The organism is Pseudomonas sp. HMSC067G02, assembly GCF_001813485.1.
Classification (GTDB): domain Bacteria; phylum Pseudomonadota; class Gammaproteobacteria; order Pseudomonadales; family Pseudomonadaceae; genus Pseudomonas; species Pseudomonas aeruginosa.
Genome location: NZ_KV812642.1, coordinates 54,521 through 229,645 on the forward strand (window position 1 = coordinate 54,521; position 175,125 = coordinate 229,645).

At 66.5% G+C, this 175,125-nt stretch carries 156 protein-coding genes (1 of these 156 running past the window's edge); 110 read left to right on the forward strand and 46 right to left on the reverse strand.

The window, feature by feature from the left end; all coding sequences use genetic code 11:
* The 4 genes from guaB to tadA form a co-directional block, all read left to right on the forward strand.
* Positions 1-463: the end of an IMP dehydrogenase gene (gene guaB / locus HMPREF2914_RS08200; protein ID WP_023092547.1), read on the forward strand. 1,007 nt of this gene lie to the left of the window's left edge; the window shows 463 of its 1,470 coding nt (coding positions 1,008-1,470); the start codon falls outside the window, past its left edge; it ends in the stop codon at positions 461-463.
* A gap of 79 nt (positions 464-542) precedes the next feature.
* Positions 543-2,120, forward strand: coding sequence for a glutamine-hydrolyzing GMP synthase (guaA, locus tag HMPREF2914_RS08205; RefSeq protein WP_003105901.1), 1,578 nt, complete (start codon positions 543-545; stop codon positions 2,118-2,120).
* 162 nt (positions 2,121-2,282) lie between these two features.
* Complete coding sequence (locus HMPREF2914_RS08210) at positions 2,283-3,674, forward strand: multicopper oxidase family protein (protein WP_003137910.1); 1,392 nt, start codon at positions 2,283-2,285, stop codon at positions 3,672-3,674.
* Positions 3,665-4,213 (forward strand): tRNA adenosine(34) deaminase TadA, encoded by a 549-nt coding sequence (gene tadA, locus HMPREF2914_RS08215; protein ID WP_003092697.1) that lies wholly within the window; start codon positions 3,665-3,667, stop codon positions 4,211-4,213. The genes HMPREF2914_RS08210 and tadA overlap by 10 nt, the downstream gene beginning before the upstream one ends.
* 86 nt (positions 4,214-4,299) lie before the next feature.
* Here the strand turns inward: tadA and HMPREF2914_RS31350 are convergent, their stop codons facing one another.
* Complete coding sequence (locus HMPREF2914_RS31350; protein WP_152959661.1) at positions 4,300-4,539, reverse strand: hypothetical protein; 240 nt, start codon at positions 4,537-4,539, stop codon at positions 4,300-4,302.
* A 62-nt stretch (positions 4,540-4,601) separates the two neighbouring features.
* On the opposite strand from HMPREF2914_RS31350, the gene HMPREF2914_RS08220 reads away from it, so the two are divergent.
* Positions 4,602-5,858 carry an aromatic amino acid transport family protein gene (locus HMPREF2914_RS08220; protein WP_003092694.1) on the forward strand — a complete coding sequence of 419 codons (1,257 nt, stop codon included), beginning with the start codon at positions 4,602-4,604 and terminating at the stop codon, positions 5,856-5,858.
* 125 nt (positions 5,859-5,983) lie between these two features.
* Positions 5,984-6,568 (forward strand): DUF2239 family protein, encoded by a 585-nt coding sequence (locus HMPREF2914_RS08225; protein ID WP_023092548.1) that lies wholly within the window; start codon positions 5,984-5,986, stop codon positions 6,566-6,568.
* 13 nt (positions 6,569-6,581) lie between these two features.
* Here the strand turns inward: HMPREF2914_RS08225 and mltF are convergent, their stop codons facing one another.
* On the reverse strand, positions 6,582-8,054 hold the full coding sequence (mltF, locus tag HMPREF2914_RS08230; RefSeq protein ID WP_003104806.1) for a membrane-bound lytic murein transglycosylase MltF: 1,473 nt from the start codon (positions 8,052-8,054) through the stop codon (positions 6,582-6,584).
* Between the two features lie 286 nt (positions 8,055-8,340).
* On the opposite strand from mltF, the gene purL reads away from it, so the two are divergent.
* The 3 genes from purL to HMPREF2914_RS08245 all read left to right on the forward strand — a co-directional run bounded on the left by purL (position 8,341) and on the right by HMPREF2914_RS08245 (position 13,019).
* Entirely contained in the window at positions 8,341-12,237 is a 3,897-nt protein-coding gene (gene purL / locus HMPREF2914_RS08235) for a phosphoribosylformylglycinamidine synthase (protein ID WP_003137917.1), read from the forward strand.
* A gap of 6 nt (positions 12,238-12,243) precedes the next feature.
* Complete coding sequence (locus HMPREF2914_RS08240) at positions 12,244-12,522, forward strand: CDGSH iron-sulfur domain-containing protein (protein WP_003092681.1); 279 nt, start codon at positions 12,244-12,246, stop codon at positions 12,520-12,522.
* Positions 12,523-12,701: 179 nt separating this feature from the next.
* On the forward strand, positions 12,702-13,019 hold the full coding sequence (locus HMPREF2914_RS08245; protein ID WP_003092679.1) for a YqfO family protein: 318 nt from the start codon (positions 12,702-12,704) through the stop codon (positions 13,017-13,019).
* Between the two features lie 201 nt (positions 13,020-13,220).
* On the opposite strand, the gene nagE is transcribed toward HMPREF2914_RS08245, so the two are convergent.
* The 7 genes from nagE to HMPREF2914_RS08280 form a co-directional block, all read right to left on the reverse strand.
* On the reverse strand, positions 13,221-14,933 hold the full coding sequence (gene nagE / locus HMPREF2914_RS08250; RefSeq protein ID WP_003112082.1) for an N-acetylglucosamine-specific PTS transporter subunit IIBC: 1,713 nt from the start codon (positions 14,931-14,933) through the stop codon (positions 13,221-13,223).
* A 24-nt stretch (positions 14,934-14,957) separates the two neighbouring features.
* Positions 14,958-17,486 (reverse strand): phosphoenolpyruvate--protein phosphotransferase, encoded by a 2,529-nt coding sequence (gene ptsP / locus HMPREF2914_RS08255; RefSeq protein ID WP_023092549.1) that lies wholly within the window; start codon positions 17,484-17,486, stop codon positions 14,958-14,960.
* A gap of 16 nt (positions 17,487-17,502) precedes the next feature.
* A complete protein-coding gene (locus HMPREF2914_RS08260) occupies positions 17,503-18,525 on the reverse strand; it encodes an SIS domain-containing protein (RefSeq protein ID WP_023092550.1) in 1,023 nt (340 codons plus the stop codon).
* Positions 18,522-19,613 carry an N-acetylglucosamine-6-phosphate deacetylase gene (gene nagA / locus HMPREF2914_RS08265; protein WP_070702814.1) on the reverse strand — a complete coding sequence of 364 codons (1,092 nt, stop codon included), beginning with the start codon at positions 19,611-19,613 and terminating at the stop codon, positions 18,522-18,524. Before nagA ends, HMPREF2914_RS08260 begins: the two co-directional genes overlap by 4 nt.
* A gap of 16 nt (positions 19,614-19,629) precedes the next feature.
* Positions 19,630-20,373 (reverse strand): GntR family transcriptional regulator, encoded by a 744-nt coding sequence (locus HMPREF2914_RS08270; protein ID WP_003092669.1) that lies wholly within the window; start codon positions 20,371-20,373, stop codon positions 19,630-19,632.
* Between the two features lie 242 nt (positions 20,374-20,615).
* Positions 20,616-21,116 (reverse strand): L,D-transpeptidase family protein, encoded by a 501-nt coding sequence (locus tag HMPREF2914_RS08275; RefSeq protein WP_003092667.1) that lies wholly within the window; start codon positions 21,114-21,116, stop codon positions 20,616-20,618.
* Between the two features lie 62 nt (positions 21,117-21,178).
* Entirely contained in the window at positions 21,179-21,733 is a 555-nt protein-coding gene (locus HMPREF2914_RS08280) for an NUDIX hydrolase (RefSeq protein ID WP_003104820.1), read from the reverse strand.
* A 140-nt stretch (positions 21,734-21,873) separates the two neighbouring features.
* Here HMPREF2914_RS08280 and HMPREF2914_RS08285 point away from each other — a divergent pair, with 140 nt between their 5' ends.
* The 5 genes from HMPREF2914_RS08285 to HMPREF2914_RS08305 are packed head-to-tail and all read left to right on the forward strand — an operon-like array spanning position 21,874 to position 25,208.
* Positions 21,874-22,485, forward strand: a complete 612-nt coding sequence (locus HMPREF2914_RS08285) for a CoA pyrophosphatase (protein ID WP_003092664.1) — start codon at positions 21,874-21,876, stop codon at positions 22,483-22,485.
* Positions 22,486-22,522: 37 nt separating this feature from the next.
* Complete coding sequence (locus HMPREF2914_RS08290; protein ID WP_003092662.1) at positions 22,523-23,047, forward strand: gamma carbonic anhydrase family protein; 525 nt, start codon at positions 22,523-22,525, stop codon at positions 23,045-23,047.
* A complete protein-coding gene (locus tag HMPREF2914_RS08295) occupies positions 23,044-23,238 on the forward strand; it encodes a DUF1289 domain-containing protein (protein ID WP_023092552.1) in 195 nt (64 codons plus the stop codon). The genes HMPREF2914_RS08290 and HMPREF2914_RS08295 overlap by 4 nt, the downstream gene beginning before the upstream one ends.
* A gap of 37 nt (positions 23,239-23,275) precedes the next feature.
* Positions 23,276-24,457 carry a formate-dependent phosphoribosylglycinamide formyltransferase gene (gene purT, locus HMPREF2914_RS08300; protein WP_003092658.1) on the forward strand — a complete coding sequence of 394 codons (1,182 nt, stop codon included), beginning with the start codon at positions 23,276-23,278 and terminating at the stop codon, positions 24,455-24,457.
* Between the two features lies 1 nt (position 24,458).
* Entirely contained in the window at positions 24,459-25,208 is a 750-nt protein-coding gene (locus HMPREF2914_RS08305; RefSeq protein ID WP_023092553.1) for an SGNH/GDSL hydrolase family protein, read from the forward strand.
* Between the two features lie 7 nt (positions 25,209-25,215).
* Here the strand turns inward: HMPREF2914_RS08305 and HMPREF2914_RS08310 are convergent, their stop codons facing one another.
* From HMPREF2914_RS08310 to HMPREF2914_RS08320, 3 genes are all read right to left on the reverse strand, one after another.
* The gene (locus tag HMPREF2914_RS08310) at positions 25,216-26,529 is read right to left on the reverse strand and encodes an MFS transporter (RefSeq protein ID WP_003092654.1); all 1,314 of its coding nucleotides are present in this window, start codon (positions 26,527-26,529) and stop codon (positions 25,216-25,218) included.
* A 303-nt stretch (positions 26,530-26,832) separates the two neighbouring features.
* Positions 26,833-28,125 (reverse strand): HlyC/CorC family transporter, encoded by a 1,293-nt coding sequence (locus HMPREF2914_RS08315; RefSeq protein WP_003453700.1) that lies wholly within the window; start codon positions 28,123-28,125, stop codon positions 26,833-26,835.
* Between the two features lie 12 nt (positions 28,126-28,137).
* Complete coding sequence (locus HMPREF2914_RS08320) at positions 28,138-28,938, reverse strand: cytochrome C assembly family protein (RefSeq protein ID WP_003092649.1); 801 nt, start codon at positions 28,936-28,938, stop codon at positions 28,138-28,140.
* Between the two features lie 300 nt (positions 28,939-29,238).
* Here HMPREF2914_RS08320 and ffh point away from each other — a divergent pair, with 300 nt between their 5' ends.
* The 6 genes from ffh to HMPREF2914_RS08350 all read left to right on the forward strand — a co-directional run bounded on the left by ffh (position 29,239) and on the right by HMPREF2914_RS08350 (position 33,350).
* Positions 29,239-30,612, forward strand: coding sequence for a signal recognition particle protein (gene ffh, locus HMPREF2914_RS08325; RefSeq protein WP_003092645.1), 1,374 nt, complete (start codon positions 29,239-29,241; stop codon positions 30,610-30,612).
* 209 nt (positions 30,613-30,821) lie between these two features.
* A complete protein-coding gene (gene rpsP / locus HMPREF2914_RS08330; RefSeq protein WP_003092643.1) occupies positions 30,822-31,073 on the forward strand; it encodes a 30S ribosomal protein S16 in 252 nt (83 codons plus the stop codon).
* A gap of 15 nt (positions 31,074-31,088) precedes the next feature.
* A complete protein-coding gene (gene rimM, locus HMPREF2914_RS08335) occupies positions 31,089-31,616 on the forward strand; it encodes a ribosome maturation factor RimM (RefSeq protein WP_003092640.1) in 528 nt (175 codons plus the stop codon).
* A 6-nt stretch (positions 31,617-31,622) separates the two neighbouring features.
* Positions 31,623-32,381, forward strand: a complete 759-nt coding sequence (gene trmD, locus HMPREF2914_RS08340; RefSeq protein WP_003119312.1) for a tRNA (guanosine(37)-N1)-methyltransferase TrmD — start codon at positions 31,623-31,625, stop codon at positions 32,379-32,381.
* A gap of 41 nt (positions 32,382-32,422) precedes the next feature.
* Positions 32,423-32,773: a 50S ribosomal protein L19 gene (gene rplS, locus HMPREF2914_RS08345; protein WP_003092637.1), complete on the forward strand. Its 351-nt coding sequence runs from the start codon at positions 32,423-32,425 to the stop codon at positions 32,771-32,773.
* 151 nt (positions 32,774-32,924) lie between these two features.
* Entirely contained in the window at positions 32,925-33,350 is a 426-nt protein-coding gene (locus HMPREF2914_RS08350; protein WP_003092635.1) for an acyl-CoA thioesterase, read from the forward strand.
* Between the two features lie 69 nt (positions 33,351-33,419).
* Here the strand turns inward: HMPREF2914_RS08350 and HMPREF2914_RS08355 are convergent, their stop codons facing one another.
* Together HMPREF2914_RS08355 and HMPREF2914_RS08360 are read right to left on the reverse strand one after the other, a co-directional pair.
* A complete protein-coding gene (locus tag HMPREF2914_RS08355; protein ID WP_003092633.1) occupies positions 33,420-34,106 on the reverse strand; it encodes a cyclic di-GMP-binding domain-containing protein, MshE-related in 687 nt (228 codons plus the stop codon).
* A gap of 112 nt (positions 34,107-34,218) precedes the next feature.
* Positions 34,219-36,054 carry a cation:proton antiporter gene (locus HMPREF2914_RS08360; RefSeq protein ID WP_003109643.1) on the reverse strand — a complete coding sequence of 612 codons (1,836 nt, stop codon included), beginning with the start codon at positions 36,052-36,054 and terminating at the stop codon, positions 34,219-34,221.
* 214 nt (positions 36,055-36,268) lie between these two features.
* Here HMPREF2914_RS08360 and xerD point away from each other — a divergent pair, with 214 nt between their 5' ends.
* From xerD to thrC, 4 genes are all read left to right on the forward strand, one after another.
* Complete coding sequence (gene xerD / locus HMPREF2914_RS08365) at positions 36,269-37,165, forward strand: site-specific tyrosine recombinase XerD (RefSeq protein ID WP_023092554.1); 897 nt, start codon at positions 36,269-36,271, stop codon at positions 37,163-37,165.
* Between the two features lie 126 nt (positions 37,166-37,291).
* Complete coding sequence (gene dsbC, locus HMPREF2914_RS08370; protein WP_003092626.1) at positions 37,292-38,020, forward strand: bifunctional protein-disulfide isomerase/oxidoreductase DsbC; 729 nt, start codon at positions 37,292-37,294, stop codon at positions 38,018-38,020.
* A 213-nt stretch (positions 38,021-38,233) separates the two neighbouring features.
* The gene (locus HMPREF2914_RS08375) at positions 38,234-39,538 is read left to right on the forward strand and encodes a homoserine dehydrogenase (RefSeq protein ID WP_003109642.1); all 1,305 of its coding nucleotides are present in this window, start codon (positions 38,234-38,236) and stop codon (positions 39,536-39,538) included.
* A gap of 52 nt (positions 39,539-39,590) precedes the next feature.
* Entirely contained in the window at positions 39,591-41,000 is a 1,410-nt protein-coding gene (gene thrC / locus HMPREF2914_RS08380) for a threonine synthase (RefSeq protein WP_003092622.1), read from the forward strand.
* Between the two features lie 53 nt (positions 41,001-41,053).
* On the opposite strand, the gene HMPREF2914_RS08385 is transcribed toward thrC, so the two are convergent.
* Positions 41,054-42,064, reverse strand: a complete 1,011-nt coding sequence (locus tag HMPREF2914_RS08385; protein WP_023092555.1) for a poly(ethylene terephthalate) hydrolase family protein — start codon at positions 42,062-42,064, stop codon at positions 41,054-41,056.
* Between the two features lie 306 nt (positions 42,065-42,370).
* On the opposite strand from HMPREF2914_RS08385, the gene HMPREF2914_RS08390 reads away from it, so the two are divergent.
* Complete coding sequence (locus HMPREF2914_RS08390) at positions 42,371-42,655, forward strand: DUF3509 domain-containing protein (protein WP_003092618.1); 285 nt, start codon at positions 42,371-42,373, stop codon at positions 42,653-42,655.
* Positions 42,656-42,840: 185 nt separating this feature from the next.
* On the opposite strand, the gene HMPREF2914_RS08395 is transcribed toward HMPREF2914_RS08390, so the two are convergent.
* Positions 42,841-44,070 (reverse strand): CaiB/BaiF CoA transferase family protein, encoded by a 1,230-nt coding sequence (locus HMPREF2914_RS08395; protein ID WP_023443493.1) that lies wholly within the window; start codon positions 44,068-44,070, stop codon positions 42,841-42,843.
* A 304-nt stretch (positions 44,071-44,374) separates the two neighbouring features.
* Between HMPREF2914_RS08395 and HMPREF2914_RS08400 the strand changes: the two genes are divergently transcribed.
* The 11 genes from HMPREF2914_RS08400 (at position 44,375) to HMPREF2914_RS08450 (ending at position 60,608) form a co-directional block, all read left to right on the forward strand.
* Positions 44,375-44,995 carry a biofilm formation regulator BacA gene (locus HMPREF2914_RS08400; RefSeq protein ID WP_003092612.1) on the forward strand — a complete coding sequence of 207 codons (621 nt, stop codon included), beginning with the start codon at positions 44,375-44,377 and terminating at the stop codon, positions 44,993-44,995.
* Positions 44,996-45,009: 14 nt separating this feature from the next.
* Positions 45,010-45,705, forward strand: a complete 696-nt coding sequence (locus tag HMPREF2914_RS08405; RefSeq protein ID WP_003092609.1) for a PspA/IM30 family protein — start codon at positions 45,010-45,012, stop codon at positions 45,703-45,705.
* A 55-nt stretch (positions 45,706-45,760) separates the two neighbouring features.
* Positions 45,761-46,402 (forward strand): OB-fold-containig protein, encoded by a 642-nt coding sequence (locus HMPREF2914_RS08410; RefSeq protein ID WP_003092607.1) that lies wholly within the window; start codon positions 45,761-45,763, stop codon positions 46,400-46,402.
* Between the two features lie 35 nt (positions 46,403-46,437).
* Entirely contained in the window at positions 46,438-48,504 is a 2,067-nt protein-coding gene (locus HMPREF2914_RS08415) for a flotillin family protein (protein ID WP_003092604.1), read from the forward strand.
* Between the two features lie 149 nt (positions 48,505-48,653).
* The gene (locus HMPREF2914_RS08420) at positions 48,654-53,894 is read left to right on the forward strand and encodes a DNA repair ATPase (RefSeq protein ID WP_023092557.1); all 5,241 of its coding nucleotides are present in this window, start codon (positions 48,654-48,656) and stop codon (positions 53,892-53,894) included.
* Positions 53,895-53,912: 18 nt separating this feature from the next.
* A complete protein-coding gene (locus HMPREF2914_RS08425) occupies positions 53,913-54,605 on the forward strand; it encodes a phospholipase D-like domain-containing protein (RefSeq protein ID WP_003092598.1) in 693 nt (230 codons plus the stop codon).
* Between the two features lie 106 nt (positions 54,606-54,711).
* Positions 54,712-55,251 (forward strand): YaeQ family protein, encoded by a 540-nt coding sequence (locus HMPREF2914_RS08430; protein ID WP_003092594.1) that lies wholly within the window; start codon positions 54,712-54,714, stop codon positions 55,249-55,251.
* A 43-nt stretch (positions 55,252-55,294) separates the two neighbouring features.
* Positions 55,295-57,010, forward strand: coding sequence for a single-stranded-DNA-specific exonuclease RecJ (gene recJ / locus HMPREF2914_RS08435; RefSeq protein ID WP_003092592.1), 1,716 nt, complete (start codon positions 55,295-55,297; stop codon positions 57,008-57,010).
* 286 nt (positions 57,011-57,296) lie between these two features.
* The gene (gene lasB, locus HMPREF2914_RS08440; protein ID WP_003092588.1) at positions 57,297-58,793 is read left to right on the forward strand and encodes a M4 family elastase LasB; all 1,497 of its coding nucleotides are present in this window, start codon (positions 57,297-57,299) and stop codon (positions 58,791-58,793) included.
* A 169-nt stretch (positions 58,794-58,962) separates the two neighbouring features.
* A complete protein-coding gene (locus tag HMPREF2914_RS08445; RefSeq protein WP_003092581.1) occupies positions 58,963-60,069 on the forward strand; it encodes an NADH:flavin oxidoreductase/NADH oxidase in 1,107 nt (368 codons plus the stop codon).
* Positions 60,070-60,257: 188 nt separating this feature from the next.
* Complete coding sequence (locus HMPREF2914_RS08450; protein ID WP_003137947.1) at positions 60,258-60,608, forward strand: hypothetical protein; 351 nt, start codon at positions 60,258-60,260, stop codon at positions 60,606-60,608.
* Between the two features lie 12 nt (positions 60,609-60,620).
* Here HMPREF2914_RS08450 and nalC read toward each other — a convergent pair whose 3' ends face one another.
* On the reverse strand, positions 60,621-61,262 hold the full coding sequence (nalC, locus tag HMPREF2914_RS08455) for an efflux system transcriptional repressor NalC (RefSeq protein WP_003137949.1): 642 nt from the start codon (positions 61,260-61,262) through the stop codon (positions 60,621-60,623).
* 204 nt (positions 61,263-61,466) lie between these two features.
* Here nalC and HMPREF2914_RS08460 point away from each other — a divergent pair, with 204 nt between their 5' ends.
* From HMPREF2914_RS08460 to HMPREF2914_RS08470, 3 genes are all read left to right on the forward strand, one after another.
* Complete coding sequence (locus tag HMPREF2914_RS08460) at positions 61,467-61,892, forward strand: hypothetical protein (RefSeq protein WP_003129878.1); 426 nt, start codon at positions 61,467-61,469, stop codon at positions 61,890-61,892.
* 7 nt (positions 61,893-61,899) lie between these two features.
* Positions 61,900-62,061 carry a MexR antirepressor ArmR gene (gene armR, locus HMPREF2914_RS08465; RefSeq protein ID WP_019485705.1) on the forward strand — a complete coding sequence of 54 codons (162 nt, stop codon included), beginning with the start codon at positions 61,900-61,902 and terminating at the stop codon, positions 62,059-62,061.
* 147 nt (positions 62,062-62,208) lie between these two features.
* Positions 62,209-63,450 carry an MFS transporter gene (locus tag HMPREF2914_RS08470; protein WP_023092558.1) on the forward strand — a complete coding sequence of 414 codons (1,242 nt, stop codon included), beginning with the start codon at positions 62,209-62,211 and terminating at the stop codon, positions 63,448-63,450.
* A gap of 86 nt (positions 63,451-63,536) precedes the next feature.
* On the opposite strand, the gene HMPREF2914_RS08475 is transcribed toward HMPREF2914_RS08470, so the two are convergent.
* Entirely contained in the window at positions 63,537-63,878 is a 342-nt protein-coding gene (locus tag HMPREF2914_RS08475) for an FKBP-type peptidyl-prolyl cis-trans isomerase (protein ID WP_003092567.1), read from the reverse strand.
* A gap of 210 nt (positions 63,879-64,088) precedes the next feature.
* Here HMPREF2914_RS08475 and HMPREF2914_RS08480 point away from each other — a divergent pair, with 210 nt between their 5' ends.
* Positions 64,089-65,795: a WG repeat-containing protein gene (locus tag HMPREF2914_RS08480; RefSeq protein WP_023092559.1), complete on the forward strand. Its 1,707-nt coding sequence runs from the start codon at positions 64,089-64,091 to the stop codon at positions 65,793-65,795.
* Positions 65,796-65,873: 78 nt separating this feature from the next.
* On the opposite strand, the gene HMPREF2914_RS08485 is transcribed toward HMPREF2914_RS08480, so the two are convergent.
* The 3 genes from HMPREF2914_RS08485 to HMPREF2914_RS08495 form a co-directional block, all read right to left on the reverse strand.
* Positions 65,874-66,677, reverse strand: coding sequence for a PA3715 family protein (locus HMPREF2914_RS08485; RefSeq protein ID WP_003137956.1), 804 nt, complete (start codon positions 66,675-66,677; stop codon positions 65,874-65,876).
* A 120-nt stretch (positions 66,678-66,797) separates the two neighbouring features.
* Positions 66,798-67,439 carry a two-component system response regulator TtsR gene (locus HMPREF2914_RS08490; RefSeq protein ID WP_003092560.1) on the reverse strand — a complete coding sequence of 214 codons (642 nt, stop codon included), beginning with the start codon at positions 67,437-67,439 and terminating at the stop codon, positions 66,798-66,800.
* A 323-nt stretch (positions 67,440-67,762) separates the two neighbouring features.
* Positions 67,763-69,625, reverse strand: coding sequence for a flavin monoamine oxidase family protein (locus tag HMPREF2914_RS08495; protein ID WP_023092560.1), 1,863 nt, complete (start codon positions 69,623-69,625; stop codon positions 67,763-67,765).
* Between the two features lie 321 nt (positions 69,626-69,946).
* On the opposite strand from HMPREF2914_RS08495, the gene HMPREF2914_RS08500 reads away from it, so the two are divergent.
* Positions 69,947-70,642 (forward strand): tellurite resistance TerB family protein, encoded by a 696-nt coding sequence (locus tag HMPREF2914_RS08500; protein WP_003092554.1) that lies wholly within the window; start codon positions 69,947-69,949, stop codon positions 70,640-70,642.
* A gap of 36 nt (positions 70,643-70,678) precedes the next feature.
* Here HMPREF2914_RS08500 and HMPREF2914_RS08505 read toward each other — a convergent pair whose 3' ends face one another.
* Positions 70,679-71,584: a LysR family transcriptional regulator gene (locus tag HMPREF2914_RS08505; RefSeq protein WP_003092552.1), complete on the reverse strand. Its 906-nt coding sequence runs from the start codon at positions 71,582-71,584 to the stop codon at positions 70,679-70,681.
* A 172-nt stretch (positions 71,585-71,756) separates the two neighbouring features.
* On the opposite strand from HMPREF2914_RS08505, the gene HMPREF2914_RS08510 reads away from it, so the two are divergent.
* The 18 genes from HMPREF2914_RS08510 to HMPREF2914_RS08595 all read left to right on the forward strand — a co-directional run bounded on the left by HMPREF2914_RS08510 (position 71,757) and on the right by HMPREF2914_RS08595 (position 92,315).
* Positions 71,757-73,430, forward strand: coding sequence for a GMC family oxidoreductase (locus HMPREF2914_RS08510; RefSeq protein ID WP_003137963.1), 1,674 nt, complete (start codon positions 71,757-71,759; stop codon positions 73,428-73,430).
* A 108-nt stretch (positions 73,431-73,538) separates the two neighbouring features.
* Complete coding sequence (locus tag HMPREF2914_RS08515; protein WP_019485699.1) at positions 73,539-75,158, forward strand: MFS transporter; 1,620 nt, start codon at positions 73,539-73,541, stop codon at positions 75,156-75,158.
* Between the two features lie 266 nt (positions 75,159-75,424).
* Positions 75,425-77,053 (forward strand): Wsp signal transduction system chemoreceptor WspA, encoded by a 1,629-nt coding sequence (gene wspA / locus HMPREF2914_RS08520; protein ID WP_003092544.1) that lies wholly within the window; start codon positions 75,425-75,427, stop codon positions 77,051-77,053.
* Positions 77,054-77,057: 4 nt separating this feature from the next.
* Positions 77,058-77,573 (forward strand): chemotaxis protein CheW, encoded by a 516-nt coding sequence (locus HMPREF2914_RS08525; protein WP_019485698.1) that lies wholly within the window; start codon positions 77,058-77,060, stop codon positions 77,571-77,573.
* Positions 77,570-78,838 (forward strand): CheR family methyltransferase, encoded by a 1,269-nt coding sequence (locus HMPREF2914_RS08530; RefSeq protein ID WP_023092562.1) that lies wholly within the window; start codon positions 77,570-77,572, stop codon positions 78,836-78,838. The genes HMPREF2914_RS08525 and HMPREF2914_RS08530 overlap by 4 nt, the downstream gene beginning before the upstream one ends.
* Positions 78,831-79,520 carry a chemotaxis protein CheW gene (locus HMPREF2914_RS08535; protein WP_070702815.1) on the forward strand — a complete coding sequence of 230 codons (690 nt, stop codon included), beginning with the start codon at positions 78,831-78,833 and terminating at the stop codon, positions 79,518-79,520. The genes HMPREF2914_RS08530 and HMPREF2914_RS08535 overlap by 8 nt, the downstream gene beginning before the upstream one ends.
* On the forward strand, positions 79,517-81,826 hold the full coding sequence (gene wspE, locus HMPREF2914_RS08540) for a Wsp signal transduction system sensor histidine kinase WspE (RefSeq protein ID WP_003129896.1): 2,310 nt from the start codon (positions 79,517-79,519) through the stop codon (positions 81,824-81,826). The genes HMPREF2914_RS08535 and wspE overlap by 4 nt, the downstream gene beginning before the upstream one ends.
* Positions 81,823-82,830 (forward strand): Wsp signal transduction system protein-glutamate methylesterase WspF, encoded by a 1,008-nt coding sequence (gene wspF / locus HMPREF2914_RS08545; RefSeq protein ID WP_003092534.1) that lies wholly within the window; start codon positions 81,823-81,825, stop codon positions 82,828-82,830. Before wspE ends, wspF begins: the two co-directional genes overlap by 4 nt.
* A 107-nt stretch (positions 82,831-82,937) precedes the next feature.
* Positions 82,938-83,981, forward strand: a complete 1,044-nt coding sequence (wspR, locus tag HMPREF2914_RS08550) for a Wsp signal transduction system regulator diguanylate cyclase WspR (RefSeq protein WP_003092531.1) — start codon at positions 82,938-82,940, stop codon at positions 83,979-83,981.
* A gap of 122 nt (positions 83,982-84,103) precedes the next feature.
* Positions 84,104-85,199 (forward strand): peptide chain release factor 2 gene (gene prfB / locus HMPREF2914_RS08555; protein WP_010895661.1). Its coding sequence is split into 2 segments (ribosomal slippage): positions 84,104-84,175 and positions 84,177-85,199, totalling 1,095 coding nucleotides; the frame shifts between segments, so codons are not numbered across the junction.
* A gap of 178 nt (positions 85,200-85,377) precedes the next feature.
* Positions 85,378-86,883, forward strand: a complete 1,506-nt coding sequence (gene lysS, locus HMPREF2914_RS08560; protein WP_003092523.1) for a lysine--tRNA ligase — start codon at positions 85,378-85,380, stop codon at positions 86,881-86,883.
* A gap of 211 nt (positions 86,884-87,094) precedes the next feature.
* Entirely contained in the window at positions 87,095-87,808 is a 714-nt protein-coding gene (locus HMPREF2914_RS08565) for a TetR/AcrR family transcriptional regulator (RefSeq protein ID WP_003092520.1), read from the forward strand.
* Between the two features lie 96 nt (positions 87,809-87,904).
* Positions 87,905-88,456 carry a hypothetical protein gene (locus tag HMPREF2914_RS08570; protein WP_023092563.1) on the forward strand — a complete coding sequence of 184 codons (552 nt, stop codon included), beginning with the start codon at positions 87,905-87,907 and terminating at the stop codon, positions 88,454-88,456.
* A gap of 8 nt (positions 88,457-88,464) precedes the next feature.
* A complete protein-coding gene (locus HMPREF2914_RS08575) occupies positions 88,465-89,760 on the forward strand; it encodes a flavohemoglobin expression-modulating QEGLA motif protein (RefSeq protein ID WP_003092515.1) in 1,296 nt (431 codons plus the stop codon).
* Positions 89,761-89,828: 68 nt separating this feature from the next.
* Positions 89,829-90,575 (forward strand): TIGR00266 family protein, encoded by a 747-nt coding sequence (locus HMPREF2914_RS08580; RefSeq protein ID WP_022579727.1) that lies wholly within the window; start codon positions 89,829-89,831, stop codon positions 90,573-90,575.
* Positions 90,572-91,477: an alpha/beta hydrolase gene (locus HMPREF2914_RS08585; protein WP_003110625.1), complete on the forward strand. Its 906-nt coding sequence runs from the start codon at positions 90,572-90,574 to the stop codon at positions 91,475-91,477. Before HMPREF2914_RS08580 ends, HMPREF2914_RS08585 begins: the two co-directional genes overlap by 4 nt.
* The gene (locus HMPREF2914_RS08590; protein ID WP_003092509.1) at positions 91,474-91,797 is read left to right on the forward strand and encodes a PA3694 family proteiin; all 324 of its coding nucleotides are present in this window, start codon (positions 91,474-91,476) and stop codon (positions 91,795-91,797) included. Before HMPREF2914_RS08585 ends, HMPREF2914_RS08590 begins: the two co-directional genes overlap by 4 nt.
* Positions 91,794-92,315, forward strand: coding sequence for an O-acetyl-ADP-ribose deacetylase (locus HMPREF2914_RS08595; RefSeq protein ID WP_023092564.1), 522 nt, complete (start codon positions 91,794-91,796; stop codon positions 92,313-92,315). Before HMPREF2914_RS08590 ends, HMPREF2914_RS08595 begins: the two co-directional genes overlap by 4 nt.
* A gap of 75 nt (positions 92,316-92,390) precedes the next feature.
* Here HMPREF2914_RS08595 and HMPREF2914_RS08600 read toward each other — a convergent pair whose 3' ends face one another.
* From HMPREF2914_RS08600 to HMPREF2914_RS08610, 3 genes are all read right to left on the reverse strand, one after another.
* Positions 92,391-93,176 (reverse strand): lipotoxin F family OmpA-related lipoprotein LptF, encoded by a 786-nt coding sequence (locus HMPREF2914_RS08600; protein ID WP_070702816.1) that lies wholly within the window; start codon positions 93,174-93,176, stop codon positions 92,391-92,393.
* A gap of 48 nt (positions 93,177-93,224) precedes the next feature.
* Entirely contained in the window at positions 93,225-93,629 is a 405-nt protein-coding gene (locus HMPREF2914_RS08605) for a DUF4398 domain-containing protein (RefSeq protein WP_003092495.1), read from the reverse strand.
* Positions 93,630-94,030: 401 nt separating this feature from the next.
* Positions 94,031-96,247, reverse strand: coding sequence for a heavy metal translocating P-type ATPase (locus HMPREF2914_RS08610; RefSeq protein ID WP_023092565.1), 2,217 nt, complete (start codon positions 96,245-96,247; stop codon positions 94,031-94,033).
* Between the two features lie 113 nt (positions 96,248-96,360).
* Here HMPREF2914_RS08610 and cadR point away from each other — a divergent pair, with 113 nt between their 5' ends.
* Positions 96,361-96,831, forward strand: coding sequence for a Cd(II)/Pb(II)-responsive transcriptional regulator (gene cadR / locus HMPREF2914_RS08615; RefSeq protein WP_003092490.1), 471 nt, complete (start codon positions 96,361-96,363; stop codon positions 96,829-96,831).
* A gap of 8 nt (positions 96,832-96,839) precedes the next feature.
* Here the strand turns inward: cadR and HMPREF2914_RS08620 are convergent, their stop codons facing one another.
* Positions 96,840-97,184: a hypothetical protein gene (locus HMPREF2914_RS08620; RefSeq protein WP_003092488.1), complete on the reverse strand. Its 345-nt coding sequence runs from the start codon at positions 97,182-97,184 to the stop codon at positions 96,840-96,842.
* A 206-nt stretch (positions 97,185-97,390) separates the two neighbouring features.
* Between HMPREF2914_RS08620 and ppc the strand changes: the two genes are divergently transcribed.
* The 9 genes from ppc to HMPREF2914_RS08665 all read left to right on the forward strand — a co-directional run bounded on the left by ppc (position 97,391) and on the right by HMPREF2914_RS08665 (position 106,669).
* A complete protein-coding gene (ppc, locus tag HMPREF2914_RS08625; RefSeq protein WP_023092566.1) occupies positions 97,391-100,027 on the forward strand; it encodes a phosphoenolpyruvate carboxylase in 2,637 nt (878 codons plus the stop codon).
* 160 nt (positions 100,028-100,187) lie between these two features.
* Positions 100,188-100,835, forward strand: a complete 648-nt coding sequence (gene adk / locus HMPREF2914_RS08630; protein ID WP_003092485.1) for an adenylate kinase — start codon at positions 100,188-100,190, stop codon at positions 100,833-100,835.
* A gap of 103 nt (positions 100,836-100,938) precedes the next feature.
* Positions 100,939-101,619: a tRNA (adenosine(37)-N6)-threonylcarbamoyltransferase complex dimerization subunit type 1 TsaB gene (tsaB, locus tag HMPREF2914_RS08635; protein ID WP_023092567.1), complete on the forward strand. Its 681-nt coding sequence runs from the start codon at positions 100,939-100,941 to the stop codon at positions 101,617-101,619.
* 73 nt (positions 101,620-101,692) lie between these two features.
* Positions 101,693-102,040, forward strand: coding sequence for a hypothetical protein (locus tag HMPREF2914_RS08640; protein WP_003098661.1), 348 nt, complete (start codon positions 101,693-101,695; stop codon positions 102,038-102,040).
* Between the two features lie 18 nt (positions 102,041-102,058).
* Positions 102,059-102,925, forward strand: coding sequence for a DUF72 domain-containing protein (locus tag HMPREF2914_RS08645; RefSeq protein ID WP_003129902.1), 867 nt, complete (start codon positions 102,059-102,061; stop codon positions 102,923-102,925).
* A 72-nt stretch (positions 102,926-102,997) separates the two neighbouring features.
* Positions 102,998-103,822 (forward strand): isocitrate lyase/PEP mutase family protein, encoded by an 825-nt coding sequence (locus HMPREF2914_RS08650; protein WP_021265168.1) that lies wholly within the window; start codon positions 102,998-103,000, stop codon positions 103,820-103,822.
* A gap of 4 nt (positions 103,823-103,826) precedes the next feature.
* Positions 103,827-104,522: an extensin-like domain-containing protein gene (locus HMPREF2914_RS08655; protein WP_019484555.1), complete on the forward strand. Its 696-nt coding sequence runs from the start codon at positions 103,827-103,829 to the stop codon at positions 104,520-104,522.
* A gap of 55 nt (positions 104,523-104,577) precedes the next feature.
* Positions 104,578-105,363 carry a class I SAM-dependent methyltransferase gene (locus HMPREF2914_RS08660; protein ID WP_009876931.1) on the forward strand — a complete coding sequence of 262 codons (786 nt, stop codon included), beginning with the start codon at positions 104,578-104,580 and terminating at the stop codon, positions 105,361-105,363.
* Positions 105,364-105,391: 28 nt separating this feature from the next.
* A complete protein-coding gene (locus HMPREF2914_RS08665; protein ID WP_003137978.1) occupies positions 105,392-106,669 on the forward strand; it encodes a cytochrome P450 in 1,278 nt (425 codons plus the stop codon).
* Between the two features lie 6 nt (positions 106,670-106,675).
* On the opposite strand, the gene mexL is transcribed toward HMPREF2914_RS08665, so the two are convergent.
* On the reverse strand, positions 106,676-107,314 hold the full coding sequence (mexL, locus tag HMPREF2914_RS08670; protein WP_003098648.1) for an efflux system transcriptional repressor MexL: 639 nt from the start codon (positions 107,312-107,314) through the stop codon (positions 106,676-106,678).
* A 95-nt stretch (positions 107,315-107,409) separates the two neighbouring features.
* Between mexL and mexJ the strand changes: the two genes are divergently transcribed.
* Both mexJ and mexK read left to right on the forward strand, forming a co-directional pair.
* The gene (mexJ, locus tag HMPREF2914_RS08675; RefSeq protein WP_003129909.1) at positions 107,410-108,513 is read left to right on the forward strand and encodes a multidrug efflux RND transporter periplasmic adaptor subunit MexJ; all 1,104 of its coding nucleotides are present in this window, start codon (positions 107,410-107,412) and stop codon (positions 108,511-108,513) included.
* A 4-nt stretch (positions 108,514-108,517) separates the two neighbouring features.
* Entirely contained in the window at positions 108,518-111,595 is a 3,078-nt protein-coding gene (gene mexK, locus HMPREF2914_RS08680) for a multidrug efflux RND transporter permease subunit MexK (protein ID WP_023092568.1), read from the forward strand.
* A gap of 40 nt (positions 111,596-111,635) precedes the next feature.
* Here mexK and HMPREF2914_RS08685 read toward each other — a convergent pair whose 3' ends face one another.
* The 3 genes from HMPREF2914_RS08685 to plsB form a co-directional block, all read right to left on the reverse strand.
* On the reverse strand, positions 111,636-112,316 hold the full coding sequence (locus HMPREF2914_RS08685; RefSeq protein ID WP_003111961.1) for a DUF4197 domain-containing protein: 681 nt from the start codon (positions 112,314-112,316) through the stop codon (positions 111,636-111,638).
* 136 nt (positions 112,317-112,452) lie between these two features.
* Entirely contained in the window at positions 112,453-112,851 is a 399-nt protein-coding gene (locus HMPREF2914_RS08690) for a YbaY family lipoprotein (RefSeq protein WP_003092458.1), read from the reverse strand.
* 142 nt (positions 112,852-112,993) lie between these two features.
* On the reverse strand, positions 112,994-115,498 hold the full coding sequence (gene plsB, locus HMPREF2914_RS08695) for a glycerol-3-phosphate 1-O-acyltransferase PlsB (protein WP_023092569.1): 2,505 nt from the start codon (positions 115,496-115,498) through the stop codon (positions 112,994-112,996).
* 283 nt (positions 115,499-115,781) lie between these two features.
* On the opposite strand from plsB, the gene HMPREF2914_RS08700 reads away from it, so the two are divergent.
* Genes HMPREF2914_RS08700 through HMPREF2914_RS08715 form a run of 4 tightly spaced genes read left to right on the forward strand, consistent with a single transcriptional unit; the run spans position 115,782 to position 120,278 of the window.
* Positions 115,782-116,705, forward strand: coding sequence for an ABC transporter ATP-binding protein (locus tag HMPREF2914_RS08700; RefSeq protein ID WP_003109350.1), 924 nt, complete (start codon positions 115,782-115,784; stop codon positions 116,703-116,705).
* The gene (locus HMPREF2914_RS08705) at positions 116,702-117,436 is read left to right on the forward strand and encodes an ABC transporter permease (RefSeq protein WP_003117479.1); all 735 of its coding nucleotides are present in this window, start codon (positions 116,702-116,704) and stop codon (positions 117,434-117,436) included. Before HMPREF2914_RS08700 ends, HMPREF2914_RS08705 begins: the two co-directional genes overlap by 4 nt.
* A 10-nt stretch (positions 117,437-117,446) precedes the next feature.
* Positions 117,447-119,294, forward strand: coding sequence for a GldG family protein (locus tag HMPREF2914_RS08710; RefSeq protein ID WP_003119340.1), 1,848 nt, complete (start codon positions 117,447-117,449; stop codon positions 119,292-119,294).
* Between the two features lie 3 nt (positions 119,295-119,297).
* Positions 119,298-120,278, forward strand: coding sequence for a DUF4340 domain-containing protein (locus tag HMPREF2914_RS08715; RefSeq protein WP_023092570.1), 981 nt, complete (start codon positions 119,298-119,300; stop codon positions 120,276-120,278).
* Positions 120,279-120,284: 6 nt separating this feature from the next.
* On the opposite strand, the gene HMPREF2914_RS08720 is transcribed toward HMPREF2914_RS08715, so the two are convergent.
* The 5 genes from HMPREF2914_RS08720 to HMPREF2914_RS08740 all read right to left on the reverse strand — a co-directional run bounded on the left by HMPREF2914_RS08720 (position 120,285) and on the right by HMPREF2914_RS08740 (position 124,051).
* Positions 120,285-120,707, reverse strand: a complete 423-nt coding sequence (locus HMPREF2914_RS08720; RefSeq protein ID WP_003092439.1) for a SufE family protein — start codon at positions 120,705-120,707, stop codon at positions 120,285-120,287.
* Positions 120,704-121,909: a cysteine desulfurase gene (locus tag HMPREF2914_RS08725; protein WP_003109345.1), complete on the reverse strand. Its 1,206-nt coding sequence runs from the start codon at positions 121,907-121,909 to the stop codon at positions 120,704-120,706. Before HMPREF2914_RS08725 ends, HMPREF2914_RS08720 begins: the two co-directional genes overlap by 4 nt.
* 94 nt (positions 121,910-122,003) lie before the next feature.
* A complete protein-coding gene (gene dapD / locus HMPREF2914_RS08730) occupies positions 122,004-123,038 on the reverse strand; it encodes a 2,3,4,5-tetrahydropyridine-2,6-dicarboxylate N-succinyltransferase (RefSeq protein ID WP_003092431.1) in 1,035 nt (344 codons plus the stop codon).
* Between the two features lie 29 nt (positions 123,039-123,067).
* A complete protein-coding gene (locus tag HMPREF2914_RS08735; RefSeq protein WP_003092427.1) occupies positions 123,068-123,691 on the reverse strand; it encodes a LysE family translocator in 624 nt (207 codons plus the stop codon).
* A 12-nt stretch (positions 123,692-123,703) separates the two neighbouring features.
* Positions 123,704-124,051, reverse strand: a complete 348-nt coding sequence (locus HMPREF2914_RS08740) for an ArsC family reductase (protein WP_003109343.1) — start codon at positions 124,049-124,051, stop codon at positions 123,704-123,706.
* A gap of 302 nt (positions 124,052-124,353) precedes the next feature.
* Between HMPREF2914_RS08740 and HMPREF2914_RS08745 the strand changes: the two genes are divergently transcribed.
* Positions 124,354-124,707 carry a YkgJ family cysteine cluster protein gene (locus HMPREF2914_RS08745; protein ID WP_003092421.1) on the forward strand — a complete coding sequence of 118 codons (354 nt, stop codon included), beginning with the start codon at positions 124,354-124,356 and terminating at the stop codon, positions 124,705-124,707.
* 14 nt (positions 124,708-124,721) lie between these two features.
* Here the strand turns inward: HMPREF2914_RS08745 and HMPREF2914_RS08750 are convergent, their stop codons facing one another.
* Positions 124,722-125,015, reverse strand: a complete 294-nt coding sequence (locus tag HMPREF2914_RS08750) for a hypothetical protein (protein WP_003109342.1) — start codon at positions 125,013-125,015, stop codon at positions 124,722-124,724.
* A gap of 321 nt (positions 125,016-125,336) precedes the next feature.
* Positions 125,337-125,696 (reverse strand): hypothetical protein, encoded by a 360-nt coding sequence (locus tag HMPREF2914_RS08755; protein ID WP_003092416.1) that lies wholly within the window; start codon positions 125,694-125,696, stop codon positions 125,337-125,339.
* Positions 125,697-125,933: 237 nt separating this feature from the next.
* On the opposite strand from HMPREF2914_RS08755, the gene HMPREF2914_RS08760 reads away from it, so the two are divergent.
* The gene (locus tag HMPREF2914_RS08760; protein WP_023980103.1) at positions 125,934-127,679 is read left to right on the forward strand and encodes a Na+/H+ antiporter; all 1,746 of its coding nucleotides are present in this window, start codon (positions 125,934-125,936) and stop codon (positions 127,677-127,679) included.
* Positions 127,680-127,728: 49 nt separating this feature from the next.
* Here the strand turns inward: HMPREF2914_RS08760 and dapC are convergent, their stop codons facing one another.
* From dapC to map, 3 genes are all read right to left on the reverse strand, one after another.
* Positions 127,729-128,937 (reverse strand): succinyldiaminopimelate transaminase, encoded by a 1,209-nt coding sequence (dapC, locus tag HMPREF2914_RS08765; protein WP_003092403.1) that lies wholly within the window; start codon positions 128,935-128,937, stop codon positions 127,729-127,731.
* A gap of 17 nt (positions 128,938-128,954) precedes the next feature.
* Complete coding sequence (locus HMPREF2914_RS08770; RefSeq protein WP_003113862.1) at positions 128,955-131,657, reverse strand: [protein-PII] uridylyltransferase; 2,703 nt, start codon at positions 131,655-131,657, stop codon at positions 128,955-128,957.
* Positions 131,658-131,823: 166 nt separating this feature from the next.
* The gene (gene map / locus HMPREF2914_RS08775; protein WP_003092395.1) at positions 131,824-132,609 is read right to left on the reverse strand and encodes a type I methionyl aminopeptidase; all 786 of its coding nucleotides are present in this window, start codon (positions 132,607-132,609) and stop codon (positions 131,824-131,826) included.
* Positions 132,610-132,873: 264 nt separating this feature from the next.
* On the opposite strand from map, the gene rpsB reads away from it, so the two are divergent.
* The 24 genes from rpsB to ispD all read left to right on the forward strand — a co-directional run bounded on the left by rpsB (position 132,874) and on the right by ispD (position 160,168).
* Positions 132,874-133,614, forward strand: coding sequence for a 30S ribosomal protein S2 (rpsB, locus tag HMPREF2914_RS08780; RefSeq protein WP_003092394.1), 741 nt, complete (start codon positions 132,874-132,876; stop codon positions 133,612-133,614).
* A 130-nt stretch (positions 133,615-133,744) separates the two neighbouring features.
* Positions 133,745-134,614 (forward strand): translation elongation factor Ts, encoded by an 870-nt coding sequence (gene tsf / locus HMPREF2914_RS08785; protein WP_003092393.1) that lies wholly within the window; start codon positions 133,745-133,747, stop codon positions 134,612-134,614.
* Between the two features lie 198 nt (positions 134,615-134,812).
* Complete coding sequence (gene pyrH / locus HMPREF2914_RS08790; RefSeq protein WP_003092391.1) at positions 134,813-135,550, forward strand: UMP kinase; 738 nt, start codon at positions 134,813-134,815, stop codon at positions 135,548-135,550.
* Between the two features lie 2 nt (positions 135,551-135,552).
* Entirely contained in the window at positions 135,553-136,110 is a 558-nt protein-coding gene (gene frr, locus HMPREF2914_RS08795) for a ribosome recycling factor (protein ID WP_003092390.1), read from the forward strand.
* Between the two features lie 15 nt (positions 136,111-136,125).
* Complete coding sequence (gene uppS, locus HMPREF2914_RS08800; protein WP_003113863.1) at positions 136,126-136,881, forward strand: polyprenyl diphosphate synthase; 756 nt, start codon at positions 136,126-136,128, stop codon at positions 136,879-136,881.
* A complete protein-coding gene (cdsA, locus tag HMPREF2914_RS08805; RefSeq protein WP_003092388.1) occupies positions 136,875-137,690 on the forward strand; it encodes a phosphatidate cytidylyltransferase in 816 nt (271 codons plus the stop codon). The genes uppS and cdsA overlap by 7 nt, the downstream gene beginning before the upstream one ends.
* Positions 137,687-138,877 carry a 1-deoxy-D-xylulose-5-phosphate reductoisomerase gene (ispC, locus tag HMPREF2914_RS08810; protein WP_003109337.1) on the forward strand — a complete coding sequence of 397 codons (1,191 nt, stop codon included), beginning with the start codon at positions 137,687-137,689 and terminating at the stop codon, positions 138,875-138,877. The genes cdsA and ispC overlap by 4 nt, the downstream gene beginning before the upstream one ends.
* Positions 138,878-138,902: 25 nt before the next feature.
* Positions 138,903-140,255, forward strand: a complete 1,353-nt coding sequence (rseP, locus tag HMPREF2914_RS08815) for a sigma E protease regulator RseP (RefSeq protein ID WP_009313536.1) — start codon at positions 138,903-138,905, stop codon at positions 140,253-140,255.
* 70 nt (positions 140,256-140,325) lie between these two features.
* Complete coding sequence (gene bamA / locus HMPREF2914_RS08820) at positions 140,326-142,710, forward strand: outer membrane protein assembly factor BamA (RefSeq protein ID WP_003098590.1); 2,385 nt, start codon at positions 140,326-140,328, stop codon at positions 142,708-142,710.
* Positions 142,711-142,760: 50 nt separating this feature from the next.
* Positions 142,761-143,267: an OmpH/Skp family outer membrane protein gene (locus tag HMPREF2914_RS08825; RefSeq protein WP_003098586.1), complete on the forward strand. Its 507-nt coding sequence runs from the start codon at positions 142,761-142,763 to the stop codon at positions 143,265-143,267.
* Positions 143,267-144,328 carry a UDP-3-O-(3-hydroxymyristoyl)glucosamine N-acyltransferase gene (gene lpxD, locus HMPREF2914_RS08830; protein WP_003098585.1) on the forward strand — a complete coding sequence of 354 codons (1,062 nt, stop codon included), beginning with the start codon at positions 143,267-143,269 and terminating at the stop codon, positions 144,326-144,328. The genes HMPREF2914_RS08825 and lpxD overlap by 1 nt, the downstream gene beginning before the upstream one ends.
* Positions 144,329-144,373: 45 nt before the next feature.
* Complete coding sequence (gene fabZ, locus HMPREF2914_RS08835) at positions 144,374-144,814, forward strand: 3-hydroxyacyl-ACP dehydratase FabZ (protein ID WP_003092375.1); 441 nt, start codon at positions 144,374-144,376, stop codon at positions 144,812-144,814.
* A complete protein-coding gene (gene lpxA / locus HMPREF2914_RS08840; protein ID WP_003092373.1) occupies positions 144,811-145,587 on the forward strand; it encodes an acyl-ACP--UDP-N-acetylglucosamine O-acyltransferase in 777 nt (258 codons plus the stop codon). Before fabZ ends, lpxA begins: the two co-directional genes overlap by 4 nt.
* A 3-nt stretch (positions 145,588-145,590) precedes the next feature.
* The gene (lpxB, locus tag HMPREF2914_RS08845; RefSeq protein ID WP_003092372.1) at positions 145,591-146,727 is read left to right on the forward strand and encodes a lipid-A-disaccharide synthase; all 1,137 of its coding nucleotides are present in this window, start codon (positions 145,591-145,593) and stop codon (positions 146,725-146,727) included.
* Complete coding sequence (gene rnhB / locus HMPREF2914_RS08850) at positions 146,727-147,332, forward strand: ribonuclease HII (protein WP_003092371.1); 606 nt, start codon at positions 146,727-146,729, stop codon at positions 147,330-147,332. Before lpxB ends, rnhB begins: the two co-directional genes overlap by 1 nt.
* 216 nt (positions 147,333-147,548) lie before the next feature.
* Complete coding sequence (locus HMPREF2914_RS08855; protein WP_003092370.1) at positions 147,549-148,964, forward strand: alanine/glycine:cation symporter family protein; 1,416 nt, start codon at positions 147,549-147,551, stop codon at positions 148,962-148,964.
* Between the two features lie 129 nt (positions 148,965-149,093).
* Complete coding sequence (gene dnaE, locus HMPREF2914_RS08860) at positions 149,094-152,615, forward strand: DNA polymerase III subunit alpha (RefSeq protein ID WP_003098578.1); 3,522 nt, start codon at positions 149,094-149,096, stop codon at positions 152,613-152,615.
* Between the two features lie 149 nt (positions 152,616-152,764).
* Complete coding sequence (gene accA, locus HMPREF2914_RS08865; RefSeq protein WP_003109333.1) at positions 152,765-153,715, forward strand: acetyl-CoA carboxylase carboxyl transferase subunit alpha; 951 nt, start codon at positions 152,765-152,767, stop codon at positions 153,713-153,715.
* Positions 153,716-153,784: 69 nt separating this feature from the next.
* Positions 153,785-155,113: a tRNA lysidine(34) synthetase TilS gene (gene tilS, locus HMPREF2914_RS08870; RefSeq protein WP_023092573.1), complete on the forward strand. Its 1,329-nt coding sequence runs from the start codon at positions 153,785-153,787 to the stop codon at positions 155,111-155,113.
* A gap of 170 nt (positions 155,114-155,283) precedes the next feature.
* A complete protein-coding gene (locus HMPREF2914_RS08875) occupies positions 155,284-156,912 on the forward strand; it encodes a CTP synthase (protein ID WP_003092366.1) in 1,629 nt (542 codons plus the stop codon).
* 2 nt (positions 156,913-156,914) lie between these two features.
* A complete protein-coding gene (gene kdsA, locus HMPREF2914_RS08880) occupies positions 156,915-157,760 on the forward strand; it encodes a 3-deoxy-8-phosphooctulonate synthase (RefSeq protein ID WP_003092365.1) in 846 nt (281 codons plus the stop codon).
* A 45-nt stretch (positions 157,761-157,805) separates the two neighbouring features.
* The gene (eno, locus tag HMPREF2914_RS08885) at positions 157,806-159,095 is read left to right on the forward strand and encodes a phosphopyruvate hydratase (protein WP_003092364.1); all 1,290 of its coding nucleotides are present in this window, start codon (positions 157,806-157,808) and stop codon (positions 159,093-159,095) included.
* A gap of 64 nt (positions 159,096-159,159) precedes the next feature.
* Positions 159,160-159,444 carry a cell division protein FtsB gene (gene ftsB / locus HMPREF2914_RS08890; protein WP_003098569.1) on the forward strand — a complete coding sequence of 95 codons (285 nt, stop codon included), beginning with the start codon at positions 159,160-159,162 and terminating at the stop codon, positions 159,442-159,444.
* Between the two features lie 19 nt (positions 159,445-159,463).
* Positions 159,464-160,168 (forward strand): 2-C-methyl-D-erythritol 4-phosphate cytidylyltransferase, encoded by a 705-nt coding sequence (ispD, locus tag HMPREF2914_RS08895; protein WP_003092359.1) that lies wholly within the window; start codon positions 159,464-159,466, stop codon positions 160,166-160,168.
* A gap of 60 nt (positions 160,169-160,228) precedes the next feature.
* Here ispD and yedF read toward each other — a convergent pair whose 3' ends face one another.
* From yedF to gfnR, 3 genes are all read right to left on the reverse strand, one after another.
* Positions 160,229-160,477, reverse strand: a complete 249-nt coding sequence (gene yedF, locus HMPREF2914_RS08900) for a sulfurtransferase-like selenium metabolism protein YedF (protein WP_003092358.1) — start codon at positions 160,475-160,477, stop codon at positions 160,229-160,231.
* On the reverse strand, positions 160,443-161,669 hold the full coding sequence (gene yedE, locus HMPREF2914_RS08905; protein ID WP_003092355.1) for a selenium metabolism membrane protein YedE/FdhT: 1,227 nt from the start codon (positions 161,667-161,669) through the stop codon (positions 160,443-160,445). The genes yedF and yedE overlap by 35 nt, the downstream gene beginning before the upstream one ends.
* 75 nt (positions 161,670-161,744) lie before the next feature.
* Positions 161,745-162,653, reverse strand: a complete 909-nt coding sequence (gene gfnR, locus HMPREF2914_RS08910; protein ID WP_003098564.1) for a glutathione-dependent formaldehyde neutralization regulator — start codon at positions 162,651-162,653, stop codon at positions 161,745-161,747.
* Positions 162,654-162,784: 131 nt separating this feature from the next.
* On the opposite strand from gfnR, the gene HMPREF2914_RS08915 reads away from it, so the two are divergent.
* From HMPREF2914_RS08915 to rpoS, 8 genes are all read left to right on the forward strand, one after another.
* Positions 162,785-163,897, forward strand: a complete 1,113-nt coding sequence (locus HMPREF2914_RS08915) for an S-(hydroxymethyl)glutathione dehydrogenase/class III alcohol dehydrogenase (RefSeq protein WP_003092351.1) — start codon at positions 162,785-162,787, stop codon at positions 163,895-163,897.
* A gap of 53 nt (positions 163,898-163,950) precedes the next feature.
* Positions 163,951-164,802, forward strand: coding sequence for an S-formylglutathione hydrolase (fghA, locus tag HMPREF2914_RS08920; protein ID WP_003117489.1), 852 nt, complete (start codon positions 163,951-163,953; stop codon positions 164,800-164,802).
* Positions 164,803-164,872: 70 nt separating this feature from the next.
* A complete protein-coding gene (gene ispF / locus HMPREF2914_RS08925; RefSeq protein WP_003092346.1) occupies positions 164,873-165,346 on the forward strand; it encodes a 2-C-methyl-D-erythritol 2,4-cyclodiphosphate synthase in 474 nt (157 codons plus the stop codon).
* Entirely contained in the window at positions 165,343-166,410 is a 1,068-nt protein-coding gene (truD, locus tag HMPREF2914_RS08930; RefSeq protein ID WP_003092343.1) for a tRNA pseudouridine(13) synthase TruD, read from the forward strand. The genes ispF and truD overlap by 4 nt, the downstream gene beginning before the upstream one ends.
* A complete protein-coding gene (gene surE / locus HMPREF2914_RS08935; RefSeq protein WP_003092341.1) occupies positions 166,398-167,147 on the forward strand; it encodes a 5'/3'-nucleotidase SurE in 750 nt (249 codons plus the stop codon). The genes truD and surE overlap by 13 nt, the downstream gene beginning before the upstream one ends.
* A 32-nt stretch (positions 167,148-167,179) precedes the next feature.
* The gene (locus HMPREF2914_RS08940; protein ID WP_003098558.1) at positions 167,180-167,815 is read left to right on the forward strand and encodes a protein-L-isoaspartate(D-aspartate) O-methyltransferase; all 636 of its coding nucleotides are present in this window, start codon (positions 167,180-167,182) and stop codon (positions 167,813-167,815) included.
* 45 nt (positions 167,816-167,860) lie between these two features.
* Positions 167,861-168,754 (forward strand): peptidoglycan DD-metalloendopeptidase family protein, encoded by an 894-nt coding sequence (locus HMPREF2914_RS08945; protein ID WP_023092574.1) that lies wholly within the window; start codon positions 167,861-167,863, stop codon positions 168,752-168,754.
* 104 nt (positions 168,755-168,858) lie between these two features.
* Positions 168,859-169,863: an RNA polymerase sigma factor RpoS gene (gene rpoS, locus HMPREF2914_RS08950; RefSeq protein WP_003113871.1), complete on the forward strand. Its 1,005-nt coding sequence runs from the start codon at positions 168,859-168,861 to the stop codon at positions 169,861-169,863.
* A gap of 426 nt (positions 169,864-170,289) precedes the next feature.
* On the opposite strand, the gene fdxA is transcribed toward rpoS, so the two are convergent.
* The 3 genes from fdxA to HMPREF2914_RS08965 form a co-directional block, all read right to left on the reverse strand.
* The gene (gene fdxA, locus HMPREF2914_RS08955) at positions 170,290-170,613 is read right to left on the reverse strand and encodes a ferredoxin FdxA (protein WP_003092272.1); all 324 of its coding nucleotides are present in this window, start codon (positions 170,611-170,613) and stop codon (positions 170,290-170,292) included.
* 66 nt (positions 170,614-170,679) lie between these two features.
* Positions 170,680-173,247: a DNA mismatch repair protein MutS gene (gene mutS / locus HMPREF2914_RS08960; protein ID WP_003122151.1), complete on the reverse strand. Its 2,568-nt coding sequence runs from the start codon at positions 173,245-173,247 to the stop codon at positions 170,680-170,682.
* 125 nt (positions 173,248-173,372) lie between these two features.
* Entirely contained in the window at positions 173,373-174,380 is a 1,008-nt protein-coding gene (locus tag HMPREF2914_RS08965; RefSeq protein ID WP_023092575.1) for a TolB family protein, read from the reverse strand.
* A gap of 147 nt (positions 174,381-174,527) precedes the next feature.
* Here HMPREF2914_RS08965 and HMPREF2914_RS08970 point away from each other — a divergent pair, with 147 nt between their 5' ends.
* A complete protein-coding gene (locus HMPREF2914_RS08970; RefSeq protein WP_003092262.1) occupies positions 174,528-175,034 on the forward strand; it encodes a CinA family protein in 507 nt (168 codons plus the stop codon).
* Positions 175,035-175,125: the final 91 nt, after the last annotated feature.

Genomic DNA, 175,125 nt, shown 5'->3' on the forward strand with positions numbered 1-175,125 from the left:
CGACGGCGGCATCCGCTTCTCCGGCGACCTGGCCAAGGCCATGGTCGCCGGCGCCTACTGCGTGATGATGGGCTCGATGTTCGCCGGTACCGAGGAAGCGCCGGGCGAGATCGAGCTGTTCCAGGGCCGTTCCTACAAGTCCTACCGCGGCATGGGTTCGCTGGGCGCCATGTCCGGCTCCCAGGGCTCGTCCGACCGCTACTTCCAGGACGCCTCCGCCGGCGCCGAGAAGCTGGTGCCGGAAGGCATCGAGGGTCGCGTGCCGTACAAGGGTGCCCTGTCCGCCATCGTCCACCAGCTGATGGGCGGCCTGCGCGCCGCCATGGGCTACACCGGCAGCGCCGACATCCAGCAGATGCGCACGCAGCCGCAGTTCGTCCGGATCACCGGCGCGGGCATGGCCGAGTCCCATGTCCACGACGTCCAGATCACCAAGGAAGCCCCCAACTACCGGGTTGGTTGAGGCCGATTGAAATGAGTGCTGCACGGGGCTGTTCGATTCAGCCCCGTGTCGTTTTCGAATTCCGTAGCGAGAGATGGCCATGTCCCAAGACATTCACGCCCACCGTATCCTGATCCTCGATTTCGGCTCCCAGTACACCCAGCTGATCGCCCGCCGCGTGCGCGAGATCGGCGTGTATTGCGAAATCCATCCCTTCGACATGAGCAATGAGGCGATCATCGCCTTCGCGCCGCGCGGCATCATCCTCGCCGGCGGTCCCGAGTCGGTGCACGAAGCCGACAGCCCGCGCGCGCCGCAGGCGGTGTTCGACCTGAAGGTGCCGCTGTTCGGCATCTGCTACGGCATGCAGACCATGGCCGAGCAGATGGGCGGCAAGGTGCAGGGCTCCGACCTGCGCGAGTTCGGCTACGCCCGCGTCGACGTGGTCGGCAAGGCGCGCCTGCTGGACGGCATCGAGGACCACGTGGACGACGACGGCGTGCTCGGCCTCGACGTGTGGATGAGCCACGGCGACAAGGTCACCGAGATGCCGGCCGGCTTCCACATCCTGGCCAGCACCCCGAGCTGCCCGATCGCCGCCATGGCCGACGATGCCCGCGCCTACTACGGCGTGCAATTCCACCCGGAAGTCACCCACACCAAGCAGGGCCTGCGCATTCTCTCGCGCTTCGTCCTCGACATCTGCGGTTGCGCCGCGCTGTGGACCCCCTCGAACATCGTCGACGACGCCATCGCCACCGTGCGCGCCCAGGTCGGTTCCTCCAAGGTCCTGCTCGGCCTCTCCGGCGGCGTGGACTCCTCGGTGGTCGCCGCGCTGCTGCACAAGGCCATCGGCGACCAACTGACCTGCGTGTTCGTCGACAACGGCCTGCTGCGCCTGCACGAAGGCGACCAGGTGATGGCCATGTTCGCCGAGAACATGGGCGTGAAGGTGATCCGCGCCAACGCCGAGGACAAGTTCCTCGGCCGCCTGGCCGGCGTCGCCGACCCGGAAGAGAAGCGCAAGATCATCGGCCGCACCTTCATCGAAGTTTTCGACGAAGAAGCCACCAAGCTGCAGGACGTGAAGTTCCTCGCCCAGGGCACCATCTACCCCGACGTGATCGAGTCGGCCGGCGCCAAGACCGGCAAGGCCCACGTGATCAAGTCGCACCACAACGTCGGCGGCCTGCCGGAGGACATGCAGTTCGAACTGGTCGAGCCGCTGCGCGAACTGTTCAAGGACGAAGTGCGCAAGATCGGCCTGGAGCTGGGCCTGCCCTACGACATGGTCTACCGCCACCCGTTCCCCGGCCCGGGCCTGGGCGTGCGCATCCTCGGCGAGGTGAAGAAGGAGTACGCCGACCTGCTGCGCCAGGCCGACCACATCTTCATCGAGGAACTGCGCGCCTTCGACTGGTACCACAAGACCAGCCAGGCGTTCGTGGTGTTCCAGCCAGTGAAATCGGTCGGCGTGGTCGGCGACGGCCGTCGCTACGCCTGGGTCGTCGCCCTGCGCGCGGTGGAGACCATCGACTTCATGACCGCGCGCTGGGCGCACCTGCCCTATGAACTGCTGGAGAAGGTCTCGAACCGCATCATCAACGAGATCGCCGGTATCTCCCGGGTCACCTACGACGTGTCGAGCAAGCCACCGGCGACTATCGAGTGGGAATGATCGGCTCGCGCCGATGAGAGGAAAGGGCAGCTTCGGCTGCCCTTTTCGTTTGCTCCGGATCAGCAAAGAGGCAGTTGCACGGAGCGATGGCTCGCCTTCGCGGCTGGGAAATGAGAAAATCTATCATTTCCCAGCCGCAGTACCCGCGAAGGTGAAGGCTCCATGACATTTACCCGTAGACAAGTGCTCGGCGGCCTCGCCGGGCTGGCGGTGGTCGGCCTCGGCGCCGGCGGCGCGCGCCTCTGGCTGGCGCGTCCGCAGGTGGCGCAGGAGTACGACTACGAACTGATCGCCGCGCCGCTGGATCTGGAGATCGTCCCGGGCTTCAGCAGTCCGGCGCTGGCCTATGGCGGCCAGTGCCCCGGCGTGGAGTTGCGGGCGAAGCAGGGCGAGTGGCTGCGGGTGCGCTTCACCAACAGGCTGGACGAACCGACCACCATCCACTGGCACGGCATCCGCCTACCGATCGAGATGGACGGCGTACCGTACATTTCCCAGCCGCCGGTGCAGCCGGGCGAGAGCTTCATCTACCAGTTCAAGACCCAGGACGCCGGCAGCTACTGGTACCACCCGCACCTGATGAGCAGCGAGCAGCTCGGCCGCGGACTGGTCGGCCCGCTGATCATCGAGGAGCGCGAACCCACCGGGTTCCGCCACGAGAAGGTTCTCTGCCTGAAGACCTGGCACGTGGACGAGCAGGGCGCCTTCACCCCCTTCAGCGTGCCGCGCCAGGCCGCGCGAGAAGGCACCCGCGGGCGCTATTCGACGATCAACGGCAAGCATGTGCCGACCATCGACCTGCCGGCCGGGCAGATCGTCCGGGTGCGCCTGCTGAACGTCGACAACACCGTCACCTACCGTCTCAACCTGCCCAACGGCGAGGCGAGGATCTATGCCATCGATGGCCATCCGGTGGAACCGCGCGGATTCGAGGGGCAGTACTGGATCGGCCCCGGGATGCGCCTGGAGCTGGCGCTGAAGGTGCCGGAAGCGGGCACCGAGCTGTCCCTGCGCGACGGGCCGGTACGCCTGGCGACGATCCGCAGCGTGGCCAGCGCCGAGGCACCTGCCGGCGACTGGCCGAAGCCGTTGCCGGCGAATCCGGTGAGCGAACCGGACCTGGCCAATGCCGAGAAGATCGGTTTCCGTTTCGAGTGGGTCGGGGCGATGTCCGATACCAGCGGCAAGAATCCCTATCCGTCGTTCTGGCAGATCAACGGCAAGGCCTGGGAAGGCGGCGAGGAGCACAAGCACAACGCGCCGCCGCTGGCCAAGCTCAAGGAAGGCCAGAGCTACATCTTCGAGCTGCGCAACATGGCGCAGTACCAGCACCCGATCCACCTGCATGGGATGGCCTTCAAGGTGCTGGATTCGGATCGCCGGGAGATCATCCCGTACTTCACCGACACCTACCTGCTGGGCAAGAACGAGACCGCCCGCGTCGCGCTGGTGGCGGACAATCCGGGCCTGTGGATGTTCCACTGCCACGTCATCGACCATATGGAGACCGGCCTGATGGGGACCATCGCGGTCGGCGAGGCCTGGTGCGGGTGACTAAGCTGATCAGCAACGGCAAGGGCTACCCGACGGTAAAAGGCGTGCGTCCGATCATCGATCGCAGCCGGGACCCGCATTTCATGCGCGAGGCCCTGGCAGAGGCGGAAAAGGCCGCGGCCCTCGGCGAAGTGCCGGTGGGCGCGGTCCTGGTGCGCGAGGGCGAGATCATCGGGCGGGGCTTCAACCGGCCGATCAGCAGCCACGACCCCAGTGCCCACGCCGAAATGCTGGCGATCCGCATGGCAGCGGCGGAGGCGGGCAACTACCGGCTGCCAGGCAGCACCCTGTATGTGACCCTGGAACCCTGTAGCATGTGTTCCGGACTGCTGGTGCACGCACGCATCCAGCGCCTGGTGTACGGCACGGTCGAGCCCAAGTCGGGCGCAGTGGAAAGCCGTGGGCGATTCTTCGAGCAGGAGCATCTCAACCATAGGGTCATGGTCGAGGGCGGCGTGCTGGCGGAAGAATGCAGCCAGGCGCTCTCGGCGTTCTTCCGCGCGCGGCGCGAAGCGGCGAAGAAGCCTCGCGAAGACTGACGGATGTTTCTCTTTTCGAACGCTCCGGCTGAAACGTTAAAGCACGCCCTGGCGCCTTCCTCTCCTTCAAAAGCCATCTGCATCAATTATTTATCCGGATATTTCGGACGATCGGCATAGGCGTAAAGTCGTAGTCGCCGCGCGCTTCCTTCGTCGAATTGTGTGATATTTTGCACGGCCGCTTGAGCAAGCGGCCCGCAGGCAATGGCTTCAGGTGAGAGCGAGCCCGCCTGCGGATACCCCCGCCGGACCGCGCAGCCGAAAAGCGCGGCCGGTCCGGAGGCGTCCGCGATTCCCGGCCCTGCATTGTCCTCGAAGAAGGCCATCGGTACGGCGGTCCTGGCCGCCTCCCGCACAATGCCAATTCGAAATGCAGGGAGTTGTTGTCATGAGTGATACCCGGGTCCAGCAGTATCAGGATCACGCCGGGGCGGAAGCCGTCGATTCCTCGGGACTGGAGGTCAAGCGCCTGACGTTCCTCGAGGCGGTGGCGATGATCGTCGGAACCAACATCGGCGCAGGCGTGCTGTCCATGGCCTACGCCAGCCGCAAGGCCGGCTTCATGCCATTGCTGCTCTGGCTGGCGGTGGCCGGCCTGTTCACCACCATTTCCATGCTCTACGTCTCGGAAACCGCCCTGCGCACGCGCACCCACAACCAGTTGAGCGGCCTTGCCCAGCGCTATGTCGGCTCCTTCGGCGCCTGGGCGATCTTCCTGTCCGTGGCGGTCAACAGCATCGGCGCGCTGATCGCCTATATGAGCGGCAGCGGCAAGATCCTCAGCGCCTTCTTCGGCATCAGCCCGGCCCTGGGCAGCGTGCTGTTCTTCATTCCGGCCGCCGGCGTGCTGTACCTGGGACTGAGCGCCATCGGCAAGGGCGAGAAGTTCATCAGCATCGGCATGGTCAGCATGATCCTGATCCTGGTGGCGGCCACCCTGCTCAACGACAACACCGAGTTCGCTCGCCTGCTCGAAGGCGACTGGATCTACATGGTCCCGGTATTCAACATCGCGGTGTTCTGCTTCTCCGCCCAGTACATCGTCCCGGAGATGGCCCGTGGTTTCAGCCACGCTCCGGAGCGCCTGCCGAAGGCGGTGATCACCGGGATGCTGACCACCTTCGTCCTGCTCAGCATCGTGCCGCTCTCGGTGATCGCCCTGACCGGCCTGGAGAACCAGTCCGAAGTCGCCACCCTGGCCTGGGGCAAGGCGCTCGGCGAATGGGCCTTCTTCACCGCCAACACCTTCGCCCTGTGCGCCATGCTGACGTCCTACTGGGGCCTGGGCGGTAGCTTCCTGACCAACATCTTCGACAAGTTCCACAAGCTCGGTCCGGAGAACCGGCCGAAGACCCGCCTGCTGGTGCTGGCGATCGTCGCGCTGCCGCCGTTCGTCCTGGCCTACAGCGGGCTGGTCGGCTTCGTCAACGCGCTGTACTTCGCCGGGGCCTTCAGCGGGGTGATTCTCTCGATCATGCCGATCCTTATGCTGCGCTCGGCGCGCAGGAACGGCGACTTCGAGCCGGCCTGGAAATGCGGCTGGATCGCCCATCCGGCGATCCAGGCGGTGATCGTGACGATCTACCTGGCCAGCGCCGCCTACGCCATTTGCAGCGCCATGAACCTGCTGCCGGCCGGCTGGTAGGTCATCGCTGCCGGAAGAGGCCGCCATTGGGCGGCCTTTTTCATGGGATTTATTTTATCCGGATAATATTGTCGCTCTATTTATATCCGGGTATTATTCGGGCATTCCATCCATGGGAGCCTGTCATGGCCAATGATCCATACATCCGATCCTTCACCTGCTTCGATGGCACGCGCCGGCTGCTGACGGCGGCGCTGCCGGAGGTTGCGCTGGCCTTGAAGCAAGCGGTCGCCGGCGGTGCTGCCGGGCCGCTGCTGGTGTTCGACAATGCCACTGGGCGCTCCGTCGATCTCGATATCCGCGGTTCCAGCGAGGACCTGCTGGCGCGCCTGGTCGGCGCAGGCGAGCGGCAACCGGCGGAGGAGGCCGCGCCGCGCGGGCGCGGGCGGCCGAAGCTGGGCGTGGTGGCGCGCGAGGTGACCTTGTTGCCGCGCCACTGGGAATGGCTCGCCGCGCAGCCCGGGGGCGCCTCGGTGGCGCTGCGCAAGCTGGTCGAGGAGGCGCGCCGCAGCCAGTCCGGGCGTGCGCGGCAGGCGCAGGAGCGCGCCTACCATTTCATGAGTGCGATGGCCGGCGACCTGCCGGGCTTCGAGGAGGCGACGCGGGCGCTGTTCGCCGGGGATCGCGAGGGCTTCGCCGAGCGGATCGCCGGCTGGCCGACCGATGTGCGCGAGCACGCCGCCTGGCTGGCAAGCGACGGAGAATCCTGAGGGGAGGGGGCGGCTAGAGTTTCTCGTCGCCGCTGTCTTCTTCCGGGCGCGTCTTGTTCACGCCGGGCAGGTGCAACCCGCTCTCGGCGATCTGGCTGCCTTCCATCTGCGGCTGGGTCACCCAGGTGAGGATGTCGTAGTAGCGCCGCACGTTCTGTACGAAGTGCACGGTCTCGCCGCCGCGCGCATAGCCGTAGCGGGTCTTGGCGTACCACTGCTTCTGCGCCAGGCGCGGCAGCATCTTCTTCACGTCCAGCCACTTGTTCGGGTTGAGGCCTTCCTTCTCGGCCATCTTGCGCGCGTCTTCCAGGTGCGCGCCGCCGATGTTGTAGGCGGCCAGGGCGAACCAGCTGCGGTCCGGTTCCTTGATGCTCTCGGGCAGTTCGCTGCGGATCTGCACGAAATACTTGCTGCCGCCCTGGATGCTCTGCTTCGGGTCGAGCCGGTTGGACACCCCCATCGCCTGGGCGGTCCGGTTGGTCAGCATCATCAGGCCGCGCACGCCGGTCTTGGAGGTGGCGCCGGGCTGCCACAGCGATTCCTGGTAGCCGATGGCGGCGAGCAGGCGCCAGTCGGTATCCAGCTGCTTGCCGCTCTGCTTGAAGTGGCTTTCGTAGCGCGGCAGGCGTTGCTGCAGGTGCTGGGCGAAGGTGTAGGCGCCGACGTAGCCGAGTACGTCGACATGCCCGTAGTAACGGTCCTTCAGGCGTTGCAGCAGGCCTTCCTTCTTGGCCTGGTCGAGGAATGCGTTGACCTCGTTCATCAGGCTGTCGTCGTCGCCGCCCGGCAAGGCCCAGGCCAGCCCGCGGGCTTCGCCGAAGTCGAAGGCGACGCGAACGTTGGGGAAGTACACCTGGTTCATCGCCAGTTCGTTGGAGTCGACCAGGGTCAGGTCGATGTCGCCGACGTCGACCATGCGCAACAGGTCGACCACTTCGACAGCATCGGATTCTTCGTACTTCAGTTCGGGATACTGCTTCTTCAGCTCGGCGAGCTGCTCCGCGTGGCTGCTGCCCTTGAGCACCATGATGCGCTTGCCGACCAGGTCTTCCGGGCGGGTCGGGCGCTGCTGGCCGTTGCGGTAGATTATCTGCGGGGTGACGTCGAGGTAGGTGTGCGAGTAGCGCACGCTGGCGTCGTCTTCGCGTCCCGGGGTCAGGCCGGCCGCGGCGAGCGCCGGGCCGCCCTCGCGGGAAAGCTGGGCATAGAGGTCGTCGAGGTTGTCGGCGGTCTCGATCTTCAGCTCGACGCCGAGACGCTCGGCGAAGCGCTTGGCCAGTTCGTATTCGAAGCCGGTTTCGCCGTTGCGGTCCTGGAAGTAGGTGGCCGGGCTGTTGCGGGTGATCACGCGCAGTACGCCCTCCTTCTGCACGCGCTCCAGGGCGGTAGGGGCTTTCGCCTCGCTACAGCCCGCAAGCAGCAGAAAGATGCCGGTCGCCAACAGCCAGGCGGCGCAACGTAAGCGGTACGCGGTCAGGGCAAACATCGGCGCAGTATACGCAAAGGCGAGACGGCGCCATATCTCGACAGCCGGGACCTTCTCTGCTATCGCCGGGATACCGTTCGTCCGCCGTTTCGCTTGCCCCGTCGCAGAGCGCTGCGGCGCCGTTCTCGAAGTGCTTCGAAGCGGGCCGCCGCGGATCCGATGGAGGGCTATGCGATAGCCATCGGCGCGGGTGCCGCCGGACGGTGCTTTACGGTAGAATGCACGGCCTCTGCGGGCCGGCCCGGCCGGCCCCCACACCTTCCCGTCTCCAGAGGCTGTTCCGACAATGCTGATCCTGCGCGGCGCTCCCGCCCTTTCCGCTTTCCGCCACGGCAAACTGCTCGAGCAACTGACCCAGCACGTACCTGCCGTTACCGGGCTGTACGCTGAGTTCGCGCATTTCGCCGACGTCACCGGCGCGCTCACCGCCGACGAGGAGCAGGTGCTGGCGCGGCTGCTGAAATACGGCCCGAGCGTGCCGGTGCAGGAGCCCAGCGGCCGGCTGTTCCTGGTGGTGCCGCGCTTCGGCACCATCTCGCCGTGGTCGAGCAAGGCCTCCGACATCGCCCGCAACTGCGGCCTGGCGAAGATCGACCGGCTGGAGCGCGGCATTGCCTACTATGTGCAGGGCGAACTGTCCGAGAGCGATGCCCAGCAGGTCGCCGCCCGCCTGCATGACCGCATGACCCAACTGGTGCTGGACCGCCTGGAAGGCGCCGCCGAGCTGTTCAGCCATGCGCAGCCCCGCCCGCTCACCGCCGTCGACGTGCTTGGCGGCGGTCGCGCCGCGCTGGAGAAGGCCAACGTCGAGCTGGGCCTGGCCCTGGCCGAGGACGAGATCGACTACCTGCTGAAGAGCTTCGGCGAACTGGGGCGCAACCCGCACGACGTCGAGCTGATGATGTTCGCCCAGGCCAACTCCGAGCATTGCCGGCACAAGATCTTCAATGCCAGTTGGGACATCGACGGGCAGGCCCAGGACAAGAGCCTGTTCGGCATGATCAAGAACACCTACGAGATGAACCGTGAAGGCGTGCTGTCCGCATACAAGGACAACGCCGCGGTCATCGTCGGCCATGTCGCCGGGCGTTTCTTCCCCGATCCGCAGACCCGCGAATACGCCGCCAGCCGCGAGCCGGTGCAGATCCTGATGAAGGTGGAGACCCATAACCACCCGACCGCCATCGCGCCGTTCCCCGGTGCCTCCACCGGTTCCGGCGGCGAGATCCGCGACGAGGGCGCCACCGGCCGCGGCGCCAAGCCGAAGGCCGGCCTGACCGGCTTCACCGTGTCCAACCTGCAGATCCCCGGTTTCGAGCAGCCCTGGGAAGTGCCCTACGGCAAGCCCGAGCGCATCGTCACCGCGCTGGACATCATGGTCGAGGGCCCGCTGGGCGGCGCCGCGTTCAACAACGAGTTCGGCCGTCCGGCGCTGACCGGCTACTTCCGTACCTTCGAGCAGAAGATCGCTACCCCTCACGGCGAGGAAGTGCGCGGCTACCACAAGCCGATCATGCTCGCCGGCGGCATGGGCAACATTCGCGACGAACACGTGCAGAAGGGCGAGATCAGCGTCGGCGCCAAGCTCATCGTCCTTGGCGGCCCGGCCATGCTGATCGGCCTGGGCGGCGGCGCTGCCTCTTCGATGGCCACCGGCGCCAGCTCCGCCGACCTCGACTTCGCCTCGGTGCAGCGCGACAACCCGGAAATGGAGCGACGTTGCCAGGAAGTGATCGACCGCTGCTGGCAGCTCGGCGAGCGCAACCCGATCAGCTTCATCCATGACGTCGGTGCCGGCGGCCTGTCCAACGCCCTGCCGGAACTGATCAACGACGGCGGCCGCGGCGGTCGCTTCGAGCTGCGCGCAGTGCCCAACGACGAGCCGGGCATGAGCCCGCTGGAAATCTGGTGCAACGAGTCGCAGGAGCGCTACGTGCTGTCGGTGGACGCCGCCGACTTCGAGACCTTCAAGGCCATCTGCGAGCGCGAGCGCTGCCCGTTCGCGGTGGTCGGCGAGGCCATCGAGCAGCGCCAGCTGACCGTCGCCGACAGCCATTTCGACAACAAGCCGGTGGACATGCCGCTGGAAGTCCTGCTCGGCAAGGCGCCGCGCATGCACCGCGCGGTCACCCGCGAGGCCGAGCTGGGCGACGATTTCGACGCCGCCGGGCTGGAGCTGCAGGAAAGCGTCGAGCGCGTCCTGCGCCATCCCGCCGTGGCCAGCAAGAGCTTCCTGATCACCATCGGCGACCGCACCATCACCGGGCTGGTGGCCCGCGACCAGATGGTCGGGCCCTGGCAGGTGCCGGTGGCCGACTGCGCCGTCACCGCCACCAGCTTCGACGTCTACACCGGCGAGGCCATGGCGATGGGCGAACGTACCCCGCTGGCGCTGCTGGACGCCCCGGCTTCCGGACGCATGGCCATCGGCGAGACGGTCACCAACCTGGCTGCCGCGCGTATCGGCAAGCTGTCCGACATCAAGCTTTCCGCCAACTGGATGGCCGCCGCCGGCCACCCCGGCGAGGACGCGCGCCTGTATGACACGGTCAAGGCCGTGGGCATGGAACTGTGCCCGGAACTGGGCATCACCATCCCGGTGGGCAAGGACTCGATGTCCATGAAGACCCGCTGGCAGGACAATGGCGAGGACAAGAGCGTCACTTCTCCGGTCTCGCTGATCGTCACCGGCTTCGCTCCGGTCGCCGACGTGCGCCAGAGCCTGACCCCGCAACTGCGCCTGGACAAGGGCGAGACCGACCTGATCCTGATCGATCTCGGCCGCGGCAAGAACCGTCTCGGCGGCTCGATCCTGGCCCAGGTCCACGGCAAGCTCGGCCGCGCCGTGCCGGACGTCGACGACGCCGAGGACCTGAAAGCCTTCTTCGCGGTGATCCAGGGGCTCAATGCCGACGGCCATATCCTCGCCTACCACGACCGTTCCGACGGCGGCCTGATCACCAGCGTGCTGGAGATGGCCTTCGCCGGTCACTGCGGCGTCGAGCTGAACCTCGATGCCCTGGCCGATAGCCGCGAAGAGCTGGCGGCCGTGTTGTTCAGCGAGGAACTGGGCGCGGTGATCCAGGTTCGCGAGGGCGCCACTCCGGAAGTCCTCGCGCAGTTCAGCGCCGCCGGTCTCGACGACTGCGTGGCGGTGATCGGCCAGCCGGTCAACGGCTACGAGATCAACCTGAACTACAACGGCGAGACCGTCTACAGCGCCCAGCGCCGCATCCTGCAACGCATCTGGAGCGAGACCAGCTACCAGATCCAGCGTCTGCGCGACAACGCCGACTGCGCCGAACAGGAGTTCGACGCGCTGCTGGACGAAGACAACCCCGGGCTGTCGATCAAGCTCAGCTACGACGTCAACGACGACATCGCCGCGCCCTACATCAAGAAGGGCGTGCGGCCGAAAGTGGCGATCCTCCGCGAGCAGGGCGTCAACGGCCAGGTGGAGATGGCCGCGGCGTTCGACCGCGCCGGCTTCGCCGCGATCGACGTGCACATGAGCGACATCCTCGCCGGGCGGGTCGACCTGGACGCCTTCAAGGGCCTGGTGGCCTGCGGTGGCTTCTCCTACGGCGACGTGCTCGGCGCCGGCGAGGGCTGGGCCAAGTCGATCCTCTTCAACGCCCGCGCCCGCGACGGCTTCCAGGCCTTCTTCGCGCGCAAGGACAGCTTCGCCCTCGGCGTCTGCAACGGCTGCCAGATGATGTCCAACCTGCACGAGCTGATTCCCGGCACCGAGTTCTGGCCGCACTTCGTGCGCAACCGTTCCGAGCAGTTCGAGGCGCGGGTGGCGATGGTCCAGGTGCAGGAGTCGTCGTCGATCTTCCTGCAGGGCATGGCCGGTTCGCGCCTGCCGATCGCCATCGCCCATGGCGAAGGCCATGCGGAGTTCGAGTCGGAGGAAGCGTTGCTCGAGGCCGACCTTTCCGGCTGCGTGTCGCTGCGTTTCGTCGACAACCACGGCAAGGTCACCGAAGCCTACCCGGCCAACCCCAACGGGTCGCCGCGCGGCATCACCGGGCTGAGCAGCCGCGACGGTCGGGTCACCATCATGATGCCGCACCCCGAGCGGGTGTTCCGCGCCGTGCAGAATTCCTGGCGCCCGGACGACTGGCAGGAAGACGGCGGCTGGCTGCGCATGTTCCGCAACGCCCGGGTCTGGGTGGACTGATCAGGCATGGCGGGCGATGCGGACTCCAGCTCGTCGCCCGACCTTCTTCCCGAGGTTCGCCGGGTCTCTCCCGGCGACACCTTGCGGCTCTGTACCTGCGGGGCTTCGGCTTCGCTTCCCGATTGTCCCGCCGACTGCCGCAACGGCCTGACGCTCCACGCGACCCGCGAGCGCCTGTTGCTGTTGTGCCGCTGCGGGCGCTCCGCCGACCTGCCGTATTGCGACGGCAGCCATGCGCCTTCCGCCTTCGGGCTGAAGGCCAGGTGGCGGCGTTTCCGCGGCTGAACGTAAATCTGTGAACGCCCGCACGAAGGTGTTGTGACGAGCGAACAAATGTTGCGCTTATCTGTCGTAAAGGCAGCGTCAAATATTCATCATGTCAAGGCAAAGTGCCATTATTTGGCGTCGGCAGTCGCACAACCACCGACCGCCTCGTGCAGCATTCGATTCGTGCGGAGAAAACGATGTACAAGCTGTGTTTCTATGTGCCTGAGAGCCATCTGGATGTCGTCAAGCAAGCGGTGTTCGCCGCGGGTGGCGGGCGCATCGGGGCGTACGACAGTTGCTGCTGGCAGTCCCTTGGACAGGGCCAGTTCCGGCCCCTGGACGGTAGCCAACCCTACCTGGGCCAGGTCGGCCAGGTCGAGCACGTGGCGGAGTGGAAAGTGGAGCTGGTGGTGGCCGACGAGCTCATCCACGCCAGCGTCAAGGCGCTGAAGGCGGCGCATCCCTATGAGACCCCGGCCTACGAAGTCTGGCGCCTGACCGACATGGTCTTCTGAGTTTTCCTCGGACAAGCAGGAAGGGCGGCCAGTGGCCGCCTTTTTCGTTATCCGCCTCACGGGGAGAGCCCGACCCGGGGCTGTGGCGTGGCGCGAACAACCGTCTCGCGATTAACGAACCCGAGCGTGGGAGCTGTGGCGTAGGGCGGATAACCGCTTGGCGGTTATCCGCCGATTGGCCGAGGTTCAGCCCTCCTGCCGTCAGCGCCGCAGCAGCGGTTGCAGGGCCTGGCTCAAGGCCGCGGCGCGGGGGCCCACCAGGATATGGCAGATGCCGCCGGCGAGGGAGCTGACGCCCTGTCCGCCGAGACGACGCAGTTGCTCGGTGGCCAGCTTGCGTTCGTCCGCCACGCTGACCCGCAGGCGGGTCAGTGCGACGTCCCGTACCTCGCGCAGGTTGCCGGCGCCGCCGAGGGCGCCGAGCCAGGCCTGGGCTTCGGCGGCGTCGACGGTGGCCTGCATCGACACCACCTCTTCGGCTGTGTTCGGACTGCCCAGCGGCGGTACGGCTTCGCCCGGTTGCGTATCGAAGGGCAGGGCGCGGCGGATCTCGTCGGCGATGCTGTCGGCCTGTGGGCCGACCACCACCTGCAGGCTGCCGGCCTTGCCCGGACGTACCACGGCCATCGCACCGAGGGCCTTGAGCTGGGCGTCCGAGGCCTTGTCGCGGTCGACCAGGCGCAGACGCAGGCGCGTGGTGCAGGCGTCCACCACTTCGAGGTTGGCTGCGCCACCCAGGGCGCGGATGAATGCCGGGGCGCGCTCGGCTTCGGTGTTGTCGCCCGATTCACTGCTCGCGTCGTCTTCGCGGCCCGGGGTCTTCAGGTTGAAGCGGCGGATGCAGAAGTCGAACACCAGGTAATAGATGCCGGCATAGAGCAGGCCCAGCGGCCAGAGCATCCAGCCGTGGGTGGAACGGCCCCAGCCCAGGGCGAGGTCGATGGCGCCACCGGAGAAGGTGAAGCCGAGGCGGATGTCGAGCAGGTCGGTGAGGGCCATGGACAGGCCGGTGAGCAGCGCATGCAGCAGGTAGAGCAGCGGCGCGAGGAACATGAAGGCGAACTCCACCGGCTCGGTGACACCGGTGAGGAAGGCGGTCAAGGCCATCGACAGGAGCAGTCCGCCGATCAGCTTGCGCCGCTCCGGACGGGCGTTGCGGTACATCGCCAGGCAGGCGGCGGGCAGGCCGAACATCATCACCGGGAACATCCCGGCCATGAACTGGCCGCCCTTCGGGTCGCCGGCGAAATAGCGCGCCAGGTCGCCGGTGACGACGCGCCCGGTTTCCGGGTCGGTGAAGCTGCCGAAGACGAACCACACCAGGTTGTTGAGGATGTGGTGCAACCCGGTGACGATCAGCAGGCGGTTCAGCACGCCGAAGGCGAAGGCGCCGAAGCTGCCGCTTTCCAGCATGAGTTGGCCGAGGCCGTTGATACCCTGTTGCAGCGGTGGCCAGATCACCCCGAACAGCAGGCCCAGGCAGACCGCGCTGATCCCGGTGGCGATCGGCACGAAGCGGCGGCCGCCGAAAAACGCCAGGTATTCCGGCAGCTTCACGTCCTTGAAGCGGTTATACAGGGCGCCAGCCACCAGGCCGCTGATGATGCCGGAGAGCACGCCCATGTCGATGCCCGGATCGATCACCTTGAGTACCGAGATCATCACCAGGTAGCCGATGGCGCCGGCCAGGCCGGCGGTGCCGTTGTTGTCGCGAGCGAAACCGACGGCGATGCCGATGGCGAATATCAGCGCCAGGTTGGCGAAGATCGCCTTGCCGGCGTCGTGGACCAGCGGAATGTCGAGCAGGTCGACGTCGCCCAGGCGCAGCAGCAGGCCGGCGATCGGCAGGATCGCGATCGGCAGCATCAGGGCGCGGCCCAGGCGTTGCAGGCTTTCGATCAGGAACGGGGGCATGGCGGTGGTCTCCGATTGTTCTTGTCAGGCCAGCGGCCAGTGTTGCAGGCAGGCGTCGCGCACCGCCCGGGCGCTGCCCAGGTCCAGCAGCGCCTGGGCGTGGCGGCGGCATTCGGCGGCGTCGAGCTGGCGCACCCGGGTCTTGATCTCGCCGACCAGGTTCGGGCCGACGGACAATTCCTCGACCCCGAGGCCGACCAGTACCGGTGTCGCCAGCGGGTCCGAGGCCAGCGCACCGCAGACGCCGACCCAGCGGCCGTGGCGGGCTGCTCCGGCGCAGGTCTGGGCGATCAGCCGCAGCAAGGCCGGGTGCAGGGCGTCGATGCGGTCGGCCAGGCCGGCGTGGCAACGGTCCATGGCCAGGGCGTACTGCGACAGGTCGTTGGTGCCGATGGAGAGGAAGTCGGCGTGTTCGGCCAGTTGATCGGCGAGCAGGGCGGCGGAAGGCACCTCGATCATCACCCCGAGTTCGGGCAGGCGCTCGATCCCCAACTGCGTGGCCAGCTCGCCGAGGCGGCCACGGATGGCGCGCAGTTCATCGACCTCGCTGACCATCGGCAGCAGTATCCGGCAGCGTTCCAGTGGTTCGACCCTGAGCAGCGCGCGCAACTGCTGGTCGAGCAGCTCCGGGCGCGCCTGGCCGAGGCGGATGCCGCGCAGGCCCAGTGCTGGGTTTTCTTCCACCGGCAGCGGCAGGTAGTCGAGGTGCTTGTCGCCGCCGACATCGATGGTGCGGATGATCACCTTGCGCTGGCCCATGGCGTCCAGGACCTCCTGGTAGGCGTTGCGCTGCTCCTCTTCGTCGGGCGCGGCGCGGCGCTCGAGAAAGAGAAACTCGGTGCGTAGCAGGCCGACCCCGTCGGCACCGTTGGCGAAGGCTTCGGCGGCCTCGCGCGGCGAGGCGACGTTGGCGCCGATCTCGATGCGCCGGCCGTCGCGGGTGAGCGCCTCGCGCTGCGCATCGGCCTGCTGGCGGCGGCGTTGTTCCTCGCGCTGCGCCACTTGCAAGGCGACCTGCTCCAGGCGTCGAGCGTCGGGGCTGAGTTCCAGCCGGCCCTGGCCGGCGTCCAGCACCACCTGCCGGCCTTCCTCCAGCTCCAGCAGCCCGGCGCCGAGCGCCACCAGGCACGGCAGGCCCTTGCTGCGGGCGAGGATGGCCACGTGGGAGGTGGCGCCGCCTTCGGCCATGCACAGGCCAGCCGCGCCGGCATCCACCAGCGGCGCGAGGTCGGAGGGGGTGATCTCCCGGGCGGCGACGATGGCGCCAGCAGGCACCCGCAACGGCGCGGTGTCGCCGAGCAGCACCCGCAATACGCGTTTTTCCAGGTCGCGTAGGTCGTTGGCGCGCTCGGCCAGCAGCAGGTTGCCCAGCGCCTGGAGAATCTCGCACTGGGCCTGGATCGCCCGGTGCCAGGCGTGGGCGGCGCCGACGCCCTGGTCGATCAGCATGTCGGCGGCGTCCAGCAGACCCGGGTCTTCCAGCAGCGCGAGATGCGCGGAAAAGATCGCCGCTTCGTTCTCGTCGCCGCCGAGCCTGGCCTGCTGCAGGCTCCCCTGTACGTCGTCGCGCACCCGTTGCAGGGCCTGGTCCAGGGCGAGGTGCTGTTCCTCGGGACGATGCCGGCCGTCATCCGCCGGCAGGCTGATGGCGCCGAGCCGCGCCAGGGGACCGCTGGCCAGGCCGGGCGAAGCGCAGACGCCGGCCAGGGTACCGGCGACAGCCGCAGGTCGCGCCGCCTCGCCCGGGGCGATGGCGCGCGGGGCATCCTTCGGAGCCCCCGCGGTGGCGCTGGCGAGGGCCGCGAGCAGGGCGCCGAGGGCCGCCTCGCTGTCTTCGCCGCGACAGATCACCTCTACCTCGTCCTGTTCGGCGACCCCCAGGCCCATGATGCCGACCAGGCTGTCGACGCTGGCCACCTGCCCGGCGAAGTGCAGTTCGGCCTGGCTGGAAAAGCCCTGCGCGGTCTTGCGTAGCAGCGCTGCCGGGCGTGCGTGCAGACCGCCATGATGGGCGACCCGCGCCCGCCCGCGAACCTGGCGCTGCGCGGAGCCTTCGCCAGGCGCGGGATTGGCTGGACGTTGCTCGGCCTTCTCCGGACTCAGTTGCAGGAGCGGCGCGCCGACCTCCACCGGGTTGGTGGTCAGCGGGCGTACCTGGAAGCCGTCGCCGTTGGTCAGGATCATCACCGTGATCAGACTGCGGCTGCCGCGGGCGACGCGGTCCAGGTCGAAGCGCAGCAGCGGCTGGCCCTCGATCACCCGCGCACCTTCCTCGACCAGCGCCTCGAAGCCTTCGCCTTGCAGCTGTACGGTGTCGAGGCCGACGTGCAGCAGCAGCTCGGCACCGTTGTCGGCACGCAGGCTGAGCGCGTGGCGGGTTCGCGCCAGGTGGCTGACCAGCCCGGCGCAGGGCGCGTGCAGGCAGTCGTTGAGCGGGTCGATGGCGATGCCTTCGCCCAGGGTGCCGCTGGAAAACACCGGGTCGGGTACTCGGTTGAGCGGCATCACGGGACCGCTCAGGGGCGCTTTGAGGGCGAGATTCTTGTTGTTCATGGGCGCGCGCTCAGGCTCAGTGGGTTCGGGTGACTTTGCTCAGGTGCCGTGGCTGGTCCGGGTCCATGCCGCGGGCTTCGGCTAGGCCGGCGGCCATGACGTAGAAACTCTGGATCGCCAGGATCGGATCGAGGGCCGGATGCGCGGCGCGCTGCAGCGGCAGGTCGCGTTCGGCGATGTCGTCCGGGGCGGCGAGCAATACCTGCGCACCGCGCTGGCGCATATCCTCGGCGAGCGCCAGCAGGCCTTCCTGCTCCGGGCCGCGGGGAGCGAACACCAGCAGCGGATAGCGCTCCTCGACCAGCGCCATCGGTCCATGGCGGACCTCGGCGCTGCTGAAGGCCTCGGCCTGGATCGCCGAGGTTTCCTTGAATTTCAGCGCGGCCTCCTGGGCGATGGCGTAGCCGGCGCCGCGACCGATCACCATCAGCCGCTGGCAGTCGCGCAGGGCCTCGATGGCCGGCGACCAGTCGAGCCTGGCGGCCTGCTCCAGCCCGGCCGCCAGGCCCTGGCCTGCGGCCAGCAGGGCATTGTCGCGCTGCCAGTGGGCGAGCAGGCGGGCGCTGGCGCTGAGCGTGGCGATGAAGCTCTTGGTCGCTGCGACGCTGCGCTCGCTGCCGGCGCAGAGCGGCACGACGAATTCGCTGGCGGCTTCCAGCGGCGAATCCTCGGCATTCACCAGGGCGATGCTCAGGGCGCCGCGTTCGCGCAGGATGCGCAGGCTGTCCACGAGATCGGGGCTCTGCCCGGACTGCGAGAAAGCGAAGACGGCCTGCCCGGCGACACGCAGCGGCGAGCGGTTCAGGGTCACCACCGACATGGGCAGCGAGGCCACCGGCAAGCCGGCGTGCTGCATGGCCAGGTAGGCGAAGTAGCTGGCGGCATGGTCGGAGCTGCCGCGCGCGACGGTCAGCGCCAGGTTCGGATCGACCTCCCGCAGGCGCTGGCCAAGCGCCGGCAGGCAGGCGTCGAGCACGGCCAGTTGACGGCTCGCCACCGCGGCGGCGGAGAGCGCTTCCTCGAGCATCAGCGAAGTCATTCGAGTTCTCCTTCCACCATCACGGCATCGAGTTCCAGGGCGCGATCCAGGCGCACCACATCGGCCCAGGCTGCGGGCGCCAGGCGGCCGCGCTCGGCGAGGCCGAGGTAATCGGCGGGGAATTGCGAAAGGCGTTGCGAGGCTTCGGCCAGGGGCAGGCCGATCTTCACCAGGTTGCGCAGCGCCTGGTCCATGGTCAGGGTGCTGCCGGCCAGGGTGCCGTCGGGCAGGCGCACGCCGCCCAGGCACTTGGTCACCGTGTGGCTGCCGAGCTTGTACTGGCCGTCGGGCATGCCGGCGGCGGCGGTGGAGTCGGTCACGCAGTACAGGCACGGGATCGAACGCAGGGCCACCCTGATGGCGCCGGGATGGACATGCAGCAGGTCGGGGATCAGCTCGGCGTAGCGTGCGTGGGCCAGGGCCGCGCCGACGATACCCGGTTCGCGGTGGTGCAGGCCGGTCATCGCGTTGTAGAGGTGGGTGAAGCTGCTGGCGCCGGCTTCCAGTGCGGCCACGCCATCCTCGTAGCTGCCCAGGGTATGGCCGATCTGCAGGCGTACGCCGCGCTCGGCGAGGGCGCGGATCAGCGGCCGGTGTCCGGCGATCTCGGGGGCGATGGTGATCACCCGGATCGGCGCGCGGCGCAGGTAGTCCTCGACTTCCTCGAGCGCCGCGGCATGGGCGAAGTTGGGCTGCGCGCCGAGCTTGCCGAAGTTGATGTAGGGGCCTTCCAGGTGCACGCCGAGTATCCGTGAACCGCCCTCCAGCGAGCGGCGGCAGTAATCGCCGAGCTGGCTGAGGATGTCGGCGATCTCCTCGCGCGGTGCGGTCATGGTGGTGGCCAGCAGCGAGGTCGTGCCGAAGCGCCGGTGGGTGCGGGCGATGGTGGCGAAGGCGTCGCCGCCTTCCATGATGTCGCGGCCGCCGCCGCCGTGCACATGCAGGTCGATGAAGCCTGGCAGCAGGTACGGATCGGCGTTGCCGGCCGGATCGCAGGGCTCGCCTTCGATCCGCTGGATACGCCCGTCCTGGATGTGCAGGCGGCCGAGGATCCAGCCTTGCGGGGTGAGGATGTTGCCTTCGAGCATGGCGGCTCCGTGTCGGTCAGCGTCGCAGTTCGGCGACGAAGTCGTAGTAGTCGTTGCGGCAGTAGGTGTCGGTCAGCTCGATCGGGGTGTTGTCCTCGAGGTAGCCGATCCGGGTCATCAGCAGCATCGCGGTGCCCGGCGCGATGCCGACCAACGCGGCATCGGACGCGGACGCGTTGATCGCGCGCACGTGCTGGAGGGCGCGGACCACCGGGCGACCGATGCCGTCCAGGTATTCGTAGAGGGAATCGCCGACCGCTGTCGGATCCGGCAGCAGGCGTGCCGGCAGGGTGCTGTTCTCGATCGCCATCACCGTGCCGTCGGCCTTGCGCAGGCGCTTCATGCGCGCGACCTTCTCGGTCGGCGAGAGGCCGAGGCGGATCAGTTCGTCGTGGGTGGGCAGGGCGATGCCGCGCTCCAGCCATGTGGAGCCGGGGGTGAAGCCTTTCAGGCGGAGCATCTCGCTGAAGCTGGAGAGACGCGACAGCGGTTGTTCGAGACGCGGCGTAATGAAGGTGCCGGAGCCCTGGTTGCGGCGGATCAGCCCCTGCTCGAAGAGTACTTCGAGGGCCTTGCGCGCGGTGACGCGGGAAATGTTCAGGGTTTCGCTGAGGTTGCGTTCGGAGGGCAGCGCTTCCTCCGCTTTCCACTGGCCGGCATGGATCGCGCTCTCGAGATTGCGCGCCAGCTGCAGATAGAGGGGGGTGGGTTGCGCCTCGTCGGGACGCAGGGCCAGGAGCAGGTCGTGGGCTGTCTTCATGAGAGGTTCCGATGCGGATTGTGTTGTTGTCGCCCGGTAATGCTGGGAAAATTAATACCACTTGAATACCACGTCAATGCCAGTTGTGCGTCGCGCACGCGTCAGCCAGCCGTCCCGTCGATTGACTCGGCCTGAGTAAGGGGTGCAAGGGTTTGACGGATAAAAGAAAACGCCGCCGGAAAATCTCGCGGCGGCGTTCCTGGTGTGGCTGACGGCTGACGAGTGGTATCAGCCTGGTTCTGTCAGGGGCGGATCTCGATCAGCGTGCCGTCTTTCACCACGCTCCAGACTTCGCGCATGTCGGTGTTGTTCATGGCGATACAGCCATTGGTCCAGTCCAGGGTGGAGAAGTACCACTCCGGGTATTCGTCATCCAGCGGGGTGCCGTGGATCATGATCATGCCACCGGCCGGCAGGCCCTTTTCCCGGGCCTTGGCCACGTCGCGGGCGTTGGGGTAGGAAATGTGCATGGAGAGGTTGTAGTTGTTGCTGGTCTTGCGCCAGTCGATCCAGTAGAAGCCTTCCGGGGTGCGGTTGTCGCCTTCGGCCAGCTTCGGGCCGGTCGGGCGCTTGCCCAGCGAGACACGGTAGCTTTTCAGGACGTTGCCTTTGTTGAGGAGCAGCAGTTTTCGCTCGGACTTGAGCACCAGGACCTTGTCCACCTTGCCTTCCAGGCTCGGCGCGGCATTGGCCTGGGTCAGACTGGCGAAGGTCAAGCACAGCAAAGCAAGCAACCAGCGCATGGAAGTGAAATCCCCGATATTCCCTTGAGCCGCAACGGCGGCGGTGTTCGAGTGTTTGGCGTTCAGTCTTTCTTATAGGAAGCCAGCATAGGTGCAATGGCTTCGTTGCGCACCGGGAAGCAGCCTTCGCGGCGGTCGCTGAAGTAGCATTCTAAGGTACGGCCGATGGTCGGAAAAGCCAGCTCCGACCAGGGAATCTTCGCTTCGTCGAAAAGCCGCACCTCCAGGCTTTCATCGCCGGCGGAGAAATCCAGGTCGAGCAGCTCGGCGCGGAAGAACAGGTAGACCTGGCTGATGTGCGGCAGGTCGAAAAGGGTATAGAGCTGCAGGTCGCCGATCCGCGCGTTGGCTTCTTCCTCTGTCTCGCGGGCCGCCGCCTGGGCGAGGGTCTCGCCGTTCTCCATGAAGCCGGCCGGCAGCGTCCAGTAGCCCAGGCGCGGCGCAATGGCGCGACGGCAGAGCAGGACCTGGCCGTCCCACACCGGCAGGCTGCCGGCGACGATACGCGGGTTCTGGTAGTGCACGGTGTGGCAGGCGTCGCAGACGTAGCGCAGGCGGTTGTCGCCGTCCGGGATGCGCTGGACCACCGTGGCGCCGCACAGGCTGCAGAATTTCATGCCAGGTTCTTCTTCGGGGAAAGGCCTATCTTGCTCGGCTGGCCGGGAGGCGACAAGGCCCCGTGCGGGAGGGGTGGGCTGGCCGGGGCTTTCGTGCCATGATCTCGGGGAAACGACAAGACCTCGGAAACCCCGGCAGTATGAACTGCACGCTCGACGAGCTGCGCCAACGCATCGAGGCGCACCGCCCCCGCCAACTGGATACCGACCAGCGCTTCCCCCAAGCGGCCGTGCTGGTGCCTATCACCCGCAGCGACGATCCGGAGCTGGTGCTGACCTTGCGCGCCGCCGGTTTGTCCACCCATGGCGGCGAGGTCGCCTTCCCCGGCGGGCGGCGCGACCCGGAAGATGCCGACCTGGTGCGCACCGCCCTGCGCGAGGCGGAGGAGGAGATCGCCTTGCCGCCGGGCCTGGTGGAAGTGGTCGGGCCGCTGAGCACCCTGGTCTCGCGGCATGGTATCGAGGTCACTCCCTATGTCGCCTTCATTCCCGACTTCGTCGAGTACCAGCCCAACGACGGCGAGATCGCCGCGGTGTTCAACGTGCCGCTGAGTTTCTTTCGCGACGACCCGCGCGAGGTCACCCACCGTATCGACTACTTCGGCCGCAGTTGGTACGTGCCCAGCTATCGCTTCGGCGAGTTCAAGATCTGGGGCCTGACGGCCATCATGGTGGTGGAGCTGGTCAACCTGCTGTACGACGACCCCATCGACCTGCACACGCCGCCGGCTTCGTTCATCAAACTGAGTTGACCGACGGGGCGCAGACCCCGGCCATGAGGAGATCGCGATGAAATACCGCCTGGGCGATGCCCGCGTCGAAACCCATCCCGACAGCTGGATCGCGCCCAGCGCAGCGGTGATCGGCAAGGTTCGCCTGGATGCCGGCGCCAGCGTCTGGTTTGGCGCGGTGCTGCGCGGCGACAACGAGCTGATCCATATCGGCGAGCACAGCAACGTCCAGGACGGCTCGGTGATGCACACCGACATGGGCTATCCGCTGACCCTCGGCAAGGGCGTCACCGTCGGCCACAACGCCATGCTGCATGGTTGCAGCGTGGGCGACTACAGCCTGGTGGGGATCAACGCGGTGATCCTCAATGGGGCGAAGATCGGCAAGTACTGCATCATCGGCGCCAACGCGCTGATTCCCGAGGGCAAGGAGATTCCCGACGGCTCGCTGGTGATGGGCTCGCCGGGCAAGGTAGTGCGCGAGCTGAGCGAGCCGCAGAAGAAGATGCTCGAGGCCAGCGCCGCCCACTATGTGCACAATGCCCGCCGTTACGCCCGCGACCTCGTCGAGGACCCGGCGTGAACGAGCGACCGGTGGCTTCGCCCTGCGTGCATGTCTGCGCGCTGGACGAGCAGGACATCTGCATCGGCTGCCAGCGCACGGCGGCCGAGATCACCCGCTGGGGCCTGATGAGCAACGACGAGCGCCGCGAGGTGCTCGGTCGCTGTTTCGAGCGCGCCAAGGCGCAAGGGCTGGTCAGCGGTTCCGTCTGAAGCGGATTCCGTTTTCTTTCATTTCCGAGGTTCTTCCATGACCCGTATCGGTACCCCCCTGTCGCCGAGCGCGACCCGCGTCCTTCTCTGTGGCTCCGGCGAGCTGGGCAAGGAAGTCGCCATCGAGCTGCAACGCCTGGGTTGCGAAGTGATCGCCGTCGATCGCTATGGCAACGCGCCGGCCATGCAGGTGGCACATCGCAGCCACGTGATCAGCATGCTCGACGGCGCCGCCCTGCGCGCGGTGATCGAGCAGGAGAAGCCGCACTACATCGTGCCCGAGATCGAGGCCATCGCCACCGCGACCCTGGTCGAGCTGGAGGCCGAAGGCTACACCGTGGTGCCCACCGCCCGCGCCGCGCAACTGACCATGAACCGCGAGGGTATCCGCCGGCTGGCTGCCGAGGAACTCGGCCTGCCGACCTCGCCCTATCACTTCGCCGATACCTTCGAGGACTACCGCCGTGGCGTCGAGCGCGTCGGCTACCCCTGCGTGGTGAAGCCGATCATGAGTTCGTCGGGCAAGGGCCAGAGCGTCCTGAAAGGCCCCGACGACCTGCAGGCGGCCTGGGACTATGCCCAGGAAGGCGGGCGCGCCGGCAAGGGCCGGGTGATCGTCGAGGGCTTCATCGATTTCGACTACGAAATCACTCTGCTCACCGTGCGCCACGTCGACGGCACCACTTTCTGCGCGCCGATCGGTCACCGCCAGGTCAAGGGCGACTACCACGAGTCCTGGCAGCCGCAGGCGATGAGCGCGCAGGCCCTGGCCGAGTCCGAGCGGGTCGCCCGGGCAGTGACCGAGGCCCTCGGCGGACGCGGGCTGTTCGGCGTCGAACTGTTCGTCAAGGGCGACCAGGTGTGGTTCAGCGAGGTGTCGCCGCGACCGCACGATACCGGCCTGGTGACCCTGATTTCCCAGGATCTTTCCGAGTTCGCGCTGCACGCGCGGGCGATCCTCGGCCTGCCGATCCCGGTGATCCGCCAGCTTGGCCCGTCGGCCTCGGCGGTGATCCTGGTGGAAGGCAAGTCCCGGCAGGTCGCTTTCGCCAACCTAGGCGCCGCGCTGAGCGAGGCGGATACGGCGCTACGCCTGTTCGGCAAGCCGGAAGTGGATGGCCAGCGGCGGATGGGCGTGGCCCTGGCGCGCGACGAGTCGATCGACGCCGCTCGCGCCAAGGCGACCCGGGCCGCCCAGGCGGTTCGCGTCGAACTCTGAGATGCGCCGGCTGGCATCGCTGGCCTGGTGGGCGGCGGCTCTGCCGTTGCTGCCGCTGGCGGTGCCGCTGGCTATCCGCACCCGCCGCCGAGCCTTGCGCCTGGCGCCCGCGGCGGGACCTCGCGAAGGGCTGGTCGGTGGGTCCGGTGCCGAAGAGCCGCTGCGCTTGCTGTTGTTCGGTGAGTCGACAGTGGCCGGGGTCGGCGCCAGTTGCCTGGACTACGCCCTGGCCGGCCGCCTGGCCGCGGCGCTGGGCGAGCGTCTGCGCCGCCCGGTGGCCTGGCAGGCGCTGGGCGAGAACGGCATCACCAGCGGCGAGGCGCGCGAACGCCTGCTACCGCAGGTGGCGGGACGTTTCTTCGACCAGGTGATCCTGGTCTTCGGCGTCAATGACACCACCAGCCTGCGCTCCCTCGAACGCTGGCGTGCCGACTGCGCGGCCCTGATCGAAGGCTTCCAGGCGGCCGGCGCGCAGGTGACCTGCACCGCGGTGCCGCCGCTGCGGCATTTTTCCGCCTTGCCCGGGTTGCTGCGGGCCCTGCTGGGGTGGCGCGGGCGGCTGCTCGACGAGGCGCTGCGCGATCTCGCTGGCGCGACCGGCGCCGGCTACTGCCCGATCTCGCTGGACCTGCTTCCGGGCTACCTGGCCATCGACGGCTTTCATCCGTCGCAGCTGGGCTACCAGGTCTGGGCCGGGGCCCTCGCCGACTGGTTGGCGGCGAGGGAGAAGGGCGGCGCCGCGGTAGCCTGAGCGAGACTCAGGACACTGCGCCGAGGTCGTTGTCGCGGGTTTCCTTCAGGCACAGCACCGCCAGCAGGCTGAGCAGCGCCGCTGCGGAGACGTAGCCGCCGACCCAGCCCAGGCCGCCGATGCCGACCAGCTTCTGGGCGATATAGGGCGCCACCGAGGCGCCGAGAATGCCGCCCAGGTTGTAGGCCGCCGACGCGCCGGTGTAGCGCACGTGGGTGGGGAATATTTCCGGCAGCAGCGCGCCCATCGGGGCGAAGGTGACCCCCATCAGGAACAGCTCGATGCAGAGGAACAGGGCGACGCTGAACGTCGAGCCCTGGCTGAGCAGCGGCTCCATGGCGAAGCCGGAGGCGATCGCCGCCAGGCTGCCGAGCAGCAGTACCGGCTTGCGTCCGAAGCGGTCGCTGAGCCAGGCCGACAGCGGCGTGGCGGCGGCCATGAAGAGCACCGCGAGGCACAGCAGACCAAGGAACTCCTCGCGGCTGAAGCCGAGGCTGGCCACCCCGTAGCTCAGCGAGAACACCGTGGAGATATAGAACAGCGCATAACACACCACCATCGCCAGGGCGCCGAGCAGGGTCGGCCGCCAGTGCTGGGCGAACAGCTCGGCGATCGGCAGGCGGACCCTCTCGTGCTTGGCCATGGCCTTGGCGAACACCGGGGTTTCCGCCAGCTTCAGGCGTACGTAGAGGCCGACCACGACCAGCGCCGCGCTGAGCAGGAACGGGATCCGCCAGCCCCAGTCACGGAACTGCTCCTCGCTGAGCAGCATCGCCAGGGCCAGGAACAGGCCGTTGGCGGCGAGGAAGCCGATCGACGGGCCGAGCTGGGGAAACATGCCGAACCAGGCGCGCTTGCCGGCCGGCGCGTTCTCCGTGGCCAGCAGCGCGGCGCCGCCCCACTCGCCGCCGAGGCCGAGGCCCTGGCCGAAGCGCAGCACGCAGAGCAGCAACGGCGCCCAGTAGCCGATGCTGTCGTAGCCGGGGAGGACGCCGATCAGGGTAGTGGATACCCCCATCAGCAGCAGCGAGGCGACCAGGGTCGACTTGCGCCCGATGCGGTCGCCGAAGTGGCCGAACAGCGCCGAGCCCAGCGGACGGGCGAGGAAGGCGATGCCGAAGGTGAGGAAGGCGCTGAGCATCTGCGCGGTGCCGGATGTCTGCGGGAAGAATACCGGACCGATCACCAGGGCGGCGGCAGTGGCATAGACGTAGAAATCGTAGAACTCGATGGCGGTGCCGATGAAGCTGGCGACTGCGACCCGGGTGGTCGAGTTGGCCGGTTCCGGAGCGGCGTCGGCGGCGAGGGTGGCGGCGGTCATGGTGGGAAGGTCCCTGGCAGTCGGGGCACGACGGAGTGCTTCCGTGCGGCCGGATGGTTATGGCCAGTGCGCCGATGCGGCGGCGCGGCGCCCGGGTGGGGCGGACGAGATCGGTCGCGCAGGGAGGATGGGGCTGCGCGCCGTGCGCCGGCTGGTACCGTCGGCATCGGGGCCGGGCGGGCAGGCGGGACTGGCGGGTGACTGGCCGGGGCTCGGGCTGCGGGTAGCGGCGGAACCGGCGGCAGGGCTGGATAAGCTGGGGTCGATTATAGAGCGCCGCAGGGCGGGTTCGGCAATCCCGGATCAGACGCTGGCGTCGCTTTCGACCAGCGGGGTCAGCGCGCGGGGATGCCAGGCGCGCACGCTTTTCACACGGTTTTCCGCCGACTGCTGGATTTCCAGGCAGTAGGGGCCGATGCGCAGGCACACCGCGCAATCGGGGATCTGCTCCAGGGCTTCGGTGACCAGGCCGTTGAGAGTCTTCGGGCCGTCGCAGGGCAATTGCCAGCCAAGCGACTTGTTCAGCTCGCGCAGGTTGGCGCTGCCGTCGATGACGAAGCTGCCGTCTTCCTGGGCCTGGATATCCGGGTTGTCGAGGCTGTCGAGGTCGTTGAAGTCGCCGACGATCTCTTCGAGGATGTCCTCCAGCGTGACGATGCCGATCACCTCGCCATATTCGTCGACCACCACGCCGATACGGCGCTTCTCCTTCTGGAAGTTCACCAGCTGGGTCGACAGCGGCGTGCTTTCCGGCACGAAATACGGCTCCATGCAGGCCTGGCGGAGATTCTCCTTGGTCAGGCGGCCCTGGGTCAGCAGGCGCGCGATCTGGCGCATGTGCACGACCCCTTCGATCTGGTTGACGTCGTCGCGGTAGACCGGCAGGCGGGTGTGGCTGGTGGTGCGCAACTGCTCGACGATGACCTCGAGTTCGTCGTCGAGGTCGATGCCTTCGATTTCGTTGCGCGGGATCATCAGGTCGTTGACCGTGACCTTCTCCAGGTCCAGCAGGCCGAGCAGCATGTCATGCCGGTTGACCTCGCTGGCCTGGGGATTGTCGGCCGGATGCAGGGCCTCTTCGTCGCGGCTGCGTCCGCTGTCGTCCTGTTCCGCCGCGGCGACGCCGAGCAGGCGCAGCAGCGCGTTGCTCAGCAGGGTCAGCAGCCACAGCAGGGGCCAGCACAGGCGCTGCAGGATCAGGAGCGGCAGGCTGAGCGGCAGGGCGACGCGTTCCGAGCGAAGGGCGCCGTAGCGGCGCGGCAGCAGGGCGCCGAACAGCAGCAGGAGCAGGGTCATGCCGGGGATGGCGACGGCCAGGCCGATGACGCCCCAGTGGTGCAGCGCGGCCCAACTGGCCAGGGCGGCGGCGCTGACGTTGACCAGGGTGCGGCCGAACAACAGGGTGCCGCGCAGGCGGTCGTCGTGCAGCAGCAGCCAACTGCTGCGCCTGGCCCCGCGCAGGCCTTGCTTGGCCTGTAGGCGCAGGCGGTAACGGTCGAGGTTGAGCAGGGCGGTCTCGACGCAGGAGAAGAACGCCGAGCAGGCGACCAGGAGAACCAGCAGGCCGACCAGGTACCCGGGGTGCAGCTCATCCATGAAGGAGGCCCATCAGATGTGCAGGATGAATTCCCGCACCAGCTTGCTGCCGAAGTACGCCAACATCAACAGGCAGAAACCGGCCAGGGTCCAGCGGATCGCCTTGTGGCCCCGCCAGCCGAGCTGGTGGCGACCCCAGAGGAGCACGGCGAAGACCACCCAGGCGAAGCAGGACAGGATGGTCTTGTGCGCCAGGTGCTGGGCGAACAGGTTGTCGACGAACAGCCATCCAGACAACAGCGACAGCGAAAGCAGCGACCAGCCACCCCAGAGGAAGCCGAACAGCAGGCTTTCCATGGTTTGCAGGGGCGGGAAGTTGCGGATCAGCCCGGACGGATGCTTGTGCTTGAGGCGGTAATCCTGGAGCAGCAGCAAGAGCGCCTGGAACACCGCGATGGTGAGCAGGCCGTAGGCCAGGATCGAGAGCAGGATGTGGGCCAGGATGCCTGGTTGTTCGTTGATCGGCTCGACGGTGCCGTGGGGGATGAGTACCGCCAGCAGGGTGGTGAGGGCGCCCAGCGGGAATAGAAGGAGGAGCAGGTTCTCCACCGGTATCCGCAAGGTCGCCAGCAGGGTCAGGAGGATTACCGCGGCGGCGATCAGGCTGGCGGCGTTGAAGAAGTCCAGCACCAGGCCGGCCGGGGTCAGCAATTGCTGGTAGAGGCTGAAGGCGTGGGCGACCAGTGCCAGGAGTCCGAACAGGAGCAGCAGGGGTTTGCCCGGCGCGGTGCGCTTGGACACACAGGCACCCTGGTAGGCGGCGGTGCCGAGATAGAGAACAGCAGCGATGAGGCTGGGCAGCAGGGGATGCATAAGTCCTTGTAATCGCGGGCCCGAAAGGAAGGGAGTTTGGCATAGATCGAGCGTCGCGAGAAAGCCGTTGCGAACAGTTCTCTCGTACCTGTGGCCGGGTTGGCGGGCCGCCTGCCGCGGGCGCCGCGACCTCCTGGCCCGGCAGTCGCTTCGGCAAAGACGGAACGCATCGGCAAATCAAGGACTTGAGGCTGGCCTCCGGTCGTCGCCGGACACACACTCCGTCTTTCATCGCGTGTCCCGCGACGCGCTCTTGGTTATAATCCGCCGCTTGCCGCAACCCCCGTGGAAGGATCGCGCATGTTCGAAAACCTTACAGACCGCCTCTCGCAGACGCTTCGCCATGTCACCGGCAAGGCCAAGCTGACCGAGGACAACATCAAGGACACTCTGCGCGAAGTGCGCATGGCCCTGCTCGAGGCCGACGTGGCCCTGCCGGTGGTCAAGGACTTCGTCAACAAGGTCAAGGAGCGCGCCGTCGGCACCGAGGTCTCGAAGAGCCTGACCCCGGGACAGGCGTTCGTGAAGATCGTCCGCGCCGAACTCGAGGAGTTGATGGGGGCGGCCAACGAGGACCTGGCGCTGAGCGTCGCGCCGCCGGCGGTGATCCTGATGGCCGGCCTGCAGGGCGCGGGCAAGACCACCACCGCGGGCAAGCTGGCGCGCTTCCTTAAGGAACGCAAGAAGAAGTCGGTGATGGTGGTTTCCGCCGACGTCTACCGTCCCGCCGCGATCAAGCAGCTGGAAACCCTGGCGGGCGAGGTCGGCGTAACCTTCTTCCCTTCCGACGTCAGCCAGAAGCCGGTGGCCATCGCCGAGGCGGCGATCCGCGAGGCGAGGCTGAAGTTCATCGACGTGGTGATCGTCGATACCGCAGGCCGCCTGCACATCGATGCCGACATGATGGACGAGATCAAGCAGGTGCACGCGGCGATCAAGCCGGCGGAAACCCTGTTCGTGGTCGATGCCATGACCGGCCAGGACGCCGCCAACACCGCCAAGGCCTTCAATGACGCCTTGCCGCTGACCGGCGTGGTCCTGACCAAGGTCGACGGCGACGCGCGTGGCGGTGCCGCGCTCTCGGTGCGGGCCATCACCGGCAAGCCGATCAAGTTCCTCGGCATGGGCGAGAAGAGCGAAGCGCTCGATCCGTTCCATCCCGACCGCGTGGCCTCGCGCATCCTCGGCATGGGCGACGTGCTCAGCCTGATCGAACAGGCCGAGCAGAACCTCGACCGCGACAAGGCCGAGAAGCTGGCGAAGAAGATCAAGAAGGGCAAGGGCTTCGACCTGGAAGACTTCCGCGACCAGTTGCAACAGATGAAGAACATGGGCGGCCTCGGCGGGCTCATGGACAAGCTGCCGATGCTCGGCGGGGTCAACCTGGCGCAGATGGGCAATGCCCAGGGCGCTGCGGAGAAACAGTTCAAGCAGATGGAGGCGATCATCAACTCGATGACGCCCGGCGAACGGCGCGATCCGGAAATGATCAGCGGCTCGCGCAAGCGCCGCATCGCCCTTGGCTCCGGTACCCAGGTGCAGGACGTCGGCCGGCTGATCAAGCAGCACAAGCAGATGCAGAAGATGATGAAGAAGGTCACCGCCAAGGGCGGCATGGCCAAGATGATGCGAGGCATGGGCAGCATGTTCCCGGGGGGCATGCCCAAGCTTTGATCGGATGCGCGGCCGCTGGCCACGCCGGCGGTTCCGCGCCGTCGGCCGGCGGGCGGACCGCGCGCTTCTCGCGCTCTCCGCGCCGGCCGATGGGTGGCCGAAAAAGAGATTTGCAAATTCCCCGATAATCCTTAGAATATGCGGCCTTTCGGGCCGTGGGCCCAGCGTGCATTCATTTTGCAAGCACCGACTACAGGAACGAAGTTCACATGGTAACCATCCGTCTTGCTCGTGGCGGCTCCAAAAAGCGCCCCTTCTACCACCTGACCGTGACCAACAGCCGCAATGCGCGCGATGGTCGCTTCGTCGAGCGCATCGGTTTCTTCAACCCGGTTGCGACTGGTGGCGAAGTGCGTCTGTCCGTCGACCAGGAGCGTGCTACCTACTGGCTCGGCCAGGGTGCACAGCCGTCTGAGCGCGTTGCTCAGCTGCTCAAGGACGCTGCCAAGGCAAACGCCTAAGCCGTCATGAGTGAAATGCCGACACCCGCCGACGACCTGGTCGTGATCGGCAAGATCGTTTCGGTGTACGGCATCCGCGGTGAGGTGAAGGTGTATTCCTTTACCGACCCGTTGGACAACCTGCTGGACTATCGCCGCTGGACGCTCCGGCGCGACGGCGAGATTCGGCAGGCCGAGCTGGTCAGGGGGCGCCTGCATGGCAAGGTCCTGGCCGCCAAGCTCAAGGGGCTCGACGATCGCGAAGAGGCCCGCACCTTCACCGGTTACGAGATCTGCATCCCGCGTAGCGAGTTGCCCTCTCTCGAGGAAGGTGAGTACTACTGGCACCAGCTGGAAGGCCTGAAGGTGATCGACCAGGGCGGGCAGTTGCTCGGCGTGATCGACCATCTGCTGGAAACCGGTGCCAACGATGTCATGGTGGTCAAGCCCTGCGCGGGCAGCCTGGACGACCGCGAGCGCCTGTTGCCCTACACCGGGCAGTGCGTGCTGTCGATCGACCTGGCCGCTGGCGAGATGCGGGTGGACTGGGACGCGGACTTCTGATCATCCATGGACAAGCGTTTGTGGGTGGGCGTCGTCAGCATCTTTCCGGAGATGTTCCGCGCGATCAGTGACTATGGCATCACCAGCCGTGCGGTAAAGCAGGGGTTGCTCACGCTGACCTGCTGGAATCCACGGGACTACACCGAGGACCGCCACCAGACGGTGGACGACCGGCCCTTCGGCGGTGGCCCTGGCATGGTGATGAAGATCAAGCCTCTGGAGGGCGCGCTGGCGGATGCCAGGCAAGCCGCCGGGGGCAGGAAGGCGAAGGTGATCTACCTTTCGCCGCAAGGCCGCCAGCTGACGCAGGCGGGCGTACGCGAACTGGCCGAAGAGGAAGCGTTGATCCTCATCGCCGGGCGCTACGAAGGCATCGACGAGCGCTTCATCGAAGAGCACGTCGATGAAGAATGGTCGATCGGCGATTATGTCCTGTCCGGCGGTGAGTTGCCGGCCATGGTGCTGGTCGATGCAGTGACGCGGTTGCTGCCCGGTGCATTGGGTCATGCAGATTCCGCCGAGGAGGACTCCTTCACGGATGGCCTGCTCGACTGCCCGCACTACACCCGACCCGAGGTGTATGCGGACAAACGTGTTCCTGAAGTGTTGCTCAGTGGCAACCATGAACACATCCGGCGTTGGCGTTTGCAGCAGGCCCTTGGGCGGACCTGGGAACGACGCGCCGATCTTCTGGATAGCCGCTCGCTTTCTGGAGAAGAGCAGAAGCTGCTGGCGGAATACATCCGTCAGCGGGACGATAGTTAACGTATCGATGGCTGGCCGATTGCCGGTCTTAGGAGCACAGCATGACCAACAAGATCATTCAGCAGATCGAAGCTGAACAGATGAACAAAGAGATCCCGGCGTTCGCCCCCGGCGACACCGTGATCGTCCAGGTCAAGGTGAAGGAAGGCGACCGTCAGCGTCTGCAGGCCTTCGAAGGCGTCGTCATCGCCAAGCGCAACCGTGGCCTGAACAGCGCCTTCACCGTGCGCAAGATCTCCAACGGCGTGGGCGTGGAACGTACCTTCCAGACCTACAGCCCGATCGTCGACAGCCTGAGCGTCAAGCGTCGCGGCGACGTGCGCAAGGCCAAGCTGTACTACCTCCGCGCCCTGTCCGGCAAGGCCGCGCGCATCAAGGAAAAACTGGTCTAATCCGGTTCTTCTCCGAGAAAAGCAGCCCGAGGGCTGCTTTTTTCATGTCTGGCGTTCGTCTTTCCGGCGGCGCTTCCTACTGCCCACGGCAGCGCATAACCAGTACAACATCCGCGGCACCCAGGCAGCCACTCCATCCGGTATTCGTGGCATGACCCCCAGAGAGCAAGAAATCCTGCGTCGCACCGAGCTTTCCGAAACCCGTGTGACCAAGGCGGTATTCCCGCCCACCACCAATCACCACAACACCCTGTTCGGCGGGACTGCGCTGGCCTGGATGGACGAGGTCTCGTTCATCACCGCGACCCGTTTCTGCCGCCTGCCGCTGGTGACCGTCTCCACCGATCGCATCGACTTCAACCACCCGATCCCGGCGGGCTCGATCGTCGAACTGGTCGGCCGGGTGGTCAAGGTCGGCAACACCAGCCTCAAGGTGGAGGTCGAGGTGTACCTGGAAAGCATGTACGCCGACGGTCGCGAGAAGGCCATACACGGCCTGTTCAGCTTCGTCGCCATCGACGACGAAAAGCGGCCGGTTCCGGTCCTGCCGGGGTTCCCGGCCAGCCAGGCGGCTTGAGCCAGGCGGAAAGAAGGCACCCAGGGGTGCCTTTTCCATATCCCCGGACGATCCGGCCCTGGGTTGGGGTCAGGGCCGCAGGCTGATCTTCAGGGAAGCCTGGGACAGGTCGATCTGTTGCAGGCTGACGCTGCCGAACGTCTGCTCGCGCGGCGCGCCGGCAATGCGGATATTGTCGAAGCGCACCTCGCCGATACTGCTCGGCAGGCGCAGGTTGACCGAGCCGTCGGGGTTGAGCGTGCTTTGCGTCTTGCCGGTTTCGTAGCGAACGTCGCTCATCGAGGTTTCCGCCTCCAGGCTGTCGAGCACCGGCATCACCAGCTTCGCCAGTTGCTTCACCGCGGCCAGGCCGTCGCCGCCCTCGGCCTTCAGGAACAGGCCCTCGAGGCTTTCGTTGAGGCCCTGGGCGTTGACGTTGCTCATCTCGACGTCGGTCAGCGGACGCAGGTTCTTCGGCAATTCCTGGCGGCTCATGGCCGCTGGCGGCTGCATGCGCTGGATGTCGGCGCTGGCCATCTGGAACGGACTGAGCAGGGCGGCGACCAGGGTCGCGGCCAGGCGCAGGTTGGTCTGCTTCTTCAGCGCCTTCTTCAGTTGCCGTTCGCTCAGCAGGCCCTGCTCGATCAGGGTTTCGCCCAGGCGCTTGTGGTTGCTCAACTGCGCCTGGATCGCGGCGTCCAGTTGGGCGGCGCTAATCAGCCCCTTGTTGATCAGGATCTGGCCCAGGCGGGAATGTTGTTGATTGGACATGGTCATGGCCTGATGAAAAAAGAGGATGATGGCTAGATGCAATCATCCTCTTCGTGGGCTTCGTTTGTCACCCAACCTTGGATAGGGTGACGACGGTCTTTCGTCGGTTCGTTGAAGTCTAGTCGGCGATTTCCGTGGCCTGCGACTTGCTGACTGACGGTTCCGCCTCGATCAGCGACAGCAGCGTCCAGCCGGTGCCCGGCGCCAGCGTGGACTGTGGCGTGGCGACGTGCATCCTGCCGTTTGGATCGCGGGCGAACAGCAGGATCGCGGACTCGCCGTGCAGCGCCTGGTAGTCGTTCCAGCCGAAGGTGTCGGTGAGCAGGGTGGTGCGGATTTCGGCGCCGCGCGACAGCAGGCTGGCGAACTGCGCGTAGGTCAGCGGTCGCTGGCCAAGCGGGCGGCCACGGTGTTCGTCGCTGGAGCGGTGCTTGTCGGTACGCTTGGCTTCCTGGCTGGTCGGCAGGCCGAACAACTGGCGATGGCCGAACTCGTGGCGGAAGCGCATGGCCGCCAGGGTGTTCAGCTCGCCGGCCGGAGAAACCCCCAGCAAATGCCCGATGCCGACCAGGTCGAGGTGGGCTTCGGCGTGCTGCGAGGTGGGGTTGCCGAAATAGGTGGGCAGGTTGTCCATGCGGGCGGCGCGGATGTTTTCCCAGCTCGAATCAGTCAGCAGCACGCGGCTGCCGAGGCTCTTCAGGGCCTTGCCGATGGCGCGCCCGACCGGATTGGCGCCGACGATCAGGTAGCCGCTGGGCGAGGGCTCGGCGACCTTCAGCAGGCGCGCCAGGGGGCGGGCGGTGGCGCTTTGCAGGACCACCGTGCCGATGATCACCAGGAAGGTCAGTGGCACCAGCAGCGCCGCCTGGGCATGGCCTTCGGCGCCCAGGCGGATGGCGAAGATCGCCGAGACCGCCGCGGCGACGATCCCGCGCGGGGCGATCCAGCTGAGCAGGGCGCGCTCGCGCCAGCTCAGCGGCGAACCCCAGGTCGACAGCGCCACGTTCAGCGGACGGGCGACGAACTGGATCAGCAGCAACACCAGCAGCGCCGCCGGGCCCAGGCCGAGCAGGGCATTGATGTCCAGGCGTGCGGCCAGGAGGATGAACAGGCCGGAAATCAGCAGGACGCTGAGGTTTTCCTTGAAGTGCAGGATCTGCCGTACGTCGACGCCCTTCATGTTGGCCAGGCCCATGCCCATCAGGGTGACGGCGAGCAGTCCGGATTCGTGCATCACCCGGTTCGAGGCGATGAACACGCCCAGCACCGCGGCCAGCGTCGCCAGGTTGTGCAGGTAGTCCGGCAGCCAGTGGCGGCGCAGGACGATGCCCAGCGCCCAGCCGCCGAGGATGCCGAACAGGCTGCCGCAGAGGATCACCCCGCCGAAGGTCTGCAGGCTGTGCAGCCAGCCGTCGCCTTCGCCGCTGGAGATGATGAAGCTGTACACCACTACCGCCAGCAGGGCGCCGATGGGATCGATGACGATGCCTTCCCAGCGCAGGATGTTCGCCACCGCGGCCTTGGGCCGGACCACCCGCAGCATCGGGACGATCACCGTGGGCCCGGTGACCAGGGTCAGGGTGCCGAACAGCAGGGCCATTTCCCAGCTGAAGTCGAGCAGGTAGTGGGCGGCCAGGGCGATCACGCCCCAGGTCGAGAGCGCGCCGATGGTCACCATTCGGTGCACCACGGTGCCGATTTCCTTCCATTCGCTGAAATGCAGGGTCAGGCTGCCCTCGAAGAGGATCAGCGCCACTGCCAGGGATACCAGTGGGAACAGCAGGGGGCCGAACATCTCGTCCGGATCGAGCCAGCCGAGCAGGGGGCCGGCGACGATCCCGGACAGCAGCAGGAAAAGAATGGCTGGCAGGCGCAGGCGCCAGGCCAGCCATTGACTGAGCAGGGCGGCGGCACCGATGCCGCCGAGGGCGAGCAGGATAGCGTTCTGGTCCATCGAGGATTCCTTGTCAGCGTCGCTCCGCTCGTCCTGAGCCGGGGCGAACCATCGAGCCACATGGCTCCGCTTTTTCCCGCGGGCACGGGAAGCCGGCCGACCTCCTGTCGACCGGCCTGACTAACCATTACGTGGCGATGACGGCCAACGCTCGCGATAGCGCCCAGGCTATGAAAGACTAGCCGCGCTTTCATTTGGTTCGCAGCCTTCATCCATGAGTACCCTCGAACATCCCCTGATCGACCGTTTCCTCGATGCCCTGTGGCTGGAAAAAGGCCTTGCCGACAACACCCGCGAGGCTTATCGCAACGACCTCCAGCAGTTCAACGCCTGGCTCGATGGCCGCGGGCTGCGCCTGGAGGGCATCGGCCGCGACGCCATCCTCGATCACCTGGCCTGGCGCCTGGAACAGGGCTACAAGGCTCGCTCGACCGCGCGCTTTCTCTCCGGCCTGCGTGGCTTCTACCGCTATTGCCTGCGCGATGGCCTGATCGCCGAGGATCCCACCTTGCAGGTGGAGCTGCCGCAACTGGGCAAGCCGTTGCCGAAATCCCTCTCCGAAGCGGACGTCGAGGCATTGCTGGCGGCGCCGGAAGTCGACGACCCGCTGGGCCTGCGCGATCGCACCATGCTCGAAGTGCTGTATGCCTGCGGCCTGCGGGTCAGCGAACTGGTCGGCCTGACCCTGGAGCAGGTCAACCTGCGCCAGGGCGTGGTCAAGGTCTTCGGCAAGGGCAGCAAGGAGCGCCTGGTGCCGCTCGGCGAGGAAGCCATCGGCTGGCTCGAACGCTACCTGCGCGAGGCCCGCGGCGACCTGCTCGGCGGGCGGCCCAGCGACGTGCTGTTCCCCAGCCTGCGCGGCGAACAGATGACCCGCCAGACCTTCTGGCATCGCATCAAGCATCACGCGCAGGTGGCGGCGATCGGCACGTCGATTTCGCCGCACACCCTGCGCCACGCCTTCGCCACCCACCTGCTCAACCATGGCGCCGACCTGCGGGTGGTGCAGATGCTGCTCGGCCACAGCGACCTGTCGACCACCCAGATCTATACCCATATCGCCCGGGCCCGCCTCCAGGATCTGCACGCACGCCACCACCCGCGAGGCTGACGCTTTGTCCGAAAAATCCGTACCTATCCGAAAAGAGGCGCTTTCGTAGCGTTCTGCGACAAGCGTCGGGCCCGTCGGGATAGCGGTCTATGGTAGGCTTCGCCGACCGCACGACAGGAGTGACACATGCGCGTGACCCGTTTTCTGGCTGCTGCCGCCCTCGGCCTGATGAGTACCCTGGCCCTGGCAGACAATGCCGATCAGAACATCCGCAAGACCCTGCAGGCCCTGCAACCGGACCTGCCCATCGACTCCATCGCCAGCAGCCCGCTGCAGGGGCTCTACCAGGTGCAGCTGAAGGGCGGCCGGGTGCTCTACGCCAGCGCCGACGGCCAGTTCGTCATGCAGGGCTACCTCTACCAGGTGAAGGACGGCAAGCCGGTCAACCTGACCGAGAAGGCCGAGAGCCAGGCGATCGCCAAGGCGATCAACGGCGTGCCCGCCAGCGAGATGGTGGTGTATCCGGCCAAGGGCCAGGCCAAGGCGCACATCACGGTGTTCACCGATACCACCTGCCCGTACTGCCAGAAGCTGCATGCCGAGGTGCCGGACCTGACCGAGCAGGGGATCGAGGTGCGCTACATGGCGTTCCCGCGCCAGGGGCCGCAGTCGGCGGGCGACAAGCAACTGCAGGCGGTCTGGTGTGCGAAGGAGCCGACCAAGGCGATGGACGCCATGATGAACGGCAAGGAGATCAAGTCTTCCGAGTGCAAGAACCCGGTCGACAAGCAGTTCCAGATGGGCCAGATGGTCGGGGTGCAGGGAACGCCGGCGATCGTCCTCGCCAACGGCCAGTTGCTCCCCGGCTACCAGCCGGCCAAGCAGTTGGCCAAGCTGGCGCTGGAGGCCAAATAGCGCCGGGTCTGCCGAACAATTGACTAATAAAGAGCCGCTTCGTAATGTGCGGCTCTTTTGTTTTCATCATTGGCGATTTCCGTCGCCCGCTGGCGGAATCCATCGCCAGGATGTGTCGTGGCCCGTACAGTGGTCGCGTCAACCTCGATTCGATCGGGGAACCATAGCAGGCCGGCGCGTCCGGCCGTCGTAGGTGAGATGGGGAGTTCCAGCGTGAAACCGGTCAAAGTAGGCATCTGTGGGTTGGGGACCGTCGGTGGCGGTACCTTCAATGTACTCGAACGCAACGCCGAGGAGATTGCCCGCCGTGCCGGGCGCGGTATCGAGGTTGCGCAGATCGCCGCCCGCCGGCCGAACCCGAAGTGCGATACCGGTGCGACCCCCATCACCGCCGATATCTTCGACGTAGCGTGCAATCCCGAGATCGACGTGGTCGTCGAGTTGATCGGCGGCTACACCCTGGCCCACGAGCTGGTGCTCAAGGCCATCGAGAACGGCAAGCACGTGGTCACCGCGAACAAGGCGCTGATCGCCGTGCACGGCAACGAGATCTTCGCCAAGGCCCGCGAGAAGGGCGTGATCGTCGCCTTCGAGGCCGCTGTCGCCGGCGGCATCCCGGTGATCAAGGCGATCCGCGAGGGGCTGTCGGCCAACCGCATCAACTGGCTGGCCGGGATCATCAACGGTACCGGCAACTTCATCCTCAGCGAAATGCGCGAGAAGGGCCGTACCTTCCCCGACGTGCTCGCCGAGGCCCAGGCCCTGGGCTATGCCGAGGCCGACCCGACCTTCGACGTGGAAGGCATCGACGCCGCCCACAAGCTGACCATCCTCGCCTCGATCGCCTTCGGCATTCCGCTGCAGTTCGACAAGGCCTACACCGAAGGCATCTCGAAACTGACCAGCGCCGACGTCAACTACGCCGACGCCCTCGGCTATCGCATCAAGCACCTGGGCGTGGCGCGTCGCACCGAGAGCGGCTTTGAGCTGCGCGTGCACCCGACCCTGATTCCCTCGGATCGCCTGATCGCCAACGTCAACGGCGTGATGAACGCGGTGATGGTCAACGGCGACGCCGTCGGCTCGACCCTCTACTACGGCGCCGGTGCCGGCATGGAGCCGACCGCTTCCTCGGTGGTGGCCGACCTCGTCGACGTGGTCCGCGCCATGACCTCCGATCCGGAGAACCGCGTACCGCACCTGGCATTCCAGCCGGACGCGCTGTCCGACCACCCGATCCTGCCGATCGAAGCCTGCGAAAGCGCCTACTACCTGCGCATCCAGGCCAAGGACCACCCGGGCGTACTGGCCCAGGTGGCCACCATCCTGTCCGAGCGCGGCATCAACATCGAATCGATCATGCAGAAGGAGGCCGAGGAACAGGACGGCCTGGTGCCGATGATCCTGGTTACCCACCGGGTCATCGAACAACGCATCAACGATGCCATCGCCGCCCTGGAAGCGCTGGAAGGCGTGTCCGGGCCGGTGGTCCGTATCCGTGTCGAACAACTGAATTGATCGAACGCCGGGCGCCGTTCGCGGGCCCGCGTCAACAGCGAAGGTTTTGAACATGCGTTACATCAGCACCCGCGGCCAAGCGCCCGCCCTGAACTTCGAAGATGTCCTCCTCGCCGGCCTGGCCAGCGACGGCGGCCTCTACGTCCCGGAAAACCTGCCACGCTTCACCCTCGAGGAGATCGCCTCCTGGGTCGGCCTGCCCTACCACGAGCTGGCCTTCCGGGTGATGCGCCCGTTCGTCGCCGGCAGCATCGCCGATGCCGACTTCAAGAAGATCCTCGAGGAAACCTATGGCGTCTTCGCCCATGACGCAGTGGCGCCGCTGCGCCAGTTGAACGGCAACGAATGGGTGCTGGAGCTGTTCCACGGCCCGACCCTGGCCTTCAAGGACTTCGCCCTGCAACTGCTCGGCCGCCTGCTCGACCATGTGCTGGCCAAGCGCGGCGAGCGCGTGGTGATCATGGGGGCCACCTCCGGCGATACCGGCTCCGCGGCCATCGAAGGCTGCCGCCGTTGCGACAACGTCGACATCTTCATCATGCACCCGCACAACCGCGTGTCCGAGGTGCAGCGCCGGCAGATGACCACCATCCTCGGCGACAACATCCACAACATCGCCATCGAAGGCAACTTCGACGACTGCCAGGAGATGGTCAAGGCCAGCTTCGCCGACCAGGGCTTCCTCAAGGGTACCCGCCTGGTAGCGGTGAACTCGATCAACTGGGCGCGGATCATGGCCCAGATCGTCTACTACTTCCATGCCGCGCTGCAGCTCGGCGCGCCGCATCGCTCGGTGGCGTTCTCGGTGCCGACCGGCAACTTCGGCGACATCTTCGCCGGCTACCTGGCGCGCAACATGGGCCTGCCGGTCAGCCAACTGATCGTCGCGACCAACCGCAACGACATCCTGCACCGCTTCATGAGCGGCAACCGCTACGACAAGGACACCCTGCATCCCTCGCTGTCGCCGTCGATGGATATCATGGTCTCGTCCAACTTCGAACGCCTGCTGTTCGACCTGCACGGCCGCAACGGCAAGGCCGTCGCCGAACTGCTGGATGCCTTCAAGGCCAGCGGCAAGCTGTCGGTGGAAGACCAGCGCTGGACCGAGGCGCGCAAGCTGTTCGACTCCCTGGCGGTCAGCGACGAGCAGACCTGCGAGACCATCGCCGAGGTATACCGCTCCTGTGGCGAGTTGCTCGACCCGCACACCGCCATTGGCGTGCGTGCCGCCCGCGAATGCCGGCGCAGCCTGAGCGTGCCGATGGTGACCCTGGGCACTGCGCATCCGGTCAAGTTCCCCGAAGCGGTGGAGAAGGCCGGCATCGGCCAGGCGCCGGCGCTGCCTGCGCACCTCGCCGACCTGTTCGAGCGCGAGGAGCGCTGCACCGTATTGCCGAACGAGCTGGCCAAGGTACAGGCTTTCGTCAGCCAGCACGGCAATCGCGGCAAGCCGCTCTGAGCCTGTCGTGAAGGGAAAAAGCCCGCCTTGATGGCGGGCTTTTTCATGTCTTCTCAAAGGGCGGCGGCGAGTTTGTTGCGCGAGGGGCGGAGCAGTCTCAGCGGATCGTTGAACTGGATGTCGCTGGCCAGCTTGTAGTAGCGCCCGACGAAATAGTCGCGGGCCTGGGCATCGTTCTTTCCCTGGTACAGCGCCCAGGCGACGCTGATGCCGGCGAACTCGTTGTGCTCGATCTGTCGCAGCGGGCTGAAGTGGGTCGCCGTGGTGGCCGTGGCGCCCCAGGCGGGCACGTCGCGGATCAACGGGCCCTGCCAGAGGATCGGCCAACTGAGCGGCGGTACGACCACATCGGCCAGTCCGGTCAGCAGCAGGGTCGGGGTCTTTACCGTGGAGCCGATGGCCAGGGGGCCTGGCTCGATCGGCAGGGCGCCGACCAGCTTCAACCGTGGCTCGATGAGTTGCAGGGCTTGTGCAGAGAGGCTGGCGCTTTGCAGCGTAGCCTGGCCGCCGGCGGAGTGCCCGGCGACCAGCGTCCGGGAAAAGTCGGCCCGGCCATGCAGGGCCGAGGCCGGGTCCCTGTCCAGTTTCGCGACCTCGAGGATGCCGAGGGCGTGCATCAGCGGGAAGGAGTTGATGAAGTCGGAAGAGATCACCACGATGAAGCCGTGGCTGGCCCATAGCTTCATCAGTTCGTGATAGTTGCCGGCGTTGGAAAGTATGCCGCCGACGAAGGTGATGACCGGAAGCTTGGCGTCGGACGCGGCGATGTCCGCCGGATAGTAGACGCTGGTACTGATCGGGCTGGCGAAGCCATAGGGGAAAGCCTCGTTGCAGCGGATCGAGCCGTCCAGCAGGACGATCCTGGCGATGGTCCCGACGAAGCCACGGCAATCGGCGAGCACGGCGGTGCTGGCGATCTCGGTGTCGGCGACCGGACGCGCGTACTGGTCGTTGGCCAGGCCGACGGCGCCGAACAGCAGTGAGCCCTGTGCCGTGCCGGCGGCGAATGCCAGCGCGAGGATGAAGGCGCGCCAGGCGCCGCGGGGGGATGCGAAGGCAGTCATGAGATCCTCGCTGTTCGACACGCAGAGGGAAGTCTCGTTGTTACTGCCTGACGGACGCGCCGGATACTGCAATTTCAAGCAGGTGAAGGCGTTGCGCGAGGGTGGGATGGTTGGAGTTTTTCCCGGTGCTTTCCTTATAGCGGGCTGATCGTTGCGTTGGCCTGGCTCAGCTCGAATGGCTATTTGCGCCGGCTCGTGGCCTTTCGCCAGATGCTGCCGTTAGTCCGGTAAATGCTTGCATCGACGAACCCTATTCGCGTTTTTTCGGTCTTTGACGAGTCTTATCGTCGAAACAGGAGACCTGATTTGGACAGCCTGAAGCAACGACTGGCCGATGCCTTCGCTCCCCATCCCTTCACCCTCAGCCAGCCCCGGCCCGATGGCGGACGGGTGGTCACGCTGGTCGATCCGCAGGGGGAAACCCTGTTGCAGCGGGTCATCGCCAAGGTGCAGTTGAACGACGAAAGCTATCTCGAGGATGCCGTGCAGACCATTCGCCGCGAATTGCAGGTGCTGGTCGGGCGGATGGAGGAAGACGTGCTGGCGACCTTCCGCGAGCGGGATCACGTGCTGCTGTATTCGTCGCGCTAGCGCCGTCTCGTTCGAGGGCGCGTTGCGCATCGGGCGGTCAGGCGAAGGCGCGCGCCGGTGCAGCGGCTCTTGCCGGATGGCGCCATGCTCGTGGAAGCGTGCGGATAACCCCTTCTCCCTTGCTAGATAGGGGGAGAGGGGGCCGCCCTGTCCGCGGAGCACCGATGAAGGGCTCCGCGTACCGTTCAGATGGCGCCTTCCCGGCGCAGGGCGGCGATGCCCTCGCTGTCGTAGCCCAGCTCGGCGAGCAGGGCATCGGTATGCTCGCCCAGTTCCGGGCCTACCCAATCCGCCGAGCCTGGCGTGGCGGACAGCTTGGGCACGATGCCAGGCATGCGGAATGGCTTACCGTCCGGCAAGCGTGCCGAGAGGAACATCTCGCGGGCAAGGAATTGCGGATCGCGGAACATGTCTTCGGCGGAGTAGATGCGGCTGGCCGGGACTTCGGCTCGCGCCAGCACCGCCAGCACTTCCTCCAGGGGCTGCGAGGCGACCCAGCGGTCGATAACCCCATAGAGTTCGTCGCGGCGCGCATCGCGCCCGTCGTTGCTGGCCAGTCGCGGGTCGCTGGCCAGGTCGTCGCGGCCGATGGCCTGCATGAAGCGGCGGAAGATCGCGTCGCCGTTGGCGCCGATCTGTACGTGGCGGCCATCGGCGCTGGTGTGGATGGAGGAGGGGGTGATGCCTGGCATGATGTTGCCGGTGCGCTCGCGGATGAAACCGAACACGTCGAATTCCGGAACCATGCTTTCCATCATGGCGAAGATCGCCTCGTAGAGGGCGACGTCGACCATCTGTCCCTCGCCGCCGTTGACCTCGCGGTGTCGCAGCGCCATCAGCGCGCCGATCACGCCCCACAGGGCGGCGATCGAGTCGCCGATGGAAATCCCGGTGCGAACCGGCGGGCGGTCCTCGAAGCCGGTAATGTAGCGCAGTCCGCCCATCGACTCGCCGACCGCGCCGAAGCCCGGCTGGTCCTTGTAGGGGCCGGTCTGGCCGAAGCCCGACAGGCGCACCATCACCAGGCGCGGGTTCAGCGCGTGGAGGACATCCCAGCCCAGGCCGAGCTTTTCCAGTACGCCGGGGCGGAAGTTCTCGATCAGGATGTCGGCATCGCCGAGCAGGCGTTTCAGGATCGCCTGGCCTTCGGTGTGCTTGAGATTGAGGGTCAGGGATTTCTTGTTGCGTGCCTGAACGAACCACCACAGCGAGGTGCCTTCGTAGAGCTTGCGCCACTTGCGCAGTGGGTCGCCGCCGTCGGGCGACTCGATCTTGATCACTTCGGCGCCGAACTCGGCGCAGATCCGCGAGGCGAAAGGGCCGGCGATCAGGGTGCCGAGCTCGACCACCTTCAGGCCGGCCAGCGGTTTGGGCGAATGTTCCATGCGGTGTCCGTCAGGCTGCAGTGTGCGCATAGCCTAGAGCATTTGCCGTCGGTGCGGGCGGGTGCCGCGGTAGGGTGAGACGTTTCCCGTTTTTTCCCGATATGCCCGGCGGTCCTTCAATTCCTTTTGCATAGAGGGTTTAATGCGGGAGTCGATACAGGATGTAGCGCGCCAGACACCGAGCCAGGGAGGCCCCTCGTGCCATTTCTTTCTCTCTTTCCTCCCCGTGTTTCTTTTCCATGCTCCGGCCGGCCCGGCGTAGATATGCGCGTGCGTTGGATTTTATTACATGTGAGCTGTTGAAATCTTACATGTGATCTCGTAGTGTGAGTCCATGCAACGGAAATCATCAGCCCATTATCAGCGTGTCTTTCGCCAGCGCCTGCGCGAGCAGGGCCTGGTGAAGAAGGAAGTCTGGATCTTGCCGGAGAACGCCGCGGCGCTCGCCGGCATCGAGCGGATGCTGCGTCGCCCGGCTGCCGGAGCGGCTCATTTGGAGAAGGAGGAAGACATGACGGAAGCCCGGGTATGGAACGCTCGCTCGCTGGCCGAGGCCCTGAGCGGCACCGAGCTGTTCAGCAGCGGCGAGGCCCAGATCGAGCTGATCGAGGGGGCGGAAGCGAGTCTCTACGTGATCATGCGCGAATACGGCGACCTGCCGGTGTTCGTCGCGCCCCAAGGCGAGCAGATCATCGTCGAGGCGCTGCTCTGGCCGGAAAGCGACGTTACCGACGCGACCGCCTTCAACGAAGAGGTCCTGCTCAGCCGGCAACTGTTCCCGCTGTCGAGCATCGGCCTGCTCAACCTGCCGGGCGAGGAGCGCTGCTACAGCATGTTCGGCGCGTTGAGCACGACTTCGTCGCTGGCCAGCGTGCTGCACGAAATCGAAACCCTGGCCGGCAACGTGATCCGCGCCACGGAAGTCTACGCCGGCTACCTGAAAGCCCGGGCCTGAGGGAGGACACCATCATGACGGTATGGAGCAAGCTGCTGAGCGCCCTGCGCGGCGGAGCCAACGAGGTTGGCGAGGCGATCGTCGACAGCCAGGCGCTGCGCATCCTCGACCAGGAGATCCGCGACGCCGACGTCGAACTGCGCAAGTCGCGGGAAGCGCTGGCCTCGATCATGGCCCGCCACCGCCTGGCCCAGGAGCGCGTCGAGAAGGGCGCGGCCCAGGTCGCCGAGTACGAGCAATACGCGATCAAGGCACTGGAGGCCGGCAACGAGGAGCTGGCCCGGGAGGTCGCGGAGAAGATCGCGACCCTGGAGAACCAGCTCGAGGGCGAGCGTGCCCAGGTCGCGGAATTCGCCGCCAGCGTAGCCCAGTTGCGCAAGTCGGTGAGCCAGGCCGAAGGCAACATCCGCCAACTCAAGCAACAGGTGGATACGGTCAAGGCCACCGAGAGCGTGCAGAAGGCGCAGATGGCCGTTGCCCAGCGCTACGGCAACTCGAAGAGCAAGCTGCAGACCGCGGTGGACTCCCTGGAGCGGATCAAGCAGCGCCAGGCCGAACGCGCGGCGACCATGGATGCCGCGGCCGAACTGGCCAGCGCGGCGGCGCCGGACGATGCGCTGGACGCCAAGCTGCGCGCGGCCGGGATCAAGGCCTCGGGCAACAGCGTGGATGGCGTGCTGGCGCGCCTGAAGGAAAAGGGCAAGGCCTGATAGGCCCGCGGCCCGGCGAAGGCGTCCGGGCCCGTTTTTCAGGGATAGAGCGACAATGGAAGGTTTCCTGCAGACGGCGCTGTCGTTTCCGACCGTGCTGTTCAGCTTTCTTCTGATCCTCGCGATCATCTACTGGGGCATCGTCGCCCTGGGCATGGTCGAGATCGATGTGCTCGATCTCGACGCCGAGTCGGTCGTCGATGGCGCCGGCCAGGCCGAAGGCCTCGCCGCGCTGCTGGCGAAGCTGAAACTCAACGGCGTACCGGTCACCCTGGTGCTGACCCTGCTGTCCTTCTTCGCCTGGTTCCTCTGTTACTTCGTCCAGTTGTGGCTGCTCAGCGCATTGTCGCTCGGCTGGCTGCGCTACCCGTTGGGCGCCGTGGTGGCGGTGGGCGCGCTGTTCCTGGCGGCGCCGCTGGCGGCCACGCTGTGCCGGCCGTTGCGGCCGCTGTTCCGCAAGCTGGAAAGCACCAGCAGCAAGTCGGTGCTGGGCCAGGTCGCGGTGGTGCGCAGCGGGCGGGTCACCCTGCAACATGGCGAGGCGTTGCTGGAAGATGGCGGCGCCGGGCTGATCCTGAAAGTTCGTGCGGAAGAAAACAAAGGCTTCAAGCGCGGCGATCGCGTCGTGCTGCTGGAGTACCTGGAGGCGGAGCACGCCTATCGGGTCGTTACCGAGGAAGAGTTCCGCGGTATCTGACCCGGGCTCGGTGAGAATCAAGGAGAACTGCTGCTATGGATATGACGTCGCTGATGCCCCTCCTGCTGGGAGTGGGCCTGGTCGTTCTGCTGGTCGTGGGCCTGCTGGCCCTGTTCAAGGCCTTCTACATCAAGGTCCCGCAAGGCACCGCGCTGATCGTCAACGACATGTCGTCGACGCCCAAGGTGCATTTCACCGGTGCGCTGGTCTATCCGGTGATCCACCTGAAGGAGTTCATGCGCATCTCGTTGATCACCCTGGAGGTCGACCGGCGCGGCAAGGACGGCCTGATCTGCCGTGACAACATGCGCGCGGACATCACCGTTGCCTTCTACCTGCGGGTCAACGAGACCCAGGACGACGTGCTCAAGGTGGCCAAGGCTATCGGCGTCGACCGTGCTTCCGACCGTTCGGCGGTGAACGAGCTGTTCAACGCCAAGTTCTCCGAGGCGCTGAAGACCGTCGGCAAGCAGTTCGACTTCGTCCAGCTGTTCGAGAATCGCCAGGACTTCCGTGACCGCATCATCGAGGTGATCGGCAACGACCTGAACGGCTACGTCCTGGAAGACGTCGCCATCGACTACCTGGAGCAGACCGCGAAGAACTCGCTGGACCCGAGCAACATCCTCGATGCCGAGGGCATCCGCAAGATCACCGAGCTGACCGCCACCCAGAACGTCATCACCAACGAACTGGAGCGCAACGAAGAGCTGGCGATCAAGAAGAAGAACGTCGAGACCCGCGAGGCTGCCCTGGCCCTGGAGCGCCAGCAGGCTGATGCCGAGGCCCGGCAGAAGCGCGAGATCGAGACCATCCGTGCCCGTGAGGAAGCGGAAACCGCGCGGGTCAAGGAAGAAGAGCGGCTGAAGGCTGAGCAGGCGCGGATCCAGGCGCAGCAGGAAATCGACGTGCGCACCGAGAACCACCAGCGCGAGGTCGAGGTGGCGCAGCAGAACCGCCAGCGCGCGGTAGTCATCGAGGTGGAGAAGGTCACCCGCGCCAAGGACCTGGAGATCGTCGCCCGCGAGCGTGAGGTGGAGCTGCAGAAGATCGAGAAGGAAAAGGCGCTGGAAGAGCAGCGCAAGAACATCGCCAATGTGATTCGCGAGCGCGTCGCGGTGGAAAAGACCGTGGCCCAGGAGGAGGAGCGGATCAAGGAGGTGCGCGAGGTTTCCGAGGCCGAGCGGGTCAAGCAGGTGATCCTGCTGCAGGCCCAGGCGGAAGCCGAGCAGGAGCTGGTACGCCAGGTCAAGCAGGCGGAAGCCGACGAGGCCCGTTCCAAGCACAAGGCGGTGGAAATCAACACCATGGCGCAGGCCGAGCTGGAAGCGGCGTCGAAGCAGGCCGAGGCGAAGAAGCGTCTGGCCGAGGGCATCGAGGCCGAGCGCGCAGCGCCGGGCCTGGCCGATGCGCGGGTGCTGGAAGTCACCGCTGCGGCGAAGGAAAAGGATGGCTTGGCAGCGGCGCGGGTACGTGCCGAACAACTGATCGCCGAAGCCAGGGGCGACGAGGAGCGCGGCCTGGCCGACGCCCGGGTGCTCGAGGCGCAGGCCGCAGCCAAGGAGAAGGACGGCCTGGCCGAAGCCAAGGTGCTGGCCGAGAAGCTCGGCGCCCAGGCGCGCGGCGAGGAGCAGCTCGGCGCGGCCAAGGCCAAGGCCACCAAGGACCAGGGCAGCGCGGAAGCGGAAGTACTGCTGCAGCGCCTGAATGCCGAGGCCGAGGGGCTTGGCAAGAAGTTCGGCGCCCTGGATGCCCTCAGCGACAGCGCTCGCCAGCACGAAGAGTTCCGCATGCAGCTGGAGAAGAGCTTCGAGGAGGCCATGGCGGCCATCGCCGCGAACAAGGACATCGCCAAGGACCAGGCCGAGGTGCTCGCCACCGCGCTGGGCAAGGCGAACATCGAGATCGTCGGCGGCGAGGGCGACTTCTTCAACTCCTTCGCCAAGTCGCTGTCGGTGGGCAAGGCCATCGAAGGTGTGGTCGGCAAGAGCCCGGTGGTGCAGGACGTCCTCGCCCGTCTGCTCAACGGCCGTGGCGCAGCCGCTGCGGTGGTGCCGGAACGCAAGAGCGGCCACGAGAACGAGCCGGCGGCGGAAGTCTGAGCCGACCCGCAGCCTCCTCCGCCAACTGCGGAGGCGTTCCGCCCGCGCCTTGAGCGGCGCAGCCCCTGGCGTGGCCTGTTGGCTGCGCCCGGGGCAGGCCGCTCGGGCCGGTTTCCATCGATGACCGCCGTAGACCCAGGAAGACCAGGATGTCGGACACTCAAGCCGCAACTCCCGCGCAGGACGTATTGGACAAGGCCGTTGCCGAGGGCGGCGCCTACGAGGTGCTGCACAAGCGCCTGCTGGAGCAGGGCCAGCGCCTGCGGCAGACCGCCGAAAGGCTCAACGCCAGTCGCCTGGAGGAGTTCGGCGACAGCCAGATGGATGTGATCGGCCGGGTCCGCATCCGTACCGAGAACAACTGCATCGCCCGCGATATCGTCCAGGTCGGCGATTGCCTGCTGTTCGGCTACAACGTGTTCATCGGCCTGCGCAAGGAAACCGGCGTGGCCGACGTGTTCTCCCTCTACCGCCTGGTGGAGGGCAGCGAAGGCTACGAGGCGGAGCCTGTGCCACTGGGGGACAGCTTTCTCGCCGCGCCGGGCTTCGTCAACGACTTCAACGAGCTTTACACCTACTACAAGAACACCCGCCTGCTGCAATTGGCGATCCGCGACGGCAAGCTGCTGGCCAGCTTCCAGATCGGCGAGCGGATCACCGACATCCGCGTGTTCCGCTGGTCGATCTCCAGCGACGGCAGCGAAGTCCGCTACATCGACAACCGCGGCGAGCGCGACATCGCCTTGCCGGCACCGTTCGACTTCGAATGGCAGCGGGCTACCCGCGAGATGGTGGTGGAGGGCCGTTTCCCGCACCTGAACATCCTCGACACCCTGTTCGTCGAGACCATCGGTGGCGACCTGACCATCAAGGTCGAGAACAACACCGAGGTCGGCCTGGGCATCTATCGCGAAGAGGTGATGGACAAGACCCAGTCGCTGGACGACGCGCAGGTTGAATTCGCCCGCCTCGGCAGCCTGCTGCTGCTCAAGGTCCTGCCCTATCGCGAAGAGCAGTGGCGCTACCTGGTGTTCAACAGCCTGACCGGCAAGGTCGAGCGCATCGACGCCATCGGCCTGGCCTGCATCCAGTTGCCGGAGGACCACGGGATCATCTTCCCCGGCGGCTACTACCTGCAGAACGGCGAGTACCGCACCTTCGAGCAATCCATGGAAGGCATGCGCTTCAAGCGCTCGGTACGCTCGCCCAACGGCGAGGACGTGCAGTACGTTTTCTACCATCCCGAGCAGGGGCGGAACGTGCTGCTCACCTACAACCTGATCAACCGCCAGTTGCAGAATCCGCTGTTCGGCCACGGCTACGCGCGCCTGGAGGACGGACGCATGGTGATCTTCGCCGCCGAAGGCGAGGAACCGACCCGCATCCATCCGATGCAGGTCTGGCAGACGCCGTTCTGCACCGAGGAGTACGCGGCCCGCCAACCGGCGCGTAGCGGTTTCCTCGGGCGGATCGGCAATGCCGAGCTGGTGCGCGGCGTCTCCGACCTCTACGACCTGTGCCGGGAGATCGAGACTCCGGCAGTTTCGATCCAGCGCTACTCGCTGCTGTGCCAGAACACCCAGCGCCTGTTCGACGTCTACCACTGGCTCGGCAGCGACCAACTGGACGGCTTGGCGCCGCTGTTGCGCGAAGTGGCGGCGACCGCCGAGCTGGTGCTCGACGAATACGAGAAGGTCGAGAGTATCCGCCGCCAGTCGGCCCAGGCGATGGTCGACGCGGAGGAGCGGCACAAGGCGCTGCTCTCCGGCTTGCTGCCCGACGGCTGGGACCGGGTGCAGCAGTTCGTCGACGGGCTCAACGGCATCACCGCCCAGCGTGGCTTGCTGCTGACCATCCGCGAGTACCGCTACATCGACGTGGCGCGACTCGACGCCATGGAGGCCGAACTGCTCGCGGCCCACGAGCGGGTGGCCGCCGCCACTGCGACCTTCCTCGCCAGCGAACAGGCCCTGCAGCCCTTGCTGGAGCGCCTGCAGAGCCTCGATGGCGAGGCGCAGAAAGCCGAGACCGTGGCCCAGCTCGGCGAGCCGTTGGCGGCCCTGGAGGCGATGGCTGGCGACCTCGACATGCTGTCCTCGCTGATGGCTTCGCTGCGCATCGACGACGCGACCCAGCGGACCCGCATCATCGAGTCGATCTCGGAGATCTACGCCCGCCTGAACCAGGCCAAGGCGCGCGCCGAGCAGCGGCGCAAGGGGCTCGGTTCGAGCGAGACCGTGGCCCAGTTCGGTGCCCAGTTCAAACTCTTCGGCCAGGGCATCACCAACGCCCTGGCCCAGGCCCAGGACCCCGAGCGCTGCGACGAGCAATTGTCACGCCTGCTGGTGCAACTGGAGGAACTGGAAAGCCAGTTCGGCGACCATGAGCAGTTCCTCGGCGACATCCTGGCCAAGCGCGAGGAGCTGCTGGAAACCTTCGAGGCGCACAAGCAGACCCTGCTCGACGAGCGCCAGCGCAAGGCCCAGGGATTGCTCGACGCCGCCCGGCGAATCCTCGACAGCCTGCAACGACGCACCGCGCGCTTCACCCAGGCGGAGGAACTGAACGCGTTCTTCGCCGCCGACCCGCTGATCCTCAAGTTGCGCGAACTGGCCGAACGTCTTCGCGAATTGAAGGACAGCGTCAAGGCCGACGACGTCGAGGCGCGCCTGAAGGCCGCGCGCGACCAGGCGGTCCGCGCATTGCGCGACAAGAGCGAGCTGTTCGAGGAGGGCGGCGACGTCATTCGCCTGGGCCCGCGCAACCGCTTCAGCGTCAACACCCAGGAACTCGACCTGACCCTGATGCCGCGCGGCGACGCGCTGTATCTGCACCTGACCGGCACCGATTTCCTCGAACCGCTGCAGGACCCGCGGCTCGATGAGTTGCGCGGGTTCTGGCAGGTGAACCTGGAGTCCGAATCGGAGACGCTGTACCGCGCCGAATATCTCGCCGGCGAAGTGCTCGCCGCCGCCGACGCGGGCCGCGATGGCTTCAGCCTGGAGCGCTTGCAGGCGCTGCTGGCGCAGCCGGACGAGCTGGCGCGGGCGATCCGCGATTTCGCCGCGCCGCGCTACAAGGAGGGCTACGAGAAAGGTATTCACGACCACGATGCGGCGGCGATCCTGGTTCGCCTGCTGCCGTTGCGCGAGAGCGCCGGACTGCTACGCTACGCGCCCTCGGCGCGGGCTTTCGCCAGCCTGTTCTGGAGCCGCCGGCGCGAGGAGCGGGAGGTCGCCGGCTGGCCCGAGCGGGCACGCAGCAGCCGCGGCATCCAGCAGATGTTCGGTCGTGACGACGGCCTGCTCGCCCTTTGCGGCGAAGTGGCCGCGGCGATGCGTGCGCTGCTCGCCGAACAGCCCATCGCGCTGGACCCGCAGCATATCGACGAGGCGGCCGAGTACCTGGTCTGGGAATTGTCCGCCGAGCGTCCCGAATTCACCTTCAGCAAATATGCCCGGCAATTGCAGGAAGGACTCAAGCTGCGCCTGCAAGGCGCGCGTCTATGGGACGACTACCGGCAGACCCTGGAGCGCCTCGACGAGCGGCCCGCCGCCCAGTGGGAACTGGCCGGCAACTGGCTGCGCGGACTATGTGGCGACGCCGAGTTCCAGCCGCTGGCGGCCTACCTGGACGAGGCGGTGGCGCTCTCGTTGCTGGACGAGGAGATGCCACGACGGATCACCGAGGTCGACCTGCGCTTCCAGGTCGACGGCCTGATGGGCGAGCATCCGCGCATCGTCGAACGCGGCCTGGCGCTGGCGGTGGACGACTTCTTCGGCCGCCTGCGTCGCCATCGCCAGCAATTCCTGCCGGGGCTGCGGCGCTACCAGGCGCTGCGCCAGGAGATCGTCGAACACGAGCGCGAGGCATTGCGCCTGGCCGAGTTCAAGCCGCGACCGCTGTCCTCGTTCGTTCGCAACAAGCTGATCAATGACGTCTACCTGGGTGTCATCGGCGACAACCTGGCCAAGCAGATGGGGACGGTGGGCGAGAACAAGCGCACCGACCTGATGGGCCTGCTGATGCTGATCTCCCCGCCAGGCTACGGCAAGACCACCCTGATGGAGTACGTGGCGCACCGCCTGGGGCTGATCTTCATGAAGATCAACGGTCCTGCCCTCGGCCACGAGGTGCGCTCGCTCGACCCCGGGCAGGCGCCGGACGCGACTTCGCGGCAGGAACTGGAGAAGCTCAACCTGGCGCTGGAGATGGGCAACAACGTGATGCTCTATGTCGACGACATCCAGCACACCCATCCGGAGTTCCTGCAGAAGTTCATCTCCCTCTGCGACGGCACGCGCCGGGTGGAAGGGGTGTGGAAGGGCCGGACCAAGACCTACGACATGCGTGGGCGGAAGTTCTGCGTGGTGATGGCGGGCAACCCCTACACCGAGTCCGGCGAGGTCTTCCGCATTCCCGACATGCTCGCCAACCGCGCCGACATCTACAACCTCGGCGACACCCTCAGCGGCATGCAGGAGGCGTTCTCCCTCAGCTACATCGAGAACGCCCTGACCTCCAACCCGGTTCTCGCGCCGCTGGCCACCCGCGACATGGCCGACGTCTATCGCTTCGTCGCCAAGGCCGAGGGCAAGCCGTTCTCCAGCAACGAGCTGGCCCACGGCTACAGCGGTGCCGAGATCAACGAGATCAGCAGCACCCTGCAACGCCTCATGCAGGTGCGCGACGTGGTGCTCAAGGTCAACCAGCAGTACATCGCCAGCGCCGCCCAGGCCGACCAGTACCGCAGCGAGCCGCCGTTCAAGCTGCAGGGCAGCTACCGCAACATGAACAAGATGGCGGAGAAGATCTCCGCGGTGATGAACGATGCCGAGCTGCTGCAACTGATCGCCGACCACTACCAGGGCGAGTCGCAACTGCTGACCACCGGAGCCGAGGAGAACCTGCTGAAGCTCGCCGAACTGCGCGGCAACCAGAGCCCCGAGCAGGCCGAGCGCTGGGCGCAGATCAAGCGTGACTTCCTGCGCAACAAGTCCATGGGCGGCAGCGACGCCGACGTCGGCGGACGGCTGGTGGCGCAGCTCAACGATCTGGTGGAAAGCGTCCGTGGCCTGGCTCGCGAACCCCAGCCGGTACAACCGGCGCCCTGGGACGAGTTGCTGGCTGGATTGCGCCAGCTCGGCCAGGGCGCGCCGGCGCTGAACGTCGAGGTGACGGCGCCTGCGCAGCCGGGCGTGCAGCAGGTGCTGGAGAGCCTTGCCGCCTGCCTGCAGGACAGTTTCCTGCCGCTGATCAAGGTGATGGACCGCAAGATCGACGTCGACCTGCGCACGCACAACCGCATCAACGAGATATCCAGCCGCCTCGACGAACTGGGCCGGTTGCTGGGCGGCGAGCAGAGGCCGCTGGAGAACGATCAACCCTGAGGACACGAGGAGCGGGAAATGGACTTCGACGGATTGGACCGCCAGCTGCGCGACAGCCTGGCTGACCTGAAGCTGAGCAACGAGGAACGGGACGAACTACGCCAACTGGGCAGCGAGCTGGCGCCCGACCAGGTGCGTTTCCTGCGCAACCGTGCCTTCGACCTGGTGCGTGAGCTGGTCCTCGTGGAGGAGCAGGGCGAACGGATAGCCGCCCTGAAGTGGCTGGAGCAGGTGGTGCGCACCCTGGAGGTTACCGCGGCGGCGCCGCGCAGCCGCGCCAGCGCCTATTTCAGTCCCGGCGAGGAGTGTCGGCGGAAGATCCGCGAGCTGTGCCGGCAGGCCAGGCAGAGCCTGGACATCTGCGTGTTCACCATCTCCGACGACCAGCTCAGTGCGGAAATCCTGGCCTGCCATCGGCGCGGCGTTCCGGTGCGGATCATCAGCGACGATGACAAGCAGTTCGACGAAGGCAGCGACATCCATGCGCTGCGCGAGGCCGGCGTGCCGCTGCGAATCGACGACAGTCCCTTCCACATGCACCACAAGTTCGCCCTGGTGGATGGCGCCTGGCTGCTCAACGGCAGTTTCAACTGGACCCGCAGCGCCAGCGTCAACAACGAAGAGAACCTGCTGGTAACCGACGACGCCGTGCTGATCGGCGCCTATCGGCGTGAATTCGAGGAACTCTGGGGCCGCTACGCCCCGCGCTGAGCGGCAGCGACGCGAGAAAGGCAGGGCAGGCGGTCGGCCGGCGGACCGCACGCGGGCGGGTTTCAGGTTAGACTTGCGCCCTTTCGCTTCCCACGCCGGTATTCCCATGGCCCTGCAATCCACGCCCTATAAAGCCGATATTTCCCTCACCGACCTGGACCGCGGGGTCTACGAGACGTTGCGCCTGACCGTGGCCCGGCACCCCTCCGAGACCGAGGAGCGCCTGGCCGTGCGCTTGCTGGCCTACGTGCTGTGGTACGGCGAGCAGATCGCCTTCGGGCGTGGCCTGTCGGACGTGGACGAACCGGCGCTCTGGGAAAAGAGCCTGGACGGCCGGGTCCTGCACTGGATCGAAGTCGGCCAGCCGGACGCCGAGCGCATCACCTGGTGCTCGCGTCGCTGCGAGCGCTTCAGCCTGCTCGCCTATGGCAATCTGCGGGTCTGGCAGACCAAGGTGCTGGACAGCGTGCGCAGCCTGAAGAACATCAACGTCGCGGCAGTGCCCCAGGAACCCCTGGAGAGCCTGTCCCGCGACCTGCCGCGTTCGATCAACTGGACCGTGATGATCAGCGAGGGCACCCTGTTCGTCACCGACGAGAACGGCCAGCACGAGTTGCAGCTGGAATGGCTGCAGGGCGAGCGTTGATCGCCGCCGCCGTTTCCTTCCGTCGAGCCGAACGAGTGACCTGATGCGTATCGAACCCCGCCCCCTGCCCGAAACCCTGCCCGATCTCGGCGACCTTCCGCCATTGCTGGCACGCCTGTACGCAGCTCGTGGCGTGCGTTGCGCCGAGGAGCTGGACAAGGGCCTGGCGCGGCTGATTCCCTTCCAGCGGCTGAAAGGCATCGAGGAGGGCGTGGCGCTGCTGGTGGATGCCCTGGAGGGCGGCCAGCGGATTCTCATCGTCGGCGACTTCGACGCCGACGGCGCCACCGCCAGCAGCGTCGGCGTGCTGGCCCTGCGCATGCTCGGCGCGGCCTGGGTCGATTACCTGGTGCCGAACCGCTTCGAGTACGGCTACGGCCTGACCCCGGAGATCGTCGGCGTGGCCCTGGAGAAGCGTCCCGACCTGCTGGTGACGGTGGACAACGGCATCTCCAGCGTGGACGGCGTCCAGGCGGCGAAAGCCGCGGGGCTCAAGGTGCTGGTCACCGACCACCACCTGCCTGGCCCGGAACTGCCGGCGGCGGATGCGATCATCAACCCCAACCAGCCGGGCTGCGAATTCCCCAGCAAGGCCATGGCCGGGGTCGGGGTGATCTTCTATGTGATGCTGGCGTTGCGGGCGCGCCTGCGCGAGCTGGACTGGTTCGCCCGGCGCGGGCTGAAGGAACCGAATCTCGCCGAGCTGCTCGACCTGGTGGCGCTGGGCAGCGTCGCCGATGTGGTGCCGCTCGATGCCAACAACCGCATCCTGGTCCACCAGGGCCTCGCGCGCATCCGCGCCGGCCGCGCCCGGCCGGGCTTGCGCGCGCTGCTGGAGGTGGCCGGGCGGCCTCCGGTACGGATCACCTCCACCGACCTGGGTTTCATCCTCGGTCCGCGCCTGAACGCGGCGGGTCGGCTCGACGACATGTCCCTCGGCATCGAATGCCTGCTCTGTGACGACGAAGCGCTGGCCCGCGACATGGCGGTGCAGCTCGACCAGTTGAACCAGGACCGCAAGGCCATCGAGCAGGGTATGCAGCGCGAGGCGCTGGCGCAGCTCAAAGAGCTGAGCCTGGAGCAACTGCCGTTCGGCTTGTGCCTGTTCGACGCCGACTGGCACCAGGGCGTGATCGGAATCCTCGCCTCGCGCCTGAAGGAGCGTTACCACCGGCCGACCATCGCCTTCGCCGACGCCGGCGACGGCAGCCTGAAAGGCTCGGCACGGTCGATTCCCGGCTTCCACATCCGCGACGCGCTGGACGCGGTAGCCGCCCGTCATCCCGGGCTGATCAGCAAGTTCGGCGGCCACGCGATGGCTGCCGGACTATCGTTGCCGCAGGAAAACTTCGGCGCTTTCTCCGCCGCCTTCGATGCCGAAGTACGCCGCCAACTGGCCGAGGAGGACCTGGCCGGGCGCCTGCTCTCCGATGGCCAGTTGAGCATCCAGGAGTTCCACCTGGAGCTGGCGCGCGCGTTGCGCCAGGCCGGTCCCTGGGGCCAGCACTTTCCCGAGCCGATGTTCCACGGGGTGTTCCAGCTGGTGCAGCAGCGGATCGTCGGCGAGCGTCACCTGAAGCTGGTGCTGAAAAGCGAATGCGGCTCGCTGCAACTGGATGGCATTGCCTTCAACATCGACCGCGAGCAGTGGCCCAACCCTACCGTGCGCTGGGCCGAGCTGGCCTACAAGCTCGACGTCAACGAATTCCGCGGCCAGGAAAGCGTGCAACTGATGATCGTCCACATGGCCCCTCGCTGAGCGCGTCCCGGGGCTGGGGGCAACCTAGCTGCCACCTGCTTTTCTGCTAGCTATTCCAGCGAAAACATACAGATTTCCGGCGAAATCAAGGCTACCTGCCAGTTCTGGCAGGTTTGGCCGCGGGTTCTTTTTGGTACACGAAAGCACCGTCGAAAACGGGACCGAGCCAGGGGAGTGCAGTTCCTTCTACCCGAAGGACTGATACGGCTGTTCCGATCAGCCCACAAGGCGGCGGTAAGCGTCGGCCGAGTACTTCGGCCTGAAAAAACCAGGAGAACTGAACAAGATGAAGAAGGTTTCTACGCTTGACCTGTTGTTCGTTGCGATCATGGGTGTTTCGCCGGCCGCTTTTGCCGCCGACCTGATCGACGTGTCCAAACTCCCCAGCAAGGCTGCCCAGGGCGCGCCCGGCCCGGTCACCTTGCAAGCCGCGGTCGGCGCCGGCGGTGCCGACGAACTGAAAGCGATCCGCAGCACGACCCTGCCCAACGGCAAGCAGGTCACCCGCTACGAGCAATTCCACAACGGCGTACGGGTGGTCGGCGAAGCCATCACCGAAGTCAAGGGTCCCGGCAAGAGCGTGGCGGCGCGGCGCAGCGGCCATTTCGTCGCCAACATCGCCGCCGACCTGCCGGGCAGCACCACCGCGGCGGTATCCGCCGAGCAGGTGCTGGCCCAGGCCAAGAGCCTGAAGGCCCAGGGCCGCAAGACCGAGAATGACAAAGTGGAACTGGTGATCCGCCTGGGCGAGAACAACATCGCCCAACTGGTCTACAACGTCTCCTACCTGATTCCCGGCGAGGGACTGTCGCGGCCGCATTTCGTCATCGACGCCAAGACCGGTGAAGTGCTCGATCAGTGGGAAGGCCTGGCCCACGCCGAGGCGGGCGGCCCCGGTGGCAACCAGAAGATCGGCAAGTACACCTACGGTAGCGACTACGGTCCGCTGATCGTCAACGACCGCTGCGAGATGGACGACGGCAACGTCATCACCGTCGACATGAACGGCAGCACCAACGACAGCAAGACCACGCCGTTCCGCTTCGCCTGCCCGACCAACACCTACAAGCAGGTCAACGGCGCTTATTCGCCACTGAACGACGCGCATTTCTTCGGCGGCGTGGTGTTCAATCTGTACCGGGACTGGTTCGGCACCAGCCCGCTGACCCACAAGCTGTACATGAAGGTGCACTACGGGCGCAGCGTGGAGAACGCCTACTGGGACGGCACGGCGATGCTCTTCGGCGACGGCGCCACCATGTTCTATCCGCTGGTGTCGCTGGACGTGGCGGCCCACGAGGTCAGCCACGGCTTCACCGAGCAGAACTCCGGGCTGATCTACCGCGGGCAATCCGGCGGAATGAACGAGGCGTTCTCCGACATGGCCGGCGAGGCCGCCGAGTTCTACATGCGCGGCAAGAACGACTTCCTGATCGGCTACGACATCAAGAAGGGCAGCGGTGCGTTGCGCTACATGGACCAGCCCAGCCGCGACGGGCGATCCATCGACAACGCCTCGCAGTACTACAACGGTATCGACGTGCACCACTCCAGCGGCGTGTACAACCGTGCGTTCTACCTGCTGGCCAACTCGCCGGGCTGGGATACCCGCAAGGCCTTCGAGGTGTTCGTCGACGCCAACCGCTACTACTGGACCGCCACCAGCAACTACAACAGCGGTGCCTGTGGAGTGATTAGCTCGGCGCAGAACCGCAACTACTCGGCGGCTGACGTCACCCGGGCGTTCAGCACCGTCGGCGTGACCTGCCCGAGCGCGTTGTAAGCTCGGTGGCCCCGGCCGGCACTCCAGGAAGGAATGCCGGCCGGGGCCGCTCAAGCCGTCTTCCGCCAGGAGGACGGCTGCTTTATGTCGCTTGGGCCGCTGGCCTCCGCGAACCCGGTCTAAAGTTCAGGGGTGAGCATTTATTCCAAGACCGACCGGGAGTCCTGCCATGAGTCTGCTGTTCGAGCCTCTTAGCCTGCGTCAAATCACCTTGCCCAACCGCATCGCCGTATCGCCCATGTGCCAGTATTCGGCGCAGGAGGGCCTGGCCAACGACTGGCATCTCGTGCACCTGGGCAGCCGCGCGGTGGGCGGCGCCGGCCTGGTGATCGTCGAAGCCACCGCGGTGTTGCCCGAGGGGCGCATCACCGCCGACGACCTCGGCATCTGGAGCGACGCGCATGTCGAGCCGTTGCATCGCATCACCCGTTTCATCGAGTCCCAGGGCGCGGTCGCCGGGGTTCAGCTGGCCCACGCCGGGCGCAAGGCGAGTACCTGGCGGCCGTGGCTGGGCAAGCACGGCAGCGTGCCGATCGGCGACGGCGGCTGGATACCGGTGGCGCCGTCGGCGATCCCGTTCGATCCCCAGCACACGACCCCCGAGGCCCTGAGCGAGGCGCAGATCGAGGCGCTGGTGCAGGCCTTCGTACGCGCCGCCGAGCGCTCCCTGGCTGCCGGCTTCAAGGTCGCGGAGGTGCATGCGGCCCACGGCTACCTGTTGCATCAGTTCCTCTCGCCGCTGTCGAACCAGCGTCGCGACCAGTACGGCGGCTGCTTCGAGAACCGCATCCGCCTGCTTCTGCAGGTCACCGCCGCGGTGCGCAAGGCCTGGCCGGAAGAGTTGCCATTATTCGTGCGGCTGTCCGCCACCGACTGGGTGGAGGATGGCTGGAACCCCGACGAGACCGTGGAACTGGCCCGGCGCCTGAAGGACCTGGGCGTGGACCTGATCGACGTGTCTTCCGGCGGTACCGCGGCGAATGCGGAAATCCCGGTAGGACCGGGCTACCAGACCGAGTTCGCCGAACGGGTGAAGAAGGAGGCCGGCATCGCCAGCGGCACGGTGGGCATGATCACCGAGCCGGTGCAGGCCGAGCATATCCTGCGCACCGGTCAGGCCGACCTGATCCTGCTTGCCCGTGAACTGCTGCGCGATCCGTACTGGCCGTTGCACGCCGCCGACGAACTGCGCAACGAGCAGATGCCCTGGCCGCCGCAATACCTGCGAGCCGCTCATCGCAGCACGCCGCCGCGCAAATCCCTGGAAATGCAGTGAGCCGTCGGGGCCGTCGGCGCGGCGAGGCGCCGGCGGCCCACCTGATGGAAACCTTTGCCGCCCTTGGCGGTCTGCCTGGCATCAGGAAATCATCCTGAGCGTTTCGCGGGAGATATTGCGTAATGGCAATATGATGCTATTCTCCCGCGACGTTCGCTCCGGACCGCACTTCGAGAAAGGATGCTCGCATGCACGCTACCGCCGGTTCTCCCCACGCCTCCCTGCCTGACAGCGATGTCGCCCTGCTGGCCAATATCCTGGTCCTGGCGACACGCAACATGAACAACATGACCACCATGCTGGCGCACCTTTCGGTGGAACTCAGCCAGAGCGAAGAGCCACGCCTGCAACGGGTCGGTCATCGGGTCCTGAACGAACTCTCGGAGCTGGGGGCCGCCCTGGAGACCCAGTGGGACCTGATCGGCGCGCTGTCGCGTTTCTCGCCCCTGCTCGATCGCACCCTGCCGCGCCAGGAACCCCTGGTCACCGAGATCCACCTCACCGATCTGCCGGGCCAGGCGCTGCCGCCCTCCGCCTGAACGGCGCGTCGCTCAGCCCTGCGCGGGGCGCTGCGACAGGTGTTCCAGGTAGCAGGCGATGATGTCCACCGACAGCTTGAGGCGGGTTTCCAGCAGCGCCATGGTCGGCTGGAAGTCGGCCACGCTGAGGGCCTTGAGGAACAGGTCGGCCTTGAGCATCTCGAGAAACTGGCAGGCCACCGCGTAGAGCGTTTCCTCGTCCATGTGGGGGGCGACCGCTACCAGTCGCTCGCTGAGCAGCAGGTAGCTCTGCTGCGGCCCCTGCTCGTAGAAGGACTTGCCGATCGCCGGAAACCGCGGAGATTCCGCCACCACCAGGCGATAGAGGCTCTGGCAGCGGGGATCGAGCAGGCTGGTGAGAAAGCGCCGGCCGAAATGCTCGAGGGTGGCGCTCAGCGTGGCGGCGGGGCGCGGTTGATCGGCGCTGTCGTCGAAGATTTCCTCGATCATGTGGGCGATCACCGCGGCGAACAGGCCTTCCTTGCCGCCGAAGGAGCTGTACAGGGTTCCCCGTGAACCACCGGCCCGTTCAATCACCATGTCCAGGGTGGTGCCTTCGAAACCGTGTTCGAGAAAGGCCTGGGTGGCGGCGTCGAGCATGGCGCGGCGGCGTTGCCTGCCGCGTTCGGTCAGACGGGGGGACGCATCGTTCATGGGCGGTATCGGGCCTCGCGGGGTGCGGTCGGAAGGTGCGCATGGTGGGCCGTCGGGACGGTCCGTTCAAGCCTCCAGGCAGTTTGCTGAGAGCGTTTCTCGTTAGGGTTGACGCTGGTCATTTAAGAACTGTATCGTGCAGTACTGTTTTGGCAAGCACTTCCGCTCATTCCTCCGCCTTGCCTCCCCGCAGGAGTCCCCCCCATGAATGCCCCCGCTAAGAGCCTGTTGGATATCGATGCCTTTCCCCTGGTCCAGGTCCGCGAGATGCCCCGCGAGCTGGCCGATGTCGAGCGCTGGTTGGAGGAGGTCGAAGCGCTGCTGGCCGTCGAGTGCGATTTCGCCCTGGTCTATCCGCCACTCCCGCAGGAAGAAGCTGAAGGCGACCAGCAAGCGCGCAAGCGCCTGGTGTTATGGCTCAAGGAAAATCGCCAGCGCTTCGTCGAGCATTGCCGGGGCATCCTGCTCAGTGCCAACGGCCAGCCGGACAACCTCGCCGACCTGCAGCAGCTGGCGCCGGTGCTGCAGGCCGTCTACGGCCCGCCGGTGAGCGTGGCGCCGGACCTGGCGTCCGCGCGCGGCATGGCGAAGGCGCTGCTGAGCGGGCCGGCGACGGGGATGAACTGGTGACGCCGCCATGTCCCTGAACACTCCGCGCAACAAACCGTCCCGCACCGAGACCGAAGCTGTCGCTGCCACCTCGGGACGATCCGCCGTCGGTCGGCGGGATTGCACCGAGCAGCTGCGCCGGGCGGCCCGGCGCAATGCCTGGGACCTCTACGGCGAGCACTTCTACTGAGTGGGCGTGCCGGATTGCCATTGGTGCGGGCGATGGAACACATCGTTTGATTCCTGGGCTCTTTACCTCAAGTTAACTTGAGCTATCAGAATCCGCGCAGAGCGTCTGGCGACCTTGCCTGGCGCCACTCCATGCCCGGAGGCAACGATGGATAGCCCGTCCACTCCCGCTCGTCCGCACCCCCAGGCCAGCCCGCGATGGCTGGCAGTTGCCAATGTGATCTTCGCCGGCATCGCCGCCGCCCTGCATGTCGGCAAGGCGACCATCGCCCTGCCGTCGCTGCAACGGAGCTTCGGCGGCGACCTCGCCGCGCTGAGCTGGATCATGTCCGCCTTTCCGTTCGTCGGCGTATTCGGCGGCATCGCCGCTGGCCTCCTGGTGCGTCGCTGGGGAGATCGCCGGCTGCTGACCGGCGGACTGGCGATTCTCGGCGGAGCGAGCCTGCTCGGTGCGTCGATGCAGGACTTCGCCTGGTTGCTCGCCACTCGCTTCGTCGAGGGGCTCGGTTTCCTCATCGTGGTAGTGGCGGCGCCCGCCGTGTTGCACAGGATCACCAGCGAGACGCGGCGCAGCGTGGTGTTCGGTCTGTGGAGCACCTTCATGGCAGGCGGAATCGCCCTCTCGATGCTGTTCGGGCCGCTGCTCGCGGACTGGCGCGCCGACTGGCAACTGAGCGCACTGCTGGTACTGGTCGCGGCGCTGCTGCTGCCGCTCAGCGTCCCTGCCGACGATGGGCGCAGGGCGGCAGGCGTGAGGCCGGCCGGTCTTGGCACGTTGCTCAAGTCTCCGGCGATCACCCTGCTGGCGCTCGGCTTCACCACCTACAACCTGCAGTTCTTCGCCCTGATGACGTTCCTCCCCGTGTTCCTCATGCAGCGCCTGGGCGTCGCCCTGGAGATTGCGGGACTCATCGGCGCGGCCATCGTCGCGGCGAACGCCCTGGGCAATGTCGCGGCGGGCTTCATCCTTTCCCGCGGCATACGTCCCGGCGCCTTGCTGGCGACCACCGCGATCCTGATGGGAGTCACCGGTGCGGCGTTCTTCCATGCCGCGACGCCGGGGCTCCTGGCGATTGCGCTGGGGTTCGTCTTCTCGGCGGTCGCCGGCATGCTTCCCACCACCGTGCTGGCGACCGCGCCGCTGGCCTCGCCCACGCCTTCGCTGACGCCACTGGCCATCGGCTGGGTAATGCAGGGCAACTACCTGGGGCAGGTGATCGGCCCCTTGCTGATCGGCCTGATCGTCAGCCGTTTCGACTGGTCGGGCGCGATCGGCCTGATGCTGGTCGCGGGCGCGGCGGGGGCCGTCCTGGGGTTCTGCCTGCTGCGTGCGCTGGACGGCCTGCCTCGCGCCATTGCCACGGGTTCCGCGGCTCGCCCTGCGGATTAGAAGAGAAACCGGCTTCGTGCAGGGCGGATAGTCGAGCGACTATTCGTCCTGCGCATGGCGGCCAGAGGCCGCCGCCGTCCCTCGGCTCAGTCGTCGCGGGTGAGCACTTCCAGCAGTTCGATCTCGAACAGCAGGTTGGAGTGGGGCTTGATGTGCGCGCCGACCTGCCGTTCGCCGTAGGCCAGGTGGGAAGGGACGAACAGCCGTCGCTTGCCGCCGACCTTCATGCCCATCAGGCCCTGGTCCCAACCCTTGATCACTCGTCCGGTGCCGATCACGCACTGGAATGGCCGGCCGCGCTCGTAGGAGGAGTCGAACAGCGTGCCGTCTTCCAGGGTGCCCTTGTACTGGGTGGTGATCAGCGCACCCTTCACCACCTCCTTGCCGTCGCCCAGGAGGAGGTCTTCGATCTGCAGTCGGTCGTTCATGGGGCGGTACCTGCGCGGTTTGCGGAAAGCCGCGATTCTGCCAGCAAGCGCGCCGCCTGTCGCCGAGCCGGCGGACCAGGGCATTGCCAGGCGGTCCGCGGCACGGGCATCATGCCCGCGCCTTTCCGCCGGGAAGGCTACCGCGTTCCGCGATGTCGCGCGCATCGCGGCTGGACACATATCTCAGGGATCATACGAGAACATATCCGCATGCAAAGACTGTCGCGTATCGGCCGCAACACCCTCGCCGTCTCCGTTTCCACCTTGCTCCTCAGCGCCTGCAACCAGGGCGACGATGCGCCGAAGCCTGCGGCGGTCGCGCCGCAACCGGCCGCACCGAGCATGGCTGCACTGAGCATCCCGCTATGCCTCAACGGCCAGTGCGCGGTGATCGACCAGGACGCCAAGCTGCTCGTGCCGTTCGACAACGACTACGACAATATCGTCGCCAGCGCCTACCAGGGCACCCTGATGGCGGCGCGCGAGGAGCGCTGGAACCTGATCCAGGCGAAGGACGGCAAGGTGTTGCGCGACGATATCGGCGAAGCCCTGTCGCTGCTCACCCCCAACCTCTATGGCTTCGTCCGCGATGGCAAGTACGGCGTGGTCGACGGCCAGGGCAAGGAAGTCCAGGCGCCGCGTTTCGACGACATCTACCCCAACAGTGCCAACGAATTCATCATCTACGAGATCGATGGCAAGCGCGGCATCCTCGATGCCAAGGGCAAGCAGCTCACCGAGGCGCTCTACGACACCACCCTGGTCAACGGCAGCGTCGCCGAACACGGCGGCTTGATCAGCGCCGAGCGTGGCGAGGAGAAGTGGATCATCAACCTCGCTACCGGCGAACAGAAGGCCGTGGCCTACGAGAGCCTGGGCGACCTCCACGACGGCGTGATGAGCGCCAGCGTCATCGGCAAGGGCTCCCAACTGGTGGATGCCAAGGGCGACGTGGTCGGTGACGGCAAGAGCTACGATTACCTGGGCACCCCGGCCAACGGCCTGGTGGCGTTCCGCGAGAAGTACGACAGCCCCTGTGGCTACCTCGACTACCAGGGCAAGGTGGCGATCGCCGCTCAGTTCGCCGGTTGCGGCGCCTTCGGCAAGCAGGGCGGGCTGGCCCAGCAGCGCATGGAAGATGGCTCGTCGGGCAAGTACGGCCTGATCGATCGCAGCGGCGCCTGGAAGGTGCAGCCGCAGTACGATTCGGCCGACAGCGCCGGCCTCACCGCGCTTGGCTACACCGTCGACGTGCCCGGGCTGGCTGCCGTCGGCGTGAGCACCGGCCTGTTCAGCGCCGACTTCGGCATCTTCAACCTCGACGAAGGCAGCGAGTGGGTGAAGCCGGGTTATGCGCAGATCGGCGCGCTGGGCAACGACCTGTTCGTCGTGGCGAAGAAGGGCGGGCCGCAGAAGACCGTCAGCTTCATGGGTTCGGAAAGCCAGGTGCCGGTGGTGGGCCTGATGGACCGCAGCGGCAAGATGCTGCTGGAGCCGGGCGAACTGATCAGCATCCAGTCTGCGTATGACGGTCGTTTCCTGGAAGCTCTCGACGGTATGGACAACGCTGCCCACACCGTGTTGCTCGATCGCCAGGGACGCACGCTGGTTCCGGCGCTCTGGCAGAAGCTGGAGGTGAATCCGCAGCAGGGTTACATCCTGGGCTACGAAGTCAGCGGCACTGGCGACGAGGCGACGGAAACCTTGCGCGCACTGTACGACCTGAACGGCAAGCCGCGCTTCACCGTGGCCACCACCGATTGCGGCGCCGAACAGTTGCTCGACGGCAATGGCAAGGCGATCTGGCCGCAGGACCCGACGCCGTATTGCCAGTCGGACGACGAGCAGGGCGACGAAGGCGAGCCGGAGCAGGAGCCGGCGCCCGCCGAAGAGAGCGAGGAAACCAGCGAGAGCTGAGTTCCCTGCGCGCGTCCGCCCCTTGCGGCGGGCGCGCGGTTCCGCTGTTTCGCCGTGGCTGCTGGCCACGGCCTTCCCTCACTGGCGATGCCAGAAGTCCGAATACTCCTCGAACGGGTAGCGCTCGCCGTCGTAGCGCAGCGTGCGCTTCACCGTGCGCAAGGGTTTGCCGTTCTCCGTTTCGCCGTCGCTGACCCGAGAGGTGACGACCAGGTCGGCAAAGCCGTTGGAGCGTCCACGGCCGAGTTCCAGGGTCAGGTGCGAGACTTCCTGTTCGAACCCGGGCTCGGCGGAGCAGACCGAGCCTTTCAGCGTCCTCCACTGGTCCAGGTAGGTGTTGAGCACCGGCCGCAGCTTGCCGTCGCCGGCCGGCACCACCAGGGTCAGCAGGTTGTCGAAGCCGGCTTCCGGACAACTGGCGCCACGCGCCACGCTATGGAATACCACGCCGAAGGCGCGCACCGTCGGGCTCAGGCGATAGCGTGCGGTGTCCAGCCAGAGGCTGTCGCTGCCGACGGCGACGGACGCGTCTTCTTCGAAGTCGCTGTCGTAGCGTTCGAGCAGCCTGCCGCTGCGGCTGTCGGCCTTGGCCAATAGCAGATGCGGGTGGCGTTCGCCTTCCACGGCGGTGTCGCCCGGATCCAGGTAGGCCATGGCGATCACCGTCTGCGCGGGGTCGTCCGGCCAGGGCTTGCAGGCCACGGCGAGGAACGGACCGGAAGATTCGTACGAAGGGGCTATCCAGCCATCGTGGCCGACCTGCCTGGCTACGGCGTCAAGCAGTCGCGACGCGCAGGGCTGCGGTTCGCGGGCTTCGGCCTGGCTGGCGAGTCCCAGCAGCAGGAGGCAGAGTCGGGCGGAGAGGCGGCGGTTACGGTCCATGTGAAAAGAGTCCTTTGGCGGAGGCGGGCACGGATGACGCCCGGCGCTGCGGGACATTCTAGCTGCTGCGCGGACCTTGCGAAGCGGGCTGGCGGGGCGGACATATCGCGGCCGCGCTGCTCAGGCCAGGCCGTTTTCCCGGATGTAGATAAAGAGTCCGGCATTGCTGTCCAGGCCAAGCTTGCGCATGGCGCTGCTCTTTTGCGCGCTGATGGTCTGCTTGCTGCGGCACAGTCGGATGGCGATTTCCCCGACCGCCAGGCCGCTGCCGTACAGGCGCAGCACTTCCACTTCGCGCGGGGTGAGTTGTTCGAGGCTGGCCAGCGGCTTGCCGTGCTCGGCTTCGCCCACTTCCAGCAGGTGTGCGATGGAGCGCGAGATGAATGGTCGACGGCCGGCGTGGCGGATCGCCTTGGGCAGATCGTCGAGCATGCCGCGTTTGCTCACCAGGCCGTGAATGCCCAGCTTGAGCAGGGATGAAACGAGTGCCGGGTTGCCGAGCATGGTGACGACGATGATCGGCAGGTCCGGATAGCGCCGCCGGACCTTCTGCACCAGGCGCAAGCCGTCGGCCTGCTGGCTGCCGGGCATCATCAGGTCGGTGATCAGCAGGTCGCAGGGGTGCGCTTCGAGCTGCGCCAGCAAGCCATCGGCGTCCTGGGCCTGGGCGACGATCCGCAGGTCGTCGTACGCACTCAGCAGATAGCGCATGCCGATCAGGGTGAGGGCGTGGTCGTCGACGAGGATGACGCGTGTTTTCATGAAATCGAACCCGATCGAGATGGAGGTTTCCGCAGCGGCTACCGGCAACGCCGACAGGCGGATAATCCGCCAGGAGGCAGCTCCGGACGGGCTCGAATTCTAGCGATGGTGTCTGTCGGTTTAATCAGGACTTTTCTGAATGCTAGTAGGAAATTTCCTATGTGTTTTCCCTAGGTTATTTCGAGGGGAGGCCGAGAAACATAGGGTCTTTGAACGGCTTTCGTGGAGTAGGGGTTGAAATCTCTGTCAGTACATTTCTGTCAGTCTTGCTGGACATCGGAAGGGCGCGACGGCAGCGCGGGTCCCGCTGCCGTCGCCGTCCTTCAACCCAGTTCGCGGACTGCCCGGACCGCCTGGTCGATGGCGGCATGGGCGTAGGCATCCCAGGCCGCATCCGAGTTGGCGATGGCGACATTGCCGACCTTGCTTCGCGCCAGTTCCATCAGCGCTTCGCTTTCCGCCTCGTCGTCGTAGAGGGTATTCATGAAGTAGGAGTAGCCGTGCGACCAGCGGTTCACGGTGATGCCGGTGATGTCGCGACGGTGGTCGAAGCCGGCCGGGCCGAGCATGGCCTGGAGCTGGTCGCGGATGTCCTTTTCCAGTTGCTCGAAGCTCATCGCGTAGAGCTTGCTGCGGCCTACGCGAGCCTGGGTGCGGGCGTCCATGCCGGCGTTCGGGGTGGTCGGCACGTAGACCATGTGCACGCCGATCGGCTGCCGCGGGTCGCGCGGGTGCCGGTAGCTGTCGAGGTCGACCGGGAAGTCCAGCTTGATCCGCGAGTAGGGCAGGGTCGGCGCGTAGATCTCGTGGATGCCGAGGGTCTTCCAGGCCTGCCAGTTGCGCAGCAATACCTTGGTGTACACCAGCGGGAACTTGACGTTCTGGCTCAGCGCGTGGGCCTGCTCCTCGGAGAGGTCGCGCAGCAGGTACGGCACCATCATGTTGTAGCAGGCCATCACGCAGTGCTTGCCGCGTACCCGGTGTAGGCGGCCGGCGCGGCTGTAGCCGACATCGACGCCGCCGGCGCGGTTGCGCACGCTGACGGCGGTGCTGTTCAGGCGCAGGCGCACCGGGTGCCCGGCGAGGTCCAGCTTCGAGTAGTCGAAGCGGGCCATGACGATGTCCTCCATGCCTCGGCCCGGCGCCACCGCAGGGATCAGGTCGCGCACCATGAGCCGAGCCAGCGAGGCGTTGCCGTCGGGGAAATGGTAGATGTACGGCTCGTCCATTTCCGCCTGGGCCTCCTCGCTGGGTTGCGGCAGGCCGAGGGCGTCGAAGCCGGGGAAGCCGGCGGCGTATGCGTCGGCCGCCGGCAGGGCGTCGGCGCCGAGGGCAGAGAAGTCGTTGCTGCGGCCCTGGAAGTACTTCACCGAGGTTTCCGAGAGCCCGACGTTCTTGAGCAGGTAGTCGCGGTAGCTGGTCTTCGCCAGGTAGGTTTCCTTCTCTTCCACGTTCTTGCCGGCAAGATAGTCGCGAGGTGATTCGTACAGCGCGATGAGCGCCTCCCGGTCTTCGCGGCTCAGCGGGAAATCGCCGATGAAGGCGCGCCAGGAGCGGGCATTGAGACGATCGCGGGGGACCTCGTCGGCAACCATCGGCGTCGGGTCGCCGCTGACCAGCTTGTCCACGCCGAAGCTGGCCTTGTCGAAGAACACCGCGCGGGACAGGCCCAGGCCGGGGTAGAAGTCGGTGTCGAAGGCTGTCTCGAAGCGCTTGAGCTCGACGCCCAGGCGTTTCAGCAGGTGTTTGGCGTCTTCGCTGTAGAGGGCGTTCGGCGATTGCAGCGACTCGCTGCCGCCGTAGCCGAGGATGGTGCGCCCGCCGGCCTGGAATTCGTTGCGCTTGGCATGGCCGCCGAAGTCGTCGTGGTTCTCGATGACGAGGATGCGCGCCGCGGGGTGCCGTTCGCGATAGAACCAGGCGGCGGCGAGGCCGCTGATGCCGCCGCCGACCACCACCAGGTCGTATTCCTCTTCGATCGGCAGGTGGTCGACATCGAAGGTCTTCTTCTCCCAGCCCATCTGGTGTGCGACTTCGAAGGCGCCCGGATGGCTACCGCGCAGGCCGGTGAGCGCGGGCGGATAGTAGCGGCCGCCGGGGGCGGCGCGGAGGATCTCGGCGGGGGTCAGGCCTGCGGCGATGGTCAGGGCTACGCCGTTCAGGAAGTCGCGGCGGGAGATGGTCATGGGAAGTCCTTTGCGAGGCAGTGGGTGGCTCGGGGGAGCCATGTTCACAGTTTGCTGTTGCGAATGCGCGCGGAGCGGCTGGCGTTGGACGCCGACCCGCAGTCGCGGGCGGGCGCGGAGTTTAGAGGGCCATGCCGGCGCGTCGAAGGGCTTTCTGCTGGCACTAGGCCTCTATCTGGAAAAATGTGACATGCGTCGCGCTTTGCCAAGGTGTCCGCGGAGGCCGGCAATATCTCGAAGCAAACTCCCGGCGGGCAGCGCGGACGCGAAGGGCTAGAGTCGGTCGAATCCGGTTGTTACCGAACGTCCTGGAGGTTCCTCATGAATACCCGTGGTTTGCTCGACCAATTGCTCAAGTCCGGGCAGGAAATGTTGCAGAACAAGACCGGCGGCAAGCCCGGCGCCAGCGGCGGCGGACAGCTCGGCAGCCTGCTTTCCGGCGCCGGCGGCGGAGCCCTGGCGGCCGGCGCCATCGGCCTGCTGCTGGGAAACAAGAAGGCGCGCAAGTTCGGTGGCAAGGCGATCACCTACGGCGGCCTCGCCGCGCTCGGGGTGATCGCCTACAAGGCCTACAACAACTGGCAGCAGCAACAGAACGGCGCCGCGCCGCAGGCGCAGCCGCAGACCGTCGACCGCCTGCCGGAAGCCCAGGCCGAAGTGCATAGCCACGCGATCCTCCAGGCCATCGTCGGTGCGGCCAAGGCCGACGGCCACATCGACGAGCGCGAACGGCAGATGATCGAAGGCGAGGTGGCCAAGCTGACCAGCGACCGCGAGGTGCAGGGCTGGCTGGAGCGCGAGTTGAACAAGCCGCTGGACCCGGCCGAGATCGCCCGTGCCGCGAGCACCCCGGAGATCGCCGCGGAGATGTACCTGGCCAGCCTGCTGATGGTCGACGAGGAAAGCTTCATGGAGCGCTCCTACCTCGAGGAGCTGGCGCGGCAGCTGCGCCTGGAACCCTCGTTCAAGCTGGAGCTGGAGAACCAGGCCAGACAGGCGCTGCAGCGCCTGGCCTGAGACGGCGGAGCGTCGTTCCGCAGATAACCGCCGCCATCATGGCGGCGGCGTCGCCGAAGGGCCGAGCAGAACCTCCCGCTCGCGCTGGCACAGCTCCAGCAGGAAGTCCCAGACCACCCGCAGGCGCACCGAGCGGTGCAGCTCCCGCCGGGTGCTCATCCAGTACTCGCGCTGGATGCTTTCCTCGGGCAGCACCGGTACCAGCAACGGATCGCGGCTACCCATGAAGTGCGGCAGGATCGCCAGGCCGATGCCGGCCTGCGCCGCCTGCTGCTGGGCTACCACGCTGGTGCTGCGGAACACGACCTGCGGGTGGCGGCAGAAACTGTGGTGGAACATCAGTTCCTGGCTGAACAGCAGGTCGTCGACGTAGCCGATCCACTGGTGCCTGCCGAGGTCGTCGCGGTCGCGTAGCGGCGGCGCCTGTTCCAGGTAGGCGGGGCTGGCGAACAACGCCAGGCGATAGCGGGTCAGCAGGCGGGTGATCACCAGGTCGGCGCTCGGCCGGTCGAGGGAGATGGCGATGTCCGCTTCGCGGTTGGTGATGCTGACGAAGCGCGGCACCGAGACCAGCTCGACCTCCAGGCCCGGGTAGTGGCGCATCAATTGCGCCAGGCGCGGAGCGAGGAAGACGCTGCCGAGGCCTTCGGTGACGCCGATGCGGATCTGCCCCAGCGGCGAGATGCTCTGGCTCATTTCTTCCTGGGCGAGCAGCGCGGTGTTCTCCATCGCCTCGGCGTGCTTGAGCAGCGCCTGGCCGGCCGGAGTCAACTGGTAGCCGCCGGTGTGCTGGGCGAACAGTTGGGTGCCGAGGTCGCGCTCGATGTTCTCGATGTGCCGGGCCACCGTGGCGTGAGTGGTGCCGAGACGCTTGGCGGCGGTCAGCAGGCGGCCGCTGCGCTGCAACTCGAGGAAGAAACGCAGGTCATTCCAGTCGAACATGGGGAGCGCCTTCTGCCGGGCCGAGGGGGGGGCTGTTAGAAAACGAACAATAGCTGCCCCGAAACGTTTGTTTTTTTATCGCGAATGAACGACTAGCCTCAAGCCGTTCGAGACTTGCCGGTCATCCGCAGGTCCGACGGCCCATCACAAGAACGACAAGACGAGGCTCGCCATGCCCGAGGTACTGGATACCTACGACTACCTCATCGTCGGCGCCGGACCTGCCGGCTGCCTGCTGGCCAACCGGCTTTCCGCCGACCCTGCCAACCGTGTCCTGCTGCTGGAAGCCGGCGGTCCGGATAACTATCCCTGGATCCACATTCCCGTCGGCTACCTCTACTGCATCGGCAACCCGCGTACCGACTGGTGCTTCGACACCGACGAGGTCCCCGGGCTCAACGGTCGTTCCCTGAAGTACCCGCGCGGCAAGGTGCTCGGAGGATGCTCCTCGATCAATGGCATGATCTACATGCGTGGCCAGGCCCGCGACTACGACCAGTGGGTGGCCGAAGGCAATCCGGGCTGGAGCTGGAGAGAGCTGCTGCCGCTGTTCCGCAGGATGGAGGACCATTTCGCCGGGACCAGCGAAATGCACGGCGCCGGCGGCGAATGGCGGGTAGAACGCCAGCGGCTCTCCTGGAAGCTGCTCGATGCCTTCCAGCAGGCGGCGGCGCAGACCGGAATCGCCAGCGTCGAGGATTTTAACGGTGGCGACAACGAAGGCTGCGGCTACTTCCAGGTCAACCAGCGCGGCGGGGTGCGCTGGAATGCCTCGAAAGGCTTCCTGCGCGGCATCGCCCAGCGCGCCAACCTGACGGTTCTGACCCATGCCGAAGTCCAGCGGGTGCTCCTCGAGGACGGCCGCGCCAGGGCCCTGTCGGTCCGTTGGCAGGGCCGCGAGCAGCGCTTCGAGGCGCGCCGCGAGATCGTCCTGAGCGCTGGCGCGATCGGTTCGCCGTGCCTGCTGCAACGCTCCGGGATCGGCCCGCGGGACCTGCTGGAGCGGCTCGGTGCCGGGGTCGTCCACGAGTTGCCCGGGGTCGGCGGTAACCTCCAGGATCACCTGCAACTGCGCATGATCTACAAGGTCGACGGCGTTCCCACCCTCAACCAGATCGCCGGCAGCCTATGGGGCAAGCTGGGCATGGGCCTGCGCTACCTGGCGAGCCGCAGCGGGCCGTTGTCGATGGCGCCGAGCCAACTGGGCGCCTTCGCCCGCTCCGATCCGCAGCAGCCCTCGGCCAACCTCGAATACCACGTCCAGCCGCTCTCGCTGGATCGCTTCGGCGAGCCGCTGCATGCCTTCCCGGCGTTCACCGCGTCGGTCTGCGACCTGCGTCCGCACAGCCGGGGAACGGTGCGCATCCGCTCGCTCGACCCGGGCGAGGCGCCGTCGATCCAGCCCAACTACCTGAGCGATCCGCGCGACCTGAAGGTCGCTGCCGACGCCATACGCCTGACCCGCCGCATCGCCGCCGCGCCGGCGCTGGCCGCCTTCCGTCCGCAGGAGTACAAGCCCGGCCCGGAATACCGCAGCGAAGAGGATCTGCAGCGCGCCGCGGCGGAGATCGGCACCACCATCTTCCACCCTGCCGGCACCTGCCGCATGGGCCAGGGGCCGCAAGCGGTGGTGGATGCGCAATTGAGGGTGCACGGAATCCCCGGCCTGCGTATCGCCGATGCCTCGATCATGCCCAGCCTGACCTCCGGCAACACCTGTTCGCCGGTGCTGGTGATCGCCGAGAAGGCGGCGCAGATGATTCTCGCCGAGCGCCGCCGCGAGGCCGCGCCGCAGGTCGTCGAAAGCGCCATGGCTACCGGCGGCAAGGAGGCGGTGGAGGCCTGAGGATCGCTACACCCCGTATCGCGTGGCGCCCGGCGCCGCAGCGGTCGACGCTGAAAACGGAAATGGCAGACAACAATAAGAGCCCCCACAAGGGGCGGGAGAGCCGCAATGACCGAGTACGCAACGACCCCTTCCTACACAGTGCCTGCGACCACGCCCCAGGAGGAGCGCAAGGTGATCTTCGCCTCCTCGCTGGGCACGGTCTTCGAGTGGTACGACTTCTTCCTCTACGGCGCCCTGGCGGCGGTGATCAGCAAGCAGTTCTTCGCCGGCGTCAACGACACCACCGCCTTCATCTTCGCCTTGATGGCCTTCGCCGCCGGCTTCCTGGTGCGGCCCTTCGGCGCGCTGGTGTTCGGCCGCCTGGGCGACATGATCGGGCGCAAGTACACCTTCCTGGTGACCATCCTGCTGATGGGGCTGTCGACCTTCGCCGTCGGCCTGCTGCCCACCTATGCCTCGATCGGTGTCGCCGCGCCGATCATCCTGGTCACCTTGCGCATGCTCCAGGGCCTGGCCCTGGGCGGCGAGTACGGCGGCGCGGCGATCTACGTCGCCGAGCACGCCCCGGTGAACAAGCGCGGTAGCTACACCAGCTGGATCCAGTCCACCGCGACCCTCGGCCTGTTGCTCTCGCTGCTGGTGATCCTGGCTTGCCGCCAGTTGACCGGCGACGAGTTCGAGACCTGGGGCTGGCGCCTGCCATTCCTGCTGTCCATCGTCCTGCTGGGCATCTCCACCTGGATCCGCCTGTCCATGCGCGAGTCGCCGGCGTTCCTCAAGATGAAGGCCGAGGGCAAGGTCAGCAAGGCGCCGCTGCGCGAGTCCTTCACCCAGTGGGGCAACCTGAAGGTGGTGCTGACCGCGCTGTTCAGCATCAATGCCGGCCAGGCGGTGACCTTCTACACGGCGCAGTTCTACGTGCTGTTCTTCCTCACCCAGGTGCTCAAGGTCGATGGCGGCACCGCCAACGGTCTGCTGATCGTCGCCCTGGTGCTTGGCGCGCCGTTCTTCATCGTCGCCGGCTGGCTGTCCGACCGCATCGGCCGCAAGCCGGTGCTGCTGGCCGGCCTGCTGCTCGCCACGCTGTTCTACTTCCCGCTGTTCAAGGGCTTGACCCACTACGCCAATCCGGCCATCGACCAGGCCAGCCGGCAGTCGCCGATCAGCGTGGTGGCCGACCCAGCGACCTGCACCTTCCAGTTCGACCCGGTGGGCAAGGCGACCTTCGACAGCCCCTGCGACAAGGTCAAGACCTTCCTGGTCAAGGCCGGCCTGCCCTACTCGACGGTGGCGGCGCCCGCCGGCAGCGACGTCAGGATACGGGTCGGCGAGACCGAGATCGCCGGCTTCGACGCCGAAGCGATGGCGGCCGCGGTGAAGGCGGCAGGCTACCCGCAGCAGGCCGATGGTAGCCAGGTGAACAAGCCGATGGTGATCGCCATCATCTTCGCCCTGGTGCTGATCTCCACCCTCTGCTACGGCCCGCTGGCGGCGCTGATGGTCGAACTGTTCCCGACCCGCATCCGCTATTCCTCGCTGTCCCTGCCGTACCACATCGGCAACGGCTGGTTCGGCGGCTTCCTGCCCACGGTCTCGTTCGCCCTGGTGGTGTACACCGGCGACATCTTCTACGGCCTCTGGTATCCGGTGCTGATCACCGGCGGCAGCCTGGTCTGCGCCTTGCTGTTCCTCCGCGAAACCCGCCATACCGATATCCACCGGTGACATCGCGCCCCGTTCCCGGCATGGGGACGGGGCGCACATTCCCTCCGTGATGTGCCTGTCTTCTCAGAAAAGTCTGGCTTGCCAGTTTTCTTTCTTTGTCTTTCTGCCACACTTCTGGCGTCAAAAAACGCCTTTCCAGCGCCTACAATAGCGGGAAAACCCTATGGCGCTGCTTGCCGGTGCCGGGGACGGCCTATACAGTCCGCGCGATTGACGGGCCGTTGTGGCGGCAGGAACGAATCCGGACTCGAGTCTTGGGGAAAAATGTGAAGAACTGGACTGTTCGCCAGCGAATCCTGGCAAGTTTCGCCGTGATCATCGCGATCATGCTGCTGATGGCCGCTACTGCGTACGTGAAGATGTTGACGGTGGAAAAGGGCGCCTACCGTGTCCAGGACGACGCCATGCCGGGGATGTACTTCATCACCCTGGTACGCAGTTCGTGGACCGACAACTACCTGCAGACCCAGGAACTGTTCGGCGTCACCGACGACCACGAGCTGAGCAAGGCCGAGGCTGACAGCATCCTTGCCAGCGAGGAGCGCCTGGACCAGCAGATCGCCTCCTACCAGAAGACCATGAACCCGGACGAGGCCCGCGACCACGAGCTGCTCGCCGGCTTCCTGGGTGTGCGCAAGGCCTACCTGGAGCAGCACGACAAGGTGCTCGAGCTGTATCGCGAGAAACGCTTCGAAGAAGCCGGCAAGCTCGTCGCCGGCCCGTTGACCGAGCACTGGCGCGACGGTCGCAAGTACCTCAACGAGCTGATCGAGCTGAACAAGGACATCGCCGATCGCGCCTCGGAGAACATCGTCAACGCGGTGGACGACGCCGAACTGAGCATGCTGGTGACCCTGTTGCTGGCGGTGGTGGTAGCCGGCATCTGCGGGTTCCTGCTGTTGCGGGCGATCACCCAGCCGATCCAGAAGATCGTCCGCAGCCTCGACCTGATGGCCGGCGGCGACCTCACCGCGCGCCTGAACCTTGGCCGCCGCGACGAGTTCGGCGCCATCGAGACCGGTTTCAATGGCATGGCCGAGGAACTCAAGGGCCTGGTGTCGCAGGCCCAGCGTTCTTCGGTGCAGGTCACCACCTCGGTCACCGAGATCGCCGCGACCTCCAAGCAGCAGCAGGCCACCGCCACCGAAACCGCTGCGACCACCACGGAGATCGGCGCCACTTCTCGCGAGATCGCCGCCACCTCGCGCGACCTGGTGCGGACCATGAGCGAAGTCTCCGGTGCCGCCGAGCAGACTTCGACCCTGGCCGGTTCCGGCCAGTTGGGCCTGGCGCGCATGGAGGAAACCATGCACCACGTGATGGGTGCGGCCGACCTGGTCAACGCCAAGCTGGCGATCCTCAACGAGAAGGCCGGCAACATCAACCAGGTGGTCACCACCATCGTCAAGGTCGCCGACCAGACCAACCTGCTCTCGCTGAACGCCGCCATCGAGGCGGAGAAAGCCGGCGAGTACGGCCGCGGGTTCGCCGTGGTGGCCACCGAGGTGCGCCGGCTGGCGGACCAGACCGCGGTCGCCACCTACGACATCGAGCAGATGGTGCGCGAGATCCAGTCGGCGGTATCGGCCGGGGTGATGGGCATGGACAAGTTCTCCGAGGAGGTCCGCCGCGGTATCGCCGAGGTCGGCCAGGTCGGCGAGCAACTGTCGCAGATCATCCAGCAGGTGCAGGCGCTGGCGCCGCGGGTGCAGATGGTCAACGAGGGCATGCAGGCCCAGGCTACCGGTGCCGAGCAGATCAACCAGGCGCTGGTGCAACTGGGCGAGGCCACCGGGCAGACCGTGGAGTCGCTGCGCCAGGCCAGCTTCGCCATCGATGAGCTGAACCTGGTGGCGAACGGGCTGCGCAACGGCGTATCCCGCTTCAAAGTCTGAGGCTGTGACCGTGTCCCGCTCCACCGGCGATCATCGACGCACCAGCAAGCTGTTCCTGCTGTTCCGCATGGAAGGCGACCGCTATGCCCTGGATGCCCGCGAAGTGGTCGAAGTGCTGCCGCTGCTGCGCCTGAAGCGCATTCCGGAGGCGCCGGAATGGGTCGCCGGGGTGTTCTCCCATCGCGGCGTCCTGGTCCCGGTGCTCGACCTCTGCGCAATGGCCTTCGGCCGCGCGGCGCTGGCCCGCACCAGCACGCGCATCGTGCTGGTCGAATACCGCGCCCGCCAGGACCGAGAGCCGGTCTGGCTCGGACTGATCCTCGAACAGGCCACCGATACCCTGCGCTGCGAACCGTCGGCGTTCCGCGACTATGGCCTGGACAACGGCGGGGCCCGCTATCTCGGCCCGGTCTATGAAGGACCACGGGGACTGGTGCAATGGGTGCGGGTCGAGGCATTGCTGCCCGACGAAGTGTGCGCCCTGCTGTTCCCGCCGGAGTGCGGCGAGGGGGCGGCATGAACGATCGCTTCGAACGCCTGCTCAAGAGCAGGATCGGCCTGGATGCCAGCTCGGTGGGCAGCGCGGTGATCGAGCGCGCGGTACGCCAGCGCATGAGCGGCCTCGCGCTGCACGACGAGGACGAATACTGGATGCGCCTGAACGGCTCGCCGGGCGAGGTGCAGGCGCTGATCGAAGCGGTGGTGGTGCCGGAGACCTGGTTCTTCCGCTACCCGGAGTCGTTCACCACCCTCGCCAGGCTGGCCTTCGAGCGCCTGCCGAGCCTAGGCGGCGGACGCGCGCTAAGGATCCTCAGCCTGCCCTGTTCCACCGGCGAGGAGCCGTATTCCATCGTCATGGCCTTGCTCGATGCCGGGCTCTCCGAGTACCTGTTCGAGGTCGACGCCCTGGACGTCAGCGCTCGGGTGATCGAGCGCGCCAGCCTCGGGGTGTACGGCAGGAATTCCTTCCGCGGCGATGAACTGGGGTTTCGCGACCGCCATTTCAGCGAGGTTGCCGATGGCTACCAGTTGGCCGAGCAGGTTCGCCGCAAGGTGCGCTTCCGCTGCGGCAATTTGCTCGATCCCGGGCTACTGGCGGGCGAGGCACCCTACGATTTCGTGTTCTGTCGCAACCTGCTGATCTATTTCGACCGCCCGACCCAGAGCGAGGTGGTCGAGGTGCTCAAGCGCCTGTTGCGGCCGGACGGCGCGATGTTCATCGGACCAGCCGAGGCGAGCCTGCTCAGCCAGCATGGCATGCAGCCGATCGGCGTGCCGCTGTCTTTCGTGTTCCGCCGGACCAGCGAGGCGCCCCGCGGCGCGCGGCCCAAAGCGGTGAGCGACGGAGCGCGCCCGGTCGTTGCCGCCGCCGTGGAGCGTGCGAGTATTCGGCCTTCGCCGCCGCCACCGGCGAAACCGCGCCAGCGGCTGTCCAGCCTGGTTCCGCCAGCCAGCGGCCAGCCCCTCGCCACTCCCGTCGGCGAGTTCGACGAAATCGCCCGCCTGGCGGATGCCGGCCAGCACCGCGAGGCGCGCGCCGCCTGCGAGCGCCAACTGGCCGCGCGTGGGCCGTCGGCCACGGTCTTCTACTGGCTCGGGCTGCTCAGCGATGTCGCCGGGCAGGAGCAGGAAGCCCAGGATTTCTACCGCAAGGCCCTGTACCTGGAGCCGCAGCACGCCGAGGCGCTGGCGCACCTGGCGGCGCTGCTCGCCGCTCGCGGCGACCATGCCGGCGCCCGGCGCCTGCAGCAACGTGCGGCCCGTGGAGTGAACAAAGATGGTTGAGGCGAGCCTGACCTTGCTCGATACCCAACAGGTGGATGACTGCTGGAACCGCATCGGTGTGCATGGCGACAAGTCCTGCGAACGCCTGGCCGAGCATGTCCATTGCCGCAACTGCGAGGTTTACGCTGCCGCGGCGACCTACTTGCTGGACCGCATCGCCCTGCGCCAGGACCAGCTCGACAGCGCCGAAACGATGGACAGCCAGCGCGAACAGAGCGACCTCGGCGAGACGCGCTCGATCCTGGTGTTCCGCCTGGGCGAGGAGTGGTTCGGTCTGGCCACCGGCAGCCTGGTGGAAGTGGCGCCGATGAACCCTATCCATTCCCTGCCGCACCAGCGCTCGCGCGCCCTGCAAGGGGTGACCAACGTGCGCCGCGCGCTGGTCGCCTGTCTTTCCCTGGGCGAACTGCTGGATCTCGAACCCGGCGCCGCGCCGGTCAGCGAGCGCCGGGTGGTTCCGCGCATGCTGATCATTTCCGCCGCCGGCGGTCCGGTGGTGGCGCCGGTGGAGGAAGTCGACGGCATCCATGCGATTCCGCTGGCGCGGATACTGCCGCCCAACCACGCCGACGGCCAGGCCTCGCGCCGGCACGTGGCCGGCGTGCTGCAATGGCGTGAGCGGAGCATCACCCTGCTCGACGAAGGCCCTCTCCTGCAAGCCGTAGCGCGGAGCCTGGCATGACCCCGGACCAGATGAGAGACGCGTCGCTGCTCGAGCTGTTCCGGCTCGAGGCGGAGGCCCAGACCCAGGTGCTCAACGCCGGCCTGATGGCGCTGGAGCGCAGCCCGACCCAGGCCGACCAACTGGAAGCCTGCATGCGCGCCGCGCACTCGCTGAAAGGCGCGGCGCGGATCGTCGGGCTGGACGCCGGCGTGCGCGTGGCGCACGTCATGGAGGATTGCCTGGTGGAGGCGCAGGACGGACGCCTGCTCCTGCAATCGGAACATATCGATGCGTTGCTCCAGGGCTGCGACCTGTTGCTGCGTATCGGCACCCCGCCCGCCGGCGACGCAGGCTGGGCCGAAGGCGCCGGGCGGGAAGAGATCGACGGTCTGGTGCAGCGCCTCGAAGGCCTGGTGCGCAGCGGCCTGCCGCTGGCCCGCGCGGAGCTGCCGGCGACGACTCCCGGCCTGCCGGAAGCGGCCCCCGAGGCGCCGCCAGCGGCATCAGCGGCCGCTAGCGACGACAACGACGAGGAGCCCGCCGGGCAGGCGGGCGGCGAACAAGCCGAGGAGCGCCGCAGCCGGGTCCTGCGGGTCACCGCCGAGCGCCTGGACCGGCTGCTGGATATCTCCAGCAAGTCGCTGGTGGAGTTCCAGCGCATCAAGCCGCTGGCCGATTCCCTGCAACGCCTGCGTCGTCTGCAGTCCAGCGCCAGCCGCGCGCTCGACGTGGTACGCGAGACGGTCCAGGAAACCGCCCTCGACCCGCAGGCCCAGGCCATGCTCGGCGAGGCGCGGCAACTGATCGGCGAATGCCAGCAGATGCTGGTGCAGCACATCGCCGATCTCGACGAGTTCGCCTGGCAGGGCGGCCAGCGCGCCCAGGTGCTCTACGACGCGGCGCTGGCCTCGCGGATGCGGCCATTCGCCGACGTCCTTAGCGGCCAGGCGCGGATGGTTCGCGACCTGGGCCGCTCGCTGGGCAAGCAGGTGCGCCTGCTGGTCGAGGGCGAAAGCACCCAGGTCGACCGGGATGTCCTGGAAAAACTCGAAGCGCCGCTCACCCACCTGCTGCGCAATGCCGTCGATCACGGTATCGAGGCGCCGGAAACCCGCCTCGCCGCCGGCAAGCCGGCCGAGGGCAGGATCACCATCCGCGCCCGCCACCACGCCGGCATGCTGGTCCTGGAACTGAGCGACGACGGCGGCGGCATCGATCTGCAGCGCCTGCGCGAGACCGTGCTCAATCGCCAGTTCGCCACCGCCGAGACCGCGGCGCAATTGAGCGAGGAGGAACTCCTGGCGTTTCTCTTCCTGCCCGGTTTCAGCATGCGCGAGCAGGTCACCGAGGTGTCCGGTCGCGGCGTCGGACTGGACGCCGTGCAGCACATGGTCCGCCAGTTGCGTGGCGGCGTGCGCATGGAGCAACGCCAGGGGCAGGGCACGCTGTTCCACGTCGAGGTGCCGCTGACCCTGTCCGTGGTGCGCAGCCTGGTGGTGGAGATCGGCGAGGAGGCCTACGCCTTCCCGCTGGCGCATATCGAGCGCATGTGCGAGCTGGAAGCGGAGGAGATCGTCCAGCTCGAAGGTCGCCAGCACTTCTGGTACGAGGGTCGCCATGTCGGCCTGGTCTCGGCTGCGCAACTGCTGCAGCGGCCCGAGAGCAGCCGCACCGAAGGGGCCATCCCGGTAGTGGTGGTGCGCGACCGCGATGCGGTCTACGGCGTCGCCGTGGAGCGTTTCGTCGGCGAGCGTACCCTGGTGGTGATGCCTCTCGATCCGCGCCTGGGCAAGGTGCGCGACGTTTCCGCCGGCGCCTTGCTGGACGACGGTTCGCCGGTGCTGATCCTGGACGTCGAGGACCTCCTGCATTCGGTCGGCAAGCTGCTCAGCAGCGGCCGCCTGGAGCGCATCGATCGCAGCCGGCGGCAGGCCGGTGGGGCGCAACGCAAGCGCATCCTGGTGGTCGACGACTCGCTCACGGTGCGTGAGCTGGAACGCAAGCTCCTGCTCGGCCGCGGCTACGACGTGGCAGTGGCGGTGGATGGCATGGACGGCTGGAACGCCCTGCGCTCGGAGCATTTCGACCTGCTCATCACCGATATCGACATGCCGCGCATGGACGGTATCGAACTGGTCACCCTGGTGCGTCGCGACAGCCGCCTGCAGTCGCTGCCGGTGATGGTGGTGTCCTACAAGGATCGTGAGGAGGACCGTCGGCGCGGTCTCGACGCCGGCGCCGACTATTATCTGGCGAAGGCCAGTTTCCACGATGAGGCCTTGCTGGATGCCGTCGTCGTCCTGATCGGAGAAGCACAGGGTTGAGGATCGGAATCGTCAATGACATGCCGTTGGCCGTCGAGGCGCTGCGCCGCGCGCTGGCCTTCGAGCCGCAGCACCAGATCGTCTGGGTCGCCAGCAACGGTGCCGAGGCGGTGACCCAGTGCGCCGCCGATACGCCCGACGTGGTGCTGATGGACCTGCTCATGCCGGTGATGGACGGCGTCGAGGCAACTCGTCGGATCATGGCGGAAAGTCCTTGCGCGATCGTGATTGTTACCGTCGATATCGAGCAGAATGTGCACCGGGTTTTCGAAGCGATGGGATATGGGGCGCTCGATGCGGTGAACACGCCGGCGCTGGGCATCGGCAACCCGCAAACGGCGGCGGCGCCGTTGTTGCGCAAGATTCAGAACGTCGGCTGGCTGATCGGCCAGCGCGATAACCGTGGCAAGGTCCAGGTGGTGCCGCCGAAGGCCGGCGGGGCGCGCCAGCGTCTGGTGGCGATCGGCGCCTCGGCTGGCGGTCCGGCGTCGCTCGCGGTGTTGCTCAAGCAACTGCCGGCCAGTTTCAATGCCGCGGTGGTGCTGGTGCAGCATGTCGACGAGGTCTTCGCCGCCGGCATGGCCGAATGGCTGGCCAGCGAATCGAAGCTGCCGGTGCGCCTGGCGCGCGATGGCGAGCCGCCGATACCGGGGCAGATCCTGCTGGCGGGGACCAACAATCACATCCGCCTGTTGCGCAACGGTTCGCTGGTGTACACCGCCGAACCGCGTTCTTTCGTCTACCGGCCGTCCATCGACGTGTTTTTCGAGAGCGTGGCGAACTACTGGCGTGGCGACGCCGTGGGCGTGCTGCTGACCGGCATGGGCCGCGACGGCGCCCAGGGCCTCAAGCAGATGCGCGAGCGCGGCTTCCTCACCATCGCCCAGGACCAGGCCAGTTGCGCGGTCTACGGGATGCCGAAGGCCGCGGCGGCGATCGATGCCGCGGTGCAGATCCTTTCCCTGGAAAAGATCGCCCCGCGCCTGGCGGAGGTATTCGATTAGCCGGGCGCGAGTCCGGTCAGGCGCCAGGGTAGGCGCCGGCGCCCGCCGTGGCGGTGCGTGGAACAGCATTCAATTTGATACGAGGGGCCCCGGTCCCGGAGAGAAACATGCACAACCCTCATGAGAGCAAGACCGACCTGGGCGCCCCTCTGGACGGCGCGGTCATGGTACTGCTTGTCGATGATCAGGCCATGATCGGAGAGGCTGTGCGTCGCTCGCTGGCGAGCGAGGCGGGCATCGACTTCCACTTCTGTTCCGATCCGCAGCAGGCGGTGGCGGTGGCCAACCAGATCAAGCCGACGGTGATCCTCCAGGACCTGGTGATGCCCGGCGTCGACGGCCTCACGCTGCTCGCCGCCTACCGCGGCAACCCGGCGACCCGCGACATCCCGATCATCGTCCTGTCGACCAAGGAAGAGCCGACGGTGAAGAGCGCGGCGTTCGCCGCCGGCGCCAACGACTACCTGGTCAAGCTGCCGGACGCCATCGAGCTGGTGGCGCGGATCCGCTACCACTCGCGTTCGTACATCGCCCTGCAGCAACGCGACGAGGCCTATCGGGCGCTGCGCGAGAGCCAGCAGCAGTTGCTGGAGACCAACCTGGTGCTGCAGCGGCTGATGAACTCCGACGGCCTGACCGGGCTCTCCAACCGTCGTCACTTCGACGAATACCTGGAGATGGAGTGGCGCCGCTCGCTGCGCGAGCAGTCGCAACTGTCGCTGCTGATGATCGACGTGGACTATTTCAAGAGCTACAACGACACCTTCGGCCACGTCGCCGGCGACGAGGCCCTGCGCCAGGTCGCCGGGGCCATCCGCGAGGGCTGCAGTCGCTCCTCGGACCTGGCGGCGCGCTATGGCGGCGAGGAGTTCGCCATGGTCCTGCCGGGCACCTCGCCGGGCGGCGCGCGGCTGCTGGCGGAAAAGGTCCGGCGTACGGTGGAGAGCCTGCAGATCAGCCACGACCAGCCACGCCCGGGCTCGTACCTGACCGTCAGCATCGGCGTCAGCACCCTGGTGCCGGGCGGCGGCGGACAGACCTTCCGGGTTCTCATCGAGATGGCCGACCAGGCGCTCTACCAGGCCAAGAACAATGGCCGCAACCAGGTTGGCCTGATGGAACAGCCGGTGCCGCCAGCCCCGGCGGGCTGAGCGGCGCGCGGCGGCCATGCGTCGCCGGCCGGCATTAAATAGAGGCCGGCGTACTGCCCGCAGGGCGCAAGTGCAGTATACTTCGCAGCTTTTCGACGTTTTCCCGCGAGTGAGCGCCAGCCATGGAAATCAACCCGATCCTCAACAGCATCAAGGACCTCTCCGAGCGCACCCAGACCATTCGGGGGTATCTTTGACTACGATCAGAAGCATGATCGCCTGGTCGAAGTAAACCGCGAGCTCGAAGACCCCAACGTCTGGAACAACCCCGAATACGCCCAGAACCTCGGCCGCGAGCGCGCCCAGCTGGCGCAGGTGGTGGAAACCCTGGACGACCTGACCAGCGGCCTGGCCGATTCCCGCGACCTGCTGGACATGGCGGTCGAGGAAGACGACGAGGGCGCCGTCGACGACGTTGCCAACGAAGTCGAGCGTCTGCGCGAGATCCTCGAGAAGCTGGAATTCCGCCGCATGTTCAGCGGCGAGATGGACCCGAACAACGCCTACCTGGACATCCAGGCCGGCTCCGGCGGCACCGAGGCCCAGGACTGGGCCAACATGCTGCTGCGCATGTACCTGCGCTGGGCCGACAAGCACGGCTTCGACGCCACTATCATCGAGCTGTCCGAGGGCGAGGTCGCCGGCATCAAGGGCGCCACCGTGCACATCAAGGGCGAGTACGCCTTCGGCTGGCTGCGCACCGAGATCGGCGTGCACCGCCTGGTGCGCAAGAGTCCGTTCGACTCCGGCAACCGTCGTCACACCTCGTTCACCGCGGTGTTCGTATCGCCGGAAATCGACGACAACATCGAGATCGAGATCAACCCGGCCGACCTGCGCATCGATACCTACCGCTCCTCCGGCGCGGGCGGTCAGCACGTGAACACCACCGATTCGGCGGTGCGGATCACCCACGTGCCGACCAATACCGTGGTGGCGTGCCAGAACGAACGCTCCCAGCACGCCAACAAGGACACCGCGATGAAGATGCTGCGGGCCAAGTTGTACGAGCTGGAAATGCAGAAGCGTACCGCTGCGTCCCAGGCCCTGGAGGACTCCAAGTCCGACATCGGCTGGGGCCACCAGATCCGCTCCTACGTGCTCGACCAGTCGCGGATCAAGGACCTGCGTACCGGTATCGAGCGCAGCGACTGCGACAAGGTGCTCGACGGCGATCTAGACGAATACCTCGAAGCCAGCCTCAAACAGGGGCTGTAAAGCTGCTGCGCCTGGCCAGGCCGCGTTGGAAAATGGTTCGGACTGCTCGTTTTTTACGATCGTGAACTCCGTGTCCTCGCCATTTCCCGCCTTGCCTGGCCGGCGTTCGCTACGCTTTTCGCCCCTGTTGCAATCCGTTTCCACAGGCAAGAGAGCCTAACCAGGAACCACCAAGACCATGAGCGACCAACAACTCGACCAGCACGAACTGCAACAGGAAGAAAACAAGCTGATCGCCCAGCGCAAGGAAAAACTTGCCGCCGTGCGCGAAGCCCGGGCCATCGCCTTCCCCAACGACTTCCGCCGCGACGCCTACTTCGCGGACCTGCAGAAACAGTACGCCGACAAGACCAAGGAAGAGCTGGAAGCCGCAGCGATCCCGGTCAAGGTGGCCGGTCGGATCATGCTCAACCGCGGTTCCTTCATCGTCCTCCAGGACAGCAGCGAGCGCCTGCAGGTCTACGTCAACCGCAAGACCCTGCCGGAAGAAACCCTGGCCGAGATCAAGACCTGGGACCTGGGCGACATCATCGGCGCCGAAGGCGTGCTGGCCCGCTCGGGCAAGGGCGACCTGTACGTCGACATGACCAGCGTGCGCCTGCTGACCAAGTCGCTGCGTCCGCTGCCGGACAAGCACCATGGCCTGACCGACACCGAGCAGCGCTACCGCCAGCGCTACGTCGACCTGATGGTCAACGAGGAAACCCGCCACACCTTCCGCGTGCGTTCCCAGGTCATCGCCCACATCCGCCGTTTCCTCAGCGAGCGCGGTTTCCTCGAAGTGGAGACCCCGATGCTGCAGACCATCCCCGGCGGCGCCGCGGCCAAGCCGTTCGAGACCCATCACAACGCGCTGGACATGGCCATGTTCCTGCGCATCGCCCCGGAGCTGTACCTCAAGCGCCTGGTGGTCGGCGGTTTCGAGAAGGTCTTCGAGATCAACCGCAACTTCCGTAACGAAGGCGTCTCGACCCGGCACAACCCCGAGTTCACCATGCTCGAGTTCTACCAGGCCTACGCCGACTACGAAGACAACATGGACCTGACCGAGGAACTGTTCCGCGAACTGGCCCAGGCGGTACTCGGTACCACCGACGTGCCCTACGGCGACAAGGTCTTCCACTTCGGCGAGCCGTTCGTGCGCCTGTCGGTGTTCGATTCGATCCTCAAGTACAACCCGGAGATCAGCGCTGCCGACCTCAACGACGTCGAGAAGGCGCGGGCCATCGCCAAGAAGGCCGGCGCCAAGGTCCTCGGCCACGAAGGCCTGGGCAAGCTGCAGGTGATGATTTTCGAGGAACTGGTGGAGCACAAGCTGGAGCAGCCGCACTTCATCACCCGCTACCCCTTCGAGGTTTCGCCGCTGGCCCGCCGCAACGACGAAGACCCGAGCGTCACTGACCGCTTCGAGCTGTTCATCGGCGGCCGCGAGATCGCCAATGCCTATTCCGAGCTGAACGACGCCGAGGACCAGGCCGAGCGCTTCATGTTGCAGGTCAAGGAGAAGGACGCCGGCGACGACGAGGCGATGCACTACGACGCCGACTTCATCAATGCCCTGGAATACGGCATGCCGCCGACCGCCGGCGAAGGCATCGGCATCGACCGTCTGGTGATGCTGCTGACCAACTCGCCGTCGATCCGCGACGTGATCCTGTTCCCGCACATGCGCCCGCAGGCCTGAGTGCCGCAACAGTCCATGGAAAAGCCGCCTTCGGGCGGTTTTTTCATGGCCGCGCGGCGTCCCGGCCGCCGGGCCAGGGGTCGATAGCCGCCGATCCGCCGGCTGACCACGGAAGGTGCGGGTGGGATCGGAGCTTCCCCGATAGCGGCCGATTGATTCCACGCGAAAAAGTCCGAACAATGCCCCATCGTCCGCGAGCGGAGGAAACACCGTGTCCCGAGTAGCTCCCAGAGACAGCGCCGCGCAGGCCGCCAGCGCGGTAGCCGAAAGCGTTCGTTACCAGGGCCGCAAGGCCAGCCGCCAGGGCAGCGAGCAGCGGCGCCAGGCGATTCTCGATGCCGCCATGCGCCTGATCGTCCGCGACGGCGTACGGGCCGTGCGCCACCGCGCGGTGGCCGCCGAGGCCCAGGTGCCGTTGTCGGCCACCACCTACTACTTCAAGGACATCGACGATCTCATCACCGACACCTTCGCCCTCTTCGTCGAGCGCAACGCAGAGGCGCTATCGGCGTTCTGGAGCAGCGTGGAGGGCGACCTCCAGGAGATGGCCGCGGTGCTGGCCGACGACCCCGGCGCCCGTGGCTCGCTGGTGGAACGGATCGTCGAGCTGGCCGTGCAGTATGTCCAGGTCCAACTCACCGAGCGCCGCGAGCACCTGCTGGCCGAACAGGCCTTCCGCCAGGAGGCGTTGCTCAACCCGCGCCTGCGCGAACTGGCCGATGCCCACCAGCGGATTCTCTCCCTCGGCGCCGTGCATTTCTTCCAGGTGCTCGGTTCCGGGCAGCCCGAGCAGGACGCCAAGGTGTTGACGTCGATTATTCTGCAGATGGAATATCAGGGCCTCGTGGACGGGGTCGAGCAACTGGCCGTGGACGAAATGCGCGCCATACTCAGACGGTACCTGAATCTGGTCATGGGCCTGTGACCTGAGCGTCAACCCCGCCATGGCGGGGTTTTTCATACCCGAACCTTCCCTCGGCCAGCCGGTCGCAGGTTGCGGAGGGTTCCTAAGGAGCGTGTGATGAAAGCCTGGCGTTGCCTGGTGGTCCTGAGTTTCCTGCTGTTGGGCGGTTGCCTGGTCACCTTCAAGGAGCCGATACCGCCGCGCGAGGCGGCGCCGAGCCATCTGCTCGGGACCTGGAGCCGCGAGAACGAGTGGAAGGAAGAACAATTCCTGGAGATCACCCGTTCCGGCAGCAATGTCTACCGTGCGCTCAGCTACGTGGACAGCAAGGACAATACCGAGAGCCTGGAAGACTACGGCTTCACCGTCTCCCACCAGGGCAAGCGCTGGTACCTGTCGGCCGGCCTGCCGAAGAGCCTGGGCGGCAACTTCATCATCGCCGGCTTCGAGATCACCGACGGTGACGAGCTGGTGATCTACAACCTCGACGTCGAGCGCATCGTCGAGGACCTCGGCGCCGGCCAGCTCGACGGCGAGACCGTTGACAGCGAGCAGGGCAAGGGCGCGCTGGTGCGCAGCCCGTTGGAGAAGGTCTTCGCCTACCTGAACGATCCCGCCAATTCCGACGTGTTCGTCGAGGCCGCCCGCTTCCAGCGGGTCACCCAATGAGATTGCCGATGAGCCAGCGCAAGGCGCAGAACGACTACCAGAAGATCATCCGCTCCCTGTCCGATCGCATCGTCGAGGCGCAGACGCCGATCCGCGTGCTGGATGCGATCAAATGGGACGACGGGATCCGCCAGGACTTCCTCAAGGGCCGCGGCAAGCATGCGCCGAAGGTCGACCGCGGCTACTACGACAGCCGCCCGCTGGCCTTCGACGCCAGCGCCAAGAAGCAGGAATTCCAGAACATCGAGCGCGACATCACCCGCCAGTTGGGCCAGTTCAACCCGGTCGGGCAGATCATGCGGCGGATGTGCAAGGAATACCGAATGGTCATTCGCATGCTCGAGGCGCGCGGCACCCCGGACCTCGGGCTGATCTCCCAGGAACTCTACGGCTCGGCCTCGGACGCCTTCCATGCCGGCGATCCGACCCTGGCCGACCTCGGCCTGATGCTCTCCGACTACCTGAACAACATCGCCGACCGCGGCGATCTCAAGGACGAACCCAAGACCCTGACCGCCAAGGAGGTCGTGCCGATCCTCCAGGCGCGGCTGAACACCGTGTTCGGCGAGGAGGAGGGCACCATCCGCGTGTTCGAGTCCGACGGCATCGTCGCCGACGCGGCGGCCGGCGCCGACTACATCAAGGTGCGCGCCGACGCCCTGTTCAACGAGCGCGACGTGCGCGCGCTGGAGGTCCACGAGGGCCTGGTGCACGTCGGCACCACCCTGAACGGCCTGAGCCAGCCGATCTGCACCTTCCTCGCCAAGGGGCCGCCGTCCTCCACAGTGACCCAGGAAGGCCTGGCGATCCTGATGGAGGTGATCGCCTTCGCCTCCTACCCGACCCGCCTGCGCAAGCTGACCAATCGCACCCGGGCGATCCACATGGCCGAGGAGGGCGCCGATTTCCTCGACGTGTTCCACTTCTATCGCGAGCAGGGCTACAGCCTGGAGGACAGCTACCAGAACGCCAGCCGGGTCTTCCGCGGCTCGACCCCGGATGGCCTGCCGTTCACCAAGGACCTGTCCTACCTGAAGGGCTTCATCCTCATCTACAACTACATCCAGCTCGCCGTGCGCAAGGGCAAGCTCGAACAGATCCCCCTGCTGTTCTGCGGCAAGACCACCCTGGAAGACATGCGCACCCTGCGCCAACTGGTGGACGAGGGCCTGGTGGCGCCGCCGAAGTACCTGCCGCCGCAGTTCCGCGACCTCAACGCGCTGTCGGCCTGGATGTGCTTCTCGAACTTCCTCAACCACCTCAGCCTGGACCGCATCGAAGCGGACTACGCGAACATTCTCTGACCGTTCCCCGCCGTGCCGGTCTTTCCCGGTGCGCGCGGGCGGTCGGGCGGCAAGCAAGGAGAACGGCGATGGCCAGCCACGAACTCGACTACCGCATCCTCGGCGAATCCATGCAGACCGTGGAGATCGAACTCGACCCCGGGGAAACCGTGATCGCCGAGGCCGGGGCGATGAACTACATGACCGGCGACATCCGCTTCACCGCGCGGATGGGCGACGGCTCCGACGGCAGCCTGCTGGGCAAGCTGTGGAGCGCCGGCAAGCGCAAGCTCGGTGGCGAGTCGGTGTTCATGACCCACTTCACCAACGAAGGCCAGGGCAAGCAGCACGTGGCCTTTGCCGCGCCCTATCCGGGCAGCGTGGTGGCGGTGGACCTGGACGATGTCGGCGGGCGCCTGTTCTGCCAGAAGGACTCGTTCCTCTGCGCGGCCTATGGCACCCGGGTCGGCATCGCCTTCGCCAAGCGCCTGGGCGCCGGTTTCTTCGGCGGCGAGGGCTTCATCCTGCAGAAGCTCGAGGGCGATGGCCTGGTCTTCGTCCATGCCGGCGGCACGCTGATCCGCCGCCAGTTGAATGGCGAGACGCTGCGGGTCGACACCGGTTGCCTGGTGGCCTTCACCGATGGCATCGACTACGACGTGCAACTGGCCGGCGGCCTGAAGAGCATGCTGTTCGGCGGCGAAGGATTGCTGCTGACCACCCTCAAGGGCAGCGGCATCGTCTGGCTGCAGAGCCTGCCGTTCTCGCGCCTGGCCGGGCGCATCTACGACGCCACCTTTCGCGCCCGCGAAGAGGTAAGGACCAACAACGGATGAAGCGCCTGCTGATCCCGCTGCTGGTACTCGGCGCGCTGTTCCTCGGTGGCTGCAGTTCGCTGCTGTTCTATCCCGAGCCGGTGGTGCAGATCACTCCGGCGCGCGCCGGGCTGGAGTACCGCGACGTCACCCTGACCACCGCCGACGGCGTGCGCCTGCGCGCCTGGTGGCTGCCGGCGAAGAAAGGCGTGCCGGTGAAAGGCACCGTGCTCTACCTGCACGGCAACGGCGGCAACCTGTCCTGGCACCTCGGCGGCACCTGGTGGCTGCCCGCCGAGGGCTACCAGGTGCTGATGCTCGACTATCGCGGCTACGGCCAGTCGGAGGGCGAGCCGGGACTGCCGGAGGTCTACCGCGACATCGACGCAGCGTTCGCCTGGCTCGACCAGGCGCCGGAGGTGAAGGGCACCGAGCGCGTGCTGCTGGGGCAGAGTCTCGGCGGCGCGCTGGCGATCCACTACCTGGTCGAGCATCCGCAGCGCCAGGGCCAGTTCAAGGCGCTGGTGTTCGACGGGGTACCGGCGAGCTACCGCGGCATCGCCCGGCACATGCTGGACGGTTCCTGGCTGACCTGGCCGCTGCAGGTGCCGCTGTCCTGGCTGGTGCCCGACGACGACAGCGCCATCCATTCGGTGGCGCGGCTTTCTGGCGCACCCATGCTGTTCTTTCACAGCATCGACGATACCATTGTGCCCCTCGAGAACGGCATCGCCCTGTACCGCCAGGCGCGGCCGCCGAAGGTCCTGCAACTGACCCGAGGCGGCCACGTGCAGACCTTCGCCGAAGCGACCTGGCAGGAAGTGATGCTGCGCTTCCTCGACGATCCCCATGGCTTCACCGGCCTGCGCCGGCTGGCCGAAATCCCGAACCGCGAATCCGCGAAACCCGAAGGCAATCCATGAGCGACCGTAACGTACTCCCCTGCATCCTGACCGGCATCGGTACCATCTTCGTCACCGTCGGCGTGCTCTGGTACTACGGCTACCTGCATTTCGCCAAGCCGCAGGACGCCCTGTTGCTGGCCGACTTCACCATGCTGAAGAGCCTGCCCGGCGAAGATGTGAAGCTGTCCCTGGAGCCGGCCAAGCAGGTCGCGCAGTGCATCGATGGCGTCCTGGTGCTGTTCGACACCGAGCAGAAGGGCCTTTCCGGCGTGCTGGTGGACAACAGGAAGCACGCCGTGCGCTGCGCCGGACAGGAAGTCCCGCAGGAAGTGAAATGACCGAGGTCCGCGTCTGGCAGGGGGACATCACCCGTCTTGCGGTGGATGCCATCGTCAACGCGGCGAACTCCTCGCTGCTCGGTGGGGGCGGTGTCGACGGCGCCATCCACCGCGCCGCCGGTGCCGAACTGGTGGCGGCCTGCCGCCTGCTGCACGGTTGCAAGACCGGTGAGGCGAAGATCACCCGTGGGTTCCGTCTGCCGGCGGCCCACGTGATCCACACCGTCGGCCCGGTCTGGCGCGGCGGCGACAACGGCGAAGCGGAGCTGCTGGCCAGCTGCTACCGGCGCAGCCTGGCCCTGGCCGAGCAGGCCGGGGCGGCCAGCGTCGCGTTCCCCGCCATCAGCTGCGGCATCTACGGCTATCCCTTCGAGCAGGCCGCGGCCATCGCCGTCGAAGAGGTCTGCCGGCAACGCCCGGCGCACAGCAGCCTGGAGGAAATCGTCCTGGTTGCCTTCGATAGCTCGATGGCCGAGCGCTACCAGCGCTTGCTCGGCGAGCGGCCTGTGGCCCGCTGATACCTGGAAAGCTCGGGCCCCGCCCATGAAAAAGCCCCGCCGGATGGCGGGGCTTTTGGGCTTCCGTAGGGCTTATCAGCCGCTGACGGAGGAGCGTGGCGCGACCGGCTTGGCGGCGTTGGAAATGGTGACTTCCACCCGACGGTTCATGGCACGGCCGGAGCTGGTGCCGTTGCTGGCCACCGGATATTCCTTACCGTAGCCACGGGTGGCTACGCGTTCCGGGCTGATGCCGCGGCTGAGCAGGGCCATGCGCACCGAGTCGGCACGACGCTCGGACAGGCGCTGGTTGTAGTTGGCGGAACCGGTGCTATCGGTGTAGCCCTCTACGATCACCTGGCGCTCCGGGTTCTGCTGGAGGAACTCGGCCAGTTGCTGGATGTTGCGCATGGCGCCGGGCTTCAGGTCGGACTTGTCGAGATCGAACAGAACGTCGCCGAAGGTCACCATGGTGCCGCGCGAGGTCTGCTTGGCATTCAGTTGGCTACGCAGCTTGTCCAGTTGCGCGGTGCGCGCGTCGAGGCGGGCCTGGGCGCGCTGGGCGGAGGCGTTCTGCAACTGCGCCTCGGCATTGCGCAGGACGATGGTCTGCTTGGCCAGTTCGATGCGCTGGTTGGTCAGGTAGGCCAGTTGGTCCACGTCGCGCTGGTCTTCGCCATCCTGGTAGGCCTTGTCGGCCTTGGCCAGCCAGTCGCCGGCGTCCTTGGTTTCCAGGGCCGCGACCTTGGTCGCGTCGGGCTGCGACTGCAGCGCGGAGAAGTTGCTGCGGGCCTGTTCCAGGTTGGCGTTCGGCGGCGTGGAGCAGGCGGCCAGCGCCAGGGCCAGCAGGGATACGGCGGGGAGGGCAATGTACTTACGCATAGGGGTCATCCTTAATCACGAATCGACGAAAGAAGGGCGGAATCCGGCTTAGTGCTGCGTATCGCGCATGCCTTCCTCACGCAGTTCCATGACGCCCTGCTGGGCATCCTTCACGGCTTTCTGCGCCTTGGCGGCCTGGGTCTTGCGCTCGGCGACCCGGGCGTCCCACTCGGCCTGCTGCGCCAGGCGCTTGGCCTGGTCGTATTCCTTGTCGTTCATGGCGATGCGCGCCTGGCTCAGCTTGTCCTGAGCGGACTTCATCTCGACCGGGGCATATTCCGGGCCGCCGGCGCTCACCGCGTTATTCACCGCGGATTCGGTCACGGCGAACTGCTCGGTCGGCGGGTTGCCGGCGCAGCCGGCCAGGACCAGGCTGCTGCCTACGGCCAGCAGGGCCAGCTTGAGGCCACGCAGGGAACCGGTGTGTTGCTTGCTCATCGCTTTTTGCTCCATGGGAAATTTCCTCTGACAGGGATGCTGATTCCTTGGCTTTCATCTCTGGCCATTACCGTGGGCGCGTTTCCGGCCCTCCGGTCTTTTCTTCCTGCTCACTGAGCAAGCCTCTGCCAGGCCTCTGTTTCAGGGGCTTGGCGATTGGCCATGTACTTTTAGTGACTCCCCCGCTGGTTCAGGGGTTCAAAAAAAAATCTGAAATTTTCTGACTGAACAGTCGGCTTCCGGCGTGGTCGCGGAACGCCGTCGCTCGTCATGAAAGCCCGTCGTACGGGGCTTTCGACCGTGAAGCGGGCAACCACGGCAGCGTTCCCAGCAGGTACGCCATCGCCTGCTTGTGCTTTTCCCAGGGCAGAAAAAAGCCCCACCTGAGTGGGGCTGGAGGAGGCCAGTGGGGCCTTTCAGAAACGCTTGCGCAACAGTCGCAGACCGTTGAACACCACCAGCAGGCTGGCGCCCATGTCGGCGAATACCGCCATCCACAGGGTGCCTTCGCCTGCCAGGGTAAGGGCGAGGAACACCGCCTTGATGCCCAGGGCCAGGGTGATGTTCTGGACCAGGATCGCGTGGGTGGTGCGCGACAGCCGGACGAATTGCGGCAACTTGCGCAGGTCGTCGTCCATCAGCGCGACGCCGGCGGTCTCGATGGCCGTGTCGGTGCCCGCCGCGCCCATGGCGAAGCCGATGTCGGCGCGGGCCAGGGCCGGCGCGTCGTTGATCCCGTCGCCGACCATGCCGACCCGCGAGCCGTCGGCCTGGCGCGCTTCCACTTCACGCAGCTTGTCCTCCGGCAGGAGGTTGCCGCGAGCTGCGTCGATGCCTACCTGGGCAGCGATGGCGGCTGCGGTGTGCGGGTTGTCGCCGGTGAGCATCAGGGTCTTCACGTCCAGCGCGTGCAGCTCGCGGATCGCCTCGCGGCTGCTGTCCTTGACCCCGTCGGCGACGGCGAAGAGGGCCCGCACGCGCTGCGCATCGCACAGCGCGATGACCGTCTTGCCCTGGCGCTCCAGGGCGTCCAGGCGCTCTTCCAGGGCCGGCGAGCAGAGGCCCAGTTCCTCCACCAGGCGATGGTTGCCGAGGTGGTAGAGGACGCCGTCGATGCGTCCGCTGACGCCTCGTCCCGGCAGGGCGGCGAGGTCCTCGACCACGCCCAGGGCAAGGCCGTCCTCTTCCGCTGCGTTGGCCACGGCGCGCGATACCGGGTGGTCGGAACGCGCGGCCAGGCTGGCGGCGAGCAGGCGCGCATCCGTCCCGTCAGCCTCCGCGATCGGCAGGTAGTCGGTCTGTTGCGGTTTGCCATGGGTGATGGTGCCGGTCTTGTCGAGGGCGACCCAGGACAGCTTGCGCCCGAGTTCGAGGAACACCCCGCCCTTGATCAGGATGCCCAGGCGCGCCGCGGCGGAAAGGCCGCTGACGATGGTCACCGGGGTGGAGATCACCAGCGCGCAGGGACAGGCGATCACCAGCAGCACCAGGGCGCGGTAGATCCAGTCCAGCCAGGCGCCGCCGAACAGCAGCGGCGGCAGCACCGCGGTGGCGAGGGCGATGAGGAATACCACCGGGGTGTAGACGCGGGCGAAACTGTCGACGAAACGCTGGGTCGGTGCGCGGGAACCCTGGGCTTCCTCCACGGCGTGGATGATCCGGGCCAGGGTGCTGTCGTCGGCGCGGCGGGTGACGCGGTACTCCAGCGCGCCCTCGCCGTTGATGCTGCCGGCGAACACCGGCTCGCCGACCTCCTTCTCCACCGGCAGGCTTTCGCCGGTGATCGGCGCCTGGTTGACGCTGGAGCGGCCGCTGGTCACCTCGCCGTCGAGGGCGATGCGTTCGCCGGGCTTCACGCGCACGGTGGCTTCCAGTTCCACTTGCTTGGCCGGCAGCTCCTTCCATTCGCCGCCGACCAGTACCGTGGCCTGTTCCGGAGCCAGTTGCAGCAGGCCGCGGATGGCGTTGCGCGCGCGATCCAGGGACTTCGCCTCGATCAGCTCGGCGATGGCGAACAGCACGCTGACCATCGCCGCTTCCGGCCACTGGCCGATGAGCACGGCGCCGGTCACGGCGATGCTCATCAGGGCGTTGATGTTCAGGTTGCGGTTCTTCAGGGCGATCCAGCCCTTGCGGTAGGTCGGCAGGCCGGCGCCGAGGATGGCCAGCAGGGCGAGGCCGGCGACCACCCAGTCCGGCGCCAGGCCGAACCATTCGACGATCTCCGAGGCCAGCGCCATCGCGCCGGCCAGGGCCAGCGGCCACCAGGGTTTCGCCGGCGCTTGCGAGGGGCCGTCGGTATTTTCGCCGGCATCCAGCGGCACCGCTTGCATGCCGAGGCCGGCGATCAGCTTCTGCAGCGGCTCGACGCTGTCGAAGCGATGCTGGACGCGCAGCAGGCGCTGCATCAGGTTGAATTCCAGCGACTCCACTGCCGGCTGGCGACCGAGGGCGTCGCGGATCAGGCGTTCCTCGGTCGGGCAGTCCATCGCTTCGATGCGCAGGTCGCTCCAGCGCAACTCGGCGTTGCCGGCCAGGGTTCCGATGGCGGCCACCGCCGGGCGAGGCGCGTGGCGGTGCCCATGATCATGTCCGTGACCGTGACAGCAAGTGTCGGCGTGTTCGTGGCTCATGGAAACAATTCCCGTTTGACGTGTTGGGTGCGATTGCACACCCTGTAGCAACTACAGAGTCAAGCGGTACTGCCAATTCGGGTAGCCGCGTCGGCGATTGGAGGAGGGTTGGCATGAAGATCGGTGAGCTGGCGAAGAGAACCGGTTGCCCGGTGGAGACCATCCGTTACTACGAGCGCGAAGGCCTGTTGCCCGAGCCCGCGCGTAGCGAAGGCAACTATCGGCAATACACCCTGGCGCATGTCGAGCGCCTGTCGTTCATCCGTCACTGCCGCTCGCTGGACATGACCCAGGAGGAAATCCGTACCCTGCTGGCGTTGCGCGACCGTCCCGAGGCGGATTGCGGCACCGCCAACCGGCTGATCGACGAGCACCTGCATCACGTCGAGGTGCGCATCGCCGAACTCCAGGCATTGCGCGAGCAACTGCAGGATCTCGGCTCACGCTGTACGGTCGCCGGCAACAGCCAGGCCTGCGGCATCCTCCGCGAACTGGAGCAGCCCGCGCCGCTGTCGCCTATCCCCGAGGAATGCGCCGAGGCCGGGCACATGCACGTTCCCGGCGTGCACCGCCGGCATGGCTGAAGTCGCGCTCAGTGACTGGAGGTGTCCTGTTGCGCGACCAGTTCGTGCAGGTACTTGCGCGAGAGCGACAGGAAGCGTGGGGTAGGGCCGACATCCTCATAGAGCGGATCGCCCTGTTCGTCGGTGGCCACCACCTGACTCCCCTTCACGTAGGGGAAGCTCGCCTCCAGTTCTTCCAGGGCGGCGCCGACCAGCTCGCCCAGTAGTTCCTCGACGCTGCGCCGCGGATACATCTCGTGCAGCGCGGCGAGGCGCGCGGCGCTTTCGACGTCCAGCGGGATGCTGTAGTGGTTGCGGGCCATGCGGCCCTTGGCGGTGTGTTCCCAATGGCGGACAAGCTCACGGATCTTCATGCTGACCTCTTCAGCCCGGTCGTGGCGGGCGTGCTGGGGTGCCCTCGTGGGGCCGTGCCTCGGTGCGGGCACTTCCTTCAGACTAGACCCGATCGGCGCCGGCAGCCTCGCTTCCGGCCCGGCGGCGCCGTACTGGCACCCTGCGGGCTTGTAAGCGCGGGGGCGCCTGAGCCAAGCTGGTTTCCCACCCGCAGTGGAGACAGGTCATGCCGGAAATCGATGCGCGCCTGCGCGAGGACGTCCACCAACTGGGCGAATTGCTCGGCGACACCATCCGCGAGCAGTACGGCCCGCGGTTCCTCGACAAGATCGAGCTGATCCGCAAGGGCGCCAAGGCTGCCCGCCGCGGTTCCGCGGAGGGCGCCCAGCAGCTCACCGCCACCCTCGACGGGCTCGAGGAAGACGAACTGCTGCCGGTGGCGCGGGCCTTCAACCAGTTCCTCAACCTGGCCAATATCGCCGAGCAATACCACCGTATCCGCCGGCGCCGGCCGAACGAGCCGGAACCCTTCGAGAACCTGGTGCTGGAAGAGCTGCTGGGGCGTCTCAAGGACGCCGGGCATGCCCCCGGGCAACTGGCTCGCCAGCTCGCCGGGCTGGAGATCGAACTGGTGCTGACCGCCCATCCCACCGAGGTGGCGCGGCGCACGCTGATCCAGAAATACGATGCGATCACCGCGCAGCTGGCGGCCAAGGACCATGCCGACCTGCTGCCGGAGGAGCGCAGTCGCATCCAGCAGCGCCTGCAGCGGCTGGTGGCCGAGGCCTGGCATACCGACGAGATCCGCAAGGTCCGGCCGACCCCTGTGGACGAGGCGAAATGGGGCTTCGCGGTGATCGAGCATTCTCTCTGGCAGGCCTTGCCGAACGTCCTTCGGCACGTCGACGAGGTACTCCTGCGCAGCACCGGCGAACGCCTGCCGTTGACCGCCGCGCCGCTGCGCTTCGCGTCCTGGATGGGGGGCGACCGCGACGGCAATCCCAACGTCACCGCCAGCGTGACCCGCGAGGTCCTGCTGCTGGCGCGCTGGATGGCCGCCGACCTGTACCTGCGCGATATCGACCGACTGGCCGCCGAGCTGTCCATGCAGCAGGCCTCGCCGCAGCTGCTGGCGCGGGTCGGCGATAGCGCCGAGCCCTATCGCGCCCTGCTCAAGCAATTGCGCGAGCGCCTGCGCGTGACCCGCAACTGGACCCACCAGGCCCTGGCCGGCGAGGTGCCGGCCGCGGAGGGCGTCCTGGAGCACAACCGCGACCTGGTCGAGCCGCTGCAACTGTGCCACGAGTCGCTGCACGCCTGCGGCATGGGCGTGATTGCCGACGGCGCGTTGCTCGACTGCCTGCGCCGCGCCGCCACCTTCGGCCTGTTCCTGGTGCGCCTGGACGTGCGCCAGGACTCGAGCCGCCATGCCGCCGCGCTGAGCGAGATCACCGAGTACCTGGAGCTGGGCAGCTACGACGAGTGGGACGAGAAGACCCGCCTGGAATTCCTTCTCGAGGAACTGAACAGCCGCCGCCCCCTGCTGCCGGCGCACTACCAGCCTTCGGCGGATACCGCCGAGGTGCTCGCCACCTGCCGGGCGATCGCCGCCGCACCACCGGCGTCGCTGGGTTCCTACGTGATCTCGATGGCCGGCCAGCCGTCCGACGTGCTGGCGGTGCAACTGCTGCTCAAGGAAAGCGGCGTCGACTGGCCGATGCGCGTGGTGCCGCTGTTCGAGACCCTCGACGACCTGGACAACGCCGGCCCCTGCATGGAGCGCCTGCTGACGCTGCCGGGCTACCGTTCGCGGCTCTCCGGGGTGCAGGAAGTGATGATCGGCTACTCCGATTCGGCCAAGGACGCCGGTACTCTCACGGCGGCCTGGGCGCAGTACCGGGCGCAGGAGAAACTGGTGGAGATCTGCCGCCAGCACGAGGTCGAGCTGCTGCTCTTCCATGGCCGCGGCGGCACCGTCGGCCGCGGCGGCGGGCCGGCCCACGCGGCGATCCTGTCGCAGCCACCGGGTTCGGTGGCCGGGCGCTTCCGGGTCACCGAACAGGGCGAGATGATCCGCTTCAAGTTCGGCTTGCCGGACATCGCCGAACAGAACCTCAATCTCTACCTCGCCGCAGTGCTGGAGGCGACCCTGATGCCGCCGCCGGCTCCCGAGCCGGCCTGGCGCGCGCAGATGGACCGCCTGGCGAAGGACGCGCTGCTGGCCTACCGCAGGGTGGTGCGCGACGATCCGCAGTTCGTCGAGTATTTCCGCCTGGCCACGCCCGAGCAGGAACTGGGCCGTCTGCCGCTGGGCAGCCGCCCGGCCAAGCGCCGCGAAGGCGGGGTGGAGAGCCTGCGGGCGATTCCCTGGATCTTCGCCTGGACCCAGACGCGCCTGATGCTGCCGGCATGGCTTGGCTGGGAGACCGCCTTGCTGAACGCCATCGAGCGTGGCGAGGGCGCGCTGCTCGGGCAGATGCGCGAGCAATGGCCGTTCTTCACCACCCGCATCGACATGCTGGAAATGGTCCTGGCCAAGGCCGACGCGGATATCGCGCGGCTCTACGACGAACGTCTAGTGCCGCTCGAGCTGCGTCCGCTGGGGCGTCGTTTACGCGACCTATTGTCGCAGGCGGTGCGCGTGGTGCTGGGACTGACCGGGCAGTCGCTGCTGCTCGCCCACGCCAGCGAGACCCGCGAGTCGATCAGCGTGCGCAACAGCTATCTAGACCCGCTGCACCTGCTCCAGGCTGAGCTTCTGGCCCGTTCGCGGCGCTGCCGGGGCGACGCCTGCGGCGGCCTGGAGCAGGCGCTGCTGGTGACGGTCGCGGGGGTCGCCGCCGGACTGCGCAACACCGGATGAGGGAAGGCGGGGGGCAACTTTCGGTGTCTTGTGCGGTGGGGGGGCGCTGTGTATCTTGGACAGCCTTTTCGGCGCCATACAGTGCCGTTTCCTGCAAATACGAGATTGGCCCCACGAGGCGGATCCAGACTTTCGCTTACCAATTCTAAGGAGCATATCGATGCGTGTGATTCTGCTCGGGGCACCCGGTGCCGGCAAAGGCACCCAGGCACGGTTCATCACCGAGAAGTTCGGCATTCCGCAGATCTCCACCGGCGACATGCTGCGCGCCGCAGTCAAGGCCGGCAGCCCGCTCGGCCAGCAGGTGAAAGGCGTGATGGACAGCGGCGGCCTGGTATCCGACGACATCATCATCGCCCTGATCAAGGAACGCATCACCGAGGCCGATTGCGCCAAGGGCTTCCTGTTCGACGGCTTCCCGCGGACCATCCCGCAAGCCGAAGCGCTGAAGGACGCCGGCGTGACCATCGACCACGTGGTCGAGATCGCCGTCGACGACGAGGAGATCGTGTCGCGTATCGCCGGTCGTCGCGTGCACCCGGCCTCCGGCCGCGTGTACCACACCGAGCACAACCCGCCGAAGGTCGCCGGCAAGGACGACGTTACCGGCGAAGAGCTGATCCAGCGCGAGGACGACAAGGAAGAGACCGTGCGTCACCGCCTGTCGGTCTACCATTCGCAGACCAAGCCGCTGGTCGACTTCTACCAGAAGCTGTCGGCCGCCGAAGGCACCCCGAAATACCACAGCATCGCCGGCGTCGGCTCGGTCGAGCAGATCACCGCGAAAGTGCTTTCGGCCCTGAGCTGATCCGCAGCGCTGTAGCACCGACGGCCCGCTTGCGGGCCGTCGGCGTTTCCGGGGCGGAGAAGGCTGGTACAATCGGCGTCTTTTTCACCACGCGGAACCGTCGATGTCCACTCTGTTGGCCCTGGATACCTCCACCGAAGCCTGCTCCGTCGCCCTGCTCCACGAGGGGCGGGCGCTCAGTCACTACGAGGTGATCCCGCGCCTGCACGCCCAGCGCCTGCTGCCGATGGTCCGCGACCTGCTCGACGAGGCCGGCGTCGCTCTGTCCGCAGTGGACGCCATCGCTTTCGGGCGCGGTCCGGGCGCCTTCACCGGCGTGCGCATCGCCATCGGCGTGGTCCAGGGTCTGGCCTTCGCCCTGCAGCGCCCGGTACTGGCGGTCTCCGACCTGGCGATCCTGGCCCAGCGGGCCTACCGCGAGCAGGGTGCGGAGCGGGTCGCCGCGGCCATCGACGCGCGGATGGACGAGGTCTACTGGGGTTGCTACCAGTTGCAACAGGGCGAGATGCGCCTGGCCGGCAGCGAAGCGGTACTGCCGCCCGAGCGGGTCGCCGTACCGTGGGACGCCGCTGCCGCGGATTGGTTCGGCGCCGGCACCGGCTGGGGCTACGTCGAGCGCATGCCGCAGCGCCCGGCCGCGCTGGACGCGAGCCTGCTGCCGCATGCCGAGGACTTGCTCAACCTGGCCGGCTTCGCCTGGGCGCGCGGCGAAGGCGTGGAGGCGGAACAGGCGCTGCCGGTGTACCTGCGCGACAACGTGGCGACGCCGAAAAAAGCGCCCTGAAAATGCCGCGCAGCGGTAATTGCCAAGCCTTTCGGGGCTGGCTAGAGTGTGGAGACTTCCCCGGGTTTTGATCATGCGTATCGACGGACTTTCTTCCTCTTCGTTGCCGCTGGAGCGCAGCGCCCGACCGGGCTCGGCGGTCACGCCGTATCGCGACGTGCAGCGCGAGGTCGAGGCGCGGCGCGAGCAGCCGGCGCCGGTTTCCGGCAGCCAGGGCTTCGAGCAGGCGCCGCAGGCGCGCAAGGTCCAGGCCAGTTCGGCGGGCGGCGACAGCCTGCCGGTGAGCGCCCGCGACCTGCTGGCGTTCCAGCGCCCGGTAAGCAGCCATGCGGCGATGGCCCTGGCCAGCTACAACTCCACCGCCAGCCTCAACATCGACGCCGGCGCCGAGGATGTCCTCGGCCTCGACCTCTACGCCTGAGCGGCTCCGCGCGCTCCCGTGGTTTCCCTTCCTTATTTCCTCGGTTGTCCATCCTGGAACGAGGCGGCCTGGCGCGGCAGCTTCTATCCGCGCGAATTGCGTTCCGCCGACTACCTCGGACACTACGGCGGCATCTTCAACGCGGTCGAGGGCAATACCACCTTCTATGCCCGGCCTTCGGCGGAAACCGTGCGGCGCTGGGCCGAGACGATGCCGGCGGGGTTCCGCTTCTGTGCCAAGTTTCCCCGCGATATCAGTCACGAAGGCGACCTGCGCGAACGGCTCGGGGCCGCCGACGACTTCCTCGAACTGCTGGCGCCGCTTGGCGAAAGGGTCAGCCCGCTGTGGCTGCAACTGTCGGCGGCGTTCACCCCGCAGCGCCTGGGCGAACTGCTGTATTTCCTCGATGAGCTGAGTCCGCGACGGATTGCCGTGGAAGTACGCCACCCGGCGTTCTTCGACAAAGGCGAGGACGAGCGCCTGCTCAACCGCCACCTGCGCGAGCGTGGCGTGGAGCGCATCTGCCTGGATTCGCGGGCGCTGTTCAGTTGCCGTTCGGACGATCCGGCGGTGCTCCACGCCCAGTCGAAGAAGCCGCGCCTGCCGATCCGTCCGGCGGCCTTCAGCGATACGCCACAGGTGCGTTTCATCGGCGGTCCCGACCTGCCGGCCAACGAGGTGTTCCTTTTGCCCTGGGTCGACAAGGTGGCCGACTGGATCGAGGCCGGCCTGACTCCATACGTATTCCTGCATACCCCCGACAATCACCTGGCGGCCCAGCAGGCCCAGCGTTTCCATGCGCTGCTGGGCCAGCGCCTGCCAGGCTTGCCGGCGCTACCCGAGCCGATCCCGGCCCCGGAAGTGGAGCAACTGGGCCTGCTCTGAGCGCGGCGCTCGACGCTCCGCCGGCCTGCGCCTAGGCTAGGGAGTCCTTTCCCCGCCACGGAGCCCGCCGCCATGACCAGCCAACGCCAACGCGCCGAACGTTTCCGCGACCTGCACCAGGGGCCCGGCATGCTGGTCCTGCCCAATCCCTGGGATGCCGGTTCGGCGAAGATGCTCGCCAGCCTCGGCTTCGACGCCCTTGCCACTACCAGCGCCGGCCTGGCGTTCTCTCTGGGCCGGCGCGATGCGGAAGGCGCGGTGAGCCGGACCGAGGCGCTGGAAAACGCCCGGGCGATCGTCGCCGCCACCGATCTGCCGGTCGCCGCCGACCTGGAAAACGGCTACGGCGATGCTCCGCAAGACTGCGCCACGACCATCCGCCTGGCCGCCGAGGCCGGCCTGGTCGGTGGTTCCATCGAGGATGCCAGCGGGCGCGCCGGACAGCCCATCTATGAGTTCTCCGCCGCGCTGGAGCGGGTCGCTGCCGCGGTCGAGGCGGCCCGTGCGTTGCCATTCCCGTTCACCCTCTGCGCCCGCGCGGAGAATTTCCTGCATGGTTGCGAGGATCTCGACGACACCCTGCGGCGTCTGCGCGCCTACGCCGATGCCGGCGCCGATGTGCTCTACGCGCCCGGTTTGAACCGCCGCGAACAGATCGTCGCGGTGCTCGAAGCGGTGGCACCGAAGCCGGTCAACGTACTGGTCGGTTCGCCGCGCCTGGAGCTGTCGCTGGACGAGCTGGAAGCCCTCGGCGTCAAGCGCGTGAGCCTGGGCTCGAACCTTGCCCGGGTCGCCTTCGGCGCTTTCCATGAGGCGGCGCAGGCGCTGGCGCGGCGCGAGCTGGAAGCGACCCGTGCGGCGATGCCTTTCGACCGTATCAACGACCTGTTCCGCTGAACCCGTGCGCCGCCTGGCCTGGTTGCTGCCATTGCTGCTGCTGGCGGGGGCCGTCGGCGCCCTGCGCAACCAGTGGCTCGATCTGCCGGCGCGCTGGAATCCCTGGCTGCCGCTGGACGTGCGCGAACCGCCGAACCTGCTGACCCGCTACAAGCTATGGCGGCTGGCCGACGACCGGAGCCTCTGCGACGCCGCCCTGGCCACCTCGCAACTGCGCTACCAGCGGGTCGCCGACGATCCGCCATCGGCTACCTGCCCGTTGAGCAACAGCCTGCGCGTGCGTGGGGCGGCATTGGAGTTGAGCAGCAGCTTCCTCGCCAGTTGCCCGTTGGCAGTGAGCTATGCATTGTTCGAGCGCCACGTGCTGCAACCGGCAGCCCTGGATATCTATGGCCAGCCGCTGACGCGGGTCGAGCATATCGGCAGCTTTGCCTGCCGCAACGTCTACAACCGCGAGAACGGCCGGCGCAGCCAGCATGCTTCGGCCAATGCCCTGGACATCAGCGGTTTCCGCCTGGCCGGCGGGAGGCGAATCCGCCTGGCCACGGACTGGGCCGACCAGGGCGCCGACGGGCGCTTCCTGCGCCGCGTGCGGGACGGCGCCTGCGCCAGTTTCAATGCGGTGCTGGGGCCCGACTACAATGCCGCCCACCGGGATCACTTCCACCTCGACATGGGCCTATGGAAGGTCTGCCGGTGAGCGCGCGCGGGCCAACTCTGGCAAAATCCGCGCTTTCCACGACGATTGCCCGACCATGACCGATTCCGCCGCTCCTCGCCTGCATGTCCAAGCCCTGTCCGCCGATTGCGCCGAGGCTGCGCGGCGCTGGGCGGAGCGGCTCGGCCTGCCGTTGGCGGCGGACGACGAGGCGGAGTTCGCCGTGCAGGTCGGCGAGCAGGGCTTGCAGGTCTTGCAACTGGGGGCGGATTCCCCCGGTCCGGTGCGGGTCGATTTCGTCGAGGGCGCCAGCGCCCACCGGCGCAAGTTCGGCGGCGGCAGCGGGCAGATGATCGCCAAGGCGGTCGGCGTCCAGCCAGGCATCCGCCCGCGCGTCCTGGATGCCACGGCCGGCCTGGGCCGGGATGGGTTCGTCCTCGCTAGCCTGGGTTGCGAGGTAACCCTGGTCGAGCGCCAGCCGCTGATCGCCGCCCTGCTCGAGGATGGCCTGGAGCGCGCCGGGCGCGATCCCGACGTGGCGCCGATCGCCGCGCGGATGCGTCTGCTCGGCGGCAACTCGGCGGACCTGATGCGCGCCTGGGACGGCGAGGCGCCGCAGGTGGTCTACCTCGACCCGATGTTTCCCCATCGCGACAAGAGCGCATTGGTGAAGAAGGAAATGCGTCTGTTCCGGCCGCTGGTGGGCGACGATCTCGACGCTCCGGCGCTGTTGCAGGCGGCCCTGGCCCTGGCCAGCCACCGGGTGGTGGTGAAGCGCCCGCGCAAGGCGCCGATCATCGAAGGGCCCAAGCCCGGCTATAGCCTGGAAGGCAAGTCCAGCCGCTACGACATCTATCCGAAGAAGGCCCTGGGCAAGGGCTGAGTGTCGACACCGCAGGGAGGCGGCGAGCATGCAGCAGACCATCGATTGTCCGATTCGCCGGCGCCTGGCGCACCTGCCCTGGGCCAACGACGGGCGTGCCGGCGCCCGCCACTGGCTGGAGATGCAGCGCGATCCGCTGGCCTGGTTGCAGAAGATGCACGTCGCGCAGCCGGACCTCGCGGTCGCCCGCATGGGCCCGCAGCGCCTCTGGTGCCTGTTCCATCCGCAGGCGGTGCAGGAATTGATGGTCGATCGCCGCGATGACCTGCAACGCTGGCAGCCGGCGCTGTGCATGCTGAAACAGTGGAACGGGCGCAGCTTCATGATGCGTGAGGGCGCCCCCGCCCAGGCCCGGCGCAAGGAGGTACGGCCGCACCTGGCGCCGCCGCCGGCCAGCGAGGTTCGCCGCCTGGCCGCGGAGTGGAGCGAGCGGGTGGAGGAGGGGCGCGAATACGACCTCGACCTGGAAATGGCTGCGTTCAGCGTCACCCTCAGCGGTCACGCGCTGTTCGACGTCGACCTGCAACCGTCGGCCTATCGGATCGCCAAGGCGGTGCGCCTGCTGTCGCGGGTGGCATTGCTGGAAATGAGCACCGGCCTGCCGCTGGGCCACTGGTTCCCGAGCAAACTGTGTCCGCGCAAGCGCTGGGCGCTGGGCCAGTTGCGCGAGGCGGTGGGCGAGGTGGCGGAGCGCTCGCCGCGGCCGCTGGCGGACCTACGCGATGAACTCTGCACCCTGCTCATGGCGTCCCACCAGTCCACTGGAGTGACCCTGACCTGGAGCCTGTTGCTGCTGGCCCAGCGTCCCGAGTTGCTCGCGCGGCTACGCGCCGAGCTGGCGGGAGTGAATTGGACGGCGATCCGCTCGGTCGCCGACCTGCGCGATTGCGCGCTGCTCAGGGCGGTCCTGCAGGAGTGCCTGCGCCTGTACCCGCCGGCCTACGGCCTGGCGCCGCGGCAGGTGACGGCGGACATCGAGGTGTTCGGCCAGCGGCTGAAGCGCGGCGACGTGACCATGGTCTCGAGCTGGATCACCCAGCGCGATCCCCGTTGGTTCGAGGCGCCGCTGGAGTTCCGTCCCGAGCGCTTCCTCGAACCGGCGCGCTGGCCGCGTGGCGCCTACTTCCCCTTCGGCCTCGGCGACCGCGCCTGCCCCGGCACCGCGATGGCGATGATCGATCTGGCGGCGGCGCTGGCCTACTGGGTCGAGCACTGGGACATCATGCACGACGGCGACCTGGCGCCGCGCGGCTGGTTTTCCCTGCGTCCGCAGCGAGCGCGGGTGCGTTTCCGCCGTCGCGCCTGAGCCGCGTCAGCCGCCCGCGGCGAAGGCGCGCAGGAACAGCGCCACCACCTCTTCCACGTGCCGCTCGCCTTCGGCCTCGTCCAGCGGTTCGGCGCAGCCGATCAACAGGCGGTAATTGGCGCAGCCCTTGACCAGCATGAAGAAGTGTTCGGCGGCGTGGCGCGCGTCCGGGAACGCCAGCTTGCCGCTGCGGCGGGCCTGCTCGAGGAGGCGTTCCATCTCGTCGATCACCTGCTTCGGCCCGGCCTCGAAGAACAGCTCGGAAAGCTTGGGGTTCTGCCCGGCCTGCGCGGCCATCAGGCGGGTCAGGGCGATCGCCTCGTGGCTGTTGATCAGCCGGTGGAAGCCGCGGGCGATATTCAGCAGGACCTTTTCCAGCGGCGCGCCTTCGGCCAGTTGGAAGTACAGGGCGGGAAGCTGCTCGGCGCACTTGGCCTTCACCGCTTCGCTGAACAGGGTTTCCTTGTCGGTGAAGTGGCTGTAGACGGTGAGCTTGGAAACGCCGGCTTCCGAGGCGATGGCTTCCATGCTGCTGCCGTCGTAGCCGTTGCAGAGGAACAGGCGCTTGGCCGCCTCGAGAATGGCTTCCCGTTTGGCCGGGTCCTTGGGCCGGCCGGGACCGACGGAGGAGGTGGGTTCTGACATGCGCTTATACAATTGAAATACTGGACTGATGGGTTCTGTATTTTTACTATACCGCCCAGTATAAGAACTCGAACGCAGTTTGCGGAAGGTGTCACATGTACCGCCATATCCCGCTCGTCGCCCTGTCCCTGCTTTCCTCCCTGTTCCTCGCCGCCTGCGGCAACGGCACGCCGCCGCCAGCCGCGGCGCGTCCGGCGATCGTCGTCCAGCCCCAGCCGGCGGGGGAGGTGAGCCAGGCCTTTCCCGGCGAGATCCGCGCCCGCCACGAGCCTGAGCTGGCCTTCCGCATCGGCGGCAAGGTCATCCGCCGGCTGGTGGAAGTCGGCGAGCGGGTGAAGAAGGACCAGCCCCTGGCCGAACTCGATCCCCAGGACGTGCGCCTGCAACTGGAGGCGGCGCGGGCCCAGGTCAGTGCCGCCGAGGCCAACCTGCAGACCGTGCGCGCCGAGTACCGGCGCTACCGCACCTTGCTCGACCGCAACCTGGTCAGCCATTCCCAGTTCGAGAACATCCAGAACAGCTACCGCGCCGGCGAGGCGCGGTTGAAGCAGATCCGCGCCGAATTCAACGTCGCCGACAACCAGGCCGGCTACGCCGTGCTGCGCTCGCCCCAGGATGGCGTGATCGCCAGCCGGCGCGTCGAGGTGGGCCAGGTGGTGGCGGCCGGGCAGACGGTCTTCAGCCTGGCCGCCGACGGCGAGCGCGAGGTGCTGATCGGCCTGCCGGAACACAGCTTCGAACGTTTCCGCATCGGCCAGCCGGTGTCGGTCGAACTCTGGTCGCAACGCGACAGACGCTTCGCCGGGCATATCCGCGAGCTCTCGCCCGCGGCCGATCCGCAATCGCGTACCTTCGCCGCCCGGGTGGCCTTCGACGACCGCGCGACTCCGGCCGAACTGGGCCAGAGCGCCCGGGTCTACGTCGCCGCCGCCGAGGCGGTGCCGTTATCGGTTCCCTTGTCGGCGCTGACCGCAGAGGCCGGCCAGGCGTTCGTCTGGGTGGTCGAACCGGGCAGCTCGACCCTGCGCCGGCAGCCGGTGCGCACCGGTCCCTATGCCGAGGACCGGGTGCCGGTGCTCGAAGGCCTGAAGGCTGGCGACTGGGTGGTGGCCACCGGGGTCCAGGTGCTTCGCGAAGGGCAGCAGGTGCGTCCGATCGACCGGGCCAACCGCACGGTGAAACTGGCGGCCAAGGAGTAGTCGCATGTCCTTCAACCTTTCCGCCTGGGCGTTGCAGAATCGCCAGATCGTCCTGTACCTGATGCTCCTGCTTGGCGCGGTTGGCGCGCTGTCCTACAGCAAGCTGGGGCAGAGCGAAGACCCGCCGTTCACCTTCAAGGCCATGGTGGTGCAGACCAACTGGCCGGGTGCCAGCGCCGAAGAGGTGGCCCGGCAGGTCACCGAGCGTATCGAGAAGAAGCTGATGGAAACCGGCGACTACGATCGCATCGTGTCCTTCTCCCGCCCCGGCGTCTCGCAGGTGACCTTCATGGCCCGCGAGGACATCCATTCCAGCGAGATCCCCGAACTCTGGTACCAGATCCGCAAGAAGATCAGCGACATTCGCGCCACCTTGCCGCAAAGCATCCAGGGCCCGTTCTTCAACGACGAGTTCGGCACCACCTACGGCAATATCTATGCGCTCACCGGCAAGGGCTTCGACTATGCGGTGATGAAGGACTATGCCGACCGCCTGCAACTGCAATTGCAGCGGATCAGGAACGTCGGCAAGGTCGAACTGATCGGCCTGCAGGACGAGAAGATCTGGATCGACCTGTCCAACACCAAGCTGGCCACCCTCGGCCTGCCCCTGGCGGCGGTGCAGAAGGCGCTGGAGGAACAGAACGCGGTGGCCTCCTCCGGGTTCTTCGAGACCGCCAGCGACCGCGTGCAATTGCGCGTTTCCGGGCGTTTCGATTCGGTGGAGGAGATCCGCGACTTCCCCATCCGCGTCGGCGACCGCACTTTCCGCATCGGCGACGTGGCCGAGGTTCGCCGCGGCTTCAACGATCCGCCGGCGCCGCGCATGCGCTTCATGGGCGAGGACGCCATCGGCCTGGCGGTAGCGATGAAGCCGGGCGGCGACATCCTGGTGCTGGGCAAGGCCCTGGAAACCGAGTTCGCCCGCCTGCAGCAGTCGCTGCCGGCCGGACTGGAACTGCGCAAGGTGTCCGACCAGCCGGCGGCGGTACGTACCGGGGTCGGCGAGTTCATCCGGGTGCTGGCCGAGGCGCTGGTGATCGTCCTGCTGGTGAGCTTCTTCTCCCTCGGCCTGCGCACCGGCCTGGTGGTGGCGCTGTCGATCCCGCTGGTGCTGGCGATGACCTTCGCCGCCATGCATTACTTCGGCATCGGCCTGCACAAGATTTCCCTCGGCGCCCTGGTGCTGGCGCTGGGATTGCTGGTGGACGACGCGATCATCGCGGTGGAGATGATGGCGGTGAAGATGGAGCAGGGCTACGACCGCCTCAAGGCGGCCAGCTTCGCCTGGACCAGCACCGCCTTCCCGATGCTCACCGGCACCCTGATCACCGCCGCCGGCTTCCTGCCGATCGCCACCGCGCAGTCCGGCACCGGCGAATACACCCGCTCGCTGTTCCAGGTGGTGACCATCGCCCTGGTGGTCTCCTGGTTCGCCGCGGTGGTCTTCGTTCCCTACCTGGGGGCCAAGCTGCTGCCGGACCTGGCCAGGCTGCACGCGCAGAAGCACGGCGGCAGCGCCGACGGCTACGATCCCTATGCAACGGCCTTCTACCAGCGTTTCCGGCGCCTGGTGGAGTGGTGCGTGCGCTACCGCAAGACGGTGATCGTCCTGACCCTCGCCGCCTTCGTCGGCGCGCTGCTGCTGTTCCGCCTGGTGCCGCAGCAGTTCTTCCCGCCCTCGGCGCGCCTGGAGCTGCTGCTGGACATCAAGCTGGCCGAGGGCGCCTCGCTGCGCTCGACCGGCGAGGAAGTCCAGCGCCTGGAAAAAATGCTGCAGGGCCATGACGGCATCGACAACTACGTGGCCTACGTCGGCACCGGCTCGCCCCGCTTCTACCTGCCGCTGGACCAGCAATTGCCGGCGGCCAGCTTCGCCCAGGTGGTGGTGCTGGCCAAGGACCTGGAGAGCCGCGAGGCGCTGCGCAAGTGGCTGATCGAGCGGATGAACGAGGACTTCCCGCACCTGCGCAGCCGCATCAGTCGCCTGGAGAACGGGCCGCCGGTGGGCTATCCGGTGCAGTTCCGGGTTTCCGGCGAGGACATCCCGCAGGTTCGCGAACTGGCGCGCAAGGTCGCCGACAGGATGCGCGAGAACCCGCACGTGGTGAATGTGCACCTGGATTGGGAAGAGCCGAGCAAGGTGGTGTACCTGAGCATCGACCAGGAGCGCGCCCGTGCCCTGGGGGTGAGCACCGCCAGCCTGTCGCAGTTCCTGCAGAGCGCGCTGACCGGTTCGCATGTGAGCTTCTTCCGCGAAGACAACGAGCTGATCGAGATCCTCCTGCGCGGCACCGAGCAGGAGCGTCGCGACCTGTCGTTGCTGCCGAGCCTGGCGGTGCCGACCGAGAATGGCCGGAGCGTGGCGCTGTCGCAGATCGCCACGCTCGAATACGGTTTCGAAGAGGGCATCATCTGGCACCGCAACCGCCTGCCGACGGTCACCGTGCGCGCCGATATCTACGACGATTCGCTGCCGGCGACCCTGGTCGCGCAGATCGCCCCGACCCTGGAACCGATCCGCGCCGAGCTGCCGGACGGCTACCTGCTGGAGGTGGGCGGAACGGTGGAGGACGCGGCGAAGGGCCAGAGTTCGGTGAACGCCGGCGTGCCGCTGTTCATCGTGGTGGTGTTGAGCCTGCTGATGGTGCAGTTGCGCAGCTTCTCGCGGATGGCGATGGTATTCCTCACCGCACCGCTGGGCCTGATCGGCGTGACCCTGTTCCTGCTGCTGTTCCGCCAGCCGTTCGGCTTCGTGGCGATGCTCGGGACCATCGCCCTGGCCGGCATGATCATGCGCAACTCGGTGATCCTGGTAGACCAGATCGAACAGGACATCAGCCATGGACTGGATCGCTGGCACGCCATCATCGAGGCTACCGTGCGGCGTTTCCGGCCCATCGTGCTGACCGCGCTGGCGGCGGTGCTGGCGATGATCCCGCTGTCGCGCAGCGTGTTCTTCGGGCCGATGGCGGTGGCGATCATGGGCGGGCTGATCGTCGCCACCGTGCTCACCCTGCTGTTCCTGCCGGCGCTCTATGCCGCCTGGTTCCGCGTGAAGAAGGACGAGGCGCGGGCCTGACGGGAGAAGGGGACGGGGCGATCGCGCCCCGTCCGTCGACTCACCTGGCCGCGCCGAAGACCTTCTTGGCCAGGCTGGTGGCGGCCGCCGCCGGGTTCTGGCGGATGCTCTTCTCCTGCTTGGCGATCATCTCGAAGAGCCCGTCGAGGGCCTGTTCGGTGACATAGCCCTCGACGTTGGCGCTCTTCGCATCGACCACCCCAAGGGTCGCCGCCTGGCTGGCGAAGGCGTTGTACTGCTTGACCAGGCCGACCTCGTCGGTGGCCTGCTTGACGATCGGCAGGAACTTCGCGCGCAGCTGTTCGCGGCTGGACTTGTCCAGGTATTCGGTGGCGGCGTCGTCACCGCCCTTGAGGATGCCCTTGGCGTCGGCCACGGTCATCTTCTTCACCGCCTCCACCAGCAGGCCCTGGGCCTGCGGCACGGCAGCCTCGGCGGCGCGGTTCATGCTCGCCTCGAGCTGGTCGACCTGGGCGCCCATGCCGAACTGCTTCATCAGCTTCGCCGCCTTGCCCAGCTTGCCGGGCAGTTCGATGCGCACGTCCGGGTTGTTGTTGAAGCCGCCCGGCTGGCCAAGCTGGCGGACGGCGATCTGCGCGCCCTGGGTCAGGGCGTCCTTCAGGCCGCTGGAGGCGTCGTTCTGCGACAGGTCGGCGAGGGACAGGGCGAGGGCGTTGGCCGAGAGCAGCAGGCCGGCGCAGAGGGCAGTGAGTCGGAACATGACAGCGTCCTTGATGTGGAACGTACGGGGTATCCGGCCGCTCGTCGTGAGGTGGATCGGCAACCGGTAGCGAATAGGAGGTGGAGTGTACTGGAGGGAACCGCCGGTTCGCACCGGCGGCTTGCCGCGGTGTGCTTCAGCGCGCCGATTCGACCTGCACGCGATAGGGCTGCGGGTCGCTGCCGTCGAGTTTCACCGAGTGGCGGGTGGTGTTGATGAACAGCAAGCGGCCGTTCAGCTCGATGCGCGCGCTCACCGCATAGCTGTGGCCCGGCTTGACCTGCTTCGGGTCGTACTCCAGGTGGAACGCCAGCGGCACCTGGCTGGTGATCTCGCGGGTCTGGCTGGCCAACTGCACCGACGGGGCGTCGGCCAGGGACACGTCTTCCAGGCTCACGCTCAGGCGCGCCGAGGGCGGCAGGGCGATACGCTCGCGGTAGAAGACCTCACCATCGAAGCTGGCGTTCGAAGTCGATTGCTGGGTACCGCAGCCGGCGAGGACGCTGGCGGCGAGCAGCAATGGCAGTTTTTTCATGGGAGCCTCCTTTCAGACGGAACAAAAAACGAGCGGGCCTCTGACCCGGGAAACCAGCATAGGTTGCCGGGCCGGAACAGGGAAAGGTCGCAGGATATTTCAGCGGAGCGGCGCCCGCCCCTCGCAGGGCGGGCGCCGGGTCTCAGTTGGCGGCTGCGTCGTTGCTTTCGGCGGCGGCTTCCTCGGCGGGACGCTCCAGCGCCACCTGGCGGATCGACAGGCGGATCTCCGCCGGCAGCACGCGCTTGGCGGCGCCTTCGGCCAGTTCGCCGAGCAGTTCGTGGTAGCTCAGTTTGCCGGCCTCGTCCTTGCGCAGCACACGCAGGTCGAGAAGGGTCTGGATGAAGTGGCGGAACAGGCTCTTGTCGAAGAACTCCGGGGCGTTCAGGCCATGCAGGATCGACAGGCGCTGGGCCATCACGGTGCAGAGGTTCTCCAGTTCCTCGGCGGTCAGGGCGTTCTGCCCGGCGTTGAGCAGCAGGGCGATGGCCATGTAGAAGCGCTGCAGGGTCTGGGTCACCGAACGAGCGAGGAGGATCAGCAGCACGTATTGCCGCGAGCTTGGCGCCGGGCGGATGAAGGTGTCGTTCTCCTGGCGCAGCAGGCCCTGCTCCACCAGGGCCGCCAGCCACTGGTCGATCACCGCGTCGAGTTCGTCCAGGCTCCAGCGGATGAACAGTTCCGCCTGCAGGTAGGGATAGAGCGCGCGGGCGAAGCGCAGCAACTGTTCGCGGCTGATCCGCGAGTTGCTCTGGAAGAAGCTGGCGATCAGCGCCGGCAGGGCGAAGACGTGGAGGACGTTGTTGCGGTAGTAGGTCGCCAGCACCGCGTTCTGTTCGTCGAGATAGAGGATGCGGCCCAGCGCGTCCTTCTGCTCGGCCAGCAGGTTCATGCTCTTCACGTATTCGATCAGGGCCTGGCCGTCGCCGTCCGGCAGGGTCGCGCTGGGCGAGTAGGGCACCTTGCGCAGCAGCGCCAGGTAGAGGTCGAGGATTCGCGCCAGGGCGCTTTCGTCGAGGGCCTGGCGGCTGGTGGAGAGCAGCGCCAGGGCGACCAGGTTGACCGGGTTGATCGCCGCCGCGTCGTTGAGGTGGCGGGCGACGTCCTTGGCCAGCAGGTTGGTGGTCTGCGGCAGCCAGGCGGGGCGGTATTCCGGGCCGAGGTCCTGGTCCTGCCAGTCGGGCTGGTGGCGGTCGAGGAACTGGTCGAGATGGATCGGCTCACCGAAGTTCACCCAGACCTGGCCAAAACGCTGCTTCAGGGCGCCGACCACCTTGAACAGGTCGAAGATCGACTCCTTCTTCTTGGTCGCGCCGCGCAGTTCGCCGAGGTAGGTGCGGCCTTCCAGCACGCGCTCGTAGCCGATGTAGACCGGCACGAAGACGATCGGCCGGCGCGAGTCTCGGAGGAAGCTGCGCAGGGTGATGGCGAGCATGCCGGTGCGTGGGTGGAGCATGCGCCCGGTGCGCGAACGACCGCCCTCGACGAAGTACTCGGTGGAGAAGCCGCGGGAGAACAGGGTGTGCAGGTACTCGTTGAACACCGCGGTGTAGAGCTGGTTGCCCTTGAAGCTGCGGCGCATGAAGAAGGCCCCGCCGCGGCGCAGGATCGAGCCGATCACCGGCATGTTCAGGTTGATCCCGGCGGCGATGTGCGGCGGGGTCAGGCCGTTGCGGAACAGCAGGTAGGAGAGCAGCAGGTAGTCGATGTGGCTGCGGTGGCAGGGCACGTAGACGATCTCGTTGCCCTGGGCCACGTCCTGCACCCGCTCGATGTGGTTGACCTTGACCCCTTCGTACAGCTTGTTCCAGAACCAGCTGAGGATGACTTCGAGGAAGCGGATCACCGGATAGGAGAAGTCCGAGGCGATTTCATTGGCGTAGCGCAGCGCGATGCCTTCGGCCTTCTCCTGGGATATCCGTTCGCTCTCGCATTCCTCGTTGATCGCCTGGCGTACCAGCGGCGCGCGCAGCAGGCCCTTGACCAGGTTGCGGCGGTGCGACAGGTCGGGACCGATTACCGCTGTCTTCAGGTTGCGGAAGTGCACCCGGAGGATACGGTTGACCATGCGCAGCGTGCGTTCGTGGCCCTTGCCCTGTTCCACCAGCTCGCGCAGGTGGATCGGCGCGGAGAACTGCACGCGGGTCTTGCGTCCGAGAATCAGGATGCGCGCCAGCTTGCGCAGGCGCCCGGTGACCGCCCAGTTGTCGGCGAACAGCAGCTTCCAGGGGCTCGATTCGCTGTCCGGCGATTGTCCCCAGAACACGCTGACCGGAATGATCTGCGCGTCGTCGAGACCGTTCTGGCCGACCGCGGCGAGCATGCGCACCAGGGTCGGCGAGGCGCCGCGCTTGTCCTGGCGGCCCAGCCAGTCGGGTTCGGGCGTCAGGTAGAAGAATGCCGCCGGCTCGATGGCGTCGCCTACCGCTACCGGCATCACCGGACGCGGCAGCCCGGCCTTGCGGCATTCGGTATCCACTACCGCGAGATCGCTGACCGAAGGCTGTTGCAGCACGTAGAGCACCGGCTTGCTGCGGTCGATCTTCAGGGTGAAGGCCGATTGGTTGATGGTTTCCGAGCGTACCCAGAGGTACAGCAGGCGGCGCAAGGCGCCAAAACCAAAGCGGCGGAACGGGTAGCGGGGCATACGGTGTCTACTGGCAGTTGATCGGGACCCGGCGTGACGGGCGCGGCTAGTTTGCCGCAATCCCCGGAGGGCCGCAAAAGAACGCAACGCGTCCTACGGCGAACGGCGGCGAACAGGTTGCGAATGTAGAACCTTCGGCAAGCGTTCGGGTTCTGTCACGTTTTGCCAAGGTTCTCCCGATGCCCCGTATTGCCAGGCGGCGGGGCGCTTCGGCTATAGTCCCTGCGCGTTTTTCGCGGCCCTGGCCGGACATGGCGGCGGCCGCCGGAACAGGTAGGGGACCATGATCGAAACAAGAAACCTCGGCAAACGCTTCGGCTCGCGGGTGGCGGTGGACGACCTGTCCTTCCAGGTGGCGACGGGGGAGGTACTGGGCTTCCTCGGTCCGAACGGCGCCGGCAAGTCCACCACCATGAAGATGCTCACCGGCTTCCTGGCGCCCAGCGCCGGCACCGCGAGCATTTTCGGCTTCGACATCCGCAGCCGCACGCTGCAGGCGCAGCGGCTGATCGGCTACCTCCCGGAAGGTTCGCCCTGCTACGCGGAAATGACCGTGCAGGGCTTCCTCGATTTCATCGCCGAGATCCGTGGCTACCGTGGCGCCGGCAAGCGCGAGCGGGTCGCCCGGACACTGGGGCTGCTGGAACTGGACGAGGTGCGCCGGCAGACCATCGAAACCCTCTCCAAGGGCTTCCGCCGGCGTGTCGGCCTGGCCCAGGCGATCCTCCACGAACCGCGGGCGCTGGTGCTCGACGAGCCCACCGACGGGCTCGATCCGAACCAGAAGCACCAGGTCCGCGAACTGATCCGCGGCCTCGCGCAGGAGCGCATCGTGATCATCTCCACCCATATCCTCGAGGAAGTCTCGGCGCTGTGCAGCCGCGCCCTGGTGATCGGCGGCGGGCGGCTGCTGGCGGACAGCACGCCGCTGGAGCTGGCCAGCCGCTCGCGCTACCACCAGGCGGTGACGCTCTACAGCGACGACCCCCTGGATACCGTGGCGCTGGCGGTGCTGCCGGGCGTGGCGGGCATCGAGGAGAACCCCGCCGAAGGCAGCCTGACCGTCCTGGCGCAGCCGGGCGCGGTGATCTTTCCCCAGGTCAGCGGGCTGGTCGCCGAGCGCGGCTGGCGGATCCGCGAACTGGACGTGGAGCGCGGCCGGCTCGACGAGGTATTCCGCAACCTGACCCGGGGGACGGAGGCATGAAGCAACTGCCGGTGATCTTCAAGCGCGAGCTGGCGAGTTATTTCGCCACGCCGCTGGCCTATGTGTTCATCGTGATCTTCCTGGTCCTGGCGGGCGTGTTCACCTTCTACCTGGGCAACTTCTACGAACGCAACCAGGCCGACCTGGCCTCCTTCTTCGCCTTCCATCCCTGGCTCTACCTGTTCCTGGTTCCCGCGCTGGCCATGCGCCTGTGGGCGGAGGAGCGCAAGTCCGGCTCGATCGAGCTGCTGATGACCCTGCCGCTGACCCGCTTCGAAGCCGTGGCCGGCAAGTTCCTGGCCGCCTGGGCGTTCGCCGGAATCGCGCTGCTGCTGACCTTCCCCATGGTGCTCACGGTGAACTACCTGGGCGAGCCGGACAACGGTGCGATTCTCGCCGGCTACCTGGGCAGTTGGCTGCTGGCCGGCGGCTACCTGGCCATCGGTTCGTGCATGTCGGCCCTGGCGAAGAACCAGGTGATCGCTTTCATCCTCGCCGTGGCCGCCTGCTTCCTGTTCATGCTCAGCGGCTTTCCGCTGGTGCTCGATGCGTTCAGCCAGTGGGCGCCGCAGTGGTTGCTCGATGCGGTGGCCTCGCTGAGCCTGCTGACCCGCTTCGATGCCGTCAGCAAGGGCGTCATCGACCTGCGCGACCTGCTGTATTTCGTCAGCCTGATCGTCGCCTGGCTGGCCGCCACGGCGGTGGCGGTCGAGCTGAAGAAAGCCGAATGAGGGGGAGTCGATGAAACGCGTGTTGTCCTCTGGCGCCGGGCTGTTGCTGATCGCGCTGGCGTTCCTGGCCTTCAACATGGTCTCCGGCCTGCTGTTCAGCGGCGCGCGGCTCGACCTGACCGAGCAGAAGCTCTACACCATCAGCCCCGGCACCAAGCGGATCCTGGCCGGCCTCGACGAGCCGATCAACCTGTACTTCTTCTATTCGGATAGCGGTGCCCGGGAACTGGTGCCGCTGCGCAACTACGCCAGGCGCGTCGAGGAACTGCTGCGCGCCTACGAGCGCGAGGCGAACGGCAGGATTCGCCTGCAGGTGATCGATCCCGAGCCGTTCTCCGAGAACGAGGACAAGGCCACCGAGTTCGGCCTGCAAGGAATTCCCCTGCAGCAGGGCGGCGACAACCTGTACTTCGGTCTGGCCGGCAGCAACGCCCTGGACGGAGTCCAGGTCATACCCTTCTTCCCGCTCGATCAGGAGGAGTTCCTCGAATACGACATCAGCCGCCTGGTGCAGACCCTGGCCCAGCCGCAGCGGCCGGTGGTCGGCCTGATGTCGTCGCTGCCGCTCAATGGCGGCTTCGACATGGCCAGCCGGCAGCCGACCTCGCCGTGGATGGTCATGGAGGAAATCCGCCAGCAATTCGACCTGCGCAGCCTCAAGAGCGATGCCACGGAAATCCCGCCGGAGGTCTCGGTGCTGCTGCTGGTGCATCCCAAGCAGTTACCCGAGCAGACGCTATACGCCATCGACCAGTTCGTCCTGCGCGGGGGCAAGCTGCTGGCGTTCGTCGACCCCTTCAGCGAGGCCGACAGCGGCAGCGATTTCGCCGCTACGCTGGATGGCGACAAGTCGTCCGACCTCGCGCCGCTGTTCGAGGCCTGGGGGCTGCGCCTGCTGCCGGGCAAGGTGCTCGGCGACGGCGCCTATGCGATGTCCATCAGTCTTGGCCGGGACCAGCGTCCGGCCCGGCATCCGGCCTGGCTCAGCTTGCCGCGCGAGGCGCTGGACCAGGACGACATCGCCACTGCCGGCCTGGAAAGCCTGACCCTGGCGACGCCCGGCATCCTCGAAAGGCTCCCCGGAGCGAGCACCAGCTTCACGCCTTTGCTGCAAAGCTCGGCCCAGGCGATGCCGTTCGATGCCTCGCGCTTCGGCCTGCTGCGTGACCCCGGCGATCTGATGCGCGAGCTGCGCCCGAGCGGCCGGCGGCATACTCTCGCCGCCCGTATCCAGGGGCCGGCGAAGAGTGCCTTCGCGGAGGGCATCGAGGGGCATCGCGAAGGCCTGAAGGAGGCGCGCAACATCAATGTCATCGTCGTGGCCGATACCGACCTGCTCAGCGATCGCATGTGGGTCCAGGTGCAGGACTTCTTCGGCCAGCGCGTGCCGCAGCCCTGGGCCGACAACGGCGCGCTGGTGGTCAACGCGCTGGACAACCTGTCGGGCACCGACGCGCTGATCAGCGTGCGCTCCCGCGGCCGGTTCAGCCGGCCGTTCGTGGTGGTCGAGCGCCTGCAGCGCGAGGCCGAGACGAGCTTCCGGCAAAAGGAGGACCAGCTCAAGCAGCGCCTCGCCGATACCGAGCAGCAACTCGCCGCCCTCCAGCAGGGCGCCGCCCCGGAGAAGGCCGTCGAACTGACGCCCGAACAGCAGGCCACGGTGCGCCAGTACATGCAGGAGAAGCTGCGCATCCGCAAGGAGCTGCGCGAGGTGCAGTACCAGTTGAACGCCGATATCGACGCACTGGGCCGCACCCTGAAGCTGGTCAATATCGCCCTGGTTCCCTCGTTGCTCACGGTCGGCGTGCTGCTCGGCTGGCTCTGGCGGCGCCGGCGCATGGCCCGGGGAGGGCATTGACGCATGCGGCGCAATACGCTGATCGTCCTGCTGGCGCTGGTGGCGGCGCTGGCCGGAACCTTCGCCTGGCTGCAGCGCGAGCGCGCAGCCGAGGTACCTGCCTTGCCGGTGGCAGAGCGCTGGCTGCCGGAACTGGACAGCGCGACGCTGAGTGGCCTGCACGTGCAGTTTGCCGACGGTTCGCCGGATATCCGGGTCGAGCGGCGTGCGGGCGCGTGGGTCCTGCCGGCCAAGGCCGGCTATCCGGCCGACCGGCTACGCTTGTCGGCGCTGCTCAAGGCACTGGCAGAGGCGCGCAAGGTCGAGGCGAAGAGCGCCAACCCGAAGAACCACGCGCTGCTTGGCCTGGCGGAGCGTGGCGAGGGGCAGGCGCTACGCCTGAGCCTGCAGCGGCAGTCCAGCGAGCCTCTGGTGCTGCTGGTAGGCAAGGATGCGCAGCATGGCGGTAGCTTCGTACGACGACTGGGCGATCCGCAGGCCTGGCTGATCGACAAGCGGCTGCCGTTGCCGAACAACGAACTGGAGTGGCTCGACCGGCGGATCGCCACGCTGCCCTTCGCCCGGGTGCGCGAACTGCAACTGCGCTATCCGAAGGGCGAGCGCCTGGATCTCTATCGCGACGACGCCGGGCAGCCGAACCTGCAGGTCCGGCAATTGCCCTCAGGGCGCAAGCTGGCCTATGAGGCAGCGGCCAACGGCGCGGCGGCGCTGTTCGCCGACCTGCGTTTCGCCGATGTAGCGCCGCTGGCGCAGGTGGGATTCAGACAGGCGCCATTGCTCCTGGTGTTCAGCCTGCGGACGTTTTCCGGCGCGCGCCTGGATGGCGAGATTCGGCGCCAGGGCGAGCAATACTGGTTGTTGCCGAAGAGCGTCGAGGGCTTCGCCGAGGGCGAGGTCGCCGCCCATCCTGACTGGGCCTATCGGATCGAAGAGGACCGCTACCGCGCCCTGGCCCGGCACCTGCCGGAACTGCTGGCGCGCTGAGCGGGCTCAGCCGGCGGTCTGGCCGGCCAGTTCGCGCATGCGTTGCAGCACGGCGTTCAGGCCGTTGCTGCGCGAGGGCGACAGTTGGCGGGAAAGACCCAGGCAGGTGAACCAGTCGTTGAGGTCCAGGCGCGCCAGTTCGCGAGTCTCGATGCCGTCGACCCGTGCCAGCAGCACCGCCAGCAGGCCGCGGATCAGGCGCGCGTCGCTGTCGGCACGGAAGCGCCAGTGGCCGTCGCGCTGCTCGCCGAGCAGCCAGACCAGGCTTTCGCAACCGTGCACGCGATGCTCTTCCTGGCGTTCGTGTTCCGCGAGCGGCGCCAGGCGCTCGCCCCATTGCAGCAGCAGACGCGCACGCTGTTCCCAACTGGCGGTGTGACCGAAGGCGTCCAGTGCCTCCTGGGCCTGTTCGGGGAGAACCGGGTTCATCGCAGCAACTCCAGTGAGCGGTCGAGGGCCAGGAAGAAGCGCTCCAGGTCGTCGGCATCGTTGTACAAGCCCAGCGAGACACGCAGGGCGCCGGGTACCTCGAGGCGTTGCAGCAGCGGCATCGCGCAATGGTGGCCGGCGCGCACCGCGATGCCCTGTTCGCCGAGCAGGTGGGCGAGATCTGCGACGTGCACGCCGTCGACGCAGAAGCTAGCCAGCGCCGCCTGCGGTTCGCCGAGCAGGCTGACGCCGTCGCGCGCCAGCAGGCCGGCGAGCAGGCGGGCGTGGAGGGCGCCTTCGTGGGCGGCGACTTCGGCTTCGTCCAGGGTGGCCAGCCAGTCGATGGTCGCGCCCAGGCCGATCGCCGCGGAAACCGCCGGGGTGCCCGCCTCGAAGCCGAGCGGAGCGGCATGGAAGCTGGCTTCGTGGAAGCCGGTGTGGCGTACCATCTCGCCGCCGAACTGCCAGTGCGCCAGTTGCTCCAGGGCCTGTGGGCGACCCCAGAGCACGCCGATGCCGTCGGGGCCGTAGAGCTTGTGGCCGGAGAATGCGTAGAAGTCGCAGCCCAGGCCCGGCAGGTCGTGGCGTCCGTGGACGCTGCCCTGGGCGCCGTCGACCAGGGTCCAGGCACCGCGCTCGCGGGCCAGCTGGATCAACTCCACCACCGGTTGCCAGGTGCCGAGAACGTTGGACAACTGGCTGATCGCCAGCAGGCGGGTACGCTCGCCGATGATATGGCGAGCCTGCTCCAGGTCGATCACCCCGCGCTCGTCCAGCGGCAACACGCGCAGGACCAGGCCGCGGCGCAGGGCCAACTGCTGCCAGGGAAGCAGGTTGGCATGGTGTTCCAGGGCACTGACCAGCAGTTCGTCGCCAGGACGGAAATGCCGCTCCAGCCCATAGGCCACCAGGTTAATCGCCTCTGTGGTACCGCGGGTGAACAGCACCTCGGCCGGGTTGCCGGCGTGCAGCCAGTGGGCGACGCGGCTGCGCGCGGCCTCGAAGGCCCGGGTGGCACGCTCGCCGGGGACATGTTGGGCGCGGTGGACGTTGGCGGCGCCGCCAAGGTAGTAGCCGTTCAGGGCGTCGAGTACGGCCTGTGGCTTCTGGGTGGTGGCGGCGCTGTCGAGGTAGGTCAGGCCTTCCGCGGCGAAGGCGGAAAAGGCCGGAAAGTCGGCGCGCCAGGGAGACGGCAGGGACATGGCGGACACTGTGCGAGGACGGTTACAGGGGAAAGGGTAGCGCACCCGGCGGCGCTGGCGAGCGCCGTCGGGCGAGCGGGGAGGCGAGCTGGGCTCAGTTGTGCGCGTGCAGCGCTTCGTTCAGCTCGATGGCGGTCTTGTTGGTCTTGCACTCCACCGCACCGTTCTGCGAGTTGCGGCGGAACAGCAGGTCGGGCTGACCGGCCAGGTCGCGGGCCTTGACCACTTTCACCAGAGCGTTCTGCTCGTCGAGCAGGGCGACCTTGGTGCCGGCGGTGATGTACAGGCCGGCCTCGACGATGTTGCGATCGCCCAGCGGGATGCCGATGCCGGCGTTGGCGCCGATCAGGCAGCCTTCGCCGACGCTGATGACGATGTTGCCGCCACCGGAAAGGGTGCCCATGGTCGAGCAGCCGCCGCCCAGGTCCGACCCCTTGCCGACGAACACGCCGGCGGATACGCGGCCTTCGATCATGCCCGGGCCTTCGGTGCCGGCGTTGAAGTTGACGAAACCTTCGTGCATCACCGTGGTGCCTTCACCGATGTAGGCGCCCAGGCGCACGCGGGCGGTGTCGGCGATGCGTACGCCGGCCGGGACCACGTAGTCGGTCATCTTCGGGAACTTGTCGACGGAGAAGACTTCCAGCAGCTTGCCCTTCAGTCGCGCTTCCAGTTGCAGTTCGGCCAGTTCGGCCAGGTCCACCGCGCCGATGTTGGTCCAGGCCACGTTCGGCAGGAGCGGGAAGATGCCGCTCAGGTTCACAGCGTGCGGTTTGACCAGGCGGTGGGAGAGCAGGTGCAGCTTGAGGTAGGCCTCCGGGGTGGAGGACGGCGCGGCGTCTTCCGCCAACAGGGTGGCGACCAGCGGCTTCTGGCTTTCCGCCAGGCGCGAGAGCAGGGCCGACTGAGCGGCGTCGATACCCTTCAGGGCGTCGGCCAGCTGGTAGGCCTGCTGCGAAGTGAAGGTCAGCGCCTGGTTGCCGGCTGCGTAGCCAAGGATCGGTGCGACGGCAGCGACGATTTCGCTCGAAGGCTTGAGCAGCGGCAGCGCGTAGAACACTTCCAGCCAGGCTTCCTGGCGGTTCTGGGTGCCGACGCCGAAGGCCAGGCTGAACAGGGATTGCGACATGTGGGTTTCCTCGAAACGGAGTGTAACGGTCAGGCCGGACGGCGGCTGAGCAGCAGGCCCAGCCCCGCGCTGCCGAGCAGCGCGGCGCAACCGCGGTTGAACAGACGCCGGGCCCGCTGGCCGGCGAGCAGCCGGCCGAGGTGGAGCCCGGCATAGGAATAAAGAGCGATGGCCAGCCATTCGAGCAGCAGGAATGCCGCGCCGAGCTGGGCGAACTGGGCGCCCAGCGGTTGGCCGGGATCGACGAACTGCGGCAGGAAGGCGGTGAAGATCAGGATCGCTTTCGGGTTGCCCGCCGCCACCAGGAACTCCTGGCGCCCCAGGCGCCAGAGGCTGGGACGCGCCGGGCTGGCTTCGTTCGCCAGTGGCTGCGCATCGGCCCGCCACAATTGCAGCGCAAGCCACAACAGGTAGGCAGCGCCGAGCAGCTTGATCGCCAGGAACAGCCAGGCCGAGGTGTGCAGCACCAGCGCCAGCCCGGAGGCGGCCAGGGCGAGCATGCCGGCGAATGCCAGCAGGCGCCCGCCGCCGGCCAGCGAGGCGGTGGCGAAACCGTGCCGCGCGGCGTTGTTCAGCGACAGCAGGTTGTTCGGCCCCGGCGCCAGGTTGAGGGCGAAGCAGGCGGGTACGAACAGGGCCCAGGCGATGCTCATGCGGCCTCCCGTTCAGGCCAGCGCGGCGGCGTAGGCGTCGGGCTTGAAGCCGACCAGCGTCCTGCTGCCCAGTTCCAGCACCGGGCGCTTGATCATCGACGGCTGGGCCAGCATCAGCTCGATCGCCTTGGCTTCGTCGAGATCGGCCTTCTGCGCTTCGTCGAGCTTGCGGAAGGTAGTGCCGGCGCGGTTGAGGACGGTCTGCCAGCCGTGCTCCGCGCACCAGCGCCGCAGGTGTTCGCGGTCGATGCCGACGGCCTTGTAGTCGTGGAAGTCGTAGGCGACCTTGTGCTCGTCGAGCCAGGTCCGAGCCTTCTTCATGGTGTCGCAGGCTTTGATGCCGTAGAGAACGTAGGTCATTGCTTCTCCCGAGGCCCGGGTCTTCCCGGGCCCTGCCGATAGGTCGCCGAAAGGTGATCGCCGGATTATGCCACGTCGTTCCGCCCCTGTGCGGTCTCGGGGCTACCGCGCTCGGGAGCGGCGTGACGGCAGATAGCCGTGGACGGGCGGGCGGACAGGGAGCCGGGCTGTTTCCCTGGCCGGGAACGGAGAGAGCGCAGGTTGAACAGGTCGATTCGGCTCGCTGGAGAGCATCCTTACCGGTACTTTCGGAATGCTCCGGTCCGCGCTGTACAATCCTTCCCCCGCCGAGGAGATTTCCCATGAGTTGCATCGGTCGCCAGATAGACCAATTACGCCTGCAGATACCGGGCTTCGCCTGCAAGCCCGGCTGCCACGATTGCTGCGGGCCGGTTACCGCCTCGTCGGAAGAGATGGCCCGCCTGCCGCTGAAGAGCGAGGCCGAACACGACGCCGCCCTGGCCGAGTGGAACTGCGTCCATCTCGGACCGAACGGCTGCGAGGCCTATGAGGAACGTCCGCTGATCTGCCGGCTGTTCGGCACCACGCCGAACCTGCCCTGCCCGGAGGGGCGGGGGCCCGAAGTGCCGGTGGCGGAGCAGGTGGAGCGACAGGTCCATGCGCTGATCGCCAGCACTCGCCAGGTGCTGGTGTAGCGGCCTGCCCGCCGCTAGGTTTCCGCGCTCTCGGTGGCGCGGGACTGCAGGGCCGGTTCGAAGGCTGGTTCGGGCGGCGTTTCCTCTAGGGGCATCGGCTCGTCCGCAGAGAGTTTCTGGAGAACCGCGGCGATCCGCTCGATGCTCTCTTCGAGCTCGAGCACCCGGTTGACCATGTACAGGATCATCTCCGGCGAACTCAGGTGCGCCAGCCGCATGGTCGCCTGCAAGTCGTCGTGGCGGTTGTCCCGGTCGGCCATCAGTGTTTCCGCCAGGCTCTTCAGCAACAGCATCTCGGCGCGCCTCATGGGCCGCTGCTCCGCGATTCCGCGGTAGGGGAAAAAGCTCGTTCCATCTCGCGACCTACCCGAAACGACTACATCCAAAGGTGTAATTCTACATTGCCATCACTTCGATCGTCGGACAATAGCCGCGTTCCAGACGCCTTGCACAGGTGACGAACGGGACTCGAAGCGGCCTGGTCTGCATGGCCGGGTGATGGGCGAGTTCCTTGATGCGGGGCGGCGGCTGTTTGGCGCAGGACAAAAAAAGCCCCGCCGGGTAGGCGAGGCTCAGGGGGAGAACAGCGTGCGGGGGCTCGCTGTCCGGGATGAATCGTCGTGGTGCGCTTAGCCGCAGGGCTGCTGCGGACCGCCGGTCATGCTCTCGACGCTGTCCAGCACGGCATGGCCCTTGCCGACCTTCTGCACGTCGTCGACGTCGCGCATGATGCTGCCGCCGTCGCTCATCTGGTTGCGGGTCTTGATCAGGTTGGTGGTGATGTCCAGCAGGCTGCGACCGGTAGCGATCAGGTCATTGGTGGCGCTGGGGGTGCAAGGGGTGTTGGCGGAGGCTACCTGGGCCTGGCCGGGTTGCCCGGGCTGGGTGGTGCGGTAGCCCTGGGTCAGTGCGTTCTGCTGGAGGCAGCCGGAGGTGGCGGCGAACATCGAGGCGAGCAGCAGTGCGGAAGTAAGTCCCTTGCTTGTCATGGCGGCATTCCTTTGTCTGAGTGGGCGCTGCACCCCGTACTCCTTCGGGGCGTCGTCCTGGCCGACGCTACGGCGGGCCTGGACTGAAGGGGAGTGTAGGAGCGTCTCGCGCCGCAATGAAATAGCTCGGATGTACTAGTGCGGGAACCTTGTCCGGGCGCTCCGGTCGCCGCGGCGGAAGAGGTGGAAGTGCGGGGTAGAGCGGCGGGGCTAGGAAAGACCGTACGGATTGTGCGAATGTCGGATAGCTGCCTACCGATCGCGATGGTGCAATCGGCGCAGTCGCATCGTCCAGGGACGAAGCCGGAGATCCCCGCCCTCATGCAAACCGTGTACACCGTTCTGACCCTGCTGCTGGTCGTCGGCGCCACCCGCCTGGCCGCCCAGTTGCTGCCCTTGCCGCTACCGCTGATCCAGATCGCCGCCGGGGCCCTGCTGGCCTTGCCGTCCCTCGGGCTGCACATTGCCCTCGACCCGGAACTGTTCCTCTTCCTGTTCATTCCGCCGCTGCTGTTCGTCGATGGCTGGCGTATTCCCAAGCGGGAAGTCTGGCGGATGCGCTGGCCGATCCTGATGATGGCGTTCGGCCTGGTGTTCTTCACCGTGGTCGGCGCCGGCTATTTCATCCACCTGCTGATCCCGGAAATTCCCCTGGCGGCTTCCTTCGCCCTCGCCGCCGTGCTGTCGCCCACGGACGCCCTGGCGGTCTCGGCGATCACCCAGGGGCGGCTGCCCAAGCGCCTGATGCACCTGCTGGAGGGCGAGGCGCTGATGAACGATGCCTCTGGCCTGGTGGCATTCAAGTTCGCCATCGCCGCGGCGATGACCGGCGTGTTCTCGCTGGTGGACGCCAGCCTCAACTTCCTCCTGGTCGCGGTCGGCGGCCTGGCCATCGGGGTGTTCCTCAGCTGGTCGCTGGGCCGCATCCGCGCCTGGATGATCTCCCGTGGCTGGGACGACCCGGCGACCCACGTGGTACTGATGCTGTTGCTGCCGTTCGCCTCCTACATGGTGGCGGAACACCTGGGCGTCTCCGGGATTCTCTCGGCGGTGGCGGCCGGCATGATGCAGAGCTGGGTCGACCTGCTGCCGCGGCAGACTTCCACGCGCCTGCTCAACCGCAGCGTCTGGTCGATGCTGGAGTTCGCCTTCAACGGCGTGGTGTTCCTGCTGCTCGGCCTGCAGTTGCCGGACATCATGAAGTCGGTGGCCAACCACCACGGCGACCTGCTCTGGCGTTCCTCGCTGCTGCTGGCCTATGTGGCGGCGATCACCGCCGTGCTGATGCTGATCCGCTACGGCTGGGTCTATGGCTACTGGAAGTTGTCGCTGCGCATCGACCGCTGGCGCGGCAAGAGCCCGCCCGGGCTGAGCGGCATCTCCCTGCGCCGTCTCTCCGCCCTCAGTGCATTGAGCGGCGTGCGTGGTGCGGTGACCCTGGCGGCGGTGCTGTCGGTACCGATGAGCCTGATGGATGGCAGCGCCTTCCCGCAGCGCGACCTGATCATCTTCATCGCCACCAGCGTGATCCTGATTTCCCTGATCGGCGCGACCATCGGCCTGCCGCTGCTGCTGCGCGGGCTGCCGGCGAGCAACGATGGCGCCCACGAGCGCGAGCGGCGCGAGGCCTGGCGCAAGACCGCGGAGGCGGCGATCCGGGCCCTGGAGAGCGAGGAACTGCCGCAGGTGGAAGGCAACGATGCGGCGAATACTTCGCGGGTCGCCGAGGCGCGTGCGCAGATCATGGCCGAATACCGCCAGTCGCTGGATACCGCACCGACCACCGATGAGGCCCGCGACCAGGCCCAGGCCCTGGAGATCGCCGACAAGGCCTTGCGCCTGAAGGCGTTGCGCGCGCAGCGCCTGGAACTGTACCGGCAGCGGCGTAACAACGAGATCGACGACGAGACCCTGGGCGATATCCTGCGCGAGCTGGACCAGCAGGAAAGCTGGCTGACCAATCGCTTCGCCCGCTGGGTGTGAACGAAAAGGGATCGCCGCGGCGATCCCTTTTCGTTTCTCCGCGCAGGCTTCAGCGCGCCCGCAGGTAGTCGCGGATGCGCTCGGCGGCTTCGACGCACTCGGCCAGTGGTGCCACCAGGGCCATGCGCACGCGGTTGGCGCCGGGGTTCTCGCCGTCCACCTCGCGCGACAGGTAGGAACCCGGCACCACCGTCACGTGCTGCTGCTCGAACAGTTCGCGGGTGAATACGGTGTCGTCCACCGGGGTGCGTGCCCACAGGTAGAAACTGCCGTCCGGGCGCTGTACGTCGAGCACGCCGTCGAGGATCGCCAGCACGGCGTCGAATTTCTCGCGGTAGAGGCTGCGGTTGGCGCGCACATGGACCTCGTCGTTCCAGGCGGCGATGCTCGCCAACTGGGTCTGCACCGGCATGGCGCAGCCGTGGTAGGTGCGGTAGAGGAGGAATTTCTTCAGGATCTCCGCGTCGCCGGCGACGAAGCCCGAGCGCAGGCCGGGCAGGTTGGAGCGCTTGGACAGGCTGTGGAACACCACGCAGCGGCTGAAGTCCGTGCGGCCCAGCTCGGCGCAAGCGTTGAGCAGGCCGGGCGGCGGGGCGTTTTCGTCGAAGTAGAGTTCGCTGTAGCACTCGTCGGCGGCGATCACGAAGTCGTAGCGGTCGGCCAGGGCGATCAGCTTCTTCAGGGTCTCCAGCGGTACCAGGGCCCCGGTGGGGTTGCCTGGCGAGCAGAGGAAGAGAATCTGGCAGCGCTGCCAGGTCGCCTCGTCGACCGCGTCGAAATCGGGGTTGAAGCCGTTTTCCTCGCGGCAGGGCAGGTAGTGCGGCACGGCTCCGGCGAGCAGCGCCGCGCCTTCGTAGATCTGGTAGAACGGGTTCGGGCTGACCACCAGGCCGGGCGCCTCGCCGGGCTCGCTGCGGCGGACCACGGTCTGGGTGAAGGCGAACAGCGCCTCGCGGGTACCGTTCACCGGCAGTACGTGGCGCGCCGCATCCAGCCAGCCGGCCGGTACCGAGAAGCGCCGCTCGCACCAGCGCGCGATGGCTTCGCGCAGGGCCGGCAGGCCGAGGGTGGTCGGGTAGACCGCGAGCTGGTCCAGGTTCTCCGCCAGGGTTTCGGCGACGAAGCTCGGCGAGCGGTGCTTGGGCTCGCCGATGGACAGTGCGATCGGCTTCAGCGTCGCGGGCGGCCGGGCGCCGCCGAGCAGGGCGCGGAGCTTCTCGAAGGGGTAGGGCTGCAGGTTGTCGAGTGCGGTATTCATGGCGTTGGCAAGGCTTCTCAGAAGTTTATCCGGGTAGGCAGGGTGTCCCGTCCGTTGTCTTGTGACAGCTGCTCGACCAGGGCGGCCTGCAGGCGTTTGCACAGGTCGGGGTCGGCGAGCGGCTGGTTGCGCGCATCGGTGATGTAGAAGACGTCCTCCACGCGCTCGCCGAGGGTGGCGATCTTGGCGTTCTGCACCGACAGGTCGAAATCCAGGAAGATGCCGCCGATCCGCGCCAGCAGGCCTGGGCGGTCGGGGGCGATGACTTCGAGCACCGAGACCTGGCGCAACGCGTCGGTGGAAATGGTCACCTGCGGGGCGAAGGCGAAGTGCTTGAGCTGGCGCGGCACCCGGCGCTGGATGATGGTCGGGTAGTCGTCGGGGTTCTTCAGCGCGTCGATAAGCCCCTCGCGGATCTCGGCGATGCGCTCCGGGTTGTTGCCGATGGAGTCGCCGTCGGCGTCGAGCACGATATAGGTATCGAGGGTGAACTGGCTGGTGGAGGTGATGATCCGCGCGTCCTGGATGCTCAGGTTGAGCTGGTCCATGGCGGCCACGGTGACCGCGAAGAAATCGTGCTGGTCGGCGGCGTAGATGAAGATCTGCGAACCGCTCTCGAACTCGCGCTGGGTGGTTTCCTTTATCAGCACCAGCGGCGTGCCGTCGTCCGGGTGCTGGAGGATCGCCTCGGTGTGCCAGGCCACGTCGCCGGCGGTGTGGCGCAGGAAGTAGTCGTCGCCGAGCTGGCTCCATAACTGCTCGGCATCGTCCTGGTCGATGCCGTTGCGTACCAGTTGGTCGAGGGCCGCGGTCTGCGTCTGGCGGATCTGCTCCTCGCGGTCCACCGGGTTCTCCAGGCCGCGGCGCAGGGCGCGCTTGGTCTCGGTGTAGAGCTGCCGGAGCAGGCTGGCGCGCCAGGAGTTCCAGAGCGTCGGGTTGGTGGCGTTGATGTCGGCCACGGTGAGCACGTACAGGTAGTCGAGGTGGGTCTGGTCGCCGACCAGTTGGGCGAAATCGAAGATCACCTGCGGGTCGGAGAGGTCCTTGCGTTGCGCGGTGGTCGACATCACCAGGTGGTTCTGCACCAGCCAGGACACCAGTTGGGTGTCCCAGAGCGGCAACTGGTGGCTCTGGCAGAAGGCCTCGGCGTCCACCGCGCCGAGTTCCGAGTGGTCGCCGCCACGGCCCTTGGCGATGTCATGGTAGAGACCGGCGATGTAGATCAGTTCCGGCTTGGGCAGACGATCGATGATCTTGCTCGCCAGCGGATATTTCTCGGCCATCTCCGGCCGATTCAGCTTGCGCAGGTGCTTGATCAGGTTGAGGGTGTGGGCGTCCACCGTATAGATATGGAACAGGTCGTGCTGCATCTGCCCGATGATATGGCCGAACTCCGGCAGGTAGCGGCCGAGGATGCCGTAGCGGTTCATCCGCCGCAGGTTGCGGTGGATACCCTGGCTGCTCTTGAACAGCTCGATGAACAGGCTGGTGTTGCGGATGTCGTGGCGGAACTCGTCGTCGATCAGGTGTCGGCTGTCGCGCAGCAGGCGAATGGTGTCGGCGCGCACGCCCTTGATTTCCGGGTGCTGTGCCATCAGCACGAAGATTTCCAGGAGGGCGAACGGGGTGCGCTTGAAGACGTTCGGGTGCGTCACCTCGATGTAGCCGTCGCGCAACTGGAAGCGACTGTTCAGCGGCTGGATCTGCACCGGCTGCTCGCAGGGCAGGATGACTTCCTCGAAGTGCTGGATGATGAGGTCGTTCAGCTCGGAGATCGCCATCACCACCCGGTAGTACTTCTGCATGAAGCGTTCGACCGCCAGCTTGACGTCGTTGTCTTCGTAGCCGAACAGACGGGCGATGCTGCGCTGGTGATCGAACAGCAGGCGATCCTCGGCGCGCCCGGCGAGCATGTGCAGGGCATAGCGGACCCGCCAGAGGAACTCCTGGCTGGAGGCCAGCATGCTGCACTCGCTTTCCACCAGGAAGCCTTCGCGCACCAGGGCGTGCAGGTTGAGGCTGCCGAACTGGCGGCGGGCCATCCAGAGGATGGTCTGGATGTCGCGCAGGCCGCCGGGGGAGCCCTTGACGTTGGGCTCGAGGTTGTACTCGGTGTCGTTGTACTTGGCGTGGCGGCGCTGCTGTTCGTGGCGTTTGGCCAGGAAGAACTCCTTGCTCGGCCACATGTGCGCGCTGCCGGTAACCTGCAGCATGCGCTGGCGCAGGCTGTCAGGGCCGCAGATGGTGCGGCACTCCATGAGGGTGGTGATCACCGTCAGGTCGGCGCGTGCTTCCTCCGCGCACTGCTGCACCGAGCGCACGCTCTGGCCGACTTCCAGGCCGATGTCCCAGAGCAGGGTGAGGAAGCCTTCGATCGGTTCGCGGAAGCTCTCCTGGTCCTCGCTGTCGAGGAGGATCAGCAGGTCGACGTCGGAGTAGGGGTGGAGTTCGCCGCGGCCGTAGCCGCCCACGGCGACCAGGGCGATGTCGGCGTCGTCTCCCCAGTCGAAGCGCTGCCAGGCCTGTTGCAGGATCTGGTCGACGCACCAGGCGCGATCTTCGATCAGGCGGCGGATGTCGCGGCCGCTGTTGAAACGGTTGTCGAGCACTTCGCGGAATTGCCGGATGGCCTTCTTGAAGGCCGCGATCGGGCTGGACTTCAAGGCCAGTTCCGCCTGGAACTGCCCGCGATCGAACAATTCGGGATCCACCTGCGGCATGCGGCCTTCCTTTATCTGCTAGCGGTTGGGTTCGATACGCGAGCGCCCCGTTTTGGTGCGTTTATGCGCTGTATTGGTGCGCGCGCTGCGCCGAATCGGGGCGTCGGCCCCGCCGGAATGGGGCGGGGCGTCGAGGCGCACGGCTGGCAGCAAAAGCCGGGCCGGATCAGGCTGCCGAGGTGCGCGGGAAGGTTTCGTCGTTGCGCAGGGTGAGGATCTCGTAGCCATCGGCGGTGACCAGCACGGTGTGCTCCCATTGCGCGGACAGCTTGCGGTCCTTGGTGATCGCGGTCCAGCCGTCGCCGAGCAGGCGGGTCTCCGGGCGGCCCTGGTTGATCATCGGCTCGATGGTGAAGATCATGCCTTCCTTCAGCTCGATGCCGGTACCCGCACGACCGTAGTGGAGGACCTGCGGCTCCTCGTGGAACACCTTGCCGATGCCATGGCCGCAGTATTCGCGGACCACCGAGAAGCCGTTCTTTTCCGCGTGCTTCTGGATGATTTCGCCGATATCGCCCAGGTGCGCGCCCGGACGCACCACGGAAATGCCCTTGTACATGCATTCCTGGGTGATCTGGCAGAGGCGGTCGGCCCATTCCGGGGTCTTGCCGACCAGGAACATCTTGCTGGTGTCGCCGTGGTAGCCGTCCTTGATGACGGTGATGTCGACGTTGAGGATGTCGCCTTCCTTCAGCGGCTTCTCGTTGGGGATGCCATGGCAGACCACATGGTTGATCGAGGTGCAGATCGACTTGGGAAAGCCCTTGTAGTTCAGCGGGGCGGGAATCGCCTTCTGCTCGTTGACGATATAGTCGTGGCAGATGCGATCCAGCTCCTCGGTGGTCACGCCGGGCTTGATGTGTTCGCCGATCATTTCCAGCACTTCGGCGGCCAGGCGGCCGGCGATGCGCATCTTCTCGATATCGTCGGGCGTCTTGATGGTGACGGTCATGCGAATTCTCTTCGGGCGTGCAAGCACGCATGAATAATAAGGAATACGCGATTCTAGCAGACCTGACCGACCGATCTACTCCCGCCCGGCCATCCGCGGCGGGTTTCACTGCGTCCACGGTTATGGTATAAAGCGCCCCGCTCCGAGGCTGCGGCCTTTTCCGGAGCACAAACCCACACATGCATCGACACGATGGCCTGGGTGCCCGCAAGGGTTGGTCATTGGGATGCGTGGAGGCCTAACCCGACTTATCGAGGAACTATCATGTCCCAAGTCAACATGCGCGATATGCTGAAGGCCGGTGTGCACTTCGGCCACCAGACCCGTTACTGGAACCCGAAAATGGGCAAGTTCATTTTCGGCGCGCGCAACAAGATCCATATCATCAACCTCGAAAAGACCCTGCCGATGTTCAACGAGGCCCTGACCTTCGTTGAGCGCCTGGCCGCTGGCAAGAACAAGATCCTGTTCGTCGGCACCAAGCGTTCCGCCGGCAAGATCGTTCGCGAGGAAGCCGCTCGTTGCGGCATGCCGTACGTCGACCATCGCTGGCTGGGCGGCATGCTCACCAACTACAAGACCATCCGTCAGTCGATCAAGCGCCTGCGCGACCTGGAAACCCAGTCCCAGGACGGCACCTTCGACAAGCTGACCAAGAAAGAAGCCCTGATGCGCAGCCGTGACCTCGAGAAGCTCGAGCGCAGCCTGGGCGGCATCAAGGACATGGGCGGCCTGCCGGACGCTCTGTTCGTGATCGACGTCGACCACGAGCGCATCGCCATCACCGAAGCCAACAAGCTGGGCATCCCGGTCATCGGCGTTGTCGATACCAACAGCAGCCCGGAAGGCGTCGACTATGTAATTCCCGGTAACGATGATGCCATCCGCGCCGTGCAACTCTACCTGAACTCGATGGCCGAAGCGGTAATCCGCGGCAAGCAGGGCGCTGCCACCAGCGCCGACGAGTTCGTCGAGGAAGCGCCGGCCGAATCCGCCGAAGGCTGATTCCGGGACGTTCAGACGTCCGACGGTGCGCAGGAAGGGGGCTAGGCCCCCTTTTTGCCACCTTTGAGTTTCTGCCCGGCAGGCCGGGCACAAAGGTTTTTTGAGAGCTACCACTCAAGAGGATTTCGAAATGGCAGAAATTACTGCAGCCATGGTTAAAGAACTGCGCGAGCGTACCGGCTTGGGCATGATGGAGTGCAAGAAGGCGCTGACCGCCGCTGGCGGCGACATCGAGAAGGCCATCGACGACATGCGCGCTGCCGGTGCGATCAAGGCTGCCAAGAAGGCCGGCAACATTGCCGCCGAAGGCTCGATCGCCGTCAAGATCGCTGCCGACAACAAGGCCGCCGTGATCATCGAAGTCAACTCCCAGACCGACTTCCTGGCCCTCCAGGACGACTTCAAGGGCTTCGTCGCCGAGAGTCTGGAAAAGGCCTTCAACGAGAAGCTGACCGACGCCGCTCCGCTGGTCGAAGCACGTGAGGAAGCTCGTCTGGCTCTGGTCGCCAAGACCGGCGAGAACGTCAACATCCGCCGCCTGACCCGCGTCGAGGGCGACGTGGTCGGCGCCTACCTACACGGCCACCGCATCGGTGTCGTGGTCAACCTGAAAGGCGGCAACCCGGAACTGGCCAAGGACATCGCCATGCATGTCGCCGCCAGCAACCCGCAGTTCCTGAGCGCTTCGGAAGTTTCCGAAGAAGCGATCGCGAAAGAGAAGGAAATCTTCCTGGCGCTGAACGCCGACAAGATCGCCGGCAAGCCGGAGAACATCGTCGAGAACATGGTCAAGGGCCGCATCAGCAAGTTCCTCGCCGAAGCGAGCCTGGTCGAGCAGCCTTTCGTGAAGAACCCGGAAGTGAAGGTCGGCGACCTGGCCAAGCAGGCCGGCGCCGAAATCGTTTCCTTCGTTCGTTACGAAGTGGGCGAAGGCATCGAGAAGGCCGAAGTGGACTTCGCTGCCGAAGTTGCCGCTCAAGTAGCCGCCACCAAGCAGTAACAAAGACGGTTTCGACTGTCGCCCCGGAAGAGGCTGCCCGCTGATGCGTGCGGCCTCTTCGTCAAATGGGGAAGCGTTCGGGGCAGCTTCCGCGTTGCCGGCCCGCTCGGCGGGCTCGCACGCAACGCAGGCGCAAAGTCGTCTCCACCCACGACGGCCCGGCCGTCACGTATTTTTATCGCCGCAGGAGAAAAGGTCATGGCTCAGCAACTGAGCGCTCGTCAACCTCGCTATAAACGCATTCTTCTAAAGTTGAGCGGCGAAGCCCTGATGGGCTCGGAGGAGTTCGGCATCGATCCCAAGGTGCTGGACCGCATGGCGCTGGAAATCGGCCAGTTGGTCGGGATCGGCGTGCAGGTCGGCCTGGTCATCGGCGGCGGCAACCTGTTCCGCGGCGCGGCGCTGTCCGCGGCCGGCATGGACCGGGTGACCGGCGACCACATGGGGATGCTGGCCACCGTGATGAACGGCCTGGCGATGCGCGATGCGCTGGAGCGCTCGAACATCCCCGCGCTGGTGATGTCGGCGATCTCCATGGTCGGCGTGACCGACCACTACGACCGCCGCAAGGCCATGCGCCACCTCGGCGGTGGCGAGGTGGTGATCTTCTCCGCCGGTACCGGCAACCCGTTCTTCACCACCGACTCGGCGGCTTGCCTGCGCGCCATCGAGATCGACGCCGACGTGGTCCTTAAGGCTACCAAGGTCGATGGCGTGTACACTGCCGACCCGTTCAAGGACCCGAATGCCGAGAAGTTCGAGCGCCTGACCTATGATGAAGTGCTCGACCGCAAGCTCGGCGTGATGGACCTGACCGCCATCTGCCTGTGCCGTGACCAGAACATGCCGCTGCGGGTGTTCAACATGAACAAGCCGGGCGCATTGCTGAATATTGTTGTTGGTGGTGCCGAAGGCACCCTGATCGAGGAGGGTTGAGAATGATCAACGAGATCAAGAAGGAAGCGCAGGAGCGCATGGGCAAGACCCTGGAAGCGCTGGGCCATGCCTTCGCGAAGATTCGCACCGGTCGCGCGCATCCGAGCATCCTGGATAGCGTGATGGTTTCCTATTACGGTGCCGATACGCCGCTGCGCCAGGTCGCCAACGTCACCGTGGAAGACTCCCGCACCCTGGCCCTGGCCGTGTTCGACAAGAGCATGATCCAGGCGGTCGAGAAGGCCATCATGACCTCCGACCTGGGGCTCAACCCGGCCACCGCCGGCACCACCATCCGCGTACCGATGCCGGCCCTGACCGAGGAGACCCGCAAGGGCTACACCAAGCAGGCGCGTGCCGAGGCCGAGCAGGCGCGGGTTTCCGTGCGCAACATCCGTCGCGATGCGCTGGCCCAGCTGAAGGACCTGCAGAAGGAAAAGGAAATCAGCGAGGACGAAGAGCGCCGCGCCGGCGACGACGTGCAGAAGCTGACCGACAAGTTCATCGGTGAGATCGAGAAGGCACTGGAAGCCAAAGAAGCGGACCTCATGGCTGTCTGAGGCCGGGCTGACGTCATGGAAAAGACCCGGAAGGATGTGTGCGTGCCACGCCACGTGGCCATTATCATGGACGGTAACAATCGCTGGGCGAAGAAGCGTCTTCTGCCCGGCGTCGCCGGCCACAAGGCCGGTGTCGATGCCGTCAGGGCGGTGATCGAGGTCTGCGCCGAGGCAGGGGTCGAGGTCCTCACCCTGTTCGCGTTCTCCAGCGAGAACTGGCAGCGTCCGGCGGACGAAGTCAGCGCGCTGATGGAGCTGTTTCTCGTGGCCCTGCGCCGCGAGGTGCGCAAGCTCGACGAGAACGGCATCCGCCTGCGCATCATCGGCGATCGCACGCGTTTCCATCCGGAGTTGCAGGCGGCCATGCGCGAAGCGGAAGCCGCCACTGCCGGCAATACCCGTTTCCTCCTCCAGGTCGCCGCCAACTACGGCGGCCAGTGGGACATCGTCCAGGCCGCACAGCGCCTGGCGCGCGAGGTCCAGGGCGGGCACCTGGCGGCGGACGATATCTCCGCCGAGCTGCTCCAGGGCTGCCTGGTGACCGGCGACCAGCCGCTGCCCGACCTGTGCATCCGCACTGGCGGCGAGCATCGCATCAGCAATTTCCTTCTCTGGCAGCTGGCCTACGCCGAGCTGTATTTCTCCGACCTGTTCTGGCCCGACTTCAAGCACGCGGCGATGCGGGCTGCCCTGGCGGATTTCTCCAAGCGCCAGCGCCGCTTCGGCAAGACCAGCGAGCAAGTCGAGGCCGAGGCCCGTCCGTCATGCTGAAACAACGGATCATCACGGCGCTGGTGCTTTTGCCCATCGCGCTGGGTGGTTTCTTCCTTCTCGAAGGGGCGTTCTTCGCCCTGTTCATCGGCGCGGTGGTGAGCCTGGGGGCCTGGGAATGGGCGCGCCTGGCCGGCTATGAACAACAGTTCGGCCGCGTTGCCTACGCGGCGACGGTCGCCGTGCTGATGGTCGCTCTCTACCATCTGCCGCAGCTTGCCGGAGCCGTGCTGCTGCTGGCGCTGGTCTGGTGGACGCTGGCCACCGTGCTGGTGCTCACCTACCCGGAAAGCGTCGGCTACTGGGGCGGCCGCTGGCGCCGCCTGGGCATGGGCCTGCTGATCCTGTTGCCGGCCTGGCAGGGGCTGGTCCTGCTCAAGCAGTGGCCGCTGGCCAATGGCCTGATCATCGCCGTGATGGTGCTGGTCTGGGGCGCGGATATCGGCGCCTACTTCTCCGGCAAGGCCTTCGGCAAGCGCAAGCTGGCGCCGCGGGTCAGCCCCGGCAAGAGCTGGGAAGGCGTTTACGGCGGCCTGGCGGCCAGCCTGGCGATCACCCTGGCGGTCGGCCTCTACCGCGGCTGGTCCCTCGGCGCGCTGCTCCTGGCCCTGCTCGGCGCGGCGCTGGTGGTGTTCGTCTCGATCGTCGGCGACCTCACCGAAAGCATGTTCAAGCGCCAGTCCGGAATCAAGGACAGCAGCAACCTGCTGCCCGGCCACGGTGGCGTGCTGGATCGCATCGACAGCCTGACGGCAGCCATCCCGGTATTCGCGGCCCTGCTCTGGGCCGCCGGCTGGGGTGCGCCATGAGTCGACCGCAGCGGATCAGCGTGCTCGGCGCGACCGGCTCGATCGGCCTGAGCACCCTGGACGTCGTCCAGCGTCATCCCGATCGTTACGAAGCCTTCGCCCTGACTGGCTTCAGCCGCCTGGCCGAACTCGAGGCGCTGTGCCTCAGGCACCGCCCCGTCTATGCGGTGGTGCCGGAGCAGGCCGCGGCGATCGCCTTGCAGGGCTCGCTCGCCGCGGCGGGTATCCGCACCCGGGTGCTGTTCGGCGAGCAGGCGTTGTGCGAAGTGGCCAGCGCGCCCGAAGTGGACATGGTAATGGCGGCCATCGTCGGCGCCGCCGGGCTGCCGTCGACCCTGGCGGCCGTCGAGGCCGGCAAGCGCGTACTGCTGGCCAACAAGGAAGCGCTGGTGATGTCCGGCGCGCTGTTCATGCAGGCGGTCAAGCGCAGCGGCGCGGTGCTCCTGCCGATCGACAGCGAGCACAACGCGATCTTCCAGTCGCTGCCGCGCAATTATGCCGATGGCCTGGAGCGGGTCGGCGTGCGCCGGATCCTCTTGACCGCCTCCGGCGGCCCGTTCCGTGAGACGCCGCTGGAGCAGCTCGCTTCGGTGACGCCGGAGCAGGCTTGTGCGCACCCGAACTGGTCGATGGGGCGGAAGATTTCCGTCGACTCCGCCAGCATGATGAACAAGGGGCTCGAACTGATCGAGGCGTGCTGGCTGTTCGACGCCCAGCCGAGCCAGGTCGAGGTGGTGATCCACCCGCAGAGCGTGATCCACTCGATGGTGGACTACGTCGACGGTTCGGTGATCGCCCAGCTCGGCAATCCGGACATGCGCACGCCGATTTCCTATGCCATGGCCTGGCCGGAGCGAATCGATTCCGGCGTTTCGCCGCTGGATATGTTCGCCGTCGGTCGCCTGGATTTCCAGCGCCCCGACGAGCAGCGCTTCCCCTGCCTGCGCCTGGCGAGCCAGGCCGCGGAAACCGGCGGCAGCGCCCCGGCCATGCTGAATGCCGCGAACGAGGTGGCCGTGGCCGCATTTCTCGAGCGGCGCATCCGCTTCAGCGACATCGCGGTTATCATCGAGGACGTGCTGAACCGCGAGGCGGTGACCGCAGTCGAATCGCTCGATCAGGTCCTGGCCGCCGATCGCCGCGCCCGTTCGGTCGCCGGGCAATGGTTGACCCGACACGCCGGCTAGTCTTCGGACGGCCTGGAGGTAGGAGATGAGTGCGCTTTACATGATCGTCGGTACCCTGGTGGCCCTGGGCGTGCTGGTGACGTTCCACGAATTCGGCCACTTCTGGGTCGCGCGACGCTGCGGGGTGAAGGTCCTGCGCTTCTCCGTCGGCTTCGGCACCCCGCTGGTGCGCTGGCACGACCGGCACGGCACCGAGTTCGTGGTGGCGGCCATTCCGCTGGGCGGCTACGTCAAGATGCTCGACGAGCGCGAGGCGGAAGTACCGGCCCATCTGCTCGAACAGTCCTTCAATCGCAAGACGGTCCGTCAGCGGATCGCCATCGTCGCGGCTGGTCCCATCGCCAATTTCCTACTGGCGATTCTGTTCTTCTGGGTCGTCGCCCTGCTCGGTAGCCAGCAGGTACGCCCGGTCATCGGTTCCGTGGCGCCGGAGAGCCTGGCCGCCCAGGCCGGCCTGGAGGCCGGGCAGGAACTGCTGGCGGTGGACGGCGAGCCCGTCACCGGCTGGAGCGGGGTCAACCTGCAGCTGGTTCGCCGTCTCGGCGAGAGCGGTACGCTGGAAGTGCGGGTGCAGGAAAAGGGCTCGAATGTCGATTCCACCCACCAGGTGCGTCTGGATGGCTGGCTGAAGGGCGAGGACAATCCCGATCCCATCGCCTCGCTGGGCATCCGGCCCTGGCGGCCGGCCTTGCCGCCGGTGCTGGCCGAACTCGACCCCAAGGGGCCGGCGCAGGCCGCCGGGCTGAAGCTCGGCGACCGTTTGCAGAGCATCGATGGCATCGCCGTCGACGACTGGCAGCAGGTGGTGGACAGCGTCCGTGCCCGTCCCGGGCAGCGCGTCCAGCTCAAGGTACTGCGCGACGGCGAAGTGCTGGATGTTGCCCTAGAGCTGGCGGTGCGCGGCGAGGGCAAGGCCCGGAGCGGCTACATGGGGGCGGGGGTCGCCGGTACCGAATGGCCGGCGGAAATGCTCCGCGAAGTGAGCTACGGACCTCTGGAGGCGGTGGGTCAGGCGCTTTCCCGAACCTGGACCATGAGCCTGCTAACGCTCGACTCCATAAAGAAAATGTTGCTCGGCGAGCTCTCGGTAAAAAACTTGAGCGGGCCGATAACCATTGCTAAAGTGGCGGGCGCTTCAGCCCAGTCTGGCGTGGGGGATTTTCTCAATTTCCTGGCCTATCTGAGCATTAGCTTGGGGGTTCTCAACCTGCTGCCGATCCCTGTCCTCGATGGCGGGCATCTGCTGTTCTATCTGGTTGAGTGGGTGCGCGGGCGCCCATTATCCGAACGGGTACAGGCTTGGGGGATGCAGATCGGCATCAGTCTGGTCGTTGGCGTGATGTTGCTCGCTCTGGTCAACGATCTGAGTCGTCTGTAGTCATGTTGAATTCGAATCTGCCGCCCTTTGCGGCAGATTCTCTATTTGTCAGTTGGAAAAAAAGGACTCCATGAAACGCTTTCTGCTACCCGCGCTGCTGTCAGCGCTGATGATCGCCGAGGTTCACGCCGAGTCCTTCACTGTTTCCGATATCCGGGTCAATGGCCTGCAGCGCGTGTCCGCCGGTAGCGTGTTCGCCGCCCTGCCGCTGAACGTCGGCGAGACCATCGACGACCAGGCCCTGGTCCAGGCTACCCGCTCCCTGTTCAAGACCGGTTTCTTCCAGGACATCCAGCTCGGCCGCGATGGCAACGTGCTGGTAGTCACTGTAGTCGAGCGCCCGTCGATCTCCAGCATCGAGATCGAGGGCAACAAGGCGATTTCCAAGGAAGACCTGCTCAAGGGCCTGAAACAGTCTGGCCTGGCCGAGGGCGAGATCTTCCAGCGCGCCACCCTCGAAGGCGTGCGCAACGAGCTGCAACGCCAGTACGTGGCCCAGGGCCGCTACTCGGCCGAGATCAACGCGGAAGTGATCCCGCAGCCGCGCAACCGCGTCGCGCTGAAGATCAACATCAACGAAGGCACGGTCGCCGCGATTTCCCACATCAACGTGGTGGGCAACACCGTCTTCTCCGAAGAAGACCTGACCGACCTGTTCGAACTGAAGACCACCAACTGGCTGTCGTTCTTCAAGAACGACGACAAGTACGCCCGCGAAAAGCTCTCCGGCGACCTCGAGCGCCTGCGCTCCTATTACCTGGACCGCGGCTACATCAACATGGATATCGCCTCCACCCAGGTATCCATCACCCCGGACAAGAAGCACGTCTACATCACCGTCAACATCAACGAGGGTGAGAAGTACACCATCCGCGACGTGAAGCTGACCGGCGACCTGAAGGTGCCGGAAGAGGAAGTGAAGCGCCTGCTGCTGGTACAGAAGGGCCAGGTGTTCTCGCGCAAGGTGATGACCACCACCTCCGACCTGATCACCCGTCGCCTGGGCAACGAGGGCTACACCTTCGCCAACGTCAACGGCGTGCCGGAAGCCCATGACGACGACAAGACCGTCTCGGTGACCTTCGTCGTCGACCCGGGCAAGCGCGCCTACGTCAACCGCATCAACTTCCGCGGCAACACCAAGACCGAAGACGAAGTGCTGCGCCGCGAAATGCGCCAGATGGAAGGCGGCTGGGCCTCCACCTACCTGATCGACCAGTCCAAGGCCCGTCTGGAGCGCCTCGGCTACTTCAAGGAAGTCAACGTCGAGACCCCGGCGGTTCCCGGCACCGACGACCAGGTCGACGTCAACTACAGCGTCGAAGAGCAACCGTCCGGCTCGATCACCGCCAGCGTCGGCTTCGCCCAGAGCGCCGGCCTGATCCTCGGTGGCTCGATCAGCCAGAACAACTTCCTGGGTACCGGCAACAAGGTCAGCATCGGCCTGACCCGCAGCGAATACCAGACCCGCTACAACTTCGGCTTCGTCGACCCCTACTGGACCGTCGACGGCGTCAGCCTCGGCTACAACGCCTTCTATCGGAAGACCGACTACGACGAGCTCGACGTCGACGTCGCCAGCTACTCGGTGAACAGCCTGGGCGCCGGCATGAGCATCGGCTACCCGATCAGCGAGACCTCGCGCCTGACCTATGGCCTGAGCGTGCAGCGCGACCAGATCGACACCGGCCGCTACACCGTGGACGAGATCTACGACTTCCTCGACAAGGAAGGCGACAACTTCACCAACTTCAAGGCTTCCATCGGCTGGTCCGAATCGACCCTGAACAAGGGCGTGCTGGCCACCCGTGGTCACTCGCAGAGCCTGACCCTGGAAACCACCCTGCCGGGCAGCGACCTGTCGTTCTACAAGATCGACTACCGCGGGCAGGTCTTCGCCCCGCTGACCGACAACTACACCATGCGCTTCCACACCGAGCTGGGCTATGGCGATGGCTACGGATCCACCGAGCGCCTGCCGTTCTACGAGAACTACTACGCCGGCGGCTTCAACTCGGTGCGGGGCTTCAAGGACAGCACGCTGGGGCCTCGTAGTACCCCCTCTAGGGCTTACAAGGATGGGAAGATCATTCCTGGGCCTGATGAGCGTGGTCGCTACACCGACCCGGACCAGGATCCCGAAGCCTTCGGTGGTAACATCCTGATCACCGGCGGCGCCGAGCTGCTGTTCCCGCTGCCGTTCGTCAAGGACCAGCGCCAGTTGCGTACCGTGCTGTTCTGGGACGTGGGTAGCACCTTCGATACCGACTGCCCGACCAAGACCACCACCAACTGCGACGGCATCAAGACCGACAACCTCGCCAGTTCCGTGGGCGTCGGCCTGACCTGGATCACCGCGCTGGGCCCGCTGAGCTTCAGCCTGGCGACGCCGATCAAGAAGCCGGACAACGCGGAAACCCAGGTCTTCCAGTTCTCCCTGGGCCAGACCTTCTGATTTGTACGTAGTACCGAGTAACGAAACCATGCTTTGTGCAGGAGTGCATCGTGCGTAAGTTCACCCAGTTCGTCCTGATCACCGCAGCCATCATGGCGGCTCCTTCGGCGTTCGCTGAAATGAAGATCGCGGTGCTCAACTACCAGATGGCGCTGCTCGAGTCCGATGCCGCCAAGCAATACGCCGTGGATGCCGAGAAGAAGTTCGGCCCCCAGCTGAACAAGCTGAAGAACCTCGAACGCGACGCCAAGGCGCTGCAGGACAAGCTGGTTTCCAACGGCAGCAAGATGTCCCAGGGCGACCGCGAGAAGGCCGAGCTGGACTTCAAGCAGAAGGCCCGTGACTTCCAGTTCCAGTCCAAGGAACTGAACGAGTCGAAGGCCGCCGCCGACCGCGACATGCTGAAGAAGCTCAAGCCGAAGCTGGACCAGGCCGTCGAGGAAACCATCAAGAAAGGCGGCTACGACATGGTCATCGAGCGTGGCGCCGTGGTCGACGTCAAGCCGCAATACGACATCACCCGCCAGGTGATCGAGCGGATGAACCAGCTGCGTTGATGATGAGTACCTTGTCCTACACCCTGGGCCAGCTGGCCGCGCATGTCGGCGCGGAAGTCCGTGGCGACGCGGACCTGCCGATCCAGGGCCTGGCGACCTTGCAGGAGGCCGGACCGGCTCAGCTGAGCTTCCTGGCCAACCCGCAGTATCGCAAGTACCTGCCCGAAAGCCGTGCCGGCGCCGTCCTGCTGACGGCTGCCGACGCCGACGGGTTCGCCGGTACCGCGCTGGTGGTGGCCAATCCCTACCTGGCCTATGCCAGCCTGTCGCATCTGTTCGATCGCAAGCCGAAGGCGGCCGCCGGTATCCATCCCACCGCTATCGTCGCGGCGGACGCCGAGGTCGATCCGAGCGCCAGTGTCGGCGCCTATGCGGTGATCGAGAGTGGCGCCCGCATCGGCGCTGGCGTCAGCATCGGCGCGCACTGCGTAATCGGCGCCCGTAGCGTGATCGGCGAAGGCGGCTGGCTGGCGCCGCGGGTCACGCTCTACCACGACGTCACCATCGGCGCGCGGGTGAGTATCCAGTCGGGCGCGGTGATCGGCGGCGAAGGCTTCGGTTTCGCCAACGAGAAGGGCGTCTGGCAGAAGATCGCCCAGATCGGCGGGGTGACCATCGGCGACGACGTCGAGATCGGCGCGAACACCACCATCGACCGTGGAGCACTGTCCGATACGCTGATCGGCAACGGTGTGAAGCTGGACAACCAGATCATGATCGCGCACAACGTGCAGATCGGCGATCATACCGCCATGGCCGCTTGCGTCGGCATTTCCGGCAGCGCCAAGATCGGCAGGCATTGCATGCTCGCCGGCGGCGTTGGCCTGGTCGGCCATATCGAGATCTGCGACAACGTTTTCGTGACCGGCATGACCATGGTGACCCGCTCGATCACCGAGCCGGGATCGTATTCCTCCGGTACCGCCATGCAACCGGCGGCCGAATGGAAAAAAAGCGCCGCGCGCATTCGTCAACTGGACGACATGGCGCGTCGACTTCAGCAGCTGGAAAAACGCCTGGCTGCCGTGACCTCAAGCGGTGACGCTTCATCTGATGCGTAATTGACGTTTTTTGCGTCACCCTTTTCTGAACAGGCTCCCCCTAACATGATGGACATCAACGAGATTCGCGAATACCTGCCTCATCGCTATCCTTTCCTGCTGGTGGATCGGGTGGTAGAGCTGGACATCGAGGGCAAGCGCATTCGCGCCTACAAGAATGTCAGTATCAATGAGCCGTTCTTCAACGGACATTTCCCCGAGCACCCGATCATGCCGGGCGTGCTGATCATCGAGGCGATGGCTCAGGCGGCCGGTATCCTCGGTTTCAAGATGCTCGACGTGAAGCCCGCCGACGGCACCCTTTACTACTTCGTCGGTTCGGACAAGCTGCGCTTCCGCCAGCCGGTCCTGCCGGGCGACCAACTGCAACTGCACGCCAAGTTCATCAGCGTGAAGCGCAGCATCTGGAAATTCGACTGCCACGCTACCGTCGACGACAAGCCGGTATGCTCGGCTGAAATCATCTGTGCGGAACGCAAACTATGAGTTTGATCGATCCTCGCGCCATCATCGATCCGAGCGCCAGGCTGGCGGCTGACGTCCAGGTGGGCCCGTGGTCCATCGTCGGGGCGGAAGTGGAGATCGGTGAAGGGACGGTGATCGGTCCGCACGTGGTGCTCAAGGGCCCCACGAAGATCGGCAAGCACAACCGCATCTACCAGTTTTCCAGCGTCGGCGAGGATACTCCCGACCTGAAATACAAGGGCGAGCCGACGCGCCTGGTGATCGGTGACCACAACGTGATCCGCGAAGGCGTGACCATCCATCGCGGAACCGTCCAGGATCGCGCGGAAACCACCATTGGCGACCACAATCTGATCATGGCCTATGCGCACATCGGCCATGACAGCGTGATCGGCAACCATTGCATCCTGGTGAACAACACGGCGCTGGCCGGGCATGTCCACGTGGACGACTGGGCGATCCTGTCCGGCTACACCCTGGTGCACCAGTACTGCCGGATCGGCGCGCACAGCTTTTCCGGCATGGGCAGCGCCATCGGCAAGGACGTCCCGGCCTACGTGACGGTCTTCGGCAACCCGGCCGAAGCCCGCAGCATGAACTTCGAAGGCATGCGTCGGCGCGGCTTCAGCAGCGAGGCCATCCATGCCCTGCGGCGTGCCTACAAGGTGGTCTATCGCCAGGGACATACCGTCGAGGAAGCCCTGGCCGAGCTGGCCGAAAGCGCTGCCCAGTTCCCCGAGGTCGCGGTGTTCCGTGATTCCATCCAGAGCGCAACCCGCGGCATCACCCGCTGAGCCATGGCTGACGGATTGCGCGTAGCCCTGGTCGCCGGCGAGGCCTCCGGCGACATCCTCGGGTCCGGACTGATGCAGGCGCTGCGGGCGCGGCACCCGGATATCGAGTTCATCGGCGTCGGTGGGCCGCGCATGGAGGCCGAAGGGCTGTCCAGCTATTTCCCCATGGAGCGCCTGTCGGTGATGGGCCTGGTCGAAGTGCTGGGCAGGCTGCCGGAGTTGTTGCGACGGCGCAAGCGCCTGATCCGCACGCTCATCGAGGCCCGGCCGGATGTGATGATCGGCATCGACGCTCCCGACTTCACCCTCGGCGTCGAGCACAGGCTGCGCCAGGCTGGCCTGCGCACCGTGCATTACGTCAGCCCTTCGGTGTGGGCCTGGCGGCAGAAGCGGGTGCTGAAGATTCGCGAGGCCTGCGACCTGATGCTGGCATTGTTCCCCTTCGAAGCACGTTTCTACGAAGAGCATGGGGTGCCCGTGCGTTTCGTCGGCCACCCCCTGGCCAACACCATTCCCCTGCAGGCCGATCGCGCTGCGGCCCGCGCGCGGCTCGGATTGCCGGCGGACGGACAGGTGGTGGCGCTGATGCCGGGCAGTCGCGGCGGCGAGGTCGGCAAGCTCGGCGCCTTGTTCCTCGACACCGCCCAGCGCCTGCTCGTCGAACGGCCGGGCCTGCGTTTCGTGCTGCCCTGCGCCAGCGCTGCACGGCGCGAACAGATCGAGCAGATGCTCCAGGGCCGCGAGCCTCTGCCGCTGACGCTGCTCGACGGCGCTTCCCATGAAGCGTTGGCCGCCTGCGATGCGGTGCTGATCGCCTCCGGTACCGCGACCCTCGAGGCGCTGCTCTACAAGCGGCCCATGGTGGTGGCTTATCGGGTCGCCGGGCTGACGTACCGGATTCTCAAGCGCCTGGTGAAAAGCCCTTACATCTCCCTGCCGAACCTGCTGGCCGGGCGCCTGTTGGTGCCGGAACTGATCCAGGACGCCGCCACCCCGCAAGCGCTGGCCGCAACCCTCTCGCCGCTGCTGGACGACGGCTCGCAGCAGGTGGAATTCTTCGATGCCATCCATCGGGCCTTGCGCCAGGATGCTTCGGCACAGGCGGCGGAAGCCGTCCTGCAACTGGTGGAGCGCCGCTGATGCAACTGGGCCTGGATTTCAATCTGGTGGAGGATCTGGTCGCGGGCGTCGACGAGGTCGGTCGCGGTCCGTTGTGCGGTCCGGTGGTCACCGCCGCGGTGATTCTCGACCCGAGCCGCCCGATCCTCGGCCTGAACGACTCGAAGAAGCTCAGCGAAGCTCGTCGCGAGGCGCTGTTCGAAGAGATCCGCGAGAAGGCCCTGGCCTGGTGCATCGCCCGCGCCGAGGTCGAGGAGATCGACCGGCTGAACATTCTGCATGCCACCATGCTCGCCATGCAGCGCGCGGTCGAAGGCCTCAGCGTGACTCCGCGGCTGGCCCTGATCGACGGCAATCGCTGTCCGAAACTGGCGGTGCCCAGCGCGCCGGTGGTCAAGGGCGACAGCCAGGTACCGGCGATCGCCGCGGCGTCGATCCTGGCCAAGGTCAGTCGCGACCGGGAAATGGTCGAGCTGGACCGGGTCTATCCGGGCTATGGCATGGCCGGGCACAAGGGCTATCCGACCGCGGTCCATCTCGAGGCGCTTTCCCGTCTCGGCCCGACGCCGATCCATCGACGCTCGTTTGCTCCGGTTCGCGAATTGCTGGATGTCCCTGTTCAATAATTGAGCGGATGTCGCGTGACTGACCGTATCCGTCGCCTGGTGACAAGCGGTGAGCGGCGTCAATAGCGGAAAGTCCTGCCCCTTCCTGCCAGGTACCATTCACAGCGAAATTTCCTTCGGCTCGCACGTCATTCCGTGTGTGTCCGAAACACGCGGCCTTCTACCCGGGAGGTCGGCTGACAACAATCCGCCATAAGCGGAACAGGGGAGTTATCCATGCAAGAATTCGCCACTCAGGTCGTCGACCTGCTCAACGGCCTTATCTGGGGCAAGATCCTCATCTGGCTGCTGGTCGGTTGCGGCCTGTACTTCACTGTGCGCCTGGGATTGATCCAGTTCCGCCACTTCGGCCATACCTTCAGCGTGCTCAAGGGCAGCCGCCAGTCGGACGACTCGGGAATCTCCTCGTTCCAGGCGCTCTGCACCTCTCTGGCGGCGCGGGTCGGTACCGGCAACGTCGCCGGCGTGGCGGTAGCGATCACGCTCGGCGGTCCCGGCGCAGTGTTCTGGATGTGGGCGATCGCCCTGGTGGGGATGGCGACCGGCTTCGTCGAGGCGACCCTGGCCCAGTTGTTCAAGATTCGCGACGACAAGGGCCAGTTCCGTGGCGGCCCGGCCTACTACATGGAGAAGGGCCTGGGTGCGCGCTGGATGGGCATCCTGTTCTCGATCTTCCTGATCATCGCCTTCGGTTTCGTCTTCAACTCGGTGCAGGCCAATACCATCACCGGTGCCATGCAGGGTGCCTTCGGCGTGCCGACCTGGATCAGCGGCATCGCCGTGGTGATCCTCACCGCGTTGATCATCTTCGGCGGCCTGCGTTCCATCGCGCGCTTCTCCGAACTGGCGGTACCCTTCATGGCGGTGGCCTACCTGCTGCTGGCGGTGGGCATCATCCTGTTCAACCTCAGCGAACTGCCGGGCGTCCTGGCGATGGTGGTGAAGAGTGCCTTCGGCTGGCACGAGGCCGCCGCCGGCGGCATCGGCGCGGCGATCCTCAACGGCTTCAAGCGCGGCCTGTTCTCCAACGAAGCAGGCATGGGCTCGGCGCCCAACGCCGCCGCCTCGGCCACGCCCTATCCGCCGCACCCGGCGTCCCAGGGCTATGTGCAGATGGCCGGCGTGTTCATCGATACCCTGCTGATCTGCACCGCTTCCGCCGCCATCATCCTGCTGGCCGGACCGCAGGAAGGCGAGGGCATCATGCTGGTGCAGAATGCCCTGACCAGCCAGGTCGGCGACTGGGGCCGCTACTTCCTGGCGGTGATCATCCTGTTCTTCGCCTTCACCTCGATCGTCGCCAACTACTTCTATGCCGAGAACTGCCTGGTATTCCTCGAGCACAACCACCTGGCGGGCCTGTTGATCTTCCGCCTGATCGTGCTGGCGATGGTGATGTTCGGCGCGCTGGCTTCGCTGCCGTTCGTCTGGAACCTCGCCGACGTGTCGATGGGCCTGATGGCGATCACCAACCTGATCGCCATCCTGCTGCTGTCCAACCTCGCGATCAAGCTGGCCAAGGACTACAACGCCCAGCGCAAGGCCGGCAAGCTGCCGACCTTCGACGCCAGCCAGTTCCCTGAAGTCCAGCAGAAGCTCGAACCGGGTATCTGGGACGACCGCCGCGCCTGAGCGCGGGGCGGGCGACGTTTCTCGGCGCAGCCGAGGCGCATCGTCCGCTCTTGAACCTGTAGCTTTGCCACCGGGCCCGGTACAATCCGGGCCTTGTCGTTTTTGCGTTATTTCTGCTCCGGGGCCTTCATGACCGTATCCTTCGTTCACCTGCGTCTGCATACCGAATTCTCCCTGGTCGACGGCCTGGTCCGGGTCAAGCCCCTGGCCAAGGCAGTGGCAGGGCTGGGCATGCCGGCGGTGGCGGTCACCGACCAGAGCAACATGTGCTCGCTGGTGAAGTTCTACAAGACCGCCATGGGCGCCGGCATCAAGCCGATCTGCGGGGCCGACATCTGGCTCGCCAGCCGCGAGGAAGATGGCCCGCTCAGCCGCCTGAGCCTGCTGGCGATGAACGCGAAGGGCTATCGCAACCTCACCGAGCTGATTTCCCGCGGCTGGAGCGAAGGCCAGCGCAATGGCGAGATCATCATCGAGCGCGACTGGGTCAAGGAGGCGGCGGAAGGCCTGATCGCGCTGTCCGCGGCCAAGGAAGGCGAGATCGGCCACGCGCTGCTCGACGGCGAGGAGGCCAAGGCCGAGGCGCTGTTGCGCGAGTGGATGGAGGTGTTCCCCGAGCGCTTCTACGTCGAAGTGCAACGTACCAGCCGGGTCAACGACGAGGAGCACCTCCACGCGGCGGTGGCTCTGGCGTCACGCTGTAACGCGCCGCTGGTGGCGACCAACGACGTGCGCTTCATCAAGCAGGAAGACTTCGAGGCCCACGAGACCCGCGTCTGCATCGGCGAGGGGCGGACCCTCGACGATCCGCGGCGGCCGCGTACCTATTCGGACCAGCAATACCTGAAGTCGCCGGCGGAAATGGCCGAGCTGTTCAGCGACCTGCCGGAAGCGTTGGAAAACACCGTCGAGATCGCCAAGCGCTGCAACATCGAGGTGCAACTGGGCAAGTACTTCCTGCCGGACTTCCCCACGCCCAATGGCATGGGCATCGACGACTACCTGCGGCACGCCTCCTTCGAAGGTCTCGAGGAGCGCCTGGAGGTGCTGTTGCCGAAGGACACCCCGGACTACGAGGCCAAGCGCCAGGTCTATGTCGATCGCCTGAACTTCGAACTCGACATCATCATCCAGATGGGTTTCCCCGGTTACTTCCTCATCGTGATGGACTTCATCAAGTGGGCGAAGAACAACGGCGTACCGGTAGGCCCCGGGCGGGGCTCGGGCGCCGGCTCGCTGGTGGCCTACGTGCTGAAGATCACCGACCTCGATCCGCTGGCCTATGACCTGCTGTTCGAACGTTTCCTCAACCCGGAACGGATCTCCATGCCCGACTTCGACGTCGACTTCTGCATGGAGGGCCGCGACCGGGTGATCGACTACGTGGCCGACGCCTACGGGCGCAACGCGGTGAGCCAGATCATCACCTTCGGCACCATGGCGGCGAAGGCGGTGGTACGCGACGTGGCGCGGGTCCAGGGCAAGTCCTACGGTCTCGCCGACCGGCTGTCGAAGATGATTCCGTTCGAAGTCGGCATGACCCTGGATAAGGCCTACGAGCAGGAAGAAATGCTCCGCGACTTCCTCAAGAGCGACGAGGAAGCCGCCGAGATCTGGGAGATGGCCCTCAAGCTGGAAGGCATCACCCGCGGTACCGGCAAGCACGCCGGTGGCGTGGTGATCGCGCCGACCAAGCTGACCGACTTCTCGCCGATCGCCTGCGACGAGGAAGGCGGCGGACTGGTGACCCAGTTCGACAAGGACGACGTGGAGGCGGCCGGCCTGGTGAAGTTCGACTTCCTCGGCCTGCGGACCCTGACCATCATCAAGTGGGCGATGGAGATCATCAACCGCGAGCAGGCCAAGAAGGGCCTGGAGCCGGTGAACATCGACTTCATCCCGCTGGACGACAAGCCGACCTATTCGCTGCTGCAGAAGGCCGAGACCACTGCGGTGTTCCAGCTCGAATCGCGTGGCATGAAGGAGCTGATCAAGAAGCTCAAGCCGGACTGCCTGGAAGACCTCATCGCACTGGTGGCGCTGTTCCGCCCGGGTCCTCTGCAGTCGGGCATGGTGGACGACTTCATCAACCGCAAGCACGGTCGCGCCGAGCTGTCCTATCCGCACCCCGATTACCAGTACGCCGGCCTGGAGCCGGTGCTCAAGCCCACCTACGGCATCATCCTGTACCAGGAACAGGTGATGCAGATCGCCCAGGTCATGGCCGGCTATACCCTCGGTGGCGCGGACATGCTGCGCCGGGCGATGGGCAAGAAGAAGCCCGAGGAAATGGCCAAGCAGCGCGGCGGTTTCATCGAGGGTTGCAAGAACAACGGCATCGATGCCGATCTCGCGGGCAACATCTTCGACCTGGTGGAAAAGTTCGCCGGCTACGGCTTCAACAAGTCGCACTCGGCAGCCTACGGCCTGGTCTCCTACCAGACCGCCTGGCTGAAGACCCACTTCCCGGCGCCGTTCATGGCCGCGGTACTCACCGCGGATATGCAGAACACCGACAAGGTGGTGACGCTGATCGAAGAATGCCGGCACATGAAGCTGCGCATCGTGGCGCCGGACGTGAACAACTCCGAGTTCCGCTTCACCGTCGACGACGATGGCCGGATCGTCTATGGCCTGGGTGCGATCAAGGGCGTCGGCGAGGGGCCGGTGGAGGCGATCACCGAATGCCGCGCCGAAGGCGGGCCGTTCAACACCCTGTTCGACTTCTGCGACCGCGTCGACCTCAAGCGCATCAACAAACGCACCCTGGAAGCGCTGATCCGCGCCGGTGCGCTGGATCGCCTGGGGCCGCACTACCACGACGAGCTAAAGGCCTACCAGGCTACCGTCGACCTCAACCGCGCCGTGCTGCTGGCGGCGATGGAGGAAGCGATCCAGGCCGCGGAGCAGACCGCGCGCAGCCACGACAGCGGGCACATGGACCTGTTCGGCGGAGTCTTCGCCGAGCCGGAGGCGGATGTCTACGCCAACCACCGCAAGGTCAAGGAGCTGACCCTCAAGGAACGCCTGAAGGGCGAGAAGGACACCCTCGGCCTGTACCTGACCGGCCATCCGATCGACGAGTACGAAGGCGAGGTGCGGCGCTTCGCCCGCCAGCGCATCGTCGAGCTGAAGCCGGCGCGCGATACCCAGACGGTGGCCGGGCTGATCGTCAACCTGCGGGTGATGAAGAACAAGAAGGGCGACAAGATGGGCTTCGTCACCCTCGACGACCGCTCCGGACGGATCGAGGCCTCGCTGTTCTCCGAAGCCTTCGCCGCGGCCCAGTCGCTGCTGCAGACCGACGCGCTGGTGGTGGTCGAGGGCGAGGTCAGCCAGGACGACTTCTCCGGCGGACTGCGCCTGCGCGCCAAGCGCGTGATGAGCCTGGAGGAGGCGCGTACCGGCCTGGCGGAGAGCCTGCGGATGAAGCTGCACGCCGACCTGTTGAAGGGCGATCGCCTGCGCTGGCTGGGCGAGCTGTTCAACCGCCATCGCGGTTCCTGCCCGATCACCCTGGACTACACCAGCGCCGACGCCAAGGCCCTGCTGCAGTTCGGCGAGAGCTGGCGGGTGGATCCGGCGGACGATCTGATCCAGGCATTGCGTGACCAGTTCGGGCGCGACAACGTCTTCCTCAATTATCGTTAATCGCGATGGGCGATAACGCCGTTGTTCCGCGCTCTGCGGCGGGAAAACGCGGATCGCCCTTGCTCCCGGCTCGACCCCTGGCGCCCGATCCCGTAAGGTAGGGCGCCAAACGGAAACGGCCCACTAGAATCTGCGCACGACGGAAGCCTATGAACCCGAACTTTCTTGATTTCGAACAGCCGATCGCCGACCTGCAAGCCAAGATCGAAGAGCTGCGCCTGGTGGGCAACGACAATGCGCTGAACATCAGCGACGAAATCTCGCGTCTGCAGGACAAGAGCAAGGCGCTCACCGAAAACATCTTCGGCAATCTGTCCAGTTGGCAGATCGCCCAGCTCGCGCGCCATCCCAAGCGTCCCTATACCCTCGACTACATCGGCTACCTGTTCAGCGATTTCGAGGAACTGCACGGCGACCGGCATTTCGCCGACGACCCGGCGATCGTCGGTGGCGTTGCCCGCCTCGACGGTTCCCCGGTGATGGTCATCGGCCACCAGAAGGGCCGCGAAGTCCGTGAGAAGGTCCGGCGCAACTTCGGCATGCCGCGTCCGGAAGGCTATCGCAAGGCCTGCCGCCTGATGGAAATGGCCGAACGCTTCAAGATGCCGATCCTGACCTTCATCGACACGCCCGGCGCCTACCCGGGGATCGATGCCGAGGAACGCGGCCAGAGCGAGGCGATCGCCTGGAACCTGCGGGTGATGGCGCGACTGAAGACGCCGATCATCGCCACCGTGATCGGCGAGGGCGGTTCCGGCGGCGCGCTGGCCATCGGCGTCTGCGACCAGTTGAACATGCTGCAATACTCCACCTACTCGGTGATCTCGCCGGAAGGCTGCGCCTCCATCCTCTGGAAGACCGCCGAGAAGGCGCCGGAAGCCGCCGAGGCCATGGGCATCACCGCCGAGCGCCTGAAAGGCCTGGGCATCGTCGACAAGGTCATCGACGAACCGCTGGGCGGCGCCCATCGCGATCCGGCGAGCATGGCCGAATCGATCCGTGGCGAACTGCTGGCGCAACTGAAGATGCTCCAGGGCCTGGAAATGGGTGAGTTGCTGGAGCGTCGTTACGACCGCCTGATGAGCTACGGCGCGCCGTAAACCATCCGGCGCACTGGTACGATCGACAAGCCCGGCATTCGCCGGGCTTGTCGCATGAGGAGCGCAAGCATGCCGGCGGTGCCGCTCGAATCCCGTCTGTTACAGGCCCTGGCGCCCTGGCGCGAAGCGGGGGGCTGGTGCGTGGCGTTTTCCGGCGGGCTGGATTCCACGGTGTTGCTGCATCTGCTCGCCCAACTGGCCCGGAGCGAAGCCTTGCCGGCGCTGTCGGCGCTGCATGTCCACCATGGCTTGCAGGCTGCGGCGGACGGTTGGCCGGCGCACTGCCAGGCGGTCTGCCGGTCGCTGGGTATCCCGCTGCGGGTCGAGCGGGTGCAGGTCGCCGTTGGCGGCAGCATCGAGCAGGCGGCGCGCGACGCCCGCTATCGCGCATTCCAGGCGAACCTGGGCGAGGGACAGGTGCTGCTCACCGCGCAGCACCTCGACGACCAGGCCGAGACCTTGCTGTTCCGCCTGTTGCGTGGAGCGGGCCTGCGCGGCCTGGCGGCGATGCCGGCGAGCCGGTCGCTGGGCGGCGGCCGCCTGTGCCGCCCCTTGCTCGGGGTTTCCCGCGCCGAACTGGAAGCCTATGCGCAGGCGCACCGGCTGGACTGGGTGGAGGATCCTTCCAACCAGGATCCGCGCTTCTCGCGCAACTATCTGCGCCGGGAGATCATGCCGCGTCTCGCCTCCCACTGGCCGCAGGCCGTCGCCGGCATGGCGCGCTGCGCGGCGCATCTGCGCGAGGCCGAAGACCTGCTGGCTGAACTGGCCGCCATCGACCTCCGGGCCTGCCGCCAACCCTCGGAACTGGATTGGCCGGACTGGCTGGATCTGCCCCGGATCGCCCTGGAGCCTCTGCGCCGCCTCAGCGCTGCGCGCCAGCGCAACCTGCTGCGGGCCTGGCTGGGACAGCTGACGCGGTTGCCGGACAGCGACCACTGGGCCGGCTGGGAGTCGTTGCGCGATGCCGGCGACGATGCCGACCCGATCTGGCGCCTGGAGAGCGGCGAGTTGCGTCGCGGCGCGGGGCGGATCTGGTGGTTGCCGGCGGACTGGCGTGCAGCGGCGGGACCGTTCGTCTGGGAGCGTCCCGCTCATCCATTGCTTCTTCCCGGCAATGGCCGGCTGGCGTTGCTCGGCGAGATTCCGGCGGGACCGTTGCGCGTCGACTACCGGCGGGGTGGGGAGGTGCTGGCCCTGGCCGGGCGCGGTCGCCGCGACCTCAAGCGATTGCTCAACGAAGCGGGCGTACCGAGCTTCCTGCGCGGTCGTTTGCCGCTGCTCTTCCGAGCCGACGAACTGCTCGCGGTGGCCAACATTCCTGGCCTGGACAGTCCCCGCGAGGGGGGCTGGCGACTGTCCTGGAGCCCGCCGACGAACGACCCGGGTTTGAGCTAGTAAGCCGTTTCCAGTAGACTACGCTCCCGTCTTGTACTGCTCCCGCCGATTCCCTCCGGAATCAGCAGGAGTTTGCTTTGCCCACGGATTTGTCCGTGGCGGGAGCTGGCCTCCCTTCTCCGAATCCCCGGCGGTTGATCCCGCCTAAACGCTGACTTCTAGGGTTTTTCATGACGCGCTACATCTTCGTCACGGGTGGTGTTGTTTCTTCATTGGGGAAAGGCATCGCTTCGGCTTCTCTGGCTGCGATCTTGGAAGCGCGTGGCCTGAAGATCACGATGCTCAAGCTGGACCCTTACATCAACGTGGACCCGGGCACCATGAGCCCGTTCCAGCACGGTGAGGTCTTCGTGACCCAGGACGGCGCCGAGACCGACCTGGACCTGGGCCATTACGAGCGCTTCGTTCGTACCACCATGACCCAGAACAACAACTTCACCACCGGCCGCGTCTACATGGACGTGTTGCGCAAGGAACGCCGCGGCGACTACCTGGGCGCCACCGTGCAGGTGATCCCGCACATCACCGACGAGATCAAGCGGCGCATCATCAAGGGCGCCGGCGATGCCGACGTCGCCCTGGTGGAGATCGGCGGTACCGTCGGCGACATCGAGTCGCAGCCGTTCCTCGAGGCGATCCGCCAGCTGCGCGTCGAGATCGGCGCCAAGCGCGCGATGCTGATGCACCTGACCCTGGTCCCGTACATCGCCACCGCCGGCGAGACCAAGACCAAGCCGACCCAGCACTCGGTCAAGGAGCTGCGCTCCATCGGCCTGCAACCGGACGTGCTGGTCTGCCGTTCCGACCACCCGATCGACGTCTCCTCGCGGCGCAAGATCGCGCTCTTCACCAACGTCGAGGAGCGCGCGGTGATCGCCCTGGAAGACGTCGACACCATCTACCGCATCCCGTCGGTGCTGCATGCCCAGGGCCTGGACGACATCGTCGTCGAGCGCTTCGGCCTGGAGTGCGGGCAGGCCGACCTGTCCGAATGGGACCGCGTGGTCGATGCCAAGCTCAACCCCGAGCGTGAAGTCACCATCGCCATGGTCGGCAAGTACATGGAACTGCTGGACGCGTACAAGTCGCTGATCGAGGCGATGACCCACGCCGGCATCCAGAGCCGCACCAAGGTCAACCTGCGCTACATCGACTCCGAAGACATCGAGCAGCAGGGCACCAGCCTGCTGGAAGGCGTCGACGCCATCCTGGTCCCGGGCGGCTTCGGCCTGCGCGGCGTGGAAGGCAAGATCAGCACCGTGCAGTACGCCCGCGAGAACAAGATCCCCTACCTGGGCATCTGCCTGGGCATGCAGGTCGCGGTCATCGAATACGCCCGCAACGTGCTCGGCTGGAGCGACGCCAACTCCACCGAGTTCGACAAGTCCAGCGGCCATCCGGTGGTCGGCCTGATCACCGAATGGCAGGACGCGACCGGCGCCACCGAGATCCGCACCGAAGCTTCCGACCTGGGCGGCACCATGCGCCTGGGCGCCCAGGAATGCCAGCTGCAGACCGGCACCCTGGTGCACGACTGCTATGCCAAGGACGTGATCGTCGAGCGCCATCGCCATCGCTACGAAGTGAACAACAACCTGCTGCCGCAACTGGAACAGGCCGGCCTGAAGATTTCCGGCCGCTCCGGCGACGGCGCCCTGGTGGAAGTGGTCGAGGCCCCGGAGCATCCGTGGTTCGTCGCCTGCCAGTTCCACCCGGAGTTCACCTCCACACCGCGTGATGGCCACCCGCTGTTCAGCGGTTTCGTCAACGCCGCGCTGAAATATTCCGGGAAGGCCTGAGCATGGCACAGAAGATCGTTCGCGTCGGCGATATCCAGATCGGCAACGACCTGCCGTTCGTGCTGTTCGGTGGCATGAACGTGCTGGAGTCGCGCGACCTGGCCATGCAGGTCTGCGAAGAATACGTACGGGTTACCGAGAAACTCGGTATCCCCTATGTGTTCAAGGCCAGCTTCGACAAGGCCAACCGTTCCTCGATCCACTCGTTCCGTGGCCCGGGCCTGGAAGAGGGAATGAAGATCTTCGAAGAGATCAAGAAGACCTTCAAGGTACCGGTCATCACCGATGTCCACGAGCCGTTCCAGGCCCAGCCGGTGGCCGAGGTCTGCGACATCATCCAGCTGCCGGCCTTCCTCTCGCGGCAGACCGACCTGGTGGTGGCGATGGCCAGGACCAACGCGGTGATCAATATCAAGAAGGCCCAGTTCCTCGCGCCCCAGGAGATGAAGCATATCCTGACCAAGTGCGAGGAAGCCGGTAACGACCGCCTGATCCTCTGCGAGCGCGGCTCCTCCTTCGGTTACAACAACCTGGTGGTCGACATGCTCGGCTTCGGCATCATGAAGCAGTTCGAGTACCCGGTATTCTTCGACGTCACCCACGCCCTGCAGATGCCTGGCGGTCGCGCGGACTCCGCCGGCGGCCGGCGCGCCCAGGTCACCGACCTGGCCAAGGCCGGGCTCAGCCAGAAGCTCGCCGGGCTGTTCCTCGAGGCCCATCCGGACCCCGAGCACGCCAAGTGCGACGGTCCGTGCGCGCTGCGCCTGAACAAACTCGAAGCCTTCCTGTCCCAGCTCAAGCAACTGGACGAGCTGATCAAGAGCTTTCCTGCAATCGAGACTGCCTAGTCTCCTCAGACCGCCCCGTTCATTCACTTCGGAGTGTTAACAAGAATGGCAAAGATCGTCGACATCAAGGGCCGTGAGGTCCTGGACTCCCGCGGCAACCCTACCGTTGAAGCGGACGTGATCCTGGACAACGGCATCGTCGGCAGCGCCTGCGCGCCTTCCGGTGCTTCCACCGGTTCCCGCGAGGCCCTCGAGCTGCGCGATGGCGACAAGAGCCGTTACCTGGGCAAGGGCGTGCTGAAAGCCGTGGCCAACATCAACGGCCCGATCCGCGACCTGCTGCTGGGCAAGGACGCGGCCGACCAGAAAGCCCTCGACCACGCGATGATCGAGCTGGACGGCACCGAGAACAAGGCCAAGCTGGGCGCCAACGCGATCCTCGCGGTGTCCCTGGCTGCCGCCAAGGCCGCCGCACAGGCCAAGGGCGTACCGCTGTACGCGCACATCGCCGACCTCAACGGCACTCCCGGCCAGTACTCCATGCCGGTGCCGATGATGAACATCATCAACGGCGGCGAGCATGCGGACAACAACGTCGATATCCAGGAATTCATGGTCCAGCCGGTCGGCGCGAAGAACTTCGCCGAGGCGCTGCGCATGGGCGCCGAGATCTTCCATCACCTCAAGGCCGTGCTGAAGGCCCGTGGCCTGAACACCGCCGTCGGTGACGAAGGCGGCTTCGCGCCGAACCTGTCGTCCAACGAAGACGCCCTGGCCGCCATCGCCGAGGCCGTCGAGAAGGCCGGCTACAAGCTGGGTGACGACGTGACCCTGGCCCTGGACTGCGCCTCCAGCGAGTTCTTCAAGGACGGCAAGTACGACCTGGAAGGCGAAGGCAAGGTATTCGACGCCGCCGGTTTCGCCGACTACCTGGCCGGCCTGACCCAGCGCTACCCGATCATCTCCATCGAGGACGGCATGGACGAGTCCGACTGGGCCGGCTGGAAAGGCCTGACCGACAAGATCGGCGCCAAGGTCCAACTGGTCGGCGACGACCTGTTCGTGACCAACACCAAGATCCTCAAGGAAGGCATCGAGAAGGGCATCGGCAATTCGATCCTGATCAAGTTCAACCAGATCGGTTCGCTCACCGAGACCCTGGAGGCCATCCAGATGGCCAAGGCCGCCGGCTATACCGCGGTGATCTCGCACCGCTCCGGCGAAACCGAGGACTCGACCATCGCCGACCTGGCCGTGGGTACCGCCGCCGGTCAGATCAAGACCGGTTCGCTGTGCCGCTCCGACCGCGTGTCCAAGTACAACCAGTTGCTGCGCATCGAAGAGCAACTGGGCGCCAAGGCGCCGTACCGTGGTCGCGCGGAATTCCGCGGCTGAGCCTAGTCTGGTACGGTGAAGGGGTGGCAAGAGCCACCCCTTTTCTTCTCAAGGAGTTCGAGGCTTGAGGTTACGTAGCCCCTACTGGCTGTTCGTGGTGCTGATCCTGGCGCTGGCGGGCCTGCAATATCGCCTGTGGGTCGGCGATGGCAGCCTGGCGCAGGTGCGCGACCTGCAGAAGCAGATCGCCGACCAGCATGGCGAGAACGAGCGCCTGCTGGAGCGCAACCGGATTCTCGAAGCCGAAGTCGCCGAGCTGAAGAAAGGCACCGAGACCGTCGAGGAGCGTGCGCGGCACGAGCTCGGCATGGTCAAGGACGGCGAAACCCTCTACCAGCTCGCCAAGTGAGCTGACGACCCTTCTCCCGATGACGACTTCCGACCTTCCCGCCTTCTGGACGGTGATCCCCGCCGCCGGCGTGGGTTCGCGCATGCGCGCCGACCGCCCGAAGCAATATCTCGATCTTGCCGGTCGCACCGTGATCGAGCGCACCCTCGATTGTTTCCTCGAACACCCGATGCTCAGGGGCCTGGTGGTCTGCCTGGCCGAGGACGATCCCTACTGGCCCGGGCTGGACTGCGCCGCCAGCCGGCATGTGCAGCGCGCCGCCGGGGGCGCCGAGCGCGCCGGCTCGGTGTTGAACGGCTTGCTGCGCCTGCTGGAGTTGGGGGCACAGGCCGACGACTGGGTGCTGGTGCATGACGCCGCGCGGCCGAACCTGACCCGCGGCGACCTCGACCGCCTGCTCGAAGAACTCGCCGAAGATCCGGTCGGCGGGCTGCTGGCGGTGCCGGCGAGGGACACCCTCAAGCGCTCCGACCGCGACGGCCGGGTCAGCGAAACCATCGACCGCTCGGTGGTCTGGCTGGCCTATACGCCGCAGATGTTCCGCCTCGGCGCCCTGCACCGGGCGCTGGCCGATGCGTTGGTGGCCGGCGTGGCGATCACCGACGAGGCTTCGGCGATGGAGTGGGCCGGCTATGCGCCGAAGCTGGTGGAAGGACGCGCCGACAACCTGAAGATCACCACCCCGGAAGACCTGCTGCGCCTGCAGCGCAGTTTTCCGCACTGAACCCTGGCACAAGAAAGCCGACCCGAGGGTCGGCTTTCTTGTCGTTGCAGGCTCGCTCGTTCAGCTTTCCAGCGGCACCTCTATGAGGAAGCGGAACAGCGCGCCATGCTGCTCCACCGCCAGGCATTTGTAGCCCTGGCGCTGGGTATCTTCGGGAATCCCGTGGACCGATTGCGAGCAGTCGGTGACCACTTCCAGGCGTTCGCCCGGCTGCATGGTCGCCAGGGTTTCCAGGGTGGCGATGGCGTTGTACGGGCAATGTTCGCCGCGCAGGTCAAGCGACAGGGTCGGTTTGTCGGTCTGGCTCATGGTTCGGTTTCCGCGGTCGGGTGAATCGGGAGGCGTTCAGTTGCACCAGCAGCAGGCACAGGGCCAGGCCGGCGAAGGTCAATAGCAGGCCGTTGCCGGGCCCGAAGCTTTCCAGCAGGTTGAGCTTGGGATAGGGCAGGGCGAGGCGGGTGCCCAACTGGTCCCAAAAGACCGCCACCAGGGTTCCGCCGATGACGTTGCCGATGCCGACCACCCAGAAGTGCACCTGGCCTTCCATCGAACGGTACATCCAGCCGGTCTCGCAACCGCCGGCGAGGACGATGCCGATGCCGAAGAGAATGCCGCCGATGATCGCATTCGGGCCCATCCAGAAGATCTTCGGCGCGACGCCCAGGCGGATCGCGGCGAAGGTACCGATGCAGGCGGCCGCCATGCCGAGCAGGATGCCGAAGGCGGCGCGGGTCCGGCCGGTGGTCCAGAGGTCCCGTGCGGCGCTGGTGAAGCAGATCTGCGCGCGCTCGATCAGGCCGCCGAACAGCAGGCCAAACAGGCAGGCCATGCCCAGCACCAGCGATACCTCGAAGCGCCAGGCGGCGAACAGCGCGGCGAGCGCCAGCACCGCCAGGCCCAGGCGGGCCTGCAGGCGTGTGCGTCGGGCCAGGCTTTCGGCGTCGGGCAGGGCGCTGGCCGTGGCGCCGACTTTCAGCGGCGTGCGCAGGAACGGCAGCAGGCTGATCTTCACGCCGATCCAGGCGCCGCCGACGGTGGCGAACATGAAGGCCCAGGCGTGCAGGGAAAACATCGGGATACCGGTGAAGAACGCCGCCAGGTTGCAGCCCATCGCCAGGCGCGCGCCGAAGCCGGCGACGATACCGCCGACCAGGCCCTGCAGCAGGCGGCGTTTGCTGGTCGGCCAGCGCAGGCTGACGTTGCCGGCCCAGAGGGCGCAGCACAGGGCGCCGAGGAACATGCCGATGATCATCACTCCGTCGATCCGGTCCAGCGGCGTGCCTTGAAGGCCGATCAGCCTGAAGTAGCTCCAGTCCTGTGGCTGGTAGCCGAACCAGGACAGCACGTGGCCGCCCCAGCGGGTGAATTCGCCGGTCACCGCCCAGAAGGTGCCGGTGAGCGCGAAGTAGTAGGCGGAGGCGACGCCGAGGGCGACCAGCGCCGGCAGCGGCGACCAGAACCTCACCAGGTAGCGTTGGCGAAACGCATTGAGGGCAGACATGCGACTTCCTTGAATCGATAGCGGGTGGAGCGGGAAACCGCCAAGTCTATCGCAGCGGCGAAACGCCTTACTGCTTCAGCGCAGGTTTTTCTCCCCGGCGAGTCCCGGATGGGATTGCGCCAGGCCTTCCTTGAGATAGTCCACCAGTTGCCGGACTTTCGGCGACAGGTGCCGCTGCTGCGGGTACAGCGCCCATACCGCGGTATTCGGCGGCTGGTGGCCTTCCAGCAGGGAGACCAGGCGGCCGCTGCGCAGATGCTCGATCACATAGTAGTCAGGCAACTGGCACAGGCCGAAGCCGCGCAGGGCTGCGTCGAGCACCGCCTGGCCGCTGTTGCAGCGCCAGTTGCCCTGGACCCGGTGCTGGGTTTCCCGGCCGTCCTCGAGGAAGCTCCACAGGTCACTGCTGCCGATCAGGCAGTTGAACTGGCCGAGTTCCGCCGGCGACTGCGGAGTGCCGTGGCGGCGCAGGTATTCCGGGGTGGCGCAGAGGTACATGACGCGTGGCGCCAACCGTGTGGCGACCAATCGCGAATCGCTCAGGCGGCCGAGGCGGATGGCCAGGTCGAAGCCCTCGTGGAGCAGGTCCAGTTGGCGGTTGGACAGCTCGATGTCGACCCGCAGTTGCGGATAGTCGGCCATGAAGGCATTCACCAGCGGCACGATGAAACGTTCGCCGTAGGCCACGGCGCAGGTCATGCGCAGCAGGCCCTTGGGCTCCGCGGAGAGGTCGCTGACCGCGCGCAGGGCTTCGTCGCGGGCGTCCTGCAGGCGCTGGCAATGTTGCAGGAAGGTCTGTCCGGCTTCGCTCAGCGACACTCGCCGGGTGCTGCGGTAGAGCAGGCGGGTCTGCAGGCGCTCCTCCAGGCGGGCGACCTGGCGGCTGATGTGCGACGAGGAAACGCCCATGCGTTCGGCTGCCGCGGTGAACTGCCCGGTTTCGGCGACAGCGACGAATTCGTCGAGTCCTTCCCAGCGATTCATCTGGATTGTCCCTGTATGGCAATAATGTTTTGATTATTGCCTGATTATTCCTTGAAACGCGGTTTTCTACACTTTCCGTTTCAGTGGGTCGCTTAGCGGCCCGCCGGCTTCCATCGTTCAGGAGTTCCCAGATGATCAAGTCCCGTGCCGCCGTCGCCTTCGCCCCCAACAAGCCGTTGGAAATCGTCGAGGTGGATGTGGCGCCGCCGCAGAAGGGCGAGGTACTGGTGCGCATCGTCGCCACCGGCGTCTGCCATACCGACGCGTACACCCTGTCCGGCCAGGATTCCGAGGGGGTGTTCCCGTGCATCCTGGGCCACGAAGGTGGCGGCATCGTCGAAGCGGTGGGCGAGGGCGTGACCTCCCTGCAGGTGGGCGACCATGTCATCCCGCTCTACACCGCCGAGTGCGGCAAGTGCAAATTCTGCCTGTCCGGCAAGACCAACCTCTGCCAGGCCGTGCGCGCCACCCAGGGCAAGGGCCTGATGCCCGACGGCACCAGCCGTTTCTCCTACAAGGGCGAGCCGGTCTTCCACTACATGGGCTGCTCGACCTTCTCCGAATACACCGTGCTGCCGGAAATCTCCCTGGCGAAGATTCCCAAGGACGCGCCGCTGGAGAAGGTCTGCCTGCTTGGTTGCGGCGTCACCACCGGGATCGGCGCCGTGCTGAATACCGCCAAGGTGGAAGAGGGCGCTACCGTTGCCATCTTCGGCCTGGGCGGTATCGGCCTGGCGGCGATCATCGGGGCGAAGATGGCCAAGGCCGCGCGCATCATCGCGGTCGACATCAACCCGGGCAAGTTCGACATCGCCAGGGAGCTGGGCGCCACCGACTTCATCAATCCGAAGGACTACGACAAGCCGATCCAGGACGTCATTGTCGAACTGACCGATGGCGGCGTCGACTACTCCTTCGAGTGCGTCGGCAACGTGCAGTTGATGCGCGCCGCGCTGGAATGCTGCCACAAGGGCTGGGGCGAGTCGGTGATCATCGGTGTCGCCGGCGCCGGCCAGGAAATCAGCACCCGGCCGTTCCAACTGGTCACCGGCCGCGTCTGGCGCGGTTCGGCGTTCGGCGGGGTGCGCGGGCGCAGCGAGTTGCCGAGCTATGTCGAGAAGGCGCAGAAGGGCGAGATCCCGCTGGATACCTTCATCACCCACACCATGGGGCTGGAGGACATCAACGAGGCCTTCGAGCTGATGCACGAAGGCAAGAGCATCCGCACCGTCATTCATTACTGACAAGCCGTCGCGGCGGGCCCTGCGGCTCGCCACGACCGTTTCACGGAGGTCACGTGAAGGATTCCCTCGAACTGATCGGCAGCCAGAAGTCCTTCGGCGGCTGGCACCAGCGTTACCGTCATTTTTCCCGGACCCTGAACTGCGAGATGGTCTTCGCCATCTACCTGCCGCCCCAGGCCGAGCCGGAGGCGGCGCTGCCGGCCCTGTACTGGCTGTCCGGGCTGACCTGTACCGACGAGAACTTCATGCAGAAGGCCGGCGCCCAGCGGGTCGCCGCCGAACTGGGATTGGTACTGGTGGCGCCGGATACCAGCCCGCGCGGCAGCGGTGTCCCCGGCGATCCCGACGGCGCCTGGGACTTCGGCCTGGGCGCAGGCTTCTACCTGAACGCCACGCAGGAGCCCTGGTCCGCGCACTACCGCATGCACGACTACGTGGTGCACGAGTTGCCGGCGCTGATCGAGGCGCATTTCCCGGTGTCCCGGCGGCGCGGCATCAGCGGGCACTCGATGGGCGGGCATGGCGCGCTGGTCTGCGCGCTGCGCAACCCGGGGCGCTACCTGTCGCTGTCGGCCTTTGCGCCGATCTGCCATCCGAGCGATTGCCCCTGGGGCCAGAAGGCGTTCTCTCGCTACCTGGGCGAGGACCCGGCGGCCTGGCGCGAGTGGGATGCCTGTGCGTTGCTCGAGGGTGCGTCCGAACGCTTGCCGATCCTGGTCGACCAGGGCGAGCGCGACGACTTCCTCGCCGTCCAGCTCAAGCCGGAAGCGCTACGCAATGCGGCGGACAAGGCCGGCCACCCGCTGGAGCTGCGTCTGCAACCAGGCTACGACCACAGCTACTACTTCATCGCCAGTTTCATCGAGGATCACCTGCGCCACCATGCCCAGGTTCTCAACGGTTGATCCGCGATACCTGAAGCCTGCCCCGATCCGGGGTAGAATCACGCCCTGATTCCAACCAGGGCGTTTTTTCATGCGAATTGGCCATGGCTACGACGTGCATCGCTTCGGCGAGGGCGACTTCATCACCCTCGGCGGCGTGCGCATTCCCCACAAACATGGGCTGGTCGCCCACTCCGACGGCGACGTGCTGCTGCACGCCTTGTCCGATGCGCTGCTCGGCGCGGCGGCGCTGGGCGACATCGGCAAGCACTTCCCGGACACCGACCCGCGGTTCAAGGGCGCCGACAGTCGCGCGCTGCTGCGACACGTGGTCGCCATCGTCGCCGAGAAGGGCTGGAAGGTCGGCAACGTCGACGCCACCATCGTCGCCCAGGCACCGAAGATGGCGCCGCACATCGAAACCATGCGCGGGTCGATCGCCGAGGACCTCGGCGTCGCGGTCGACCAGGTCAACGTCAAGGCCACCACTACCGAGCGGCTAGGTTTCACCGGACGCGAAGAGGGCATTGCTGTACATGCGGTCGCTTTGCTGATGGCCCGATGAGCGTTCTCGGCGAACTCGACCTGCTCGGGCCGCGCGCCCATGGGGCAGCCTGCGGCGAGGCGGTGCTCAAGGCCGTGGCCGAGGACTTCCAGGTCGACGAGGTGCTGGACATTCCCCTCAGCGGTGAAGGCGAGCACCTCTGGTTGTGGGTGGAAAAGCGCGGATTGAACACCGAGGAGGCGGCCCGTCGCCTCGGCCGCGCCGCCGGCGTGCAGCAGAAGAACGTCAGCTACGCCGGGTTGAAGGACCGCCAGGCCCTGACCCGGCAATGGTTCAGCCTGCACCTGCCGGGCAAGGCCGATCCCGACCTGGGCGCAGCCGAGGGCGCGGACCTGCGGATTCTTCGCCGCACCCGTCATTCGCGCAAGTTGCAGCGAGGCGCGCATGCCGCCAACGGCTTCACCCTGCGTCTGACCGGGCTGCGGGCGGAGCGTGCCCTTCTCGACGCGCGCTTGGAACGTATCGCCGCGGACGGCGTGCCCAACTATTTCGGCCTGCAACGCTTCGGCCACGGCGGCGGCAACCTGGTCGACGCGCGCAGTTGCGCGGAACAGGACCTGCTGCCGGCGAACCGCAACCTGCGTTCGCGCTTCCTTTCCGCCGGGCGCAGCTACCTGTTCAACCGCCTGCTCGCCGAGCGGGTCGCGGAGGGTAGCTGGAACCGGGCAGCGGTTGGCGACCTGCTGGCCTTCACCGACAGCCGCAGCTTTTTCCTCGCTGGCGAGGAAGAATGCCGCGATGCCCGTCTGGCCGCCCTCGACCTGCACCCCACCGGACCGCTCTGGGGCGAGGGCGATCCGCCGAGCGGCGCCGGCGTCCTCGACCGCGAGCTGGCCCTGGCCGGGAGCGAGCCGGCGCTCTGCCGCTGGCTGGCGAAGGCGGGCATGGCGCACGAACGGCGCATCCTGCGGCTCCCCATCCAGGGGCTGGCGTGGCATTATCCCGAACCTGATGTTCTGCAACTGGAATTCGTCCTGCCGGCCGGTTGTTTCGCCACCGTAGTGGTGCGTGAAATCCTCGACCTGGTACCGACAGGGCAGACGGAAAACCCATGCGCATACTGATTGCCAACGACGACGGGGTGACCGCACCCGGTATCGCCGCGCTTTACGACGCGCTGGCGGATCATGCCGATTGCGTAGTGATCGCCCCCGACCAGGACAAGAGCGGCGCCAGCAGTTCCCTGACGCTGGACCGCCCGCTGCACCCGCAGCGCCTGGACAACGGATTCATCAGCCTCAACGGCACGCCGACCGACTGCGTGCACCTGGGCCTGAACGGCTTGCTGGAGGAATTGCCGGACATGGTGGTCTCGGGTATCAACCTGGGCGCCAACCTCGGCGATGACGTCCTCTATTCCGGTACCGTGGCGGCGGCCATCGAAGGGCGCTTCCTGAAGGGGCCGGCCTTCGCCTTCTCGCTGGTCTCGCGGTTGACGGACAACCTGCCCACCGCCATGCACTTCGCCCGCCTGCTGGTCTCCGCCCACGAGCGCCTGGCCGTGCCGCCGCGTACCGTGCTCAACGTCAATATCCCGAACCTGCCGCTGGATCGCGTACGCGGTATCCAGCTGACCCGCCTCGGGCACCGCGCCCGTGCCGCCGCACCGGTGAAGGTGGTCAATCCGCGCGGCAAGGAAGGCTACTGGATCGCCGCGGCCGGCGATGCCGAGGATGGCGGGCCGGGGACGGATTTCCACGCGGTCATGCAAGGCTACGTGTCGATCACTCCGTTGCAGCTGGACCGTACCTTCCACGAAGCCTTCGGCGGCCTCGACGAGTGGCTGGGAGGACTGACGTGATGTCCGAAGACCTGCATCGCCGGGGTATCGGCATGACCTCCCAGCGTACCCGAGAGCGCCTGATCCAGCGCCTGTACGAAGAAGGTCTGTCCAACGCCCACGTGCTCGAGGTGATCCGCCGCACGCCGCGTCATCTGTTCGTCGACGAGGCGCTCTCGCATCGCGCCTACGAAGACACTGCCCTGCCGATCGGCCACAACCAGACCATTTCCCAGCCGTTCATGGTGGCGCGGATGACCGAGTTGCTGCTGGCGGCCGGCCCGCTGGACAAGGTCATGGAGATCGGTACCGGGTCCGGCTACCAGACCGCGGTGCTGGCCCAACTGGTCGAGCGGGTCTTCTCCGTCGAGCGGATCCAGGCGTTGCAGGACAAGGCCAAGGAGCGTCTTGCGGAGCTAAACCTGCGTAATGTTGTCTTTCGTTGGGGCGATGGCTGGGAGGGCTGGTCGGCGTTGGCTCCCTACAATGGAATCATCGTCACCGCGGCGGCCACGGAAGTCCCGCAGTCGTTGCTGGACCAGTTGGCGCCGGGGGGCCGTCTGGTGATCCCGGTCGGTGGCGGCGAGGTCCAGCAACTGATGCTGATCGTCCGCACCGAGGACGGGTTCAGCCGCCAGGTACTCGACTCGGTACGTTTCGTCCCGCTGCTCAACGGCCCGATCGCCTGAGCCGGCGGCCGGCGTCGCCGGCCCGATTGAACGAAAGCGAAGAAGATGGATAAGGGGGAAGGATTGAGGCTAGCAGCGACCCTGCGGCAATGGACTCGGCTCTACGGTGGCTGCCACCTGTTGCTCGGGGCCGTCGTCTGTTCCCTTCTCGCCGCCTGTTCGTCGTCGCCTCCCGGCGGGGTCAAGGTCGTCGATCGCAACGGTTCCGCGCCTGCCGCTGCGCGGCGTACGCCGGTCACCAGCGGGCAGTACATCGTGCGCCGCGGCGACACCCTGTATTCCATTGCCTTTCGCTTCGGCTGGGACTGGAAAGCCCTGGCCGCGCGCAATGGCATCGCGCCGCCCTATACCATCCAGGTCGGTCAAGCTATCCAATTTGGTGGGCGGGCACCGGCGCAACCGTCCGTCGCGAAAAACACGCCGGTCGTCGCTCCGTCCGTGGCGACCAAGCCTGCCCCGGTTCCACCCGCTGTTAGTACGTCGGTACCTGCCAAGCCCGCACCGGCTCCGGCCTCGACCACGACCCCACCCAGCAGCGGCGCGACTCCCGTCGTTGCGGGGCCTGCGGTGGGCGGTTGGGCATGGCCTGCGAGCGGTACTCTGATCGGCCGTTTTGCCTCAAACGGAAGTTTGAATAAAGGGATTGATATAGCCGGTCAATTGGGCCAGCCTGTCCTGGCTGCGTCTGGTGGGACCGTTGTATACGCCGGTAGTGGTTTGCGGGGCTACGGCGAGTTGGTCATCATCAAACACAACGAGACCTACGTGAGTGCCTACGGTCACAACCGCAGGCTGCTGGTGCGGGAAGGGCAACAGGTCAAGGTAGGGCAATCGATTGCCGAGATGGGCTCCACAGGAACCGATCGGGTGAAGCTGCACTTCGAGATTCGCCGCCAGGGTAAGCCTGTCGATCCACTGCAATATTTGCCACGTCGCTGACCGGGAGTTCGCCCGCCCACATCATGTAGGTGAGCGGGTCCGGGCGTGTCCAGCGGGAAAGGAATCGCCCGGGCTTGAGTCGAACTCATGCAAGGGATAACGACATGGCACTCAAAAAAGAAGGGCCGGAGTTTGACCACGATGATGAAGTGCTCCTCCTGGAGCCCGGCATCATGCTGGACGAGTCGTCTGCCGACGAGCAGCCTTCTCCCCGGGCAACTCCAAAAGCCACCACTTCCTTCTCTTCCAAACAACACAAGCACATCGACTACACGCGCGCGTTGGACGCAACGCAGCTGTATCTCAACGAAATCGGTTTCTCGCCCCTGTTGACGCCCGAAGAGGAAGTCCACTTCGCTCGTCTGGCGCAGAAGGGCGATCCCGCTGGTCGGAAGCGGATGATCGAGAGCAACCTGCGGTTGGTGGTGAAGATCGCCCGGCGCTATGTCAATCGCGGACTGTCCCTGCTCGACCTGATCGAGGAAGGCAACCTAGGCCTGATCCGCGCCGTGGAGAAGTTCGATCCGGAGCGCGGATTCCGGTTCTCGACCTACGCCACCTGGTGGATCCGCCAGACCATCGAACGGGCCATCATGAACCAGACCCGGACCATTCGCTTGCCGATCCATGTGGTCAAGGAGCTCAACGTCTACCTGCGTGCGGCGCGGGAACTGACCCACAAGCTCGACCACGAACCTTCACCCGAAGAAATCGCCAACCTGCTGGAGAAGCCGGTCGCCGAGGTCAAGCGCATGCTCGGCCTGAACGAACGGGTGACTTCGGTAGACGTCTCTCTTGGTCCGGACTCGGACAAGACCCTGCTGGATACGCTCACCGACGATCGCCCCACCGATCCGTGCGAGCTGCTGCAGGATGACGATCTCAGCGAAAGCATCGACCAGTGGCTGACGGAACTCACCGACAAGCAGCGTGAGGTGGTGATTCGCCGCTTCGGCTTGCGCGGGCACGAAAGCAGCACGCTGGAAGAGGTCGGTCAGGAAATCGGCCTGACCCGCGAGCGGGTTCGTCAGATCCAGGTCGAGGCGCTGAAGCGCCTGCGGGAGATCTTGGAGAAGAACGGCCTGTCGAGTGACGCGCTGTTCCAGTGACGGAAAACCTTAGACCCACTGAAGACCCGGCGTTCGCCGGGTTTTTTGTGTCTGCTCTTGTAAGCATTAACTTACACGGCGTGTGAGCCTAAGTAGATAAATGCCCGGGAGGTTTGCCAAAAACGCTCGGTGAATTTAAGTAACTTATTGAAAATAAAGGAATATATTTTTCTAAAATGACTGCCGAAGAAGCTTCGCTGGGTTTTCTGGCAGGTTGCGGGAGCACAGGGAATCGCTAATATCACTCCTGCGTACAGGGAACACGCAACCCCGAAGGATCGGGGAAGGGACGTCGCCAGGGAGGCGATTCATCAGGACGATGACGAGGGACTGAAGAGTGGGCGGGGTAATACCCCGCCCCTTTTTTTTGCCTGCCGTTTTACTCGTCGCCAAAGAAAAGGCCCGCTGTTTGCGGGCCTTGGCGTATCAGCGCTCCAGATGCTGGAGCTTGCCGGCGACGCCGTCCCATTCCTCGGCGTCGGGCAGGGCATCCTTCTTCTCGGTGATGTTCGGCCAGACTTCCGCCAGCTCGCTGTTCAGCTCGATGAATTCCTGCATGTTCTCCGGCACTTCGTCTTCGGAGAAAATCGCCTGGGCCGGACATTCGGGCTCGCACAGGGCGCAGTCGATGCACTCGTCCGGATGGATGACCAGGAAGTTGGGTCCTTCGTAGAAGCAGTCTACCGGGCAGACTTCCACGCAGTCGGTGTATTTGCACTTGATGCAGTTGTCGGTGACGACGAAGGTCATTTTCTAGTTCTCTCCTCAGGCGGGCGGCTAAGCGCGCGCGATTCTAGCAGCTTGTGCGGTAGTCCGTCAGACCCGCATCTTCCATGCATATAACAGATCGAGAGCTTGCCGCGGGCTGATATCGTCGGGATTGATCCTCGACAATTCATCGATCACCGGGTGCGGCAGGCTGGCGAACAGGTCGCTCTGCATCGGCGAGGCGGGCTTGCCGCTCTGCTGGCTCGGCATCTCGTGCGGCAGGCTGGTGGTTTCCAGGCGCTTGAGGTGTTCGCGGGCGCGCTGGATTACCGGAGTCGGCACGCCGGCCAACTGGGCCACCGCGAGGCCGTAGCTCTGGCTCGCCGGTCCCGGCAGTACATGGTGCAGGAACACGATGCGTTCATTGTGCTCGGTCGCGTTCAGGTGCACGTTGGCTACCGCGGGCTGGCTTTCCGGCAGTACGGTCAGCTCGAAGTAGTGGGTGGCGAACAGGGTGAAGGCGCGAGTCCGGGCCAGGTCCTCGGCCGCTGCCCAGGCCAGCGACAGGCCGTCGAAGGTGCTGGTGCCGCGGCCGACCTCATCCATCAGCACCAGGCTCTTGTCAGTGGCGTTGTGCAGGATGTTGGCGGTTTCGCTCATCTCCACCATGAAGGTCGAGCGGCCGCCGGCAAGGTCGTCGGACGAGCCGATGCGGGTGAAGATGCGGTCCACCAGGGACAGCTCGCAGCGCGCAGCCGGAACGAAGCTGCCGATATGCGCAAGCAGCACGATCAGCGCGGTTTGCCGCATGTAGGTGGATTTACCGCCCATGTTCGGACCGGTGATCACCAGCATCCGGGTGTCGGCATCCAGCGCCAGGTCGTTGGCCACGAACGGTGTCTCCAGCACCTGCTCGACCACCGGATGGCGGCCCTGCTCGATGTGCAGGCAGGTGTGTTCGACGAACCGCGGGCGATTCAGGTCGAGGTTCAGCGCGCGTTCGGCGAGATTCGCCAGCACGTCCAGCTCCGCCAGCGCCGAGGCGCTGTCCTGGAGCGGAGCGAGATGGCCGATCAGGCGTTCCAGCAGCTCTTCGTAGAGCGCCTTCTCGCGGGCCAGGGCGCGGCTCTGGGCCGACAGCGCCTTGTCCTCGAAGGCCTTCAGTTCCGGCGTGATGAAGCGCTCGGCGCCTTTCAGGGTCTGCCGGCGGATGTAGTCGGCCGGCGCCTGTTCGGCCTGCACCCGTGGCAGCTCGATGAAGTAGCCATGGATGCGGTTGTAGCCGACCTTCAGGTTGGGCAGGCCGGTGCGGGCCTTCTCGCGCGCTTCCAGGTCCATCAGGAATTGCCCGGCGTTTTCGCTCAGCGCCTGCAGCTCGTCCAGCTCGGCGTCATAGCCGGTCTTGATCACGCCACCGTCGCGGATCACCGCCGGCGGGTTGTCGATGATCGCCTTGGCCAGCAGTTCGGCGAGTTCGGGATAGGTGCCGATGGTGGTGGCCAGCGCCTGCAGGTGCGGCGCTTCCAGTTCGGTCATGGCGTTCTGCAGGTCCGGCAGCGCCGCCAGCGCGTCGCGCAGGCGCGCCAGGTCGCGAGGGCGGGCGTTGCGCAGGCCGATGCGGGCGAGGATGCGTTCGAGGTCGCCGATTTCCTTGAGCTGCGGTTGCAGGTTCTCGAAGCGATAGCGTTCCAGCAGGCAGGCGATGGACTCCTGGCGGGCTTCCAGCACCGCGCGGTCACGCAGCGGACGGTTCAGCCAGCGGCTCATCAGGCGGCTGGCCATGGCGGTCTGGCAGCGGTCGACCACCGATTGCAGGGTGTTCTCGCGGCCACCGCTGAGGTTGATATCCAGCTCCAGGTTGCGGCGGCTGGCGCCGTCGAGGATCACCGTGTCATCGAGGCGGTCGTGGCGCAGGCTGCGCAGGTGCGGCAGGGCGGTACGCTGGGTTTCCTTGGCGTAGGCGAGCAGGCAGCCGGCGGCGCCGATGGCCAGGGTCAGGTTCTGGCAGCCGAAGCCTTTCAGGTCCTGGGTGCCGAATTGCTGGCAGAGGCTCTTGTGCGCCGAGTCGCGATCGAAGTCCCATGGCGCGCGGCGACGTACGCCGCGGCGCTTCTCCGCCGGCAGGCCCTGTGGCCAGTCGTCGGGAATCAGCAGCTCGGCCGGGTTGAGGCGCTCCAGTTCGGCCAGCAGGGTTTCCCAGCCTTTTATCTCCTGGACGCTGAAGCGGCCGCTGGTGATGTCCAGCACGGCGAGGCCGAACAGGCGCTCGTCGCCGAGGATTGCCGCCAGCAGGTTGTCGCGGCGTTCGTCGAGCAGCGCCTCGTCGCTCACCGTGCCGGGGGTGATGATCCGCACCACCTGGCGCTCCACCGGCCCCTTGCTGGTGGCCGGGTCGCCGATCTGCTCGCAGATCGCCACCGACTCGCCGAGCTTGACCAGCTTGGCCAGGTAGCCCTCCGCCGAATGGAAGGGAATGCCTGCCATCGGGATCGCCTTGCCGCCGGACTGGCCGCGCGCGGTCAGGGTGATGTCGAGCAGCTTGGCGGCCTTCTTCGCGTCCTCGTAGAACAGCTCGTAGAAGTCGCCCATGCGATAGAACATCAATTGGTCGGGGTGCTGATGCTTCAGTTTGAAGTACTGCTGCATCATTGGCGTGTGCTGAGAGAGGTCGGTCATACGGGCCTTCGGAAGCGGGCTTTGGACGGTGCAAAAGAGGGCAATGTTAACCCGATTCACCGGCCTGTGTCGGGTCCGTTCGGAACAGGCGCGGACCCTCAGGTCCGCGCCTGTGCGGGCTGCTTTCAGCGTGCCGCGGTATAGCTGGCGCCGAGCTTCTGCCGACCGTCGGACAGGTTGATCTGCGCCGGGTCGAGACGCCAGACCCGCGCCGCGGCGATGTCGCCGAGGAGCAGGCTGTAGGTCGGGTCGAACGAAGTGCTGGAGAAGATCAGGTAGTCCTCGTTCACCGGCGCGGCGTCGGAATTGTCGCCCTGGCAGTGGTTGAGCGGCAGGATCGCCGGGGTGCCGGGCGGGCTGTTGGGTACGACCATGGCCAACTGGTCGTTGCCGGCCGGCTGGGTGCGCGAGAGGAAGTAGGCGGTATAGTCGCGTACCACCGGGTAATAGTCGCGGCCCCCCGCGGCCGGGGTGGCGAGGGCGCTGACCTGGCCGTTCTCCAGGTTCCTGCGCACCACCCGCAGGCTGTCGCCGGCTCCTGTCGCGTAGACCACGTACTTGCCTGAGGGTGTGAGGAACGGCATCGACTCCTCGGTGCTCCAGCCGTCGCCGGTCACGGCTTTCCAGGCGCTCACGCCGACGCTGCCATCGCCATTGAAGACCAGGGTGGCGAGGCGGATGTCGCCCTCGTGCTTGAGCACGACCTGGCGGCCGTCGAAGGAGAACTTCGGATCCTCGTTGCGACCGCCGATGGCCGCGGTCAGGTTGCTCGGCGCCTGGGTACCGCCGATGGCCCAGGCGAACACGTGCCAGGCGCCATTCTGGCGGCCCATGAAGGTCAGGTAGCGGCCGTCCGGGGAGAAATGCGCATTCATCGGGTCCTCGATGTTCCAGCCGGGCTGGTTGAGCTGGCGGGTGCTCTTGCTCTTGAAGTCGTGCAGGTAGAGGTTCGAGGAGCCGTCCCCGTACTCCATATAGCTGTGGTAGACCAGGCGCCCGCCGAGCGCGGGCAGGCTGCTGGCGGGTTGCAGGGCCAGGTTGGCGGTGCAGGCCGCATGGGCGGGGAGGCTGGCTACGGGGGAGAGGAGCAGGGCGAGGGAGAGCAGAGAGACCTTGAGTGGCGCGATGTTCATGGGGTGCCTTTCCTTGGACGGTGATGGAACACGCATGTTCGCGCATTCGCTGCCTTCGCGCGGTTGCGCTTGTCCGAAAGCTGCTTCTGAATGGAAAAGCCGATGGTGTAGGGTAGTCCCTTTCCGTTTCTACCCTGGAGAACAGTGATGACCCTGATGGAGTCCGACCTGACCGCACTGGCCGCCCGCCTCGGCGAAAGCCTTCGTTACCTGGGCGAGCAGGTCAGCACGGCGGAATCCTGCACCGGTGGCGGCATCGCCGAGGCGATCACCCGCATCCCGGGGAGTTCGGGCTGGTTCGAGGCTGGCTACGTGACCTACTCGAACCGCCAGAAGACCCTCCAGCTGGAGGTGCCCGAGTCGCTGTTCCCGGCAGTCGGCGCGGTCAGCCGGGAAGTGGTCGAGGCCATGGTGCGCGGCGCCCAGCGGCACAGCGGGGCGCGTTTCGCGGTGGCGGTGAGCGGTGTCGCCGGGCCCGACGGCGGCTCGCCGGAAAAGCCGGTAGGCACGGTCTGGCTGGCCTGGGCCGACGGCGAGCGGCTGGTCAGTGAGCGCTGCCAGTTCAACGGCGACCGCGACGCCGTGCGCCGGCAGACGGTGGCGACCGCGCTGACCGGCCTGCTGCGCATGAGCAACGGCGAGAACCCGGGCTAGCCGCGCCTGCGGGCAACCGTTCGGAACATTCTTCCCGTCGGGGGTAGGCGAGCGACTTGCCCTGTGGAATAATACTGTCTACTTATACAGT

What these genes read in the sequence shown, in the direction of transcription:
- HMPREF2914_RS08450 (WP_003137947.1), top strand. Translation starts at nt 60,258, where the DNA reads ATGCACGCTACCGCCGGTTCTCCCCACGCCTCCCTGCCTGACAGCGAT.
- lpxA (WP_003092373.1), top strand. Translation starts at nt 144,811, where the DNA reads ATGAGTTTGATCGATCCTCGCGCCATCATCGATCCGAGCGCCAGGCTG.
- ispD (WP_003092359.1), top strand. Translation starts at nt 159,464, where the DNA reads ATGACGACTTCCGACCTTCCCGCCTTCTGGACGGTGATCCCCGCCGCC.
- HMPREF2914_RS08640 (WP_003098661.1), top strand. Translation starts at nt 101,693, where the DNA reads ATGCGTATCGACGGACTTTCTTCCTCTTCGTTGCCGCTGGAGCGCAGC.
- HMPREF2914_RS08425 (WP_003092598.1), top strand. Translation starts at nt 53,913, where the DNA reads ATGGACTTCGACGGATTGGACCGCCAGCTGCGCGACAGCCTGGCTGAC.
- HMPREF2914_RS08875 (WP_003092366.1), top strand. Translation starts at nt 155,284, where the DNA reads ATGACGCGCTACATCTTCGTCACGGGTGGTGTTGTTTCTTCATTGGGG.
- pyrH (WP_003092391.1), top strand. Translation starts at nt 134,813, where the DNA reads ATGGCTCAGCAACTGAGCGCTCGTCAACCTCGCTATAAACGCATTCTT.
- lpxD (WP_003098585.1), top strand. Translation starts at nt 143,267, where the DNA reads ATGATGAGTACCTTGTCCTACACCCTGGGCCAGCTGGCCGCGCATGTC.
- HMPREF2914_RS08245 (WP_003092679.1), top strand. Translation starts at nt 12,702, where the DNA reads ATGTACAAGCTGTGTTTCTATGTGCCTGAGAGCCATCTGGATGTCGTC.
- HMPREF2914_RS08570 (WP_023092563.1), top strand. Translation starts at nt 87,905, where the DNA reads ATGAAAGCCTGGCGTTGCCTGGTGGTCCTGAGTTTCCTGCTGTTGGGC.
- HMPREF2914_RS08210 (WP_003137910.1), top strand. Translation starts at nt 2,283, where the DNA reads ATGACATTTACCCGTAGACAAGTGCTCGGCGGCCTCGCCGGGCTGGCG.
- HMPREF2914_RS08750 (WP_003109342.1), bottom strand. Translation starts at nt 125,015, where the DNA reads ATGAGGCGCGCCGAGATGCTGTTGCTGAAGAGCCTGGCGGAAACACTG.
- HMPREF2914_RS08650 (WP_021265168.1), top strand. Translation starts at nt 102,998, where the DNA reads ATGACCAGCCAACGCCAACGCGCCGAACGTTTCCGCGACCTGCACCAG.
- HMPREF2914_RS08240 (WP_003092681.1), top strand. Translation starts at nt 12,244, where the DNA reads ATGGCGGGCGATGCGGACTCCAGCTCGTCGCCCGACCTTCTTCCCGAG.
- HMPREF2914_RS08580 (WP_022579727.1), top strand. Translation starts at nt 89,829, where the DNA reads ATGGCCAGCCACGAACTCGACTACCGCATCCTCGGCGAATCCATGCAG.
- rnhB (WP_003092371.1), top strand. Translation starts at nt 146,727, where the DNA reads ATGCAACTGGGCCTGGATTTCAATCTGGTGGAGGATCTGGTCGCGGGC.
- fabZ (WP_003092375.1), top strand. Translation starts at nt 144,374, where the DNA reads ATGATGGACATCAACGAGATTCGCGAATACCTGCCTCATCGCTATCCT.
- purT (WP_003092658.1), top strand. Translation starts at nt 23,276, where the DNA reads ATGACCCGTATCGGTACCCCCCTGTCGCCGAGCGCGACCCGCGTCCTT.
- HMPREF2914_RS08395 (WP_023443493.1), bottom strand. Translation starts at nt 44,070, where the DNA reads ATGCGCACACTGCAGCCTGACGGACACCGCATGGAACATTCGCCCAAA.
- HMPREF2914_RS08505 (WP_003092552.1), bottom strand. Translation starts at nt 71,584, where the DNA reads ATGTTCGACTGGAATGACCTGCGTTTCTTCCTCGAGTTGCAGCGCAGC.
- dnaE (WP_003098578.1), top strand. Translation starts at nt 149,094, where the DNA reads ATGACCGTATCCTTCGTTCACCTGCGTCTGCATACCGAATTCTCCCTG.
- accA (WP_003109333.1), top strand. Translation starts at nt 152,765, where the DNA reads ATGAACCCGAACTTTCTTGATTTCGAACAGCCGATCGCCGACCTGCAA.
- HMPREF2914_RS08700 (WP_003109350.1), top strand. Translation starts at nt 115,782, where the DNA reads ATGATCGAAACAAGAAACCTCGGCAAACGCTTCGGCTCGCGGGTGGCG.
- HMPREF2914_RS08305 (WP_023092553.1), top strand. Translation starts at nt 24,459, where the DNA reads ATGCGCCGGCTGGCATCGCTGGCCTGGTGGGCGGCGGCTCTGCCGTTG.
- HMPREF2914_RS08715 (WP_023092570.1), top strand. Translation starts at nt 119,298, where the DNA reads ATGCGGCGCAATACGCTGATCGTCCTGCTGGCGCTGGTGGCGGCGCTG.
- HMPREF2914_RS08260 (WP_023092550.1), bottom strand. Translation starts at nt 18,525, where the DNA reads ATGACTTCGCTGATGCTCGAGGAAGCGCTCTCCGCCGCCGCGGTGGCG.
- HMPREF2914_RS08470 (WP_023092558.1), top strand. Translation starts at nt 62,209, where the DNA reads ATGGATAGCCCGTCCACTCCCGCTCGTCCGCACCCCCAGGCCAGCCCG.
- cadR (WP_003092490.1), top strand. Translation starts at nt 96,361, where the DNA reads ATGAAGATCGGTGAGCTGGCGAAGAGAACCGGTTGCCCGGTGGAGACC.
- adk (WP_003092485.1), top strand. Translation starts at nt 100,188, where the DNA reads ATGCGTGTGATTCTGCTCGGGGCACCCGGTGCCGGCAAAGGCACCCAG.
- HMPREF2914_RS08405 (WP_003092609.1), top strand. Translation starts at nt 45,010, where the DNA reads ATGACGGTATGGAGCAAGCTGCTGAGCGCCCTGCGCGGCGGAGCCAAC.
- armR (WP_019485705.1), top strand. Translation starts at nt 61,900, where the DNA reads ATGTCCCTGAACACTCCGCGCAACAAACCGTCCCGCACCGAGACCGAA.
- mexL (WP_003098648.1), bottom strand. Translation starts at nt 107,314, where the DNA reads ATGTCAGAACCCACCTCCTCCGTCGGTCCCGGCCGGCCCAAGGACCCG.
- HMPREF2914_RS08760 (WP_023980103.1), top strand. Translation starts at nt 125,934, where the DNA reads ATGTCGGATAGCTGCCTACCGATCGCGATGGTGCAATCGGCGCAGTCG.
- ispF (WP_003092346.1), top strand. Translation starts at nt 164,873, where the DNA reads ATGCGAATTGGCCATGGCTACGACGTGCATCGCTTCGGCGAGGGCGAC.
- HMPREF2914_RS08530 (WP_023092562.1), top strand. Translation starts at nt 77,570, where the DNA reads ATGAACGATCGCTTCGAACGCCTGCTCAAGAGCAGGATCGGCCTGGAT.
- thrC (WP_003092622.1), top strand. Translation starts at nt 39,591, where the DNA reads ATGCGTTACATCAGCACCCGCGGCCAAGCGCCCGCCCTGAACTTCGAA.
- ffh (WP_003092645.1), top strand. Translation starts at nt 29,239, where the DNA reads ATGTTCGAAAACCTTACAGACCGCCTCTCGCAGACGCTTCGCCATGTC.
- lpxB (WP_003092372.1), top strand. Translation starts at nt 145,591, where the DNA reads ATGGCTGACGGATTGCGCGTAGCCCTGGTCGCCGGCGAGGCCTCCGGC.
- kdsA (WP_003092365.1), top strand. Translation starts at nt 156,915, where the DNA reads ATGGCACAGAAGATCGTTCGCGTCGGCGATATCCAGATCGGCAACGAC.
- plsB (WP_023092569.1), bottom strand. Translation starts at nt 115,498, where the DNA reads ATGCCCCGCTACCCGTTCCGCCGCTTTGGTTTTGGCGCCTTGCGCCGC.
- rplS (WP_003092637.1), top strand. Translation starts at nt 32,423, where the DNA reads ATGACCAACAAGATCATTCAGCAGATCGAAGCTGAACAGATGAACAAA.
- purL (WP_003137917.1), top strand. Translation starts at nt 8,341, where the DNA reads ATGCTGATCCTGCGCGGCGCTCCCGCCCTTTCCGCTTTCCGCCACGGC.
- HMPREF2914_RS08515 (WP_019485699.1), top strand. Translation starts at nt 73,539, where the DNA reads ATGACCGAGTACGCAACGACCCCTTCCTACACAGTGCCTGCGACCACG.
- HMPREF2914_RS08220 (WP_003092694.1), top strand. Translation starts at nt 4,602, where the DNA reads ATGAGTGATACCCGGGTCCAGCAGTATCAGGATCACGCCGGGGCGGAA.
- HMPREF2914_RS08460 (WP_003129878.1), top strand. Translation starts at nt 61,467, where the DNA reads ATGAATGCCCCCGCTAAGAGCCTGTTGGATATCGATGCCTTTCCCCTG.
- HMPREF2914_RS08755 (WP_003092416.1), bottom strand. Translation starts at nt 125,696, where the DNA reads ATGACAAGCAAGGGACTTACTTCCGCACTGCTGCTCGCCTCGATGTTC.
- fdxA (WP_003092272.1), bottom strand. Translation starts at nt 170,613, where the DNA reads ATGACCTTCGTCGTCACCGACAACTGCATCAAGTGCAAATACACCGAC.
- HMPREF2914_RS08735 (WP_003092427.1), bottom strand. Translation starts at nt 123,691, where the DNA reads ATGAGCATCGCCTGGGCCCTGTTCGTACCCGCCTGCTTCGCCCTCAAC.
- mltF (WP_003104806.1), bottom strand. Translation starts at nt 8,054, where the DNA reads ATGTTTGCCCTGACCGCGTACCGCTTACGTTGCGCCGCCTGGCTGTTG.
- HMPREF2914_RS08940 (WP_003098558.1), top strand. Translation starts at nt 167,180, where the DNA reads ATGACCTCCCAGCGTACCCGAGAGCGCCTGATCCAGCGCCTGTACGAA.
- HMPREF2914_RS08315 (WP_003453700.1), bottom strand. Translation starts at nt 28,125, where the DNA reads ATGGATGAGCTGCACCCCGGGTACCTGGTCGGCCTGCTGGTTCTCCTG.
- HMPREF2914_RS08535 (WP_070702815.1), top strand. Translation starts at nt 78,831, where the DNA reads ATGGTTGAGGCGAGCCTGACCTTGCTCGATACCCAACAGGTGGATGAC.
- HMPREF2914_RS08355 (WP_003092633.1), bottom strand. Translation starts at nt 34,106, where the DNA reads ATGACCATGTCCAATCAACAACATTCCCGCCTGGGCCAGATCCTGATC.
- tsf (WP_003092393.1), top strand. Translation starts at nt 133,745, where the DNA reads ATGGCAGAAATTACTGCAGCCATGGTTAAAGAACTGCGCGAGCGTACC.
- HMPREF2914_RS08590 (WP_003092509.1), top strand. Translation starts at nt 91,474, where the DNA reads ATGAGCGACCGTAACGTACTCCCCTGCATCCTGACCGGCATCGGTACC.
- HMPREF2914_RS08400 (WP_003092612.1), top strand. Translation starts at nt 44,375, where the DNA reads ATGCAACGGAAATCATCAGCCCATTATCAGCGTGTCTTTCGCCAGCGC.
- frr (WP_003092390.1), top strand. Translation starts at nt 135,553, where the DNA reads ATGATCAACGAGATCAAGAAGGAAGCGCAGGAGCGCATGGGCAAGACC.
- HMPREF2914_RS08360 (WP_003109643.1), bottom strand. Translation starts at nt 36,054, where the DNA reads ATGGACCAGAACGCTATCCTGCTCGCCCTCGGCGGCATCGGTGCCGCC.
- HMPREF2914_RS08705 (WP_003117479.1), top strand. Translation starts at nt 116,702, where the DNA reads ATGAAGCAACTGCCGGTGATCTTCAAGCGCGAGCTGGCGAGTTATTTC.
- HMPREF2914_RS08915 (WP_003092351.1), top strand. Translation starts at nt 162,785, where the DNA reads ATGATCAAGTCCCGTGCCGCCGTCGCCTTCGCCCCCAACAAGCCGTTG.
- uppS (WP_003113863.1), top strand. Translation starts at nt 136,126, where the DNA reads ATGGAAAAGACCCGGAAGGATGTGTGCGTGCCACGCCACGTGGCCATT.
- HMPREF2914_RS08385 (WP_023092555.1), bottom strand. Translation starts at nt 42,064, where the DNA reads ATGACTGCCTTCGCATCCCCCCGCGGCGCCTGGCGCGCCTTCATCCTC.
- HMPREF2914_RS08225 (WP_023092548.1), top strand. Translation starts at nt 5,984, where the DNA reads ATGGCCAATGATCCATACATCCGATCCTTCACCTGCTTCGATGGCACG.
- HMPREF2914_RS08745 (WP_003092421.1), top strand. Translation starts at nt 124,354, where the DNA reads ATGAGTTGCATCGGTCGCCAGATAGACCAATTACGCCTGCAGATACCG.
- HMPREF2914_RS08965 (WP_023092575.1), bottom strand. Translation starts at nt 174,380, where the DNA reads ATGAACATCGCGCCACTCAAGGTCTCTCTGCTCTCCCTCGCCCTGCTC.
- mexJ (WP_003129909.1), top strand. Translation starts at nt 107,410, where the DNA reads ATGTACCGCCATATCCCGCTCGTCGCCCTGTCCCTGCTTTCCTCCCTG.
- HMPREF2914_RS08445 (WP_003092581.1), top strand. Translation starts at nt 58,963, where the DNA reads ATGAGTCTGCTGTTCGAGCCTCTTAGCCTGCGTCAAATCACCTTGCCC.
- ptsP (WP_023092549.1), bottom strand. Translation starts at nt 17,486, where the DNA reads ATGAACAACAAGAATCTCGCCCTCAAAGCGCCCCTGAGCGGTCCCGTG.
- gfnR (WP_003098564.1), bottom strand. Translation starts at nt 162,653, where the DNA reads ATGAATCGCTGGGAAGGACTCGACGAATTCGTCGCTGTCGCCGAAACC.
- HMPREF2914_RS08485 (WP_003137956.1), bottom strand. Translation starts at nt 66,677, where the DNA reads ATGGACCGTAACCGCCGCCTCTCCGCCCGACTCTGCCTCCTGCTGCTG.
- mutS (WP_003122151.1), bottom strand. Translation starts at nt 173,247, where the DNA reads ATGACCGACCTCTCTCAGCACACGCCAATGATGCAGCAGTACTTCAAA.
- HMPREF2914_RS08620 (WP_003092488.1), bottom strand. Translation starts at nt 97,184, where the DNA reads ATGAAGATCCGTGAGCTTGTCCGCCATTGGGAACACACCGCCAAGGGC.
- HMPREF2914_RS08770 (WP_003113862.1), bottom strand. Translation starts at nt 131,657, where the DNA reads ATGCCGCAGGTGGATCCCGAATTGTTCGATCGCGGGCAGTTCCAGGCG.
- surE (WP_003092341.1), top strand. Translation starts at nt 166,398, where the DNA reads ATGCGCATACTGATTGCCAACGACGACGGGGTGACCGCACCCGGTATC.
- rimM (WP_003092640.1), top strand. Translation starts at nt 31,089, where the DNA reads ATGCCGACACCCGCCGACGACCTGGTCGTGATCGGCAAGATCGTTTCG.
- HMPREF2914_RS08350 (WP_003092635.1), top strand. Translation starts at nt 32,925, where the DNA reads ATGACCCCCAGAGAGCAAGAAATCCTGCGTCGCACCGAGCTTTCCGAA.
- truD (WP_003092343.1), top strand. Translation starts at nt 165,343, where the DNA reads ATGAGCGTTCTCGGCGAACTCGACCTGCTCGGGCCGCGCGCCCATGGG.
- HMPREF2914_RS08475 (WP_003092567.1), bottom strand. Translation starts at nt 63,878, where the DNA reads ATGAACGACCGACTGCAGATCGAAGACCTCCTCCTGGGCGACGGCAAG.
- HMPREF2914_RS08575 (WP_003092515.1), top strand. Translation starts at nt 88,465, where the DNA reads ATGAGCCAGCGCAAGGCGCAGAACGACTACCAGAAGATCATCCGCTCC.
- HMPREF2914_RS08490 (WP_003092560.1), bottom strand. Translation starts at nt 67,439, where the DNA reads ATGAAAACACGCGTCATCCTCGTCGACGACCACGCCCTCACCCTGATC.
- HMPREF2914_RS08685 (WP_003111961.1), bottom strand. Translation starts at nt 112,316, where the DNA reads ATGTTCCGACTCACTGCCCTCTGCGCCGGCCTGCTGCTCTCGGCCAAC.
- guaA (WP_003105901.1), top strand. Translation starts at nt 543, where the DNA reads ATGTCCCAAGACATTCACGCCCACCGTATCCTGATCCTCGATTTCGGC.
- HMPREF2914_RS08270 (WP_003092669.1), bottom strand. Translation starts at nt 20,373, where the DNA reads ATGAAGACAGCCCACGACCTGCTCCTGGCCCTGCGTCCCGACGAGGCG.
- rseP (WP_009313536.1), top strand. Translation starts at nt 138,903, where the DNA reads ATGAGTGCGCTTTACATGATCGTCGGTACCCTGGTGGCCCTGGGCGTG.
- dapD (WP_003092431.1), bottom strand. Translation starts at nt 123,038, where the DNA reads ATGTCGCAATCCCTGTTCAGCCTGGCCTTCGGCGTCGGCACCCAGAAC.
- HMPREF2914_RS08275 (WP_003092667.1), bottom strand. Translation starts at nt 21,116, where the DNA reads ATGCGCTGGTTGCTTGCTTTGCTGTGCTTGACCTTCGCCAGTCTGACC.
- ppc (WP_023092566.1), top strand. Translation starts at nt 97,391, where the DNA reads ATGCCGGAAATCGATGCGCGCCTGCGCGAGGACGTCCACCAACTGGGC.
- HMPREF2914_RS08710 (WP_003119340.1), top strand. Translation starts at nt 117,447, where the DNA reads ATGAAACGCGTGTTGTCCTCTGGCGCCGGGCTGTTGCTGATCGCGCTG.
- HMPREF2914_RS08495 (WP_023092560.1), bottom strand. Translation starts at nt 69,625, where the DNA reads ATGACCATCTCCCGCCGCGACTTCCTGAACGGCGTAGCCCTGACCATC.
- dapC (WP_003092403.1), bottom strand. Translation starts at nt 128,937, where the DNA reads ATGAATACCGCACTCGACAACCTGCAGCCCTACCCCTTCGAGAAGCTC.
- HMPREF2914_RS08855 (WP_003092370.1), top strand. Translation starts at nt 147,549, where the DNA reads ATGCAAGAATTCGCCACTCAGGTCGTCGACCTGCTCAACGGCCTTATC.
- dsbC (WP_003092626.1), top strand. Translation starts at nt 37,292, where the DNA reads ATGCGCGTGACCCGTTTTCTGGCTGCTGCCGCCCTCGGCCTGATGAGT.
- lysS (WP_003092523.1), top strand. Translation starts at nt 85,378, where the DNA reads ATGAGCGACCAACAACTCGACCAGCACGAACTGCAACAGGAAGAAAAC.
- HMPREF2914_RS08280 (WP_003104820.1), bottom strand. Translation starts at nt 21,733, where the DNA reads ATGAAATTCTGCAGCCTGTGCGGCGCCACGGTGGTCCAGCGCATCCCG.
- HMPREF2914_RS08665 (WP_003137978.1), top strand. Translation starts at nt 105,392, where the DNA reads ATGCAGCAGACCATCGATTGTCCGATTCGCCGGCGCCTGGCGCACCTG.
- HMPREF2914_RS08500 (WP_003092554.1), top strand. Translation starts at nt 69,947, where the DNA reads ATGAATACCCGTGGTTTGCTCGACCAATTGCTCAAGTCCGGGCAGGAA.
- yedE (WP_003092355.1), bottom strand. Translation starts at nt 161,669, where the DNA reads ATGTCTGCCCTCAATGCGTTTCGCCAACGCTACCTGGTGAGGTTCTGG.
- nalC (WP_003137949.1), bottom strand. Translation starts at nt 61,262, where the DNA reads ATGAACGATGCGTCCCCCCGTCTGACCGAACGCGGCAGGCAACGCCGC.
- nagA (WP_070702814.1), bottom strand. Translation starts at nt 19,613, where the DNA reads ATGCTCGAAGGCAACATCCTCACCCCGCAAGGCTGGATCCTCGGCCGC.
- eno (WP_003092364.1), top strand. Translation starts at nt 157,806, where the DNA reads ATGGCAAAGATCGTCGACATCAAGGGCCGTGAGGTCCTGGACTCCCGC.
- mexK (WP_023092568.1), top strand. Translation starts at nt 108,518, where the DNA reads ATGTCCTTCAACCTTTCCGCCTGGGCGTTGCAGAATCGCCAGATCGTC.
- map (WP_003092395.1), bottom strand. Translation starts at nt 132,609, where the DNA reads ATGACCGTCACCATCAAGACGCCCGACGATATCGAGAAGATGCGCATC.
- HMPREF2914_RS08320 (WP_003092649.1), bottom strand. Translation starts at nt 28,938, where the DNA reads ATGCATCCCCTGCTGCCCAGCCTCATCGCTGCTGTTCTCTATCTCGGC.
- rpsB (WP_003092394.1), top strand. Translation starts at nt 132,874, where the DNA reads ATGTCCCAAGTCAACATGCGCGATATGCTGAAGGCCGGTGTGCACTTC.
- rpoS (WP_003113871.1), top strand. Translation starts at nt 168,859, where the DNA reads ATGGCACTCAAAAAAGAAGGGCCGGAGTTTGACCACGATGATGAAGTG.
- wspR (WP_003092531.1), top strand. Translation starts at nt 82,938, where the DNA reads ATGCACAACCCTCATGAGAGCAAGACCGACCTGGGCGCCCCTCTGGAC.
- HMPREF2914_RS08660 (WP_009876931.1), top strand. Translation starts at nt 104,578, where the DNA reads ATGACCGATTCCGCCGCTCCTCGCCTGCATGTCCAAGCCCTGTCCGCC.
- HMPREF2914_RS08285 (WP_003092664.1), top strand. Translation starts at nt 21,874, where the DNA reads ATGAACTGCACGCTCGACGAGCTGCGCCAACGCATCGAGGCGCACCGC.
- nagE (WP_003112082.1), bottom strand. Translation starts at nt 14,933, where the DNA reads ATGCCCCCGTTCCTGATCGAAAGCCTGCAACGCCTGGGCCGCGCCCTG.
- HMPREF2914_RS08430 (WP_003092594.1), top strand. Translation starts at nt 54,712, where the DNA reads ATGGCCCTGCAATCCACGCCCTATAAAGCCGATATTTCCCTCACCGAC.
- HMPREF2914_RS08610 (WP_023092565.1), bottom strand. Translation starts at nt 96,247, where the DNA reads ATGAGCCACGAACACGCCGACACTTGCTGTCACGGTCACGGACATGAT.
- HMPREF2914_RS08740 (WP_003109343.1), bottom strand. Translation starts at nt 124,051, where the DNA reads ATGACCTACGTTCTCTACGGCATCAAAGCCTGCGACACCATGAAGAAG.
- HMPREF2914_RS08970 (WP_003092262.1), top strand. Translation starts at nt 174,528, where the DNA reads ATGACCCTGATGGAGTCCGACCTGACCGCACTGGCCGCCCGCCTCGGC.
- lasB (WP_003092588.1), top strand. Translation starts at nt 57,297, where the DNA reads ATGAAGAAGGTTTCTACGCTTGACCTGTTGTTCGTTGCGATCATGGGT.
- trmD (WP_003119312.1), top strand. Translation starts at nt 31,623, where the DNA reads ATGGACAAGCGTTTGTGGGTGGGCGTCGTCAGCATCTTTCCGGAGATG.
- HMPREF2914_RS08945 (WP_023092574.1), top strand. Translation starts at nt 167,861, where the DNA reads ATGGATAAGGGGGAAGGATTGAGGCTAGCAGCGACCCTGCGGCAATGG.
- HMPREF2914_RS08420 (WP_023092557.1), top strand. Translation starts at nt 48,654, where the DNA reads ATGTCGGACACTCAAGCCGCAACTCCCGCGCAGGACGTATTGGACAAG.
- HMPREF2914_RS08415 (WP_003092604.1), top strand. Translation starts at nt 46,438, where the DNA reads ATGGATATGACGTCGCTGATGCCCCTCCTGCTGGGAGTGGGCCTGGTC.
- HMPREF2914_RS08410 (WP_003092607.1), top strand. Translation starts at nt 45,761, where the DNA reads ATGGAAGGTTTCCTGCAGACGGCGCTGTCGTTTCCGACCGTGCTGTTC.
- HMPREF2914_RS08585 (WP_003110625.1), top strand. Translation starts at nt 90,572, where the DNA reads ATGAAGCGCCTGCTGATCCCGCTGCTGGTACTCGGCGCGCTGTTCCTC.
- cdsA (WP_003092388.1), top strand. Translation starts at nt 136,875, where the DNA reads ATGCTGAAACAACGGATCATCACGGCGCTGGTGCTTTTGCCCATCGCG.
- ispC (WP_003109337.1), top strand. Translation starts at nt 137,687, where the DNA reads ATGAGTCGACCGCAGCGGATCAGCGTGCTCGGCGCGACCGGCTCGATC.
- HMPREF2914_RS31350 (WP_152959661.1), bottom strand. Translation starts at nt 4,539, where the DNA reads ATGGCCTTCTTCGAGGACAATGCAGGGCCGGGAATCGCGGACGCCTCC.
- xerD (WP_023092554.1), top strand. Translation starts at nt 36,269, where the DNA reads ATGAGTACCCTCGAACATCCCCTGATCGACCGTTTCCTCGATGCCCTG.
- rpsP (WP_003092643.1), top strand. Translation starts at nt 30,822, where the DNA reads ATGGTAACCATCCGTCTTGCTCGTGGCGGCTCCAAAAAGCGCCCCTTC.
- recJ (WP_003092592.1), top strand. Translation starts at nt 55,295, where the DNA reads ATGCGTATCGAACCCCGCCCCCTGCCCGAAACCCTGCCCGATCTCGGC.
- HMPREF2914_RS08480 (WP_023092559.1), top strand. Translation starts at nt 64,089, where the DNA reads ATGCAAAGACTGTCGCGTATCGGCCGCAACACCCTCGCCGTCTCCGTT.
- HMPREF2914_RS08690 (WP_003092458.1), bottom strand. Translation starts at nt 112,851, where the DNA reads ATGAAAAAACTGCCATTGCTGCTCGCCGCCAGCGTCCTCGCCGGCTGC.
- bamA (WP_003098590.1), top strand. Translation starts at nt 140,326, where the DNA reads ATGAAACGCTTTCTGCTACCCGCGCTGCTGTCAGCGCTGATGATCGCC.
- HMPREF2914_RS08600 (WP_070702816.1), bottom strand. Translation starts at nt 93,176, where the DNA reads ATGCGTAAGTACATTGCCCTCCCCGCCGTATCCCTGCTGGCCCTGGCG.
- tilS (WP_023092573.1), top strand. Translation starts at nt 153,785, where the DNA reads ATGCCGGCGGTGCCGCTCGAATCCCGTCTGTTACAGGCCCTGGCGCCC.
- HMPREF2914_RS08310 (WP_003092654.1), bottom strand. Translation starts at nt 26,529, where the DNA reads ATGACCGCCGCCACCCTCGCCGCCGACGCCGCTCCGGAACCGGCCAAC.
- tsaB (WP_023092567.1), top strand. Translation starts at nt 100,939, where the DNA reads ATGTCCACTCTGTTGGCCCTGGATACCTCCACCGAAGCCTGCTCCGTC.
- wspE (WP_003129896.1), top strand. Translation starts at nt 79,517, where the DNA reads ATGACCCCGGACCAGATGAGAGACGCGTCGCTGCTCGAGCTGTTCCGG.
- HMPREF2914_RS08595 (WP_023092564.1), top strand. Translation starts at nt 91,794, where the DNA reads ATGACCGAGGTCCGCGTCTGGCAGGGGGACATCACCCGTCTTGCGGTG.
- HMPREF2914_RS08290 (WP_003092662.1), top strand. Translation starts at nt 22,523, where the DNA reads ATGAAATACCGCCTGGGCGATGCCCGCGTCGAAACCCATCCCGACAGC.
- HMPREF2914_RS08605 (WP_003092495.1), bottom strand. Translation starts at nt 93,629, where the DNA reads ATGGAGCAAAAAGCGATGAGCAAGCAACACACCGGTTCCCTGCGTGGC.
- HMPREF2914_RS08720 (WP_003092439.1), bottom strand. Translation starts at nt 120,707, where the DNA reads ATGAACCCGGTTCTCCCCGAACAGGCCCAGGAGGCACTGGACGCCTTC.
- HMPREF2914_RS08725 (WP_003109345.1), bottom strand. Translation starts at nt 121,909, where the DNA reads ATGTCCCTGCCGTCTCCCTGGCGCGCCGACTTTCCGGCCTTTTCCGCC.
- HMPREF2914_RS08510 (WP_003137963.1), top strand. Translation starts at nt 71,757, where the DNA reads ATGCCCGAGGTACTGGATACCTACGACTACCTCATCGTCGGCGCCGGA.
- yedF (WP_003092358.1), bottom strand. Translation starts at nt 160,477, where the DNA reads ATGAGCCAGACCGACAAACCGACCCTGTCGCTTGACCTGCGCGGCGAA.